Source organism: Streptomyces spinoverrucosus, from assembly GCF_015712165.1.
In the GTDB taxonomy this organism is placed as follows: Bacteria; Actinomycetota; Actinomycetes; order Streptomycetales; family Streptomycetaceae; genus Streptomyces; species Streptomyces spinoverrucosus_A.
In genome coordinates this window covers 57,672-288,357 of record NZ_JADPZX010000002.1, presented here as the reverse complement: position 1 = coordinate 288,357, position 230,686 = coordinate 57,672, and the positions used below count along the sequence as shown (strand labels likewise).

The window sequence follows — 230,686 nt, the reverse complement described above, 5'->3', positions numbered from 1 at the left end:
TCGTTCGCGCTGCGGTCGGGGCGGCTCGCGGGGGAGTGGGCGGTCCGGATCTCGGAGGCGCACGACGCGGTGGACACGCGCCGACAGGCCCTCAACTACGCGTTCGCGATCAAGGCCGGGCTGGGTGTGGAGATGGCGGTCGGCAAGCGGCTGCTGACCGTGTTCGAGCGGCGGCCCGGGCTCTTCCACGCGGTGCTGACCGGGTTCCGGCCGGCCTGGAAGGCGTTCAAGGACATTACGCGGGGTGCCACGTCCCTGGGCGAGATCGTCCGTACGCATCCGATGGCCCAGCGCGCTCTGACCGCGCTGGACCGCCGGTCTGCGGGTGGTGCGACGGCTGAGACCGGCGAGATCAGTTCTTGAGGTGCGTGGCGCCGGGGTCCTTGGCGCTGCTGTCCTTGGAGGCGTCGGCGCTTGTCGTGTCGGTGTAGGTGATCTCGAAGACGGGGTGATCGGGGGCGATGCGGCGCAGCTCCTCGTCGGAGGAGTCGGGGCCGACGCCCTTGAAGAAGGCGCCCACTTCGGCCTTCCAGCGCTTGAGGTAGGCGCGCAGGAGCGGGGGCTTGTCGTCATCGGCGACCTCGGTCGCGGTGAACGTGTCCACGTTCCTGCCGAGCCGCAACTCCCCGCCGCCGGCGGCGCGCATGTTGTGCGTCCACTGGACGTGCCCGCGGGGTGCGACGAGGTACTGGCGGCCGTCGACGGTCAGCAGATTCACCGGGGTGGTGCGCCAGCTGCCGCTCTTGCGACCGCGCACGGCCAGGACGCGGGAGCCCCAGATGCTGATGCCGCGGCGGGTCAGCCAGGCGACCGTGCGATTGAAGACGTTGACGGTGAACCAGCCGGGCTTCTGGACGTGCGTGGACATGTGGAGTGCTCCTGGGTTGGCAGTGAGAGCGGTGCTCTCGCTTGGGGTTCAGTTTGAGAGAGAGCGGTGCTCTGAAGCAAGAGCGGTGCTCTGAAGTAAGAGCAGCGCTCTGAAGTAAGGGCTGCGCTCCACTCGAAGAGCGATGCTCTGAGAGCACCGCTCTCAATCGTGTGCACCGCTCCAAAACATGGAAAGCTCCCCCCATGACCAGCCACAGCACCCCCCACGGCGCCCGCGCCCGAGCCCGGATCGAAGTCACCGCGGCCATCAAGGACGAGGCCCGCAAACAGCTCGCGGCCGAAGGTGCCGCCAAGCTTTCCCTGCGCGCCGTCGCCCGCGAGCTCGGCATGGTCTCCTCCGCCGTCTACCGTTACTTCCCCAGCCGCGACGACCTGCTCACCGCGCTCATCATCGACGCCTACGACTCCCTCGGCGCCGCCGCCGAAGCCGCGCACGGCGAAGTCGCGCACGCCGGCCCCGTGCAGCGTTGGATGAAGGTCTGCGAGGCCGTGCGCGGCTGGGCGTTGGCGCATCCGCACGAGTACGCGTTGATCTACGGCTCCCCCGTTCCCGGGTACACCGCCCCCCAGACCACCGTCCCGCCCGCCGCCCGCGTCGGGCATCTGCTCATCGCCATCGTGCGGGACGCGCACCGGGGGCTCGGTGTGGCCAAGCCGCGGGTGGCGGAGGAGCTACGCCCGGAGGCGGTGCGGATGGCCGCCGATCTCGCGCCCGACCTGCCGCCCGAGGTGGTGGTGACCTTGGTGGCGGCCTGGTCGCAGCTGTACGGGCTGGTGGGGTTCGAGGTGTTCGGGCAGTTCACGAGGATCGTCGAGGACCGTGAGCCGTTCTTCCGGCACGCCGTCGGCCAACTTGCCCACACCGTCGGCCTCGTCTTCCCGCAGGAGGGCCGAGCCGCGCCCGCCCGTCAGGGCACCGGCACCGGCACCGGCGCCGACACCGGCAACCGCACCGGCGGCAAGGGCAGCAGGTCCGCGTCCTGACGAAGGACCTGCGAGGGACTCGGGTACGGATCCGGGAGAGGGGCGGGCAGGGGGACGTACTTCCGCGGGAGTACGCGTGATCACCTCGCCCGGCTGACGCCCTGCGGCGTGGGGGCGGTCTAGCGTGGCGGGCATGGAGGAGCAGTGGGCACGTCGCGGCGGGTGGTGGCGGCACGGGCCGCCGTGGCCGGGCCGCTGGGACGAGGAGCGGCAGGGCCGGTGGCCGTGGCGTTCCACCGTGCTGCTCACCGCCTTCGTGCTGATGGGCTCCGGCTTCGCCGCGCACGCGCAGCAGGGTGAGCGGGCGGCGCTCGACCCCTTCGCGCGCGTGCTGCTGGTGGTGGCGGCGGGGACGCTGCTGTGGCGGCAGCGGTTCCCGGTGGCCGTGGTGTTCGGGAACGCGGCGGCTGTCGCGCTGTATCTGGGCGCCGGATATCCGTACGGGCCCGTGCTGCTCACCGTCGCCGTCGCTTGTTTCAGTGCGATCGTCGCCGGGCATCGCAGGGCCGCCTGGGCGGCGCTGGGGATGTTGTGGGCGGCGCATGTGCTGGTGGCGCACTGGCTCTACCGGTGGCTGCCCCCGTCCGGGGACGACCCCGCCTCCTGGACGCAGGAGATCGTGATCGCCACCTGGGTGGTGGCGATCGTGGCGCTGTCGGAGTTGGCCCGGATCCGGCGGGAGCAGTGGGCGCGGGAGCGCGCCGAGCGGGCGCTGGCGGCGCGGCGGCGGGCCGACGAGGAACGGTTGCGGATCGCGCGTGAACTGCACGACGTGCTCGCGCACAGCATCTCCGTGATCAACGTACAGGCGGGCGTCGGTCTCGCCCTCCTCGACAGCGACCCGGAGCAGGCGCGCACGGCGCTCACCACCATCAAGGACGCCAGCAAGGAGGCGCTCGGCGAGGTCCGCCAGGTGCTCGACACCCTGCGCACGCCGGGCGACGCGCCGCGCGCCCCGGCGCCCGGTCTGGACCGGCTGCCCGAGCTGGTCGAGCAGGCGGCGAGCGCCGGACTGACGGTGACGGTCGAGGGCGAGGCACCCCGCCTGCCGCCCGGGGCGGACCTCGCCGCGTTCCGGATCGTCCAGGAGGCCCTCACCAATGTCGTACGGCACTCCGGGTCGCGGGACGCGCGCGTGCACCTCGATCAGTCGGGCGGCGCGCTACGGCTGCGCGTCGACGACGACGGGCCGGCGACCGGCGCCGACGCGGGCGGCAGCGGCAACGGACTGGCCGGAATGCGGGAACGGGCGGCCGCGCTCGGTGGCACCATCGAGGCGGGCCCGCGACCCGACGGCGGCTTCCGGGTGCTCGCCACCCTGCCGCTGACGAGAAAGGACGACGACCGGTGATCCGCGTACTGCTCGCCGACGACCAGTCCCTGGTCCGGGCCGGCTTCAAGGCGCTGCTGGACGCGCAGCCGGACATCGAGGTGGCCGGGGAGGCCTCCGACGGCGAGGAGGCGCTGCGCGCGGTGCGCGAACTGCGGCCCGACATCGTCCTGATGGACATCCGTATGCCCGTCCTCGACGGTCTGGCCGCGACCCGCCGGATCACCGAGGACGCGGCCCTGAAGGACGTGAAGGTGGTCATGCTGACCACCTTCGAGTTGGACGAGTACGTCTTCGAGGCGATCCGCTCCGGTGCCTCCGGCTTCCTGGTCAAGGACACCGAGCCGGAGGAACTCCTGCGCGCGGTACGGGCGGTGGTCGCGGGCGACGCGCTGCTCTCGCCGGGCGTGACGCGGCGGCTGATCGCGGAGTTCGCCGCCCGCTCCAAGGAGCCCGCGGCCGCCGACGCCCTCGCCGGACTCACCGAGCGGGAGCGGGAGGTGATGGCCCTGGTCGGCATCGGCCTGTCCAACGAGGAGATCGCCCGCCGCCTGGTCGTCAGCCCGCTCACCGCGAAGACGCACGTCAGCCGCACGATGGTGAAGCTGGGCGCGCGCGACCGGGCTCAACTGGTGGTGCTGGCCTACGAGTCGGGGCTGGTGCGGCCGGGCTGGCTGGGCTGAGCCGCGCGCCGGAAACGGACGAGCACGGCGATCACCCGTACGACGAACAGCACCGGCCCGAGAACCAGCCCCGCCCGGATCAGCGACGTCTCCACCACGCGGGGCAGTTCGAAGAGCCACGCCGGACCGGCGACCGCCCCGAAGACCACCGCCGCCGCGAACGCCGCGCTGCACAGCGCGTACCCGATCTCGACGGTGATCGCGTCCCGCTCGGCCTGAGTACGCCGTCCCCCGTAAGTCTCCATGACCTGCATCAAACAGGTGTGCGCCCGGCGGAGCAAGCAGGCCCCGCCGGGCGCACCTGGGAGACGTCCCCCTAGTCGCGGACCGGTTCGCGCTCCGCTTCCGTCTCCTTCACCAGGGACTGGGCGACCACGACCGTCTGCTGCGCACGCTTCGTCCGCAGGCCGGACAGGGCGATGAGGAGGCCGGCGACGGCGATGCCCGTCACCACGATCAGTCCCGGCCGGTAGCTGTCGAGGACGGCCTGTGGGGTGGGGTCGGCCGGGGCGCCCGCGGTCACCACCGCCGTCACCACGGCGAGGAAGATCGCTCCGCCGACCTGCACGGACGTGTTGAGCAGGCCGGAGACCATGCCCTGTTCGTGGTCGTCGACGCCGTTGGTGGCCTGGATGTTGAGCGACGGGAAGACCAGTGCGCAGGCCGCGCCGATCAGCAGCATGCTCGGCAGGATGGCGGCCGCGTAGACCGGGTCGAGGTCGACACCGAGGAACAGCGCGTAGCCCACGACCATCAGCGCGAAGCCCACCGCGAGGAGCCGCTGGGTGCCGAACCGGTCGACGATCGAGCCCACGCTCGTCGACGACAGCGCCACCAGCGCGCCCGCCGGCAGGAACGCCAGCGCCGTGTGCAGCGCCGACCAGTCGAGCAGGGACTGCATGTACAGCGTGACCAGGAACTGGAAGCCGACGTAGGAGCCGAAGAAGGTCATCGCGCCGAGCTGGGCGCGGATCTGGGTGCCCGAGCGCAGCACCCCGAGCCGGATCAGCGGTCCGGGCGAGCGCCGCTCTACGACGACGAACACCGTCAGAAGGACCGCGACCGCGAGGAAGGACAACAGTGTGCGGGCGGAGGCCCAGCCGACCTCCGGTGCCTGCACCACGGTGAAGACCAGCAGCAGCATCGAGGCGGTGCCGAGGACGGCGCCGGGGATGTCGTAGCCGTCGTGGTCGCGTTCGCGGGCGCTGCGCGGCAGCAGCTTCAGGCCCGCGATCAGGGCTATGAGGGCGATCGGCGCCGGCAGCAGCATGGTCAGGCGCCAGCTGGCCTCGGTGAGCAGGCCGGACAGCACCAGGCCCATCGAGAAGCCGGTGGCGGCGCAGGTGGTGTAGATGGACAGGGCGCGGTTGCGCAGCGGACCCTCGGGGAACGTCGTCGTGATGATCGACAGGCCGGCGGGGGCCGTGAAGGCCGCGCTCAGGCCCTTGATGAAGCGGCTGGCGATCAGCAGCGGGCCGGAGTCGACGAGGCCGCCGAGCAGTGAGGCGAGAGCGAAGACACCCAGGGCCACCAGGAAGACCTGGCGCCGGCCGAGCAGGTCGGCGGTGCGTCCGCCGAGGAGGAGCAGGCCGCCGTAGCCCAGGATGTAGCCGCTGACGACCCACTGCAGGGCCGAGGTGGACAGGCCGAGGTCGGCGCCGATGGACGGCAGGGCGACGCCGACCATCGACACGTCCAGCGCGTCGAGGAACATCGCGGCGCAGAGCACCAGCAGGGTGCCCCACAGCCGCGGGGTCCAGCGTCCCTCGGACGCCGAGGTGGTGAGCGGAGAGGTCATGACCCGGACACTACATGCGCATACATTCAATGCAAGCGCATTTAATTCCGGCGCAATAAATTCATTTCTCTGCTACGGTGCCGTCATGGCGGCGAAGAAGGCCGAGCAGGCGCTTGTCGAGCAGTGGCGGGACATCCTGGCCCTGCACGCGCGCACGCAGTGCGAGATAGACCGCGCACTGCACCAACACGGCCTGTGCGCCAGCGACTTCGAGGTGCTCGACGTCCTCGCCTCCGGCTCCACCTCCGACTCCGGCGCCTGCTCCCTGCGCGTCCAGGAGATCTCCGAGCGGGTCCATCTCAGCCAGAGCGCGCTGTCCCGGCTGGTCGCCCGGCTGGAGAAGGACGGGCTGCTGGAACGCGCCATGTGCTCCGAGGACCGGCGCGGCGTCCGCGTGGTCCTCACCGACAAGGGGCGCGCCCTGCACGGCGAGGTGCTGCCCGTGCAGCGGGCCGTGCTGACCCGGATGCTGACGGACTGACCCACGCCACGGGCCCGGGCATCAGCCCCAGACGATCCCCGATTTCTCCCGCCACAGGTCGGCGGGCGCGCTGTCCCCGCTGACCTCGGGGAACGGCAGCCGGTTCCAGAGCGAGAGATACAGCGCCGCGGCCGGTCCGCCGATCTCGCAGTCGGCGGCACCGGCGTCGCCCCGCTCCGTCACGGGCGGTTCCGCTGACAGCCGTACGGTCCACACCGCGTCGTCCGCGTCGGTCGCCCGCACCCGCAGCACCCGGGGCTCCTCGGTACGCACGGCGCTCTTGCGGCGGGCGTGGAAGCCGCGCAGCAGTTCGTCTATGCCGTCCAGCGCGAAGTCGCGGGCGATCTCCGCGCGCGTACCGCCGCGTGCCGCCTCCGCGTCGACGCGGTGCACGGTCGTCTCGTGCGCCTGCCGCCGCGCCCAGCAGGCCAGCGCGGACGGGGCGGGCAGGACCTGCCAGCACTGCACGTCGGGCGGGGCGGCGGTGAGGGTGTCGACGAGCCGGCGGTGCCCCTCCCGGTACCAGGTCAGCAGGTCCTCGCCGTCCAGGTCGGGCAGTTCCCCTCCGGGCCGGTACGAGGTCCGCGCCTCGGCGACGAGGCCGGTCGCCCAGCGATGCACCATGCCCGTGTGCCGCAGCAGGTCCCTGACCTGCCAGCCCGGGCAGGTCGGCACCTCGGCCCCGGTCCCGGCCTCGGCGGCGGCCGCGGCAAGCAACCGGCCCTCGATGTCGAGGGTGTTGATGAACTCGGCGATCTCCACGTGGCTGAGTCTGCCCCATGGAGTGCGCTCGAGCGAGAGCGGTTTTCCCGGCCTGCCTTCCAAGGGCTCCGGGCGCCTCTCGTCAACCCCCGGCCACCCTGCGCGTCGCGAACCCGACCACCGCGGCGAGGCCCGCCAGTACCGCCACGCTCGTGAGCGCGGTCGGCAGCGAGAACCAGTCGGCCATGAAGCCGATGGCGGGCGGCCCGAGCAGCATCCCGCCGTACCCGAGCGTCGAGGCCGTGGCGACGCCGCTCGGGCCGGCGAGCGCGCCCGCGCGTTCGACGGCCACGGGGAAGAGGTTGGCGAGACCGAGCCCGGCGACCGCGAAGCCCAGGAGCGCGGCCCACAGGGAGTTCGCCAGCGAGCCGACCAGCATCCCGGCCGCCGCGGTCGCACCGCCGACGACCACTGTGCGGGTACGGCCGAGGCGTTCGAGCAGCGCGGTCCCGCTCAGGCGGCCCACCGTCATGGCGAGGGCGAAGCAGGAGTAGCCCACCGCCGCCACTCCCGGCGAGGCACGCAGGTCCTGCTCCAGGTGCAGGGCACCCCAGTCGGCCAGGGCGCCTTCGCCGTAGGCCGTGCACAGGGCGATCAGGCCGAAGACGAACACGAGACCCCGGGTCCGCCGGTCCATCCGGCGTGGGGCCTTGGCGTCGTAGGGAATCCGCTCCGCAGGTGTCGGCGGTTCGTGGCGCAGCAGCGTCGGTCCCGCGACGGCGGTCACGAGCAGTCCGACGACCGCGAGCCCGAGCAGGTGCCGGGTGGGGGACAGGGACCCCGCGACCAGCGCGCCGAGTCCGGCCCCGACCATGCCGCCGAGGCTGAAGGCGGCGTGGAAGCTGGGCATCACCGGGCGCCGCAGGGCGGTGACGAGGTCGACGGCGGCGCTGTTGAAGGCGACGTTGATCCCGCCGTAGGCCGCGCCGAAGAGCAGCAGGACGGCACCGAGGGCCGCTGCGGAGTGGGTGAGCGGGGGCAGGGCGACGCTGAGGGAGAGCAGGACCGCGCAGACCACGGTCACCGGATGGCTGCCGAAGCGGCGGCACAGGCGTCCGGTGAGCGTCATCGTGACCACCCCGCCGGCGGAGACACAGAGCAGCGCGAGCCCGAGGGTGCTCGCGGAGGCGTCGGTCTGGTCCTTGATCGCGGGGATGCGGACGACCCAGCCCGCGAAGATGAAGCCGTCGAGGGCGAAGAAGGTGGTCAGGGCGATACGGAGACGGGTGAGGTGGTTGCCGTTGCCCGGCACGGCGGTGTGCGAACGGGTTTTGTTTATTTGCGGCACAAATTGAGGTTAGGTTGACGGCGGGAGTGCGGCAAGGGGGACGGTCCGTGCACAGCCGAGCCCCAGCAGTTCCGCTTCCGCCACCGCACCGTCCCCGGGCGGCCGATCGGCCCCGGACCGCGTCCGCAGCTCGTCCGTCCTGCGCGCGTCCCACAGGTGGCGGTGCAGGTCGAGGCGGAACCGCCGGCTGGGATGGGGATGCGGGTGACGGCGGGCACCGGCCTCGGAGCGGGCAGCGTCCCACAGTGCGAGTCCGATCCGCTGCCCGCCGTCCGCCCAGACCGGCGGCGTACGGGCCACGAGGTGCACCGGGCCCGCACCCTCGCGCCCGGTGTCGTACCGTGCCAGGGCGATGGTCAGACCCGGGCGCAGCAGCCCGTCCGGAGCGATCCTCGGCATGTGCCAGCGCAACAGGTCAGGGGCCAGATGGCGCAGATCGGCGCGGAGCCGGGCCGCGAGTTCCCGGCCGTAGGTACGTGTCGTGGCACGTAGGTCGAGGTCGACGTCGACGCCTGCGGCGGCGCACGCCCCCGCCCAGTCCCCGGCACGGCGGCGGGCGGTCGCGGTCTCGATCATGGAGGGCGGCACGGCGAACTCGCGCACGCGCAGCCAGCGGGAAAGGCGGGCATCCCGGTTCGCGGTCGCGGTGAGCATCAGCACTCACCTTGCGCGGACGGGACCCCCAATCTGCCAACGGAGTGAGTCGTCATCGCCGGAGAGCGTAGCCCTCGTCATCGAGGCCTGCCAGGTGTTTTTGACCAGGGGCGACGGCGGACCGGCGCGAGCGGGTGGCCGAGGGTGGGTCGGCCAGGTCCTCGCGAACGTCGGCCGACCACCGGGTGAATGATCGAATCGGGGGTGCGGTTAGCATATGAGCGCCACCTAGCTCGAAAGATAGGCCCGTGACTGTCAACGACGACTCGTTCACCAACTGGAAGAACCGCGAGGAGATCGCGGAGTCGATGATTCCGATCATCGGGAAGCTGCACCGCGAGCGGGACGTCACCGTCCTGCTGCACAGCCGCTCCTTGGTGAACAAGTCGGTCATCAGCATCCTCAAAGCCCACCGGTTCGCCCGCCAGATCGCCGGCGCCGAGCTCTCGGTCACCGAGACGATGCCGTTCCTGCGGGCGCTCACCACGCTCGACCTCGGCCCCTCGCAGATCGACATCGGCATGCTCGCCGCCACGTACATGGCCGACGACCGCGGCCTGAGCGTCGAGGAGTTCACCGCCGAGGCCGTCGCCGGTGCCACCGGCGACAGCAAGATCGAGTGCCGTGAGCCGCGCGACGTCGTCCTCTACGGCTTCGGCCGCATCGGCCGCCTCGTCGCCCGTCTGCTGATCGAGAAGGCGGGCTCCGGCAACGGCCTGCGGCTGCGCGCCATCGTCGTCCGGGGCGGCGGCGGGCGGTCCGGCGAGGACCTCGTCAAGCGCGCCTCGCTGCTGCGCCGCGACTCCATCCACGGCCAGTTCCAGGGCACGATCACCGTCGACGAGGCGAACAGCACGATCGTCGCCAACGGCAACGAGATCAAGGTGATCTACTCCGACGACCCGACGTCGGTGGACTACACGGCGTACGGCATCAAGGACGCCATCCTCATCGACAACACCGGCAAGTGGCGCGACCGCGAGGGCCTGTCCAAGCACCTGCAGCCGGGTATCGCCAAGGTCGTGCTGACCGCCCCCGGCAAGGGCGACGTCCCCAACATCGTGCACGGCGTCAACCACGACACCCTCAAGCCGGACGAGGACATCCTGTCCTGCGCGTCCTGCACCACCAACGCGATCGTCCCGCCGCTGAAGGCGATGGAGGACGAGTTCGGCGTGCTGCGCGGCCACGTGGAGACCGTCCACTCGTTCACCAACGACCAGAACCTGCTGGACAACTACCACAAGGCCGAGCGACGGGGCCGCTCCGCGCCGCTGAACATGGTCATCACCGAGACCGGCGCGGCCTCCGCCGTCGCCAAGGCGCTGCCCGACCTCAAGGCGAAGATCACCGGCAGCTCGATCCGCGTCCCGGTGCCGGACGTCTCCATCGCGATCCTCAACCTCCAACTCGCCCGCGAGACCACCCGCGAGGAGGTCCTCGACCACCTCCGCGAGGTGTCGCTGACCTCGCCGCTCAAGCGCCAGATCGACTTCATCACGGCGCCCGACGCGGTCTCCAGCGACTTCATCGGCTCGCGCCACGCCTCGATCGTCGACGCCGGCGCCACCAAGGTCGAGGGCGACAACGCGATCCTCTACCTCTGGTACGACAACGAGTTCGGCTACTCCTGCCAGGTCGTCCGCGTCGTCCAGTACGTCTCGGGGGTCGAGTACCCGACCTATCCGGCGCCGGTGGCCTGATCCGGGCACCGTCGCGATGCCCGGACCGCGCTCACCCGTGGTCCGGGCGTCCTGACGGCTCCGGCAACCCCGGCCCCGCACACCGCACATCCCTCACCGGAACCACCCCGTCGACCAGATACGCCGCCACTGTGTCGTCCACGCACGCGTTCCCCCGGCTCGCGAACACGCCGTGCGAGTAGTCGTTCTCCAGCGTCACCAGCCGTGAGCCCGGCAACAGCCGCCGCAGCTCCCGCGCGCCCGCGACGGGCGTGACCGGGTCGTGCGCCGAGGCCACCAGCAGCAGCGGCGGCGCGTCCGGGCCGCCGAGCGGGGTGCGGTGGGTGGCGCGGTGCCGCCAGTACGCGCAGGTCGACGCCTCCATGCCGGTCAGCACCGGCTGGGGGTCGATACGGCGGGTGCGGCGGATGTCCGTCAGGATGCGGTCCGGCGTGGGCGCGGGCCCGTCGGCGCACTTGACGATGCGGTTCGCCGCCTCGTAGTTGCGCGAGGACGCGCTGTCGAAGGGTGAGGCCGGGCGCAGGCCCGTCACCGTCCCCTCCCGCAGGTAGGCGCGCAGACCGTCGGCGAGCCCCGCCCAGCGTTCGGTGCGGCCCAGCGCGCGGTACACGCCCCGGTCGAACTCCGCCGCACCGAAACCCTCCACCGGCCGCTCCGCCAGCCCGCGCCGCACCCGCAGATAGGCCTCGCGGACGTCCGCCGCACGACCGCCCAGCCCGAAGCGGTCCGGGTGTGCGGCCGTCCAGGCATGGAAGAGGTCCCGCTGCCGCAGCAGCGCCCGGCTCTGGACGACATCGAAGTCGTACCAACTCCACGGGCCCACCACGCTGTCGAGGACCATACGGCCCACCCGGTGCGGGAACAGGGCCGCGTACGCGGCGCCGAGGTAACTGCCGTACGACACACCCAGGAAGCTCGTCGACGGCTCGCCGAGCGCGGCCCGGATCGCGTCCATGTCGTGGGCGGTCTGCGCGGTGGACAGATACGGCAGTACCTCGCGCGCGCCCACAGCGCAGTCCTCGGCCATGTCCCGGAGCGAGGCGAGGTGGGCGCGCTCCGCCGTCGGGTCCACCGGCACCGGGTCCGGGCCCGGGCTGTCGAAGAGGCCGCCCATCGGACCGCAGTCGACGGGGGCGCTGTGGCCGACGCCGCGTGGGTCGAAGCCTATGACGTCGTAAGAACGCCGCACGCTCTCGGGCAGTTTGGCCCGCTTCGTCACCGCGTACGGCAGTCCGGAGCCGCCCGGTCCGCCGGGATTGACCAGGAGGACGCCACGGCGTTCGGCGGGTGTGCCCGAGGCGCGGACGCGGGAGACGGCTATCTCGATACGCCGCCCCTGTGGGCGTTCCCAGTCGAGCGGCACGGCGATGCTGCCGCACTCGACACGGTCCGGCGCGGGCGGGGCCGGTACGGAGGCGGGGCAGGCGCCGAAGCGGATGGGCGGGGCGGCGGCCTGTGTCGGGCTCGTGGGGATCAGGGTCGCGGCGGCGGCCGCGAGGACGCACAGCAGCGCGGTGCGGCGTGGGGGGAGAGGCACGGGGGTGCTCCGGACAATGGACGGATGGTCAGATGACAATGGGAATCATTATCGCTAACGTGTCGTGCGCACAACCCGGCGCCCTGCCCGAGCGGGGCCCCGTCGTGCTGCCCTGACGTCTGAACTACATGCCTAAAAAGGGGAGTTGTGGGTCATCTGCTGGTGGTCGAGAGCTGGGTCGGCTCGATGAGCAGGCTGCTGCCACGTGCGATTCGGGAGGGCGGTCACGAGTTCACGTTCCTCACTCGTGACCTGCACCACTATCTGCGGTCGGCGCCGGAGGGAACGGCGCATCCGCTGCTGGGCGCCCGCAACATCGTCACCGCCGACACCAACGACCCCGACGCCCTGCTGCCCGAGGTCGAACGGCTGCACGCGGTGCTGGGCTTCGACGGAGTGCTCACGTCCTGCGACTACTACCTGCCGACGGCGGCCCGGATCGCCGGCCGCCTCGGCCTGCCCGGGCCGGGCCCCGAAGCGGTCGAGAACGCCTGCCGCAAGGACGCCACCCGCCGCATCCTCGCCGACGCCCAACTGCCCCAGCCGCGCTTCGCCGTCCACGAGGAGTGGACGGACCTCGCCCGGGCGGCACGGGAGATCGGCTACCCACTGGTCGTCAAGCCCGTCGACCTGTGCGCGGGCATGTACGTACGACGCGTGGACGACGAGGCCGAACTCGCCGCCGCCTACCGGGCGTTGGCCGACTTCCCGGTCAACGCGCGTGGACAGCGCCGGGCGCCCGCCGTACTCCTCGAGGAGCTGCTGGACGGCCCCGAGGTGAGCGTCGAGACCGTCTCGCACGGGGGCGCGGTGCACGTCGTCGGTGTGACCGACAAGAGCATCGGCGGGGCGCCCGCCTTCATCGAGACCGGTCACATGTTCCCGGCCGCCCTGAGCGCCGCCGACACCGAGGCCGCCGAGCAGACCGCGCTGGGTGCCCTGAAGGCGCTCGGGCTGACCGACGGCGTGGTCGCGCACACCGAGGTCAAGCTGACCTCCGCCGGACCGCGTGTCGTCGAGGTCAACCCCCGCCCCGCCGGCAACCGCATCACTGAGCTGGTCCGCCACGTCACCGGCATCGACCTCGCCGCCGCCTTCGTCGACGTCGCCCTCGGCCGCACCCCAGACCTGCGCCGCACCGACACCGGGCTGCGCAGCGCGGCCATCGGCTTCCTCGTCCCGCACACCGTCGGCACCCTCGAAACCCTGGACGGCACCGGACTCCACGACACGCCCGGCGTGTTGGAGGTACAGCTCGCCGAGCCCGGCAGGGCGGTGAAGGCGGCCGGCAGCAACAACGAGTACCTCGGACACGTCATGGCGGGCGACGCGGACGGGCCCGGTGCCCGCGACCGCGTCGAGGCCCTGCTGGCCGGGCTGCGCGCCGGGCTGGTGATCCGATGACCGTCGACATGGCGACGTACCGGACACTCGCCGATCTCGTGGACCGCGTCCGGGCCGGAGCACTCGGCCCCGCCCCCGCCACCCAGCGCATCGCCGTCGCCTTCACCACCCGGCAGGCCGTACGGCACACCGGCCGCGGCACCGGCTACCGCAACGAGGTCCTCAGCCTGCGCCTGGCCGGGGCCGTCGGCTCCTGTGCCGTCGAACCCGGGGCGCTGCCCGAGAGCGCGCTCGACGACTGTGTGGGCGCGGACGTGGCCCGGCTCCTCGACCACCCGCTGCCGCCGGTGCGCGTCGCGGCACTCGACGCCTACCTGATGCACGTCACCCCGCACACACCCGACCACGGGGCGGACGCGGTGCGCCTGCCCGCCGGGTCCTCGCTGGAGAAGTCACGGACCCGCGCGCGTGCCGTCGTCGAGTTGCTCGATCTGCCGGCCGGGGCAACCGTCCTGGTCGTCGGTGTCGTCAACTCACTGCTGGAAGCCCTGCGTTCACGCGGGATCGGCTACATACCCTGCGACCTCAAGGGCGGGGTCACCGAGTGGGGCGAGCCGGTCGTCACCGACGCCCTCGCAGCCGCCGACCGCTGCGACGCGCTGCTCGTCTCCGGTATGACGCTCGGCAACGGCACCTTCGACCCACTGCGCCGGCACGCGCTGCGGCACGGCAAGCAGCTGGTGATGTTCGCCCAGACCGGCAGCGCCGTCCTGCCCCGCTTCCTGGGGCAGGGCGTGAGCGCGGTGTGCGCGGAGCCGTACCCCTTCTTCTGGCTGGACGGCGGACCCGGCATCATCCACCGCTACCGCGAGGGCGATCGATGACCACCACCGCCGCCGTGCGCGCCCCGGCGCGCCCCGAGCTGCTCGACCTCCTCGGCCGAACGCCGCTCGTCCGGATCGGCACCGAACTGCCCGGCCCGCACCCCGGTTTCTGGGCCAAGCTCGAAGGGCTCGCGGCGGGCGGGATGAAGGCGCGGGCCGCCGTGTCGATGCTGCTCGGCGCCCGCGAGCGCGGCGAGCTGCGGCCGGGCGCGCCGGTCGTGGAGTCGACGTCCGGGACGCTGGGCCTCGGGCTCGCCTTCGCCGGACAGGCACTCGGCCACCCCGTGGTGCTCGTCGGCGACAGCGAACTGGAGCCGTCCATGCGCCAGTTGCTGCGCGCCCACGGCGTACGCCTGGAGATCGTCGACCGGCCCGCCCCCAGGGCGGCTGGCAGGCGGCCCGCCTCGCCCGGCTGCGGGAGCTGCTCACCGACCTGACCGACGCCTACTGGCCCGACCAGTACAACAACCCGGACAACACCACCGGCTACGCCTCCCTCGCCGCCGAACTCGCCGTCCAGCTCGACCATCTGGACGTCCTGGTGTGCAGCGTCGGCACCGGCGGGCACAGCGCCGGCATCGTCGGCCCGCTGCGCCGGCACTGGCCCGCCCTGCGGCTGATCGGCGTCGACGCGACCGGGTCGACGATCTTCGGCCAGCCCGCCCGCCCCCGGCTGATGCGCGGCCTCGGCAGCAGCATCCACCCCCGCAACGTCGCCTACGACGCCTTCGACGAGGTGCACTGGGTCGGCCCCGCCGAGGCGGTGGACAGCTGCCGCCGGCTCGCCCGGGGCAGCTTCGTCACCGGCGGCTGGAGCACCGGCGCGGTCGCGCTCGTCTCCGCCTGGGCGGCCCGCGTCCACCCGGGCGCGGTGGTCGCCACCGTCTTCCCCGACGGCCCGCACCGCTATCTCGGCACGGTCTTCGACGACGACTTCACCACCGCGCACGGCATCGACCCCGCCGACGCGGCCCGGCGCCCCGTCGAGATCCCGCACCCACGCGCCGCCGAGGCCACCGGATGGGTGCGCTGCACCCGTGTCACCGACCCGCTCGACTCCCCGGAAGTACACCAGTGAAGGCCACCCAGCGCACCGTACGCCTCGATCTCACCGAGCCGCTGCGCATCTCCCGCTCCACCATGTCCACCCGTGACGCCGTGTGGCTGACCGTCGAACACGAAGGGCTGTACGGCCATGGAGAGGCCGTCACCAGCGTCTACTACGGCCTCGACACGGCCACCCTCGAACGCCTCGTCGCGGCCGTCGACCTGCACCGCCTCGCCGATCCGGAGAGCGCCCTGGAGGCGCTGCGGGCCGGGGAGCTGGCCGGTGACTCGCCGCCCGCCGTCACCGCCGCCGTCGAATCCGCGCTCCTCGACCTGGTCGGCAAGCGCGCGGGCAGCCCCGTCCACCGCCTCCTCGGCGCGCCCTCCGCGCCCGTGACCGCCACCGCCCGCACCATCGGCATCTGCGCGCCCCTGCACGCGGCCGCCGAGGCCCGGCGCCTGGCCGCCGCCGGTTTCGAGGTCCTCAAGGTCAAGGCGGGCACCCCCGACCCCGAGGACGACATCGAGCGCGTCCGCGTCATCCGCGACGCCGCGCCCGGCGCCCGGCTGCTCCTGGACCCCAACGGGGCCTGGACGTCGGCGCAGGCCTCCGACTTGCTGGCCCGGTTCGCCGACCTCGGTGTCGAAGCCGTCGAACAGCCCCTCGCCCCCGGTGATCCGGAGACGCTGGGCGCCCTTGCCGAGCGCTCCCCGCTGCCGGTCATCGCCGACGAGGACGCCGTGAGCCTCGACGACGTCCGCCGCCTCGCCGGACGCGTGCACGGCGTCAACGTCAAGCTCGCCAAGTGCGGCGGCGTCCACGCGGCGCTGCGTATCGCCGAGGCCGTCGAGGGCAGCGGCACCGCGCTGATGCTCGGCTGCCTCACCGCCAGCACCCTCGGCCTCGCCCCCGCCGTCCACCTCGCCGACCGCGCCCGCTGGGCCGACCTCGACGGACACCTGCTGCTCGCGCACGACCCGTGGACCGGGATCGGCGGCACCGACGGCTTCGTCCGCGCGAGCGACCTGCCGGGGCTCGGCGTCGAGGAGGTGGCGGCATGAGGACATGGCACGAGATACGCCGGTTCCCGCTCGCCGTACGCCTCCTGCTGGTCAACCAGCTCGGCGTCAACACCGGCTTCTACCTCCTCATCCCCTACCTCGCCACCCACCTCACCGAGAACCTCGGCATGTCGGCGGCCGTCGTCGGCATCGTCCTCGGCGTGCGCAACCTCAGCCAGCAGGGCCTGTTCATCATCGGCGGCTCCGCCTCCGACCGGCTCGGCGCGCGGGGCGTGATCATCGCCGGGTGCGGGCTGCGGGCCGTCGGGTTCGGGCTGTTCGCGCTCGGCGACGGGCTGCCCGTGCTGCTCGCCGCGTCCGTACTGAGCGGGCTTGCCGGGGCGCTGTTCAACCCCGCCGTACGGGCCTACCTCGCGCAGGAGGCGGGGGAGCGCAAGGCGGAGGCGTTCGCGCTGTTCAACGTGTTCGCCACGACCGGCGCGCTGATCGGCCCGCTGCTCGGCAGCCTGCTCCTGCTCGTCGACTTCCGCACGTCCGCCCTGACCGCCGCCGCGATCTTCGCGGTCCTCACCGTCGCGCAGGCCCTGGTCCTGCCCGCGCGGGAGGTCGAGCCGAGCAAGGGCGGCGTCCTCGCCGACTGGCGGGAGGTCGTAGGTAATCGGGCGTTCCTGGCGTTCGCGCTGGCCATGGTCGGCCTGTTCACCCTGGAGAACCAGCTCTACCTGCTGCTGCCGGCCGGCGCCCGCCGGGCCACCGGCTGGGACGGCGCCGCCGGCCTGGTGTTCCTCGTCGGCACCCTCGCCAACCTCACCCTGCAACTGCGCCTCACCCGCGCCCTCAAGCGGCGCGGCAGCAGGGCCCGTTGGATCGGCCTCGGCCTGCTGCTGACAGGCCTGGCCTTCGTGCCGCCGGCCACCGTGGCGGGCACCACCTCCGCCGGGCTGCTGGACGCCGTACCGATCCTGCTCGGCACCCTGATGCTCTACGTCGGCCTCATGATCGCCTCGCCGTTCGTCATGGAGCTGATCCCCGGCTTCGGCCGCCCCGAGCTGACCGGCACCTACTACGGGATCTTCTACGTCGTCTCCGGCATCGCCGCCGCCCTCGGCAACACCGTCGTCGGCTGGGCCATGGACACCGGGGAGGGCGACGCCCCCTGGCTGCCCTGGGCGTGCTGCGCCCTGTTCGGACTGGCCTCCGCGCTCGGCGTGGCCCTGCTGCACCGCCGGAAGTCGCTGCCGACCCCGCCGCGGACCGCCGTACCGGCCGCGGCCTGAGGAGCCCCCTGTGACAACCACCAACCTCCTCACCGACAACCCCGAGCTGTACGAGGCCCGCTTCCCCGACCCCGAGCGGCTGGCCGGCCGCTGGACCGAGGACTGCCTGCGGCGGTACGACGCCGGACCCCGCGTCCTGGACATGGGCTGCGGCACCGGACGCGACGCCGCCCATCTGCACCACGCGGGGCGCCGGGTGACCGGCGCGGACCTCTCCGAGGCGATGCTCGGGTACGCCCGCACGCACCACCCGGGGCCCGCGTACGTCCGTGCCGACCTGCACGGATTCGATCTGGGCCGGGGAGCGTTCGACGCGGTGGTGTGCCTGGACAGCGCGCTGCTGTACTGCCACACCAACGACCAGCTCGACGGCTTCCTGACCTCCTGCCGTCACGCCCTCGCCCCGGGCGGCCTGCTCGTCGCGGAGATGCGCAACGGCGCCTATTTCCTCGGCCGCACGGACCTGCTCGACACGCCGAAGGTGAACTCCTTCACCTGGCAGGGCACGGAGTACCGCTCCACCACCACCCTCACCGTGGACCGCACCGCCCAGCTCCTGCGCCGGGTCCGCACATGGACCGCGGACGAGGGATCGGCGCCCGTGGAGCAGCGCTCCGCCTGGCGGCTGCTCTTCCCGCAGGAGCTGCGACACCTGCTGGCCGCGCACGGCTTCCAGGTGCTCGCGCTGCACGACGGCCCGGGACCGCGCACCGAACCGCCCTGGCACGAGGGCCGGTTGCCCGGCGCGACCACCGACGCCGACCGGCTGCACGTCGTCGCACGCCTCACCACCCCCCACTGACCTGTCCCTCTCTGCTCAAGGAACCCTCATGAACCTCCCCGGTCTGCACCGGCGCGGCTTCCTCGCCGCCACCGGCGCCGCCTCCCTCGGCGCGCTCGCCCTCACCGGCTGCGGCTCCTCCGACGGCCCCGCCACGAGCGAGGGCGACGGCAAGCCCCGGCGCGGCGGACGGCTGCGTGCCGCCTTCGCCGGCGGCGGCGCCAGCGAAACCCTCGACCCGCACCTGGCCAACCTCTTCGTGGACGTGGCCCGCGCCAAGGCGCTGTTCGACAAGCTCGCCGACTACGGCCCCGACCTGGCCGCCGAACCCCGCCTCGCCACCAAGTGGGAGGCGAACAAGACCCTCGACCGCTGGCAGGTCACCCTGCGCGAGGCCACCTTCCACGACGGCCGGCCGGTCACCGCCGCCGACGTCCTCCACAGCTACCGCCGGATCGCCGACCCCAAGCAGGCGTTCCGCGCCAAGGCGTCCCTGGAGCCCATCGACCTCGCCGCCAGCCGCGCCACCGGCGAGCGGAGCATCGAGTTCGTGCTGAAGCGGCCGACCGCCGAATTCCCCAACGTCCTGGCCGCGTTCGGCGCGTACATCGTGCCCGAGGGCGCCACCGACTTCGACAAGAAGCCGATCGGCTCCGGCCCGTTCCGGTTCGCCTCCTTCACCCCGGGCCGCTCGGCCGTGGTCCGCCGCTACGACGACTACTGGGACGGCGCCCCGTACCTCGACGAGCTGGAGTTCGTCGTCGCCAACGAGGAGTCCGCCCGCGTCAACGCCCTGCTCGGCGGCCAGGTCGAGTACGCCCACGAACTCAACCCCACCACCGCCCGCGCCCACGAGAACCAGGGGCAGATCGAGATCGTCCGCCTGCGCAACAGCGCCATGCAGGCCTTCGTCATGAAGACCGACCGGCCGCCCTTCGACGACAGGCGGGTCCGGCAGGCGTTCTTCCTCATCGCCGACCGCAGGGAACTCGTCGACGGCGCACTGTCCGGCGCGGGCGAGATCGGCAACGACCTGTTCGGCAAGGGCTACGAGTACTACGCCGACGCTCTCCCCCAGCGCGAACAGGACCTCGACAGGGCCCGCGCGCTGCTGAAGCAGGCCGGCGCCGACAACCTGAAGGTCACCCTCGACACGTCGGCCGTCGCCGCCGGGTTCACCGAGGCCGCGAGCATCTTCCGCGACCAGGCCAGGAAGGCGGGCGTCACCATCGAGGTGAAGATGGGCAGCAAGGACTCTTACTGGAGCGACGTCCTCGACTCCGGCACCCTCGCCTGCTACCGCTCCGGCGCCATGCCCATCGAGGCGCACATCTCCCAGCGGCTGCTCACCGACTCCACCACCAACGCGACCAAGTGGCAGCACAAGGACTTCGACGCGCTCTACCAGCAGGCCCAGTCCACGCGCGACAAGACCGAACGGGCCGCGGTGTACGAACGTATGCAGCGCCGCCTGTACACCGAGGGCGGGTTCCTGGTGTGGGGCTTCGCCGACTGGATCCTCGGAACGGCCCGCAACGTGAAGGGCGTCGAGCGCGACGCGCCCGCCAACACCCTCGACTGGGCGCGGTTCGACAAGGTGTGGCTCGGGTGAAGCCCAAGCAGGCCCGGCGAAGTCACGTGCGGTTCGACAGCGCCGACAAGGGGCGCGGGGAACCGCGCGACAAGCCACGAGGGCGCCGCGGCCGACAGTCGGCATACCGTGGCACATCCTTCGTCGCCCGGCGCCTGATTCTCGGGGGAGTTCAAACCGTGGCCGTGGTGCTGCTGGTCTTCGCGCTCACCGAGGCGCTGCCGGGCGACGCCGCCGTCGCCCTGGCCGGCGACCAGCCCGACCCGGCGCGCATCGCGGCGATCCGGGAGGCCATGCACCTGGACCGACCGGCGTACGAGCGGCTGGCCGACTGGGCGGCCGGCCTGCCGCACGGCGACTTCGGCACCTCGCTGGCCTCCGGGCGCCCGGTCAGCCAGTACATCAGCGACGGTTTCGGCCCCACCCTGCTGCTGGCCGCGCTCACCGTCGTCCTGCTGCTGCCGCTCGGTTTCGGCCTCGGCGTGCTGGCCGCGCGGCACGAGGGGCGGCTGATCGACCGGCTGGTCAGCTCGGCGACGCTCGCCGTGTACGCGGTCCCGGAGTTCGCGCTGGGCGTGCTGCTGGTCGGCGTGGTGGCACTCCGGCTGGGCTGGCTGCCGCCGACCGCCGTCGGCTACGGCACCGACCTGCTCGCCCATCCGGCCGCGCTGGTCCTGCCGGTGCTCGTGCTGCTCTCCCGGCCGGTCTGCTCGCTGGCCCGCCTGGTGCGGGCCGGCATGATCGACGCCCTCGCGGCGCCGTACGCGGTCCACGCACGCCGCTACGGCGTCCCGGGCGCCCGCGTCCGCTACGCGCACGCCCTGCCCAACGCCCTCGCTCCGGCCGCTCAGCAACTCGCCCGTACCGTCGACTGGCTGCTGTGCGGCGTGATCGTCGTGGAGGCCCTCTTCGTGATCCCCGGACTGGGCACGGTCCTGCTCAACGCCGTGGCCGAGCGGGACGTGCCGGTCGTGCAGGGGCTCGCGGTGGTGTTCGGTGTGCTGACCGTCGTCCTCAATCTGGGCGCTGATCTGGTCGCCCACAGGTTCGCACCGCGTGCGGGGGTGGCCGCGTGAGGTCCCGATTCCTGCTCGGTGGGGTCATCATCGGCGTACCCCTCGTACTCGCCCTGCTGGGGCCGCTGTTCGCGGGCGAACCCGGACCGCGCGCGATGTCCTTCACGCTCGGGGACGGGCACTGGCTCGGCACCGACTTCGTCGGACGGGACGTGTGGCAGCAGGTGCTGCACGGCGGTCGCCCGGTGGTGCTGACCGCGCTCGCGGCGACGGCCCTGGCGTACGCCGTCGCGATACCCCTCGGCCTGCTCAGCGCGCTCACCCACCGGCGCTCGCTGGAGGAACTCCTGATGCGGCCCCTGGACGTGCTGCTGGCCGTGCCGTCGCTGCTGCTGATCCTGCTGGTGGCGGCGGTGTTCGAACCCGGCCCGGTCGGACTCGCGCTGCTCGTGGCCCTGGTCAACATCCCGGACGCCGCCAGGATCGTCCGCGCCGCCGCCGCTCAGGCCGCCGCCCGGCCCGCCGTCGAGGCGCTGCGGATGCAGGGCGAGACCTGGTGGCGGATGGCCGTCGGCTACGTCGGCCGCGCCACGCTGCGCACCCTCGCCGCCGACGCGGGGGTGCGACTCACGGGCGTGCTCTACCTGGTGGCGACGGCCGCCTTCCTCGGCGTCGGAGTCGCGCCGGACGCCGCCGACTGGGCGGTCATGGTCGACCGCAACCGCACCGGCCTCGCCGTGCAGCCCTGGGCCGTCGTCGTCCCCGCCCTGCTGATCGTCGCCCTGACGACGGGCAGCAACCTGCTCTTCGACGCCGCACTGGACAAACGCAGTACAGACAAGGAACGACGCCCGTGAGCGATGTGCTGAAGCAACCGGAACCCGTCGCGGAGATCACCGACCTGCGCGTCGAGATCGACGGCAGGGCCATCGTCGACGGCGTCCACCTCCGGGTCCTGCCCGGCAAGGTGACCGCGCTGGTCGGGGCCTCGGGCAGCGGCAAGACCACCACCGGCCTCGCGCTGCTCGGGGAGTACCCGCCGGGCGCCCGGGTCACCGGTGCCGTACGGGCACCGGCGGGCGTCGGCTATGTGCCCCAGCACCCGGCGGCCGTGCTCAACCCGGCCCGGCGGGTCTCGGCGCTCCTGTACGACATCGCCCGCGAGCGGGTACGGGACCTGCCCCGACGTGAGCGCAAGGCTGCGGCTCGCGCACGCGTCCTGCGGGCCTTGGCCGACGCGCAACTTCCCGACGGGGAAGCGCTGTTGAGCCGCTACCCGCACCAGCTGTCCGGTGGCCAGCAGCAGCGCGTCGTCCTCGCCCAGGCGCTCCTGCTCGGCGCCCGGGTCATCGTCGCCGACGAACCCACCACCGGCCAGGACGCGCTGACCACGAGCCGGATCGTCGACGAACTCGCGGCGGTCGCGGCCAAGGGCATCGCGGTGGTCCTGCTCAGTCACGACCTCGATGTCGTGCGCGCGCTCGCCGACGACGTCCTGGTCATGCGCGCGGGGCAGGTCGTCGAGTCGGGCCCGCCCGAGCGGCTGTGGACGGCGCCGCGTCACGAGTGGACCCGGCGACTGCTGGACGCGCGGACGCCGGTGGCCGAGAACCGGTCACCAGGAGCCGGATCCTTGTGCGTACGGGGCTTGACGGCCCACCACCGCGACGGTCACCGCCGTACGACGGTCCGCGTCCCGGAGCTCACCCTCCACGCGGGCGAATGCCTGGCCGTCGTGGGCCGCTCCGGCAGCGGCAAGACCACCCTCGCCCGCTGTCTGGCCGGGCTCCACCGCGACCACAGCGGAGAGGTCCTGCTCGACGGCCGCCCCCTGCCGCGCAGTCTGCGGCAGCGGGACCGTGCGCAGCTGGCGGCGGTGCAGTACGTCTTCCAGGACGCCCGCGCCGCCTTCGACGAGTACCGGCCGGTCCTCGCCCAGGTCGCCCGTACGGCCGTACGCCTGCGCGGTGCCGACGAGCAGGCAGCCCGGGCGGAGGCCCTGGCCACGCTCGCTCGTCTCGGCCTCCCGGAGGAACTGGCGGGCCGTCACCCTGCCCGGCTCTCCGGCGGTGAACTCCAGCGTGCCGCCCTCGCCCGCGCCCTGCTCGCCCGCCCCCGGGTCCTGATCTGCGACGAGATCACCTCGGGCCTCGACACGGTCACCCGCCGCGGCATCCTCGACGTCCTCGCGGGCCTGCTGCGCGAAGGCGATCGCGACGACCTCTCCCTCGTCCTGATCACCCACGACCTGGACACCGCCCGCCTGGCCGATCGAGTCGCCGTCCTGGACGCGGGCGAACTGGTCGAGCAGGGCTTGGCCGACAAGGTGCTGGACGCGCCCCGCCATCCCTTTACCGTGTCCCTCATGGAGACGACGAAGCGTCTGACGGTGGAGACTTGACGGGGCGTCGCCGTCAGCCGGGCACCCGGGCTGAGGCGGACATTTACCGGCAGGCAACACGCCGTACCCCATGCCTGTTACCTCAAGGGCAACTTGCCGGGCTTCGTGGGCTGTTGTTCAGCAGGTCGGCGCTGGAGGGTCAACTCGCGCAATGGTGGCCGTTGCCTACGGCTCGGAACCTCGCGAGCATGACAACGACCTCGTACAGAGCCGGACTGTCGCGTGCCGCCGCGGTCACCACCGCCGCCCTGGCCCTGCTGGCCGCCCCATCCGCTCAGGCCGCCGCCGACCCGGGCCTGCCCCTGGGCGACGCCGACCTGGTGGAGACCCGCACCAGCCAGACCCTGGCCGACGGCGTCACGCTCACCCGTATCGTCCGGGGCACCGAGCCCGCCCCGGCCGACCAGATCAACACCACGCCCCGCGGCCCCTGGGTGGTCAACGTCCTGACCATCGACCCGCGCAAGGCCCGCGGACACCTGGAGGCCAACTACGGCCCCGACCTCGCGCGCACCGAGAAGACCACCGACCTCGTCCGCGCCTCCGGCGCACTCGCGGGCGTCAACGGCTCCTTCTTCACCTTCACGGCCAGCCCTCAGTACCCGGGCGACCCGGTCGGGCTCGGCCTGTACGGCGGCAAGCTGCTCAGCGAGCCGACCAGTGACCCCGCCGAGGTCAACTTCGTCGTCGACTCCCGCAGCGACCGGGTCCTCATGGGCAAGCTGAGCTGGTCCGGCAGCGTGCAGAACCGCAAGACCGGGGCGAAGCTGCCGCTGGAGTTCCTCAACCACCCGCCGGTCGTCCCGGCCGGCTGCGCCACGCTCCCCGACCAGACCCAGTGCACCGAGCCCGGTGACGTCGTCCGTTTCACACCCGAGTTCGCCGCGTCCACCCCGTCCGGCGCCGGGGTCGAGGTGGTCCTCGACCGGCGCGGCTGCGTGGTCCGCACCTCGACGACCCGGGGCACCCAGCTGACCGCCGGCCAGACGTCCCTCCAGGCGACCGGCCGTGAGGCGGCCACCCTGCGGCAGGTGGCGGGGAAGGACTGCCTGCGGACGACCTCCGTCCTCGTCGACGAGAAGGGCGACCGGCTCCCGCTGCGCAACAGCCTCGCCGGCGTCAACGGCCGCTACCGTCTGACCGCCGACGGCCAGATCGTGGTACCGGACGGTTCGGGCAGCTTCTTCGCCCGCAACCCCCGCACCGTCGCCGGCACGACGAAGGACGGCCGGATCGTCCTCGCGACCATCGACGGCCGGATGACGAGCAGCGTCGGCACCACCATGGACGAGACCGCCGCCGTCGCCCACGCGCTGGGCCTGCACGACGCGGTCAACCTCGACGGTGGCGGCTCCACCACCATGTCCGTCCGGGGCGAGCTGGTGAACCGGCCGAGCGGCACGACCGAGCGGCCCGTCGGCGACGTGCTCGTCTACCGCGACTGATCCGGTCCCTCACCTCGTTGACCGGCCGGGCCGTTGCGCCCGGCCGGTCAGCCGAGGGCCCGGTCCAGGTTGAACGCGGCGCTGATCAAAGCCAGGTGGGTGAACGCCTGCGGGAAGTTGCCCTGTTGCTCGCCGGTGCGGCTGATCTCCTCGGCGTACAGGCCGAGATGGTTGGCGTAGGTGAGCATCTTCTCGAACGCCAGCCGCGCCTCGTCCACCCGCCCGGCGCGCACCATCGCCTCCACGTACCAGAACGAGCAGATCGAGAACGTCCCCTCGTCGCCGTGCATTCCGTCGGGGCTGGCCTTCGGGTCGTAGCGGTAGACCAGGGAGTCGGACACCAGCTCTTCGGTGAGGGCGTCCAGGGTGGACAGCCATTTGGGATCCGTGGGCGCGATGAACTTCGACAGCGGCATCATCAGCACCGCCGCGTCGAGCACCTCGTCGTCCTCGTGCTGGACGAACGCCTGCCGCCGCTCGGACCAGCCGCGGCTCATGATCCGCCGGTAGATCGTGTCGCGGACGCCCCGCCACCGGACCAGGTCGGCGGGCAGGCCACGCCGGTTGGCCATCCGGACGGCCCGCTCGATCGCCACCCAGCACATCAGCCGCGAGTACAGGAAGTTCTTGCGGCCGCCGCGGGTCTCCCAGATGCCCTCGTCCGGCTGGTCCCAGTGCTCGCACACCCAGTCGACCAGCGCGCACACGTCGTCCCACTGGGCGCTGGAGATCGGCTGCGCCCATTTGTCGTACAGGTAGATCGAGTCGATGAGCGCGCCGTAGATGTCGAGCTGGAGCTGCTCGGCGGCGCCGTTGCCGATCCGCACCGGCGCCGAGCCCTCATACCCCTCCAGATGGGTGAGTTCACGCTCCGGCAGGTCGGTGCGGCCGTCGATGCCGTACATGATCTGCAGCGGGCCCGACGGCTTGCCGTCGCCCGGGCTGATGTGCCGGGTCAGGAAGTTCATGAACTCGGTGGCCTCGCCGGTGAAGCCCAGCCGCAGCAGCGCGTACACGCAGAACGCGGCGTCGCGCACCCACACGTACCGGTAGTCCCAGTTGCGTTCGCCGCCGAACTGCTCGGGCAGACTCGTGGTCGGCGCGGCCACGATCGCGCCGGTGGGCGCGTAGGTGAGCAGCTTCAGGGTCAGCGCGGATCGGTGCACCATCTCCCGCCAGCGGCCCCGGTACTTGGAGGCGGACAGCCAGCGCCGCCAGTACGCCACCGTCGCCGCGAACTCGTACTCCGCCTCCATGTGCGGGCAGCAGCGCGGCGCCACGTCGCCGCCGACCTGGTCCAGCGCGAACACCGCCGACTCGCCCTCGGCGAGCTTGAAGTCGGCGCGCGCGTCGAGGTCGTCGATCTCCAGGGGGACCGTGGCGGTGAGTCCCAGCGACAGCTTGGGGGTCTCGAAGACGGCCACGTCGTGGGCCATGCGCACGGTGTGCGGCTGGGCGCCGTAGTCGAACCGGGGCGCCACTCGTGCGCGGAACGGGATGGAACCGCGGACGCACAGCACCCGCCGGATCAGCCGGTGCCGTTCGGCCTCGATCGACTCGCCGCTGATCGGCATGAAGTCCTGCACCTCGCCGACGCCGTCCTCGGTGAAGAAGCGGGTGATCAGGACGTTGGTGTCGGGGAAGTAGAACTGCTTCGTCCGCCCGGGCACGGTCGCCGCCAGCTCGAAGCAGCCGCCGCGCTCGGCGTCCAGGATCGAGGCGAAGACGCTCGGCGCGTCGAACGCCCCGCAGCAGTACCAGTCGATCGTGCCATCGGTGCCCACCAGGGCAACGCTGCGCAGATCGCCGATCAGCCCGTGCTCGGCGATCGGCAGATACCGGGAACGCCCGGATGCCTCGCCGTTCGGTGTTCCGACCATCGCCGCCTCCCAGACCGGCCTACAGCGCGGTTCCAGCTTAGGCGGGATCGAACGGGTGGGCGGGGTGAACGGGGGAGTCCGGGTGCATCGTGCGCGGCGCGGCGCGGGCGGCGCCGATTCATACGGTGAGGACGGCTACCCCCGCCTCCTCGAACCGCCGCACCGTCTCCTCCTCCACCGCCGTGTCCGTGACCAGCGTGTCCACCAGCTCGGTGCCGCAGATCCGGGCGAAGGCACGCCGGCCCAGCTTGCTGGAGTCGGCCGCGACGACCACCCGCTCGGCGCGCTCGCACAGCAGCCGGTTGATCGCGGCCTCCGCCTCGTCGTGCGCCGTCGCCCCGTCCACGACGTCGAGGGCGACGACCCCGAGCACCGCCACGTCCAGTGTGATCTGGCTCAGCACACCGTCCGCGAGCGGCCCGATCAGTTCGTACGACTGTGCCCGCGCGACACCGCCCGTGACGACGATCTTGAACTGGGGGCGCACGGCCAGCTCGTTGGCGATGTTCAGCGCGTTGGTGACGACGGTCAGCGCGGGCGAGCCGGAGGCGAGGTCGCCGCGCACGGCCAGGGCCCGCGCCACCTCGGTGGTGGTCGTGCCGCCGGTCAGCCCGACCGCCTCGCCGGGCGTGATGAGGCCGGCGACCGCCTGGGCGATGCGCTGTTTCTCCGAGGCGCGGCGGGCCGTCTTGTAGCGCAGGGGCAGCTCGTACGACACCCCGTGCACGACCGCGCCGCCACGTGTGCGGACGAGCATCTGCTGCTCTGCGAGCCGGTCGAAGTCGCGGCGGATCGTCGCCGCCGACACGTCCAGCTCGGCGGCGGCCTCCTCGACGTCCAGCCTGCCGCGCTCGACGAGCAGTTCCAGCAGCGCCTTCCAGCGGGCGTCCCGCGACATCCGCACCTCCATCCGCGTTCCTCGAACACCGGTGACCTTAGCGCAGGCCTCTGTGGCTGAAATGCTTGATTGTGCTTGAAATCGGCCTGTATCTTGCAGGAACAAGCAAACGCAGGGAGGGGCACGGCATGACGCATGTCGAGGACGAGCTGCGCAGCCAGCCGGAGTGCTGGACCCGGGCCGCGGCACTCGCGCCGGAGCACCGTGGGGCGCTGCCGGCGCCGGGGGAGCGGGTGGCGATCGTCGGATGCGGCACCTCGTACTTCATGGCGCAGTCCGCCGCGGCCCTGCGCGAGGGTGCCGGGCAGGGCGAGACGGACGCCTTCGCCGCCTCCGAGTTCCCGTACGGCCGGACCTACGACCGCGTCCTCGCCCTGAGCCGCTCCGGTACCACCACCGAGGTGCTCGACCTGCTCCGGAAGGTGAACGGACGCACCCGCACCTCCGCGATCACCGCCGACCCGCACACGCCCGTCATGGACGCCGCCGACGACGTGGTCGTCCTCGACTTCGCCGACGAGCGGTCGGTCGTCCAGACCCGCTTCGCCACCACCGCGCTCACCCTGCTCCGCGCCCATCTCGGCCTGCACGCCGACGCCGTCGTCACGGACGCCCGCACCGCGCTGGACGCCGCGCTGCCCGAAGGGCTCGTGGACTGCGGCCAGTTCACCTTCCTCGGCACCGGCTGGACGGTGGGGCTCGCCCACGAGGCCGCCCTGAAGATGCGGGAGGCGGCCCAGGCCTGGACCGAGTCCTACCCGGCGATGGAGTACCGGCACGGCCCCGTCAGCATCACCACCCGGGGCACCGCGACCTGGATGCTCGGCACCGCACCGGACGGGCTCGCCGAGCAGGTCCGGGCCACCGGCGCACAGTGGGTGGCGGGCCCACTCGACCCGCTCGCCGACCTGATCCGCGCCCAGCGCCTGGCGGTCGCCGTGGCAACCGCCCACGACCTGGACCCCGACAGGCCCCGCCACCTCACCCGCTCGGTGATCCTCTGAACGGCGTCTTCCGTAACGAGAGGCGCGTCCTCGCCCCGCGTGGCGCGCTGTGCGTCTTCCGCAAGGAGAGGCCGTCCTCGGCCCGCGTGGCCCGCTGTGTGTCTCTCGCAAGGGGGAAGTCGCCCCCTGTCTGCGTGGCGCGCTGTGCGTCTTCCGCAAGGAGAGGCCGTCCTCGCCGCGCGTGGCCCGCTGTGTGTCTCTCGCAAGGGGGAAGTCGCCCCCTGTCTGCGTGACCCTCTCCGCACCCCCGAAAGGAGAAGCCGTGCCCCTAGTGACCACCGGTGAGCTCGTCACGCGTGCCGCCGAGGCCCGTTCCGCCGTCGCCGCGTTCAACATCATCACGCTGGAACACGTCGAGGCCGTCATCGCCGGCGCCGAGTCCGTGCGGAGCCCCGTCGTCCTCCAGGTCAGCGAGAACGCCGTCAAGTTCCGCTACGGCCGACTGCTCCCGCTCGCCCGCGCCGCCGTCGCCGCCGCCGAACGCGCCGCCGTACCCGTCGCGTTGCACCTCGACCACATCCGGAGCGACAGCCTGCTCCGGCAGGCGCCGGACGCCGGATTCAGCTCCGTCATGTACGACGCCGCACGCCTGCCCTACGCCGAGAACCGCGCCGCGACCCGTGCCGCCGCCGACTGGGCGCACGCCCAAGGGCTGTGGATCGAGGCCGAGTTGGGTCAGGTCGGCGGCAAGGACGGACAGCCGCCGCTGGACGCCCACGCACCCGGCGCCCGTACCGACCCCGCCCAGGCCCGGGCCTTCGTCGCGGACACGGCGGTGGACGCGCTGGCCGTCGCCATCGGCAGCAGCCACGCCATGACCACCCGCACGGCCACCCTCGACCACGCCCTCCTCAAACGCCTCTCCGGCACCCTGGACGTCCCCCTCGTCCTGCACGGCTCCTCCGGAGTCCCCGACGACGAACTCACGACGGCGGTCGCGGCCGGCATCACCAAGGTCAACGTCGGCACCGCCCTCAACATCGCCATGACCGGCGCGATCAGGGAGTTCCTCGCCGCCCACCCGGAGGCCGTCGACTCCCGCAAGTACCTCAGCGTGGGCCGCGAGGCGATGGTGCGGACGGTGGCTGGGATCCTGCGGACGCTCACAGCGCCGGCTACCGCTTGACGGCCTTCAGCACCACGAACTTCGGGTCGCTCGCCACGAGCTCGCTGTTGCCGAAAAGCCGCTTCAGCTTCACGTGGTACCCGAGATGCCGGTTGCCGATCACCCACAGCTCGCCGCCCGGCCGCAACGCCCGCCGCGCCCCCGAGAACATCCGCCACGCGGTCGCGTCGGTCGTCGCCTGGTGCGAGTGGAACGGCGGGTTGTTCAGGACCAGGTCGACACTGCCGGACGGCACCCCGGCCAGCCCGTCCCCGACCCGGAACTCGGCGTGCCCGGGCACCCCGTTCGCCTTGTACGTCGCTTCCGCCGAGGCCACGGCCTGGAACGACTCGTCCACGAACAGCACCTCGGCGGCCGGATCGGCCAGCGCCACCGCCGTACCGACGACACCGTTGCCGCACCCCAGGTCCGCCACCCGGCGCCCCCCGCCGGTCCGCGGCAGATGGGCGAGGAAGAAGCGCGTGCCGATGTCGAGCCGGTCGGCGCAGAAGACGCCCGCGTGGTTGACGACCGGACGTCCGGACACCTGCCCGATGCCCTCGGGCAGCGTGTAGCTGTACGGCCACGGGTTCGCGGGCCGCTCCAGCGCCGGATCCGGCGTGCAGAAGATCAGCCGGGCCTTCCTCACCGCGAGCGAGGTGCGGGTCGGGCCGAGGATCCGCTCGAACAGGTCCAGCGTCGAGGTGTGGATCTCCTTCACCATGCCGGTGCCGACGACGACCGTGCCCTCGTGCACGGCGGGCGCCAGCCGCAGCAGCTGGTCCTCCAGCAGCGCCAGGCTCTTCGGGACACGCACCAGGAGTACATCGATCCGCTCGGGCGGTGCGTCCCGCGTGGTGAGCAGCGACACGGTGCCGGGCTCGACGCCGCCCCGGGCGAGGTTGGCCCGGGTCGCTTCCTGGGCGAGGTACGAGTCGGTGATCTGCACCGGCGTGTGCCGCGCGAGCGCCGTGACCAGTGCGCCCCAGCGGTCCCCGAGCACCACGACCGTGCCGGACAGCGGGACCTCCTGCTCCGCGAGATGCCTGAGCAGATACTCGTCGGAGGCGTCCCACGCGCGCAGGCGATCACGCGGGTCCTCGGGAAAACGGGCCAGCGCGAGCTCGCCCCACGGCGTCGTCATACGGTCGTTCATCGCCGTCCAGGCTAGCCGAGCCGCAGCTCACGGCCGGTGCGGGAGGATGGAGGTCATGCACGGCGAGCTCTTCCCCAGGGAGCGTACGGAGATCGCGCCCGGCGCGGTGCACATGCCGGACTGGCTGGACGAGGCCGGTCAGCGAGAGCTGCTGCACGCCTGCCGCCAGTGGGCGCGGCCGCCCGCCGGTCTGCGCACGGTCCACACACCCGGCGGCGGCACCATGACAGCCCGGCAGGTCTGCCTGGGCCGGCACTGGTACCCGTACGCCTACGCCCGCACGGTCGTCGACGGCGACGGCACCCCGGTCAAGCCCTTCCCGGACTGGCTCGGCGAACTGGGCCGGCGTGCGGTGACCGACGCGCTCGGTGCCGAGGCGGCGGCCGGGGCCTCGTACGACATCGCACTGATCAATTTCTACGACGGCGACGCCCGCATGGGCATGCACCGCGACAGCGACGAGAAGTCGGACGCGCCGGTGGTGTCCCTGAGCCTCGGTGACACCTGCGTCTTCCGCTTCGGCAACACCGAGACCCGGTCGCGCCGGTACACGGACGTCGAACTGCGCAGCGGCGACCTGTTCGTGTTCGGGGGGCCGTCGCGGCTCGCCTACCACGGAGTGCCGCGCGTGCGCCCGGGGACGGCCCCGGACCGGCTGGGGCTGACCGGGCGGCTGAACGTCACCCTGCGGGTGAGCGGCTTGTGAGCAGGGAAATGTGCGGCTCCGCCGCGTGGCGCGATCGGCCACGACGGCGCCGCGGCCGATCGGCCGGACGGCTCGGCACTTCCCGCGGAGCGCTTCGGCGGCCTCCGCCGGACGAGCGGATCATGGGAGACTCGCCCTCATGAGCGGCAAGGCGGACCCCCGGGCGGCGGGGGAAGGGACCACCTCGAGAACGCGGTTGGACCGAGGGCGCGGAGCGCTCGGGCCCGCGTTGGAGCTCGTGCACACCGGACGCGCCCCGACCCGCGCCGTCCTCACCGCCGAACTCGGCGTCACCCGGGCCACGGCCGGCGCGGTCGCCGCCGAGCTGGAGGCGCTGGGTCTGATCCGGGTCGACGCCCGGCCGGGTGCCGCCGCCGGGTCCCAGGGCCGCCCCTCGCACCGGCTGAAACTCGCCGAGGACGGCCCGTGGCACTCGCCGCGCAGGTGCACGCCGACGGCTTCCGGGCCGCGCTGGTCGGCCTCGGCGGGCGGATCGTCGCCACCGCACCCGGCTGCGAGACCGTCGACGCCGACCCGGCGAAGGTCCTCGGGTCGGTGGTGGAAGCGGGCGCGGAGCTGCTGCGCGAGACCGGGCGGCGCTGCGTGGGCGCCGGGCTCGCCGTGCCGTCGGCGGTCGCCGAACCGGCGGGGCTGGCGCTGAACCCGCTGCACCTGGCGTGGCCGGCGGGCGCGCCCGTGCGGGAGATCTTCACCGAGTGCGTCCGCGCGGCCGGGATCACCGGCCCCGCGTTCGCGGCCAACGACGTCAACCTCGCCGCGCTCGCCGAGCACCGGCACGGCGCCGGGCGCGGCGCCCGCGACCTGCTGTGCGTGGCCACCGGGCACCGGGGCGTGGGCGGCGCGCTGGTGCTGGACGGCCGCCTGCACACGGGCAGTTCGGGCCTGGCGCTGGAGGTCGGCCACCTCACCGTCAACCCCGAGGGCCGCCCCTGCCACTGCGGCAGCCGCGGCTGCCTGGACGTCGAGGCCGACCCACTGGCCTTCCTCACCACGGCGGGCCGCGACCCCGGCCCCGAGGTGTCCCTGCTCCAGCAGGCCAACGACCTGATCCGGCAGGAGTACCACGACCCTGGCGTCCGCACGGCGGCCGAAGCGCTGATCGACCGCCTGGGCCTCGGACTCGCCGGCCTCGTGAACATCCTCAACCCGGACCGCATCATCCTCGGCGGCCTCCACCGCACCCTCCTCGACGCCGACCCCGAACGCCTCCGCGCGGTCGTCGCCGACCGCAGCCTGTGGGGCCAGAGCGGCGGCGTACCGATCCTCGCCTGCTCCCTGGACCACAACAGCCTGGTCGGCGCGGCCGAGTTGGCATGGCAGCCGGTGCTGGACGATCCGCTGGGGGCGCTGACGGCGGCCTGAGCCCCCCCGGCGTATTGATCACCGCGTCAACAACGCCCGTGATCAGTACACCTAGAGCGCCGCGCCGCCGTCGATCACCAGATCGGCCCCCACGACCGACGCGGCCGCGTCCGACGCCAGATACAGCACGGCCGCCGCCACCTCCCGAGTCGAGGAGATACGGCCGAGCGGCGACTCCTCCTTCATCCTTGCCGCCCGCTCGGCCTCGGTCTCCCCGGCCCGCAGCGACATGCTCGTGTCGGAGGCCCCCGGGCTGACCGCGTTGATCCGCACGCCGTCCGCGATGTACTCCAGCGCCGCCCCACGGGTCAGCGAGGTGACCGCCGCCTTGGTCGCCGAGTAGGCGGTCGTGCCCGGCACCTGCATGTGCCGACCCAGGTTCGACGAGACGTTCACGATCGCACCGCCGCCGGGCTGCGTACGCATCCGCCGGATCTCGGCCGACATGGCCAGGAACACGCCGGTGACATTGACGTCGAGCACCGTCCGCCAGTCCTCCTCGGACAGTTCGGCCAGCGGCCCGCCCCGGAAGACCCCGGCGTTGTTCACCGCGACATCGAGCGACCCGAACCGCTCCACGACCGCGTCGACGAGTGCCTCCACCGCATCGGCCCGCGTCACATCGGCGACCTCGGCGACCGCGGTCCCACCGGCCTCGCGCACGAGCGCCACGGTCTCGTCGAGCGCCGCGCGCCCGCGCCCGGCCACGACGACCCGGGCACCCTCGGCGGCGAACGCGAGGGCGACGGCCCGGCCGATTCCTGACCCGCCACCGGTGACGAGGACGGAACGCTCGGAGAAGTGGTTGCTGGACATGAGGGGGTTTCCTTTCAGGGGAAGGGAATTGTCAGGGCTTGGATGGATGGGTGTACGACAGTGGGGTCAGCGTCGGCCGGGCGGCCCGAGCCGCGATCGCGACCACCGCGAACAGGACCGCCGCGGCCGCCAGGCTCGCCCGGTCGCCGCCGACGGCGAGCAACACGGCGAAGACGACGGTCGGCCCGACCTCCATCGCCGTGTTGTGGACACCGCCGGCCAGTCCGGTACGCCCGGCGGGCACCCGGTCGGTGGCCAGTACGGCCGCCCCCGCGAAGGAGACGGCGGCCCCGGCCGGCAGCAGCACGAAACCGGGCAGGACTCCGGAGCCGTACGGAACACCGGCGTCGAACCCGGTCAGCGCGAGCAGTCCGAGCCCGGCCGCGCCGAGCGCCAGCCCGCCGCAGGTGACGGCACCCGGCCCGTACCGCCCCACGAGTCGCCCCGCCGCCCGGCCGGAGACCAGGAGCGCGGCGGCGAACGGCAGGAACGCGGCCGACGTCCGCAGCGCCGACCAGCCGCGCTCGTCCTGCAGATGCAGCGAGAACAGCACGAACACGGTGCTGGTTCCAGCGGCGGTGAGCGCGGTGGCCGCGAGCCCGAACACCCGCCGCCCGTCCCGCAGGAAGCCCGGCGGCAGCAGCGGGTCGCGCGCCCGGCGTTCGACGACGGCGAAGACGGCCAGCAGCACCGCACCGGCGGCCAGCGGGCCCAGCACCCGGGCCGAACCCCATGACCATGCGTCGGTGCGGACGAGCCCGTAACTGGCCGCAACCAGACCGGCCGTGGCCAGCACGGCTCCCGGGACATCGAGCGGGCCGCTCCGCCTCCGCCCGCGGTCGCCGGGCAGCCACCGCGGCGCCAGCCACAACGCCACCACGGCGACGACCGTCGGCACGGCCAGGGCCCAGCGCCACGACGACAGCGCGGAGACGACACCGGAGAGCACATTCCCCGCCGTGGCCCCCAGCACCGACAGGCCGCCCCAGGTCGCCATCACACGCCGGTACGCGGACGGCTCCGGGAAGAGCGTGCGCAGTACGGCCATGGCGGCCGGCGCGATCACGGCCGCGCCGGCGCCCTGCGCGAACCTCGCCGCGAGCAGCGTGCCGTAGCCGGGGGCGAGCGGCGCGGCGACGGAGGCGACGGCGAAGAGCAGCAGCCCGGCGATCAGGGTCCGCCGCCCGCCGTACCGGTCGGCGAGCCGTCCGCCGAACAGCAGCAGCCCGGCGAAGGTCAGCCCGTACGCGGCGCTGAGCAGCACCAGCTCGTCCCGGCCCAGGCCGAACCGATCGCCGATCTCCGGTAGCGGCACGGCTATCGCGGCCAGGGTGAAGATCAGCGTGACCTGGAGCGAGCCGAGCAGGGCGAAGGAACGTCGGGCGGGGCGCCGTGGCCGGACTGCCGCCGGGGGGTCGTCGAGCGCGGTCATGAGACCCTTCTTTCTCGACCGATCGGTCAATTATTCGGGCGCGCGTCGGGGTGGGCGTACCTCGTTGAGGTGTCGGCGCCGCCGGGCGGGGCGTGCCCGCCGGGCGATCACTCCAGCAGCGTCAACGCCTGCTCCGCCGCCTGCCGCACCCGCGCCGGGTCCGACGACGCCTTCCCGGTCACCCGCAGCCCCTGCATCAACACCAGCAGCATCCGGGCCAGCGCCCGCGGATTCCTGTCCTCGGGCAGCTCGCCCTGCGCCTGGGCGCGGACCAGCGCCGAGTGCAGCAGCGTCTCGGCGTGCTCCCAGCTCAGCTCCACCCGGCGGGCGGCCGTGGTGTCGTGCGGGGCCAGCTCGGCCGCCGTGTTGGTGACCAGGCAGCCGATCGTGCGCCGGCCCTCGTCGGCGGCCTCCTCGGCGAACCTGCGCACCACCGCGCGCACCGCCGGCAGCGCCGGGCCGGGCTGTGACAGCTCCCGCGTGAGCAGCGGATTCTGTGCCTCGCCGTAGCGGTCCAGGGCCTTCATGTACAGGTCCCGCTTGTTGCCATAGGTGGCGTAGATGCTGGCGCGTCCGATGCCGAGGCGCTCGACGAGATCCGCCATCGAGGTCGCCTCGTAGCCCCGCTCCCAGAACAGTTCGAGGGCCGACTGGAGCGCGGCGTCCGGATCGAATTCCTTGGTCCTGGCCATGACCCCGACCCTAGTCGATACAAGAACGATCGGTCAATATGGAACCCTGATCACTCACGCCTCAGACCCGCCGGTTCAGCGCCATTCCACGGCGAAGGCCCGCGCCGGATTCTCGGTGAGCATGCGCTCCACCACCTCCACCCCCACCACCAGTTCGAGCCTCGGCCGCACCCGTCGCAGCAGATACGGCATCCCGGGCCCGCCGCTCACCGAACGCGCCCCGGCGGTGGTGGTGTCGCCGCCGAGGAGGAGGCGGTTTGCGAACCCGGCCTCGGCCAGCGCCCGTATCGCGTTCGGCATGCGCCAGTCCGTGGCGTGATGGGCGCGGGACGGGCCGTCGAAGGCGAGATAGGCGCCCGCCTCGGCGGCCTGACGGTGCGCGACGAAGTCGGGGGAGCGGTTGAGGTGCCCGAGGACGACCCGGTGCGGCGGCACGCCCAACTCCTCGCACAGCAGGTCGAGTACGTCCAGCGCGCCTGTGCCCAGCTCCAGATGGACGGCGACGGACGCGCCGGTCGCGTGGTGGGCCTCGGCCGCGGCGGCCATGGTCCAGCGGGCATGCGCGTCGAGCGCGTGGAACCCGCCCGCGACCTTGACGAACCCCGCGCGGACGCCCGACGTGCCGATGCCCTGCGTCAGTTCGGTCACGAACACGTCCGCGAGCCGCCCGCGCAGCCGCTCCAGCGTCCCCTCGCCGTAGTGACCGGCCTGGTGCAGCCCCGTCGCGGCCACCACATGCACCCCGCTCTCCCGGGCGAGCGCGGGCAGATCGGCGGCCCGCCGCCCCATCCCGTACGGCGTCCACTGCACCACGCCGCCCCCGCCCTGTGCACGGAACACGGCCAGCTCGGCCCGCGCCGCCGCCGCGTCCCGGAGTTCCTGACCAGGGAGCAGGGGAGTGGAGAGGAACAGGTGATCGTGCGCGTCGCACACGCCGAGGTGCTCGGGGACGACATCCCCCAGCACCGTACGGACCGTGCTCACCACTGGCGCCCCCGCGGCAGCAACTCCCGCTCCGGCGCGGACAGATGCAGCACCTCGAACACCTCACCCTCCGCCTTGGGCGGGTGGTCCACCCGGAGCGAGAAGTGGACCAGCTCCCAGCGCGCGGTGTCCACGGCCGCCGCCGCGCACACCGCACCGTCCTCGGCGGCCAGCCGCCCCGCCTCGCGCACCGCGTCCCCGACGACGTCGGACAGCACCACGCCCTCCGGCACGGTCGTGCTCCTCCGCACGGCCACGCGCGCGTGCCCAGCGACGGCGCCGCCCTCCTCGTACGCCAGCCCCGTCCACTGCCGCACCACGGGCCGCCCGAAGTCGTCGCTCAGGCCCTGGAATCCGCCTCCCCAGAGGAAGGAGTTCATGCCCTCCATGGTGCGCCACAGGTAGAACGGCGCGTACTGGTTGACGGGCGATCCGTGCACCCCGCGCTCACGTATCAGATACGCCTTGAGACCCAGGCCCGCCCAGTCGTCCAGCAGGTGCCCGAGGCGGGCCACGCGCGCGCGGACGACGTCCATGTCGTAGTCGGCGGGCAGCGTCCGCTCGTACTGCATGGCGTGCATCGGATCAGTCCCCTCGGGTGGCGGCCGGGGCCAGCAGGGCCAGCAGCCCCCGTACCCCCGTGTCGAAGGCGGCCGGGGACCCGGACGCGCGGGCCAGGACGTAACCGCCCTGCACGGTCGCGACGATCGCCGCGGCGATCTCCTCGCCGTCCAGGTGGGGCGCGAACTGGCCCTGTTCCTGGCCCTCCTCGACCAGGCCGGCGAGCCGTTCGCGGAGCCAGTCGAACGTCTCGTCGACGGGTGCGCGCAGCTCGTCGCTCGCGATCACGTCCGGGTCCATGGTCAGCCGGCCGACCGGGCAGCCGCGCAGCACATCGCGCTCGCGCCGCAGATACGCCGCGATCCGCTCGTAGGGCGTGCCCGGCCCGCCGAGTACTCCCTCGGCGGTAGCCCGCATCTCCTCGGCGGTCCGCCGGATCGCGGCCAGGGCGAGATCGGGCTTGCCCTTGAAGTGGTGGTACATGCTGCCCTGTCCGGCGCCCGCACGCTCCAGGATCGCCTTGGGGCTCGTGCCCACATAACCGCGCTCCCACAGCAGCTCACGGGTGGACTCGATCAGTCGCTCCGAGGTACTCATGAGTCAACTGTACATACTAGTAGTTACAGTCTGCCAGGTCCTCTCTCGATACAGGCGGGAGCAGCCGCTACCGGCCCGCGTACTCCCCGCGAGGTACCCACACTGCCGCCGGCCGCACGACGACCCGGACCCCGCTGCGGCGCGAGTCTCGAGACATCGACGAACGACCACTGAGACGACTGGAGATGACTCGCGATGCAGACCCTCGCACACTGGGACGGCGGTGGCCCCGGCCCGTGGATCCTGCTCTTCCCGCTGATCTGGGCGGCCGTGATCTTCGGCGCCGTCACCGTCCTGCGCCGCACTGTCTGGCGCGGCCGCCGGGCGCCGTGGCGCGCCATGGACGACAGCCGCCCGTCCGGCGACTCGCCCATCGCCATCATCGGCCGCCGCTTCGCCTCCGGCGAGATCGACGAGGACGAGTACTGGCGCCGACTGTCCGTCCTCGACGAGCAGTTCGGCCGCACGGGCAAGGGCGGTGCGGTGTGACCGTCGTGACCACCGCGAGCCGTACCGCCGCGCGCGTGGAGGACGCCGTCAAGGTGTACGGCTCCGGGGACACGGCCGTGAGGGCCCTGGACGGGGTGAGCGTCGGCTTTCCGGCCGGTCGCTTCACCGCGATCATGGGGCCCTCGGGCTCCGGCAAGTCCACGCTGATGCACTGCGCGGCCGGCCTGGACACGCTCACCTCCGGGGCCGCCTATGTCGGCGACACCGACCTGGGCACCCTCGACGACCGCCGCCTGACCCTGCTGCGCCGGGACCGGATCGGCTTTGTGTTCCAGGCGTTCAACCTGGTGCCGACGCTGACCGTCGCCGAGAACATCACGCTGCCCCTCGACCTCGCCGGCGGCCGGGGCGACGCGGAGTGGATCGACGGCCTCGTCGACGTCGTCGGCCTGCGCGACCGGCTCCACCACCGGCCCGCCGAACTCTCCGGCGGTCAGCAGCAACGTGTCGCCGTCGCCCGCGCCTTCGCCGGCCGCCCCGACGTGGTGTTCGCCGACGAGCCGACCGGCAACCTCGACTCCCGCTCCGGCGAGGAGGTGCTGGGGCTGCTCGGCCGGGCCGTGCGCCAGATGGATCGCACGGTCGTCATGGTCACCCACGACCCGGTCGCCGCCGCCCACGCCGACGAGGTGGTGTTCCTGGCCGACGGGCGGCTGGTGGACCGTATGGAATCCCCGACCGCCGACAAGGTCCTGGACCGTCTCAAGGCCTTCGAGGTGCCGTCATGAACGCCTCCATGCGCCTGAGCGTGTCCTCGCTGCGCGCGCACAGGCGCCGCTTCGCAGGTACGTTCCTCGCCGTGTTCCTCGGCGTCGCCTTCCTCGCCGGGACGCTGGTGATGGGCGACACGCTGCGCGCGAGCTTCGCCTCCATGTTCGGCAGCGCGGCCGGCGGCACGGACGCCGTCGTCCGCAGCGCCGACGCCATCACCACACCCGGCGAGAGCCAGGGGGTGCGCCGGCCGGTCGACGCCGATCTGGCCGAGACCGTCGAGCGGGTGCCCGGCGTAGCGGCCGCCGAGCCCGGCATCGAGGGCGCCGGCCAGCTCCTCGGCGCGAACGGCGACCCCATCGGCGGCCAGGGCCCGCCCACTCTCGCCGGCAACTGGATCAGTGACCCGGAGCTCAACCCGTACGAACTCGCCGAAGGCCGCGCCCCGGAGAAGACCGGCGAGGTCGTCGTCAACCGGGGCACCGCCGAGCTCGGCGGTCTGAGGATCGGCGACACGACGACTCTGCGCACACCCGATCCGGTCGAGGTGAGGATCGTCGGCCTCGCGACCTTCGGCGGCGCGGACGGCATGGCCCAGGTGACGTTCACTGGCATGACCCGGGCGGACGCCGAGAAGTACCTCACCGCACGGCCGGGCGAGGCGGCGAGCATTCTGGTGCGGGCCGGTCCCGGGGTGGGGGAGCGGGAGCTGGTCGAGCGGCTGACTCCCGTACTGCCCAAGGGGGTCGAGGCCATCACCGGTCAGGAGTCGGCGCAGGAGAACACCGACATGATCTCCAGCCAGTTCCTGAGCATCTTCACCACCTTCCTCCTCGTGTTCTCCGGCGTCGCCCTGCTGGTCGCCACGTTCTCCATCCACAACACCTTCGCGATCGTCGTGGCCCAACGCACCCGCGAGAACGCCCTGTTGCGGGCCCTCGGTGCCTCCCGCCGCCAGGTCACCGCGTCGACCCTCGTCGAGGCGGGCGTGGTGGCGGTGACCGCGTCGGCCGCCGGGCTGGCCGGCGGCATCGGAATCGCCGCCGGGCTGCAGGCGCTGTTCCCGGCCATCGGATTCCCCTTCCCGGAGGGCGACCTGGTGATCAGCGGCCTGTCGATGCTGCTCCCGCCGGCCGTCGGCATCCTGGTCTGCCTGGGCTCCGCACTGCTGCCCGCCGTCCGCGCCGGCCGCACCGCACCCCTGGCCGCCCTGCGCGAGACGGCCGTCGACTCCTCCGGCGCCTCCCGCGTACGCGCCGTCACCGGCGCCGCGCTCGCCGCCCTCGCACTGGCCCTGACCCTCACCGGCGTCCTGATGTCCCCCTCGGTGTGGCTCGCGGGTGGCGGAGCCGTGCTGGCCCTGGTCTCCTTCGTGGTCCTCGGTCCGGTCGCCTCCTCCATCGCCGTACGCCTCCTCGGCGGTCCCCTCGACCGGCTGCGCGGCGTCACCGGTGGCCTCGCCCGGCGCAACGCCCTGCGCAGCCCGAAGCGGACGGCCGCCACGGCGAGCGCGCTGATGATCGGCGTGGCGGTCGTGTCGCTGTTCACGGTGTTCGGGGCGTCCCTGAAGGCGACGCTGGACCAGACCGTGTCGCGGTCTTTCGCGGGCGATGTCGCCCTCAGCACCCCGTCGTTCGGCGGGGGCGGCAGCGGGCTCAGCCCGGCGCTCGCGGAGGCGATCGGGCGCCTGCCCGAGGTGGACACGGCCGTCGGGCTCGGCAGCGGAGTCGCCGAGGTGGAGGGCCAGGGGCGTGCCCTGACCGTCACCGACCCGGTCGCCCTGGGGCGCGCCTTCGACCTCGGCCAGGTCCGGGGCCCCCTGCACGCGCTCGGCACCGACGGCATCGCGATCACCGAGAGCGAGGCCGACCGGCAGGGCGTCACGACGGGCGACCGGGTCCGACTGGCCTTCGCCGACGGCGAGAGCGAGACCTTCACCGTCCGTGCGGTGTACGGGCAGTCCGAGCTGGCGGGGGAGTACGTCATCACCCGCGCCGCCTGGGCCCCGCACCGCATCCAGGACTCCGACACCCTGGTCGCCGTCACCTTCGCGGACGGCGTGGGCGCGGACGCGGGCAAGGCCGCAGTGGAACGGGTCGCCGCGCGGTACGGCAACCCGGACGTGCAGACCCGCGACGAGTACGCGCAGTCCTCGGCCGGCGGGATCGACATGATGCTCACGCTCGTCTACGCCCTCCTCGCGCTCGCGGTGCTGATCGCGCTGCTCGGCATCGCCAACACCCTGACGCTGGCGATCCACGAACGCACCCGCGAACTGGGCCTGCTGCGGGCGGTCGGCCAGACCCGGCCCCAACTGCGGGCCATGGTCCGCTGGGAGTCCGTCCTGGTCGCCGCCTTCGGTACGGCGGGCGGGCTGGGCCTCGGTGCCTTCCTCGGCTGGGTCCTGGTGGCGGCCTCCGACGGCGCGAGCGACAGCGCTTTCGCCTTCGCCGTGCCGCCCCTGCAACTGGCGGTGGTGGCGCTGGTGGGCCTCGCTGCCGGAGCCCTCGCGGGGCTGCGGCCGGCCCGGCGCGCGGCCCGGCTGGACGTACTGCGGGCGATCGCCACGGAGTGACGCCGTTCAGCGAGTCCCCCGTGGTCCGCTCACCGCCCGGTCAGCCGACAACGGCCGACCGGGCGGGAGTGTGTTCGGGCGCGCGGCCGACGGGCTGGACCTCCGCGAACCGGCGCGCGGGCTCCGTGACTTCACGGCGGGCCGGGCGCGGCGGGGCCTTAACAGCGGGGGTCGTCGTGGGCAGGGTGAACCAGACGACCTTGCCGTTGTCGCCGTCCGGCCGTACGCCCCAGCTCTCGCTCATCGCCGCCACCATCGCGAGCCCACGCCCGCAGGTGTCCAGCGGGTCCGCGTCCTCCACGATGGGCAGGCGCGGGTCGTGGTCGCGCACCGAGACCATGAGGCGGTCGAGCAGCAGCTCGATCTCCACGGTGCACGTCTTGTCGGGCTGGGCATGCCGGTGGACGTTCGAGAGCAGCTCCGTCACACCGAGCGCCGCTCGGTCTATCAGGGGATCAAGATGCCAGTAGCGCAACTGCGCAGATACGATTCTGCGGACCTGGCCGATCCGCGACGGCAGGGCTTGGAGCTCCACCGTGCAGTGCCTGCTTGGGTGACTGATCACGGCTGCGACTCCCCGACGTGAGGTCCGGAAGAACACGGAGTTCGGATCCAGCAGCGCCTGCGTGAAACGGCCGCCTGCTGTCGTGGCCGGCGGGCTGGTTCGCAGCGTTATCGCCGGTAAACCCAGAGTGACGTGAGACCAGAGTGACGCAAGGGGTGTGGGGCCGCAACTCGCGGCGTTCGGGGCGCAGTGCGGCATGGGAGGTTCTCGGCCACTGCGGTGAGTCGCCGCCGGTCGCCTGCCGCCGTGGTCCGTCGCCGCCGGTCGTCGACCATCGTGGCGTGCGGCCGCGGGTCGCCGACCGGCGTGATCTGTGGCTGCCGGTCGCCGGTCGCCGTGGTCTGTGGCTGCCGGTCGCCGGTCGGCGTGGTCTGTGGCTGCCGGTCGTCGGCCGCCGTGGTCTGTGGCTGCCGGTCGCCGGTCGGCGTGGTCTGTGGCTGCCGGTCGCCGGTCGCCGTGGTCTGTGGCTGCCGGTCGTCGGCCGCCGTGGTCTGTGGCTGCCGGTCGTCGGCCCGGACCCTCCGTCGGCCCTCAGGTGCCACGGCCCGCTGCCCTGCGTACGGCCTCTATGAACCGGCGTGCCGCGGGTGGTCCCGGCTCGCCCGGGGCGGGGTCGTGCTCGCCCAGGGTCAACACGTACCGCTTGCCGTTGAGGTCGGCCAGCGCGCGGTCCCCGGAGGCGAACCACGGCTTCGACGCCCGCACCGCCTGCACCGGCGCGCTGTCGATCTCGCTGCCGTAGCTGGTCAGCAACTCCACCCGGCCGCCGCTGATCCGGACCTGCCCGGCCCGGGTCAGGGAGCGCAGTCCCTTCCCGATCCGCACGCCCAAGGCCGTGAACTCCGGCTCCGCCATGCCCTCCCGCCCCCTCGTCGCCCGCGGGTCCTGTTCGGGGTGTCCGTCCCACCCGGTGCAGTCTGCACGCCACCGAAGTCGCGCACCAGTGCGCACGTCACCCAGGCATAGGCCACCCGGTGCACTCACGCGAATGCGCCCCCGAGGTGGGCCCGGGGCGGGGTGCGTCACTGCCCCCGAGCGTTGTGATGTGCGGCGGTCCGCGGCAGGTCGGACGCGTCGGTCGAACCGTCCGTCCGACCCCCGCCCCCAGCGCATCTTTGGGTCGCCCAAAGATGCGTTTATGCAGGTGAGAAGCGTGCGCAAGCTGTTTATGATCGGTGTGTCGGCCGCGCGATCCGCCGTCGGCGTGCAGCCCTAAGGAGCCCCGCCGTGACCACTCCCCAGCAGACCCGGACCGGCGCCACCCTTGACGTCGACCGCACCGACGACGCCTACCGCGTCTGGCTCAAGGACGCCGTCCGCAAGGTGCAGGCGGACGCCAACCGCTCGGCCGACACGCACCTCCTCCGCTTCCCGTTGCCGGAACACTGGGGCATCGACCTCTACCTCAAGGACGAGTCGACGCACCCCACCGGCAGCCTCAAGCACCGCCTCGCCCGTTCGCTCTTCCTCTACGGCCTCTGCAACGGCTGGATCCGCCCGGGCCGCCCGGTGATCGAGGCGTCCAGCGGCTCGACGGCGGTCTCCGAGGCGTACTTCGCGAAGCTGATCGGCGTCCCCTTCATCGCGGTGATGCCGCGCACGACCAGCGCCGAGAAGTGCCGCCTGATCGAGTTCCACGGCGGCCGGTGCCACTTCGTGGACGACTCGCGCAGGATGTACGAGGAGTCCGCCCGCCTCGCGGCCGAGACCGGCGGACACTACATGGACCAGTTCACCTACGCGGAACGGGCCACGGACTGGCGCGGCAACAACAACATCGCCGAATCCATCTTCCGCCAACTGGAGTTGGAGCGGTTCCCGGAGCCCGCGTGGATCGTCGCCACGGCCGGCACCGGCGGCACCTCCGCGACCATCGCCCGCTACGTCCACTACATGCAGTACGACACACGCGTATGCGTCGCCGACCCGGAGAACTCCTGCTTCTTCGACGGCTGGACCACCGGCGATCCGGACGTCACCTGCGACTGCGGCTCCCGCATCGAGGGCATCGGCCGGCCCCGTATGGAACCGAGCTTCGTGCCCGGCGCGATCGACCGCATGATGAAGGTGCCGGACGCGGCGAGCGTCGCCGCGGTACGCGCCCTGGAGCGGGCGATCGGCCGCAAGGCGGGCGGCTCGACGGGCACCGGCCTGTGGAGCGCGCTGAAGATCGTCGCCGAGATGGTCGCCGAGGGACGTACCGGCAGCGTGGTCACCCTGCTGTGCGACCCCGGCGACCGCTACCTCGACAAGTACTACTCGGACGCCTGGCTGGCGGAGCAGGGCCTGGACATCGCCCCGTACACCGCGGCAATCGAGTCGCTGCTGGCCACGGGCGTCTGGCCGGACTGAAGCGCTGCGGCGCCCGGCCGTGCCGGTGGACGATCAGTCCGTGGTCGAGGCGCCCTGCCGGGCCGGCGGACGATCCCTGATCGGGGCGCTCGACCGGCCAGGCCGACGATCAGCCCGCGATCGAGTAGCCCGACGATCAGCCCGCGATCGAGGCGCCTACCGCGCCAGCCGCCGGTCCAGCGTCGTCACCGCGTCTCGGAACGCCCGCCCGAAGCCCGGCCGCGCCAGTTTCAGCACCGCGCGGAACACCGGCGTCCCGTCGGCCGCGAACGTCCACTGCACGCGCGTACCGCCACCGGCCGGCGTCAGCTGCCACTCCTCGACGAGGGCGCGGGCGCCCGGCGTGTTGGTCTCGTCGATGCGATACGCGTACGCCTCGGGCGCCTTCGCCACGAGGATCGTCTCCGCGAACCGCGTACCGCCCCGCAGCCGGACCTCCCGCCCGCCGTCGGTCGGCCGGGCCAGCGTCACCGCCGAGAACCACTCCGTCCAGCCGGACACGTCCTCGGCGAGCGCCCGGAAGACCGACTCCGGGGGAGCGGCGATCTCCCGTGCGAAGACCAGCCGTACCGGAGCGGACCGGACGAAGTCGATGTCCACCGGACGCAGACGGCGCGCCATACGAAACCCCCTGTGCGACGAGCAGGGACCGGGCCGTTCACCCTAGTTGGCGATCCGTCGGATGTCTGCGCCCGGGACGGGATCACAGCTCGTCGACGGCCTCGTCCTCGCCCGCCACGATCAGATGCCGCAGATGCTCCGCGATCTCCTCCCGCGCCTCGGCGGCCAGCCCGGCGTCGGTCACCAGCGTGTCGACCTGCTCCAGCGTCGCGAACGAACTCAGGCCGACCGTGCCCCACTTGGTGTGGTCGGCGACCACCACGACCCGCCGCGCGGACTGCACCAGCCGCCGGTTGGTCTCGGCCTCCGCGAGGTTCGGCGTCGACAGACCGGCCTCCGCCGATATCCCGTGCACGCCGAGGAACAGCACGTCGAAGTGGAGCGTGGCGATCGCCTGGTCGGCCACCGGACCCACCAGCGAGTCGGAGGGCGTGCGCACCCCGCCGGTCAGCACCACCGTGGCCGCGCCCTGCCGCTGGCCCGACGACCGCTGCGCCGAGTGGAAGACGTCCGCCACCCGCACCGAGTTCGTGACGACGGTGAGGTCGGGGACCTCCAGCAGATGATGCGCCAGCGCGTACGTGGTCGTTCCGCCCGACAGCGCGATCGCGGAACCCGGCGCCACCAGCTCCGCCGCGGCCTTCGCGATGTCCTCCTTGGCGCTCAGCTCCAGACCCGACTTGGCCTCGAAGCCCGGCTCGTGCGTGCTCGCCTCCAGCACCGGCACCGCACCGCCGTGCACCTTCTCCAGGACGCCCTGGCGGGCCAGCGCGTCCAGGTCCCGGCGGACGGTCATGTCCGACACGCCGAGCTTGCGGGTCAGCTCGTTGACCCGCACGCCGCCGCGCCGTCGCACCTCGTCCAGGATCAGGGCGCGCCGCTGCTCCGCGAGGAGGTTCTGATTCTCACTCACGTACGCTCCGGTCCTTTCGTCAAGCCGTCCGACCCGCCCTCGCACCTGCTCCGACTAGGACATTCTCCCGCCCCCGGTGCGTTGGCGTCCCATATTCGCACGGCTTGGCCCGAGTCGCGCCACCGGCTGCACGACGCGCACATGTCACCTGTGTCTCATCTGTTGCTCAGTCCTCACACGGATCGGGGAGATTCCGTGACGAGGGGTGTGCGTCGCCCCCCGGGCGGAGATCCTTGTCCCGCATGGACATGCTGATGGCGCGTCCTGGGGGAAGTGCGGAAAACACGGGGGAAGTGCGAAGAGTGGAAAGCGCGCAGGAACGCGACCTGAACGACGGGGCGACCGACCCCGCACCCCGGCCCGCGGGAGCCGGGGCCACCCTGGAACTGCTGGTCCACGGCGTGGGCGGGGCCACGCCCGAGCACATGCTGGACGACCCGCGCACGGTACGGGTCTCCGGCGACGACACGGCGGCCGTCTTCCGCCGCGCCGACGACGTGGAGGCGGAGCACCGTCCCGCCGACCCCGACGGCCGCCCGGTGCCGGAGGCGTACGTCTGGTGCAACCTCACCTCCGGAAACGGCGCGCGAGCCCTGTGGCTGCTGTTATTGCCGTTCATGGTGGCCAACCTCGCCCACTGGATGCGCCCCACGGCCCGCGACCGCGCCCGCACCATCCGCCTGTACGGGCTGCTGGTCCGGCTCGTCGGCCTCAGCCTCACCGTGCTGCTGGTCGCGGCCGCCTGCGAGGTCGCCCTGGACCTCACGGCGTGGCAGTGCGCGGGCACGCGCGCGTGCGCCGATCGGCACACCTGGCTGGGCTTCCTGTCGCCCACCGCCTCGGGCGACGGCTGGTGGAGCCCGCCCGGCCGCCGCCTGGCCCTGGCCTCCCTGGTGCCCACCGCCCTGGTCGGCCTGCTCTGGTACCTCTCCCGGCGCACCTGGAGCGCCTACGAGTCCGAGCAGCCACTCGTCCGCGAACCCGACGAGGACACCGCCCGCAGCGCGCTGGGCCGCCCCGGCTTCTGGTACGGCCGCCGCCTGGTCGCCCGGCTGCGCGGCGCCCACACCGCCGCGGGCCTGCTCATGGTCGCCGCCGTCGTCGTCCACGCCGTCGCCCGGTACGACCGCGAGGCAGGCGGCCCGGCCGCCCTGGAGACGCTCGGGTGGCTGCTGGAGGCGGCGCTCGTGCTCGGCGCGGTGGTGGTCGTCGTGGTGGTCTGCCGACGCGGCCGCAGCGAGAAACACCTCGACCGGGAGATCGACGCCTCCCTCGTACGACACCTGCCGCTCGGCGCCCTCGTCCTGCTCGCCCTCACCCTGGTGTACGCCGGCTGGGAGCGCCCGGCGTGGGAATCCGCCGGCCGGCTGCCGGGCGACGCGGCCTTCGGCGGCATCGCCCTGGTCCAGGGCCTGCTGGTGATCGTCCTCGCTGTCGTCGCCCACCTGCTGTACCGCAGCGACCCCGACCCGCGCACCGCGATGCGGGGCCTGGCCGGACCCGCCGTCGCGATGCTGGCCTGCGCGCTGGGCGGCGTGATGTCCGGCGGCGTGTCCCAGCGGGTCGCCGACTGGCTGGACGGCACCCGGGCGTCCATGCCCGGCGCGCCCGCCCTGCTGACCTGGCAGGCGTCCGTGATCCCGCCGCTGCTCGTGGTCCTGCTGGTGCTGGCCGGCTGGCAGGCCTGGCGCACGCTGCGGCTGGCCCGCGCCGAGCGCGCCGTCGTGGAACGCGACTACGCGGGGGAGGCCAAGGACCCCGACCGCACCCGCCGTATCGCACGCACGCGCGCGATGGCCACGCTCACCGACCGCGGCCCCCTCTTCGTCGCCGCCGTCTCCGCCGTCTCCCTGATCCTGGGCACCGGCGCGCTGGTCGGCGCGATGACGACCGACAAGACCCCGAGCCAGGCCGCCCAGCACACCCATCCGTTCATCCACGGCGCCGCGGACACCGCCCAGGCGCTCGGCTCCTGGCTGATCGGGCTCGGCTTCATCCTGTTCGTCACCCTGGGCCGACGCGCCTACAAGGACATGTCCGCGCGGCGCACCGTCGGCGTCCTGTGGGACGTCGGCACGTTCTGGCCGCGCGCCGCCCACCCCTTCTCACCGCCCTGCTATGCCGAGCGCGCGGTGCCCGACCTGACCTGGCGGATCACCACCTGGACCCGCACCACGGGCGGCCGTCTGGTGATCTCCGGCCACTCCCAGGGCAGCGTCCTCGCGGCCGCCGCGGCCTGGCAGCTGACCGCGGCCGTGCGCAAGCGGGTCGCGCTGCTGACGTACGGCTCCCCGCTGGAGCGCCTGTACGGCCGCTGGTTCCCCGCCCACTTCGGCCCTGCCGCCCTCGCCGCCCTGCACGAGGAGGTCGACTGCTGGCGCAACCTGTACCGCGTCACCGACCCGATCGGCGGTCCCGTACAGCTGCCCGACGGCGACGGCCCGGAAGTCGACCGCGCGCCGATGAAGGACCCCCTGGCCCACGCCCGCTCCGACCTCCACCCGCTGCCCGCCCCGATCCTCGGTCACTCCGACTACCAGGCCGACCCGACCTTCGACCGGGAACGCGGGCAACTGCTCGACCGGCTCCGCCCCGAACTGCCGGGCCAGCGCCCCGGGGACGCGCTGTAGGGGCTTGGCGGCGCACGCTCAGGCGAGGTCGGGCAGGTCCTCGGCGTACAGCAGGGTCAGGTCGTCCGTGCTCGGTTCGTCGAGCTGGGCGACCCGGCTCGCATGCCGTTCCACCATCGCCTCGAAGGTCTGCCGCGCGGTGCGGCCGTTGCCGAACGCGGGGCCCTTCGGGATCGCCGTGAAGTACTTCAGCAGGGCCTCGGCGGCGCCCGGCGCCAGCCGGTACTCGTGCTCCTCCGCCTGCTGCTCCACGATCCGCAGCAGCTCCTCGGGACCGTAGTCGCTGAACGTGATGGTGCGTGAGAAGCGAGACGCCACCCCGGGATTGACGGACAGGAAGCGCTCCATCTCGGCCGTGTAGCCCGCGACGATCACCACGACCGCGTCCCGGTGGTCCTCCATCAGCTTCACGAGCGTGTCGATGGCCTCCTTGCCGAAGTCCCGGCCCGCGTCCTGAGGGGACAGCGCGTACGCCTCGTCGATGAACAGCACGCCGCCACGCGCCCGTTCGAACGCCTCCTGGGTGCGGATGGCGGTCGAGCCGATGTGCTCGCCGACCAGGTCTACCCGGGACACCTCCACCAGGTGGCCCTTGTCCAGCACGCCGAGCGAGGCGAGGATCTCGCCGTACAGCCGCGCGACCGTGGTCTTGCCGGTGCCGGGGGAGCCCGTGAAGACCAGGTGCCGCTTGACCGACGCGGCCTTCAGGCCCGCCTGCTGCCGGCGCCGGCCCACCTCGATCATGTCGGTGAGGGCCCGCACCTCGCGCTTGACGCTCTCCAGGCCCACCAGAGCGTCCAGTTCACCCAGGACGGCCTTGGAGGTCCGGGCCGGTGTCCGAGGCTCTGCGGCGGCGACGAGCGGCTCCTGCTCGGTCGTGCGCTGCCCGGGGATCGCGCCCAGCAGCCCCGGCGTCTGACCGGCCGTCTGCACGGCGGGCTCGGGCGGTGCCGTGGGCGTGCGCAGCCCCGCGCTCTCGTCGCTGGTGCAGTCCTCGACGACCGGTCCCGTGCCCGACTCGGCGTCGGGGCCGCCGTCCGCGAACTCGTAACCGCCGCGCGCGCAGCGCTCCGTACGGCACTTCCTGAGCGTCGAACGGCAGCCGTCGAGCACATGGAAGCCGTACCCGCCGCTGCCCCGCACCCGGCAGTTGAGGAAGCTGCCGCGGCCGCCCGCCGAGACGTAGAAACCGGCCTCGCTGGGGGAGTCGACGGTGCACCGCTCGATGGTGGGGTCGGCGCCCTTGGTGACGATCACGCCGGTCTGGGTGCCGTCCAGCGTGCAGTTGTTGAGGGTGCCGCCGCTGCCGTGGTCGCGGAACCAGGCGCCGGTCGCGGCGTCCCGGATCCGGCAGTCGTCGAGCTGGGCGGTCGCCCCGTCGCTCACCGATACGGCCGTGTTGCGCACCTGGGACAGGTCGCTGTCGACGACGTCCGCGCGCGAGCCGCGGTCCAGGACGAACAGCGCGTCGGGCACGTCGTGCACCCGGCAGGAGTCCAGCACGGCCGTGGCGCCGTCGCTGACCCACACCGCCGGGTAGTCGCCGGTGCTGTCGAAGATCTCGCACTGGTTGGCGTCCACGCGCGTGCCCGGGTCCCACACCGACAGGCCGTTGCGCCCGAACTGCCGCACGCTGGTGCGGGTCAGTGTCAGCACGGAGCGGGAGCGCAGGTCGACCGCGTTCTCGGGGATGTCGTGGATCCGGCAGTCGGCGAGGGTGAGCACGGCGTCCGTGTCGAGGGTGACTCCGTCGGCCGTGGTGCGGTGCACGTCGCAGTCGGTGAGATGGGCGGTGGCCCGGCCGGTGATCTGCACACCGCTGCCTTTCACCTCGTAAACCTCGCAACCCACCGCCTCCAGAGCGGAGTTCTCACCGGTCGCGGTGAGGCCCGAACCGGCGGCGTGGTGCACCCGGCAGCGCTCCAGACGCGGATGCGCGCCCCCGCGCACCGCCACCCCTGCCTGTCCGGCCGCGACGACCTCGCAGTCCTCGAACACCCCGCCCCGCCGTCGACCACGGCGATCCCGATGCCCGCCGGGTTGTCGACGGTGCACCGCCGCACGGTCGGCCGCGCGCTCCCGCGCACCTCGATGCCGGCGGCGGACCGCGTGACGACCCGCACGTCGGTCAGCTCCGGCGCGCCCTCCTCCACGAGCAGCGCGGGCGCGGCCGCGTCCTGGCCCTCCACATGCAGGTCCTGGACCACCGCGGAGGCGCGCACGGTGAGCGGCACCCCGTCCACGGGCGCGATCCGCACGGAGCCGGGCGAGCCCTCGGGTCCGCGCAGGGTCACCGCCCGCTGGACGACGAGGTTCTCCCGGTAGGTCCCCGGGGCGACGGTGAGTACATCACCGTCGGCCGCGGCCTCCAGGGCGGCGGCGAGCGATGTGTACTCACCCGTGCGGCGCCGCCACCGCGATGTGCCAGCGTGCGTCACCTGGACCGTGCCCTGTGCCATGGCGTTGTTGTGCCCCCACCTCGGTCGTACTGATGGCTCGTTCGCCCTCGGGGCGACACAGCCGGTGATGCCGAACTTGGCTTCGGCCGGTCCACCGTAGCGTGCGCGCGGACGCCCGGTTGACCGGAGCCGGAAGGCTGTCAGCTGCCGGTGCCGGTCCTGCCCCAGTCCGGGCCGGCCCGGTCCCATGCCTGGTCCCAACGCGCGTACCGGCGAAGGACCATGCGCCAGACGATCAGCCGTCTGCCGGCCTCGACCAGGCACGCGGTCAGCAGTGCCGCGCCGAATCCGGCGAGCACGGCGTGCGTCGTCGCCGTGGCGGGGTCCAGCGGGCGGGCGACCGTGCGTCCCTGCTCGTCGGTCCATATCGCGAACCGGTCGCCCGGCTCGGGGGCTTTGAGGCGGGTGAGGACCGAGCCGTTGTGCTCGGTGCCGTCCGGGGCGGTCCAGTGGGCGAGCACGCGCGTCCGGCTGTCCCGCGAGGCCGACTCGGGATCGGCGGCAAGCGTGGAACGCTGCAGCTCCCGGACGACGGTGGCTGTCACCAGGTGCCGGGACTCCCGCTGCTCTCGGACGGACCGCCGCAGGCTGTCCTGGGCGGCGGAGCCGGCCAGGGAGCCGATCACGGGCGCGACGAGGAGTATCAGCAGCAGGGCGGCCAGGGCCACCCAGGCCTCCACGAGATCGGTCGTGCGGCGCAGCGGATTGTGCCGCCAGCGCCACAGGCCGCGAACAGCGCGCATCTCCCGCACCCCCTTCCCGCTCCATGACAACCCCCGGCGGAGCCGTGCACACGCGGTCCGGGTCAAAGAGAGAGCGACATCACCTGTGCCCCCGGGCCTTTCATGAACGACTCACGAAAAGCCCAACGCCCGGCTCCCGCTTCGGGGTTCCCGCCGACCGCACTCCCCGGCGATTTCGCTCATTCGAGGACGCGGACCGGGTCACCGACCCGGATCGTGCCCCGCGACCGGGGCACGAGATTCTGGCCGAAGATCAGTTTTCCGCCGATCCGGCGGTGCCGCCCGAGGGTGCGCAGGGGTTCCCGGCCGCGCTCGGCGGTGCCCTGGTCGGTCGTCGTCACGACGCACCGGCCGCACATCTTGGCGACGCGGAACTCGACTTCGCCGATGGCGATGCGTCTCCAGTCGTCCTCGGCCCAGGGCGCGGTTCCCGCGACGACGACGTTCGGCCGGAAGCGGTTCATCGGGAGTGGGCCCTCCGCGGCCAGACCGTCCTCGGCTATCAGCGAGTTCAGGGCGTCGAGCGAGGCGACGGAGGTGAGCAGCAGGGGAAAGCCGTCGGCGAACGTGACCGTCTCGCCGGGCAGCGCGTAGTCCGGGTCGACCGGCCGTCGCGTGGCCGGGTCGTCCATGTGGACCAGACGTGTGCCCGCACCGACGTACGCACTGCACCACGCGTGCGCGGCGTCGTCGGCGAGGCCCCCCTCCACCTTGTCCCCGAAGATGTCCACCGTGACCGTGCCGGCCGGCTCCGGGGCGGGCACGGTCAGCGGGTCGAGACCGGGCGCGGACAGCCGGAGGCCGCCGCCGGGCAGGAGCTCGGCGGCGGCCAGCGCAAGGCGCGGTTGCTGGCGTTGCGTGACGACCTTTCCCCCGTCGTCGATCAGCACCCAGCGTCTGTCCCCGGCCAGCCCCCAGGGCTCCACGACGGCCTCCCGGAGCGCCAGGGCCCGGAACGCCTTGACCGGATGGACGTGGATCGAGTGCAGCTCAGCATTCCCCATGTGGCCATCGTGCCAGGCGGCGGCGAGGGCCACAGGGGAGATCAGTAGCCGCGGTACTGCTGGTTGTTGTACGGGTCCTGGTACGGCGCCGGGGTGGGCCGGGGAGCCGCCGGGCGCATCGCCTCGTACCCCGTGCCGCCGGGCGCCGCGGGGCGCGGCTGCTGCGGCTGCGGGCCGGGGTAACCGCGCGGTGCGGCGGCCTGCTGCGGGATGTACGCGGTCGGCGCCTGCTGCAGCGGAGCGGGCTGCGGCGCCTGGGGGTAGCCGTAGGCGGGTTGGGAGGGGGCCGCCGGGAGGGCGGGCAGCGCGGACGGGAGCGCGGGAAGGTGGCTGCCCGGCGTGTCGTACGCGGCGGGGACCCGGATCGGGGCGATCTGCGGGGTGCCCCGCTCGGCCACGAGCGAGTCGTAGATCGGGGTGTCCGGGAAGGAGGCGGAGTAGTAGCCGCCGCCATAGGTGGAGCGGGGGGAGGTCATGGCACATAAGTTAAGCCCACGATGTGCTGGTTGGGGAGACCGATAAGAGGGTTGTTTTCCGTGTCCGCGGTGACGTGGGATCCCCAATGCGAGCGAACTTGGGAAAAAGGGGCACCAAGCGGCGTTGTCATCGTGTAAAAGCTCAGTTCCCAGGGGGTTACCGGCGGTTGGCCACTCGTCTTTCCGCGCACCTGATGGGCGTTCGACGCCGCGGGCAATAGGTTGGAACGCAGAGAGAACCCGATGGGCTGCCGGGACGCGACCTGGCGTGGTGACAGGTGATGGGGGCGGACATGTCAATGCCGAAGGGATCGAACGTCCCGGTGCCGACGACGGCGCTGCGGGTGGAACTGGGGTGGCGCTCCGGACCGGGCGTGCCCGACACGGACGCCTCGGCGCTGCTGCTGGTGGGCGGAAAGGTCCGCTCGGACGCGGATTTCGTCTTCTACAACCAGCCGCAGCACTCCTCCGGAGCGATCCGGCACGAGGGCAAGCGGGATGCCGGTGGCCGGGTCGTCGACACCCTGCTCGTCGACCTCGCGCGCGTGGAGCCCGCGGTCGAGACGGTCGTGCTCGCCGCGTCGGCGGACGGTGGGACGTTCGCACAGGTGCAGGACCTGTACATCGAGGTCAAGGACGCCAAGGGCACGGTGGTCGCGCGGTTCGACAGCGCGGGCGCGACCGTGGAAACGGCCTTCGTGCTCGGTGAGTTCTACCGGCGCCAGGGCGCCTGGAAGTTCCGCGCCGTCGGCCAGGGATACAGCAGCGGCCTGGAGGGCCTGGCCACGGACTTCGGCATCACGGTGGACGAGCCGCAGCACACGGCGCCCAGCGCGCCGCCGGTGACCACGACCGCGCCGCCGCCCACACCGCCTGCTCCCGTCCAGCTCACCAAGGTCACGCTCACCAAGGCCTCCCCGTCGGTCTCGCTCACCAAGCAGGGCGGAACGTCGGGCGCCATGCGCGTGAACCTCAACTGGCAGGTGCGCAAACAGTTCTCCGGGTGGGGCGGCAAGCGCGGCCGTGCGGTCGCCCGGCACTCGGATCTCGACCTCGACCTCGGCGCCCTGTACGAACTCAACGACGGCAGCAAGGGCGTCGTACAGGCCCTCGGCAACACGTTCGGGTCGCTGCACCGGCCGCCGTACATCCACCTGGACGGCGACGACCGCACCGGTGCCCTGGAGAGCGGCGAGAACCTCACCATCAACCTCGACCACAAGCAGGCATTCCGGCGGATCCTCGTCTTCGTCACCATCTACGAGGGCGCCAACTCCTTCGCCGACCTGCACGCCACGGTCACCCTGCATCCGCAGTTCGGCGCGCCGATCGAGTTCTCCCTGGACGAGTGCACGGTCCCCTCGCCGGTGTGCGCGCTCGCGCTCATCACCAGCACCGGCGGAGACCTGGTCGTCCAGCGCGAGGCCCGCTACCTGGTGCCGGACCGCGGAGTGAGCATGCAGCGCGCCGTCGACCAGGCCTACGGGTGGGGCATGAACTGGACGCCCGGTCGCAAGTGAGGCCTTCTGGGACTCATCCCTCGTCGGGGACGGTGTCCGGACGCGTGTAGGTGCGGCCCTTCCAGGCCGCACCGCGCCCCCTGTAGTGCCGCACCGCGGAATCGACCGTCATGAGGAGGTAGAGAAGCGCGGTGAACGGCAGGAGGGGAGCGAGCCACGGCGGCTGCTCGTAGTAGCGGAGCATGGGCAGGTACGTCCCCGTCATCACCAGCCATGCCAGGGCACCCAGTACGGCGGTCGCCGTACTCCCCAGAGCCAGGCCCACGACCAGCGCCAGCGGCGGCACGAGGTATACGACCGCGAGCCCCGCGACCGTCCCGGCCAGCAGGAGGGGGTTGTGCCGCAGCTGGGCGTAGGCGCTGCGCGCGACCATGCGCCACAGGTCGTGCAGTCGGGGGTAGGGGCGCACGCTGTCCACCCGCTCGGCGAGTCCCAGCCACAGGTGGCCGCCGATGCCCCGGACGGCCCGCGCGAGTGCCACGTCGTCGATGACGGCGTGCCGGATGGCGTCGGGGATCCGCGCCCGCTCGGCGGCCTCGGTGCGCAGCAGCACACAGCCGCCCGCCGCGGCGGCGGTCCGCGCCCCCTTCCGGCCGATCCGGCGGAACGGGTACAGCTGTGCGAAGAAGTAGACGAAGGCCGGCACGACGAGCCGCTCCCACAGACTCTCGACGCGCAGCCGCGCCATCTGGGAGACGAGGTCGAAGCCGCCGGTGCCTGCCGCCGCCACCAGTTCGCGCAGACTGTCCGGCGCGTGCGCGATGTCGGCGTCCGTCAGCAGCAGGTATTCGGGGGCACGCGCGCGTGCGAGGCCGATGCCGTGCCGCACCGCCCAGAGCTTGCCGGTCCAGCCCGCGGGCGGCTCGCCGGGCGAGTCGACCGTCAGCGGCAGCCCGCCGTACCGACGCGACAGCTCGCGCGCCAGCTCCCCGGTGCCGTCCGTACTGCCGTCGTCCACCAGGAAGACCTCGGCCCGCCCCGGATAGTCCTGCGTGAGCAGCGACGGCAGGCTGGCCGGCAGCACCGCGGCCTCGTCGCGCGCGGGGACGACGACACCCACGGACGGCCAGACAACAGGTTCCGTCCGGTGCGGCAACCGAACGTCCGTACGCCAGAAGAAGCCCTGACAGAGCAGCAGCCACAGCCAGGCGGCGAGGGATCCGCCCGCGATCCACAGGAAGGCGCTCACCCGCGCAGTCTGCCCCACCGGACCGGCCGCAAGTGGCCCATCGTCTATCGTGGCCGGGTGAAGATCGCGCTCATGGACTCCGGAATCGGTCTGCTGGCGGCCACCGCAGCGGTACGGCGCCTCCGCCCCGACGCCGATCTCGTCCTCTCCCTGGACCCCGACGGCATGCCCTGGGGGCCGCGCACGCCGGAGGATCTCACCGAGCGCGCCCTGGCCGTCGGCGAGGCGGCCGCCGGGCACCGGCCCGACGCCCTCATCGTCGGCTGCAACACGGCGACCGTGCACGCCCTGACCGCCCTGCGGGCCCGCCTGGAACCGGCGCTGCCGGTCATCGGCACGGTCCCGGCGATCAAGCCGGCCGCGGCCGGCGGCGGCCCCGTCGCGATCTGGGCCACACCCGCCACCACCGGCAGCCCTTACCAGCGGGGACTCATCGAGAACTTCGCCGCGGGCGTGGACGTCACCGAGGTGCCGTGCTGGGGGCTCGCGGAAGCGGTCGAACGCGCCGACGAGACGGCCATCGACGCCACCGTCGCCGCTGCCGCCGAGCTGACCCCGGACGACGTCACCACCGTCGTTCTGGGCTGCACCCACTACGAACTGGTCGCCGAACGCATCCGCGCCGCCGTGCAGCGCCCCGGCCTGCCCCCGCTCGTTCTGCACGGCTCCGCCGGAGCGGTGGCCGCCCAGGCACTGCGCCGGATCGGCGCGCGTCCCGAGCCCGGCGCCACCCCGCTCGGCAGTGTGACGGTGCTGCTGAGCGGCCGCGAGGGCGCGCTGCCCGCGGCTGCCCTGACCTACGAGGAAGGCCGCCTGCTCACGGCCGCCAGCCCGGTTCTGTGACCGTCGGCAACTGAACGGAAGCCCTCAGTCCGCGCCGAGCCCCGCCCGGCCAGTAACTGTGCGCGACCCGGTACCCGCTCAGCGAAACCTGAGTAGTCTCGATGGTATGAGGGACCACCCCCGCGGCGAGCACACCCCGCCTCCCGACGTCTGGACCGGCCGGGCCACCAACCGGGTCCAGTGGCTGCTGGCGCTGGTCGGTGCCGCCTGCCTGGCGCTCGGCATCGAGTTGGCCGTCGCCTCCGCGTGGACGGAGGACGGCCTCGCACCGCTCGTGATGTCGGTCGTCGGCTGCATCGCCGCCGGACTGCTGGTCCTGTTCGGCACCCTCGCCTTCGTCCACGTCGCCCTGCGGGTGGACAAGGAGTGCCTAGAAGTGCGCTGCGGCCACATCGGTGTGCCGCGCCGCCGTATCCCGCTGTCGCACGTGGTGGGCGCGGAGTTCGTCCCGCACGTCACCCCGCGGCAATGGGGCGGCTGGGGCTACCGCTGGCGGCCCGAGAAGGGCACCGCGGTCGTCGTACGGCGGGGTGAGGGCGTGGCGCTGCGGCTGTGGGACGGCCACACGTTCACGGTCACCGTGGACAACGCGGAGACGGCCGTACGGATCATCAAGGAGCGGCTGCGGCCCACCACGCCGGGGGCGGTGCGCTGAGGTCGCGGGGCGGCCCGCCCGGGGCCCCGCGACGCCGGCATGATCCAAACGACAGGTCCCAGGTCACGGCAGCCGCCGGTCACCCGGTACGACGCTCTCCCGCCGCGTCGGCTCCTCCGCCAGCGGGCGTGCCGTGGCCAGCCCCGCGAGCAGCCCGGCGCCCACCGACACCGCCGTGAAACTGAGCGCGTTGCCCACCGTGGCGATGACCGCGAGCGCCGTCAGTGCCGCGCCCGCGCTGAGTGCGACGGGTGTGGGCCGCGCGGTGCGCCACAGGGCGTACAGCACCCAGCAGAAGGCCGCCGCGAGCAGTGCCACCCCGATGGCCCCCTGTTCGGCCGCCTGCTGCAGCAGCGCGGAGTGGGGCTTGCCGTCGGACAGCGGGGACGCGACCGAGGTCGCGCTGAGCTCCCCGAAGCGCCCCGGACCGACGCCCAGGGCGGGGTCCTGGTGGGCCAGCGCCAGCGCGTCCTGCCACAGCTCCACCCGGTGCCGGGTCAGCGGACCCTCCAGGGAGGCGGCGAGCCCCTCGGGCAGTGCACCGCCGGCGATCGCCCAGGTCAGACCGGTCACCACCGCCGCCACCGCGGCCAGCCCCGCGAGGCCCGCACCTCGACGGCCCATCCGGCCGGCCGCCAGCGAGCACAGCAGCACCGCGGCGCACGCGAGGACCCCGGCGGTGGTGCCGAGCACGGCCGCCGTCGCGACGATCCCGGCGGCCAGTGCCCACAGGGCCGGCCGCAGCGCCGGTACGGCCGTGGCCCGGGCGGCGCAGCACGCCGCGCCGGTGGACAGCGCGAGGAGGGCGGCGGTGGCGCCGGCGTGGCCCAGTGGCACGCCGGGCTGCGGCCCCGGCGCGAGGTGCGGAACGCTGATCGCCAGTCCGACTCCGGCCAGCGCCCCGGTCAAGGGCGCGGCGACCGGCGCGAGGGCTCCGCAGATGCGGCCCGCGGCGTAACCGGCGGCCACGGCCAGCACCGCCAGCAGCACGCCTTCCGGGCGCCCGCCGTGCACGGCCGCCGTGATCAGCGCCCACAGGGCGCAGGCGCCGAGCACCATCACACCCGCCGCGTCGGAGGCGCTCCGTCTTCCGCCGTCGGCCTGCGCACCGGCCACCGACGTCACTCCTGTGGACCCCACCCGTCCCCCGCAACCGGCCGCTTCCCGACCTGTGCCGGGCCCGGCCGTCCCGCCGCACGACCTGGGCTCGGGCACACGGTAACGGCTTGTGGGTGATTTGTGGATGCGTGGCACCGACTTGTGCAGAAACGATGTGGCACGGGCGGGCCGGGAGCGTTCCGACCATGTTGTCGGCTGTTGAGCCGGCCGCCGTACACTCCCGGAGTGACCGTCACCGCAACCTCCGTGGACGAGTCGGACGCCCTGCACCCGCGAACCGCGCCCGAGTCGCGCGCCGCGCGGTGGCTGCGCCGTCTCGTTCCGGCCGCCGCCGCAGCGCTCTCCGGAGTGCTCCTCTACATCAGCTTCCCGCCGCGCACTCTGTGGTGGCTGGCCCTGCCGGCCTTCGCCGTCTTCGGCTGGGTGCTGCGCGGCCGCGGTTGGAAGGCGGCCCTCGGCCTCGGCTACCTCTTCGGCCTCGGCTTCCTGCTGCCGCTGCTGGTGTGGACCGGTGTGGAGGTCGGTCCCGGGCCGTGGCTCGCCCTGGTGGCGATCGAGGCGGTCTTCGTCGCCCTGGTGGGCGTGGGTGTCGCCGCGGTGTCCAAGCTGCCGGGCTCGCCCGTGTGGGCGGCAGCGGTGTGGATCGCCGGTGAGGCGGCACGCGCGCGTGTGCCGTTCGACGGCTTCCCCTGGGGCAAGATCGCCTTCGGGCAGGCGGACGGTGTCTTCCTGCCGCTGGCCGCGGTCGGCGGCACCCCGGTGCTCGGCTTCGCGGTCGTCCTGTGCGGCTTCGGCCTGTACGACGTCGTACGCCTGAGCCTCCGGGCGCGACGCACACGCGTGGTAGGGCGGGGCGCGGCGGCCGTGGCGCTGCTCAGTGTGGCCGTGCCGGTGGTGGGCGCCCTGGCCGCCCGCCCCTTGGTGAGCGACAAGGCCGAGGACGGCACCACCACCGTCGCCGTCATCCAGGGCAACGTCCCGCGCGCGGGCCTCGACTTCAACTCCCAGCGGCGGGCCGTCCTCGACTACCACGCGCGCGAGACGCAGCGCCTGGCCGCCGAGGTCGAGGCGGGCAAGGTGGCCAAGCCGGACTTCGTGCTCTGGCCGGAGAACTCCTCCGACATCGACCCCTTCGCCAACCCCGACGCCTACGCGGTCATCGACGGTGCCGCCAAGGCGATCGGTGTGCCCATCTCGGTCGGCGGTGTCGTCGAACGCGACGGCAAGCTCCTCAACGAGCAGATCCTCTGGGACCCCCAGAAGGGGCCCGTCGACACCTACGACAAGCGGCAGATCCAGCCGTTCGGCGAGTACCTGCCGCTGCGCCCGCTGCTCGACATGATCAACGAGAGCTGGACGTCGATGGTCCGCCAGGACTTCAGCCGGGGCAGCGAGCCGGGTGTGTTCGACATGGACGGCGCCACGGTCGGTCTCGTCACCTGCTACGAGGCGGCCTTCGACTGGACCGTGCGCTCCGAGGTCACCGACGGCGCGCAGCTGATCTCCGTGCCGAGCAACAACGCGACCTTCGACCGCAGCGAGATGACCTACCAGCAGCTCGCCATGTCCCGCATCCGCGCGGTCGAGCACAGCCGGACGGTGGCGGTACCGGTGACCAGCGGCGTCAGCGCGATCATCCTGCCGGACGGCACGATCACCCAGCGGACCGGCATGTTCGTCGCCGACTCGCTGGTCCAGGAGGTGCCGCTGCGCTCCTCCCTGACCCCCGCCACCCGGCTCGGCGTCCTGCCGGAGATCGCCCTGGTGCTGGTCGCGGCGGGCGGCATCGGCTGGGCGATCGCCGCCGGCGCGCGCGGGCGGCGCACGGATGACGTGTAGCGATACGCCCGCCGTACGCCCCCGGAACGCGTCCGGGACCACGGAAGCCGCCCGTTAGGGTCGCCCCATGGCTACTCCTGACTTCATCCGCACCCTGCGGGCCTCCGCCGGACATCAGCTGCTCTGGCTCCCCGGGGTCACCGCGGTCGTCTTCGACGACGACGGCCGAGTGCTGTTGAACCGCCGCTCCGACACCGGGCGGTGGTCGCTGATCGGTGGCATCCCGGACCCCGGGGAGCAGCCGGCCGCCTGCGCGGTGCGGGAGGTCCACGAGGAGACCGCGGTGCGCTGCCTGCCCGAGCGGGTGGTGCTGGTCCAGGCGCTGAAGCCCGTCACGTACGGCAACGGCGACACCTGCCAGTACATGGACATCACGTTCCGCTGCCGGGCGGTCGGCGGCGAGGCGCGGGTGAACGACGACGAGTCACTGGACGTCGACTGGTTCGACGTCGACGCCCTTCCGGAGCTCAACGAGTTCGGGCTGCTGCGGATCAAACAGTCCCTGTCGGATGCACCCACATGGTTCGACGCCACGACTTTCGAATGAAGTATGGCGGCTGACCACATGGGGTGGGAGCCGAGAGCTGCCTAGGGTCAATCCCATGACCGCGTCCCATGCCCTTCCCGGCCCCCACGCCCCCACGCTCGATCTCGGCGGCCGCACGGCCCTCGTCACCGGTGCCGCCGGCGGTATCGGTCGCGCCTGTGTCCTGCGGCTCGCGGCCGCCGGCGCCAAGGTCAGAGCGGTCGACCGGGACGACGCCGGCCTGGAGGCGCTCGCCGAGCGGTCGGCGGGCCTGCCGGGCAGCGTCGAACCGCATGTCCTCGACCTCACCGACCTGGACGCCGCCGAAGCCGCGGCGGTCGGCACGGACGTGCTGGTCAACAATGCCGGGCTGCAGTTGGTGCGCCCGATCGAGGAGTTCCCGCCGGACGTCTTCCACACCGTGCTCACCGTGATGCTGGAGGCGCCGTTCCGTCTCATCCGCGGCGCGCTGCCGCACATGTACGGGCAGGGCTGGGGCCGCATCGTGAACATTTCCTCCGTGCACGGCCTGCGCGCCTCGCCCTACAAGGCGGCGTACGTGGCCGCCAAGCACGGCCTGGAGGGCCTGTCCAAGACCGCCGCCCTGGAAGGCGCGTCCCACGGCGTCACCTCGAACTGCGTGAACCCCGGCTATGTGCGCACGCCTCTGGTCGAGAAGCAGCTCGCCGACCAGGCCCGGGCGCACGGCATCCCGCAGGAGCGGGTCCTGGCGGAGGTGATGCTGCAGGACAGCGCCGTCAAGCGGCTCATCGAACCCGAGGAGGTCGCCGAGGCCGTGGCCTATCTGTGCGGTCCGCAGGCATCCTTCATGACGGGTACGTCGCTCGTGCTCGACGGCGGCTGGACCGCGCACTAGTTCGACCCGGGCTCGGGGAGCCCGGAGTTTTCCACAGGGCTGACGGGGCGGCCCGGCGATGAGGAATCCTGTGACCATGTCCCGCGATCACGTGCAGTCCGCCGAGCGCCCCACCGGCGACCCCGAAGCGCCCTCGTACGGCGCCGAGGCGCCGTTCCTGGAGCTGCTGGCCCGGGGCGCGCCCGCCGACGCCTACGAGCAGCCCGTGCTGCTCGCCCGCGCCCAGGGCCGCCCGGCCGAGCGGATCGCGGCGCTCGAACACGCCAAGCTGCTCGCGCTGCGCGTCCGCTCGGAGCTGGAGGGCCGGCGCCGCCGGGAGGCCGAGCTGTCGGCGCTCTTCGAGACCGCCCACGACCTGGCCGGACTGCGCGACCTGGACGCCGTGCTCCAGGCGATCGTGCAGCGCGCCCGGTCGCTGCTCGGCACCGATGTCGCCTACCTCAGCCTGAACGCCCCGGACCGGGGCGACACCTACATGCGGGTGACGGAGGGCTCGGTCGCGGCCCGCTTCCAGCAGCTGCGACTCGGCATGGGGGAGGGCCTCGGCGGCCTGGTCGCGCAGACAGCCCGGCCATACGTCACCGACGACTACTTCCAGGACGATCGATTCCAGCACACCGCCACCATCGACGCGGGCGTACGGGACGAGGGCCTCGTCGCCATCCTGGGCGTGCCCCTGATGCTCGGGCACCACGTGATCGGCGTGCTCTTCGCGGCCGACCGGCGCGCGCGGGTCTTCGAGCGCGAGCAGATCGCGCTGCTCGGCTCCTTCGCCGCCCTGGCCGCCGCCGCGATCGACACCGCCAACCTGCTCACCGAGACCCGCTCGGCCCTCGCCGACCTGGAGCACGCCAACGAGATCATCCGGGACCGCAGCGCCGTCATCGAACGCGCCTCCGACGTGCACGACCGGCTCGCCGAGCTGGTGCTGCGCGGCGGCGGGGTGCACGACGTGGCCGCCGCCGTCTCCGAAGTCCTCGACGGCACCGTCGAGTTCACCGACGCCACGGCCGCACCGGCGCAGGCCCTGGAGGCCTTCCGCACCGAAGGCCGCGCGGTACGGCACGAGGACGACTGGATCGCCGCCGTCGCCGCGGGCGGTGAACTGTTCGGCGCGCTTGTGCTGCGCGGCCACCCCGGCCTCGACCCCGTCGACCAGCGCACCCTGGAGCGCGCCGCGATGGTCACCTCGCTGCTGCTGCTCGCCCGGCGCTCCGCCGCCGAGGCCGAACAACGCGTGAGGGGCGAACTCCTCGACGACCTGCTCGACGCCCGCGACCGCGACCCCCGCCTGCTGCGCGAACGCGCCACCCGGCTGCACGCCGACCTCGACGCCACCCACGTCGTCCTGGCAGCCCGCCTCGACGGGCCCGCGGCCGACGCCGACCAGGAGGCCGACGCCCGCCGGCGCCTGTGGTCCGCCGCGTCCCACCTCGCCGCCACTCGGCACGGCCTGGCCGCCGCCCGCGACGGCGGCACGGTCCTGCTGCTGCCCCTCGACGCCGGTGCCACGGCGACAGACCTGGCCCGCCGCACCGCACGGCAGCTGGGCACGGCCGTCCACGAAGCGGTCACGGTCGGCGCCTCCGCGCCGGTCGAGGACCTCACCGCCCGCCCCGACACCGTCGCCGCCGCCTACGAGGAGGGGCGGCGCTGCCTGGACGCCCTGCGGCTGCTCGGCCGCAGTGGCGACGGGGCCGCCGCCGAGGACTTCGGCTTCCTGGGCCTGCTCCTGGCCGGCGACCGGGACATCGCCGGTTTCGTCGACCGGACCATCGGCCCCGTGGTGGCGTACGACGAACGTCGCGGCACGGATCTGCTGCGCACGCTCGCGGCCTACTTCGCCTGTGGGATGAGCCCGGCCCGCACCAAGGACGAACTCCACGTCCACGTCAACACGGTCGCCCAGCGCCTGGAGCGCGTGGCCCGTCTCCTGGGCGACGACTGGCAGACCCCGTCCCGCGCCCTGGAGATCCAACTCGCCCTGCGGCTGCACCGCTTGGCGACGCCGATACGCGACTGACCCCTGTACGCGAGGGCGCGTACAGGGGTCAGCGCTGGGCATCAGACCGTGTGCGCGTCCGCGGCCCGGGACGCCGACGGCGTGGTGTCGGAGGGCCCGACGTCGGCCAGATCCCGGTTGCGGGTCTCCTTGGCGGCCGCCACGGCGACGACCGTGAGGAGCGCGGCGGCGATCACGTACAGGGCGATGGGCGTGGAGCTGCCGTAGGCGGCCAGCAGCGCGGTGGCGATCAGCGGGGCCGGCGCGCCCGCCGCGACGGAGGCGAACTGGGCGCCGATGGAGGCGCCGGAGTAGCGCATCCGGGTCGCGAACATCTCGGAGAAGAAGGCGGCCTGCGGCGCGTACATCGCCCCGTGCAGCACCAGGCCCACGGTCACCGCGAGGATCAGGTTGCCGAAGCCGCCGGTGTCGATCAGCGAGAAGAACGGGAACATCCACAGGCCGACGCCCACCGCGCCGATCAGGTAGACGGGACGGCGGCCGATCCGGTCGGACAGCGCGCCCCACAGCGGGATGACCGCGAAGTGCACGGCCGACGCGATGAGCACGGCGTTGAGGGCGGTCTGCTTGGAGACGCCGGCGGAGGTGGTGGCGTAGACGAGGATGAAGGCGGTGATGACGTAGTAGCTGATGTTCTCGGCCATACGGGCGCCCATCGCCACCAGGACGTCACGCCAGTGGTGCCGCAACACCGCGACCAGCGGCATCTTCTCGGCCTGCGCCGCGTTGTCGGCCTTGCGTGCCTCGGCCTGCGCGAGCGCCTTCTGGAAGACGGGCGACTCGTCGACGGACAGGCGGATCCACAGCCCGACGATCACCAGCACTCCGGAGAGCAGGAACGGAATGCGCCAGCCCCAGCCGGTGAAGGCGCTCTCGGACAGGACGGCGGTGAGGAAGGACAGCACGCCGGTCGCGAGGAGCTGCCCCGCGGGCGCCCCGGTCTGCGGCCACGACGCCCAGAAGCCACGGCGTCGCGCGTCCCCGTGCTCCGACACCAGCAGGACGGCACCGCCCCACTCACCACCGAGCGCGAAGCCCTGCACGAGCCGCAGCACCGTCAGCAGCACGGGCGCCGCGCTGCCGATCGTCGCGTGCGTGGGCAGCAGCCCGATCGCGAAGGTCGCGCCGCCCATCAGCAGCAGACTCAGGACCAGCAGCTTCTTCCGCCCGAGCCGGTCGCCGTAGTGCCCGAAGACCAGCGCACCGAGCGGCCGGGCCGCGAAGCCCACGGCGTACGTCAGGAACGACAGCAGCGTGCCGACGAGCGGGTCGGACTCCGGGAAGAACAGCTGGTTGAACACCAGCGCGGCCGCCGAGCCGTACAGGAAGAAGTCGTACCACTCGATGGTGGTGCCTATGAGGGACGCGGCGACGATGCGCTTCAGTTTGCCCGGGGATGGGGGAGCGGTTGCTGGGGAGGCCATGTGCGCCACTTCCTCGTGTGCGGTGGGGACGGGTGTGTGTGCGCACACGGTAGGAATTTGCAGGTCAGGGGCACATGTGGTGGGGCTACATAGTTCGGGGGCGGGGTGTGCGTGTTGCGCCTATGTCAGTGCTAGGAGGGCCGTCTTGTGGGCTTGGTCGGTGCTGACTGAAAGCCCATGTCATCACCCGACTTCATCGCTCCCCTGCTGACTTGGCGCTGACTACGCTCCGTTGAACTCGGTCATCTTCAGGCCGATCGGACAGCGACTGTCGCCTGGTCTGGCAGGAAACTGAGGCCTGGGAACACGCGCAGTCGGGCCCTAGGGGTCAGCGATCCGCGTGCGGCCTCGCCGGGGGAGCAAGCGCGGCGCGCCCGTCGGCGACCCGCTTGCCGGCTGAGCCTGTTCCATTTGTCGCGGACGAGGCGTTCTCGTCTCCCGCACCCCGCAACGGCAGGGCTGTCGACGCGGCCAGGGACGGCCCCTTGGTCCGTTGCCTCTCCCCGCAGGCCTCCTGCCAGCCGCCGCCTTATCCGCTAACATAGAATAATTAGATAGATGAATATCCCCATGTGCTGACGAGGAGTGGCCGTGGACTTCGGGTTGACCGACGAGCAGGATCTGTTGCGCGCGACGGCACGGCAGTTCGTCGCCGACGTGTGCCCGGCCGAGAAGGCCAAGCGGTGGGACGAGGAGGGCGTCGTGCCGCCCGAACTGTTCCGGGGCATGGCCGAGCTGGGGTGGTTCTCGCTCCCGTTCAGCGAGGAGGAGGGCGGCGACGGCGGCGGTCCGCTGGAGCTCATCCTGATCGCGGAGGAGCTCGGGCGGGCCAGCTTCGACGTCGCCATGTGCTATATCGGCGTGCTCATCCCCGGCATCACCGTGTTCCGATGGGGCAGCGACGCCCAGCGTGCCTTTATTCGTGACCTGGTGATGACAGGGCGCCACCGCCTCGCCGTCGGCCTCAGCGAGCCGGACAGCGGATCGGATGCCGCGGCGCTGCGCACCACCGCCGATGACCATGGCGACCACTTCCTGGTGCGCGGCCAGAAGGCCTGGTGCACCGGCGGCGGCCTGCCCGACACGACCATCGCGACCTATGTGCGCACCGGCCCCCGGGAGCCCAAGCACGGCGGCATCAGCCTCCTGCTCGTCGACCCCGCGACGGAGGGCGTCGAGATACGCCGGACCCCGACGCTGGCCCGGCACATCCTGGGCACCAACGAGGTCTTCTTCCACGACGCCCTCGTCCCCAAGGAGAACCTCGTCGGCCCGCGCGACGAAGGCTGGAAGGTCATGCTCTCCAACATCGAACTGGAGAAGGTGATCATCAGCGGGGGATACCTGGGAGCGGCGCAGGCCACCTTGGACGAGATGCTGGAGTACGCCCGCACCCGGCACGCCTTCGGCCGTCCGATCGGCAACTTCCAGGCACTCGCCCACGCCATGGCCGACCTGCAGACCGAGATCGACTCCGCCCGGCTGCTCGCCTACCGCGCCGCCTGGCTGCTCGCCCAGGGCAAGCCGTGCACGCGGGAGGGCTCGATGGCGAAGCTCAAGGGGTCCGAGACCTATGTGGCGGCCGCCCGGCTCGGGATGCAGGTCCTCGCGGGGCACGGTTTCTCGACGGAGAGCGTGATGAGCTTCCGGTACCGGGAGTCGATCGTGGCCACGATCTCCGGGGGCACCAGTCAGATCCAGCGCAACGGCATCGCCCGCAGCATGGGACTGCGCTCCTACTGAGTCCCGCCGTCCTGCGCGGCCAGCCACTGCTGATGGCGTGCGAAATGGCCCCGGTCCCGGGTCACCCAGATCCCGGAGGCCCGGGCCAGCACGGCGCGGGTCGGCAGGAGCACCATCTCGCCCGCGATGTACCAGCGCCTGCCCTCCCGCTTCTCCACCCAGGCCCGCACCTGAAGCGGACGTTCGACCGGCACCGGCTTGACGAAGCTCACGGTCAACTCCGCCGTCACGCTCAACACCCGGTGCAGCAGAGGCAGATGGCCGAGACAGTCGTCCAGCACGGCCGCCGTCCAGCCGCCGTGCGCGACCTCGGGCCCGCCCTCCTGGTCACGCGGGCAGGCGAGTTCGAACGACGCCACGCCGTCCTCGCCGAGCCGCTCGCGCCGCACGCCCAGCCGGCAGGAACCGGCGCCGCGGCACGCCCCGCACAGCGCCACCCCGCCGGGTGTGCGCGGCGGCTCCTGGAAATCCGCCCCCGCCCAAGGCGTCGTGGACATCGTGTGCCTCCTCGCTTCAGACATCGGCAAGCAGCGGCCGCAGCTTCCCGGCGATGAGCTGCACCTGCCGGGCCACCATCTCCTCCGGCATCCCGGCCAGCGAGGCCCACAGGAACACGCCCTCGACCGGCAGCCCCGCCACATACGCCCTGATGGCCTCGGCCGTCTTTTGCGGGGTGCCGTACAGGAACTGCCCGAACCCGGTCGCGTTCAGCCCCTTCTCCCGCCACTTCTCGGGATCGATGGGGCGCGGGACCGGCTGGTCGGTCCCCTCGACCATGTAGCGGCGGTAGCTGTCCCACTGGTAGGCCAGATGTCTGCGCACCACCGGCCAGTCGCCCTCGGGATCCTCGGTGACGAACGTGGTGAACGAGCCCTGCATCCTGGCCGCCGACCCGTCGTGTCCGCTCTCGGCCAGCCCGTCCAGGTACGGCGCCAGCAGCGCCGGGTTGAGCGACAGCAGGCCCGTGCCGAGCCGGCCGGCCCGCCGGGCGCCCTGCGGACCCTGGTAGCCGAGCCAGATCGGCAGGGGGTCCTGGACCGGGCCGGGAGTGACCAGCGATTCGGCCCACAGACCGCGGATCTGCCGTACCCGCTGGTCGGTCGTGGTGTAGCGCCTGCCCAGGTCGGCGCCGTACAGCCGGTACTCGGGGACCCGGTAGCCGGTGCCGAGGCCGAGGTCCAGGCGGCCGTCGCTGATGAGATCCACGACCGCGGCCTGCTCGGCGATCTCCGGGGCCGCGTGCAGCGGAGCGGGGATGACCGCCGTGCCCAGGCGCACCCGGCGGGTGCGGGCAGCGGCCGCGGCCGCCATGGTGAGCGGCTGGGGGAGATACCCGTCCTCGAAGCCGTGGTGCTCGGAGAACCAGACGGAGTCCAGACCCAGCCGGTCCGCCTCCTCGCACATCTCCAGCGCGAAGCCGTACACCCGCGACCAACTCCGCTGCCACTCGGGCGGGTTGCGCAGGTCGAAGTAGATGCCGACCTTCATGAGTGAGTCCCTCCCGTTGCGTTGGCCGAGACCCGGATCGTCGCGTGCGCTACGGCCACCCCGTCCCCGGGCGACAGCAGCCGCACCGGCCGCAGGTCCAGCGCTTCGATCTCGGGCAGGTCCTCGACCATCGCCGAGATCCGCAGGACGGTCTCCTCCAGCGCCGCGAACTCCACACCCCGGCCTTCCAGCAGGGGAGTCGCCCGCAGCGAGCGGACCATCTCGCGGGCGTCGCGATCGGTGAGCGGCGTGACCCGGTACACGACGTCCGCCATGAGGTCGGCGTAGTCCCCGGTCAGGCCGAAGGCGACCACCGGCCCGAACACCGGGTCGGAGGAGACGGAGAGGAACGCGTCCGGGCCGGGACCGGGTTCTGTGTCGCGTACGGCGATTCCGTACGAGGCGAGTACTTCGGTGGCGATCCGCTCGGGAACCGGGCCGGGCGGGCGTCCCGCCAGCAGCGCGCGTGCCCGCTCGACGTCGACTCCTGGGAGGTCGGGCACGACGCCGGCCGGGGTGCTGCGCCAGGCCTGGTAGGCCGCCGCGTGTCCGAGGGAGCCGGCCGCCGCCTCGGGGAACGTGTACGTCGGCACCACCAGGTCGCCCCGGTGCAGGAGTTCGGCGACGCCCGCGCCGGCCAGGAAGCTGGCGACGACCGGTTTGTCGGGGCGGGCGGCGGCCGCGTCGAGGATCGCCGACGCCACCTCGTCGGCCTTGTCCGCCAGCGGCGGCATGAACAGCACGATGGCCGCGTCGACATCGTCGTCGGCCAGGACCGCGTCCAGCGCCTCGCGGTAGTGCGCGGCGGTGGCCCTGGGGGTCAGGTCGACCGGGTTCGAGACGTCCGCGTGCGGTGCCAGGGCCGCGCGGAGTGTCTGCCGGGTGCGCTCGCCGAGTGCGGGGACGCGCATTCCGCTCGCCGCGCACGCGCCCGCCGTCAGCGCCGCGGGCCCGCCGGCGTTGGTGATCACGGCGACCCGGTCGCCGGGCGGGGGCGGCTGGTGGGCGAGCAACAGGGCGACGTCGAACAGCTCCTGGAGACTGCGGGTACGGATCACGCCGGACTGGGCGAACAGCGAGCTCACCGCCGAGTCGGCGGGGCCGGGGTGGACTGCGACGATCGGTTTGCGCGGCGCGATCCGGCGGGCGATCCGGGCGAACCGGCGCGGATTGCCGAAGGTCTCGACGTGCAGCAGGATCACCGAGGTCCCCGGGTCCTCCTCCCACCACTGGAGCAGATCGTTGGTCGAGACGTCGACGGCGTGGCCCACCGACACGAACCCCGAGAAGCCGAGCCCGAGCCGCCGGGCGAAGTCGAGCACGGCGAGCCCCAGCGGCCCGGACTGGCTGGACATCGCCACCCGGCCGGGCGCCGGCAGGGCGGGGGAGAAGGTCGCGGCCAGCCGCGCGGCGGGCGTCGTGTTGACCACGCCCATGCAGTTCGGGCCCACCAGCCGCATACCGGAGGAGCGGGCGGAACGGGCCAGTTCGAGCTCGGTCGCCCTGCCCTCGGGTCCGGTCTCACCGAAGCCCGTGGAGACGACGACCACCGCCTTCACTCCGGCCTGCGCGCACTCCCGTACGGCCTCGGGCACCGCCTCGGCCCGTACGGCCACCAGCGCCAGCTCCGGCGGCTCGGGCAACTCGGCGATACTCGCGTACGCCCGTGTCCCGGCGACCCGCTCGGCCCGCGGGTTCACCGGGTACACGTCGCCGCCGAAGCCGCCGCGCAGCAGGTTGGCCACGATCTCGTGACCGATCGTCAAGGGGCTGCGGTTGGCCCCGATCACCGCCACCGACCGTGGTTCGAGCAGGGGCCGCAGAGAGCGCCGTACGGCGGTCTGCTCCCGGCGCTCGGCCCGGGCGACGGCGAGAGTCTGCGGGTCGATGGCGATCTCGAAGTGGATGATCTGGCCGGGTGGACCGGTCTCGATCCGGTAGCCGGAGCCGAAGAACACGTTGATCATCCGGGTGTTGTCGGCCAGGACGTCGGCCTCCAGCACCCGGATGCCGCGGGCGCGTGCGGCGGCGGCGATGTGCTCGAGCAGCAGCCGGCCGAACCCCTCGCTCTGATGGTCGTCCCGGATGGTGAAGGTGACCTCGGCGTGCTCCGGATCCTCCGGGTCACGGACGTACCGCACCAGCCCGGCGATCTCGTCGCCGGCCAGGGCGACGAGGGCCAGTTCATTGAGGTAGTCGACGTGCGCGCCGCGCCGGATGACGTCGTCGCGGGCGCGGACCACCGGGCCGAGCGAGCGATAGGCCAGGGTGGCCCGGGACAGGCTGCCGACGAAGGCCACCAGGCGGTCGGCGTCCTCGGGCCGGACGGGCCTGACGAAGGTCGACCGCCCGGTCCTGACGAGCCCGGGCCGCTCGAGGTCCTCGGGGTATTCAGGCGTGGTCACAGGTGTCTCGCCGCCGGCGGAGCTCAGACGGCCGCCTCCTGGGGAGTCTGCTCGGGCAGCTTGAACAGCTCGTTGAAGGTGCCGCGCGTGACACGCTCGCGGACGTCGTCCGGCACGCCGTCGAACAGGTCGTGGAGCGTGGACTGGGTGTGGCCGTAGGTGCCTTCCAGGTGGGGGTAGTCGTCGCCCCACATCACATTGCGGTAGCCGGTCGACTCGACGATCTCCACCGAGCTCTTGTCGTGCTGGAAGGACGCGTACACCTGCTGCCTGATGATCTCGCTGGGCAGCCGGCTCAGCTTCGGCCGGACGAACATGCCGTGCTGGCGGTACGCCTCGTCCATGCGGTCACCGATGGCGGGCACCCAACCCGCGCCGCCCTCCGCGATCAGGATCTTGAGGTCGGGGTGACGGTCCAGCGCGCCGCCCGCGACCATGTGGGACACCACGCGCATCCCCGGGTAGGTCGTCTCTATGTAGTTGACGACGGCGCCGCCGGGCCCGCGGAAGACGACGTTCTGACCGCCGGTGCCGATGTGGAACCCGAGCACCATGCCCGCCCGCTCGGCCGCCGTCCACAGCGGCTCCCAGCGGTCGAGGGCGTACTCCTCGCCCTCGCGTGTCGAGCAGGGCAGGAACACCGCCTGGAAGCCCATCTCCGCCGCCCGCTCCAGCTCGGCGACCGCGTCGCCGATGTCGGCCGTGGAGACACAGGCGGTGGTGATCACGCGCTTGTTCCGCTTGAGGATCTCCTCGTGCGCCCAGTCGTTCCAGGCCCGCACGGTCTCCCGGGCGAGCTCCCGGTCGGTGATCGACACGAGCCAGAAACCCATGGAGGGGAAGGCCAGTTGGGCCCACACGCCCTCCTGGTCGAGGTCCTTGAGCCGGACCTTCAGGTCCCAGGCGCCCGGCGGGCGCATCGCGTCCATGAAGTCGCCGAGCTGGCGGTCGATGCGCTCGCCGTCGATGTAGAGCATCTCGTACTTCTCGCCGCGCTCACTGCGCGGGGCACGAGCGCCGAGCCGCGCGGGCAGCCTCTCGGTCCACACGTCGGCGGGTTCCATCACGTGCGAGTCCCCCGAGTTGACCCAGATCTTCGACATGACGCTCCTTCGGGTCAATGGTTGTAATCAGTTAGCGATTTTAGTTGTATCGTGCGTGGAAGGGAAGGCCCGAGCGGTGAAAGGTCAGCTGCGGCGGCGCTCGATCTCCGCCACCAACTGCGGCAGCACCTCGAACAGGTCCCCACGACGCCGTAGTCGGCCAGTTCGAAGATCGGGGCGTCGGCGTCCTTGTTGACGGCGACGATGGTCTTGGACGTCTGCATGCCCGCCCGGTGCTGGATCGCCCCGGAGATGCCGGCGGCGAGGTAGAGCTGCGGGGACACCTGGGTGCCGGTCTGGCCGACCTGGTGGCTGTGCGGGTACCAGCCGGCGTCCACGGCGGCACGGGAGGCCCCGACGGCGGCGCCCAGCGCGTCGGCGACCCGCTCGACCACGGCGAAGTCGCCGTTCACGCCCCGGCCGCCGGAGACCACGACCTCGGCCTCGGTCAGCTCGGGACGGTCGCCGCGCTCCCGTGGCGTGCGGGACAGGACCCGTACGGCGGTGGCGGCCGGGCCGAAGGAGATGTCCTGCTTCTCGACGACCGGGGTGACGGGGGCGGGTTCGGGCGCGGTGGCGTTCGGCTTGACCGTGATGACCGGGACGCCCTGCGTGATGTGTGCCGTGACCTGGTACGTCGCCGCGAACGCCGACTGCTCGGTGACCGGCCCGTCCGGCCCCGCGGTGACGTCGACGGCATCGGTGACGAGCCCGGAGCCGAGGCGGATCGCGACCCGTGCGGCGGCCTCCTTGCCGTCCGGCCCGGACGGCAGCAGGATCGCCGCCGGGCCGGTGCGCTCGGCGATCTGGGTAAGGGCATCGACGGCCGGGGTGACGAGGTACTCGTCGACCTCCGGGGCGTCCACGACATAGACCTTGCGGGCGCCGTACCGTCCGAGGGTCTCGGTCGCGGTGTCAGCGCCGGAGCCCAGGAGGACGGCGGACGGTTCGCCCAACCGGCGGGCCAGGGTGAGCAGTTCGAGGGTCGGCTTGCGTATGACGCCGTCGGTGTGGTCGACGAGGACGAGGATCTCGGCCATGGTGGCGCGCTCCTTTCCGGGGGTCGGGTCAGATGAACTTCTTCGCGGTCAGGAATGCGGCGAGCGAGGCGCCGGCCGCCCCTTCGTCGGCGACGATCTCGCCCTTGGAGCGCGGGGGGCGTCTGGCCGCGGCGTCCACGGCCGACCGGGCGCCGCCCCGACCGACCTGCTCCGGTTCGATGCCGAGGTCGGCGAGGTCGAGGGTCTCGAGCGGCTTCTTCTTCGCGGCCATGATCCCCTTGAACGAGGGGTAGCGTGCGTCGCCGGAGCGGTCGGTCACCGACACCACGGCCGGCAAAGTGCCCCGCACGCGCACGGTCGCCCCGTCGCCCTCACGGCGCCCGGTCACCGTGCCGTCCTCGACCGCCAGCTCCTCCAGATGCGTGACGGCCGGGACGCCGAGCCGCTCGGCCAGCATCGCCGGCACGACGCCCATGGTGCCGTCTGTCGAGGCCATCCCGCACAGCACGAGATCGAAGCCGTGCCGCTCGATCGCCCTGGCCAGGACGAGTGACGTACCGAGCGCGTCGCTGCCCTCGATCTCGTCGTCGCTCACATGGATCGCCGAGTCGCCGCCCATGGCCAGCGCCTTGCGCAGCGCGTCCCGGGCGTCGTCGGGGCCGACGGTGAGGTAGCTGATCTCGGCGTCGACGCCGGACTCGGCGAGCCGCAGGGCCTGTTCGACGGCGTACTCGTCGAGCTCGGACAGCAGTGAGTCGACCGACGCGCGGTCGGTGCTGCCGTCCTCGGTGAAGCCGCGGTCGGCCGCGGCGTCGGGCACGTGTTTCACGCAGACAACGATCTTCACGACACCCCTTCGGTTGGTTGAATGAGTTCTAATAGTTAACTATATGGATCGGCGGCGCGCGATACCTAGCCTTGAATCCGTCGAATTGGTTGACTGATTGCGCTGATAGCTGGAAGATCTGGGCACTGAGCCGCGAGGAGGCGCCATGGTCGGTGACAGGGACACCGCTGACAGGTACTTCGAGCCGCAGGTGGAGACCATGCCCCGCGAGGAACTGCGGGCGCGGCAGGAGGAACGGGTCCTGGAGCTCGTCGAGTACGCCTACGCCAACTCGGCCTTCTACCGCGAGCTCTGGGACGAGCACGGGGTGCACCCGAGGGACATCCGGTCGCTGCGGGACTTCCGGGCGCGCGTGCCGTTCATCACGAAGGACATGGTGCGCGCCCACCGGGCCCGCACGGGCGACCCCTTCGGAGGTCTGCTGTGCGTACCGCCCGAGGAACTCACCTCGGTCTCGTCCAGCTCGGGCACCACCGGCGACCCCGAGTTCTTCGCCGAGATCTGGCAGGACGCGCCGCCCCTGGTGACCGCGCAGGTGCGCGACCTGTGGGAACTCGGCCTGAGGCCCGGGGACCGGGTGCTGAGCCCGCCCGGCACCTTCCGCAACCTCATGGACCCCGGCTACCAGGCGCTCGGCGCCGTCGTCATCGAGGTCGACACCTGGCTCGGCAAGATGCACGAGGTCGTCGAGGCCCTGCGCACCTACCGCCCCGCCTACCTCCAGATGATGTATCCGCAGATGGTGGAGCTGGAGCACCTCGCCGACAAGACGGATCTGAGGGAGGCCTTCTCCTCCCTCAAGGGCGCCTCCTGCGCCGGGCAGCCACTCAGCCGGAAGATGCGCGAGCGGATCCGCGACGACTGGGGCATCGACGTCTACGAGTACACCAGCGCCGCCGACACCGGCACCGCCTGGGAGTGCCGCGAGCACGACGGCTTCCACCTCTGGGAGGACACCGTCCTCGCCGAGTGCGTCGAGGTCGACGAGCGGGGCGGCTGGCGCGACGTACCGGAGAGCGACCTCGGCGAACTGGTCGCCACCGACCTGGACAACCGCGCCGCCCCGCTGATCCGCTACCGCAGCGAGGACCTGGTCCGGCTGTCCCGGGACACCTGCGGCTGCGGACGCACCCACGCCCGGATGTGGGTCGCCGGACGCCGTGGCGACGAAACCGTCGTCCGGGGACGCTCCGTCGTCCTGCGGGACATCTGGCAGGCGGTGGAGGACCAGCCGGAGACGGTCGCGGGCGTCTTCCAGATCGTCCGGTCCGGCCGCGAGGTCGAGGAACTGCGCCTCCGTGTGGGCTACGACCCCCATCTCACCGGTGACGTCGACGCGCTGGCCGGCCGGCTGAGCGAGGCCGTGCGGGAGCGGACCGGGGTCAAGCCCGTGCTCGACATGCGCCCCGAGGAGGACCTGTTGAAGACCATGACCAGCGTCGCCAAGTTCCCCCGGGTGGTGAAGAGCTGATGGCTCGCGCCGACACCCTGGCCCGGGCCAGGGAACTCGACCGCCCGGAACTCGCCTACCTCGTCCGCGTCCCCACCGCCGCCGGCGTCCGGGAAGTGGAACTGACCTGGGCCGAACTCGCCCGGGACACCGAGTGGGTCACCGCACGGCTGCGCGAGCACGGACTGGCAGCGGGCCGACGGGCGTTGCTGACAGCGTCCGGCTTCGAAGGCTTCTGGGGGCACGCCGTGATCGGCGCCCTGCGTTCGCTGAAGGTGACGTACGGCATCGCCGAGGCGATGGGCTGGGACCACCGCCGCACCTCGGTCTTCCACCGCGAACTGCGCCCGCACGCGGTGATCGGCCTGTCCGCCGAGACCCTGGAGGGCCTCTCCGGGGCCGCCGACGTCGGCGAGATGTTCCGCTCGACACCGGTCGTCCTGGCCCGGCCCGCCGCCCTACCCGTGCTGCGCGGAGTGGGGGTGCCCGCCTGTCTGTTCTCGGCCGTGGGTCCGGCTCTGGCCATCGAGTGCCCGGAGCGGAGCGGCGCGCACGTCAACGCCGCCGAGTGGCGGGTCGGCGAGCGGGACGGGGAGCTGTGCGTGGCCGCGGGGGAGCGACGCACCTCACCGTTGCCCGAGACCCGGCTCGGCATCCCCGGCCGCGTCGTCGCCGACCGCTGCGCCTGCGGCAGCGAGGACCCGCGGGTGCTGTTCACCGATGCCGGCCCATCACTGTGATCGAGGAGTCGAGGATGTCCGAAGGAGTGGTCGACGGCCGAGTCGTGGTCGTCACCGGCGCCGGAAACGGCATCGGCCGGGCACACGCCCTGGCGTTCGCCGCGCACGGCGCGAAGGTCGTGGTCAACGACCTCGGCGGAGCACGCGACGGGGGCGGTGCCTCGGCCGGACCCGCCCAGGCCGTGGTGGACGAGATCGCCGCGGCCGGCGGCGAGGCCGTGGCCAACACGGACGACATCTCCACCTGGGACGGCGCCGGCCGGCTCGTCCAGCAGGCCGTCGACACCTATGGCGGCCTGGACGTGCTGGTCAACAACGCCGGCATCCTGCGCGATCGGATGATCGTGTCGATGACCGAGCGGGACTGGGACAGCGTGCTCGCCGTCCACCTCAAGGGCAGCTTCGCCACCCTGCGCCACGCGGCCGCGTACTGGCGCGAGCGCGCCAAGACCGGCCACGTCAACGACGCCCGGGTGATCAACACGACCTCCCCGTCCGGCATCTTCGGCAACCCGGGCCAGTCCAACTACGGCTCCGCCAAGGCCGCAGTCGCCAGCCTCACCCTCATCGCCGCCGCCGAACTCGCCCGTTACGGAGTGACGGTGAACGCCATCGCACCCACCGCGCTCACCCGGCTGACCGAGGACATCGAGATGATGCGGCAGGCCGCTCGGACGCAGGACCTGACTCCCGAGGCCATCTCCCCCCTCGTCGTCTGGCTCGGCTCGGCCGCCTCACGCGAGGTCACCGGCCGCGTGTTCGGCGTCATGGGCAACCGGATCACTGTCCTGGAGGGCTGGGTCAACGGCCCCGGCGCGAGCGCCGAGAACCGGTGGACGCCTCAGGAGCTCACCTCCGTCGTGCCGAACCTCGTGGCCAAGGCGGCACCGAACGCCGACGCCCTCGGCAACCGGAACGGAGCGTGACATGACGACCCGACGGCCTGTCGCCGAGTCCCTGTTCACCTGGCCGGACGCCCCGCTGCGGCTCATCGGATCCGAGTGCGCGGCCTGCGGGCTGGTGAGCTTCCCGGCGGCCCCCGACTGTGTGCGATGCGCGAGCGCGGAGTCGAAGGAACGGATCCTCGCGGACCACGGGACCCTCTGGACGTACACCACCCAGAACTTCCGTCCACCGTCCCCGCCGTACGACGGCCCCGAGTCCTTCGAGCCCTACTCGGTCGGCTACGTCGAACTCCCCGGCGAACTGCTGGTGGAGGCCCGCCTCACCGAACCCGACCCGGACAAGCTGCGCATCGGCCAGACCATGCGACTCACCCTCGTGCCCTACGCCGTTCAGGACGACGGCACCGAGGTCATGACGTTCGCTTTCGCCCCGGCCGAGGAGGAGACACCGTGACCGAGGCCGTCATCATCGGCGTGGGACTCCACCCCTTCGGGAGGTTCCCCGGGAAGCCGGCGCTGGACATGGGCGCGGAGGCGGTGCGGCTCGCGCTCGCTGACGCGGGCGTCAAGTGGCCCCAGATCCAAGGCGGTTACATCGGCAGCTACGAGGTGGCGAACCCGGACGCCATAGTCGGACGGCTCGGCCTGACCGGAATCCCCCTGCGCGGGGTGTTCAACGGCTGTGCCACGGCCGGTACGGCCATCGCCCTGGCCTCCCGCGCCATCGAGACCGGCGAGCACGACCTGACCGTCGCCATCGGCCTGGACAAACACCCGCGCGGCGCGTTCGCCGCCGATCCGTCCGTGGCCGGCATCCCTTCCTGGTACGGGCAGACCGGGCTCTTCCTCACCACCCACTTCTTCGGCATGAAGATCAACCGCTATATGCACGAGCACGGCATCTCCCACGAGACGCTGGCCCGCGTGGCGGCGAAGAACTTCGGCAACGCCGCCGCGAACGACAAGGCCTGGCGCCGCACCCCGCTCTCGGTGGAGGAGATCCTGGCCTCACCGATCCTCAACTACCCGCTCCGGCAGTACATGTACTGCGGCCCGGACGAGGGCGCGGCGGCGGTCGTGCTGTGCCGGTCCGACCAGGCGCACAGGTACACCGGCAAGCCCGTACGGGTCCGTGCCACCGCCCTGCGCAGCCGCCGCCTCGGCGCCTTCGAGGTGCAGAGCCCGTCGTTCCCGGTCGGAGAGCCCGTCGACAGCCCGACCGTGGACGCCTCCAAGGCGGCGTACGAACGGGCGGGCATCGGCCCGGAGGACGTCGACGTCGCCCAGCTCCAGGACACCGACGCCGGGTCGGAGATCATCCACATGGCCGAGAACGGCCTCTGCAAGGACGGCGAACAGGAGCGTCTGATCGCCGAGGGCGCCACCGGGATCGGCGGCCGGCTCCCGGTCAACACCGACGGCGGACTGCTCGGCAACGGCGAGCCCATCGGCGCGTCCGGCCTGCGCCAGATCCACGAGATCGTCCTCCAGCTGCGCGGCAGCGCGGGAGCCCGGCAGGTCCCCGGCACGCCCCGCGTCGGATACACCCACCTGTACGGCGCGCCCGGCGCGTCGGCGGTGACGATCCTCTCGACCTGAACGCACAGGGAACCGCTATGGAACAGGACACGCAGGACTTCGCCGCCGAAGCGCGCAGCTTCCTCGACGCGCACGCGACCAAGGCCCCCGACCGCGCGGCCCGCACCTGGGGGCAGGGCGACGACTCGATGGCGTACTTCAGCAGCCTCCCGCCCGAGCAGGAGGCCGAGCAGGTGCGGCGGGCGCGCGAGTGGCAGCGGATCCGCTACGAGAACGGCTTCGGCTGGATCACGGGCCCGCCCGAGTACGGCGGCCGGGGCCTGACCCCCGTCCATGATCTCGTCTACGACGCCATCGAGTCGGAGTACGACGTCCCGGACACCGGCGTCCTCGGTGTGGTCGGCCTCGGTATGATCGGGCCCACGATCCTCGCCCACGCCCAGCCCCACATCAAGGAACGCTGGCTGCCCGCGATGTACCGCGGAGACGCCATCGCCTGCCAGCTGTTCAGCGAGCCCGACGCGGGATCCGACCTGGCGAGCGTGACGACCCGGGCCGTCCGTGAGGGCGAGGAGTGGGTGCTGAGCGGGCAGAAGGTGTGGACGTCGGTCGCCCAGCACAGCGATGTGGGCCTCGCCCTGACCCGCACCGACCCCGAGGCGCCCAAGCATCGCGGCATCACGGCCTTCCTGGTCCCCATGGACGCGCCCGGCGTCGAGGTCCGCCCGCTGCGGCAGATGACCGGTGGCGCCGACTTCAACGAGGTCTTCCTCACCGACGTCCGCGTCCCCGACGACCACCGCCTCGGCGAGATCGACGGCGGCTGGACGGTCGCCCTGACCACCCTGATGAACGAGCGCGACACGGTCGGTTCCGAGGGCGCGGGCCCAGTGGCCGCCGCCCTGTCCCCGGACCATCTCTCGGCGCTCATGCGCGCCACCTGGACCTGGGACGACCGAGCCCTGCGCGCCCGCCTCGGCGAACTCCTCGTCGACGTCCTCGCCACCGGCCATCTCAACGCCCGCGCCCAGCGCAGCCTGCGGGCGGGCGTCGCCCCCGGCCCCGAAAGGTCCGTCGCCAAGCTGATGTACGGTCAGAACCTCACCCGGGCCGCCCACTTCGTCGGCGACTGCCTCGGCCCGCGTCTCATCGCCGACACCGGTCAGTGGGGCACGTACGCCTGGTCCGAACTCCTCCTGGCCACCCCGGCCCTGCGCATCCTCGGGGGCACCGAGGAGATCATGAAGAACATCCTCGCGGAACGGGTCCTCGGTCTGCCCAAGGAGGCACGCGCATGAGCGCCGACGCAAGTGGACTGAGGGAACTCCGGGCCTCCGTAGGGGAGTTCATGGCGGCGAAGTCGCCCGAGGAAGCCGTGCGCAAGCTCATGGAGAGCGAGCCGCGCTTCGACCCGGACGTGTGGTCCCAGGCCGCCGACCAACTGCGACTGCCCGCCCTGGCCATCCCGGAGGAGTACGGCGGCGACGGCTTCGGACCGGTCGAACTCGGTGTCGTACTGGAGGAGATGGGCCGCGCCCTGTTCTGCTCGCCGTTCTTCTCGACGGTCGTGCTCGCCGCCCAGGCGCTGCTGGCCTCGGGGGACTCGGAGGCCTGCGCGCGTCATCTCCCCGGCATCGCGGCAGGGCGGACCATGGCCACCCTCGCGGTCGCCGAGGAAGGCGGCTCGTGGGATCCGGCGCTGATCTCCACACGTGCGGTTGCGGACGCAGACGGTGGCTGGAAGCTCAGCGGCCGCAAGGGCTTCGTTATCGACGGGACGACGGCCGACCTGATCCTCGTCGTCGCCCGCACGGTCGCCGGTCCTTCGTTCTTCGCGGTCGACCGGGCAGCGCCGGGCGTGACGGCCGAGGCGATGGAGACTCTGGACGCCACCCGGACGCTGGCCCGGCTGACGTTCGACGCCGTGCCCGCGACGCCCGTCGGTCCGGACGGGGCGGGCGGGCGGATCATGGCCAAGGTCCTGGACGTGGCCTCGGTGGGGCTGGCCGCCGAACAGGCGGGCGGGGCGCGCAGGTGCCTGGAGATGAGCGTCGAGCACGCCCGCACCCGGCACCAGTTCGGCCGGCCGATCGGTTCCTTCCAGGCCGTCAAGCACAAGTGCGCCGACATGCTCGTCCAGGTGGAACTGGCCGAGGCATCCGCCCGGGAGGCGGCGCTGCTGGCCGCCGGCGACGCGCCGGACTTCCCGGTGGCCGCCGCCGTGGCACACGCGTGCTGCTCACGGGCGTACATGGTCGCCGCCATGGAGAACATCCAGGTCCACGGCGGCATCGGCTTCACCTGGGAGCACCCGGCCCATCTGTACTTCCGCCGGGCCAAGTCCTCGCAGTTGCTCTTCGGAGGTCCGGCCATCTACCACGAGCGGCTGCTGGACCGGCTCGGCATCTGAGGACAGCAACGGGGGCGGGGCGGCGACCTGGAGTCGCCGCCCCGTCTCAGCCGCGCGCCGCCTCTCCCAGCAGCGCCTTCGCGATGATGACCTGCTGGATCTGGCTGGTGCCCTCGTAGATACGGAACAGCCGGGCGTCCCGGTAGAAGCGCTCGACGGCGACCCCGCGCATATAGCCCGCCCCGCCGTGGATCTGCACCGCGCGGTCCGCGACCCGCCACACCATCTCGCTGGCGAAGTACTTCGTACAGGACGGGCCGATCTTGGAGTCGGTACCGGCGTCGAAGGCGCGAGCGGCCTCAAGGACCGTGGCCCGGCCGGCGTAGTAGTCGGTCATCGAGTCGGCGATCAGGCCCTGCACCAGCTGGAACGAACCGATGAGCTTGCCGGACTGGCGGCGCGTACGGGCGTACTCCACCGACTCGTCGACCAGCCGCTCGGCCATGCCCACGCACAGCGACGAGATGTGCAGCCGGCCGTGCGCTATGCAGCCCATCGCCGTGGCGAAGCCCCGGTTCAGACCGTCCTCGCCGCCGACCAGGGCGGAGGCCGGGACGCGTACGTCGTCGAAGTGGACATCCGCTGTCCACGCCCCGAACTGGCCCATCTTGTGGTCCCGGGGCGCCACGGTCAGCCCCGGAGTGCCCGCCGGGACCAGGAAGGTCGAGATGCCCCGGGTGCGGGGGGCGTCGGGATCGGTGCGGGCGAAGACCATGAAGACGTCGGCGAGCGGGGCGTTGGTGATGTACCGCTTGGCGCCGTTGATCACCCAGTCGTCGCCGTCCAGGTGAGCACGTGTGGTGAGCGTCGACGGGTCGGATCCCGCCTCGGGCTCGGTGAGCGCGAACGACGCCAGGACCTCACCGGAGGCGATTCTCGGCAGCCACTCGGTCTTCTGCTCCTCGGTGCCGCCGACCATCAGAACGTGTCCGGCGATGCCGTTGTTCGTCCCGAACATGGAGCGCAGGGACGGGGTCGTGTACCCCAGTTCGAACATCAACTGGGCTTCCTCGTACATCGACAGGCCCAGTCCGCCGTACTCCTCGGGCAGCGCGAAGCCGAACAGACCCATCTTCTTCGCCGCCTCGCGGATCTCGGCGGGCATCTCGTCCTTCTCGTCGATCTCCGCCTCCAGCGGCACGACGCGCTCCCGCACGAAACGCCGGACCTCGGACAGCACCGAGCTGAAGTCATCCGCGTCCATGTCACTCCCTCACTGGTTCTTGTCCGGGTCGTCCGGCGTTCGTTCCGGGTCGTCCGGCTTCTGTTCCGGCTCGTCCGGCCGGTAGCACACCGCCAGCAGCCCCGCCGCGCTCGCCGTGCCGACCGCCGCCGCCAGCAACGCGGGCCCAGCGCCCGCCCGTTGCCGCCCCAGCAGGCCGTCGATCGAGTAGCGGCCGTTGCCGAGCGCCGCCAGCGCCACCGCCGCGCCGCCCACGACACCGACGTACTCCCAGCCGCCCTTGAAGACGAAGAAGCCCTTGCCGCGGTGGTCGGTGCGCGCGGCCACGGTCATCAGACCGACCGTCGCGGCGGCGGGCAGCGGGCCCGCGGCGCCCAGCGTCAGGCCCAGTCCCGCCGCCATCTCGGTCCCGGCCGCCATGCGCGCGTGCACCGCGGCGGGCTTCAGCCCCAGGGCCTCGAACCAGCCCGTCGTGCCCTCGATCCCGCCCGGCCCGTTGACCTTGTTCCAGCCGTGCGCGAAGAGCATCGGGCCGAGCGTCGCGCGGAGCGTCAGCGCGGCCAGGTCGTGGGCCTTCACTGACCGACTCCCGTGGCGCGCCCGGCGGGTGCGACGCCGTACAACCGGGGTACGGCCTCGACGAGTTCCCCGGGCGTCAGGGCCTGCCCCGAACGGCTGGGGTACACGCCCGCCACGGTCCAGCCCTGCAGCCTGTTCAGCCGGTTGCCCTCGATGCGCAGCACCTGTCCGGTCAGCCAGGACGCGGCGTCCGAGGCCAAGTAGACGACGACGCCGGAGGCGTTGGCCGGGTCGCGCGGGTCGAAGCCGTCCGTGGACGCCAGGCCGGCGCCGACCTCCAGTCCCTCGGTCATCCGCGTGGCCGCGATCGGCGAGACGGCGTTCGCGGTGACGCCGTAGCGGCGCATCTCCAGGGCGGTGAGGACGGTGAGCCCGGCTATCCCGGCCTTCGCGGCGCCGTAGTTGGCCTGCCCCTGGTTGCCGAACAGGCCGGTCCCGGACGTCGTGTTGATGATGCGGCCCGCGACCGGCTCACCCCGCTTCGACGCCTCCCGCCAGTACGCGCAGGCGTGCCGGGTGAGCGCGAACGTGCCCTTGAGATGCACCGCGATCACCGCGTCGAACTCGGCCTCGGTCATCGAGAACAGCATGCGGTCGCGCACGATCCCGGCGTTGTTCACGACGATGTCGAGCCGCCCGAACTGTGCGACGGTGTCCGCGACCATGGCCTCGGTCGCCGCCCAGTCCGTCACCGACGCGTGGTCGGCGACCGCCCGGCCGCCGAGCTTGGTGATCTCGGTGACGACGTCGTCGGCGGGGGAGTCGCCGGTCCGCTCACCGTGCACGCCCGAGCCGAGGTCGTTCACGACCACGGTCGCGCCGGCCTCCGCGAGGGCCAGGCAATGCGCCCGGCCCAGGCCCCTGCCGCCACCCGTCACGATGGCGACCTTGTCGTCGAGGATGCCCACGCCCTACCTCCCAGTCCGTCCCAGCTCGTCGAGTACTTCGGCGGTGTGCTCACCCAGCGTCGGCGCGCCGGAGCGCGGCTTGTCGTCCACGCCCCAGAAGCCGACCGGGGTCGCCACCGTCCTCAGCGGCGGCGCGTCGCCCATGCCGGGCTGCTCCACGAACGCCCCCACCGCCTCCGCCTGCGGATCGGCGGACACCTCCGCCAAGGTCTGCACGGGCGCCCACCACACGCCCTCGGCGTCGAACCGCGCCGCCCACTCCTCCAGCGGCCGCTTCGCGAACTCCTCGTCGAACACGGCGATCAGCTCACGCACGTGCGCCCGCCGGGCCTTGCCGGTGGCGAACCGCTCGTCGGCCGACAGGTCCTCGCGGTTCAGCGCCTTGACGACCCCGGGCCAGTGCCGGTTGCCCTCCAGGCCGACGAGCCAGAACCAGCGGTCGTCGGCGGCCCGGTAGCAGTTGTAGAGCGGGGACTCGTGCTCGCTGCGGTGGCGGGTACGGCCGCGTTTGCCGAAGAAGTTCTGCAGGGCGAGGTCGTTGCCGTTCGCGTACGTCCCCGACCGCAGCAGCGACACGTCCACCACGCCGCCCTCGCCGGTGCGCTCGCGGCGCAGCAGGGCGGCCAGGACACCGGCCACCAGGTTGGACGCGGCCGTGCGGTCGCCGAGGCCGGGCCGGATGCCGGGCGGGGGCTCGCCGGCCGGGTTGAGCATGGCGGCGATGCCGGGGCGCGCCCAGAAGGCCGAGACGTCGTACCCGGCCCGGTCGCGCTCGGCGCCGGTCCAGCCGTACCCCGTCAACGTGCCGACGACCAGGCGGGGATGGCGGGCGCGCAGCTCGTCCGGTGCCAGGCCCAGCCGCTCCAGCGCGCCCGGACGGAGGTTGGTGACGAAGACGTCGGCGCGCTTCAGGAGCCGCTCCAGCACGTCCTTGCCGTCCTCCGATCGCAGGTCGAGGACGATCCCGCGCTTGCCGCGGTTGTCCGTCTCGAACGGGGGCTCGCTGTCGATGTCCTGGCCGACGTGCTTGAGCGTGTACCGGTTGGGGTCGCCGGTGGGCGCCTCCACCTTGATCACGTCCGCACCCCAGTCGGCCAGCATGGTGGCCGCGGCCGGGGCGGCCACCCACATGCCCAGCTCGACGACGGAAATGCCTTCCAGTGGCCGCACGGCCCACCTCCAGATACGCAGGGACGCGTACAGATTCGTAGGGACGCCTACACGCCGCGGAACTCGCCCGGGCGGCGCTCACGGAACGCATTGAGCCCCTCGGCCCGGTCCTCGGTGGAGAACAGCACCGTGACGGTCTCCCGCTCGTAGGCGATCGCCGACCCCAGGTCCATTCCGACGCCGTAGTCGATCAACCGCTTTCCCGCGGCGAGCGCCAGCGGTGCCCCGGCCGTCAGACCACCGGCCAGCTTCTCGGCCGCGGCGAGCGCTCCGCCGGGCTCCGCCAGCTCATTGACCAACCCGAGCTGCCAGGCGCGCTCGGCCTCGATCGGTTCACCGCTGAGGATCATCTGCTTGGCGATCGCCGGCGGCAGGAGGCGCGGCAGCCGCTGGGTACCGCCCGCCCCCGGCAGGACGCCCAGCTTCATCTCCGGCAGGCCCAGCCGGGCGCCCCGCTCCACCACCCGCAGGTCGCAGGCGAGCACCAGCTCCAGACCGCCGCCGAACGCGAACCCGTGGACGGCGGCCACCGAGGGCTTGGGGAAGTCCTCCAGGAGCGCGTACGCCTCGGTCAGGCGCCCCACGAAGTCCCGGAACTGGCCGGGTGCGGTGAACGACTCGATCTCCCCCAGGTCGGCGCCGGCGGAGAAGGCCCGGCCCGCTCCCGTCACGACCAGTGCGCGTACGTCGTCATCGTCGCGTATGCCCTCCAGCGCCTCGGTGAGTCGCCGCACGGTCTCGGAGCCGACGGCGTTGAGCCGCTCGGGCCGGTCCAGGGTCAACACGGCGAGCCGGTCGCGGAGTTCGACACGAAGCACGGTGCTCACCTCAGACCATCGTCAGACCGCCGCTGACCGACAGCGTCTGCCCGGTCAGGTAGGCGGCGTCGTCGGACGCGAGGAAGGCCACCACGCCGGCGATCTCGTCGGGCCGGGCGACGCGGCGCAGCGGGATGGCCCGCACGGTCGCGTCGTACATCTTCTGGCTGTACTCGGCGACCTGCCCGAGCAGCGCGGTGTCGGTCGGCCCGGGGCAGACGCTGTTCACGGTGATGCCGTGCCGGGCGACCTCGCGGGCGAGCGCCTTGCCGAAGGCGATGACGCCGCCCTTCGTCGCGGAGTACACGACCTCGCCGGAGGAGCCGACGCGGCCGGCGTCCGAGGCGATGTGGATGATCCGCCCGCCGTCGCGTTCGATCATCGAGTCGAGGACGGCCCGGGTCACGGTGATCGTCCCGCGCAGATTGACGGCGATGATCCGGTCCCAGGTCTCCTCGGTGCTGTCGACGAACCGGCCGATGACATCCACGGCCGCGTTGTTGACCAGCACGTCCACCGGCCCGAGTTCGGCCGTCACCCGCTCCACGGCCGTGCGTACGGCCGCGCTGTCGGAGATGTCCGCGCCCACGCCCAGCGCCCGCACCGTGTACCGCTCCGCCAGCCGCGCGGCGACCTTGTCCGCCGCCTCCGGATCCAGGTCGCAGACGGCGACCGCGGCTCCCTGGGCGGCGAGCCGGTCGGCGATCGCCTCGCCGATGCCACGCCCCGCCCCGGTGACGAGTGCCACCTTGTCCCGTACGCTCACGCGTCCTCCCTCGCCCGGGTCTGGAAACAGCGCTATCGTATAACTACTTCAGCTAAATAAGCGAGATGTCGAGTGCGTGAGACGCGGGAGCGGAGTCGAGCATGCGCCGTACGATCTTCACCGAGGAGCACGAGCTGTTCCGGCAGACGGCCCGCGCCTACTACCTGCGCGAATGCGCCCCGTACGCCGAGGAGTGGGAGCGTGCGGGTCAGGTCGGCCGGGACGCGTGGTTGGCCGCGGGCAAGGCCGGACTCATCGGCTGGCAGTTCCCCGAGGAGTACGGCGGTCAGGGGATCCGGGACTTCCGCTACAACGCGATCATGGCGGAGGAGATGGCGGCCACGGGTTCGGTCGGCATCGGGCTGGGCCTGCAGAACGACGTCATCCCGCCCTACCTGATGAACCTCACCACCCCAGAGCAGAAGGCCCGTTGGCTCCCCGGAGTGATCAGCGGCGAGATCATCTGCGCGCTCGCGCTGTCCGAGCCGGCCGCCGGATCCGACCTCAAGGGCATCCGGACCACCGCCCGCAGGGAAGGCGACGAGTGGGTGATCGACGGCTCCAAGACCTTCATCACCAACGGCATCCTGGCCGACCTGGTCATCGTCGCGTGCAAGACCGACCCGGACGCCGGGCACAAGGGCATCAGCCTGATCGTCGTGGAGCGCGGCGCCGAGGGGTTCGAGCGCGGGCGCAAGCTCGACAAGGTCGGGATGAAGGCCCAGGACACCGCCGAGCTCTTCTTCCACGAGGTCCGCGTACCCGCCGAGAACCTCATCGGGCAGGAGGGGCGCGGTTTCTACCACATGATGGGCAACCTTCCGACGGAGCGGCTGGCCATCGCCGTCTCCTCGCTCGCGGCGGCGGAGCGGGCGTATGAGCTGGCACTGGAGTACGCCAAGACCCGCACGGCCTTCGGCCGGCCGATCGGCGAGTTCCAGGCCAACCGCTTCGCCCTCGCCGACGCCAAGGCCAAGCTGGGCGTCGCGCGGGTGTATCTGGACGGCTGCATCATGGCGCTGGTCGACGGCGAGTTCACCGCCGAGGAGGCCGCGGCCGCCAAGTACTGGACCTCCGAGACCGGTTGGGAGGTCATCGACCGCTGCATGCAGCTCTTCGGCGGCTACGGCTATGTCAACGAGTACGAGATCGCCCGGATCTGGCGGGACAGCCGGGTGCAGCGGGTGTTCGGCGGCACGTCGGAGATCATGCAGGAGATCGTCGGGCGGTCGCTGGGGCTGTGAGCGGGCCGGGCCGTGAGGGGCGGTGAGAGGCGCCGAGCGCGGGCACGGCGCGGGCATTGATTGGTTCGGCTAAATAGGTTATCTATTTAAGCTGTACGCTTGTCAGGGCAGCGGGCTCCGGGAGGCACCGTGGTCACGGTCGACGTGAAGCTGCACCAGCAAAGAGCCGAGCAGGATCTGCCGCGCCCCAGGCTCGTCATCGGCGGCAAGGATCTCCACGAGGCGAGCGGCGGCCTCCACGAGCACATCAACCCCGCCACCGGGCTGGTCCAGGCCCGTATCCCGCTCGCGGGGCCCGCCGAGGTGGACCGGGCGGTGGCGGCGGCCCGTCAGGCCTTCGAGGTCTGGGGGTCCATGCGCCCGGCCGAGCGGCGCCGCCTGCTCACCCGCTTCGCCCAGCTGATCCGCGACCACATCCCCGACTTCGCGGCGATCTGCCCGCTGGAGAACGGCGTCTGCATCGGCGGCTGGGCCGACAACGTCGGACCGCACGTCGCCGAGTGGACCGAGTACTACGCCGGCTGGGCGGACAAGATCGAGGGCATCGTCGGCGCGGCCCACAGCCCGCACGAGAACGTCGAGTACACCCTCGCCGAGCCGTACGGCGTCATCGGCCACATCATCACCTGGAACTCGCCCGCCCTGTCGCTGGCGATGAAGGTCCCGCCCGCGCTCGCCGCCGGCAACACGGTCGTGATCAAACCGGCCGAGTCCACCCCGTTCTCCGCCCTGCTCTTCGCCGACCTGGCCCGCGAGGCGGGCATACCCGAGGGCGTCGTCAACGTCGTCACCGGGCTCGGCGACGCGGGCGAGGCCCTGGTGGCGCACCCGGGCGTGGACAAGATCTCCTTCACGGGCGGCCCCGCCACCGCCCGCCGCATCATGGCGACCGCCGCCCAGAGCCTCAAGCCCGTCCTGTTCGAGCTGGGCGGCAAGTCCGCCAACCTGCTCTTCGCCGACACCGACCTGGACACGGTCGTGCCGTACTGCGCGGCCTTCGCGATGAGCAACACCGGCCAGGGCTGCGCGCTGCCGACCCGGCTGCTGGTGGAGCGGCCGATCTACGACGAGGTCGTGGCGCGCGTGACCGGGGTCGTAGCCCACCTCCCCGTCGGCGACCCGCTCGACCCGACGACGTACATAGGCCCCCTCGTCAACGCCGCCGCCCGTGACCGAGTGCAGAGCGTCATCAACAAGGCGCTCGAAGATCGAGCCGGCAGGCTGGTGTACGGCGGTGAACGCATCGACACCGACGGCTACTTCGTCACCCCGACCGTCTTCGCCGACGTCGACAACCGCAGCGACCTCGCCCAGCACGAGATCTTCGGCCCGGTCCTCGCCATCACCCCGTTCGACACCGAGGACGAGGCGGTCTCCCTCGCCAACGACACCGAGTACGGGCTGTCCGCGTACATCCAGTCCCGCGACATCGCGCGGGTCAACCGTCTGGTACCGCGCCTGAAGGCCGGCACGGTCTACGTCAACCCCGGCCCGAACCCGATCACTTCACCCGCCACGCCCTTCGGAGGCGTGGGCATCAGTGGCTTCGGCCGCGAGGGCGGTCGGGCCGGACTCGACGAGTTCATCAACGTCAAGGGCGTCGGCGTAGCCCGCGTCTGACGAAACCTCACAGGAGCGATCGACGTGAATCCCGCCCGCCGCCTGACGTTCGGCGACATCATCCGCGAGCACCGCAGGTCCTTCCCCGACCGCGTCGCCCTGGTCGACGGCGACGTCCGCCTGACCTGGCCGCGGCTCGACGAACGCACCAACCGACTGGCCCACGCCCTCACGGATGCCGGGGTCGGCCCCGGCGACCGGATCCTGTGGCTGGGCCAGAACTCCTTCCGCATCTGGGAACTGCTCGGCGCCGCAGCGAAGATCGGCGCCATGGTCTGCCCGGGGTACTGGCGCTGGGCCGCCCCCGAAATGGCGTTCGCGGTCGAGGACTTCGACCCCCGGGTCGTGGTCTGGCAGGACGAGGAGATTGGCGACACCGTCAGCAAGGCCCGCGCCGAACTGGGCAGCGACCACCGGGCGTTGTGGCTGCGGCACGACACCGAGGGCCCCGACTCGTACGAGTCGTTCCTCGCCTCCGGCTCACCCGAGAACCCGGCCGCCGACGTCGACCCCGACTCCGCCCTCCTGGTCATCTACACGGCGGCGATCTCCGGCCGGCAGTCCGGCTCGATGCTCTCGCACCGCAACCTGCTCGCGATGGGCACGAACGCCGCCTGGATGGGTGACATCGGCGCCGAGACCGCGTTCCTCGGCGCCGGGCCCATGTTCCACATCGGCAATTACCAGTTCTGGGGCGTCCCGGCCTTCGTGCACGGCGGCAAGAACGTGATCGTCCGCCGGGTGGTCGCCGAGGAACTGCTCCCGCTGCTGGCGGCGGAGCACTGCACCCACGCCTACCTGATGCCGCCGACCATCGCGCAGCTCGTCGAGCTGAACCGCGAGGCCGGGCACGACCTGTCCCACCTGCGGGCGAGTGTCGCCGCGCCGCTGTGGCAGGGCACCGTGCCCACCGACACCAGCCGCTTCACCCGCAACGGCGGCGGAGAGGGCCGAGGCTACGGGCAGACGGAGGTGACCGGCTTCGCCGTGACCGGCGCCTACGGGGGCAGCGGTCTCGGCAACGCGGGACGGCCCGGTCCCTTCACGGCCGTACGCATACTCGACGAGCGGGGTGAGGAGTGCGAGGTCGGCGAGATCTGCGTGCGCGGCGACCTCGTGCACCTCGGCTACTGGAACCGGCCCGAGATCAACGAGCAGCGCTTCCGCTTCGGTTGGTGGCACACCACCGACCTCGGCCGGCGCGAGCCCGACGGCACGATCAGCTTCCTCGGCACGACGACCCGCATGCTCAAGTCGGCGGCCGAGAACATCTTCCCCGCCGAGGTCGAGAACTGCATCGAGTCGCACCCCGCGGTCAAGGAGGCCGCGGTGATCGGCGTGCCCAACGAGCGCTGGGCGCAGGACGTCAAGGCGGTCGTCGTACTGCACCCGGACGCCGAGCCGGTCACGGAGGCGGACATCGTCGAGCACTGCCGGGCGCGGATCGCCTCGTACAAGAAGCCCAAGACCGTGGAGTTCATCGACGCGCTGCCCCGCACCAAGGACTTCGCCAAGGACTACGAGGCGCTCGACGAGCGCTTCGGCGGAGGCGGCTATCCGGGCGGGGCCACGCTGGGCGCGGGGCGGTGAGACCGTGACGGACGCCCGGCAGCCGGTCGTCGTCGGCGTGTACGCGACCGAGCAGGCGCTGTCGCTCCCGCACCGCGACGCGATGGACCTCGCTCTCGAAGCGGTCAGGGGCGCCATCGAGGACGCCGGGCTCGCGCCTTCGGACGTCGACGGCGCCCAGGTCGACTGGCCCGGGCCGGGCGGCGTACCCGGGGAAGGCAGTTCCTGGGCGCGCATGCTCGGCCGGGACCTGCGCTGGACCAGCGACTCGATGCTCGACAACGCCGGTTCGCGGGGCCTGCTGAAAGCGGCGGCGGCTGTACGGGCCGGGTTCGCCGACACGGTGGTCGTCGGCGGCTGCAAGCTGGTCTCGCGAGGGACGGGCCCCGTCGGGGCGGGCGTGCCGCTGGAGTTCGCCGACGTCTGGGGCAGCTACGTCGTCGCCCAGTTCGCGCTGGTGGCGGCACGGCACATGCACGAGTACGGCACGACCTCCCACCAGCTCGCGGAGGTCGCCGCCACGATCCGCAACAACGGCACGAGCAACCCGGAGGCGATGATGTACGGGCGCGGCCCGTACACCACCGACGACGTGCTCGCCTCCCGCATGGTGGCCACGCCCTTCCACCTGCTGGACTGCTGCATCGTCGGCGAGGGGGGCGCCGCCCTGGTGGTCACGACCGCCGAACGGGCCCGCGACCTGCCCCGCCCGCCCGTCGCGGTCCTCGGCGGCGGCATGGAGTACCACCAGGCGGCGTACGCCAACCCGGCGTTGTACCGGGAGGTCGGGCAGATCGGCCGGGACGCGGCCGACCGCGCCTATGCCATGGCCGGGGTGAGCCCGCACGACATCGACGTGTTCTCCCTCTACGACCCCAACTCCTTCGAGATCATCCGCCAGTTGGAGATTCTCGGGCTGTGCGGGGAGGGCGAGGGCGGACCACTGGCCGCGAGCGGAGCCATCGCCGTCGGCGGCAAGCATCCCGTCAATCCGGACGGCGGCTGTCTGTCGTACGCCTGGAACGGTACCCAGCAGATGACGCTCAAAGTCGTCGAGGCCGTACGGCAGTTGCGCGGCACCGGCGTCCATCAGGTCGACGGCGCCGAGCTGGCCGTCGTCGGCAACGCCGGGTCCGGGGCGCAGCACTACGAGATGAGCGTGCTGGGGAGGATGCGATGAGCCGTCCCGTGCCTGTCCCCACCGAGCTGTCCCGGCCGTTCTGGGACGCGGCCCGGCGCGGGGACCTGGTCGTCCCGCACTGCCCGAGCTGTGGCCTGCGCTTCTTCGTGCCCGAGCCCGCCTGCCCCGGCTGCATGTCGCGGGACTGGCGGTACGTGCCGAGCGCGGGCCGGGGGACCGTCTACTCGGTGACCGTCGTGCACCGGGCGCCCGGCCCCGGCTTCGACACGCCCTTCGCGCTGGCCGTCGTCGACCTGGACGACGGGGGCACCCTGCTCACGCACGTGGACGCCGGTGGCGTCGTCATCGGGATGCGCGTGCGGGTCGACTTCCGCGCCCTCACTGACGAGATCGCGCTGCCGTACTTCGTACCGGAGAACACTCACTGAGGGCGGAGGTGGGCGCGGTGGCGAACACGCCGGTCCGGGTCCCCAAGATGGCCGAGCTGGTGGCGGCACGGCTGCGCCGGATGATCGTGCGCGGCGAACTGACCGAGGGCGACGCGCTGCCGTCCGAGACGACGCTGATGGAGGAGTTCGAGGTCTCCCGTCCGACGCTGCGCGAGGCGTTCCGGGTGCTGGAGTCGGAGTCGCTGATCAGCGTGCGCCGGGGCGCTCGGGGCGGGGCGCGCGTGCAGGAGCCGGAGGGCACGGTGGCGGCGCGTTACGCGGGCGTGGTGCTGGAGTACCGGGGCACGACCCTCAAGGACGTGTACGACGCCCGTACGGTCATCGAGGCGCCGTGCGCCGGCCTGCTGGCCCAGCGGCGCACGGAGGAGGACCTCGAGCGGCTGCGGGATGCCGTCGCCGAGGCCGAGGGGCTCATGGACGACCCGTCCGCCTTCATCCGCGCCCACATGGAGTTCCACGCCCTCGTCGTCGAACTGGCGGGCAACGAGACGCTCGGCGTCCTCAACGGCATGGTCCGGCACATCATCGACCAGGCCAACTGGTCCCACGTCGACCTGGACGCGGGCAGCCCCGAGAACATCCGCGCCAACCGCCGCGGCTTCCGCGCCCACCGCGTACTGGTCGACCTGGTGGCCGCGCGGCGGTCCGAGGCCGCGGAGGAGCTGTGGCGGGTCCACCTCCAGGAGGCGGAGGACTATCTGCTGCAGAACAAGTCGATGACGACGGTCCTCGACCTGCTCGGGTGACGGGAGCCTGTCCGATGGGACAGCCGCTCCCACGGCCCATCCGGGCTCTAGTCGATCTCACGCAACTCCCGCACGACTGGCTCCCACACCCCGGCGTCGATCTCGTACGCCGTGTAGAAGGACACCCGGTCGACCAGCGCCCCGTACCGGCGCCGGATCTCTCCCGCCACCCGATCCGGCTCGGCGACGACGGCGAAGGCGTGCAGGACCTCGTCGTCGATGAGGCCGCCCATGGCCTCCCACTTGTCCTCGCGGGACGACTTCGACAGCGCGTGGAGCTCGTCGCCGAGTTCGCCCCAGCCGTGCAGCTCCAGGACGCCGCGATAGGCGGGGGTGCTGCCGTAGAACGCGATCTGCCGGCGGGTGCCGGCCACCGCGCGGGCCATCTCCTCCTCGGTGCGGCCGGTGGCGGTGAGGAGGAGGTGGGAGACGGAGAAGTCGGCGCGGGTACGGCCGGTGGCCGTCAGCCCGGCCTTGACCGTCGGCAGAGTGACCTCCCGCAGATACCGCTCGGTGGTGAAGCCGTGCGCGAGGAGCCCGTCCGCGACCTCGCCCGCGACCCGCGTCATCGCCTCCCCGACGGCGGCCACGTACACCTTCGGGGCGCCGCCGGGGGAGGGCGGCGGAGCGAAGAAGGGCGCCATGAGGGTGTGCGTGTAGAAGTCGCCGCGGAAGTCGAGCTTCTCGCCCTCGTTCCAGGCGGCCCAGATGGCGCGCAGCGCGCTCACGTACTCCCGCATCCGTGCGGCGGGCCGGCTCCAGGGCATCGAGAACCGCCGCTCGATGTGCGGCTTGATCTGGCTGCCGAGGCCGAGCGAGAAGCGCCCGCCGGAGTACGCCTGCAAGTCGTGGGCGGTGTACGCGAGTTGCATGGGCGAGCGGGCGAAGGCCACCGCGATGGCCGTGCCGACCTCCAGACGGTCGGTGTGTTCCGCCGCCAGCAGCAGCGGCAGGAACGGGTCGTGCTTGGACTCCGACGCCCACAGGCCGTCGTAGCCCGACTTCTCGTGGTGCCGGGCCTCCTCCACGACCTCCGCCGTGCCCCACACGTTGAGCTTGCCGTCGACCTTCATGCCGCTCCCTCGACCGTGACCGCGTCCAGTCCGATGCGCTGCGCGAGCCGTTCCCGGTGGAAGGCCGGGTCGCCGAACAGCAGTTGTGACGTCTTGGCCCGCTTGAGATACAGGTGGGCCGGGTGCTCCCAGGTGAAGCCGATGCCGCCGTGGACCTGGATGTTCTCCGCCGTCGCCTGCAGACAGGCATCCGAGCAGAACGCCTTGGCCAGACTCGCCACGGCGGGCAGGTCGGGGGCCTCGCTCTCGGCGGCGAGGAGCGCGTAGTGCGCGGCCGCGCGGGCCGACTCCACTTCGAGCAGGACGTCGGCCAGCAGGTGCTTCACGGCCTGGAAGGAGCCGATGGGCCGCCCGAACTGGTGGCGTACCTTGGCGTACTCCACCGCCATGTCGAGCGCCCGGGACGCCACCCCGACCTGCTCGGCGGCCAGCGCCACCGCCGCCCGGTCGAGGACCTCCGCGACCAGGTCCCAGCCGTCTCCGTGTGTCCGCAGCCGCGTTGCCGGTACGCCGGCGTAGTCGAGGCGCGCCTGTCGGCGGGTCGGGTCCAAGGTGGGCAGCGGCTCTCGCGTCAGCCCGGGTGCGTCGCCCTCCACGCAGAAGACGCCGATCCCGTCGTCGGTCCGGGCGACGGTGAGGACGACATCGGCGGCGGCGCCGTCGAGGACGAACATCTTGTGCCCGTCCAGCAGCCAACTCCCGCCCGATTCACGGGCGGTGAGCCGCACGCCTCGGGCGTCCCAGCGGGCGGAGTCCTCCGTCAGGGCAACCGTCGCGACGAGTTCGCCGGAGGCCAGTCCCGGCAGCAGACGCTTGCGTGCCTCCTCGTCGGCGCAGCGCAGCAGCGTGGTCGTCGCGAGCACGGCCGAGGACAGGAACGGCGCACACAGCAGCGCGCGGCCCATCTCCTCCATGACCACGCCCACTTCGACCGGCCCGCACCCGGCACCGCCGTACTCCTCGGGGACGGCCAGCCCCTGCAGACCCAGCTCCGTCCCCATCCGGCGCCACAAGGCCCGGTCGAAACCCTCCGGGGTCTCCATCAGCCGCCGTACCTCACCCTCGGGCGAGGTGTCCGCCAGGAACGCCCGTACCGTGCGCCCCAGTTCCTCCTGCTCCTCGCTGAACGCGAAGTCCATCCGACTGCCCCTCTCCGCTCAGCGACGGCCGCGCGACGCGATGATCTTCTCGACGGCCGCGATGTGGTCCGGGTCGTGCATGGTGTCCCGCTCCGCCAGCAGGGCGGGCTCCAGCACGGTGGCCATGGCCTGCTCCAGATGCAGGTTCACCGCCCGCTTGGTCTCGCGCAGCGCCCGCGCGGGCAGCGCCGCCAGCCGTCCGGCCAGGTCCATGGCCTCGTCCATGAGCTTGTCCTTCGGTACGACGCGATTGGCGACGCCGGTCCGGACCGCGTCCTCGGCACTCACCCGCTCACCCAGGAACAGCAGTTCCTTCGCGCGGGTCAGCCCCACGAGCAGGGGCAGCACGAGCGCGCCCCCGTCGCCCGCGACCAGCCCGACCTGGACGTGCGGATCGGCGAGGTAGGCGCTGTCCGCGATTAGCACCAGGTCGCTCAGCAGGGCCAGGCTGCAACCGAGGCCGACGGCGGGGCCGTTGACCGCGGAGATCACCGGCAATGGGCAGCGGACCATGCCGGTGATGATCCGCCGGGCCTCGTCGACGTTCCGTTCCCGGAAGTCCGCGTCCCGCTGTACCCGGGTCATGATGTCGAAGTTGCCCCCGGCGCTGAACGCCCGCCCGCGCCCGGTCAGCACGATCACCCGTGCCTCCGGGTCGGCGGCGACCTCGTCCCACACGGACGTGAGGCCGGTGTGCAGCTCCTCGCTCATCGCGTTCAGCTGCTCCGGCCGGTTCAGCTCGACCAGCCGAACCGGTCCGACGGCCGTCACCACCAGATCCGCCATCTCCGCCGCCCTCACTCCCGAATCCCGCTCCCCAACCCGGCTCCCGAACCCGGCTCCCGACCCGGATCCCGAACCTCGCTCACGGATCTCTCTCGTGAACGAGTTGAATGCTATAACTAATTAAGCTTTCTGGAAACCGGCCCGTTGAGTGACGGAGGACGCGCATGCCGGAGCAGGAGTACGAGACCGTGCGGGCCGAGGTGGCGGACCGGATCCTCACCGTCACGCTGAACCGGCCGGAGAAGCTGAACGCCTTCAGCCCACAGATGATGCGCGACCTGCTGGACGTGCTGGACGCGGCCGACGCCGACGACGAGGTCCGGGTGATCGTGGTGACCGGCGCGGGGCGCGGCTTCTGCGCCGGCGCGGACGTGAGCTCCGGAGGCTCTTCCTTCGACCACCGCAAGGCCGGGGCGTGGCACCGGGACACGGGTGGCCGGGTCGCGCTCAGGATCTTTTCCAGCACGAAGCCGGTCATCGCGGCGATCAACGGTCCCGCCGCGGGTGTCGGCGCGAGCATGACCCTGCCCATGGACATCCGGCTCGCCTCGACCTCGGCGAAGTTCGGTTTCGTCTTCGCTCGCCGCGGCATCGTGCCGGAGTCGGCGGCCGGCTGGTTCCTGCCCCGGGCCGTCGGCATGCAGCGGGCCATGGAGTGGGTGGCGACGGGTCGTGTCTTCGGCCCGGACGAGGCGCTGGCGGCCGGCCTGGTGCGCTCCGTCCACCCGCCGGAGGACCTGCTGCCGGCGGCGTACGAACTCGCCCGGGAGATCGCCGAGAACACCTCGGCGATCTCGGTCGCGCTGTCCCGCCAGATGATGTGGCGGATGCTCGGCGAGCCGCATCCGATGACCGCGCACCGGCTGGACTCGCGCATCATGAGCCAGATCGGCGGCGGCCCGGACCCCGTGGAGGGCGTCCAGTCGTTCCTCGCCAAGCGCCCGCCGGCCTTCCCCGGCCGGGTCAGCAAGGACATGCCGCCCGTCTTCCCCTGGTGGCGGGACGAGGAGTTCCGCCCGTTCGGAGAGCCGTCGGAGTCGTCGGAGCAGTCGGAGCAGGGGGAGCGATGAGCACGTTCGACTACGTCGTGGTGGGCGCCGGTTCGGCCGGATGCGTGCTCGCCCACCGCCTCTCCGCGGACCCGCGGACGTCCGTGCTGCTGATCGAGGCGGGCGGGAGGGACACCACCCCGCTGATCAGGATGCCCAAGGGCTTCGGCAAGCTGCTGGGCGACCCGAGGTTCGCCTGGCACTACCCGGTCGAACCGGTGGGCCCGACCGGGCGCGTCGAGCACTGGGTGCGCGGCCGCACGCTCGGCGGATCGAGCTCGGTCAACGGCATGGTCTACAACCGCGGCGACCGCGCCGACTACGACGAGCTGGAGCGGCTCGGCAACCCCGGCTGGGGCTGGGACACCATGCTGCCGATCTTCCGGCGGATCGAGGACCACGCCCTCGGTGCCTCCGAACTCCGCGGCACGGGCGGGCCGTTGCACATCTCGACGGCACCCGGACCGGAGCCGCTGTGCGAGGAGGCCATCGCCGCCGGCACCGCACTCGGCTGGCGCCGCACCGACGACCTCAACGCGAGCGACGACGAACGCATCGGCTACACCACGGCCACCATCAAGAACGGGCGGCGATTCAGCGCCGCCCGCGCCTTCCTGCGCCCCGTCGCGGACCGCCCGAACCTCACCGTCGCCCTGGACACCGTGGTGACGAGGGTCCTGACCGAGCAGGGCCGGGCCGTGGGCGTACGGACCCGCAGCGGGAGCCGGGAAGCCGACGTCAGGGCCCGACGCGAGGTGATCCTCTCCGCCGGCGGCATCGCCACGCCCAAGATCCTCCAACTCTCCGGCATCGGACCGGCGTCGGTGCTCAAGCCGGCGGGCGTGGACGTCCTGGTCGACAGCCCCCACGTCGGCGGCCGGATGCGAGAGCACCGCTGCTTCGTCGTCCAGTACCGGCTGAAGGACGACCTCGGCTACAACAAGGCACTGAGCACCCCGCTGCGGCAGGCCCTGACGGCGGCGCGCTACCTGGCGACGCGCCGCGGCCCCCTCGCCGCACCCGCCTTCGACGTCATCGCCTTCTTCAAGACCCGCCCCGAACTCGCCCGCCCCGACGCACAGTTGCTCATCGCCCCGGTGTCCCTGTCGCCCGAGGTCCCGGGCAAGGAGACCCGCGTCGAGCGCGAGCCCGGCGTGATGGGCCTCGGCTACATCCTGCGTCCCACTGCCGAGGGAAACCTGCACATCACGTCCGCCGACCCCGAGGCACCCCTCACGATCACCCCGAACTACTACGGCTCCGAGCACGACCGCACCGTGGGAACCGCCCTCTTCCGCCGTATGCGCGAGCTCTTCGAGACCGTCCCGATCGCCGACCGCATCACGGCCGAAACCCTGCCGGGATCCGAGACCCGCGACGACCGGGAGATCATCGACGCCGGCCTGGAACACGGCCGCTGCGGCTACCACGCCATCGGCACCTGCGCGATGGGCCCGGCCGAGACCGACGTCGTCGACCCCGAACTGCGCGTGCGCGGTGTCCAGGGCCTGCGCGTCGTCGACTGCTCGGTCCTGCCGACCATGGTCTCCGGCAATCTGAACGGCCCGATCATGGCCATGGCCTGGCGGGCGGCCGACCTCGTCCTCGGGACCGGCTGATCCGGCGCCCCGGACCCGGCCCGAGGAGATCTGGCCGAAACATTGTCGTAGTTTGCTCGAAGTGTTAGCGTCCGGTCGGCGGGCATTCAGTTGAATGCGCTAAACCATTCACCGCCTGGACGGTCACCATGAGCGATGGTTTCCTTCACGAATCCCTGCGCGGTGTCGACTGGGGCGTCGCCACCGCGGACACCATCGCGGCGCCGCTGCCACCCCCGCCGGAGCGCGGCGGACACTTCCGGCAGTGGACCGACGACATCCGTCTGCTGCTCGGCCTCGCCCCGGACACGCACCGCATGGTCGCCGGATGGCCGCGCCTCCAGCCCGAAGGGCCGGACAGCTGGGACCGGCAGGCCCTGGACCGCTGCGACCGCGCGCTGGACGCACTGCTCGCCCACGGCAAGCGCCCCGCGCTGACCCTCCTCGACCGCACGCTCCCGCCCTGGCTGGACGCGGCCGGCGGCTGGCTCGCCCGCGACACCGCCGAGCACTTCGCGGCGTACACCGAAGAACTCGGCCGCCGCTTCGGCGACCGGGTGGAGCGCTGGATCACCTCGACCGACCTGGCCGGACCCACCCTCGCGGACCACGTGGCCGGCATGTACTCACCGGGCCGGGCCGCGGGACGCGCCGGACTGGCGGCCGTCCACCACATCCTGCTCGCCAACGGACTCGCGACCCGGGCCCTGCGAGCCGTCGGCGTGAGCAGCCGGATCGGCACGACGGTCACCCTGGTCGGCGGCTACGCGGCCACCGACGACCCCTACGACCGCCTCGCCCTGGAGCGCCTGGAGAGCTGGACCAACCGCGTCTTCCTCGACCCCCTGCTGCTCGGCACGCACATGGTCACCGAGGACGACATCGCCCCCGTGGCGGCCACCGGCTGCGTGCGCGCGGGCGACCTGGAGATCATCGCCACCCCCCAGGACCTGCTGGGCCTGTCCTGGCACACCCCGTTCCGCGTCACCGCACCGGAGAACCTGCCCCGCGTGCTGCCCACCGCGCACTGCCAGAGCGCCCTCAACGAGGTCAACCGTCTGCTCATGGGCCTCGGCTTCGCGATCGTCCCCTTCGACGACGTGGAGACGACCGCGTACGGCTGGCCGATCATCCCCGAAGGGCTCGCCGACGCCGTCGCCGGCCTGTACGAGCTGTACGGGGGCCTGTTGCCGCCGCTGTCCGTCGTCGACAACGGCATGGGCGACCTGGACCTGGTCGACGACACCGGACACAGCGACGACACCCGCCGACGTGAGCTGCTGCGGGCCAGGCTCTCCTGGCTCGCGGGGCTGGTGGCGGCCGGGGTGGAGGTGTGCGGTTACGAGTACTGGTCGGTCCTGGACAACCTGGAGGCCAAGTTCCGCTACACCCGGCTGTACGCGATGGCGGTCCCGGACCACGAGCTCGCGCCGCGGCCCGCGATGCCGTCCGACTGGGTGGGTGGGGGAGCCTTCGCCGCCGCACCCTCAGCCCGCCCGGATACCGGGCTGAGCCTCGTACCCCGCTCTCAGGGCGTGGGCGCCTCGTAGTCCCGGCCGCGGATCAGCCGCACCGGGCAGTAGACCAGGACTTCCTCGTCCCGCTGATTGCATACGGTGATCCTGCTGGTCACCACGCCCCGGCCGGGCTTGCTGGAGGGACGGCAGCCCGTCGTCTCGACGATCGCGTACAGCGTGTCCCCGACATACACCGGCCCCCGCACGGTCAGCTCCATGTGCAGGAAGGCGAGGCCCGTGCCGTGCAGCACGTTCGTCTGCAGGACGAGTCCTTCGGCGAGGCAGTAGGTCAGGCCGCCCGGGACCAGACGGCCCGTGTACCCGCCCTCCGCCGCGTGTGTGGCGTCCCAGAAGAGCGGCTCGGTGAAACCGCCCCAGGTGATGAAGTTGACCAGGTCGGTCTCGGTGACGGTCCGGCGGGCGGTCCGGAAGACCTGCCCGACCGGCATCTCCTCGTAGGTCAACCCCCGTACCAGCGGGCGGACTTCGGTCGTCGTCGGTTCCTGCGCCATGATCGGATCCTTTCGGGTGGGCGGCGGTCAGAGAGCGAGCGGGTTCTTGCCGCCAACGCCCTCGAAGTCCGGGGCCCGCTTCTCCCGGTGCGCGGCCAGCCCCTCGACGACCTCATGTCCCGCGAACCCGAGGAACTCAAGCCCGAGCGAGGCCTCGAAGATCGGCTGCGCGGTGCGGTACCAGTGGTTGAGGGACCGTTTGGTCCAGCTGATCGCGCTCGCGGGCCCGGCGGCCAGAACCTTCGCCACGCGCAGCGCCTCCGCGTGCACGTCCTCGTCGGCCACGCACTTCGACACCAGCCCGATCCGCTCGGCCTCCTCACCGGTGAGCGCCTCGCAGGTCAGCAGGTAGTACTTGGCCTTGGCCATGCCGCACAGCAGCGGCCAGCAGATGGCGGCGTGGTCACCGGCCGCGACCCCGAGCCGTGTGTGCCCGTCGACGATCTTCGCGGTGCGGGCGGCGATCGAGATGTCCGCCAGCATGCCGATGACCAGCCCCGCGCCGACGGCGGGTCCGTGGATCGCGGAGACCACCGGCTTCGAGCAGTTGATCACCCCGTACACCATGTCCCGCGCCTCGCGCATCACCCGGGCGCGCACCGCGTAGTCCTCGGTCATCGCCTCGATGGAGTCGAAGGTCCCGCCCGCGGAGAACGCCCGGCCCGCCCCCTGGACCAGCACCACCCGGGTCTGTTCGTCCCGGTCGATCACCGGCCAGATGTCGGCCAGTTCCCCGTGCGTGCGCGGATCCACCGCGTTGAGATTGGGTCCGTCCAGCACCACGCGGAGCACGCCGGGCGCGGGCCGCTCGAAGGTCAGGCTCGTGAACGGGGCGTAGAGATCGGTCACGTCGCGCTCCTGGTGTAATCAGTGCGGATACTATAATTATCTAACTGTATTGAGGAGTGGGCGGCAAGCGGCCGGCACTGGTGCCGCACCGACGACGGGAAGCCGGGCATGGATCTCACCTTCAGCGAGGAACAGGACGAACTGCGCAAGGTCGTACGGTCGTTCCTGTCCAAGTACTCCGACGAGGCGACCGTACGCCGCCTGGCCGCCGACCCCCGTGGCCATGACCGCGTCGTCTGGCGGCGCATGGCCGGCGAACTCGGCCTCCAGGGGCTCGCGGTGCCCGAGGAGTACGGCGGTACCGGATTCGGCTACGTCGACCTCGGCATCGTCTTCGAGGAGGCGGGCCGCGCGCTGCTGTGCGGACCGTACTTCGCGACCGTCGCCCTGGCCGCCGAGGCCCTGCAGCGCTGCGACGACGAGCAGGCCCGGCGCGACCTCCTGCCGGGCATCGCGTCCGGCGAGACGGTGGCCACGCTGGCCCTCACCGAGGACGACGGCCGCTGGGACGAGCCCGGCATCCGTCTCACCGCCCGCGAAACGGCCGCCGGCTGGCACCTGACCGGCACGAAGACCTACGTCCCCGACGGACACCTCGCCGACCTGCTGCTGGTCGCCGCCCGCACCCCCACCGGCGTCAGCCTCTTCGCGGTCGCAGCCGACGCCTCCGGACTCGTCCGCACCCCCCTGCCCACCCTCGACCAGACCCGCAAACAGGCCCGGCTGGACTTCACCGACACCCCCGCCCGCCTGCTCGGCACCGAGGGCACCGCCTGGCCCGCCCTCGAACGCACCCTCGCCACCGCCTCCGTCCTGCTCGCCGCCGAACAGGTCGGGGGAGCCGCCGCGGCCCTGGAGGCCGCCGTCGACTACGCCAGGATCCGCGTCCAGTACGGCCGGCCCATCGGCTCCTTCCAGGGGATCAAGCACAAGTGCGCCGACATGCTGGTGGAGATCGAGTCCGCCCGCTCGGCCGCGTACGGCGGACTGTGGGCGCTGGACTCCGGTGACGCTACGGAGATCGCCGTCGCCGCGGCCCTCGCGCAGGCCTTCTGCTCCGAGGCGTTCACCAAGGTCGCCGCCGGCACCATCCAGGTCCACGGCGGCATCGGCTTCACCTGGGAACACCCCGCGCACCTGTACTTCAAGCGGGCCAAGAGCTCCGAGGTCCTCCTCGGCGGCCCGTCCTACCACCGGGAACTGCTCGCCACCCGGCTCGGCATCTAGATCGCAGGGAGTAGCAGACATGGAGCTGGACTTCGGGCCCGCCGTACGCGACTTCCGCGACGAGGTACGGGACTGGCTGGCCGACCACCTCGTCGGTGAGTTCGCCGACCACCGGGGCGTGGGCGGCCCCACCGACGGGGCAGCCTGGGAGGTGCGTCTCGCCTGGGACCGCGAACTCTCCGCGGGCGGCTGGCTGGGGGTGAGCTGGCCCCGGGAGTACGGCGGACGCGGGCTCGGACTGCTGGAGGAGATCGTCTTCGAGTACGAGTACGCCCGCGCCGACGCCCCCTACCGGGCCACCGTCAACGCACTCGACCTGCTCGGCCCGATGCTGCTGAAGATGGGCGGCGAGGAGCAGAAGAAGCGTTTCCTGCCGCCGATCCTCGCCGTCGAGGAACTCTGGGGCCAGGGCTTCAGCGAGCCCGGCGCCGGCTCCGACCTGGCCTCGGTCCGCACCCGGGCCGAGCGCGAGGGCGAGGAGTGGGTCGTCAACGGCCAGAAGGTCTGGACGTCCTTCGGAGTCCACGCCGACTGGCTCTACGTCCTCACCCGCACCGACCCGGACTCCGTCCGGCACAAGGGCCTGAGCCTGCTGCTCGTGCCCACGGACCAGCCCGGCGTGGAGATTCGCCCCATCCGCAATCTCGCCGGCCAGGACGAGTTCGCGGAGGTGTTCCTCTCCGACGCGCGCACCGGCGCGGACATGGTCGTCGGCGAGGTCGGACAGGGCTGGCGCACGGCGATGGCCACACTCGGCATCGAACGCGGCACCACGCTCCTGCCCCAGCAGCTCACCTTCGAGCGGGAGGCGGAGGCGCTGATCGACCTGGCACGGGAACGCGGCGCCCTCGACGATCCGATGCTGCGCCGACGGATCGTCGACGCCTGGATCTCCGTACGCATCATGCGCACCACCAACCTCCGCACCCTCGCCGAACTGACCGCCGGCCGCACGCCGGGCGCCCAGGCCACCACAGCCAAGCTGTACGCCTCGACCCGACACCAGCAACTCGGGCACCTGGCCATGGAGCTGGCGGGCCCTGCCGGACAGATCGTCGGCGAGGACTACGGCCTGGACACCCGGCAGCGCTCCTTCCTCCTGTCCCTCGCGGAGACGATCTACGGCGGCTCCAGCGAGATCCAGCGCAACATCATCGGCGAGCAGATCCTCGGCCTGCCGAAGGAGCCCCGGCCGTGATGACGCTGGAGGAGCGGATCGACCGCATCGAGTCCCACCTGGCCATCCAGCAACTGCCTGTTCGTTACGCGCTGGCCGTCGACGCCCGCGATCTCGACGCCTGGGCCGCCTGCTTCCGGCCCGACGTCGACATGGGGCGCCGCGGTCGCGGCCGGGAGACGCTGCTGGCATACATCGACCCCCTGGTCCGGGGATTCCGCCGCTCGGTCCACCAGATCTGCGGCCACCGGATCGAGTTCACCGGTCGCGACACGGCCACCGGCTCCGTGTACTGCCGGGCCGAGCACGAGGTGGGGGAGCGGTGGGTCGTCATGGCGATCCGTTATCTCGACGACTACGCCCGCGTGGACGGCGAGTGGTACTTCTCCCGCCGCCGTGAGCAGCACTGGTACGCGGCGGACGTGACCGAGCGCCCCCAGCAGGTGGGATTCGCGGGCTGGGAGGGCGCCGGGGAGCCGGCGCTACCCGACGCCTTTCCCTCCTGGCCGGCCTTCTGGAAGGAGACGTGATGCGACGACTGTCGGGGAGGGCGGCGCTGGTCACCGGCGGCGGACAGGGCGTGGGGCGCGGCATCGCGCTCGCGCTGGCGGCGGAGGGCGCGGCGGTGGTGATCACCGGGCGCACCGAGAGCACCCTCAAGGACGCCGCGGACGAGATCACCGGGCGCGGGGGAAGGGTCCACACCGTGGTCGGGGACGTCGGCGAACGCGAGGATGTCGACCGCATGGTGGCCGAGACGGTACGGGAGTTCGGCCGGCTGGACGTACTGGTCAACAACGCGCAGAGCTCGGTGCGGCGCCCGCTGGAGCAGACGTCGTACGACGACGTGGAACTCGCCTACCGCAGCGGCCCGTTGGCGACCTTCCACGCGATGCGCTCCGCCCTGCCCCATCTCAAGTCCAGCCGCGGCAGCGTCGTCAACCTGGGTTCGTCGGCCGCGGTGCAGGGCGAGGTGAGCTTCGCGGCGTACGCCATGGCCAAGGAAGCCATCCGGGGGCTCACCCGCGTCGCCGCGCGCGAGTGGGGACCGTACGGGATCCGGGTGAACGTCGTCTGCCCCGCCGCGCTCAGTCCGGCCGCCGAGGAGTTCTTCGCGGCGCATCCGGAGAAGGCCGAACGCGTGCTGTCGGCCATTCCGCTCGGCCGGATGGGAGATCCGCAGGCCGACATCGGCCGCGCGGTGGCCGCGCTGGTCAGCGACGACATGGCGTATCTGACCGGCGCGACGCTGATGCTGGAGGGCGGCCGGACCCTGATCGGCTGACGTCAGACGACGCCACGGTCGCGCAGGGCGGCGAGTTGATGCGACGTCACACCGGCCAGCTCGGCCAGGACTTCGGCCGTGTGCTCTCCCAGCGAGGGAGGAGGGGCGTATCCCTCGACCGGGGTCGCCGAGAGCCGGAGCGGGTTGGCGAGCAGGGGCAGCCCCCCGGCCTCGACGAGCATCTGGCGGTGCCGGATCTGTGGGTCGGCGAAGACCTCGGGCAGCTCGTTGAACGGGCCGGCGGGTACGTCGTGCCGGTCGAGCACGGCCAGCCACTCGTCCCGGGTCCGGGTGCGCAGGATGTCCTGGAGCACGGGCAGGATCTCGGTGCGGTGGGCGATACGGGCCGAGGTCGTGGCGAACCGCGGGTCCTGGAGCAGGTCGGTGCGGTCGGCCGCCGCGCAGAAGGCGGCGAACTGCTTGTCGTTGCCGGCGACCAGGAACAGCGGCTTGTCGCTGCACATGAACGCCTGGGACGGGATGCCCCCGTACCCGCCGTTCCCGCGTCGCTCGGGCACCTCGCCGGAGACCAGGTAGTTCATCGCGAAGTGCGAGAGCGAGGCCAGCCCGCAGTCCAGCAGGGAGAGGTCGATGAACTGGCCCTCCCCGGTCATGTCCCGGTGCCGCAAGGCGGCCAGGATCGCCGTGGCGGCGTACAGCCCGGTGAGGATGTCCACCATGCTGATGCCGACCTTCATCGGCTCCTCGGGGTGCCCGGAGACGCTCATCATCCCGGACATGGCCTGGAAGATCCCGTCGTAGCCGGGCCGACCGGCGTAGGGGCCGGTCTGTCCGAAGCCGGTGACCGACAGATAGACCAGCCGCGGGTTGAGCTCGCGCAGGCTCTGCTGGTCGAGGCCGTACTTGGCCAGCGTCCCCACCCGGAAGTTCTCGACCAGCACGTCCGACCGGGCGGTGAGGGCACGGAGGATCTCCTGCCCCTCGGCGGTGGCGTGGTTGACCGTGACCGACCGCTTGTTGCGGTTGCAGGAGAGGTAGAAGGCCGCGGTGTCCGTGCCGGGGGCGAACGGCGGGCCGTACGTCCGTGAGTCGTCGCCCGTGCCGGGCCGTTCGACCTTGATGACCTCGGCGCCCAGGTCGGCCAGCAGCTGGGTGGCCAGGGGCGCGGCGAGGATGCGGGACAGATCGAGCACGCGGATTCCGGACAAGGCGGTCGACGGCATCGCGGGCCTCCCTTGCGAGCGGAATGAGTTAGATAAATAATACATACAGAGGCGTCGAGGTGATCCCCTGCGATTGCCTAAACTATTCAAATCATGTAACTATATGGATCGGCCGACCGGCCGAGACCGGAGGGCGTGCTGATGACCGTCGCGGCGAGGACCCTCACCGAACACGAGCAGCGCGAACGCCGGGCCTGGTTCCGGGCCCGCTGGGAACGCGGGGTCGCCTTCAACCGCCGCTGCCGTATCCGGGTGACCCGCTGGGACGCGGAAGCCGTGGAGATCGTGCTGCCCTACGCCGAGTCCCTCTCCGCCCACGAGGACGTCTTTCACGGCGGGGTGATCTCGGCGCTCATCGACACCGCCGGTGCCGGAGCCGTGATCGCCGGGCACGACTTCTCCAAGGGGAGCCGGCTCAGCACCGTGTCGATGACGGTGCAGTACCTCGCCCCCGCCCGCGGACGCGAGGCCGTCGCCCACGCGCGCTGTGTCCGCAGGGGCCGCAGGATCCACTTCGCCGACGTCGAGGTGATGACCGGAGGGCACGTCTGCGCGCGTGGCCAGGTGGTGGTGACCATCTCCGGGGAGCGGCCGGGCGTCGGCGACCCGATCGATCCCCTCGATCCCCTCGAACCTCTGACGGAGGAGTGACGTGATGCCCGAAGACGCGGACGAGCTGGTGCTGTACGAGGTCGACGAGGACGGCGTGGCCACGCTCACCCTCAACCGGCCCGAGCGGAAGAACGCCTGGAGCATCCCCATGGAGAACCGCTTCTTCGCCCTCCTGGACCAGGCCGCGCAGGACCCCGCCGTCCGCGTCGTGATCGTCACCGGCGCGGGCAGGGCCTTCTGCCCCGGCATGGACGTCCAGCGCCTGGAACAGAACGCGCAGCCCGGCGAGTCGCTCAACCTCCAGGCCCGCGTCCCCATGTACAGCAGGCGGACCCTGCCGAAGCCACTCATCGCCGCGATCAACGGGGCCTGCGCCGGCATCGGCCTGGTCCAGGCGCTCATCTGCGACGTCCGCTTCGCCGCCCGCGGGGCCCGCTTCACCACGGCCTTCACCCGGCGCGGCCTGGCCGGCGAGTACAACCTGCCGTACGTACTGCCGCGCGTGATCGGCCTGGAGAACGCGCTCGACCTGCTGCTGTCGGGCCGCGTCTTCGACGCCGACGAGGCGAAGGCCCTCGGCCTGGTCAGCCGCGTCGTCGAATCCGAGGACCTGCTGGAAGCCGCCCGCGCCTACGCCCGGGACATCGCCCGCAACTGCTCCCCGCGCGCCATGGCCGTCGTACGGGATCAGGTGTACGGCGACCTGGACCGTACCTTCACGGACGCCCTCGCCCGCTCCTACTCCGCCATGGAGTTCTTCGCGGGCTCGCCGGACTTCCGCGAGGGCGTGGCGTCCTTCATGGAGAAGCGGGAGCCGAAGTTCGAGGGCCTGCCTGCGGACTTCGACCCGGAGGACGCCACCCGGGACGCGTTCCTGCCGTACTGACCGAGGAGCATTCCAGATGACAGGGCAACCGTTCCCCGTCGAGGCCGGGCACATCATGATGTTCGCCCGCGCCATCGGCGACGAGAATCCGGCGTACCAGGGCGAGACGGCCCTCGCGCCGCCCACCTTCACGATGGCGAGCGCTCACTACGACCCCGACTACCACCTGCGCCCCAAACCGGACGAGGAGTGGTTCGGCTCCGGCGGCGGTCCCGGCGTGATGGCCGAGGGCGGCGGCGGCCTGCACGCCGAGCAGCACTTCGAGTACCACCGGCCGGTGCGCGCGGGGGAGACCCTGTACGTCACCACCGTTCCCGGCCGCAGCTGGGAGAAGCACGGCCGCAGCGGCCGGCTGCTGTTCAGCGAGCGCATCACCGAGTACCGGGACGCCGACGGCGAACTGATCGTCAGCGCCCGCACCGTGGCCGTCGTACCCGAGGGCCCCGCCACCCCGAAGGACGCCCGATGACTGTGAGCACGGACGACATCAAGGTCGGCGAGGTGCGTGAGTGCGTCCTCGTCGACGACCTCAAGCGCACCCGGATCGTGCAGTACGCGGGCGCTTCCGGCGACTTCAACCCGCTGCACACCGACGAGCGGTTCGCCGTCGAGGCCGCGGGATACCCCGGCGTCTTCGCCCACGGCATGCTGACGATGGGCATGACGGGCCGGGTCCTGACCGACTGGGTGGGCCCCGAGGCGCTGCTGCGCTACGGGGTGCGCTTCAGGGCGCAGGTCTGGCCCGGCGACACCCTGACCGCCACGGCAACCGTCGAGTCGATCGAGGACACTCCGGACGGCTTGGTGGCCCACTTCTCGCTGCGCAGCGTCAACCAGGACGGCGTCGAGGTGGTCACCGGCACGGCGTCGGCCCTGCTGGAGCCCTGAACCGGTGTCCGCCGTAGAGGAGGCCGAGCAGGGAGCCACCTGGACCTCCATGGTGGGCCGTGCCTACGACCACGCCCGCCCCGCCGCCCGGTTCGGCGACCTGACCTGGAGCGGGCGGGAACTCCTCGACCGGGCCGGCGGCGCGGCCGACTGGCTGGACACGCTCGACCTCGAACCCGGAGCTCCGGTACCCGCGTTGATCGCGACCTCCGCCGACGCCCTGGCCCTGGTCATCGGCGGCGCCGGATCCGGCCACCCGCTCGCGCCGCTCGGCGTCCGCATGACCGCGCACGAGATCGCGGAGGTCGTGCGGGCGACCGGCTCCCAAGTCCTGCTGGCCCAGCCCGAGTTCACCGAACTCGGCAGACAGGTGGCCGCCCTCTCGGGCAGCCGCCTTTGCCTGATACCTGAACTGCCCCGCATTCCAGGGGAATTGACGGCCCAGCCGGAAGACCTTGCCGCCGTCCTGCACACCTCCGGCACCACGGGCCTGCCGAAACCCGTCCCCATGACCCAGCGCCGTCTCGCCGCCCGAGCCCGTGTCAACGGCCTCCTCTGCGCACTCGACCCCGACAGCTTCTACGGCGGCAGCGCCCCCTTCCACCACATCGCTGGCCTCGGCAACATCGCCGTGGCCCTCGCCGCCGGCGTCCTGATCACCGGCCTGCCCCGCTTCACCGTCGAGGGCTGGACCCTGCTGCGCGACCTCGGCACCACCCACACCAGCATGGTCCCGGCGATGCTGGAGACCCTGCTGGCGGCCGGTGAGGCACGGCACCCGACCCTGCGCACCCTCCAGTACGGGGGCGCGCCCGTCCGCCCCGGCACCCTGCGGCGGACGTACGAGGCGATGCCCGGTGTCCGCATGCTCAACATGTTCGGCCAGACCGAGGGCTCGCCGATCAGCGTGCTCACCCCCGAGGACCACCGGGAAGCGGTCGCGGGACGCACCGAGCTGCTGCGCTCGGTCGGCCGGCCCGCCCCCGGCGTCGAGGTCCGGGTCCACGCGGCCGGACCGGACGGCGTCGGGGAGATCCACGCCCGCGCCGATCACCTCTTCCGGGTCGACTCCGAAGGCTGGCTGCACAGCGGCGACCTGGGCCGGATCGAGGACGACGGCTACCTCTACCTCCTCGGCCGGAGCACCGACATGATCATCCGCGGCGGCGAGAACGTCCACCCGCTGGAGGTCGAGACCGTCCTGGCCGCGCATCCCGGCGTGGCGGACGTGGCGGTGACGGGCGTGCCGGACGAGCGGCTCGGCCAGACCGTCGTCGCCTTCGTCGTACCGGCCGACCCCGCCGCCCCGCCGGAACCGGCGGCCCTCAGGAGCCACACCCGCGCCCGGCTGTCCGGGTTCAAGGTCCCCGTCCGCTGGTCGTTCGTGGCCGACCTGCCGCGCAACGCCAACGGCAAGGTCGTCCGCCGCCGCCTGCGGGAGCCGCAAGAAGGAGAAGCACATGCCTGACCTCGTCGACCCGCAGCGGCTCGACGTCCTCCTGAACCGGATCCGCGGGGAGGTCGAACACGGCCCCCTGCCCTCCGCCCAGGTCGCCGTCGCCCGCGACGGCCGTCTCCTGGCCTTCGAGACCTACGGCGCCGCCGAGCCCGGCACCCGCTACATCCTGCAGTCGGTCGGACGGTCGATCGTGGCGGGTGTCGTGTGGAAGCTCATCGGCGACGGTCTCCTGGCCATGGACGAGCAAATCGCGGGGATCATCCCGGAGTTCGCCCCGAACGGGAAGGAGACGGTCACCGTCGAGCAGGTGCTCACGCACACCGCCGGCTTCCCCTTCGCCCCGCTCGGCCACCCCAAGATGCTCGACCGCGAGCAGCGGCTCGCCGCCTTCGGGCGCTGGCGGCTCGACTACCCGCCGGGCACCCGCTTCCAGTACCACCTCACCTCGGCCGCCTGGTTGATCGCCGAGATCGTCGAGCGCCGCACGGGCCTGACGTTCGCCGGCTACCTGCACGAGAACGTCGTACGGCCGCTGGGACTCACCTCGATCGAGCTAGGCGTGCCCGTGGACCGGCAACCGGGCAGTGTCGCCCCGATGCTCGCCACCGACCGCACCGGCGACGAGCAGGAACCGGACCCGTGGGGCCCCTGGTACCTGTCCGATCCGAACGTGCTGGCGGCCGGGGAGCCCAGTCACGCGCTGGTGGCCACCGCCGCCGACGTCGCGCTGTACTTCCAGGCGCTGGAACACTCGGGGCTGTGGAAGCCTGGCGCGGTGGCGGAAGGCACCCGGATCCGGTTCACCGACCATCCCTACGGCGAGCAGAGCTACGGTGGTGGAGGCAGTCGGCGCACCAGCATGGGGCTGTTCGTGACCGTGGCCGGACCAGAGGCGGGGAGCAACCTGCCGTCGACCGGCTCGCCCAGGCTGTTCGGCAGCGCGGGGGCGGCGTACCAACTCGGCTTCATGGACCCGGAGTCCGGCCTGTCCTTCGCCTGTCTGAGCAACGGATACCCGCTCGCCGGCTACGACCGGACCCCGCGCGGCACCGCCCTGCTCACCGACATGGCGAACCTGGCGGCGGGCCTGGTCGACTGACCGGGCCCGCCGCCAGGCGGGGTCCTCGACGCTCAGCGGCTGATCAGCTGCTGGGCGTTGTCGTACATGATGTCGTCCTGCGCGGACTCGTCGAGCTCCGCGATCAGCTTGCGGAAGTCGGCCGGTTCGGCCAGGCCCTCCGCGTGCGGGAAGTCGGAGCCCATGACGATGGACTCGTGGTAGCCGAGCCGTTTGATGACACCCACGATGTCGTCCTCGGGGTACGGCACCACGCGCACGTGCCTGCGGAAGATCTGGCTGGGCCGCTCGTCCAACTGCCCGCCGATCCAGGGACCGTTGCGGCCCATGCCCCGGCTCTTGTCCATGTGGCGCACGAAGTGCGGCACCCACTCGGAACCGAACTCGGAGACCAGGACGTTGATGTTCGGGAAGCGCCCGAAGAGGTTGTCGAAGATCAGCGCGGACAGCGTCTCCTCGATCGGGCGCTGGCCGTAGGTGTTCTGCCACTGCCAGGCCGACATCCGGAAGTGGATCGGGTGCGGGTCGAAGCCCCAGGCGGGCGCCACCTGCGAGTTGTAGTAGAACTCGCTGATGTGGTAGCAGACGCTCGCCTTGGCCTCGTCGACCAGCTTCCAGAACGGGTCGAAGTACGGGTCGCCCGGCGAGCGGCCGTACACCGGCCCCGTGGGCAGCAGGATGAAGCGGGCGCCCTGCTCCAGGACGTACTCCAGCTCCTTCACCGCGTGGTCGAGGTCGCGCAGCGACAGCAGGGCGGGGGCATAGATGCGGCCCTGGTGGTTGAAGCCCCAGACCTCGTTCATGTACCGGTTGAACGAGTGGTAGTTGGCGTAGAGCGGCTCGACGCCCTTGACGTACTCCTCGGCGACCAGCGCCCAGCCGCCCGGATACATGATCGTCTGGTCCAGGCCCTGCTCGTCCATGACCCGCAGCCGCGACTCACGGTTCTGGTACGACTCGTGCATCGGCTCGAACTGGTACGTCTCCTCGGGATTGCCCGAGGCCATCGCCTTGAGCATCTCCTTCAGCGAACCGGGACGGTAGACCTGCCCGAACTCGGGCTCCAGGCATACGACGATCCGGTCGCCGGCGAGGATCACCTCGCGTCCGTCCGGAAGCGTCACCGGTGCGACCGCCGCACCGAGGAACTCCTTCGGGAGGTAGCGGGTGAAGGAGTCCCGCTCCTCGTACATGTGCTGGTCGCAGTCGAAGATGGGCTTGCGCTGTTCGGCCATGGCCGTCGCCTCCGGACCCCAGAGCTATTCAGTACGCCTTCTATAATTATCTAACTGTTTCCTGGAGGCAAGGGGTCAGGTGAAGAGAGGCTCACCGGCGGCTCGGGCGGGTCAGTCGATGAGTTCGAGCACCGTCTTCGGCCCGGCGGCGTTCACGACGTCGTCGGCGCTGGAGATGTGCCGCTGCCAGAGCTTCTCGGCCTCGTCGGCCTTCCCGGACTCGATGAGACCGACCAGCCGGACGTGCGCCCGGTGGCCCTTCAGGGCCTGAGCCTTCTGGGTCTCGGTGTCGGTGGCGGCCGCGGTGTACGAGGCGTTGGCCCGGTCGATGATGTTGCGCAGCATGCCGCACAGCAGGATGAGGGTCTGGTTGCCGGTGAGCTCGACGAGGAGGGCGTGGAAGGCGTCCTGGGCGTCGACCAGGGCGAGCGGGTCGTCCAGGACGGCTTTCTCGGCCGCGACCGCGTCCCGCAGCCGCTTGATGTCCGCCGCGGTGTGCTTCGTGGCGAGCTGGCGGGCGCAGGGCGGCTCGATGAGGGCCGCGGCGCGGTAGATGTCGCCGAGGGTCGCGCCGCGGTACTCGAGGATCAGGCCGGCGAACCGGGCGGCGACATCCGAGTCGGGCGCGCTGACCCGGGCGCCCCCGTGGGCGCCGCGGCGTACCGTGATCAGGGACTCCGACTCCAGGACGCGGAACGCCTCGCGCAGGGTCGGTCGCGAGATGCCGAACTGCTCCATCAGGCCCGACTCCGGAGGCAACGCGTCGCCCGGCTTCAGCTCGCCCCGGACGATCTGCCGGCGCAGGTGCGCGGCGACGAGTTCGGCGGTCTTCGGGACCCGCACCTGGCGTCCGACGCGGCTGCGGGAGGGGGCGGGCACGGTCGCCGGTTCGCTTGCGCGGGCTGCCTCGGCCACGATGGGCTCCTCATATAGCAAAATGAATCGTCTTAGTGTATCGAGGGTACCAGGTCAAGGGATGCTCGATCTTGCTTTGGGGCACTCGGTCTGGCGCCCGGGGTGCGGCCTGGTATATAGATGATTCATCTAGCTATAAAGATGGCTCTGGGTCTTGCCGTGGAGCCAACGGGCCCGTGGGAGTGACCTCGATGACCGAGAATTCGACCCCGGTGATCCTCACCGAGCTCACCGACGACGGGGTCATGGTCCTCACCCTCAACCGTCCGGACCGGCACAACGCCTGGACGCTGGAGATGGAGCTGCTCTACAACGAGCTGTTCGACCGGGCGGAGGCGGATCCACGGGTGCGAGCCGTGGTCCTCACCGGCGCCGGGCGCAGCTTCTGCCCCGGCATGGACATGAGTGTGCTGGACGGGGCGTCGTCGGGCGCCCGGCCGTGGCCCACCGACCGGCTGCCGCCGCGCACCCGCCCGATGACCTTCCCGAAACCGGTCGTGGCCGCCGTCAACGGCGCCTGCGCGGGCATCGGGTTCAATCAGGCGCTGATGTGCGACGTCCGGTTCGCCGTGCCGCACGCCAAGTTCGCCGCCGCCTTCAGCGCGCGCGGCCTGGTGGCCGAGGACGGGGTGTCCTGGATCCTGCCCCGCCTGGTCGGCTACGGCAACGCGGCCGACCTGCTGCTGTCCTCGCGCCGGGTCACCGGGGCGGAGGCCCACGCGATGGGCCTGGTCAACCGCCTGGCCGAGCCGGACGAACTCCTCCCCGCGGCGCTCACCTACGCGACCGAACTCGCCCGCTCGGCGAGCCCGTACGCGATGTCCCTCATCAAGCGGCAGCTCGCCGACGACCAGGCGAAGACCTTCACCGAGAGCCGCGACAGCGCGGCCGCGCTCCTGGCCGTCGCCAAGCGTGCCCCGGACTACCGAGAAGGGGTGCGCAGCTTCATCGAGCGCCGCACGCCCGAGTTCGCGGCGCTGGGCGAGGAGCAGCCGTCGTGACCCGGAGCGAACTGCCGCTGCACCGCCGGACGATCACCGTCTCCGCCTACCGGGAGGGCGACGGCGAGATCTCGGTCGAGGCCCGGCTCCTCGACGAGCGGCCCTGGGCGGAGCCGTCCGCCTCCGTCATCCACAGCATGGCGCTCACGGCGCGGTTGCGCCTTGCCGACATGGTCATCGTGGCCGCCGGGGCCGACATGCGCACCTTCCCGCACGCCGAGTGCCCGCTGATCACGCCCGCCTTCGACGGCCTGGTCGGGCTCAGCGTCGCCGCCGGCTACAACCGCGCCATCCAGGAGCGGTTCCGCGGGGTCACCGGATGCTCCCATCTGTACGAGCTGGCACGCGTCCTCGGCCCCGCGGTCGTCCAGGCCGGCATCTCGGCCAACGCGGGACTCAGGATGGCGGGCCGGCCCTCCCACGACCCGCGCGCCACGGCCGGAGTCCTGAACAGCTGCCACATCTGGGCACCGGACGGAGTGGGCCTGCGCAAGCTCGACGCGGGCTGGCGCCCGGGGACCGGACCGCGTCCCGTCCCCGAACTCGGCACCTTCGAGGGGGCTTAGGGCCTGTCCGGCGGATCCTGCCGCAGACGCGGGGCCTGGCACGCCCTCCCCCACTGCCTTAAGGGCGTGGGGGCGCCCCCAGCCGCGTTGTCGTCAGTCGCCGACTCCCCCACGCTCGAACCGGCTTCGCTCGGCTCGCGCGGGAGGGACCCCCATCGCGTCGACTCCCTCCTCCGCCTTGCAGATGGACGCACCAGGCCCCGCTCACCTGCGTCGACAAGGCACCGTGAATTCCCTGCGGCCTGATCCGCCGGACAGGCCCTAGTAGTGCTTCGTTAGGTTCTGGCTCTGCTTCGGGGTGTGGTGAGGGGGCGGCCGCAGGTGGTGCAGGTGCCGGTCCAGCACCTCAGCAGGTCCTGAAGGGCACCAAGGACCTGGTAGAGGGTCAGGCCGGCGCTTGGGCTTTTGGGTCGAGCCGCCTGAGGGTGAGGAAGGCCTGGGCGGCGGTGACGAGGGTGACGTGGTGGTGCCAGCCGCGCCAGGTGCGGCCTTCGAAGTGGTCCAGGCCCAGGCCGTGTTTGAGTTCGCGGTAGTCGTGCTCGATCCGCCAGCGCATCTTGGCCCACCGCACCAGGTCGGCGATCGGAGTGGTGGCGGGCAGGTTGGTCATCCAGTAGCCGGTCGGCTCGTCGGCTTCTTCGGGCCGTTCGACCAGCAGGGTCCGCAGCGGCAGCACACCGTCCCACCGGCTGCGTCCCCCGGCCTGTTCCTGGGCGGTGCGGCAGGCCTCCTTGCCCGAGGGCCGCACCGGAAGCACCGCGAAGTGCGAGGTCATCGCCCCCTTGCTGCCCTGCCTCCAGGTGACCTCCTCGAACACGGCGGTTTCATCAACGAGGCCGGGCAACGGGCAGGGCTTCTCGCGGTAGCGGGGCAGGGTCGGTGGTCCCAGCCCGCCATAAGCCGGCTGATACGGCTCGGCGTCGGCAGGCCGCGCGATCTCCTTCGGGTCGACGGCCATGACGTAGGTCCAGGCGCGTTCCTCCAGTGCGAGCCGGAAGGAGACGCTGCGGCCATAGCCGGCATCGGCCACGATCACCGGCACCGCCAATCCCTGCCCGGCCAGCCGGTCCAACAGGCCCAGAGCCAGGTGCGTCTTGGAGACATGCCCGACCTCCACGGGTATCCCAGCGCGCTGCCGCCGACCATCGTCGTGCGCCCACTCCTGGGGCAGGAACAGCTCCCACTCCAACGGGCACGATGCTGTGTCGGTGGCCGCGTGGACGCTGACCGCGACCTGGCAGTTCGCCCGCTTGCCCAGCGCTCCGCAGTACTGCCGGGCCACCCCGACCGACGCCGTGCCGCACTTGGGAAACGACACATCGTCGACCACCCACACCTCAGGGCGGATCGCCTCGCACAACCGCTGGGCGATCCGCCGCCGCACCGGCAGCGGGTCCCACGGCGACTGGTTCACGAACTGCTGCAGGGCCTGCATGTTGCCGTCCGGCAGCCGCTCGGCCATCGGCTGGATCGACTTCCGCCGGCCGTCCAGCATCAGACCCCGCAGATAACAATCGCCCCACCGCCGCTGATCCCGCCGCGGCAACGACCCCAAGACATCGGCAACGAACTCTGCTAACTCACCGCGGAGCCGTTCCACTTCCCCCAGCTTCACACCACGAAGATGCCCACCACCAGGCGAGATCACTCGACGTAACGAAGCACTACTAGGCCCCCGTCACTCTCGGCTCACGCGGTAGCCCCAGCACCTTCTCCGCGAGGATGTTCCGCTGCACCTGGGACGTGCCCGCGTAGATCGTCCCCGAGCGGGCGATCAGGTACGTCGTCGACCAGGACGCGGAGGAGTTGGCGGCGCCGGGGTCGTCGGCACGGTAGGTGCGCAGGGGTGGCCGGCCGACCGGCATCTGCGCGTGCATGCCCATGATGTCCATCGCCAGATCGGTGACCTCGGTGTGGTACTCGCTCCAGTACAGCTTGGCGATCGACGACTCGGGGCCCGGCTCGGCACCCTTGAGCCACCCGGTGAGGATCCGGTAGCCGAGACAGCGCATGATCTCGACCTTGGACCAGCACCAGGCGATCCGCTGCCGGATGACGGGGTCCTGGTCCTTGCCGTACAGCCGGGCCAGTTCCACGAGCCGCTCCACCTCCGCCCGGAACAGGATCGGGTTGGTCGCCGCCTCCTCCCCGCGCTCCACGCCCAGCAGGCTCTGGGCGACGGCCCAGCCGTTGTCGACGCCGCCGACGACGAGATCGGCGCGGGTGCGGGCGCCGTTGAAGAACACCTCGTTGAAGTGCAGCTGCCCGCTCATCATGCGGAACGGCCGTACCTCGACGCCGGGTTGGTCCAGCGGCACGAGGAGGAAGGAGATGCCGCGGTGCTTCGGGGCGTCCCGGTTCGTACGGGCCAGGACGAAGATCCAGTCGCTGTGATGGGCGCCCGAGGTCCACACCTTCTGTCCGTCGATCACCCACTCGTCACCTTCCAGGGCGGCTCGCGTGGTCAGCGAGGCGAGGTCCGAACCCGCGTCCGGCTCCGAGTACCCCTGGCACCAGGTGTCCTCGCCGCTGAGGATGCGGGGCAGGAAGTGGCCCTTCTGCTCGTCCGTGCCCCAGCGCAGCAGCGTGTTCGCCAGCATTTTCACGCCGAAGGTGTCCTGCGGCAGCCCGAACGGCACGCCCGCCAGGGCGAGTTCCTCCATCAGGACGACCTGGTGGAGCTTGGACAGCCCACGGCCGCCGTACCGCTCCGGCCAGGTGAGCGAGAGGTAGCCGCGCTCGACGAGCCGACGGCGCCAGTCCCGGGCGAAGGCCCAGGCCGAGTCCTCGTCGAGGGCGCCGATGCCCTTCCAGCCAGGCGGCAGAGTCTCGGCGAGGAACGCCTTCACCTCGGTGCGGAACGACTCGGTCTCCGGGGGATAGCTGATGTCCACCTGCGTTCTCTCCTCGTCCGCCCCGCTCGCACAGTCGGCGCTGTGTTGATTGTTTCAGCTTAATAGGTTATCTATTTAAGAGGAATAGCGTCGAGCCAGGGCGGGCTGACATGGGACTGCTGGACGGCCGGAACGCGGTGATCACCGGCGGCGCACAGGGCATCGGCTATGAGATCGCCGGCGTCCTCGGCGGCGCGGGCGCACGCGTCGTCCTCGGTGACATCGACGAGGACGCCGTGGCCGAGGCCGCCGAACGCCTCGCCAAGAACGGCGTGGCCGCCACCTCACTTCGCTGCGACGTCACCGACGAGGACGAGGTCGCCGCCCTGGTGGCCCACTGCACCGACACCTTCGGCCCGGTCGGCGTCATGGTCAACAACGCCGGGATCACCCGGGACGCAACCCTGCGCAAGATGGCCGTCGCCGACTTCCGGGCCGTGCTCGACGTCCACCTCACGGGCGCCTGGAACGGCACCCGGCACGCCGCCGAGGCGATGCGGGCGCACGGCGAGGGCGGCAGCATCGTCAACATCTCCTCCATCGCCGGCAAGGTCGGCAACTTCGGCCAGACCAACTACAGCGCCGCCAAGGCCGGACTCGTCGGTCTCACCAAGGCGTCCGCCAAGGAACTCGCGAAGGCCGGCATCCGCGTCAACGCCGTACAGCCCGGCCTGATCCGCACCGCCATGACCGAGGCGATGCCCCCGGCCGCCTGGGACGCCAAGCTCGCCGAGATCCCCCTCGGCCGCGCGGGCGAGCCGGCCGAGGTCGCCCAGGTCGTCCTCTTCCTCGCCTCCGACATGGCGAGCTACCTCACCGGAGCCGTGGTCGAGGTGACCGGTGGCCGGTACATGTGAGCGCCGCTCCACTGATGAAAGGCAGGACCGATGCGTGACGCGGTGATCTGCGAACCCGTCCGTACCCCCGTGGGCGGCTACGGAGGCGTCTTCCGCGAGGTGCCGGCGACCGAACTCGCCGCCACGGTCGTACGCGCCGTGCTGGAGCGCACCGGAGTGCCGCCCGCCGCCGTGGACGACGTGCTCCTCGGCCAGTGCTACCCCAACGGCGAGGCCCCGGCGATCGGCCGCGTGGCCGCCCTGGACGCCGGACTGCCCGTCGAGGTCCCGGGCCTGCAGATCGACCGCCGCTGCGGATCCGGGCTCCAAGCGATCATCACCGCCGCCATGCAGGTGCAGACCGGCGCGAGCGACCTCGTCCTCGCCGGGGGCGTGGAGTCCATGAGCCAGGCCGAGTTCTACACCACGGACGCCCGCTGGGGCGTACGCGGCGCGGGCACCATGCTGCACGACCGGCTGGCCCGCGGCCGGGTCACCTCAGGCGGCGTCAACCACCCGGTGCCGGGCGGCATGCTGGAGACGGCCGAGAACCTGCGCCGCGAGTACGGCATCCCGCGCGAGGAGCAGGACCAACTCGCCCTGCGATCCCACGAGAAGGCCGTCGCCGCCCAGCAAGAGGGCCGCTTCACCGACGAGATCGTCCCCGTCACGGTGCGGACCCGCAAGGGGGAGACCGTCATCGAAACGGACGAACACCCGCGCCCTGACTCCTCGTTGGAGAAACTGGCGGGGCTCCGGCCCGTACTCGGCCGCCAGGACCCCGAGGCGACAGTCACCGCCGGGAACGCCAGCGGCCAGAACGACGGCGCGGCGATCTGCATCGTCACGCACCCCGAACGCGCCGCCGAACTCGGTCTGCGCCCCCTCGCCCGCCTGGTCTCCTGGGCCGTCGTCGGCGTACCGCCGGAGACCATGGGCATCGGCCCCGTACCCGCCACCGCCAAGGCCCTGGAGCGGGCGGGCCTCAAGCTCGCCGACATCGACCTGATCGAACTCAACGAGGCCTTCGCCGCGCAGGTGCTGGCCTGCACCCGCGAATGGGGCCTGACCGAGGCCGACTTCGAGCGGTTCAACGTCAACGGCTCCGGCATCTCGCTCGGCCACCCCGTCGGCGCGACCGGCGGCCGTATCCTCGCCACCCTGCTGCGCGAACTCGACCGCCGCCAGGCCCGCTACGGCCTGGAGACCATGTGCCTCGGCGGCGGCCAGGGCCTCGCCGCGATCTTCGAACACACCGCCCAGGGAGGACGCTGACATGGCCGGACTCATCGCCTACGGCGCCTACGTGCCGTACCACCGCCTCGCCCGCGCCGATGTGGCCGCCACGCTCGGCACCCCGGCGGGACGCGGCACCCGCGCGGTCGCGGGCTACGACGAGGACACCACCTCCATGGCTGTCGAGGCGGCCCGCCTCGCCCTGGCCCGGGACTGCCTGCGCCCCCGTATCGGCCAGCTCTTCCTCGCCACCGCCGCACCCGCCTACCTGGACAAGACCAACGCGACCGCCGTCCACGCCGCGCTCCGGCTCGACGAGCACGTGCTCGCCGCCGACATGGCCGGATCCGTGCGCTCCGGCCTCGGCGCGCTGGTCAGCGCCGCCCGCTCGCCGGTGCCGACCCTGACGGTCCTCGCGGACCTGCGCACCGGTCTGCCCGGCGGCGCCGACGAGGCCGCGGGCGGCGACGGAGCGGCGGCCTTCGTCTTCGGCGGACACCGCAACGGTGCCCCGGTCATCGCGGAACTCCTCGCCCACGACACCGTCAGCGACGAGATCCTCGACCGCTGGCGCCTGCCCGGCGCCCCCGCCTCCCGCGTCTGGGAGGAGCGTTTCGCCGAGGAGATCTACGTGTCACTCGCGGACAAGGCGCTCGCCGCCGCCCTGGACCAGGCGGGTGTGAAGCGCGAGGCGATCGACCACCTCGTCGTCTCCGGCCTGCACACGCGCGCGTGCACGGCGGTACGGCGCGCGGCCGGCGCCAGGCCCGAAGCCGTGACCCCCGACCTCAGCGGGACGATCGGCAACGCCGGCACCGCCCAGCCCGGACTCCTCCTCGCCGACGTCCTCGACCGCGCGGCACCCGGCGAGATCATCGCCCTCGTCGTGCTCGGCGACGGCGCCGGAGTCCTGCTCCTGCGCACCACCGACGCGCTCCCGGCCCACCGCAGCGCCCGCCCGGTCGCCGCCCAGATCGCCGCGGGCGGCGCCCCGATGCCGTACGCCACCTACCTCTCCTGGCGAGGCCTGCTCGACCGCGAGCCGCCCCGCCGCCCGGACCCCGAACCGCCCTACGCCCCGCCCGCACACCGCCGCACGAGCTGGAAGTACGGCTTCGTCGCGTCCCGTTGCGAGAAGTGCGGGACCCGGCACCTGCCACCGGACCGGGTGTGCACCTCCTGCCGGAGCGTCGACGCGATGACCGACGAGCCGATGGAGCACGTGCGCGCGACGGTGGCCACCTTCACCGTGGACCGGCTGGCGCACACCCCCAGCCCGCCGATGCTCGTCGTGGTCGTCGACTACGACGGCGGCGGCCGCTTCCGCTGCCAGCTGACCGACGCGACCGAGGCCGACGCCGTCATCGGCGCCCGGGTGGAGATGACGTTCCGGCGCACCGTCACGGCCGCCGGCGTCCACAACTACTTCTGGAAGGCCCGGCCGCTGCGCACGGGCGAGACCGAGGAGACACGCGGATGAGCTCGCACGGAATCCGGGACCGGGTCGCGATCGTCGGCATGGGCTGCACGCCCTTCGGCGAGCACTGGAACCGCTCGGCCGACGACCTGCTGGTGGACGCCGTCGGCGAGGCCGTGACCTCAGCAGGCGTCACCCTCGACGACATCGACGCGTTCTGGTTCGGCACCCAGGCCTCCGGAGTGTCCGGGCTGACCCTGAGCCGGGCGCTCCACCTGCCCAACAAGCCGGTCACCCGCGTCGAGAACATGTGCGCCACCGGCTCCGAGGCCCTGCGCAACGCCTGCTACGCGGTCGCCTCCGGGGCGTACGACGTGGCGATGGCGGTCGGCGTGGAGAAGCTCAAGGACTCGGGCATGTCCGGGCTGTCCGGCACCGCGATTCCGGGCGCCGGCGACGACAGCCGCGGCGAGATCACCGCCCCGGCCAACTTCTCTCTCCTCGCCCCCGCCTACGCCGCCAAGTACGGCCTCTCCGACGAGGAGATAAAGGACGTCATCACCCGCATCGCCTGGAAGAACCACGTCAACGGAGCCCGCAACCCCCGCGCCCAGTTCCGCAAGGAGGTTCCGCAGGAGCGGATCCGGTCGGCGCCGATCGTCGCGGGCATGCTCGGCGTCTTCGACTGCTCCGGTGTCTCCGACGGCTCGGCCGCCGCGATCGTCGTACGCGCCGAGGACGCCCACAAGTACACCGACAGGCCGATCTTCGTGAAGGCGCTGTCCTTCGTCGCAGGCCCGGCGGACGGGCTGATCGACCCCGAGTACGACTTCACCACCTTCCCGGAGGTCGTCGCCTCCGCCCAGGAGGCCTACCGGCAGGCGGGCATCACCGACCCGCGCACCGAACTCGCCCTCGCCGAGGTCCACGACTGCTTCACGCCCACCGAGTTGGTCCTGATGGAGGACCTGGGCTTCGCCGAGCGCGGCCAGGCATGGAAGGACGTCGCCGGCGGAGCCTTCGACCTGGACGGCGCGCTGCCGGTCAACCCGGACGGCGGCCTCAAGGCCTTCGGCCACCCCATCGGCGCCTCGGGCCTGCGCATGATGTTCGAGGCCTGGCTCCAACTGCGGGGCGAGGCACCGCCCGAGCGGACGGTGAAGTCCGTGGCCGAGGGGCGCTCGCTCGCCCTGACCCACAATCTCGGCGGCGGACCGGGCGAGTGCGTCTCCTTCGTCTCCGTCGTCGGCAGTCAACTCACCGAGTAGAAAAGGCGGTTCGGCCATGGGACGACTCGAGGAGAAGGTCGCGATCGTCACCGGGGCCGCCTCCGGCATCGGCGCGGCCACCGCACGCCGCCTCGCGGCGGAGGGCGCGCACACGGTCGTCGCCGACCTCGACCCCGACGGAGCCAAGGCGGTCACGGAGGAGATCCGCGCCGCCGGAGGCTCCGCCACGGCGGTCGGGTTCGACCTGGGTGACGTCGACAGCGTACGGGCCCTGGTGGCCGCGGCGGTAGAGACGTACGGCGGACTCGACATCCTGCACAACAACGCGGCCGCCACCCATCTGGCGGCCCGTCAGGACCTCGCCGTCGTGGACGCCGATCCGGCGGTCTGGGACGACACGATGCGGATCAACCTGCGCGGGACCATGGTCGCCGTCCAGGCGGCCGTCCCGCACATGATCGCCCGCGGCGGCGGCTCGATCATCAACACCTCCTCCGGCTCCGGCCTCGCGGGCGACCTGCGCAATCCCGCGTACGGCGCCTCCAAGGCCGCGCTCCTCAACCTCACGCAGTACGTCGCGACCCAGTACGGCAAACAGGGCATCCGCTGCAACGCCGTCGCGCCGGGATTCATCGTCACGCCGGCGAGCGCCGGCTCGGCGCACGGGGCGATCCGGGAGGCGATGCTGCGCCACCACCTCACCCCGCGCCTCGGCCGGCCGGAGGACGTCGCGTCGGCGGTCGTCTTCCTGGCCTCCGACGAGTCCTCCTTCATCACCGGCCACACCCTGCGGGTCGACGGCGGCCTGCTGGCCCACCAGCCGTACGTCGCCGACCTGCGGGACGCGTGAGGCGCTCTCAGGCCAGCGCCTCCGGCTCGAGGTCGCCCAGGTAGGCCGCCCGCACCGCCGGATCGCGCCGCACCTCCTCCGGCGTACCCGCGCAGATCCGGTGCCCGAAGTCCAGCACGACGACCTGGTCGCAGACGCTCATCACCATGTCGACGTCGTGCTCGACCAGCAGCACCCCCATGCCCCACTCCTCGGCGAGCCGCCGCACCAGGTGGGCCAACTCCCGTGTCTCGTCGTCCGAGAGCCCCGCGGCCGGTTCGTCGAGGAGCAGCACGGACGGCGAGGCCGCCACCGCGCGGGCGATGGCCAGCAGCCGCCGCTCCCCGTACGACAGGTCGCCCACGGGCCGGTCCAGACTGTCCTGGAGTCCGAACTCCCGCACGGCGACGAGCACATGGGAGGGGAGCGGACGGTTGCCGGGCCGGATCAGATCCATGACGTACGCCCACCTGCCGGGCCGGTCGCAGGCCGCGTACAGGTTGTCCAGGACCGTCATGTCCTCGAACAGTTCCAGCGACTGGAAGGACCGGCTCAGCCCGGCCGCGGCCCTCCGGTGCACCGGCATCCCGGTCACCTCCCGCTCCCCGAGGCGCACCCGGCCGGCCGCGGCCCGGGTGAATCCGGTGACGGCGTCGATGGCGGAGGTCTTGCCGGCGCCGTTGGGACCGATGAGACCGACGACCTGGCCGGGCTCGACGTCCAGCGAGAGCCCGTCGACGGCGACGACACCGCCGTAGCGCACGGTCAAGTCCCGTACCTGGAGGGGGAGTGGCGCGGCTCGGGGCACGGCTGCCTCTTCCGGCAAAGCCGTCGCGGCCGTGACCTCGGCACGCTTCGGCGACAGCCTGCGCCGGACGCTCTCCGCCTGCCGGCCGACGCCCTTCCCGATGCCGTCCTGGTTGCCCACCAGCGTCAGCACCAGGATGATCCCGCCGATCAGCGGCATCCACTCGCTCAGCCCGGGCAGCACCAGGTCCCCGAACCGTGCGCCCACCGTGCCCGCGGCGAAGGTCGCGCCGAACAGCGGGCCGACGAGGAAACCGACACCGCCGATGACCGCGAGCCCGAGCGCCGTGATGGAGTCGAAGGACGCGAAGTCGCTCAGCACCACCGAGGTGGAGCGGAAACCGGTGAGCACTCCGGCGAGCGCGGCTATGGCGGCGGACAGGCCGAAGGCGTAGAGCTTGGCGGCGCGGACGTCGATGCCGAGGGCGGCGGCGGCCCGTTCGTTCGCCCGTACGGCGACGAGCCGGCGGCCGGTGCGGCTGCGGCGCACGTTGGCGACCACGAGCGCGGCGATCACGAACAGCACGAGCACCACCGCGGCGTACCGCTGCGGGTGATCGACTCCGGAGACGCTGATCCCGAAGAGCGTCTGATGGCCCACCGCGATGCCGTCGCTGCCGGGGGTCGTCGACAGGTCGGTGTTCTGGAAGACCATCGCCTCCAGGGTGGTGCCGAGGCCGAGGGTGATGATCGCGAGGTTGACACCACGGGTGCGGACCGCCGGGAGGGCGAACAGCAGGCCGATCGGTACCGTGCCCAACACGCCTGCCAGCAGGGCGAGTTCGAAGGGCCATCCCCAGTCGGCCGCCGTGTGCCCGGCGATGAAGGCGCCGGTTCCGGCGAGGGCGTAGGCGGCGAGGGACACCTGGCCGGCGTAGCCGGTGACCACGACGATCGACAGCAGGATCAGCGACAGCACCAGGGTGTTGGTGATCGCGTCCGCCCACAGCGGTGTCGCGAGGCTCACCAGCAGCAGTCCGACCACGACGGCGACAGCCACCGCGACGGGGCGCACCCTTCCCGTGCCCAGCGCGGGCAGGCGGTCCAGGAACGTGCCGCGCAGCGGCAGCGCTCGGCCGCGCGCGACCAGCACCAGGGCGATGAAGAGGAAGGGCACCGACGCGGCGAGACCGGTGACGTCGGAGCCGAAGCGGGTCAGTTCGGACTGCACGATGCCGATGACCAGACCGCCCGCCAGGGTGACGGGGAAGGAGGAGAACCTGCCGACCAGGGCGGCGGCCAGCGCGCTGAGCAGGAGAGTCGTCAGCCCGGACACCGAAAGTCCGATGACCGGCACGATCAGGATGCCCGTCAGTCCCGCGAGCGCGGAGCCCAGCGCCCAGTTGCCGGTCGCGATCAGGTCGGGGGACCAGCCGAGCGAGGCGGCGGCACGCTCGTTCTCCGCGACCGCCGTGGTGCCCAGCCCGAACAGGGTCCGCCTGTAGAGGAGATGGAGCACCGCGGTGACGGCGACCGCGATGCCGAGCAGCCAGACACGGTCCTCGGAGACCGTCGCCCCCGCGATCGTCAGCAGGTCGGTGGGCAGCTTGCCCGGCACCAGCTGCAGGCTGTCGCCGTAGCGTTTGACGGCGATGGCGGTGAGCACGATGAACACCGCCAGTGTGCCGACCAGCCGAGCAAGTGTGGACGCCCGGCGCAGCGGGCGCAGCACCAGCAGATGCGTGAGCACGCCCAGCAGGGCGGAGGCGAGCACCCCGCACACGGTGGCGGGCCAGTACGGGACATCGTGCCGGGCGGCGAGCTCCCACTGCACATAGGCGCCGGCCATCCCGATCGCGCCGTGGGCGAGGTTGAGCACGCCCGAGCCCCGGTAGACCAGCACGATGCCGTGCGCGGTGAGGGCGTACAGGGCGCCGAGCCCCAGGCCCAGCAGTGCGAAGCGCAGGATGTCGTCCATCGGGATCCTCCCGGAGGCGAGAGCGAGACAGCGCATTTATTTAAATAATTGTGCCGAGAGTACTTCACTAACCCAAAAACGCACCCCATCCTGTTCGGCATCTCGATGACGAGCCCCGCGGAGGGATCATGAACGACTCACGCCGACGCAGAAGTGCCGCAGCGAGTTGTCTCGCGGTGACCGGAGCCCTGCTGGCCGCCGGATGCGGGGGAGAGGCGTCCAGCAGCACGACGGAGAGCTCCGCCCTGAAAGGCACTCCGGTCAAGGTGATGGTCTGGAACCCCGAGGACACCCAGGGCAGCGCCCAGCCCGGCGTCCGGGCGACCGCCCAGGCCTACGAGAAGTGGATCAACGCCAACGGCGGGATCAAGGGCGCCCCGCTGAAGGTGCTCACCTGCAACGAGAAGAACGACCCCGCCGAGGCGGAGAAGTGCGCGCAGCAGGCGGTCGCCGAGAAGGTGGTCGCGGTGGTGGGCTCGTACAGCCTCGCCGGTGACCGCTACATGCCCATCCTGCAGAAGGCCGGCATCCCGTACATCGGCGGCACCGGCGTCTCCGCCGCGGAGTTCTCCAACCCGCTGTCCTTCCCGGTCAACGGCGGCACTCCGACGGTGTTCGCGGCACACGGGCGGCAATTGGTGGAGGAGGGCTGCGAGAAGATCTCCGGGGTGCGGTACGACGTGGCCGCCGCCGCCATCGTCGCCCAGTTCCTCACCCTCGGCGCGACGTCCGCAGGCGGGGCCGCGCCCAAGGACCTCAAGGTGCCGGTCACGGCCACCGACCTGGCCCCTCAGGTCGCCGCCGCGACCAAGGACAGCGACTGCGTGAGCGTCATCCTGGGCACGCACTCCGACCTGTTCGTGAAGTCCTACGTCCAGTCCGGCGCGAAGACCGAACTCGGCAGCGTCGTCGGCAACCTCACCCCGGAACTGGCCGAGACCACGGGTGGCAGCGGCAGCCCGCTGGAGGGCGCCGCGATCACCGGCTACTACCCGCCGGTCTCCGACCAGGCATGGAAGGCCTTCGTCGAGGCCGCCGACGGCACGGACATCGACACCAGCAACGGCGCGAACGAGACGACGTGGGTGGCCTTCACGGTCTTCACCGAAGCGGCCAAGACGCTGCCGACGATCTCGTCCAAGGCGCTCGTCCAGGAGCTGAACACCACCTCGGGCATCGACACCGGCGGTCTGACTCCGCCCCTGACCTGGAAGGGTTCGGCGGCCCTGCCCATGAAGGGGCTGAACCGCATCCACAACACGACCGCCACCGAACTCACCATCCGGGACGGGAAGATCGAGTGGGCGAAGGAGGGATCGACCTTCGTCGACGTCCGCAAGGTGCTGACGTCGGCCGGCTGACCGGAGGACACCGAAGGAGGTCCAAGTAGATCTAAGGAGAACGTCCGTGCGTGACACCGGATCACCCCTGATCGAAGCCCGTGCCCTCGCCGCCGGATACGGCACCCGACCCGTCGTCCGCGACCTCGACCTGGAGGTCCGGCCCGGCGAGGTCGTCGCCCTGCTCGGCCCCAACGGCGCGGGCAAGACCACGACCCTCAGGGCGCTCTCCGGCGACCTCCCCCCGATGGGCGGCGAGGTGTGCTGGCTGGGCGGGAGCGGGCGCGCACCGCTGCACCGGCGTGCCCGCCAGGGCCTGGCCTACGTCGGTGAACGTGCCGTCTTCACCCGGCTCGACACCGCCGACAACCTGCGGGTCGGCCGCGTGACGACCCATCAGGCCCTGGAGCTCTTCCCCGAACTGGAGAAACGTCTGAAGACCGGCGCGGGCATGCTGTCCGGCGGCGAGCAGCAGATGCTGTCCCTGGCCCGCGCGCTGGGCCGCCGACCCCGACTGCTCCTCGCGGACGAGCTGTCGCTCGGTCTCGCCCCGCTCGTGGTCGACCGCCTCCTGCGCGCCGTACGCGAGGCGGCCGACGGCGGCCTGGGCGCGCTGCTGGTCGAACAGCACGTGCGCAAGGTGCTGGACATCGCGGACCGCGTGTACGTCCTGCACCGCGGCCGCGTCACCCTGACCGGCACCCCGAAGGAGCTGCGCGGCAGCCTGGACGCGATCGAGTCGTCCTACCTCGCCGAGAAGACAACGGCCACTACCGATTGAGGTGGGTGCTGCGCCCAGCACACGCGAACAGATCCGATCCCTCGTCCGGTCCACCGACCCCTTCGACCAACCGGCGCAAGACATCAGGGAGTTGCAACTCGAAGCAGCCCGCGAGACCTGCGTTGCCCATCGCGAGCGCATCCCGCTGCTGCGCACCCGGGCGGCGGAGACCGGCGTGCACGAGATCACCGGTCTCGGCGACCTCGTGCCGCTGCTGTTCTCCCACACCAGCTACAAGTCGTACCCCGTCTCCCTCATCACCGCCGGCCGCTGGGACCGGCTCCTGCGCTGGTACACGACCGTGTCCGTGGTGGAACCGGACGACGTCGACATCGACGGCGTACGCGACATCGACGAGTGAACCGACCGCGTCACGGCCGCCGGCCACCGCCCGTACATCACCAGCGGCACGTCCGGGAAGGTCTCCTTCCTCAACTGCGACGCGAGCGACCTGGGTTTCCTGCGCGACATCCTGGAGCACCTCACCTGCCGGCCCGACCCGCTCCCGCCGAAGCCCACGCGCGGCGGCTACCTGCTCGCACCCGCGAGTGGCCCGATGCGCTCCGTCGACGGCTTCCGGTGGCACGCCGAGGTCTTCGCGCGGCCCGGGGAGACCCGGTTGCTGACCGACGTACCGGGTGTGGGGCGGGTACGACGGCCGGGGCCTGGTCGTCCGCTCGCCGGAACCGGTGGACTTTCACCCCGACGGAAAGATCGTCAACGTCGTCCCGGTCGACGACCTCACCGAAGCCGTCGCCCACGCCGGGGTCGCCACACAGACGGCCGGCGTCTACCCCGACGCCCGCAAGGCGGACCTGCGCGACGCCCTCGCCTGCGCCGGAGTACAGCGCGTGGTCTCGCTCGGCAGGGCGGGCGGCATGCCACCGGGCCTCTCCCACGACGGCTTCTACCCGCTGCAACGGCTGATGCGCTGGGTCAACGACGAGTGATGCCGTAGCGAACCTCCTCGGCCGTTCGCCGTGTGTTGTCCGGGGAGGTTGGTGACGCGGCTGGCTGGGGTGTGGCCGCTGATGCCGGTGTGGGGTCGGTGGTAGTTGTACCAGTGCAGCCAGTTGGGAAACGCTGCCTGGCGTTCGGCGTCTGAGGTGTAGGGCCGGTGGTAGGCCCATTCGTCGAGCAGGGTGCGGTGGGGACGGGTACGTGTCGGGACACCGTAGAAAGATGCAGGTCAGGCGCACAAGTGGTGGGACTGCATAGTTCGGGGGCGGGGTGTGCGGGTAGCCCCCATGTCAGTGCTTGAAGGACGGTTACTGCGGCGGCGTCGGTGTGTCGTGTGTGCGGTACATCGCCTGGACGTCCAGCTCCAGCTGGACCATCGGGCCGACGACCGCGATGCCGCGCGCCAGCATGGAGCGCCAGTTGAGCGTGTAGTCCTCCCGGTGCAGTTCGGCCTTGGCCAGGGCGGCGCAGCGCAGTTCCTCGCCGTAGCCGCCGTTGACCATGCCGAGGTAGTTCGTGTCCAGCGACACCGACCGGCTCACGCCGTGCATGGTCAGGGTGCCCAGGAGCGACCACTTGCTGCCGCCTCGGTAGGCGAAGCGCGTGCTGGTGAAATCGATGTACGGAAACTGGTCCACGTCGAGGAAGTCGGCGGAACGCAGGTGCGTGTCACGGGTCTTGTTGCCGGTGTTGATGCTGGACGCGTCGATGCGCACATGGACGCGGGAGTCGGACATCTCCTGGGTGACCTCGATCCCGCCCTGGAAACGTTCGAAGCGGCCGTGCACATGGGCCATGCCGACGTGCTTGGCGATGAACCGGATCGCTGTGTGCGGCGGGTCGAAGAGCCAGGTTCCGGGGACGGGGAGTTCGGCCTGCCGGCCCAGTTGAAGCCAGACGCGTTGCGGGGACGGTCGGGTGTCCGCGACGACTTCGATGGTCTCGCGGTGCGGTTCCAGCCCTTCAGCCATGATCATCAGGCTGTAGTCGCCCGGTGGCAGGACGGCCATGAAGAAGCCGTACGGGTCGGTGATGCCGCGCGCCGCGACACGGTGGCTGGTGAGTTCCGTCACCGTCACCTCGGCCGAACCCAGGGCCTGGTTCACCGGGTCCAGTACCTCGCGAACGACGACCCCCGCGCCGGCCGGGACCGGAAGCGCGAGGCCTGCTGCGCCTTCGGAGGGATGGTTGAGTCGCCGCCGGAACAGTCCGAGGGGCATGGTTTCACCTTTCAGTCTTGGTGGGAGGCGGGCCGGCGGGCTGCCCGCCGGCGGGGCGGTCACAGAGGTCCCGACGGCCGATCGCCTTGGTAGGCGGCTCTCAGTACGTCCAGGACGCCTGTCGCGGTGATCGGCCGTGGGTTGGGGTACGGGTGATTGCTTGCCGCGCGTGCTGCCACGACCAGGTCGGCTTCCCTGAGGCCGAGTTCGGCCAGGGAGCGGGGTGCGCCGAGGCGGCCTGCCAGTTCCCACAGGGCATACGGGGCGTCATCGGTGCCCAGGGCTCGGCCGAGTGCCGCCATGGCCTCGGGTGCGGCGGGCGCGTTGTGGGCGAGGGCGTACGGCAGGACCACGCTGTGGGTCGCGGCGTGCGGCAGGCCGAAGGCGCCCCGAGGGCGTGGCACAGCTTGTGGTGCAGGCCCATGGTGGTCGCGCCGAGCGCGGCCCCGCAGAGCCAGGCCCCGTAGAGGGCGCGGCCGCGCGCGTCCAGGTTCCGGTGGTCGGCCGCCACTGCGGGCAGGGCTTCCGTCATGGCTCGTGCGCCCTCCTCCGCCATCAGCGACACCAGCGGCGAGGCGTCCGGCGCGTACAGGGCCTCGGCCGCGTGTGCCACCGCGTTGATGCCGCTGGTCACGGAGTTGCCCACCGGGAGGGAGAGGGTGAGCTCGGGGTCGTAGACGACACAGCGTGGCAGGACCGACGGGTCGCGGCCGGTGCGCTTGGCGCCGTGTTCGGTCAGACCCCAGACCGGGGTCATCTCCGAGCCGGCGTACGTCGACGGCACGGCGATCAGCGGCATGCCGGTGCGCAGCGCGATCACCTTGGCGAGGCCGATCGCGGAGCCGCCGCCAACGGCCACGCAGCCGTCGGCCCCGGCGGCGCGCGCCACCTCGACGGCCCGGTCGGCGGTCTCGGCGGGCACGTGCATACGCGCCTCGGCGTGCAGCCCGACACAGGAGCCGCCCAGCGCGTCCGCCACGTCCCGAGCCGTCGCCGCCCCGCGCGGGCCGCTGATCACCAACAACCGTCGTAGTCCAAGGCGTTCGGCCTCCTGCGGAGTCGCCGTGATGGAGGATCCGGGCCGCAGGACGACCCGCATGGGCTGAGCGTCGTAGGTGAACTCCCTCACGACGGCTCCGGATTGAGTACGAGGTCGAAACGCGCGAGCCGGAACGGGTTCGGAGTGCCGAACTCCTGCGCAAGGGACGGGTCGTCGGTCTCGGTGAAGTCCTGGACGAGGCTCTCCTTGACGGCGAACACGGCATCCGAGTGGAGGTGTTCGCTGCCGGCCACGAAGATGTGCGTCGTGACGGGGGTGTGTCCTTCGGCGGAGGCGATGAAGTGGATGTGGGCCGGACGGTAGGGGTGTCGGCCGGTCGCGCGCAACAGATCTCCGACGGGACCGTCCGTGGGGATCGGGTACGGGCTCGGCACGCACGTCCGGAACCAGAAGCGGCCCTCTGAGTCCGCCGTGAACAGCCCGCGCCCGTTGCCCGCAGGCTGGACATCCGGCTGCTGCACGTCGTAGTACCCCTGGTCGTTCGCCTGCCAGACGTCGAGGACCGCGCCGGGCAGCGGGGTGCCGTCCCGGGACAGCACGCGCCCGCTGACCACGCACGCCTTGCCGCTGCCGATCAGGTCGATGTTCGCGCCGAGTTCACGCACCGGGGACTCGGTCATGTGGAAGGGGCCGAGCACGGTCGACTCCGTCACGTCCCCGCGACCGTCGCTGTTGATCGTTTCGACGAGCATCGAGACGCCCAGAACATCCGACAGGAGGACGAACTCCTGCCGGGTGTCCGTGCAGGTCTGCCCGGTCGCCGTCAGGAAGTCGATCGCCTCTTCCCACTCCGCCATGGTCGGCTCGGTCTCACGCACGAAGGCGTGCAGGTGGCGGGTGAGAGCGGTGAGCAGTTCGCGCAGCCGGGGGTCGGCCGTGCCCTGGAGGCTGTCGACCACGGCCTTGGTGATGTGCGTGGTGAATTCGGTGGTCACGGATGGACCCTTCCCGTCAGACCTGTCCGAGGATCCGCCGCACCGCCTCGGTCAGCACTCGCTCGGCGTCCTCGCCGGAAGCTGCCGCCGTCGCGTGCCGGAAGGCGACGTAGCCGTCCGGGCGTACCAGCAGCGCGCCTCCGTCGGCCACCTCGCTCAGCATCGCCCAGTCCCCGTACGGGTCCTCGTACTCCTGGCCGGGGCCGATGACGACGGTGGCGATCTTCAGGTCCTGGGCTTCGGCGGCGCGCACCCAGTCCGCGCCGCCGATCCCGGTGATCAGGGTGAAGCGGCCCTTTCCGACGGTGTCGAGCGTCGACAGGGTGCGCGTGCCCGAGGTGAGCCAGGCGTGCGGGAGCTTGGCGCCGGGGCGGGAGGTGGGCTGGTGGTACAGCTCGGGGTCGCGGTCGAAGCCGGGATCGTCGGTGCCGTCGGGGACGATCGCGGTGGAGGCGTAGCGCTGGTTGAGGTCGACGCCGTGCGCGTTGAACTCGTACACCTTGAACGCGATCGCCTCACGCAGCTTCGCCCGCTGCTTCTGGGCCGCCTCGGTGTCCTCCTTGCGGGCGGCGATGTTGGCCCACAGCTGCTCGGGGGTCTGCGGGGAGAGCCCGTCGAGCGCCTCGAAGATCGGGGCGGTCTCGCCGATGGACTTGTTGGCGCGGGTGACGATCTGCCTGCCGACCGGGGCGCGTTCGGCGGTGTAGGTGTCGAGCAGCTTCGGGGAGGCCGTGCCGTCGAGGACGAGTTTGAGCTTCCAGGCCAGGTTGTAGGCGTCCTGGATGGAGGTGTTGGAGCCGAGGCCGTTGGACGGCGGGTGGCGGTGCACGGCGTCCCCGGCGCAGAAGACACGGCCGTTGGAGTACGTCTCCGCGTACATCTCGTTGACGGTCCAGGCCGAGGACGACTTGATGGTCACCGGCACGTCGTCGTCGCCGACCAGCTGGCGGACGACGGACTCCGCGTACTCGGTGGTCAGGTCGGGGGCGCCGGCGGTGACGTCGTAGCCCCACACGATCAGCCACTCGTTCCAGGGCCGGACGCAGCGCACCAGGCCCGCGCCGATACCGCCGACGGTGGCGCCCGGGGCGAGCACCCAGTAGAGGGTGGACGGCCGATGGGCGGTGTACCTGGTCAGATCCGCGTCGAAGACGATGTTGATGCTGCCGGCCACGCCCATCTGGCCGCCCATGGGCAGCGCGGCGTCCTCGGCGACCTGTGAGCGGCCGCCGTCCGCGCCGATGAGGTACCGGGCGCGGATCGTGTACTCGTCGCCGCGCAGCCGGTCCTCGACGGTGACCGTCACACCGGAGGCGTCCTGGACGAAGGACTTGTAGACCGTGCTGAAACGCAGCTGCGTGCCGCGCGCGACCGCCGCGTCGACGAGCACCGGCTCCATGAGGTGCTGGGGCATGTCACACATCCGGGTGGGACTGGCCAGCTCGTGCGCGGCCTGCACCAGGGGGTCATTGCCCCAGGAGCGCACCCGGCCGAGCTCCTCACCGGCCAGGCTGGTGCAGAAGGTCGTGTTGCCCATCAAGTGCTGAGGCGTGGCCTTCGCCACGACCTCCTGCTCCACGCCGAGGTCCCGGAGCACCTCCATGGTGCGCTGATTGGTGATGTGCGCCCGGGGCGTGTCGGCGAGGCTCGCGTAGCGGGTGACGACGATGTTCGGTACGCCGTAGGTGCTCAGGGCGAGCGCGGCGGAGGCGCCCGCCGGGCCACTGCCGACGATCAGCACATCGGTCACGACATCGGGCTCGACGGTGTGCACGGGTAACGCTCCTGGGAATGAGAACAGCGGCCGTCCTTCCAAGATCGTGTACGGGCAGGCGGGAGCGTGGGTGTCTCAATAAGAGACAGTGCGTCATAAGAGACAGTGCGTCGGCCGTCTGGTGGGGAAGACGCGGGGCAGTCGTTGCCTGTTCAACCGTCGTGGGTAGGGTGGCTGCCGTCATGGCCACCACAGAGCACTCCGCCGTCCGGCCCGCGCTCGCTTCGCTGCGCAGGGCACGCGAGCTCTTCCTCGCGGGGCGTGAACTGCCCGACGAAGTACCGCAAGAAATCGTCGCCGCGTGGAAGCGCGCCCGGTTCTTCGGTGTGCGGCACGATGTGGCAGACCCGGCCCCGGATGTGCCCCCGCATTGCGTACGAGCGCCCGAATCCCACCTGCTGGCCACCGCCCGGCCCGTCCTCGATCGCATCGCACCCACCGTCAGTACGGGCCAGGCGTCCCTTGTACTCACCGATGGGGCGTTGCGGGTGCTGTGGTCCACGGGATGCGCGCGCTACGGCCTCCGTCGCCTGGATCTCTCCGAACAGGTGGTCGGCCACAACAGCGCGGCCCTCGCACTTCGCACCCGCCGCCGCGCCGAGGTGCACGGTCCTGAGCACTTCCTCGATCTGTGGCAGGACATGTCCGCGGTCAGCGTGCCGATACGGGCGGCGGGGACCTCGAAGGTACTGGGCACGGTCACGGTGACCTCCCGCCCGTGCGTCGAGTGCGGCTCCCATCCAGCGGCTCCGCTCGCCGAGGCCGCGGCGATCGCCGTCGAGGCGGAACTCCTGTCACGCTCACGGGTTGTCGAGCGGGTTTTGCTGGACGCGTATCTACGGGCCGCACAGGAGCGGGTACGCGCGGTCGTCGCGGTCGACGGTCTCAACCGGCTCGTCAGCGAGGCCGCGGGACAGCTACTGTCGCCGGAGGGGCTGGAGGCCCTGGAGCGGAGCGCGGTCGCCCTGCTGCGGAAATCGGGCCACGGGGCGCTGTCGGAGCCGGCATCGGGCAAGTCGGGACCAGATACCGCCGAAGCCTCCGTGGTCGTCCCGCCTGTGACGTCGGGCTCTGACGGGGGAGCCGAAGCGGCGGCCGACACGGCGACTTCGACCTCGTACCGCATCCAGCTCCGGGACAGCACGGACTGTCAGGTGACCCTTAACCCGGTGTTCCATCTGGGATCGATTGTCGGAGCAGTGGCCGTGCTGGAGGAGGTGGGGCGATGTGCCGCGACTTCGGCCCTCCGCACCGGCGTGCGACTGGCCGGGCGATCGGTGCCGTGGCGACATGCGGTCGGCCGCGCGACGGAGTTGAGCAGGTCTCCCGAGCCCCTGCTCCTCATCGGGGAACGCGGCACCGGGAAGACATCACTCGCACGAGAACTGGTCGCCAACCCTTTGATCATGGATGCGGCGCAAGGCGAGTTCCGCTTGCCGATCGACGAGTTGGCCGGCGGTCAGCCGGTCTTGATCCGTCATGCCGAGCGGCTTGCACAGTCCGGCACAGCGACCCTGAATTCGCTGCTCGACGCGCATCCGGGTGCACCCCTGCTGGTCACCTACACCCCTGGCGCGCCGCCAGGTCCGTGCCTCCAACGGCTCCTGGACACCCTGGCGGCACGCTCGGTGACGCTTCCGGCGCTACGCGAACGGCCGGATGACATCAGGGAGTTGGTGCAAGACCTGACTCCAGGGCCGGCCCCGGGACGACCTCCCCTCTCCTGGTCGCTGGACGCGTTGCGCGCCTTGGAGCAGTACTCGTGGCCGGGAAACGTCACCGAACTCGCCCAGCTCGTACGGGCCGTGGCCGAGCGTCGTCGAGCGATGGGTCCTGTCCGGCGTGCCGAGTTGCCGGACCCTGTGCGCGAGGGACCGGCGCCCCGGTCACTCAGTCCGATCGAGCACGCCGAACGCTCCGCCATCCTGGACGCCCTGCGCCTCCACGGCGGCAACAAGGCTCGCACCGCGGCGGCCCTGGGCATCGCCCGCGCCACGCTCTACCGGAAGCTGCGGAGCTACCGGAGCTGAACCGATCCGAACCGCGCATGACGAACCGGACAACGAAGGGGTCGCGGCGAGCGGCATGCGCGGTATCGACGGAGGTCCCACAAACAGACGTCGGCCGGCCCGGCTCGGCCCAGGCCACCGTTTGGGTCGATGCCCTACGCCGAGGAGCAGTCGAGGCTTGCGAGGTCGACCGCGTCGGCCATGGCCTGCATGCCCTTGTCGTTGGGGTGCACGTGGTCGCCGTTGTCGAGGAAGGGGAGCATGCGCTCGGGGTCGTAGGGACTGCGCAGAGCCCGGTCGAAGTCGGCCACGGCGTCGAACTCGCCGCTGTCCCGGATGAACGCGTTGACCTCCTGCCGAACGGCCTCCCCAGCCGGATCCCACTCCGGCCAGCCCTTGAAGGGGCCGACCGTGGCGCCGACGATGCACAGGCCCCGCGCGTGCACGCGGTCGATGATCTCCCGGTACCCCGCGATCATGTCCTCGGCCGTGACGCCGGTGTGGGCCTTGATGTCGTTGACGCCCTCGAAGAGGAAGACGGTCCGGACCCCGGGGTGGGACAGGACATCGCGGTCCAGGCGGTTGAGGGCGCTCTGTCCGGCGCCGTCGGCGAGCACCTTGTTGCCGGAGATGCCCTCGTTGGCGACGCCCTCGACGGTCGTCGCGGTGGAGGTGCGCAGCCGGCGGGCGAGGTAGTCGGGCCAGCGGCGGTTCAGGTCCGTCGACGACTGCCAGCCGTCCGTGATGGAGTCGCCGAGCGTGACCACCGCGCCGACCGAGGAACGGGTCCGCACGGTGACCGCGTCGAGGTAGAACCAGGAGCCGGTCGTCCCGGTCCAGTTGGCGGCGCTCTCCTCGGCGGTGTGGTCGCCCTGGGTGAAGTACGACGTGGCCATGGCCATGCCGTGCCCGGTCCCGGGGCCCGCCGCGTCCGGGCTGTGGATGCTGACGACGAGGTTGGACTCGGCGGCCAGCCTGCCGGGCAGGGGGTCGCTGTAGACCGTCTGCCCGGCCGGGACGGTGACCGAGCGGGCGCCGTCGAAGGTCAGCCGCTTGTTGCTGCCGCGGACCAGTTCGGCACCCGACTTCTGCAGCCCGGCGTAGACGCTGTCGAAGGTCACCGGCCGGTCGCCGAAGGCGTTGGACAGCCGGATCCGCACGTTGTCGCCGCCGACGCTGGTGTGCACGACGAGCCGGTAGGCCCGGTCGGCGACGCCCTCGCCGAGCCGGTCGGCGCTGGCGCCCCAGGTGACGACGGAGTGCTTGGCCGCCGCCGACTGCCCGCTGCCGGCCGCGAGTGCCTGGCCGGACGGGACGATCAGGGCGCACACCATGGCGAGCGCCCCGCCCACCGACGCGATCCGGCGGTTCACCGGTCGAAGTCCTTCAGGGTGACGGACCCGCCGGGCTTGAGCGTGACGGTGCGGGTGCGGCTCGCGAACTCGACGGCGGTCGTACGTCCGCCCACGCTGCGGATCTTCACCGAGGTCGGCTTGCCGTCCTTCCAGCGCAGGTCGACGACAAAGCCGCCGCGCGCCCCGACGCCGGTGACGGAACCGGACTCGGCCCAGGCGCCCGGAAGCGCCGGGAGCAGCTCCAGATGGCCGGGGCGGGAGTACAGCAGCATCTCCAGCATGGCCGCGGGGGTGCCCCAGTTGGCCTCTGCCTGGAAGATGCCGCGGCCCTTCTCCACCTCGTAGATGTCGAAGAGGTTGAACGCCGTGCCGTTGCTGCCGCCGACGGACGGGCGGAGGTTGTTGACGATCAGCTGGTAGGCCTTGTCGGCGTCCTTGAGCCGGGCCCAGCACAGGCTGCGCCAGGCGTTGGCCCAGCCGAAGCTCTCCATGCCGCGTGCGGTGAGCAGCGCGGTGGCGCCGTCGACGATCTCCTTGGGGGTGGAGCCGTCGGGGCGGATGCGGTCGCCGGGGAACAGGTTGATCAGCGGTGACAGGTGCCGGTGGGTGGTCTCGCCGAGGTTGTCGGGCGACATCCACTCCTCCAGCCAGCCCGTCTTGGGGCTGACCTGCGGCAGGTACAGCTTCTTGCGCATGCCGGCGATGGTGTCCGCGTAGCGGGTGTCACGCTTCAGCTCGGCGGACGCGATGCAGAAGTAGCCGAACAGCATCCACACCAGTTCCTGGTCGTACGTGATGCCCTTGGCGTCCTGGGGGCCGTGCTCCGGCGACCAGTCGCTGTCCGCGATGAGGACCTCCCGCGAGGTCCCCGGCAGGGTCGTGGTGAGCAGCCGCGACTCCCAGAACTCCACGGCGCCCTTGAGCAGCGGGTAGATCTTCGCGAGGTGGGTGCGGGACTGGGTGAACTCGTAGTGCTCCCACAGGCTCTGGCACAGCCAGGCGTTGCCCGCGGGGTGCCACCACCAGCCGAGGCCGCCGTAGATGTTGGTGGAGAAGGCGACCGTCCATCCGGCGATCTTGCCGCTGGAGTTGCGGAAACGGTTGCGCGGGTCGTTGAAGTGCTTCTGGGTGAGCTCGGTCCAGGACGGGAGCTGGTCGAGACAGTAGTCGGTGAAGGCGTCGAAGCACTGGGAGAGGCCGGCCCGGTCGGTCATCCAGTAGTTCATCTGGATGTTGACGTCGGTGTGGTAGTCGCCCATCCAGTCCGGATCGTTGCCGTCGAGCCACACGCCCTGAAGGTTCAGGGGCAGGCTGTCGCGGGAGCCGCAGATCGTGAGGTAGCGGCCGAACTGCAGGTAGGCGACTTCCAGTTCGGGATCGGGTACGTCGTCGCGGTCGCGCGCGTGCAGGCGCTCCCAGGTGTCGAGTGCGCGCTGTTCGGCCGAGGACGTGCCGAGCGAGAGGTCCATCTGCCCGTAGAGCTTGCGGTAGTCGGCGATGTGGGTGCGGCGCAGGGAGTCGGCCGATTCCGAGAGGGCGTCGCGGACCTTCGTACGGGCGAGTTTCTCGGGGTCGAGGGAGGGGTTGCGGTAGTTCTTCTCGACGTCGGGTGCGTAGTTGGTGCCGGCGCTGACGACGACGGTGAGTTCCTTGCAGCCGGAGAAGTCGATGCGGGTGCCGTTGACGGTGACCTTGCCGCCGTTGCCGCGGGCCTTGACGGCGGCGCCGTAGCGCAGGCCGTTGGCGAGGGTGGCGCCGAACGACTCGGCGGCGGTGATGGTCTCGCCGTGGGTGCCGGTGAGGCTGATCGAGCCGGTGTAGCGGCCGCCGCCGCTCTGGGTGAAGTGCAGGACGATCACGTCGTCGGGGTGGCTCGCGTACATCTCGCGCCGGTAGGTGACGCCGGAGCGGACGTAGGAGCTGGTGACCAGGGACTGGGCGAGGTCGAGGGTGCGGCGGTAGCCGTTGACAGCGCCGAGGTCGTGGTCGGGGATGTCGATGGCGAGCTTGGCGAGCAGCGTGAAGGAACCGAAGTCGGCGCGGCCGTAGGGGAACTGGCCGTCGTTGTCGAGGGTGCCGTTGAGACCGCCGGTCCACATCGTGAGGTCGGTGATCATCAGCAGTTCGCGGCCGGGGTCGTTGCTCGCGAGCGCTCCGAGGCGGCCGTTGCCGATCGGGAGTCCCTGTTCGATGAGCGAGCCCTCGTCGCCGGGGGCCTGCCACCACAGCTGCTGCCTGGCGGCGTCGGCGGGCAGCACGGCGTCCTCGGCGGGGCGGGCGGGAGCGGCGGAGGCGGTGAAGGCGGGCAGCGTGGCGAGGGCCGCCGTGAGACCGGCGGTGCCGGCGAGGGAGAGGACGGTTCTTCTGCTCGGGTCGTTCGGGGTGGTGTTCATTGCGGCTCCGGATGCGTCTGGGGCGGGGGCCCGGCCCGGTGCGGGGCCGGGCCCCCGGCGGGGAGGACGGAAGGAGATCGGAAGGGCTACTTCTGTACGTCGATCCGGTCGATGTCCGGCGCGTAGCCGGTCCCGCTGTCGAACGTGATCGTGTTGGCCCCGGCCTTCAGCTTCACCGGCACGTAGACGCTGTTCGTCGTCCCCCAGTCGCCCGTGGACGCGAACTTGTGCGAGGTGCCACCGCCGCCGTTGGCCGAGACGGCGATGGAGCGGGGGTCACCGCTGACATAGGCGACCCTGACCTGGTAGGTGCCGGCCTTGGCGACCGTGATGTCGTTGAAGGTCAGCTTGCCGCCGGTGTAGAGGTTGCCGACCTTCTTGCCGCCCGAGCAGGCGGAGCAGTCGGCGACGGAGGCATTGCCGCTCAGCGTGTTGGTGTCGGCCTCGGCCTCGTAGCCGGTCCACTTCAGGGCCGTGCCGCGCGGGGTGACGGTGAACAGCCGGGAGCCGTGCGCGGGCAGCGCCTGGGTGATCTTGTCCGTGTAGGAGCCGAGGTTCTCCTTGTTCCAGTTGTCGCGCACCGAGGCCTTGCCCGTGAAGCCGAGGGTCGACCAGTTCGCGGTGACCGAGGCGGGCGCGTCGGCGAGGTTGAACAGCGCGACGGTGTAGGTGCCGTTGGGGTTCTTCGCCGCCCACACCTGCTGCGGGTTGGCGGAGGTGACCGGCTCGGCGGGCCTGGTGTTGTCCTGCTGGTTGATCGCGATGACCTCGCGGTTGGTCAGCAGCGACAGGCCGTAGGAGTCGAGCTCGGTGAGGTCGTCGCCGGTGAACAGCGGGGACTTGGCGATCGCCCACAGGGTGGCGTAGCTCTGCCGCTCGGCCTTGGTCAGGCCGTCCATCTCACCGTTGCCGACGTTGAGGGAGTCGAGGTCGTTCCAGCCGCCGGGGCCGGCGTGGTCGGTCCAGGCCGGGGCGTCGTCCCAGCGGTCGTCGACCGAGTTCTCCCAGGTGACCAGGGTGTTGCAGTAGCACTCGACGTCGGTGTCTATGCGCCAGCCGTTGGAGTACTTCTTCCAGTCCTCGACGTGGCTGTAGGCGAGCGACCAGGACAGCTCCAGGTGGATCGGGCGGCCCGCGGTGGCGATGGCCTTCTGCCAGGCGGCCACGTCGGCGACGTTGTTGTAGTTGTCGCCGCTCTTGAAGGAGCCGGGGCCGACGCCGTCGAGCTTCAGGAAGTCGTAGCCCCAGTCGGCGAACATCTGCGCCTGGGAGTCGATGTACTTCTGGGCGCAGGGATCAGAGAAGTCGATCTTGTAGGCGCTGTCCCAGCCGTTGGTGGTGCGCAGGTCGTCGTAGACGATGTCGGCGGTGGTACAGCCCTCGGCGTTCCAGATCGGGTTCTTGCCGTCGTTGTACGCCCCCTTCTCCAGGCCGACCGGCAGGTAGATGCCGGCCTTGAGGCCCTTGGCGTGGATGCGGTCGGCGACGGCCTTCATGCCGCTGGGGAAGCGCTCCGGGTCGGCCTTCTGCCGGCCGTACTGGTCGAACTGCGACTTCCAGGACCAGTCCATCCACCAGCCGGCGTCGATGTTGATGTACTCGTAGCCGTACTTCTTCAGCTTGGCCGCCATGGCGTCGGTCTGCTTGATGACGTTCGCCTCGGACAGGTAGCTGTAGTCGCCCTTCGGGTTGAGGCCCGGGTACTTCGACGACTGCATGGTCCAACTGGTCCAGCCCATATAGGGCTTGGCGGCCACGGGGGTGGTCGTGGCGGCCGGGGACGCGGTGGGCTCGGCCTGCGCGGCGGGGACGGCCGTCGCGAGTCCCGCGGTGAGGGCCAGGACGACGACTGTTCTCAACCGTCGTCCGGGCAGGACGGAGTACGAGGATGACCGCATGGGTCGTGCCTCCTGTTGTTCGGTGCGGCGAGGGATACGAGGGCGGCTCAGCCCTTGCTCGAGCCGATGGTGAGCCCGCTGATGAACTGGCGCTGGAGCGCGAAGTAGACCAGCAGCGTGGGGATCGCGGTCATCAGGGCGCCGGCCGCGATCAGGTTGGGGTTGGTGAAGTAGGCGCCCTGGAGGTTGGCGAGCGCGGAGGTGATGGGCCGCTTGTCGCCGGTGTCGACGAGGGTGAGCGGCCAGAAGAAGTCGTTGTAGATCCAGATGGACTCCAGCGTGGCCAGCGCGGCGAAGGCCGGCCGGCACAGCGGCAGGATGATCTGGAAGAACTGCCGCCACACCGGGGCGCCGTCGACCTGCGCGGCCTCGGTGATCTCCTTCGGGATCGTCTTCATGTAGTTGCTGAGGACGAAGGTGCAGAAGCCGCACTGGTACGCGATGTGGATCGCGATGAGGCCCCACATCGAGTCGTACAGCAGCATCGAGTCGCTCATCCACCACGGCAGCGGGATCAGCAGATACAGCCGGTACAGCGGGGTGATGAGCACCTGGGCGGGCAGCAGGTTGCCTGCGGTGAACAGCATCAGCAGGGCGAGGTTGAAGCGGAAGTCGAAGCGGGAGACGAAGAACGCGACGGCCGCGGAGAACAGCAGGGTGCCGAGCACCGCGGGGACGGTGATGAGGACCGAGTTCCAGAAGAAGTGCGGCATGCCGGACTGGGTCCAGGCGTCGGTGAAGTTGTCCAGGCCGAAGCTGCGCGGCAGGGAGAAGTAGCCGTTGCTCGCGGTGTCCTCGTACGACCTGAGCGAGGTGTACACGGCCCACAGCAGCGGGACGAGCCACAGCAGGGCGATACCGCCGAGCAGCACGTGCCGTCCGATGGTGCTCGGCGGGCGCTTCGGTCCGCTCTTCGGCGGCCGGCGGCGTCCGGTCCCGGTGCGGGAGGCGGGCCGCTCGACGGTGGTGGTCACCGGTCCTCCTTCCGGAAGGTCTGCACGAGGAAGGTGCCGATCGCGGCGAGCGACACGAGCAGCAGGATCACGGCGAGGGCGGAGCCGTAGCCGATGTGGCCGGCCTCGCCGACGATGTTGTCGGTGATCAGCAGGGAGAGCAGTTCCATGCCCGGTTTGCTGCCGGTCCCGCCGCCGAGGACGTAGACGATGTCGAAGGCGCGCAGCGACTCCATCACCGTGACGACGAGGATGATGACGTTGACCGGCTTCAGCGCGGGGAAGATCACCTTGAGGAAGGTCTGGCGACCGCCTGCGCCGTCGAGGGCGGCGGCCTCCCGCAGGGCCGGGTCGACGCTCTTCAGCCCCGCCAGGTAGAGGATCATGATGTAGCCGGTGTGCCGCCAGGCCGAGGCGATGAGTACGGCCCACAGGTTCAGGTCGGGGTTGCCGAGCCAGTCGATGTGGCCACCGGCCCCGGCGGCACCGAGGACGCTGTTGAGCAGCCCGGTGTCGGGGTTGTAGATGATCTCCCAGATGAAGCCGACCACGGCCAGGGACAGCACCATCGGCAGAAAGATCGCGGTCTGGTAGACCCTGGTGAACCGGATCTTCCTGTCGAGCTGGTACGCCAGGAAGATCCCGAACGGCGTCGGCAGCAGTGCCGTGAACAGCAGCCAGATCACGTTGTGCTGGACGGCCGGCCAGAACGGCGGGTAGTTGGTGAAGATCTGGGCGTAGTTCTCCAGGCCCGTCCAGTGGATGTCGGACAGGTCGATGCCGTCCCAGGTGGTGAACGACAGGGCGATCGAGGCGAGGGCGGGCAGCCAGACGAAGACGAGCAGGGCGAGCAGCGGCAGTCCGATGACGAGCGTCAGGAAGAGACGGTCGCCCCGGCTCAGCCGTCCGGGGGAGGTCGCGGAGGACACGGTGCGCAGGCCTTTCCGGTCCCGGTCAGGACCTTTCCGGTCCCGGTCAGGAGGTGAAGAAGCGTGAGCGCTGGGACTCGATCTTCTTGAGGGTCGCGGTGCCGTCGTCGGGGTGGCCGAGCCACTCGACCAGGCCGGGCAGGACGACGGTGGAGATGAAGCCGGGGTCGCTGTCCCGGTCGGCGAACTGGCTGATGTGCTTGGCGGAGCCGATGAGTTCGGCCGACTTGGTCTGCAGGGCGTTGTACGAGTCGGTCTTCGCCTGGTCGTTGGCGGCGAGGTTGCTCGGGTCCACGCCCATGTACAGCTCCTCGGCCCGGGCGCCGCCCAGGAACTCCAGGAACTTCTTCGCGCCGTCCTCGTTCTTCGGCTTCCGGCTCAGCATGAAGCCGTCGGTGGGCGCCTCGACGGCGTCCAGGCCGTGGGCACTGTCGATCTCGGGGAAGGGGAAGAAGTCGATGTCCTCGCGTATCGCCTCGTCGGTGATCTGCTGGCCGATGAACAGGCCGATGACCGCCATGCCCGACTTCTTGTCGATGAGCGACTGGGCGGCGTCCTGCCAGGACCGGCCGCCGCCGCCCGTCTGGTAGTAGGGGGTCAGCTCGCGCCACAGGTCGAGGACGCGCACGGCGCGCTTGTCGGTCCAGGCGACCTCGCCGCGCATGAGCTGCATGTGGAAGTCGTAGCCGTTGGCGCGCAGGTCGAGATAGTCGAAGGCGCCGAGGACGGACCAGCTGTCACCGCCGCCGTAGCCCGCGGTGACCGGGGAGAGTCCGTCCTTCTTCATGCGCTTGGCGAGCGCGATGAAGTCGTCCCACGTGGCGGGGACTTCGTACCCGCGGTCCTGGAAGAGGCTCTTACGGTAGAACACCGCCCAGGGGTAGTTGTAGAGCGGGACGAAGTAGTACTTGCCGTCCTCACCGCGCGAGAGCTGCTTGGCCGCTTCGCTGAAGCCGCCGCCGATGACGTCCCAGACGTCGTCGACGGGACTCGCGAGCCCCTTCTTCGCGAAGTACTGCATGCGGTAGCCCGCGAACCAGGTGAACACGTCGTCCGGGGTGCCCTGGAGATAGCTGGTGATGCTCGTCTGGAAGGTGTCGTGGTCGACCGTGTTGGTCTTCACCGTCAGGCCGGAGTCCTCGGTGAACGCCTTGGTCACGGCCGCGTACGCCTTCTTGGGCGTGGCGTCGGCGCCGTTGGAGCCGAACGTGACCGTCTTGGGGTCGCCCCCCGGGCCCCCGCCGCAGGCGGTGAGGACGGGAGCGGCCAGGGCCGCCGCGGACAGGCCGAACAGTCCGCCGACCACTCGGCGCCGGCCGGGGCTCCGCGCAGCCAGGGGGAAGCTGCTGTGCTGCGTCATTCGTCGCTCCTCGTGCTCGTGCGTCGCTAGGCGCGCGCGGCAGCGCCGTTGGTGCGCTGCTGGTGGGTGTCGGATCTGATGAAGCTCTGGATCGCGGTGGCGGCTGCCCCGCGGGCCCACTCCTCGAAGGGCAGCGGGCGGGTCTGCACGTCGCACTGCGCGGCGGAGCCGAACGCGTACGCGGCGAAGGTGTCGCGGATCTGCTCGGCGAACAGGTCGTAGGCGGCCAGGCCCTCCCCGGAGATGATCACTCGCTCGGGCCCGAACAGATTGGCGACGGTGGCGATGCCGCGGCCGATCGCCTCGCCGGCGGCGGCATAGACCTCCCGTACTCCCGGGTGTCCCCGGTGGGCGAGGTCCACGGCGTGGGCGGTGTCGGTGACCGCGGCCCCCGTCGTCTCGGTGATACGGGCGAGGATGGCCTGGTCGGCCGCGATCGCCTCCACACAGCCCCGGTTGCCGCACCGGCACATCGGGCCGGCCGGATCGATGGCGACATGCCCGATCTCGCCGGCCACCCCGTGCGCCCCGGCGACAACCCGCCCGTGGACCACGAGTCCGCAGCCGATGCCCGCGCCGACGGTGACCAGCGCGAAGTCGGACAGCCCCACACCGGCGCCGAACCACTGCTCGGCGACCGTCAGGGCCCGCACGTCGTTCTCCACGGTGACCGGCAACCCGGTGGTCGTGTTGGCGAGTTCGCCGAGCGCCACGTCGCGCCACTCAAGGAACGGCGAGTAGCGGACGATGCCTTCGGCGCGGTCCACGTCGCCGGAGACGGCGAGGCCGAGACCGAGTACCGGGACACCGAAGCCCTCGGCCTCGGTGAGCAGTTCCCGCACGAGTTCCGTCAGCGCGGCGAGTACCGCTGCCGGGGCCGGGTCCGTCAGCGGCAGGTGCCGGGCCACGCGGATGCGGCAGCACAGGTCGGTGAGCACACCGATGAGTTCGTCCCCGGTCGCCTTGACGCCGATGAACAGCGCACGGCCTCCGTCGACCCGCACCGGATTGGCCGGCCGCCCCAGGGCGCGGCGGGCGTCGTCGGTGTCCTCCACGAGATACCCGGCCTCGATCAGCGGCCGTACCGCCTTGGTCACCGCCGCGGCGGACAGCCCGGTGCGCTCGGCCACCGCGGAACGGGTCAGGGGGCCGTGCGAGAGCACCGTGGTGAAGACCTGAGCGACGGCGGGCGTCTGCGCCGGGAAGGCCTCAGGAGGGGAAGTCGCCTGCATGGCCGGGAACTTAGGGCCCTTATTTTCCGGTGTCAATGAAAGAAGCAGAAACTCGTGAAACCGTGGTGATGCATGCCTGAGGCTTTCAAACTGGCTGCCGTGCACAGCCGTTGACAGCTGATCGAAGGTCGCGTTGGCTGAGGGCCAGCATCTTCCCCGCTTGGACGTGAGGCCACATGCCGCTGATCTCCCATTCCCCCGAGGCCGGGGTCTGGCTGCTCACCACCCCGCGCACGTCGTACGCCCTGCGCATCGACGAGACCGGTGCTCCCGGCCATGTCGCGTGGGGACCCGGACTGTCCCTGGCGGAGGCGCTGGAGCTCGCCGTTCCGCTGGGGGAGGCGCACAGCAGTTTCGAGGGGCGACGTGCGGTCGGCGAGGAGCTGCCGGCGGACGACGGACTTCACTACGGGCCGCCGTCGCTCCAGGTGCGCCACGCCGACGGCACCCGCGGGTTCGAGTGGTGCCTGGAGGGGCACGAGGTGCTCCGGCCGTCACCCGGCGCCGAGGAACTCGTCCTGCGGTTCCGCGACCGTCTGTACCCGCTCCAGGTGGCGCTGCACTACCGGGTACGCGAGGACACCGACGTCATCGAGCGCCGGACCGTGCTGCGCAACGCGGGCGGCGACCACATCGACCTGCTGCGCGCCGACTCCGCCGCCTGGACGCTCCCGCCGCTGCCCGGGTACCGGCTCAGCCATGTCACCGGCCAGTGGTCGGCGGAGACCCAACTGCGCCGCGAGCCGCTGCCGTACGGGGAGACCGTGCTGACCGGCCGCCGCGGCATCACCGGTCATCACGCCAACCCATGGGTCATGGTGGACGCCGGCGAGGCCGACGAGGAACACGGCCGGGTCTGGAGTGCGGCGCTGGCCTGGAGCGGCAGCTGGCGCGTCACGGTGCAGCGCACACCCGACGGACTGGCCGGTCTCACCACCGGCGTCGGACACGAGGGCACGGTCCTGCCGCTCGGTCCCGGCGAGGAGTTCGAGACGCCGGTGTGCGCCGGGCTGTTCACCGACGGCGGGTTCGGTGCCACGACCCGGGCCTGGCACGCGTACATACGCGCCCATGTGCTGCCACGGGCCGACGAGTTGGCGCCCGTGCTCTACAACTCCTGGGAGGCGACGGGCTTCGACGTCGCCGAGGACGGCCAGAAGATGCTGGCCAAGCGGGCCGCCGCCCTCGGCGTGGAACTGTTCGTCGTCGACGACGGCTGGTTCGGCGCCCGCCGCAGCGACCGCGCGGGCCTCGGCGACTGGACGCCGGCCCGCGACCGGTTCCCCCACGGACTCGGCCCGTTGGCCGACCATGTGCACGGGCTCGGCATGCGGTTCGGGCTCTGGGTCGAGCCGGAGATGGTCAATCCGGACAGCGATCTGTACCGCGAACACCCCGACTGGGTGCTGCACCTGCCCGGCCGGCCACGCACCGAGATGCGCAACCAGCTCGTCCTCGACTTCTCCCGCCAGGAGATCGCGGACTGGGCGTACGACTGGCTCACCCGGCTGGTCGCCGACCACGGCGTCGACTTCCTGAAGTGGGACATGAACCGCGCCTTCGGCGAGGCGGGCCGGCCCGGGGAGCCGGGCGGCGGCGACGCGCTGTGGACGCGGTACGTGACGAACCTTTACGGCGTCCTGGACCGGCTGCGCGCCGACCATCCGCGGCTGCGCATCGAGACGTGCAGCGGCGGTGGCGGCCGGGTCGACCTGGGCATCCTCGCCCGCACCGACCAGGCGTGGACGTCCGACAACACCGATGCCGAGGACCGGCTGGCGATCCAGCACGGCTTCGCGCAGATCTACCCGGCGTGCTCGATGTCCGCGTGGGTGACGGACGTGCCGAACCAGCTCACCGGCCGTTCCGTACCGTTGTCGTTCCGCTTCCACGTGGCGATGTCCGGCCTGCTCGGCATCGGCGGCGACCTCTCCCGCTGGACGGAGGAGGAGGTCACCGAGGCCGCCGAGCTGGTGGCCACGTACAAGCGCGTACGTCATCTGGTCCAGCGGGGCGTTCTCCACCGGCTGCGCGGGCCGGCGGGGGAGGGGCCGACCGTCGTGCAGTACGTCGCCGAGGACGCCGACGAGGTGCTGGTCCTGGCATGGCAGCGCGGACCACGCCACGGTGCCCCGCGCCAACCGGTGCGCCTGCGCGGCCTGCCCCCGGGCGCCCGCTACCGCGACACCCGCACCGGAACGGTCCACCACGCGACGGTTCTCACCGACTACGGCCTGCACTTGAACCTGCCGCTCGGCGACTGGGCCAGCAAGGCGCTGCACCTGGTGCGCCTCACGCCGCATGGCGAGGGCAGGTGAGGTTCCGTACTCGTCCAAGTCCACCGGGTTCGTTTTCTATATGATCCTGCATTGCGTAGACAGTTCAGGTTGCTGGGATCGCAATCCGGGATCTCCCCGCCCATTCCGGCAAGTTGAGACATGCAGACCGGTTGTTGAGGCGCTTCGCCGATCCCGTCCCGTACGGCCCTTGACGCGGGTCGAGGCGCTCCCCGAGCATCACGGCAGAGAAATCCTATTTGATTTGAGTGGGGCATCACCATGAGCCGTCGCAGAACCGCCATGACCGCCGCCATCACCCTCGTACTCCTGGCCGCCGCTTCGTCGGCCTGCACCATCAAGAACTCGGACGAGCCGGTCGCCGCCGGCGCCGCCTCCGGAAAGGCCGGCGGCGGGACGGCCGAGCTGACCGACGGCTCCGGGACCAAGGTCGCGCTCGTCCCGGGCGGCGCCCACCCCTACTTCCAGCCCTGGAAGACGGCCGGGCAGCAGGCCGAGAAGACGCTCGGACTGGGCGACGTCACCTTCGACGAGACCGCCGAGTGGGACCAGCAGAAACAGAACAACCTGCTCTCGACGCTCGCCGCCCGCGGCTACAACGCCTTCGGCATCTTCGGGGTCTCCCCGACCGACATCAACACCACCTTCAGCGACCTCAAGTCCCAGGGCTTCGCCGTCGCGTCCTTGGCCTCCTGCCCGGCCGGCGGCGAGAACGCGGCGGACTTCTGCCTCTCCACGGACGTCGAACTCGCCGCGTACAAGGCCGCGAAGGCCGCCATCGAAGCCATGGGCGGCAAGGGCGCCCTCGTCCACCTGACCGGCAACAACGTCGACGCCAACACCCAACTGCGCAAGCGGGGAGTGGAGAAGGCGGTTGACGAGACCGGCGGCCAGGTCACCCTGCTGCAGACCATCACCGACATCGACAAGGACCTCCAGACCGCGCAGAAGGCCGTGTCCGACCTGCTCGCCGCCAAGGGCGCCCGGATCGCGGGCATCGTCTCCACCGCCTACAACCCGGCCGTCGCCGCCGCCGAGGCCGTGCGGGAGTCAGGCTCCAAGGCCAAGGTCGTGGCCATCGACGACGACGCCAAGATCCTCTCCTCGATCGAGAACGGCTCCGTCAGCGCCACCGTCGTGCAGAATCCGGTCGGCCAGGCGGAGATCGGGGCCTGGGTGCTCGCCCTGCTGCAGACCAAGCAGTGCACCATGAAGGAGCCCGGCAAGATCGTCGACTCCGGCTCCTTCGTCGTCACGAAGGGCAACGTCTCCGACTACGACGACGCGCGCAAGGCCAAGACCGCCGAGCTGAAGAGGCAGTTCGCCGACGAGTTCCTCGCCTGCGGGTGAACGCCCGCCCCCGACACAGAAAGCCGGCACGCGCATGCCCCTCATCACCAACGCGACGGCCCTGCTGGCCGACATCGCCGTGGAGACCGACCGCACCGACGCCGTGCAGTCGTTCGTCAAGCAGGAGACCGTCCTCGTCACCATCACCACGGCCGACGGCCTGGTGGGCACCGGCTACGCGTACACCATCGGCACCGGCGGCAGTTCGGTGCTGGCGCTGCTCCGGGAGCACCTGCTGCCCCTTCTCACCGGCAAGGACGCCCGCAACGTCGAAGGCCTCTGGCAGTCCCTGTTCGCCCACACCCGCGCCACCACCACCGGCGCCATCACCTCACTGGCGCTGGCCGCCGTGGACACCGCACTGTGGGACCTGCGCTGCAGACGCGCCGGCGAACCGCTGTGGCGGCTGGCCGGCGGACACCGCCAGGAGATACCCGTCTACGACACCGAGGGCGGCTGGCTCCACCTCGGCACCGAGGACCTGGTCAAGTCCGCGCTCGCGGCGAAGGACGCCGGGTTCTCCGGCGTCAAGATCAAGGTGGGCAAGCCGCATGTCGCCGAGGACGCCGAGCGGCTGCGCGCCGTCCGCGCGGCGGTCGGCCCCGGGCTGCACATCATGACGGACGCCAACCAGTCCCAGTCGCTGTCCTCCGCCGTACAACTCGCCGCCGCACTCGAACCGTACGGCCCGTACTGGCTGGAGGAACCCCTGCCCGCCGACGACCTCAGCGGTCATGCCCGGCTGGCCCGCTCCACCCGCATCCCGATCGCCGTCGGCGAATCCCTGTACTCACCCATGCAGTTCCGCAGTTACCTGGAGACCGGCGGCGCCTCCATCGTGCAGGTGGACGTCGCCCGGATCGGCGGCATCACCCCGTGGCTGAAGGTCGCCCACCTCGCGGAGACCTTCAACGTCCGAGTCTGCCCGCACTTCCTGATGGAACTGCACGTCAGCCTGGTCGCCGCGGTGCCCAACGGCGCGTTCGTCGAGTACATCCCGCAACTGCGCGCCGTCACCCGCACCGAGATGGTGCTGCGCGACGGCCACGCCGTGGCGCCGGACGAGCCCGGCATCGGCATCGACTGGGACCTGGACGCCATCGACGACCGGAGGGTCGCATGAAGGCGGCCGTCACCCCCACCGACAGCGACACCGACCGCCCCACCGACGGGGCCCGCCCGGCCCACCGGCTGCCCTTCTGGGTCAACCAGCGGCTCGGACTGCTCGTGCTCGTCGTCGCGCTGGGCGCCCTGTTCGGCGCGCTACGACCCGCCTTCTTCGACGAACGGCTGGTGCTCTTCCCGCTCCTGAGGGACATCTCGACGCTCACCGTGGTGGCGCTGGCGCAGATGGTCGTGCTGTCCATCGGGCACATGAACCTCGCCGTCGGACGCATGGCCGCCTTCGGCGCCCTCTTCGCCGGCTTCGGCTACGACCGGCTCGGCCTGCCGCTGCCGCTCGGCCTCGTCCTGTGCCTCGTCGCGGGGTGCGCCATCGGGGCGCTCACCGGCTGGATCATCGCCCGCACCGGCGTGAACTCGTTCGTCGTGACGCTGGCGATGGACTTCGCCCTGCTGGGTCTGGTGTCCCTGCTGTACTCGGCCCTCACCGAGAACGCCGCGTTCACCACACGGCCGGACGGCCTGGCGGAGCTGCGTTCCTACTCGCTCGCGGACATCTGCGTCGGCCCCGTCTGCGGCTCACCCGCCATCCCACAGCTGGCCCAGTTCACCGTGCTCGCCCTGGTCGGCCTCGGCTTCCTCTACGCCCGCACCCGCATGGGCCGGGAACTGCTGCTGACCGGCGCCAACCCCGCCGCCGCCGAACTGTCGGGCATCCCCACCGGACGCCGGATCGTCCTGGCCCACGCGCTGTCCGGACTGCTCGCGGCCCTCGCCGGCTTCATGGCCGCCGTCGGCACCGGCACGTTCCGCGCCTCCATCGGCGACGACTTCATGCTCCCCTCGTTCCTCGGCGCCGTCCTCGGCGGCACCCTCCTCACCGGTGGCGTCGTCTCCGTCATCGGCGCCCTGCTCGGCACCGCCCTGGTCGGCGTCATCCGCAAGGGGCTCGACCTGCTCGGCGTCGGCCTGGAAAGTCTCAACATCTACCTCGGCTGGGTACTCCTGCTGGCCCTGTCCGCGGACCGGGTGCGCGCCGTCGTGTCCTATCGCAAGGTGGTGCGCTCCACATGACGACGCTCCGCGACCGGGTGCGGCGATTCAGCCGGTCCACCACGATGACCCTGCTGTGCGTGGTCGTCGCCGGCTACGTGGGCCTCGGCATCGCCTCGTCCGGCTCCTTCTTCGAGGGGTCCTCGCTCCGCACGTTCCTCCAGTACCTCGCCACGCCCATCCTCATCGGCCTGGCCCAGATGGTGGCCCTGTGCGTCGGACAGCTCAATCTCGCCGTCGGCGCGCTGGGCGGGTTCACCGCCTGCCAGATGGGCGTGCTGATGGCCGACCACGGGATGCCCGCCGGCCTCGCCGTCCTGGCAGGCGTCCTCACCGCCACCCTGATCGGGCTGCTCACCGGCGTGTTCATCGTCGCCACGCGCATCAACGGCTTCATCGTCACCCTCGGCACGATGACGATCCTGCTCGGGGCGCAGTACCGGCTCGCCGGCACCCGCACGATCGACGGATACTCGGCGACGCTGCGCGACTTCGGCCACTCGGCGCCGCTGAGCATCCCCCTCGTCTTCGTCACCGCGCTCGCCGCGGCCGCGCTGCTCGCCGCCTTCATGTACCGCACCATCGCCGGCCGGCGCCTGCTCGCCGCCGGCGGAAACCCGCTCGCGGCCCGGCTGTCGGGCATCTCCACCGACCGGCAGATCGTGCTCGCCCACACCCTGTCCGGCCTGCTCGTCGGCATCGCGGCACTGATCGCGACCGCCTCGCTGCCCGGCGTCAACCGCAGCGTCGGCGGAGACTGGCTGCTGCCCAGCTTCGCGGCTCCCATCATCGGCGGCGTCGCGCTCACCGGCGGCTCGGTCGCCGTGCTCGGCACCGTGCTCGCCGCCTTCGTGATGCGGCTCATCGACACCGCGCGGGCCCAGTTCTCCCTCGACCCGAGCTGGGTGAACTTCCTCATCGGCCTCGTCGTCCTCGGCACGGTCGTCGGCGGCCGCATCCACCAGAGCCACCTGGAGAAGAAGGGCAGGGCGTCCCATCGCACACCGCCCGCGCCGCCGGCCGCGGCCCTGCCGAGCACGGGAGGCGCCCGATGAGTGACGACGTCCTGCTGGCCTGCGAGAACATCGTCAAGGTCTTCCCCGGCGTACGCGCCCTCGACGGCGTGGGCCTGACCCTGACCGCCGGGTCCGTGCACGCCCTGCTGGGGGAGAACGGCGCGGGCAAGTCCACGCTGATCAAGGTGATCACCGGCGTGCACCCGCCCGACGGCGGCAGACTGCTCCGGCGCGGCGAGGAGATCCACCCGCGCTCCCCGCTGGAGGCCACCCGGGCCGGCATCGGCGTGGTCCACCAGGAGCGCAACCTGATCCCCGGCTTCTCCGTGGCCGAGAACATCACGCTCCAGAACCCGCCCGCCCACCGGGGACTGGTCGACCGGGAGGCGATGACCGCCCCCGCCGAACGCTGCCTGGCCGAACTCGGCCTGGACCTCGACCCGCGGCGCCCGGTACGCGAACTGTCCGTGGCACAGCAGCAGTTGGTCGAGATCGCCAAGGCCCTGTACACGGAGAGCGAGGTGCTGCTGCTCGACGAGCCCACCGCCTCGCTCTCCCCGCAGGAGGCGGAACGCCTCTTCGACGTCGTCCGCCGGCTCAAGGAGCGCGGCACCTGCGTGGTGTTCGTCAGCCACAAGCTGGAGGAGGTCTTCGCGATCTGCGACACCGTCACCGTCCTGCGCGACGGCCGGTCGGTGCTTCAGTCGGCGCCCCTCGCCGACTACGCCCAGGACGACGTGGTCACCCTCATGGTCGGCCGGGCCCACTCGGTCACGGACATGACGCCGCGCGCGGTGGACACCGCCGCGGAACCGGCCCTGTCCTTGTCGGGACTGTGCACCGCGGCCGGACACCAGGACGTCTCGCTCGACGTCCGTCCCGGCGAGATCGTCGGCCTGTACGGCCTGGTCGGCGCCGGCCGCAGCGAACTGGTCAAGGCCGTCCTCGGCCTCGAACGGGTCACGGCCGGCGAAATCCGGGTGTACGGCGAACCGGTGCGGATCAGCTCCCCGCGCGAGGCCCTGCACACCTACGGCATCGGCTATCTGACCGAGAACCGCAAAGAGGAAGGGGTCTTCCTGGAGCAGCCCATCGTCCGGAACATCACCGTGACGGTGTGGAACAGACTCGGCCGGTTCCTCGGCGACATCTCCGCACGCCGGGAAAGGGAGGTCGCGCAGGACCTCGTCGACCGTCTCGGCATCCGCGTCTCAGGGTTGCAGCAGAACGCCGGTGAACTGTCCGGCGGCAACCAGCAGAAGGTGAGCCTGGCGAAGTGGCTCGCAGCCGACACCCGGCTGCTGGTCGTCGACGAGCCGACCGTCGGGGTGGACGTACGCACCAAGCACGCCTTCCACGAGCTGATCTGGGAGCTGGCCCGCGGCGGCCTGCCGATCCTGCTCATCAGCAGCGACCTGACGGAGATGATCACCCTCGCCGACCGGGTGGTGGTCATGGCCGACCACCGCGTCCGCGGCGAGCTGGACAACGACCACGACTACGACCGCATGAGCGGGAAGATCATCCGGATCATCCACGACCGCGCCGTCTCGGCCGTGACCGCGAAGGGCGCCGCCTCATGAAGCGGGTCGCCCAGGTCATCCACGTCGTCCCCGAGAAGGTGGACGAGTACCGGGACCTGCACCGGCGCGTCCCCGGGCCGGTCCTCGACCGGCTGCGCCGCTCGCACATCGCCAACTACTCGATCCACCTCCTCGGCGACCGGCTCTTCGCCTACTTCGAGTACCACGGCGACGACCTCGCGGCCGACCTCGCCGCGATCGCCGAGGACCCCGCCACCCAGCGATGGTGGCAGCTCACCGCCCCCTGCCAGCGGCCCGTCGACGAAGCCCGGCCCGGTGAGTGGTGGGCCGACATGGAACAGGTCTTCCTCATGGAGTAGGCCGCGCTCCGTGCGAGGTCGCCGACCGGGCTCACGTCCTCAGCCACGTACCCGGTCCTCGCCGGGCCGCGGGCGGCGGCGGTCATTCCCCCTCGAAGCGGGTCAGCTGGCGCTCCAGGCTGCGCGTGAGGTGCTCGGCCATCGCCTCGGCGGCCCGCTCGGGCCGACGGCGCAGAATCGCCCGCACCACACGCTCGTGCTCGTCCCGGGTGGGGTCGCCCGCGTCCTGGATGCTGCTGAGGCGGAAGATGTGCAGGTGCGAGTGGAGCCGCTCCACCGCGTCGGCGAGCAGCGGTTGGTGGGCGGCTTCCGCGACGGCGTCGTGGAACCGCTGGTCCAGTGCGGCGAAGTCGCGGTAGGAGGGGTACGGCCCCCCGGGGCCGGGGTGGGCCTGCATGGCCTCCAGCGTCGCCTCGATGGCGTCGAGCTGACTCTCGTCGGCGTTGCGGGCGGCGAGGGCGGCGGCGCGCGGCTCCAGGAGCAGCCGCATCTCGAACAGCTCCTCCACGCCCTGACGCGTCAGCAACTCGGTCGCACGGTACCCGGACAGGGACCGCTTGACGACGAGACCGTCGGACTCGAGCCGGGCCAGCGCCTCGCGTACGGGAGTCGGCGAGACGTCGAGTGAACGAGCCAGCGCCTCGATGCCGACCCGCGCCCCCGGAGCGATCTCGTGGTCCATGATCTTGGCCTTGATGTCCTCGTAGACACTGTCGGACAGGACCTGCCGGACCGGCGCGGTGGGCGGCTCACTCGCACCAGCCGCGTCGGCGGGGACGGACGGGTCCTGTGCCGGCATCCGTGTCTCCCTGCCCTCAGTGTGCTGCGTCCACCAGCAGTTTAAGGGGCTGGAAGGCCCCCGCGGGCGAGTGCCTGCGGGGGCCTTTTTGACGCTTCGTCGCATGACGTGGAAGGCGTCAGGCGTACGGATCGAAGGGGATTCCGTCCGGACTCGCGTAGTCGAGGGCCCACTGGAAATCGCCGTCATCGATCTTGATGGTGGCGGAGCCGAAGTCGGCGCTCATGAGCTTGTCGCGGTACCCGGCCGGATATCCGTCCCAGCCGACGAGACGCGGGTAGAACCAGTTGCCGGTGGCGTTCTCCGCCGGCTCGTCGTTGCTGCCCGCGAAGCGGAAGCAGTGACTCGAGACGCCGTCCTTGTGGTAGACGATCTTCGGGTGGGTGCCGTCGAAGCGGATCGCCGAGCGGGCGGCCACCTGGTAGGTGTTGTGCTGGGACACCGACACGTACTGGACCTCGTTGTTGTTGATCCACACGATGACGTGCTCCCAGTCGTGCGTGTGGCCGAGTGCCGCCGGGCCCAGGGTGATCTGATCCTTCTCGAAGTAGCTGGCGTACATCACGGCACACCAGCCGTTGTTGCACTTGGAGCGTGAGTAGGTGTTGGCGTTGGCCAGCTGGGCGTAGTCGTGGCACTTGCCGTTGACGTCGCCGCCGAGCTTGAGGCCGGGGTTGATGGTGCCGTCGGCGCCGATGGCGGCGGTGGCGTAGCAGCCGTCGCCGTCGTAGTCGTAGGCGGGGGAGAAGGTCTGGTCCAGGCCGGGGGCGTTCTGCGGCAGCAGGGTCAGGACGTTCGCGTGGGCGGTCGCCGGGACTGCCACGACGAGCGTCATCGCGCCGACCGCACCGAGGAGGACCTTGGCGAGGGAACTCATCGCGCGCATCTCAAGTCCCGTCGTCAGCAGTAGAGGTTGCCGCCCGGCGACACGCCGAGGATCGAGGTGAACCGGTTGTAGGCGTCGACGCGGCTCTGCACCTGGGCGGGGTTCCTGCCGTCGCATTCTAGCGAGCCGTTGATGGAGCGGATGGTCTGGCCGAAGCCGGCCTGGTTGACCATGGCGTTGTGCGGGGTCATGGTGCCGGGGCCGCTCTGGGTGTTCCAGTACCACAGGCCGGTCCTCCAGGCGACGGAGGCGTCGTTCTGCACCAGCCACGGGTTGTTGAGCAGGTCCAGGCCGAGCGCGTCACCGGCGGCCTTGTAGTTGAAGTTCCACGACAGCTGGATCGGGCCGCGGCCGTAGTAGGCGGCCTGACCGGCCGGGCAGCCGTACGGCTGGCCCCAGTCGCAGTAGTGCGGGTAGTTGGCCTGGTTCTGCTCGACGACGTGCACCAGGCCGCCGGTCTCGTGGTTGACGTTGGCGAGGAAGGCGGCGGCCTCCTGCTTCTTCACCGTGTCGCTGCCCGTGTTGGCGAAACCGGGGTACGCGCTGAGCGCGGCGGTCAGGCCGCTGTACGTGTAGAAGGGGTTCCGGTTCGGGAACATCTGGTTGAACTGGGCTTCGGTGACCACGAATCCGGACGGGTTGCCGCCGCCTCCGCTCGCGGGCGCGTTCCACTTCTGGTTCGCTCCGCCGGAGCAGGTCCAGATCTGCAGCCGGGTGCCGTTGGCGCTGTTGTTGTCGCGGACGTCCAGGCACTTGTTCGCGGCCGGGTTGACGATGTCGCGCGCGGCGGTGACCACCCACTGCTGGTTGGCGCCGCCCGAGCAGTCCCACAGTTGGACGGCCGCGCCGTCGGCGGTGCTGCGGTCGACGACGTCCAGACACTTGCCGAGGGCGCGCAGCGTCCCGTCACCGGGGTTGGACCAGATCTGGGCGCCGGTTCCGTTGCAGTCGTAGAGCTGTACGGCGGTGCCGTTGGCGCTGCTGGCGCCCGCCACGTCGACGCACTTGCCGGCGAGCCCGGTGATCGAGCCGTCGGCGGCCTGTGCGGGCGTCGCCGTGAACAGGGCGGTGAGGACGGCGCCGAGGGCGGCGAAGACCGCGAGGCGGCCCAGGAAGCGGGGTCTGTGCATGGTGGTGAGCTCCTTGGGGGTGTTGGGGGTGGAACGGCCGTCCCCCGGGTTGAGGGACGGCCGTCGGCGGAGCTGGTGCCGGTTACGGGTAGCTGGTCAGATTGGCCACGTTGGTCGTGGAGTTGGACGGGCCGCCCCGGTCGTTGACGATGTGCCGGATGGTGCCCGTGCCGCCGAGGGAGACCGTCACCATGTTGGTGAAGCGCACATTGGGGTTGTTCGGCGCCTCGATGGCCCGCTCGGCGGTCACGCTCGGGTTGACGTTGAAGAAGCAGTAGCTGCCGAGGCCGTAGGCCTGGTGGCTGGTGACGGAGTTGGCGACCTTGTAGGCGGCGTAGCCCTGCGTGGAGCCGTTCATCCAGGCGGCCTGGTTCGGCGGGTCGTACGGCATCTCGTTCTGGTAGAAGTACGTGCGGCCGCCGTTGCCGTTCCAGATCGTCTGGTACTTCTGGTAGTGCTCGACGAACAGGCCGTACATCGTGACGTTGTCACCGTTGACGATCAGGCCGGTGTCCCCGGTGTTGGAGTTCCAGCCGATGCCGCTGCCGTGGTCGCCGCGCCAGATCCAGGTGTGGTCGCCGATGACGTTGTCGCTGTTGACCACCAGGCTCGTGGTCGCCTTGCCCACGGCAGCGCCGCCGACGCGGAAGTACACGTCGTGCAGGGACGTCGGGTTGGCGGCGTGCGAGGCGGACGCGCCCGTCGGGCCGACCTCCATCAGGGTGGGCGAGTTGGTGGTGCCCGCGTCGAAGAGGATGCCCGCGACCTTCACACCGTCGACGTCGGCCACCTTCATCGCGGTGATGCCGTTGTCCGGGATGAACGTGGCGAGGCCCAGGCCGAGGACGACCGTGTCGGCGCGGTTCACCTGGAGCGTCTGGTTGAGGTGGTAGACGCCGGGGGTGACCAGGAGGTTCTTGCCCGCCGCCAGGGCGGCGTTGATGTCCGCCGCGCTCGCGCCCGGCTTGACGATGTAGAAGGTGTCCAGGGACAGCGAGCTGCCGGGGGCGTTTCCGCCCGCCCAGCTGGTCGCGGTGGAGTTGGACCGCAACGACGGCACGAACACCTGGTAGGCGCCGTTGTCGTCGACGTACAGGAACGGCTTCTCACGGCTGACCGGGGTCTGCGCGACCGTGGTGTAGGGCGGGTTGGGGAAGCTGTTCGTGGGGACGCCCTGGCTGCCGACGAAGACCATGTTCCAGTTGGAGCCGGTCCAGCTGCCGAGCTGGGAGTTGCGGGTCAGCCACTGCTGCTGGGTGCCGGAGTTGACCTGCCCGTCGATCTTGGTGTCCGCGAGCAGGCCGCCGCTGGACCAGCCGCCGTCGTCCAGGGCGAGGTTGCCGCGCAGATGCATGCGGCGGTAGGCCGAGGCCTGCGAGACCGCCCAACGGTCGCTGCCGTTCGTCGGGTTGACGGACATGTTCTCGGCGCCGCGCCAGAAGTTGTGGGTGGCGTTCTGCGGCGGGAACCAGTCGGCCTCGACGTGCACGGCGCCGTTGATCGTGACCGCGTCCGGGCCCAGGCCGAGACCGGCGACCTGGGTGTAGTAGCCGACGTTGACGTCCGCGTCGTAGGAACCCGGCTTGAACAGGACGGCGTAGCGCTGGGAGCCGAACTGGTTCGTCTCCTGCTGCTGGAAGATGGTGTTCAGCCTGTTCTGGATGGTCGACGCCGACATGGACGGGTCGAAGACGACGACGTTCGGGCCGAGGTCCGGATTCGTGCTCGACTGGGTCACCGGGACCACCTGGAAGCGCTGGGCGGCGCTGCCGTTGCAGGTGTACTGCACGAACTGCACGCCGTCCGCGGTCGAGGCGCCGGGGTCGTCCAGGCACTTGCCGCTGTTGCGGTTGACGAAGTGGTAGGCGCCACCGCCCTCGTGGACCGGCAGCCACTGCTGGTTGGCGCCGCCGCCGTAGGCCCACAGGTGGACGGGCGCGTTGTCGGCCGTGGAGACGTCGGAGACGTCCACGACCTGGTTCGTGTTGTTGCGGTTGTTGATACGGACGTAGCCGTCGCTGGTGGTGGAGAAGCTCCACTGCTGGGCCGCGGTGCCGTTGCACTTGTACTGCTGTACGACGGTGCCGTTGGCGGTGCCGGCCGCATAGGCGTCCAGACACCTGCCGCTCGCGGCGTTCATGACGGTGGCGAAGTCGGTGGGCAGTGCCTCGGCCGCGCTCTCCGCCGCGTCCGCGGGCGCGGGTGCGGTGGTGAGCAGGGAGGCGACGGCCGCGGTGACCAGCGCGGCCGCAGTTGATCTGCGGCGGCGCGTGAGCGCGGAGCGCAAGGAGGTGAGCACGGGTTCTCCTAGCCGAGCGAAGCGAGATGGGGGTCCCCGGCCGAAGGCCGGGCAGGTCGGCGGACGGGTGGTGGGGGTGGCGGGATCAGCCGGTGTAGCCCGCGAAGACGCGGGTGTAGTCCCAGTCGGACTGGCTCACGCCGGAGCAGCTGTCGGCGGGGCCGCCGGTGCACGGACGGTCGCGGTTGACGGACCAGAAGGTCAGCCGGGCCAGGTGGTGCTGCTGGGCGTAGGCGAGCATCGTCCGGAAGTCGTTGACCGTGACGGTCTCGCCCTGGTCGGTGATGCCGTTCATCGACGAGATGCCCATGGACCGGTAGGCCTGGTCGTCGCTGTAGCCGTACGCCGCCTTCAGCGAGTTCTTCAGGCCCTCGGCGGCCCGCACGGACAGGTTGCCCATGTTCTGGCCCACGCCGCCGAAGTTGAACGGCATGATCGTCCAGGCGTCCACGGTCAGACCGGAGCTCGCGGCCCGGTTGATCAGGCTGGTGTCGGGGCCGCTCTGGCCGGTGCCGATGGTGACGTACACCTTCAGGCCCGGGTTGTTGGCCTTGACGGTCTTCAGCGCGTCGACGGTGCGCTGCTGCACGGTCGGGCTGTCGTACGCCTCGGCCTCCAGGTCGATGTCGATCGCCTTCAGCCCGAAGGCGCTGACGACCTTCTGGTAGGCCGCGGCCAGCTCGCTCGCGGAGGAGCAGGAGCTCTCCAGCTTGTTGCCGCTCCAGCCGCCGAAGGACGGGACGACGTCGCCGCCGCCTGCCCGCACGGTGTTGATCGTCTGCTGGTCGACGCCGCCGGTCAGTGCCCGCCAGCCGTCCCACTGCGGGTTGCAGTAGCCGTTGCTGAGCACGAAGGCGAGGGTGAAGTGCTTGACACCGGTGGCGTTGGAGACCGTGGTGGGGTTCGGCGGGCTGCCCCAGCCGTTGTAGAGGTACGGCGCCACGGCCATCGGCGCGGAGGGCGGGTTGCCGTCGCCCGGGGCCGGCGCGGTCCACTTCTGGTTGGCGCCGCCGCCACAGCTCCAGATCTGGATCCGCGTGCCGTTGGCCGAGTTGTTGCCGGTGACGTCCAGGCACTTGTTGGCCTGCGGGTTGACGATGTCGTTCGCGGCGGTGACGGTCCACCTCTGGTTGGCGCCACCGGTACAGCTCCACAACTGCACCGTCGCGCCGTCGGCCGTCGAATTGCCGGTGACGTCGAGGCACTTGCCGAGGGCGCGGATGGTGCCGTCGCTGCCCACCGTCCACTGCTGGGCGGCGGTTCCGTTGCAGTCGTAGAGCTGGACGGGTGTGCCGTCGGCGGAGTTCGCGCCGGCGACGTCGAGGCATTTGCCGGCGAGGCCGGTGACGGCGCCGGTGGCGGCCTGCGCGGGGGACGCGGTGAGCAGGCCGGTGGCGAGCGAGAGGGCGGCCAGGGAGACAGCCGTGGGGAGAGGTCTGGGCATATGCGCGGAGAGCCCTTCGTGGGGGGTGAACAACCTGGGACCGCGTTCACCTCATGAACGCGTCACACGAGGTGATGCTGAGCCGTGAACCTAAAGGTCCAGACCGCTTTCGTCAAGAAGTGAAGTAAGTGCTGAGGGAAGTGAGTTGTTGCTTCCGGCCAGGCTTCGCTCACTCGGGGGGGGGACTCACGTACCCGGTGTTCGCCCCGACCTGCTCAGACCGTCGCCAGGTCGAACTGCTCCCAGGTGCCGATCGACGTGCGGCCGGCGATGAGCGGGTCGGCTCCGCCGTTGTCGGCCGTCACGTACTTGCCGTTGGCGGCGGCGAGCAGACTGACCGTGCCGTTGGAGTTCCGCACCAGCTGGAAGGTCTCCCAGGGGCCGATGGCGGTGCGGTTGGCGATCAGTGCGGCGGCGCCCGCGTTGTCCGCGGTGACGACACGACCGTTGGCACGGGAGCGCAGGGCGATGGTGCCGCCGCCCAGGTCGATCTGGTCGCAGCGCTCCCAGGCGCCGGCCGAGTCGCGGTTGGCGATCAGGGACTTGGTGCCGCCGCTCTCGGCGGTCACGAACTTGCCGTTGGCCCGCGCCTTGAGGGTGATCGTGGCGGCGGCCGGGGTGCCGGCGGACGTGCCGTTGACGTACGGCTGGGTGGGGCGGGTCGCGGTCAGGGCGAGCTCGCCCTTGAGCATGCGGCCGCCGTCGCCGGTCAGGCGCAGATAGTAGTCGGCGGAGCAGGCGGTGCCGTCCTCGTCGAGGCCGAGCAGACCGGCGTCGGTGGGGATCCAGCTCTGCGACTCGGCGGTCTTGGCGATCTGGTTGCCCTCGTTGTACTCGTCGTACATCGAGATGTAGATGCCCTGCACCCCGGCCCGGACCACGTTGTAGAACTGCCGCCACATGAAGTCGCCGTGCGCGCGCTGCCGTTCGGCCACATCGCCGGGGAGCACGCACGGCTGGTAGTCGATGCCGTGCGCGGCGCACTCCTGCATGTCGGGGACGGTCGCCACGTTGTAGAAGTTGTCGGAGTCGGCGGCCTTGCCGATCCGGCCCACCATCCACGGGGAGATCATGTTGAAGGCGTGATAGACCTCGCTGAAGCCGGGGCGGGAGTCGCTGTTGCCGGTACGCCACCAGGTGGGGACGCCGCCGATGACGTAACAGCCCTGGTTCTTGAACCAGTTGACGACGTCGAGGCAGGCCGCGGGGGCGAAGTCGCGCTTGGCGTCGTTGAAGCCGAAGCCCCAGACGCACACGACCGGCTTGCCGTTCTGCTTGGCGTACGCCGGACTCGACGTGTACGCCGACATCTTGTTCGTCCAGTCGGTCTTGATCTCCGACTGCATGTTCGTCCAGCTGGTGACGTCGTACATGATGTAGAACTTCCGGCCGTACGCCTCCGCCGCGCTGCGCACCTTGGCCGTCATGGCGTCACGGGTGGGTCCTTCACCGCCCGTGGGGTTGAAGCGCTGGAGCGCCGCTGTGTCGATGCCGTACTGCTGCATCCACAGGAAGTGGGTGTCCACGGTCTGCTGGTCGTGGGAGGAGAACAGGTTCGGCGTGCGACCGTTGCCGAGATTGGCGTAGGCGGTCGTGTACGTCTTGGTGTAGTCGCGGACGTCCGGCCAGGAGGTGATGCCGTGGTTGGACGGGGACGGCGGCTGGGCGCTGTTGGGGCTCCAGTGCCACCAGGCGTTGATCGGCGCGCCGTCGCCCTTGCAGGCGAACCAGCCCTGATAGCCGACGGTGACCTTGCCGACGACGTCGCCGGGGCCGCTCGCGGTGACGCTCGTGTCGGCCGCCGAGGCGGCCCGCGCTGTACCGAACGCGCCGACGGCGGCGGCTGCCGTGCCGCCGGCCGTCGCGCCCAGCACTCGGCGGCGCGTCCAGGTCGGTGTGCGGTGGGACTTCGGCATGGGCTGCTCCGAGGGGGGAGGGACCGGGCGGGGCCCGGCGGGTAACGGGGGTGAGAATCCGGCTAGTTCAAACCTTGAGTTAAGTCACGACGCTGCTGGGGCGTCAAGGCCGGCCGCGTCACATGAGGGCAATGAGCGCCTGCTGTGGCGCTTCACTCGCGGCGGCCCCGGGCACCCCGCCTGTGCCGCGCTTGCCCTGTGACCCACATCACATGCGGTTCCTGTCAGGAATCGGGGCGCTGTTCCGCTCAATCACCAGGAGCAAGCGAATCGACGGGAGCAACACATGAAGCACCGCATCGTCGTCCTCGGCGCCGGCTATGCCGGGGCCTACGTGGCCGGGAACCTGACCCGCCGGCTGTCCCCGGCGGACGCCGAGATCACCGTGGTCAACGCCGAGCCGGACTTCGTCCAGCGGCTGCGGCTGCACCAGTTCGCGGCCGGCCAGGAGATCGAGGCTCCGAAGCTCACCGACGTCTTCGCGGGGACGGCGATACGGCTGCGCCTGGCCCGTGTCACAGCCGTCGACCCCGAGCGCCAGGTCGTCGCCGTGGCCGACGCCGACGGCGGCGGCGAACTCGGCTACGACACGCTTGTCTACGCGCTCGGCAGCCACGGGGACGACGGCGGCGTCCCCGGCGTGGGCGAGCACGCCTTCGACGTCGCCGCCCGGCCCTCGGCGCTGCGCCTGCGCAAGCGCCTGGACAGCCTGGACGGGCGGGGCGAGGGCGGGAGTGTGCTGGTCGTCGGCGACGGGTTGACCGGCATCGAGACCGCCACCGAGATCGCCGAATCCCGGCCCGGCCTGTCGGTGGCGCTGGTCGCCCGCGGCGAGTTGGGCGCCCGGCTCTCCGCCGGAGCCCGCAGCCACCTGCGCCAGGCCTGCGACCGGCTGGGCATCACCGTCCTGGAGCACACCAGCGTCGAAGCCGTCGAAGCGACGCGGGCGCTGTGTGCCGACGGCACCGCCCTGGCGTCCGACGCGACCGTCTGGACGGCCGGGTTCGCGGTCGACCCCGTCGCCGCCGCCGGCGGGCTGGAGGTCACCGAGAACGGGCAGATCGTCGTCGATCGCACCATGTGCTCGGTCTCGCATCCGAACGTCTACGCCGTCGGCGACAGCGCCTACGCCATCGGCGACAACGGCCGGCCGCTGCCGATGTCCTGCGCCTCGGCCGGCTACACCGGCAGGCAGGCGATCCACGCGATCGTCGGACGCCTGACCGGCCGCGAGGTCGCGCACACCAAGCTGGACTACGCGGGCAACCACATCAGCCTCGGGCGGCGGGACGGGATCCTGCAGATGGTCGACGACGAGGGGCAGGCGAAGCCGAAGTACGTGGGCGGCCGGAAGGCCGCGCGGGTCAAGGCGGCCATCCTCAAGATGTCGCTGTGGGCCAACTCCCACCCGACCTTCGGCATGCCCAAGCGCAAGCACCGCCTGACCGCCGCGCCGGATGCGTCCGCCGACAGGGCCGCCGCCCTCTCGCCGGACGGGTCCGCCGAGAAGGCGGCGGCGTAGCCGCCCAGGGTGGTCCGCGTGGACAGCACCGCCACTGATCGCTTCGACGCCAGTCGCTTCGAGGCCGGCCGGAGCCGGCTGGCCTCGCTGGCGTACCGACTGCTGGGCTCCGCCACCGACGCCGAGGACGTCGTGCAGGACGCGTTCCTGCACTGGCAGGCCGCCGACCGGCAGCGGATCAACGTGCCCGAAGCATGGCTGACCAAGGTCGTCACCAACCTGTGCCTCGACCGCCTGCGCTCGGCACAGGCCCGCCGCGAACGCACCGTCGGCGCCTGGCTTCCCGAACCGCTCCTCGACGGCGACCCGATGCTCGGCCCGGCCGACACCTTCGAGCAGCGCGAATCGGTCTCCCTGGCCGTGCTGACGCTCATGGAGCGCCTGTCACCCCTCGAACGGGCCGTCTACGTCCTGCGCGAAGCGTTCTCCTACAGCCACACCGAGATCGCCGAGATCCTCGACATCACCGAGTCCGCGAGCCAGCAGCACCTCCACCGGGGCCGGGGCCGCATCACCGCCGCCCGCCGGCGCGGCGCCGGCTCAGTCGACCCCGCATCCGCTCGCCGGATCGTCGAGGAATTCCTCGCCGCCGCCTCCTCGGGGCGCACCGAACGGCTGGTGGCGCTGCTGACCGACGACGCCACCGCGATCTCCGACGGCGCCGGCCTGACCAAGACGCTGCAGCAGTACGACACTCCGCAGCGCATCGCCGCCGTCGTACGGGCCGGCTTCAAGCCCACACCCGCGAAACGGCGCCTTGCCGGCGGCACGCCCGCCATTCACTACGCCCTCGTCAACGGCGCCCCCGCCATCCTCTTCGTGCTCGGCGACCAGGTCGTCGGCTCCGTGACCTTCGACATCACCAACGGCAGGATCGCAACCGTGCGCGGCATCGCCGCCCCCACCCGCCTCGCCCGCCTCACCGAAGCCTGGCGACAGCACGAACCGGACACGCCGCTCATCGCCGAGTGGTGACCTGACGCCGACGCCGACGCCGACGCCGACGCCGACGCCGACGGCGGCCAGGCGCAGCGCCGCGCTGCGATGAACCGCGCCCGGGCTCGCCGAGATCCGCGAACTTGTCGGACAGCGGAGCGAGTCGGGCGCCCCCGAGGCGTGCTCCCGCGAGGAGGCGTTCGCACCGCTGGTCTGCCCTCAGGAGATGTGCCGCAGCAGGGCGGCGACCGCCGGGGAAGCTTCGCCACGGGGCCGTACGACCATGACGTTCCAGTGCGGCGCGTGCCGCTCGAACCGGCGTACGGCCAGGTCGGGGAAGCGTGCGGCGATCGACTCGGGCATGATGCACACGCCCAGGTCGTGGCGGACGAGTTCGGACGCCGCGATGATGTCGTTGACCTCGAAGGTCGTGTCGCGCTCGACGAGGGCGGCACGGAACGCGCGGTCGACCGAGTCGCGGATCGCCCAGCCGGGAGCGAAGTCCACCAGCGGCAGCCGGGCCACCTCGTCGAGCGTGACCGTGTCCTCCGCTCCCGTTCCGGTGAACTCCCGCGCGGGTGAGGCGACCAGCACCATTTCCTCACGGGCGAGCAGGCGGGTGGCCAGCCCACGCTGTTGTCGACGGTCGAGAGCGACCACAGCCAGATCCACCGTCCCGTCGCGCAGCGCCTGACGGATGTCGGCAACAGCTGCCTGCCGAAGCCGGACCACCACGCCGGGGTGCTGTGCCCTCAACCTGGCCAGAGCATCGTGCAGACCGGCCCAGACGCCTTGCATCGTGCCGACGGTCACCGTGCCCCGCAGCTGACCCCGTACCGCGTCCACCGCCGACCGCGCTTGATCCGCGGCACGCAACGCCGCACGCGCGGCCGGCACGAACGCCTCGCCCGCCGGTGTCAGTGCCACGCGGTGCGTGGTGCGGTCGAACAGCCGGGTGCCCAGCTCTCGCTCCAGTGTCCGCACCGCGCCCGAAACTGCGGACTGGACTACATGGAGCCGCTGGGCCGCGGCCGTGAATCCCCCTTCTTCGGCGACGGCGATGACGACTTCCATCTGCCGCAGGTCCATGAGCACCTCTCCTGGCTGGGAACTGGCCGGGTAGGTCATCTCCAACAGAGATAACAGTCTTCGTCGATTATCGCGCCCGGTGCGGAAGGGCGGCTTCCTGTTGGGCGTTGCTGCGGTTGCCATGCCGAATACGGCAGCCGTAGAGAATTGAGGTCGGTCATGTCCCAGTCCACCGTCGGCACAGCCCGGGCCCGGGGCACGAGGGGCGCCCACCGGCGTCACTCGGACGCCCGCCATCACACCGGTTTCTGGCTGATCGCCGCGACATTCACCCTGACCATGGCCTTCTCCACCGTGCCCACCCCGCTCTACCCGCTGTACCAGCGGACCGATGGGTTCGGGCCGTTCGTCGTCACGATCGTCTTCGCCACCTACGCCGTCGGCGTGCTGGCGGCCCTTTTCCTGGCCGGCCATCTGTCGGACTGGCTCGGGCGCAGAACGGTGCTGCTTCCGGCGGTCGCGCTCAGCATCGCCTCCGCGATGGTCTTCGTGAGCTGGTACTCCGTTCCCGCACTGATCGTCGCCCGCCTGCTTTCGGGACTGAGCGTGGGGCTGCTGACGGCGACGGCCACCGCGCACCTGGACGACCTGCACCGGCATGCCCGGCCCCATGCCTCCCCCGTCCGCGCCAACGTGGTGGCCACGGGCGCCAACCTCGGTGGGCTCGGAATCGGCCCGCTGGTCTCAGGACTGCTCGCCGATCACGCCCCGGACGCCTTGCGCACGCCCTATCTGATCTTCCTCGGCCTGCTCGCCCTGGCAGCGGTGGCCGTGGTCGTGGTTCCGGAAACCGTCGTACGGCCCGAACCGCGGCCGCGTTACCGCCCACAGCGCGTCAGCGTTCCCGACCGGGCTCGTCCCGCGTTCTTCGCCGTGGCCGGTGCGGGTCTGGTCACGTTCGCGGTGCTCGGCTTGTTCACCTCGCTGACCCCCCTCGTCCTGGGCGATCTGCACGTCGCCTCTCCCACCGTGACCGGGCTCGCGGCCTTCCTGGTCTTCGGTTCGGCGGCGCTGGCTCAGATCCTGCTCGCTCGTGCGGGTACCCGCACCCAACTGCAGGCGGGCCTGGGGCTCCTCGCGGTCGGCATGGCCGTACTGGCCGCGGCGGTCTGGACGGCCGACCTCCCGCTGTTCCTCGTCGGCGGAGCGGTTTCCGGTGCGGGTGCCGGCACGGCCTTCAAGGGCTGCGTCAGCACGGTGCTGTCGATGGCCGTGCCCGAGCGACGCGGCGAAACCCTGACAGGGCTGTTCCTCGCCGCCTATGCGGGGCTGTCCGTTCCAGTGCTGGGCCTGGGACTGGCCGTGCAGACGGTGCCGGTCCGCGATGCCGTGCTGGCTTTCAGCGGCCTGGTCGCGGCATTGGCGGTCCTCTTGGCGCGTCGGTTCGCTCGTTCGTCGCTGAGCGGCTGACCGTTTCCATGGCTTCGACGGTGTGATGAGGGGATGAGATCGTGGAACTTCGACACTTGGAGTACTTCGTCGCCGTGGCCGAGGAACGGCACTTCACTCGTGCCGCCGAGCGGTTGCTGGTGTCGCAGTCGGGGCTGTCGGCCTCAGTGCGCTCCCTTGAAAAGGAGCTGGGTGCCCAGCTCTTCCTGCGCAACACCCGCAGCGTGGATCTGACCGAGGCGGGCCGGGCACTGCTCGACGAGGCCCGCCGCACTCTCGCCGGAGCGCGCGCCGCCAAGGACGCGGTCGCCGCCGTGCAGGGACTCCTGCGGGGCGCCTTGGCCGTGGGAAGCGAGCAGTGCCTCGGCGCGGTTCACGTGTCCTCGGTCCTGTCCCGCTTCCGCGGTCGGCACCCTCGTGTGGAGATCCGCATGAGACAGGACGGCTCACAGGCCCTGATCCAGGACGTCGCCGCCGGACAACTGGACCTGGCGTTCGTGGCGGTGAGCGGCCAACCCCCGGGCGGGGTTCGGCTCTTGCCCCTGTCGACGGAACCGATGGTCCTGCTGTGCCACGCCGATCACGCTCTCGCGGAACGCGAAGACGTGGAGTGGAAGGAACTCGACGGCGAGGGCTTCGTGGACTTCGCACCCGAATGGGGTGCGCGCGCAGTCTCCGACCGTGCCTTCGCCGACGCCGGACACCAGCGGCTGGTCACCCTGCAGGTCAACGATGTACACAGCTTGCTCGACCTGGTCGGTCACGGCCTGGGAGTGGCCCTCGTGCCCCAGCACGTCGCGCGCAAGCCGCAGGCGGCCGCCTTGAGCGCCGTGCGCCTCGCCGATGGGGAGGCCGCCGTCTGGCGGGCGGCCGTGGCCGTGCCGGATCCGGAACGGATGGCACCGGCCGCACGGCAGCTGTTGAGCATGGTGCCCGGCCTGGACGCCCTACCGGGCCGGGCACACACGCCGCGCGCCTAGAGTCCGAGGGTCACAGCACGCCCTCGGGGGTCGCGCCTTCGACGGAGACCGCATCGGCCGTGAGCTCGTCGATCACGGCAAGGTCCTCGGCGCTCAGCTCCACGTCGGCGGCCGCGGCGCTGGCCCTGATGTTGCCGCTGCTGCGCGCGCCGACAATGGCCACGTGCACCCCCGGCCGGGCAAGCACCCACGCGATCGCCAGCTGACTTACCGTCAGCCCGCGCTCCTCGGCGAATTCGGTCAGTCGCCGTACGACCGCCAGGTTGCGCTTCAAGGTGTCGCCGGTGAACGCGGTGGCCCGGCCCCGCCAGTCGCTGTCCTCGAACGTGGTGTTCTCGTCGAAGCGGCCGGTGAGCAGACCGCTGGCGAGTGGGCTGTACGCCAGGACGCCGATGTTGTGCTCGATCGTGTAGGGCAGAACCTCGGCCTCGATGCCACGGCGGAAGAGGTGGTACGGGGGCTGCAGGGTGTCCACCGGGCGTACCGCGGCGAACTCCGCCATCTGCGGGGCGTCGTAGTTGGACACGCCGGCGAATCGAATCTTGCCCTCGTCGACGAGCTCCTGGAGCACGCCCGCCGTCTCCGCGGCGGGCACGTTCGCGTCCGGCCAGTGCACCTGGTACAGGTCGATGGTCTCGACGCCCAGGCTGCGCAGGCTCTGTTCCACACCCTGACGCAGGTACGCGGCGGACGCGTCACGCCCACCCTCCGGCAGGACGCCGCCCTTGGTGGCGATCACCACGCTGTCCCGGTCCCCGGTGATCTCCTTGCGCAGGGCCTTGCCCAGGACCCGCTCCGAGGCGCCGAAGCCGTAGGCCTGAGCGGTGTCGAAGAAGTTGATCCCGAGCTCGCGGGCCTCACGGATGGCGGTGATGGCCCGATCCTCGTCGAACGCTCCCCACTGCCCGCCCAACTGCCAGGTGCCGAAGGCGATGCGGGAGACGTGAAGCCCGGTCGAACCGAGAGAGATCCATTTCATGGTCGTGCTGCTCCTGAAAGTGCGGTGTCGCTGTGCCCTTCATGCTGGGAGCGGCTCTGCCATGCGGTCCAACAGAAGAAAACGAACGCGGCAATCATCGGAACTTCTCAATCAGCGCAGGCGTCGCGCGGTACCGGGTCGGCCGACCGAGGTCCAGGGGAGTAGGTGTCTCGGCCCTTCGATGTAGTTGCCGATTTCAACTGTTGCACGTGCAGTTACCTTGCTAGCGTCCAGCCCGGCAATCCCGTCAACAGCAAGTTGGAGCACGCATGCACAGCGACGAGTCGTCGCCTTCGGCCGGGCAGGACGCAAAGGACCACACCCGGTCCCGGCTGGGGCGCAGATCCTTCCTCGTCGGAACCGGTACGGGCCTCGGAGTCGCGGCCGTCGGGCTGGGCGCCACAGCCGTGGCCCGGCCGCAGGCGCCCGTCCGGACACCCTCCTTCAAGCCCGGCCGCCCGATCGTCTTCCGCAACGCCACCGTGGTGACCGGCGATCCCCGACTCGGGGTCCAGCACAACGCAGACGTGCTGGTCACCGAGTCCACCATCCAGGCCGTGGGACCCAATCTCACTGCCCCCGAGGGCGCTGCCGTCATCGACGGACGCGACCGCATCCTCATGCCCGGCATGATCGACACCCACCGGCACATGTGGCAGACGGTGCTGCGCGGCGTCGGGGCCGAATGGACCATCCAGAACTACTTCCAGTTCATGTACCTGGGGTGGGCCAAGTACTGGCGCCCCGAGGACGTGTACGCCGGCAACTACCTGTCCATGGTGGAGGCCATCAACAGCGGGGTGACCACCAGCCTCGACTGGTCACATGCGCTGTTTACCCTCGATCACGCCGAAGCCGCCGCGGACGCCCTCTTCGACTCCCGTGGGCGGGCCCGCCTGGCCTACAGCGACCTCTCCGCCCCGCCGCAGGAGTGGGCCACCGCCGGTGGTGACGTGGACCGGCTGCTGCGCAGCCGTTTCTCGTCCAGGAACCAGCTGGTCACCCTGCAACTGGCCTGGGACACCCCCACCGACGTGGCGTTCCCGGAGCGGCCCGCGTGGGAGTTCGCCCGGGACCGGGACCTGATGGTCACCCAGCACGCCGGCATCTGGGAGTTCTCGCCCGACAACGCCCTGCAGATCCTGCGCGACAACGGCTTCCTGCTGCCCACGAACACCTATGTGCACGGCGGGTCCTTCCCGGACAGCGCCTACGGCCTGATCGCCGGCTCCGGCGGCAATGTGTCGATCTCCGCCGAGAGCGAGCTCAACGCGGGCCAGGGCTACCCTCCGACCGGCAAGGTCAGGGAACACGGCATCCCCATCTCCCTGTCGATGGACACCAGCGTCTGGTGGAGCTCCGACATGTTCTCCGCGATGCGCGCCACCCTCAACGCGGACCGCGGCCTCGACCACCAGGCCGCGCAGGCCGACGGGAAGACCGTCGTCAACAACGACCTGCGTACTGAGGATGTCATCCACTTCGCGACGCAGGGCGGAGCCGACGCGCTCGGCCTGGGCTCGTCGCTGGGGTCGATCACGCCGGGCAAGCTGGCGGACCTGGTGCTGCTGCGGGCGGACACACCGTCCATGGTCCCGCTCACCAACGCCTCCCACCAGATCGTCTTCCAGGCGACGCGCGCGGAGGTCGACACGGTTGTGGTGAACGGACGTGTGCTCAAGTACGGCGGCGAGCTCATCTCCCCGGACCTGAAGCGGGCCCGGCGCCTGGCAGAGGCCTCACGCGACTACATCCGGGACAAGGCAGGCGAGAAGCAGTGGGCCGAGGGGCAGGAGCCTCCGCCCTACAAGGTCGCCTGAACCGATAGGCGTCCAGCGCCGAACCATTCCGCGTGGCGGCCGGGGAAACCCGGCCGCCACGCCATGTCCTCAAGGAGGTTGACGACCGCACGCCTCACCCGCTCGCGACGCCCGTCTGGAACACCTCCGGGTGATGGGACAGCTCAACCCGTGTACGGCGGATGTGCAGTTCGAGGATCCGCTCGGCGGACCGGTGGTCGCCGTCACGCAACGCCTCGATCAGCAGGCGGTGTTCGGCGTTGATGACCCAGCTGCGCTGTTCGGAGGCCAGCCGGGTGAAGGCCCGGCGGTAGTGCTGCGTGGTGTCCCACAACCGCGCGACGATGCCTGCGAGTTCGTCCGCCCGGTGGTGCCGGTAGGTCTGCCAGTGCAGCTGCCGGTCGAGCACGAGGAACTGTTCCACATCCTGCGTCTGCTCGATGCGCTCCTGCAGTTCGGCCAGCTCCGCGATGTCCGCGTCCGTAAGGTGCGGCGCCGACTCCGAGAGCAGGAGTGGTTCGAGTCGCTCGCGCATCTTGTAGCTCAGCTCGCACTCGCGCATGTCCATCTGCGTCACCCATGCGCCCTGGTTGGCCCGCAGGGTGACCAGACCTTTCGACTGCAGGATGCGCAGTGCCTCACGTACCGGCAGTCTGCTGGTCCGCAGTTCCTCAGCGAGTTCGTCCTGAATGATCCGCGTGCCCGGTGCCAGCCGGCCCGACAGGATGCGCTCGCGCAGCTGGTCGGCGATCCGCTGGCTGGCCACACCGGCCCGCAGGGTGCCGTTGCCCTCGGACACTGGCCTCACTCCTGTCCATGCTCATGCCCGGGCTCCTGCTCAGGCGAAGGCCTGCGGATCGTGGTCGAAGGCCTTGCCGCCAGGATAGGAAACCAGCTCGAACTGCATGCCCCAGGGTGACAGGAAGTAGACCCAGCGCTGTCCCTCGCTGGCGCCCCTGCTGGTCGTCGGCTCGCCCAGTACCCGCAGGCCACGCCGGTGCAGGTCCTCCACCGCGGCATCGAGGTCCTCGACGTAGAGCGCCACGTGGTGGCCGCCGACATCGCTGTTGCGTGGCGCCTGCGTGCGCTGGTCCGGCGCCTCGTACTGGAAGACCTCGAACAGTGCCTGCCCGCCGAGCCGGTAGAAGTGCAGCCGACGCATCACGGCCCGGTCGTCGACTCCCAGGTGCTCGCTCATCCAGTGACCGTCGTGCTGGTAGGGGCCCAGCGCGTACATGTACTCGCAGCCGAGCACGTCCACGAAGAACTCGTGCGCCTGCGCGAGGTCGGGCACGGTGAGGCCGATGTGGTCGAGGCGGGTCAGTCCTGGGATGGGCATGATCTCTCCAATGGATCCATTCGGTCTTGCGTTCACATGCTTCGAGACGCATAGTCTAGGGCAGATGGCCCGCTCGACGGGCTGCGTCACAAGACATTGGATCCAATCCAAGGTGTCCAGTCACACTCCAGGGAGAACCCATGCCCAGCCGTGACCCTCTGTCCCCCAGCTCACCCTGGGTCGAGCTGAGTGCCTCAGCCGATGACTGGGACGCCGCGGATCCCGCCCTGCTGCTGGGGATGCTGGGCCAGGGGCTGTGGATCCGCGCGTTCGAGGAGTACGCGCTCGAACTCGCCGGTGAAGGTCTCATCCACGGACCCGTGCACTCGAGCATCGGGCAGGAGGGCGGCGCGGTCGGATCCGCGCTGCCCCTGCGCAGCGACGACTTCGTCAACGGCACGCACCGCGGACATCACCAGTTCCTCGCCAAGGCGTTCGGCCACGTCCTGCCCGAGAAGTACGACGGGCTGCCCGAGCTGGACGACAACGTACGCACGGTGCTCCGACGCACCCTCGCCGAGATCTGCGGTCTGTCCGACGGCTTCTGCCGGGGCCGCGGCGGTTCGATGCACCTGCAGTGGCGCGAGGCCGGGGCGATGGGCACCAACGCCATCGTCGGCGGCGGCGTCCCGCAGGCCGCCGGCTTCGCCTGGAACCAGCTCCACGCGGGCACGGACGCGGTGACGGTGACCTACTTCGGCGACGGCGCCGTGAACATCGGCTCGGTCCTGGAGACCTTCAACCTGGCGGCAGCCTGGCGCCTGCCCATCTGTTTCTTCATCGAGAACAACCTGTACGCCGTGTCGACCCCGATCGGCGAGGTGACCGGGGAGCCGAGGCTGTCGGCCCGGGGGGCGGGGTTCAACATCCCCAGCTGGCGCGTGGACGGCATGGACGCCCTCGCCGTCAACCTGGCCATGAACGAGGCGCTCGACCACATGCGGGCCGGCCGCGGCCCGACCATCGTCGAGGCCGAGGTGTACCGGTACTTCCACCAGAACGGGGCCTACCCGGGCAGCGCCTTCGGTTACCGGGACAAGGCGGAGGAGAAGGCCTGGCGCGACCGCGACGCCCTGGAGCAGCTGCGGTCCCACGTCGTCCGCCGCAAGCTCGCGACCGCGAGGCAGATCACGGCCGTGCAGAAGCAGGTCGCGGCCGTGATGCGGGAGATCGGTGAGTCGTTGCTGGAGCCGGACCCGCAGGGCAAGCCCGGCCAGCGCCGCATCAAGCCCACGGCCTGGCCGGACAGCTCCTTCGTCGACGCGGGGGTCCGCGGAGACCTGAGCGAACTGGACGGCAGCCGCTACGAAGAGCCCGACACCTTCTCCGGAAAGCTGACGGACCGACGCTTCATCGACGTCGTGAGTGACGTGATCGGCCGGCGGATGGAGACCGACGAGCGCATCGTCGTACTCGGCGAGGACGTCAACCGGCTCAGGGGCGGAACCAACGGCGCGACCAAGCGGGCACTGGAGCTGTTTCCCGACCGGGTGCTGGGCACGCCCATCAGCGAGAACGCCTTCACGGGCCTGGGCGGGGGCATGGCTCTCGACGGCCGGTTCCGCCCGATCGTCGAGTTCATGTACGCCGACTTCATGTGGGTGGCCGCCGACCAGCTGTTCAACCAGGTCGCCAAGGCCCGCCACATGTTCGGTGGCGACAGCGCCGTGCCGTTCGTGCTGCGCTCCAAGCTCGCCGCCGGAACCGGGTACGGCTCGCAGCACACCATGGATCCGGCCGGCATCCTGACCACGGCGGCGGGACTGCGCGTGGTCGCCCCGTCCAACCCCTTCGACTACGTGGGCCTCATGAACACCGCGCTCGCCTGCGACGACCCGGTGGTCGTGCTGGAGCACGTCGATCTCTACACGACGACGGGGACAGGCCCGGTCGACGACCTCGACTACCGCATTCCGGTGGGCAAGGCTGCGCTGCGCCGGGAAGGCGGGGACCTCACCGTCATCTCCTACCTGTCGATGGTCAACCACTGCCTGGAAGCGCTCGACCAGGTGCCGCAGATCCAGGCCGACCTCATCGACCTGCGCTGGCTCGACCGCGCCAGCCTCGACTGGGACACCGTCGAAGCGAGCATCAAGAAGACCAACCGGGTGCTCATCGTCGAGCAGGGCGCCGTGGGCACGTCCTACGGCGGCTGGCTCGCCGACGAGATTCAGCGCCGCCTGTTCGACTGGCTGGACCAGCCGGTCGAGCGCGTGACGGGGGCTGAGGCGTCGCCGAGCATCAGCAAGGTCCTCGAGCGCGCGGCCATCGCCGGCACCGACGAGATCGTCGCCCGGCTGAAGCAGATCCGCGAAGCCGACTGAGCTCGCCGCATTCCCGCACGACAGGACATTAGGAGAGGTCATGGCCAAGCTGCTGCACATGCCCGAGGTGGCGGCAGGATCAACCGAGGCGATGCTGTCGCAGTGGCTCGTCCAGGAGCACACCGGCTTCGCCGCCGGGGATCCGATTGCCGTCATCGAAACCGACAAGGCGATGGTCGAGCTCGAGGCGGAACACGACGCCATGCTGGCCGGCATCCTCGCGGAGGCCGGCAGCACCGTGGAGATCGGCGCACCCATCGCGGTGCTCCTGGATCCCGGCGAGGACGTCGCCGATCTTGACGCGGTGCTCGCCCAGCTGGGGGTCGCCGAGCGCCCTGCGGCGGACTCCGCCGCGGGGGTCGACGGCACGTCCGGCGCGCCCCAAGAAGGGCAGGGCGCCGCCGCTGCCGCACCAGAGGAACCCGAGCGGATATTCGCCAGTCCGCTGGCGAGGCGGTTGCTGAAACAGGCCGGACTGTCACTGACCGACGTCCATGGCACTGGTCCGCACGGGCGGATCGTCCGCAAGGACGTCGAGGGGGCCATCGCAGCCCGGGCCGCCGGCGGCACGGCCGCGGACGACGGCTTGGCCCCCAACCACACTGTGGCCGATCCGGCCACTGTCAGCCAGACCGTGCCGGAGCCGGCGAGCCCGGTGACCACGCCGCCGACGGCCCCGGCACCGGGTGCGGAGCCCAGCCGGCACGCCGGAGCACCACAGCCTGGCGTTGCCGAGACCATCCCGCACACACGCCTGCGGCGTGCTGTCGCCGCCCGCCTGACCCGGAGCAAGCAGCAGGCCCCGCACTTCTATCTCAAGGGCAGTGCTCGCATCGACGCTCTGTTGGCTCTGCGGCGCGAGATCAACCAGGTCTCTGCCGTCCGCGTCTCGGTCAACGACTTCCTCATCAAGGCGGCGGCACACGCGCACCAACAGGTTCCGCAGATGAACGCCATCTGGCAGGACGAGGCAATGCTCCGCTACGCCTCCGCCGACATCGGCGTTGCCATCGCCTCCTCCCGAGGCCTCGTCACCCCCGTTGTCAGGTCCGTGGACTCGCGGTCCCTGGGCAGCGTGGCCGAGCAGGTCAAGCAGTACGTCGAGCAGGCCAACAGCGGAAGGCTCGCCCAGAGTGACCTCGAGGGCGGCACCATGACCATCACCAACCTCGGCATGTTCGGGGTGGAGGAGTTCGCCGCCATCATCAATCCGCCCCAGGCCGCCATCCTCGCCGTCGGCGCAGGCCGCCAGGAGCCGGTGGTCGCTGACGACGGAACACTCACTGCGGCGACCGTCATGCGGGTGGTGCTCTCGGTCGACCACCGGGCCGTCGACGGTGCTGACGCGGCACGCTGGATGAGCGAGTTCACCAAAGCGGTCGAGCAGCCGATGCTCATGCTTCTTTGAGCCCGTTCCTTCGGGCTTCCCACCCGACGCGACCACTTCGCGTACATGCTCCGACCGCGCGCAAGGGCGCTGCCGTCGTCGCAGCGGCGGCAGCGCCCTTCCGAACCCGACCAGGACAAGAGGCTCGTACACCCGTGGAACCACACAGCCCCACCGCAGCGACGGACACCGAACTCCTCGAAGCGGCCTTCGCGCTCCACCGAGGCGGAAAGCTGGAGACGCGTGCCACCGTGCCGGTCAACGATGCCGCCGACCTTTCCCTCGCCTACACACCTGGCGTGGCATGGGTGTGCTCGGCCATCGCGAACCAACCCGACCTCGTGCACGACTACACGTGGAAGTCGTCGACCGTCGCCGTGATCACCGACGGCACCGCCGTACTCGGCCTGGGAGACATCGGTCCGTACGCTGCTCTCCCCGTCATGGAAGGCAAGGCAGTCCTCCTCAAGCAGTTCGCCGACGTCGACGCGGTCCCCATCGCACTCGACTCCACCGATGTCACAGAACTGGTCGACACGGTGGCCCGCCTGGCGCCTTCCTTCGGCGGGATCATCCTGGAAGACATCTCCGCACCACGCTGCTTCGAGATCGAACGCCGCCTGCAGGAGCGCCTGGACATCCCGGTCTTCCATGACGACCAGCACGGAACCGCGATCGTCACCCTGGCCGCGCTGCGCAATGCCGCGAAACTCACGGGCCGTTCACTGAGTGACCTGCGCGCGGTGATCTCCGGCGCCGGTGCGGCCGGCGTGGCCATCACCAGAATCCTCTTGGAGGCAGGCATCGGTGACGTCGCCGTCGCCGACCGCCGCGGCGTTGTGCACTCCGGACGCGACGACCTGACCGCCGTCAAACAGGAACTGGCTGCCCTCACCAACAAGGCAGGCCTGACCGGTTCATTGGAACAGGCCTTGGCCGACGCCGACGTCTTCATCGGTGTTTCTGCCGGTACCGTGCCTGAGGCAGCGGTCGCAGCCATGAACAAGGGTGCCTTCGTCTTCGCGATGGCCAACCCAACGCCTGAGGTGCATCCCGACATTGCGCACAAGTACGCGAGTGTCGTCGCCACGGGGCGCTCGGACTATCCCAACCAGATCAACAACGTTCTGGCCTTTCCCGGCGTCTTCGCCGGCGCTCTGCGCGTACGCGCCACTCGCATCACCGAGAACATGAAGCTGGCAGCCGCCCGGGCACTGTCAGCGGTGGTGGAGGACGAACTGACTGAACAGCAGATCATTCCCAGCCCGTTCGACGGGCGGGTGGCCCCTGCCATCGCCGATGCCGTGGCGGCCGCCGCCGCAGCCGACGGAGTCGCCCGCAGATAGCCGATGCGCGCCTTCCCGGCAGCACACGAGGACGCCGCACGGCTCGCGCCGGCCATGCCCGCATGGCCGGCGCCTTCGCGTTGTGCACTCCCAAGGTCGCGGCACGCGGCGCGACGCTGCCCCGAAAGGTCGTGCCGCAGGGGTTGACAGCCCTGCGGGACGCTACCAGCATGGCGGCACCGCAATGCAATCGATTGCTTAGAGGGGCTTCCAGTAGAAGCGGCCAATCCCTCCGCATAAGGCGGCAGGCGAGGCCAACAGCGACGCCTTCGCTCCTCCGCCCGCCCCTACTCGGTGCATCCGATTGCACAAAATCCCGGAAAACCAGAAGAAGTCGAGCGAGCGACCTTGCCGCGCCGTCCGCTGCCGGGGCTCAGCCGAGTCCGAGGCAACCGCCCTTCCTCAGCACCGCCGGCAGAGCTGTCGCGCCACCCCACCGCGGCACCACGACGACCGACGTGCGCGACATCCCGTCCGGCTCGCCGGTCCACTGCATCCGAAAACACAGCGGAGACAAAGGAGTCACCATGACAGCCGCCAACCCCACACCGAAACGCCGCACGCCGGCTCGCCGGGACCGCACGCACTACCTGTATCTCGCGGTACTCGCCGCGGTGATCGCCGGTGTCACTCTGGGCCTGGCGGCACCTGGCGCCGCGGTTGCCCTGAAACCCCTGGGTACCGGGTTCATCAACCTGATCCAGATGATGATCAGCCCGGTGATCTTCTGCACGATCGTCCTCGGAGTCGGCTCCGTCACCAAGGCCGCCAAGGTCGGCAAGGTCGGAGGCCTGGCTCTGGGCTACTTCCTGGTCATGTCGACGATCGCCCTCATCCTGGGCCTGACCGTCGGAAACCTCATGGAGCCGGGCTCCGGCCTCCATGTGACCGAGGAGATGAGCAGAGCGGGCCGCGAACAGGCAGGCGACGGCGCCGGTGAAGGCCCCGCCGACTTCGTCCTGGCCGCCATCCCCACGTCCCTGCTGTCGGCTCTCACCGAAGGAGAGGTGCTGCAGACGCTTCTCGTCGCCCTGCTCGTCGGCTTCGCCGTGCAGGCCATGGGGCCCGTGGGCGCCCCGGTGCTTCGAGGCGTGAAGCACCTCGAGCGGCTCGTGTTCCGCATCCTGGCGATGATCATGTGGGTGGCGCCGGTGGGCGTCTTCGGCGCCATGGCCGCCGTCGTAGGGGCCACCGGCCTGGCCGCCCTCAAGAGCCTGGCCCTGGTCATCCTCAGCTTCTACGCAACGTGCGCGGTCTTCATCATCGTGCTGCTGGGGACCCTGCTCCGCGTGGTCACCGGCCTGAGCATCTTCGCCCTCCTCGGGTACCTGGGCAGGGAGTTCCTCCTGATCATGTCGACCTCCAACTCGGAGACGGCACTGCCGCGCCTCATCGCCAAGATGGAGCACCTGGGTGTCAGTCGCCCCGTCGTCGGTATCACCGTGCCGACCGGCTACTCCTTCAACCTCGACGGCACCGCGATCTATCTGACCCTCTCGTCGCTCTTCGTCGCCGAGGCGACGGGCCGCCCGCTGGGCCTGGGGCAGCAGATCTCCCTGCTCATTTTCATGATCGTGGCCTCCAAGGGAGCCGCCGGCGTCACCGGCTCCGGCCTGGCCACGCTGGCCAGCGGTCTCCAGGCGCACCGACCGGACCTCGTCGACGGGGTGGGCCTGATCGTGGGTATCGACCGCTTCATGTCCGAAGCCCGTGGGCTCACCAATTTCGCCGGCAATGCCGTGGCCACTCTGCTCATCGGGCACTGGACCAAGGAAGTCGACTACCAGCAGGTCCGTGCCGTCCTGGACGGCAAGCTGCCGTTCGACGAGAGCACGCTCATTGACGAGGTGGACACTCCCACCACGCCCCCCGGCCCGCCCGCGCAACCCGCACACGCGCCGGCGCGGCTGTGACCCACCCGCAACGGCAGCGGTCGCCGGCTGAACAGGTCCGGCGACTGCGCTGCCCCACCCAGCCTGCGGGAGCACGGGAGCAGGGCACGTGACGGTGGCCGCGGGTCAGGCGCCGTGAGGCGGCGGCGCGGCGGTGGACGCGCGGACGACCAGACGCACCGGTAGCAGGACGGTCTTCGCCATCGGAGCGGGGTGGCCCTTCTCCTCGTCTTGATCCAGACGCTCGAGCAGGAGTCGGGCCGCCTCCGCGCCCAGGTCGAGGTGCGGAACGTGCACCGTGGTCAGCGGCGGCTGGAACTCGTCGGCGAACTGCATGTCGTTGAAGCCGACGAGGGAGAGGTCCTGCGGGCACCGCAGGCCTCTGGCCTTCAGGGCGTGCAGTGCGCCGAGCGCGATCAGGTCGTTGCCGGCGCAGATGGCCGTCGTGTCGGGGTGACTGTCCAGCAGCTCATGTGTGGCCTGCTCGCCCGCCCGCACGGTGTAGGCCTCGCCCACCGCGACCGGTGCCGACTCGGGGTCGATCCCGGCGTTCTCGACGGCGTGCCGGAAGGCTCGCAGGCGCGTGACGCCGGTGGACATGGTCTGTGGGCCCGCGATGTGGGCGATGCCGCGGTGCCCGATACCGAGCAGGTGCTCGACGGCGAGCGCCATCCCGGCGGCGTCGTCGCCTGCGACCCACGGGAACAGTCTGCGGTCGGTGCAGCGGTTGACGAGCACGATCGGTATGCCCGATTCATGGGCCTCAAGGAGCAGGGGATGCTCGCGCTGGGCGGTGGCGACGATGAATCCGTCCACCTGCCGTCCCCGCAGAGCTTCGAACTGGGTGCGTTCCTTGGCTCCGTCGTTGTCGGTGTTCGCCAGCAGTGCGGTGTAGCCACGCGCGTTCAGAACTTCTTCGATGCCGCGGGCAACCGGGGGGAACAGCGGATTCGTGAGATCCGGCAGCAGGACGCCGACCGTGAAGGACCGGTTCGTGCGCAGACTGCGGGCCGCCGAGTTGGGGGTGAAGCCCAGCTGTTCGGCGGCCAGCCTCACCCGTCGGGCCGTCGCCGCCTTCACCAGACCGCTGGTGTTCGGGTTGAGGGCGCGCGAGGCGGTGGCCTTGTGCACTCCGGCGAGTGCTGCGACGTCGGACATGGTCGGGCGTTTGCTCACCTGGGCAGTCTAGGGAAGCGCCAGGTCGGGCAGCAACCGATTGCGCCTGCATAACGGCCGAACCGGAAGGCTCCTTCGCCGGGCGGCGAGACGCAAGAGCGGCTGCGAGAAGGGTTGACAACATGCAGCCCTCAAGCAAACATGAATGCGATCGATTGCATTGAGGGTTTGCGGTACGGATCCGGAATGGCTGCCTCGGGGCGCCGACCCGAAGGTGCCGAGAATGCACAACCGGCTCAGCCGGCATCGATCTCCGTTCTCATCAGCCATCGGCAGGAATCATGCGCCTGCAACCGGATGCAGAGCCGTCAAGGCGTCACCGCTTCCAGCACGGACAGGCGTGACCTGCCCTCGGACCGCGCCTGCCGAGCCGTCTTCCAGGATTGAGGTAGAGAAATGACATACACAGCCAAGGACCGCCCGCGCATCGGATGGATCGGCGCCGGCCGCATGGGCTTCCAACTGGCCACGCGGCTGCTGGAAGCCGGGCACGACGTGGCCGTCTACAACAGGACCCGCGCCAAGGCCGAACCACTGGCCGAGCTGGGAGCGACCATCGTGGACGCCCCGGTCGACCTGGCCGACCGGGACGTCGTCTTCTCCATGGTCTCCGCATCGGCCGACCTGGAGGCGGTCACCACCGGTCCCGGTGGCGTGCTGACCTCACCCGACGCCGCACCGGGAGTGCTCATCGACAGCTCCACCGTGTCCACCGGGGTGTCCGCGCTGATCCGGAACGAAGCCGCCAAGCGGGGCACCGACTTCCTGGCCGCCCCGGTCAGCGGAAACCCGAAGGTGATCGCGGCCGGCAAGCTGACCGTCGCCGTCTCCGGACCGCGCGAGGTGTTCGACGCCGTCGAGCCGCTGCTCAACCTGCTGGGCCGCGGTGTGACCTACGTCGGCGACGACGAGGTGGCCCGCCTCGTCAAGATCGCGCACAACGTCTTCCTGGGCGTCGTCACCCAGTCGCTGGCCGAGATCACGTTGCTCGCGGAGAAGGGCGGCGTGAAGCGCTCGGCGTTCCTGGAGTTCCTCAACGACTCGGTGATGGGCTCGGTCTTCACCCGGTACAAGTCGCCGGCGCTGGTCAACCTGGACTTCAAGCCGACCTTCACCAACATCCTGCTCCGCAAGGACTTCGACCTGGGTCTGTCCGCGGCCCGTGAGCTGGAGGTCCCGATGCCGGTTGCCTCCGCCACCGCCCAGCTCGTCCAGGCGGCGATCGGCGCCGGACACACCGAAGAGGACTTCGCCACCCTGATCCTCGAGCAGGCACGCCGCTCCGGGATCACGCTGGAGCCGGAGAACGTGACGGTGGACGACGGCCTCACCCCCGAGTCCTGAGCGGCCCCGCCCCTCCTCCGACCGCGCCCGCACCCGCCGTACGCCGGCGTCCCGGGCAACGCGACAAAGGACGATCCACACGATGACAGTGACAAGCGCGAGCACCTCGCGACCCATCCCGGCCCATGGCCACAGCGCGGTCGACTACGAGATGCGCGTCGACTACGACCGGCTGCGGGCCTACCGGCTGGCGCGCACCCGGGCCGCGCTGGACGCCAGTGAGTGCGGTGCCTTCCTGCTGTTCGACTTCTACAACATCCGCTACTCGACGCAGACCTGGATCGGCGGCGCCCTCGGGGACAAGATGACCCGGTACGCCCTGCTGACCCGCGACGGTGGCGATCCCGTGCTGTGGGACTTCGGCTCCGCGGCCAGGCACCACCAGCTGTTCGCGCCCTGGCTGAAGCCCGAGAACTCCCGCGCCGGCATGCTGGGCATGCGTGGGGCCATCGCGCCGGACGCCGGACTGATGGCCTCCGCGGTGCGCGAGATCAAGGGCATGCTCGAGGACGCCGGTGTCGCGGACCTGCCGGTCGGCGTCGACATCGTCGAGCCGCCGTTCCTGTTCGAGATGCAGCGGCAGGGCCTGAAGGTCGTCGACGCCCAGCAGCTGATGCTGGACGCCCGGACGATCAAGTCGCAGGACGAGATCGCCCTGCTGTCCATGGCCGCGGCCATGGTGGACGGCGTCTACCAGGACATCGTCGACGTGCTCAAGCCCGGCATCCGGGAGAACGAGATCGTCGCGCTGGCCAACAAGCGCCTGTACGAGATGGGTTCGGACCAGGTCGAGGCGATCAACGCGGTGTCCGGCGAGCGCTGCAACCCGCACCCGCACAACTTCTCCGACCGCCTCATCCGCCCCGGGGACCAGGCGTTCTTCGACATCATCCAGTCGTACAACGGTTACCGGACCTGCTACTACCGCACCTTCGCGGTCGGTAGCGCCACCCACTCACAGCGTGACGCCTACACCAAGGCCCGCGAGTGGATGGACGCGGCCATCGCCGTGGTGAAGCCGGGTGTCGGCACCGACCAGGTGGCCCGGGTGTGGCCGGCGGCGACCGAGTTCGGCTTCGCCGACGAGATGGCTGCCTTCGGCCTCCAGTTCGGGCACGGCCTCGGGCTGGGCCTGCACGAGCGCCCCATCATCAGCCGCCTCAACAGCCTGGACAACCCGGTGGAGATCCAGGAGGGCATGGTCTTCGCTCTCGAGACCTACTGCCCGGCCTCGGACGGTTTCTCCGCCGCGCGCATCGAGGAGGAAGTCGTGGTGACCGCCGACGGTCCGCAGATCCTGACGAAGTTCCCGGCGCAGGAGCTGTTCGTCGCCAACGAGTACTGAGTCGCCAACGAGTACTGACGGGACACACCCGTCGACCGGGCCCGGGCCACGACACGCGACGATCGCGGCCCCCACCAGCTGGTGGCCGGTCTCGACCTCCCCGGAGGCCGGCCACCCGTAACACCACCCCCGCACCTGCCACCACCCGCCGCCGACGCGTCGGAGCACCCGGCGCCCCGTCGGTGGACCGCACCATCGAGACCGTGCAGAAGGCGATGAAATCAGTGAGCGCACACCACTCGGGCTCCCCGGCTCGACTCCGGATCGACAAAGTCCCCACCGACCTGTTCATCGGCGGCCGCTGGCGGCCGGCGAGCGACGGCTCCCGTTTCGACGTCATGGACCCGGCCACGGGCGAGAAGCTCGCCGACGTCGCCGGCGCGACCACCGAGGATGCCCTCGCCGCTGTCGCCGCGGCCGACGCCGCCCTCCCGGGCTGGGCGGCCACTGCGCCCCGGCAACGAGCAGAGCTCCTCCGCCGTGCCTTCGACCTGATGACCGAGAGGGCGGAGGACTTCGCCGAGCTGATCGTCCTGGAGAACGGCAAGACCCTCGCCGACGCCCGCGGCGAGGTCGCCTACGCAGCGGAGTTCTTCCGCTGGTACGCCGAGGAGGCCGTACGTACGCTGGGCAGCGTCCAGACCGCGCCGTCCGGCGCCAACCGGATCATGGTGCTGCGCCAGCCGGTCGGCGTCTCGGTCCTGGTCACACCGTGGAACTTCCCCGCCGCGATGGCCACCCGGAAGATCGCTCCGGCGCTGGCGGCCGGCTGCACCGTGATCCTCAAGCCCGCCAGTGACACGCCACTGACCGCACTGGCCGTCGCCGACCTCTTCGAGGACGTGGGCCTGCCCGCCGGTGTGGTGAACGTGCTGCCCTCCCGCCGCTCCGGCGCGGTCGTCGGCGCGATGCTGGACGACCCCCGGGTGCGCAAGCTCTCCTTCACCGGCTCCACCGAGGTCGGACGAGTCCTGCTGGCCGCCGCGTCGAAGACCGTCGTCAACTGCTCGATGGAGCTCGGCGGCAACGCCCCGTTCCTGGTCTTCGCCGACGCCGACCTGGACGAGGCGGTGGCCGGGGCCATGGTCGCGAAGATGCGCAACGGCGGTGAGGCCTGCACCGCAGCGAACCGCTTCTACGTCGAGGCGTCCGTCGCGGACGAGTTCACCCGCCGGCTGGCCGAGGCGATGGGCGCCCTCAAGGTCGGCCCCGGCCTCGACGACGGCACACAGCTCGGCCCGCTCGTCAACGCGGAGAGCCGGGACAAGGTCGCCGAACTCGTCGAGGGCACCGTGCGGGCCGGCGCCACGGTGGTCACCGGCGGCGAGCCGATCGAGAACGTCGGCTACTACTACCCGCCGACCGTCCTCAAGGACGTCCCCCCGGGCGCGCCCGTGCTGGAGGAGGAGATCTTCGGCCCGGTCGCCCCGGTCGTCGCCTTCACCACCGAGGAGGAGGCGATCGAGCTGGCCAACGCCACCGAGTACGGCCTGGTCTCCTACGTCTACACCACCGACCTGGCCCGCGGCCTGCGGGTGAGCGAGCGCCTGGACTCCGGCATGGTCGGCCTCAACCGTGGCGTCGTGTCCGACCCGGCGGCCCCGTTCGGCGGCACCAAGCAGAGCGGCATCGGCCGTGAGGGCGGCCACGAGGGGCTGCTGGACTACACGGAGTCCAAGTACATCGCCCTGTCGTGGTGACCTCGCCCCAGCGCCCCGGCACCACCCGGCCCTGACGCGGCGTACCGCCCGTATCGCCGCCACCGGCCGGATCGAGGCCCCTCGATCCCGTCAGCAGCACCCCCGCACCCCTCCGGACATCGAAGTCCTGGACGGAAAGGAACCCCGGAATGGAGCACTCCCAGTCCGCCTCCTCGGCACCGGACACGGTCTACGTCAACGGCCGGATCTGGCCGGGGCTGCCTGCCCACGGCTCCCCGGCCGACGAGGTGCCGGAGTACCGGGCTCTCGCCGTGGCGCGAGGGCGGGTGGTCGCCCTCGGTGACACTCGCGAGCTGCTCGAATTGGCGGGGCCTGACACCGAAGTGGTGGAGCTGGGCCACCGAACGGTGGTTCCGGGACTGATCGACGGCCATATGCACGCGGCCCGGGCCGGCGCCACCTGGTCGAGCGAGCTGCACTGGCAGGGGATGCCCAGGCTTTCGCACGCGCTGGACAGCATTCGCGCGGCCGCCCGGAACGCGGCGGCCGACGCATGGGTCCGCGCCATCGGGGGCTGGCACCCCTGCCAGTTCGAGGAGAACCGGCCGCCCACACAGGCCGAACTCGACGAGGTGGCGCCCGATCGCCCGGTCTATGTGCAGGCCCTGTACGACGTGGCGGTGCTCAACACCCGCGCCGCGCGGATCGTGGGCCTGGAGGAATGGACCGACCTCCCCGGAGGCACCGTCGAACGGGATCCGGACACCGGCCGGGCCACCGGGGTAATTAGGGGACTGGGAGCGTTCACCCGGTGCATGGCCGCCATCCCCGAGCCGAGCCCCGCAGAACAGCGCATCTCCACCCGGACCATGCTCACCGACCTCAACGCCGCGGGCCTGACCGGCGTGATCGACGCCGGCGGCTTCGGGATGTCCCCCGAGCGTTACGACGCCCTCTTCGACCTGTGGCGCACCGGTGAGCTGACCGTCCGGATGCGACTGTACGCCTCCGCCGTCGATGCCGGACGGGAGCTGGACCAGCTCGACGGCTGGTTGCGTCAGTCCCGAAGCCGGTTCGGCGACGACCTCCTGCGGGTGCTCGGCGTGGGGGAGATCATCCACTACGGCTGTCACGACTTCGAGGGCCTCACCCCGTTCGAACTGGGCGAGCAGTCCTACAAGGAACTGCTGGCGATCACCCGGCGCGTCGCCGCACGCGGCTGGCCGATGCACATCCACGCGGTCCTCGACTCGACGATCGACCGCATCCTGGACGCCTGGGAGACGGTCCACCACGAGACCCCACTCGACGCCCTGCGTTTCTCGCTCGCGCACGCCGACACCATCAGCGACCGCAACATCCGGCGGCTGAAGGCACTGGGCGCCGGGGTCGTCGTCGACGACCACCAGGTGTTCAAGGGCGGTACCTCGGAACGGGAGTGGGGTCCGGGCAGCATGGAGTCGGTGCCTCCGCTGGGAGACCTTCTGGAGGCCGGGGTGCCGGTCGGTGCAGGTACGGACGCGACCCGGGCTTCCTCGTACAGTCCCTGGCTGTCCCTGTGGTGGCTGGTCGAGGGCCGCTCCCTGGACGGCGCCGTCCAGCGCGCCCCACGGCACCGGCTCTCCCGCGCACGGGCGCTCCACCTCCACACCCGCGGCAGCGCCTGGTTCTCCTTCGAGGAGTCCGACCGGGGGCATCTCTTCCCCGGCGCCCTGGCCGACTTCGCCGTGCTCAGCGACGACTACTTCAGCGTCCCCACGGCGGCCATCCCCTCCATCACCTCGCAGCTGACCGTGGTCGGCGGGCGCACCGTCCACGAGTCCGCCCCCTCATGAAGCGGGAGTCATGAAATGAACCACGAGATGCTGATCCGTGGCGGCACCGTCCTCACCGTCGATCCGGAGCTGGGGGACCTGCCCAGAGGAGACGTCCTGGTGCGGGACGACCGAATCGTGGCGGTCGGCCCGGACATACCCGCCGCCGGCGCGCAGGTCGTCGACGCCACCGACATGATCGTCATGCCCGGCCTGGTGGACACCCACCGTCATCTGTGGCAGTCGGCCACCCGGCAGATCGCCGCGGACTGGACGCTGGGCCAGTACGCGGAACGGATGCTCGGCGTCATCGGCCCCCGCTTCACCGCCGAGGACGTCTACATCGCCGACCTGATGGGGGCGTTGGAGTGCCTCAACGGCGGTGTCACCACGGTGCTCGACTGGTCGCACATCATGAACACCCCCGAGCACGCCGACGCGGCCGTGCACGGCCTCGCCGACTCCGGCATGCGAGCCGTCTTCGCCTACGGCTCGCCCAAGTCGCCTGCCGCGAAGTGGTACGCCTCGGACCTCACCAGGGTGGCCGGGACTTACTGCAGCTCCAAGGACCAGCTGCTGACACTGGCGCTGGCCAGTCTGGGGCCGGAGTTCTCCTCCGTGCAGGAGACCGTCGAGGACGTCCGGCTCGCGCGGGAACTGGACATCCCCACATCGCTCCACGTCGGTGCCGGGATGCTCGGGCAGAGACGCGCCGTCACCCGGATGGCCCGGTCAGGACTGCTCGGGCCGGACATCGTCTACGTGCACTGCAACACCTGCACGGACGAGGAGCTGCGCCTCATCGCGGAGTCGGGCGGACATGCCTCGATCTCGCCACGGGTGGAGATGCAGATGGGGCACGGCTACCCGGCGACCGGACGCCTGATCGCGGCGGGGTCCAGCCCAGCCTGAGCGTCGACGTCGTCAGCGGGGTCGGCGGCAGCCTGTTCGCCGAGATGCGCGGCACCTTGGAGGCGGAGCGCGGCTGGCAGAACCACCTGGCCCTGACGCGCGGCGAATGGCCCGGCGAACTGGCCCTGACCACCCGGGACGTGGTGCGGATGGCGACCCTGGAGGGTGCCCGCACCCTCGGTATGGAGGACCGGATCGGTTCGCTCACCCCCGGCAAGCAGGCGGACATCGTGCTGCTCAAGGTGGACACCCCCAACCTGAGTCTGATCAACCATCTGCCGGCCGCGGTCACGCTCTCCGACAGCGAGAACGTGCACACCGTCTTCGTGGCGGGCCTCCCGGTCAAGGTCGCGGGACGGATGCTCGGTCACGACCTGAGCTCCCTGCAGGAGAACCTGCGCGCGTCCCGGGACCGCCTCCTGACGGGCACGCCGTTCGCTCCCCCGACGACCTGACTCCTCCGAGCTCTGCGCCACCGTTCCGCGTTCGGGCACGTCCCACCTCGCGCGTTCACCGTGCGCACGTCGCCGGCGGCGGCGGGTTCGGGACTGCTGTTCGCCAAGCTTGTCGACGCCGTCGGCTGGGCCGGAGCCGGACTGTGGATACCGACCGTCCTGCCGCTGGCGGGTGTCGTGGCGCCGGCCTTCGTCGACACGTCGCGCTTCAACAACGCCAAGGCGCCGGTCTGAGGGCAGCGGCACCCGGGCCGCGGGCGCCGTCACGTCGTCGAGAACGGTAAGGAACGGTCCCCGACGCCGAGTTCGAACCAGGTCGTCTTGCCCCGGCCGGCCGGTGAGCTGCCCCAGGCCGATGCCAGTACGTCGACGATGAGCATCCCGCGTCCGGACTCGGCCTCGGCGTCTCCTACCTCCCCGGGACCGAGGTTGGCGACCAGGACAGGCGGGCGGGGGTCGCTGTCGCGGACCTCGACGCGGAGGCGATCGGGATACCCCCGCAGTCGCACGTCGACTTCGGTGTCGGCGTGAATCAAGGCGTTGGTGACCACTTCGGTGATCAGGAGTTCGACATCGTCGAGCAGGACGGCGAGCCCCCAGCCGGGCAGCAGGTCCTGTAGGAAGTGCCGAAGGCGCCGCACGTGCTGGAGGTCGCGGCGCTGGACGAACACCCGGGCGACCCGACGGTGCGGTCCTTCGCGCACGCCGTCGTAGCGCACCAGCAGCAGGGCCATGTCGTCGTCGCGCTGGGCCTGCGGACGGGCATCTCCGACGAGCCGGTCGGCCAGGACCTCCAGGTCCTCGCCGCGGCCGTCGACGAGGGTGCGGCGCAGCCGTTCAAGGCCGTCGTCGACCCCACGGTGACGCCGATCCAGCAGTCCGTCGGTGTAGCAGGCGATGATCGAGCCGGGCGCCAGTGATGTCTCCGTCTGCTGGTAGACGGTCTCGCGGTCGACTCCCAACGGCGGGCCGACCGGCAGGTAGGGCGTGGTGACGCGACCTTGCGCGTCCATCAGGACCGGCGCGAGGTGACCGGCGGTGGCAAGGGTGGCCGTCCCGGTCTCCAGGTCCAGCCAGAGGCAGCAGCACGTGGCGAAGAGATCGGTGTCCAGTTCGGTGAGCAGCCGGTTGCTGCGGTTCAGCACGGTGGCGGGGTCGTGTCCCTCCGTCGCGTACGCGCGCACGCCGCTGCGCAGCTGTCCCATGGTCCCGACGGCTTCGAGGCTGTGTCCTTCGACATCCCCGATGACGAGTCCGACCCCGCCTCCGCCGGGCAGGCTGATCATGTCGTACCAGTCGCCCCCCACTTCGGCACCGGCGGTCGCCGGGAGGTAGCGCGCGGTGGAGACGATTTCCTTCAGGTGCGGCAGGGCCCGGGGCAGCAGCCCGCGCTGCATGCTCCGGACGAAGCTGTGCTCGAGCTCATGGGCCCGGGCCCGCTGCAGCGACTGACCGACCTGGCCCAGCATGATCATGAGTACCGCGAGTTCCTCGTCCCGCAGTCTGTACGGCTGGTCGGCGGACAGGACGCAGCAGCCCACCGCCTGGCCGTCCGCGATCAACGGGAGAAAGAACCAGGCCCTGGGGTCGTCGTAGTACCGGTCGAGATCCGGATACGCCGAGTGCAGCTCTTTGCCCGTCGCGTAGAGCAGAAGCTGGAGGTGGAGTATCGCGTCGGTCTCCGGTGCGCTCCGCATGAGGGGGAGCCCGTCGACGCTGCGCAGGTCTCCCTTGGAGAAGCCCGATGCGCCCACAACGCGCAGCCGGCCCCTTTCGGCCAGACACAGGGCCATCGCGCGCCCGCCGAACGGGCGCACCACCTGGGCCTGCGTGGTCGCGACGATATCTCTCGGATGCCGGGCGGCGGTGAGTTCGGTGGCGAGACGCTGGAACTGGTAGAGGAAAGCGGTACTCCCGCTCCAGCCTTTGCCGGGGGATTCCGGGATGAACCGTGGCACCGGTGGCGCCTCGACGGCGGCGCCCTCCCCGGCCACCTGCTCCAGTTCGACAGCGAGTCGATTCGCCGCGTCCACCAGGAATTCCATGGATTCCGGCGGCACGTCCCGCGGCGGAGCCCAGCGCAGCGTCACCGCACCGAAGCGTCGGCGGTCCGTACGCAGCGGAACGGACACCACGATCATGGCGTAGGGCACGTACTGGATCATCGCCGGGTCGTCGTGGATCAGGGCTCGGATGCGCTCGTTGTCCCAGATCACCGGTTCATCGGTGCGGTAGGCGACCGCGGTCGCGAACCGCCCGTCGTCCATGGCCATGCCCGGGGTCAGGGTGAAGCCCAGCGGGGTGTCGATCGCCATCGCCGCGGCCAGGGGGCGTGCCTCGGGCTTGGCATCGGAATCGGCATCGGCCGCAACGAGATACGCCGTGGTCGTGCTCGGACGCAGCCTGGCGTGAATCCGGCGCAGAGCCGCGGCGAGGTACGCGTCGCGACGGTCGTCCGGTGACGCGACGGACCCCTGGACCCGCATGGTGGCTTCGCCATCCATGGACCCATCCTATGTTCATTCGAGCGCGACGATCAGCTGAGCATGTACTCCCGGACACCTCGGTTCAACAGCCGGCTCAGCTCCATTGCCCTGGATGTTTCAGCCCCGCCATTGAGAAGCCCAGACGCTGAATCGCTTCGATTTCTTCTGTTGGACCGCGGTCGTGAGCCGCAGGCAGGGTGTGACGGCGCGCCGCACCACGAGCTGCGGCACCGTGCGCACGTGCACCCGTTCCAAGAAAGGCTCACATCGCCATGCAGACCCGCCGTATCGGCTCTGTCCACATCAGTGCCATCGGCCTCGGGGCCATGCCGATGTCGATCGAGGGCAGACCCGACAACGCTCGCTCCATCGACACCATCCACGCCGCACTGGACGCCGGCGTGACGCTCATCGACACCGCGGACGCCTATCACATCGGCCCCGACGAGGTGGGGCACAACGAAACCCTGATCGCCAAGGCCCTCTCCTCGCACAGCGCGGGCTCCGAGGTACTGGTGGCGACCAAGGGCGGTCACCTGCGGCCCGGTGACGGGTCGTGGACGCTCGACGGGTTCGCCCGAGCACATCAAGCGTGCCTGCGAGGCGTCGCTGACCCGGCTGGGTGTGGAGGCGATCGGGCTGTACCAGTTTCACCGCCCCGACCCGCGGGTGCCGTACGCCGATTCCATCGGTGCCCTGGCCGACCTGCTCGACGCAGGCAAGATCCGGATGGCGGGGATCTCCAACGCCGACACCGCACAGATCCGGCTCGCCCACGAGGTCCTCGGCGGCCGACTGGCCAGTGTGCAGAACCAGTACTCTCCCGACTTCCTCTCCAGCAGGGCGGAGCTGGACCTCTGCACCGAACTGGGCATCGCCTTCCTCCCCTGGAGCCCGCTGGGCGGAATCGGCGGTGCCGGGCGTCTGGGAATCCGGCACCTGCCCTTCACGACCGTGGCACAGAACCACCGGGTCAGCCCTCAACGGGTCTGTCTGGCCTGGATGCTGGCCACCTCGCCCGTGGTGATCCCGATCCCCGGCGCCAGTCGCCCGGAGACGATCACCGATTCCGCGGCAGCCGCCGGCCTGATCCTGACCCCCGAGGAGTACGCGCGACTCGACGCCATCTGACTGCTTCCGCCGGGACTGGCCGCCTGGAAGGCCACTGCCGCCCGCATCGGTCGCGGTCACCGCCGTGCGACGGCGAAACACCGCGGACGGACGTCGAGTGCCCAGGGGACGCCCTGGCCTCGTACGCGAAACACGTCCCGTCCCTGACCGGTTGTCATCTCCCATCGGCTCGCACCCGACCACGCGTCGCCCGCCGATGTCGGCGGCACCGCGCCGCACCGGAACGCCCGCGAAGGCACCCGGCCCGGCTCTCTCCTTTTCCCGTCGGCGACCGGATCACGGCTGGCTTCGTCAAACGCGGCGCCGCCTTCTTCAACCCGCCGTGCCGGTCCGTTCGCCCGGACTCGACCCTCTCGACATCCGGCCTCATGAGTGTGCGGGCCGGAATTCAGCACGCCCTCCGCACCCACCCGTACTCACCCAGCCCAAGAAGGACACCGCACCATGATGGTGAGACCCATCGCCCGACGCAGATTCCTGACCCTGGCCGGCGGCACGCTCGGTGCCGTAGCGGCGGGCCAGTTGATCGACACGCTGCCCGACGCACAGGCCGCGGAACTGGACCCGGCACCCTTCAGCCTCGGTGTCGCCTCCGGTGACCCGGACCACAGGAGCGTCGTCCTGTGGACCCGCCTCGCGCCCGATCCGCTCGACGCCGACACCGGCGGCATGCCCGACCAGGACGTGCCCGTGCGCTGGGAGGTGGCGCGCGACGCGAGCTTCCGGCACGTACTGCAGTCCGGTGAGGTCACGGCCCGGGCCGAGTCGGCGCACACCGTGCATGTCGCCGTACGGGACCTCGCGCCGGACCGTTGGTACTGGTACCGCTTCCAGGCGGACGGAGTGCACAGCCGCACCGGACGTACCCGCACCATGCCCGCTCCGGGCGCCAAGGCCGACCGGCTGCGGTTCGCCATGGTCTCCTGCCAGGCCTGGGTGGGCGGCCCCTATCCCGCCTACCGGGACCTGGCGGAGCAGGACGTCGACTTCGTGCTGCACCTCGGGGACTACATCTACGAGACGGCCAACGGGAGTTTGAAGGAGTTCCGACGCCTGTACGCGCTGTACAAGACCTCCCCGGACCTGCGCGCCGCCCACGCACGCTTCCCGTTCGTCCACACCTGGGACGACCACGAGGTGCAGAACAACTACGCGGCGGACGTCCCGGGCGGCGCCGGGGACGGACGCCCGTTCCTTGACCGGCGGGCCAACGGATACCAGGCCTTCTACGAGCATCTGCCGATGCGCCCCGAACAACGCCCCGAGGGGCCCGACGCGCTCATGTACCGGCAGTTGAGGGTGGGCAGACTCGCCCAGTTCAACGTGCTGGACACCCGGCAGTACCGCAGCGACCAGGCCAACGGCGACGGCCGCAAGGCACCGAACGACGAGGTCTACGACCCGTCCCGCACCATGACCGGCCCCGAGCAGGAGCGCTGGCTGCTCGACCAGCTCGACCGGTCCAAGGCCCGCTGGAACGTGATCGCCCAGCAGACGATCATGGCGGCGTTCGACTACGACCTCGGCCCGGGCCAGATCGTCAACCTCGACCAGTGGGACGGCTATCCCGCCGCCAGGTCCCGCATCCTCGACTTCATCGCCGAGCACCGGCCCTCCAACCCCGTCGTGCTCAGCGGCGACTGGCACACCCACTGGGTCAACGACCTCAAGACCGACTTCACCGACCCCAAGTCCAAGACGATCGCCACCGAGTTCGTGGGTACGTCGATCTCCTCCGGCGCCGGCTGGGACAACGACGTACGGCAGGGTCTGGCGGCCAATCCGCACGTCAAGTTCTACAACGGCACCTACCGGGGCTATGTGCTCTGCGATGTCACCGAGAAGCGGTGGCGCAGCGACCTGCGGATCGTGCTCAACTCCCGTGACGCGGCCTCCCCGGCCTACACGATCGCCGCCTTCGAGGTGCGGGACGGCGTCCCGGGCGCGCGGCGGATCGATGACGGCGACGGCCTCGTCGGGAAGGTCGTCGACGCCGCCACCGGCGCGCCGCTGGTCAACGTCGCGGTGACGGTCACGGCGGCCGACGGCACCCGGGTCGCGGCGACGACGACCGACCCCTACGGCGAGTACATCGCCTTCGCACCGCCCGGCACGTACACGGTCACCGCGAACGGCGTCGGCTACGACCCGGCAGACGTGACGGTCACCGTGGGGGAGAGCCAGGGGGCACGGGCCGACGTGCGCCTGCGCCGCGCCACCGCGTACGCCGCCAAGGGCCGTACCGTCCCAGGCCCGCAGTCGCAGGCCACGACCTCCGACATCGTGCTCGGCAACGACCTGGTCGCCCTCGCGATCTCGGCCGGTTCCAACGATCCGCAGCTGCCGGGAGCCACGGCCGGCAAGCCGCTCGACCTGGCCGCGGTGGGCCACCTCGACCAACTCGACTGGCTGAACCTGCCCTACGCCTCCCCGACACAGCCCCGAGGAGGCAACGCCTGGCAGCAACTGACGGTCCGCTCGACATCGGTCGAGGTCCTGGACACCGGTGGTGACACGGCGTCCGTGCGCGCCGTCGGCGCCGGTTCGAGCGTGCCCGACCTGGAGGTCGTCACGACGTACACGGTGCGCACGGGCGAGCCGTGGGTCACGGCGGAGACCGCCTTCACCCATCGCGGGACCACGGTCCAGACCTTCTGGACGGGCGACGTGCTCGACCACGACGGCGTGGGCCAGCGCAGCGGCGTCCCCGGCGCCGGCACCCTCACCAACGGCGAGCCCGCGGACTTCACGCCCACGGCACCGTGGATCGGCATGACCGGCGCCGACCGGCAGACCTACGGCCTGCTGTACGACGACGCGGCGTTCACCGCGTACGCGTGCGGCATCTGGATCATGAGCCAGCGTCAGGTGACCTTGCGACCGGGGGAGACCCACACCCTCCGCCGGCGCATCGCCGCCGTCGACAACGGTGGCGATGCGGACCCGTTCCAGGTACTCGGCCGTCTGTAGGCACAGGCGCATGCCGGAAGCCCGGCCGGGTTTCCGGCATGCGGTTTCCGTATGCGCAGGCGGCTACTCGGGCCAGTCGGAGTTCTTGATGACCTCCACGAAGTCGCCGCGCACGAAGCCGGGGGAGAAGTGGGCCAGCACGTCCGCCTTCACGTTGCCGAAGGTCGTCTCCGGGCGGTCCTCGATGCCCTCGGTGAAGGCGGCGAGGATCCGGTTCTTGAAGTCCGGGCGAGGGTGGGCCGCGACGACGGCCGCGCGCTGGTCGTCGGAGACGGCGTGGTAGCCGATGCCCAGGACGTCCAGTTCCACGCCGCGCGTGACCAGGGCCACCTCGGGCGCCATGTGCAGGGGGATCTCCGGGGTGGTGTGCAGGGCGATGGCCGTCCAGACCCGGTCGGCCGGCTCGCCGGTGATGCCGTGCGCGTGCAGGAAGCGACGGGCCTCGTCGGCGCCGTCGATCTCGAAACGCTGGTCGGTGCGGCGGAAGCGATCGGTCAGTCCCAGGTCGTGGAACATCGCCCCCACGTACAGCAGCTCGGCTTCGAAGTGCAGCCCCTGCTCTCGGCCGCGCAGCGCCCCGAACAGGAACACCCGCCGGGAGTGGTCGAACAGCAGCGGCGAGGCGACCTCCCGTACCAGCTCGGTCGCCTCCCGCGTCAGTGCGCTGTCGGGGATCCGCACGCCCGCGATCGATTCATCCATGATGTCTGCCTTCTTCTATTTGATCAGTAGGTGATCTCCTTCAGCGTCGTCCAGTGCCCTATCCTGGCGCCATGTCCTTGCTGCCATCCAACCCACAGATTCAGACATGACCCATCGGGTCGCCTTCCTGGTGTTCGAGGGGGTGACGCTGCTCGACGTCAGCGGCCCCCTGGAGGTGCTGCACCAGGCGGGACGGCTGGGTCACCCGTACGCACCGGTGCTCGCCTCCCCACGGGGCGGTGACGTGACGACCTCCTCGGGCGTGGCGGTGGCCCGGACCATGGCGGCGGCCGACGTCGGGTCGGTCGACACGCTCGTCGTCGCGGGAGCCGACCGGCTCGCCGAGCAGTCCCCGGAGGAGGAACTGCTGGCAGCGGCCGCCGTCCTCGCCGAGCGGGCGTCACGGGTCGCTTCGGTGTGCAGTGGCGCCTTCGTCCTCGCCGAGCTGGGCCTGCTCGACGGGCGCAGGGCGACCACACACTGGCGGCACGCCAAGACACTGGCCCGCCGCCATCCCTCGGTGCAGGTCGAGCCGGACGCCCTGCACATCCGGGACGGCCGGTACGTCACCTCCGCAGGCATCAGCGCGGGCATCGATCTGGCCCTCGCGCTGGTCGAGGACGACCACGGAGCGGATACGGCCCGGGAGGCCGCCCGCGAACTGGTCGTCTTCATGCAGCGCCCGGGCGGGCAGTCGCAGTTCTCCACGGCACTGGCGACGCCACCGGCCCGCAGCGATCTGCTGGGCTCGCTGACCGCGTCCGTGCTCGCCGACCCGGCCGCCGACCACAGCCTGCCCGCCATGGCCGCAGCCGCCGCCGTCAGCACCCGGCACCTGACCCGGCTGTTCCAGACCGAACTGAACACCACACCCGCACGCTGGGTCGAGCGCGTCCGCCTCGACCGCGCGCAGCAACTCCTCCTCGACGGGCACAGCGTGACCTCGGCAGCGCACCACAGCGGGCTCGGCAGCGACGAAACCCTCCGCCGCGCCTTCGCCCGCCACCTGGGCACCACCCCGACCGAGTACCGCAGACGCTTCACCACCACACGCCCCTGGCGTGGCTGAGGGGCGGCCGTATGGGTGAACCGTCGCTCACCCCGGCCGTGTGGAGAAACCAAGGGAGACAGGGCCCATCGAGCGTTGCCGTCCTCCGTTGCGTTCCGTTCGGAGTGGCAACCTGTCGGTGGCCGATCGAAACTGAAACCCGCGGTTCGTGATCAGAAAGAACGCACTCGTGGCTTCCGATCGCTCGGTCGAGCTTTCTCCGGAGCGCGAGGACACCGGGCGGCCATTCGTGGCCGCAGGGTGTCGATGCGTCTTCAAGGAGGTCGCACGGTGGAGCAGTCTTCCGAGGTCGATATATCCGGGCCGGACGAAGTCGTCGTCGACGGGCGTGGCGACGGCTCCGGCCCGGTGAACACGGAAACCCAGACGAGTACGGACACCGAGAGAGAACTCGCTCAAGTCCTGGCCGCCGTCACATGCGTCGACCATGTTCCCGTCGACAGGCACTTCTTCGAAGACTTGGGTGCCAACTCTTTGATCATGGCCCAATTCTGCGCAAGACTCAGAAAGAGACCGGATCTGCCGTCCGCGTCCATGAAGGACATCTACCGGCACTCCACGATCCGAAGCCTGGCGGCAGCTCTCGCGACAACGACTCCCGCCTCCGCCGACTGCTCCCTCCCGAAGTCGCCCGCGCAAGTGATGTCACCCTCGCCCTCGCCGGTGACGTCGACGAGCCGGCTCACATACGTTCTCTGCGGAATCTTCCAGCTGCTGATGTTCCTGGGGTACTCCCTTGTCGCGGGCATGGTGGCCGCTCGGGGTTACGAATGGATCGCCGCGGGAGCGGACGCAGTTGACATCTATCTGCGGTCGCTGCTCTTCGGGGGCGTCGGCTTCGTGGCGCTGTGCGGGTTCCCGGTCGCCGCCAAATGGATTCTCGTCGGCCGCTGGAAACCGTGCGAGTTCCCGGTCTGGAGTCTGACCTACCTGCGCTTCTGGCTCGTCAAGGTACTGCTCCACGCCAATCCGATGCTCCTGTTCGTGGGTAATCCCCTGTACCCGCTGTATCTCCGGGCACTCGGCGCGCGCATCGGCAAGGGAGTCACGATCCTCTCCCACTCCATCCCGGTCTGCACCGACCTGCTCACCATCGGCGCCGGCACGGTGATCCGCAAGGACTCGTTCCTCCTCTGCTACCGGGCACACGCCGGGCGCATCCAGACCGGCCCGGTCACACTCGGTCGGGACGTGTTCATCGGCGAGAAGACCGTCCTGGACATCGACACGCGGATGGGCGACGGAACACAACTCGGCCACTCCTCCGCCCTGTACCGCGGCCAGGAGGTCCCGGACGGCGAGCACTGGCACGGCTCCCCGGCACAGCCCGCGGAGATCGACTACGTGAGGGTGCCGCCGACGCCGTGCGGCACGCTCCGCCGGGCCTCCTTCGGCCTGATCACCCTGATTCAGCTGAGCTTGCTGTACATACCGCTGGGCCTCGGCGGAACCTACATGCTGTTGGCGGAAGTCCCGGCCATCGGCAGGCAACTCGGGCCGGACGCGGCCGGACTCGCGTCGGGGCAACTGATCGGTGACGCGCTGGTGTTGTCACTCGTGCTGTTCTTCGGATTCGTCGTCGCGGGCCTTGTCGCGCTCTACACCGTTCCACGTCTGCTGAACCTCGTCATCGAGCCCGACAAGGCGTATCCGCTCTACGGATTCCACTACTCGGTGCACCGGGCCATGGCGCGCATGACGAACATCAGGTTCTTCGCCTGGCTGTTCGGCGACAGTTCCTACATCGTGTACTACCTGAAGGGGCTCGGCTACGATTTGTCGCGGGTCGAGCAGACCGGGTCGAACTTCGGCACCGAATTGCAGCACGAAAGCCCCTATTTGGTGTCCGTCGGCAGGGGAACGATGGTGGCCGACGGGCTGTCCATCATGAACGCGGAATACTCCAGCACGTCCTTCCGGGTGTCCCGGGCGTCGATCGGATCGCACAACTTCCTGGGCAACAACATCGCCTACCCCACGGGCGCCAGAACGGGTGACAACTGCCTGCTGGCGACGAAGGTCATGGTTCCCCTCGACGGTGAAGTCCGCGAAGGCGTGGGGCTCCTGGGCTCACCCTCCTTCGAGATTCCGCGGTCGGTCGAGCGCGATGCGCGCTTCGACGACCTCAGGACCGGGGAGGTGCTGCGCCGCCGACTCGCCGCGAAGAACCGCTACAACCTTCGCTCGATGGCCCTCATGCTGTTCGTGCGGTGGCTGCACACCTTTGCGCTCACGATGCTGGCGCTCGCCGCCGTCACCCTGTACGGCGTGCTGGGGCAGGTGGTGATCGCCACGTATCTGGCCGTTGCGCTCGGCTTCTCCACCCTTTACTACATCCTGCTGGAACGCTGCATCACGTCATTCCGTGCCCTGCGACCCCGGTTGTGCTCCATCTACGACCCGTACTTCTGGTGGCACGAACGCCTGTGGAAGGTTCCGGACGAGCACCTCGCCATCTACAACGGGACTCCCTTCAAGAGCCTGATCTGGCGGATGCTGGGCGCGCGCGTCGGCAGCAGGGTGTTCGACGACGGCTGCTACCTGACGGAGCGGACCCTCACCACCATCGGGGACGAATGCACGCTCAACGTCGGAAGCAAGATCCAGTGCCACTCGCAGGAGGACGGCACCTTCAAGTCCGACCGCAGCACGCTCGGTGCCGGCTGCACCCTCGGCATATCCGCCCACGTGCATTACGGCGTGACGATGGGTGACGGCGCCGTGCTGGCACCCGATTCCTTTCTCATGAAAGGCGAGGAAGTGCCCCCGAACGCGCGGTGGGGCGGAAACCCCGCCGGCGACATGCCGGATGCCCACGGTCACCCTCTTGGTATCGGCGGGGCAACGACAACGGCAACGCCAAGGTTCTCGGCCGACGGCGCTGCGACGACGCTGAGCTGAGGAAGGCCATTCGATGAAAGCGCGCCTCAATACGGGCTTCAACACGGGCTTGAACTCGGGCTTGAACACGGATCGGGAGTACTGGAGCCGTGTGCTGACCGCTGGTGGTTACACCGCGGTGCCACGGTGGGCCCGGGAGCCGGCGACCGGGGTCGGCGAGTACGAGACGGCGGTGCCGGACGACGTGATGGACGCCGTACGAGGGCTGCTGCGCAAGCTCGAAGTGCCGCTCAGCGCGGTGTTGTTGGCCGCGCACGCCAAGGTGCTGGCCGCGTTGTCCGGTGAGCAGGAGGTCGTGACGGGATACGTCGCCGGGGCCCCGAGCGGCCCGCTGCCGTGCCGGCTGACCGTCGCCCCCGGGTCCTGGAGCGCCCTGGTGTCGAGCGCCTGTCGCGTCGAGGCTGAGCTGCTCGCGCACCGGCAGTTCCCCGTGGACGAGCTGCGCCGGGAACTGGGCGTGGCCGGGCCGTCGTACGAGGTCGTGTGCGATCCGGCGGGGACCGACGACGGGCCGCTCGACGACGCCGTGCTGGGGGTGGGCTGGTACGACCGTGGCGGCCGGCTGGTGATGCGGCTGCGCTGTCGCAAGCAGGTGCTGGACGCCGAGGGCGCGGCCCGCATCGGCGACTACCACCTGGCCGCACTGCGGTTGATGGCGGCCGGCATCGACGCCGAACACACCCGGCAGAGCCTGCTGTCGGCCGACGAGGTGGACGAGCAGCTCGAAGGGCAGGCCGGGCCCCACCGGCCGCTGCCGGAGGCGCGGGCGCACGAGCTGTTCGAGCAGCGCGTACGGGCCCACCCGGACGCGGTGGCGGCGGTGCACGGCGACCGCTCATGGACGTACGGGGAACTCAACGCGCGCGCGAACCGGTTGGCGCGCGCGCTGCTGGAGCGGGGCCTGGGCCCAGAAGACGTCGTCGCGGTCGTCACCGAACGCAACCTCGACTGGCTGGCCGCGACGCTCGCGGTGTTCAAGGCCGGCGGCGCGTACCTGCCGATCGAGCCGCACTTCCCGGCCGGCCGTATCGAGGCCACGCTGTCGCGCGCGGGCTGCCGGCTGGTGCTGACGGAGTCCGGCAGCACCCACACGCTCGACCAGGCCCTGGCCACCCTGCCGGAAACCGGGAAGCTGCTGATCGAGGAGGCGTACGCAGAGCGGCACGCCGACACGGACGTCGGGATCGAGGTCGCCGCCGATCAGCTGGCCTACATCTACTTCACCTCCGGTTCCACCGGCGAGCCGAAGGGCGCGATGTGCGAGCACGCGGGCATGCTCAACCATCTCTTCGCCAAGATCGACGACTTGGACATCGCCGAAGGGCGCGTGGTGGCGCAGACGGCCCCGCAGTGCTTCGACATCTCGCTGTGGCAGCTGGTGTCCGCGCTGCTGGTGGGCGGGCGGACGCTGCTCGTCGCACAGGAGTCGGTCGTCGACGTGGAGCGGTTCCTCGACACGATCGTCCGCGGCCGGGCCGGTGTCGTCCAGGTCGTGCCCTCCTACCTGGAGGTCGTGGTCTCGTATCTGGAGAAGCAGCCCCGCGAACTGCCGGACCTGCGCTGCGTGTCGGTCACCGGTGAGGCGCTCAAGCGGGAGCTGGTGCAGCGCTGGTTCGCGATCCAGCCGGGCATCAAGCTCGTCAACGCCTACGGACTGACCGAGACGTCGGACGACACCAACCACGAGGTCATGGACACGGTGCCCGAGCGCGTACTGCTGGGGCGCGCGGTCAACAACGTACGCGTGTACGTCGTCGACGAGCAGCTGTCACTGGTGCCGCTCGGCGCCCCGGGGCTGATCGCGTTCTCCGGTGTCTGCGTGGGGCGCGGATACGTCAACGATCCCGAACGGACCCGTGAGGCGTACCGCGAGGACCCGTACCGGCCGGGTGAACGGCTCTATCTGGGCGGTGACTGGGGGCGCTGGCACCCAGGAGGCAGGCTGGAGTTCCTCGGCCGCCGGGACAACCAGGTCAAGATCCGCGGATTCCGCATCGAAATCGGCGAGATCGAGAACACTCTGCTGCGGGTGGACGGGGTGCGGGACGCCGCGGTCGTCATCGCCGAGCGGGCCGGCCACAGCAAGCACCTGATCGCCTTCTACACGGGCGAGCGCCAGGAGACGGACGTCCTGCGCTCGGCGCTGGGCGCCGACCTGCCCGCCTACATGCTCCCCTCCGCCTTCCACTGGCAGCCCGGCCTGCCGCTGACCGCCAACGGCAAGATCGACAGGAAGGCCCTGACCGCGCTCGCCGAACAGACGGCGCCACCCACGGACGACGACGCCGGCAAGGACCACGACCGCGCCCCGCTCACCCCGACCGAGCGGAAGCTGGCGGCCGCCTGGGCCGAGCTGCTGGGCGTACCCGAACAGCGACTCGGACGCAACGACCACTTCTTCGACTCCGGCGGCACCTCCCTCACGGCGGTGAAGCTCACCATCGCCCTGGACCGCGCCGTGTCCCTGAAGGACATCACCCGGCACCCGGTCCTGGCCGACCTGGCCGCGCTCCTCGACGGCACCTCCCGGCAACGCCCGGAGCTGCTCCAGCCGCTGTCGGGGACGGCGGGCGGCGTACCGGACTGCGCGCTGGTGTGCTTCCCCTACGCAGGCGGCAACGCGGTCAACTACCAGCCGATGGCCGGCGCGTTGGCGGGCAGCGGGCTCGCGGTGTACGCCGTCGAGCTGCCCGGTCACGACCTGGCCGCCCAGGGCGAGCCGTTCGCCCCCATCGAGCAGGTGGCGCAGCAGGTCGCCGCCGAGATCGCCGAACGGGGCCTGACCAGGGTCATGATCTGGGGCCACTCGTCGGGCGCCGCGCCGGCCGTGGCGACGGCCAGGAGGCTTGAGGAACTCGGCGTGGACGTCCCGCGGGTGTTCCTCGCCGCACAACTGCTCGGCACCGCCGGCGACCGGCGCGCCGCCCTCGCCGAGCTGACCCGCCGCAGCAACGCCGACATCGCCGCCCGACTCACCGGCGACAGCGGCTACACGGAACTCGCGGAGCTGAACGCCGAGCACGCCGAGCACGTCGGTGCCGCCTACCGGCACGACTGCGAGTCCGCCCACCGCTATTTCGCCGACGCCCTTCAGACCCCGTCGCCGGTGAAGCTGTCCGCGCCGGTCACGGTGGTCGTCGCCGCCGACGACCCGAACACGGCCGGATTCGCCGACCGCCACCGCGACTGGCAGCTCCTGGCCGACCACGTGGATCTGCACGAACTCGCCGACGGCGGCCACTACTTCCTGCGCACCCGTCCGGCCGAAGCCGCCCGGGCCGTCCTGGGCGCCACCGAACCACTGGCCTCCTCGTGAGCCTCCGACGAGCGGCCCTCTCCCCAGCGTCCCAGAGCCTTCAGCGGGGCAACGAAAGGAAAACCGAGATGTCGTCCTCACCCCTGGCACCCCTGCTCGACGTGGAGCTGCGGCCGGACCGGCCCGCGATCCTGCATGCGCAATCCCCCGGCGACGCGGCGAGTTGGGCCGTTCAGCACCGTGACGCCCTGCGCGCACACGTCGCCGAGCACGGCGTGCTGCTCGTCCGCGGCCTGGACCTGCGGGACGCCGATCAGGTCGGTGCCGTCTTCGCGGGCCTGTCCGACGGTCTCATGACGGAGAAGGAGGCATTCGCGCCCCGCCAGAGCTACGGCCCCGGGGTGTACTCCTCGACCACCTGGCCGGCCAACCAGCCGATGTGCATGCACCACGAACTCAGCTACACGCTGGACGTTCCCGGCCTGATGCTGTTCGCGTGCCTGACCGCGCCCAGCCAGGGCGGCGCGACGGCGGTGGCCGACGCGGAACAGGTGCTCCAGGCCCTGCCCTCCGAGCTCAGCGAGCGGTTCGAACGCGAGGGCTGGCTGCTGACCCGCACCTACAACGACGAGATCGGGGCCTCCCTCACCGAGTCGTTCGGCACCGACGACCACGCCGCCATCGAGCGCTACTGCCAAGCCCACGCCATCGACTTCACCTGGCAGCCCGACGGCTCCCTGCACACCCGCCAGCGCCGGAGCGCCGTCGTACGGCACCCGCTCACCGGCCGGCGCTGCTGGTTCAACCAGATCGCGTTCCTCAACGAGTGGACGCTCGCCCCCGAGGTGCGCGAATACCTGGTGGACGTCTACGGCGAGGACGGACTGCCGTTCAACACCCGCTTCGGCGACGGCACACCCATCAGCGAGGACGTCGTCCAGCTGCTCAACGCCACCTACGAGGAGCACACCCGGCGCGAGCCCTGGCAGCCCGGCGACCTGATGCTCGTCGACAACATCCGTACCGCACACAGCAGGGAGGCCTTCACGGGAGAGCGCCAGGTGCTGGTCGCCATGGCCGAGCCCCGGCGCCTGGCCGACCGCGACCCCCAGCCGAAGGCGAGCCTGCGATGACCCACCAGATGTCACCCGCCACCGGGCGGGCCGCCACCGACGCACCCTCGGCGCCGACCTTCGCGGTGATCTCCGGCGCGCAGGTGCAGCAAGCACTCAGCGGACGCGAGAAGACGATCGTGGAGCTGGTCGAGGCCGCCTACCGGCTGCACGGCGCCGGGGACTCGGTCAACCCCCCTTCGTACTTCCTGCGCTTCCCCGACCGCCCGACCTCGCGCATCATCGCGCTGCCGGCCTCCATCGGCGGGTCGTTCCACGTGGACGGTCTGAAATGGATCTCCAGCTTCCCGGCCAACGTGCAGGCGGGCCTGCCCCGGGCCTCCGCGGTCCTCATCCTCAACGACCACGACACGGGCTACCCCTTCGCCTGCCTGGAGAGCTCCATCATCAGCGCGACCAGGACCGCGGCCTCCGCCGCGCTGGCGGCCGACTGGCTCAGCCGCACCCGCACCCGGCCCACCCGTGTCGGCTTCTTCGGTACAGGCCTGATCGCCCGCTACATCCACACCTTCCTGGCCGGCACCGGCTGGACGTTCGACACGATCGGCGCGTACGACGTCTCCGCCGACAGCACCGCCGGCTTCTCCGGCTACCTGCACCAGGCCGGCACCACCGCACGGGTCGAGGTCCACGACAGCGCCGAGGAACTGATCCGTGCCAGCGACCTGGTCGTGTTCGCCACCGTGGCCGGCGAGCCCCATGTCACCGACCCGGCCTGGTTCGCCCACCACCCGCTGGTCCTGCACGTGTCCCTGCGCGACCTCGCTCCGGAGATCCTGCTCGACTCGGCCAACATCGTCGACGACGTCGAGCACTGTCTGAAGGCCGACACCTCACCCCACCTGGCCGAGCAGCTCACCGGCAACCGTGACTTCCTCGACGGCACCCTCGACGACGTCATGACCGGACGGCTGACCGTGCCGGCCGACCGGACGGTGATCTTCTCGCCGTTCGGACTCGGCGTTCTCGACCTCGCCGTGGGCACGTACGTGTACGACGAAGCGGCCCAGGCGGGGGAGCTCCGCGTCATCGACGACTTCTTCCACGACCTGCGCCGGTACGGCTGAAGCCACACCCCCCCAGCCCCGGCAACAGGAGGCCCACCGTGCCCGTCATTTCCACGCCCCATGCCTTCAACGAAAGCCGGCTCTACGTTGATCTGCAGCCGGTTCTCGGACGCCGTCTCTACCTGAAGTGCGAGGGCTTCAACTTCGCCGGCTCCATCAAGCTGAAGGCCGCGACCGAGATGGTGGAGAGCGCCGAGCGCGACGGAAAACTGACGCCGGCCTCGATCCTCGTCGAGTCCTCGTCCGGCAACCTCGGCGTGGCGCTCAGCATGATCGCCGCGAGCAAGGGATACCGGTTCCTGTGCGTGACGGACTCCCGCTGCAACCTGTCGACCAGGCTCCTGATGGAGGCGCTGGGCAGTGAGGTGCACGTCATCGCCGACCTCGACGCCAACGCGGGGTTCCTCGGCAAGCGCATCGACTACGTCCGCAGGCTGTGCGCGGCCGACGGACGGTACGTGTGGCTGAGCCAGTACACCAACCCGGAGAACTGGCGGGCCCACTACCGCACGACGGCACCGGAGATCGCCGCCGAGTTCCCGCACGTCGACGTGCTGTTCATCGGGGCCGGCACCACCGGGACCCTGATGGGCTGCGCACGCTACTTCCGGCAGTGGCACCGGCCGGTGCGGATCGTCGCCGTGGACGTCGTGGGCTCGGTCGCCTTCGGTGGCCCGCCCGGACGCCGGATGATCCCCGGCCTGGGCATGAGCATGCGCCCGCCGCTGCTCGACGAGTCGTACGTCGACGAGGTGATCCGCGTCGAGGAGGCGGACACCATCCGCACCTGCCACCGGCTGGCCCGGCGCGGGTTCCTGTTCGGCGGCTCCACGGGAACCGTGGTCAGCGGTGCGATGGACTGGCTGGACCGGCACGACGCACGCGGCCTCACGGCGGTGGCCATCGCCCCCGACCTCGGCGAGCGCTACCTCGACACCATCTACCAGATCAACTGGCTACAGGACTTGTACGGCGCCGACATCCTCGCCTCCGACGAGGCGACGGCCGCTTCCCGGAGCCGCCGGATCGTATCGCCGCTGACGGACCGCCAGCGGAACCGGTGAGAAATCGTAGACAATCCTACTGTTGACAGTGCTCGCCGCTCGTGTTCATGCTGCAGACACAGCCCCGGCTCCGGCCTGTGAATCTGGAGAAAGAACAATGAGCGAGACGCGTTGCAGCCTTTCCCCGCACCTGCGCCAAGCCACCCCCGTCACCGTCGAGCGCGGTGAAGGCGTCCACGTCCACGGCACCGACGGCCGTCGCTACCTGGACTTCACCGCCGGCATCGGCGTCACCAGCACCGGGCACTGCCACCCGCGCGTCGTCGCCGCCGCGCAGGAGCAGGTCGGCAAGCTCATCCACGGTCAGTACACGACGGTGCTGCACCCACCGCTGCGGCAACTCGTCGAGCGGCTCGGGGACGTGCTGCCAGCCGGTCTGGACAGCCTGTTCTTCGCCAACTCCGGCAGCGAGGCCGTCGAGGCGGCGCTGCGGCTGGCCCGCCAGGCCACCGGGCGCCCGAACATCGTTGTCTTCCAGGGCGGCTTCCACGGCCGTACCGTCGCGGCCGCCTCGATGACCACGTCCGGGACGCGCTTCCGTTCCGGGTTCTCCCCGCTGATGTCGGGCGTCGCCGTCGCCCCGTTCCCCACCGCCTTCCGCTACGGATGGGACCAGGAGACCGCGACGCGCTTCGCGCTGAGCGAGTTGGACTACCTGCTGCAGACCGTCACCGCCCCGCAGGAGACGGCGGCCTTCGTGGTCGAGCCCGTCCTCGGCGAAGGCGGCTACGTCCCGGCCGACCCGGCCTTCCTGCGCGGGCTGCGCGAGCGCGCCGACCGGCACGGCATCGTGCTCGTGATGGACGAGATCCAGACCGGGTTCGGCCGCACCGGCCGTTTCTGGGGCCACGACCACGCCGACGACGTCCGCCCGGACATCATCACCATCGCCAAGGGCCTGGCCAGCGGGTTCCCCCTGTCCGGCATCGCCGCGTCCCAGGACCTGATGAGCAAGGCCCACCCCGGCTCCCAGGGCGGCACCTACGGCGGCAACGCGGTCGCCTGCGCGGCCGCCGTCGCCACGCTCGACGTCATCCGCGACGAGAAACTCGTGGAGAACGCGGACGCCATGGGCCGGCGGCTGCGCGCGGGCCTGGAGGACGTCGCCCGCACCACGCCCGCAATCGCCGACGTGCGCGGCCTGGGCCTGATGCTCGCCAGTGAGTTCGTCACCGCCGACGGTTCCCCCGACCCCGCCACCGCCGCCCGGGTCCAGCAGGCAGCCGTCGCCGAAGGTCTGCTGCTGTTGCTGTGCGGTCCGTGGAACAACGTGGTGCGGATGATCCCGGCCCTGGTCATCGACGAAGCGGCCGTCGACGAGGGACTGCGCGCCTGGCGCGCCGCTGTCGACGCGGGTACGGCCGCCACGTCATGACCCGCACGCACTCCTCCGCGTAACCGGCTTGGAGAATCGACATGACCGAAACCAAGACCGACGTCATCGCCGGCGTCCCACGACAGCTGTTCATCAACGGCCAGTGGACAGCTGCGGCCGACGGCCGTGACTTCGGGGTGGAGAACCCCGCCACGGGCACAGAACTGTGCCGGATCGCCGACGGCGGCGCCGCCGACAGCGCCCGCGCCGTCGAGGCGGCGGTGGCCGCGCAGGCCACCTGGGCGCGCACCCCACCGCGCGTACGCGGCGAGATCCTGCGCCGTGCCCACGAGTTGATGGTGGAGCGCACCGACGACCTGGCCCTGCTGATGACCCTGGAGATGGGCAAGCCGCTCGCCGAGGCGCGCGGTGAGGTGGCCTACGCCGCCGAGTTCTTCCGCTGGTTCTCCGAGGAGGCCGTCCGGATCGACGGCGGCATGACGACCACGCCGGACGGCCGCAACCGGATCATGGTGATGCGTCAGCCGGTCGGCCCCTGCATGCTCATCACCCCGTGGAACTTCCCGCTGGCCATGGGCACCCGCAAGATCGGCCCGGCCGTCGCCGCGGGCTGCACCATGGTCCTCAAGCCCGCCCCGCAGACCCCGCTGTCCAGCCTCGCCCTGGCCGCCCTCCTCCAGGAAGCGGTACTGCCCGACGGCGTCCTCAACGTCGTCACCACCACGCGCGCCGGTGAGGTCGTCGAGCCCGCCCTGCGCGGCGGCAGCATCCGCAAGCTGTCGTTCACCGGCTCCACCGCCGTCGGCCGGCTGCTGCTGTCCCAGTGCTCGGACACGGTGATCCGTACGTCGATGGAGCTGGGCGGCAACGCCCCCTTCATCGTCTTCGAGGACGCCGACCTCGACGCGGCCGTCGACGGCGCGACGACGGCGAAGATGCGCAACATGGGCGAGGCATGCACGGCGGCCAACCGTCTGTACGTCCACCGCTCCGTGGCAGACGAGTTCGCCGAGCGCCTGGCCTCACGCATGGCCGCCCTCACCGTCGGCCCCGGCACCAGCGAGGGCGTGCAGGTCGGTCCGCTCATCGACGCCGCCGCCAAGCAGAAGGTCACCGCCCTCGTCGAGGACGCGGTCGCCAAAGGCGCCAAGGTCGTCGCCGCCGGAACGGCGCCCCAGGACGCCGGGCACTTCTACCCGCCGACCGTGCTGTCCCAGGTCAGCGGCGACAGCGACATGCTGACCACGGAGATCTTCGGTCCCGTCGCGCCCGTGATCGCCTTCGACGACGAGGACGAGGTGATCCGCCTCGCCAACGACACCGACTGGGGGCTCGTCGGCTACGTCTACACCCGGGACGTGGACCGTGCCCTGGACGTCAGCGAGCGCCTGGAAGTGGGTATGGTCGGCCTCAACACCGGTCTGGTGTCCAACCCGGCCGCCCCGTTCGGCGGCGTCAAGCAGTCCGGGCTGGGCCGCGAAGGCGGCCGTGTCGGCATCGAGGAGTTCCTCGAGTACAAGTACATCGCCACACCGGTGCGGGACAGACCGGCGTCGTGAGTACCTTGGGTCCCTCGTACGCCGGGGCGGTGAGGACACCGCAGGCAGCTCATCCGCGAAGGGGATCAGGGACAGTGTCGCAGCAGCCGGGACTCGACGAGCTCACCCCCGTCAAGCCGCGCACCACCCCCGAGATCATCGCCGACCGGCTGCGCGAGCAGATCGTCTCCGGCGCCTTCGCACCGGGCAGCCGGATGGTCGAGCCGCAGCTCGCGACCCGCCTCGGCGTCAGCCGCGGCCCGGTCCGCGAGGCGTTGCAGCGCCTCGTCCAGGAGGGGCTTCTGACCAACATCCCCAACCGGGGCGTGTTCGTCGTCGAACTCGACGCCGCGGACATCACCGACATCTACACCGCACGGCGCGCGATCGAGCGCGAGGCGGCCACCCTGCTGCACCGCGGCAAGTCCCAGACGCACCTGGACCGGCTCGCCGCCGTGGTCGAGGAGATGAGGTCCCTGGCCGGGCGAGGCGACAGCCGCCTCATCGCCGAACAGGACCTGGCCTTCCACAGCGCGCTCGTCGACGCCGCCGAGAGCCCGCGGCTCAGCAAGATGTTCACCACCCTGCTCGCCGAGACCCGGATCTGTCTGGCCGGCCTGATGGACTTCTACCCGGAACAGAGCCTGCTCGTCGCCGAGCACCAGCACCTGCTGGCCCTGATCCAGGGCGACGACGAGCGGGCCCTGCTGGACGCCGTCGACGCGCACCTGGACTCGGCGGTCCGCGACCTGACGCGCACCGACGAGGCCTGAAACCGAGCCACTCGGGCCTTGGTGAGGGCGCGGAAAATCAGACGCGGTTGTGGCGGCGGCTGTGCCAGGATGGCGCATTCGCCCGGACCCGTTCGACACAGGAGCGTTCGATGACGGTACCGTCCCGCCTGGTTCCGCTGCTGGAGCAGTTCGACTTCGCGCGCGAGCGCCTCACCGACCGCATGACAGGGCCGGTCATGGACAGCGGCGACGGGACGGACACCAAGGTCGGCCCCATGACCGACGAGGAATACCTCTGGGAACCGGTACCCGGCTGCTGGTCGGTACGGCGACGCGTGGACGGGCCGGGTCCGCGCGCGACGCTCCTCGCCGGCACCGGCGACTGGGGACGCGACGCCGCCTCCTACCCGCACCCGTGGCCGCCGCCCTTCACCACCATCGCGTGGCGCTTGAGCCACCTCAGCGAGATGCTGACCCTGCGCGCCGACCACACCGCCGGCGGTCACGCGCTGACCCGGGACGACTATCCCGTCCGCGCAGACGCCGCAGGGGCGATCGCGGCCTTCGACGCCGGTGCCGAAGCCTGGCGCAAGGCGCTGCTGAGCGCTGACGACGCCGCACTCGACACCGTGGGGTACTGCACCTACCCGCACGGCAGCGACTCGGAGGAGCCGTTCATCGACATCGTGTGGTGGGTCAACCAGGAACTGCTGCACCACGGGGCCGAGGTCGCCCTGCTCCGCGACCTCTACCGTGCCCAACCGCACTGACTGATCACCGCCTTTTCGACAGGAGTTCGTGCACGGTGTCCCAGAAGCCTCAGGCCGCCTCCGCCCAGGACGGCCGCTCCGGCCTGCGGGCCGACTGTGCGAACTGCTTCGGCCTGTGCTGTGTGGCGCTCCCGTTCACCGCGTCGGCGGACTTCGCGATGGACAAGAATGCCGGCACGCCGTGCCCGAACCTCCAGGAGGACTTCCGCTGCGGCATCCACACTCGCCTGCGGGACAACGGCTTCTCCGGCTGCACCGTCTTCGACTGCTTCGGCGCCGGGCAGAAGGTCTCCCAGCTCACCTTCGCCGGTCGCGACTGGCGCGGCGCCCCTGACACCGCCCGGCAGATGTTCGACGTGTTCGGTGTCATGCGCGGGCTCCACGAACTGCTCTGGTACCTGACGGACGCGCTCGCCCAGCGGGCGGCGCGCTCGATGCGCGACCAGCTGGCCAAGGCGCGGGACGAGATCCGGCGCCTCACCGAGGTCCGTCCCGAAGAGCTTGCCGCACTGGATGTCCCGGCGCTGCGCGGCGAGGTCAACGAACTGCTGCTGCGGGCCGGCGAGTTGGTGCGTGCCCAGGTCCGCGGACGCAGGGCCGACCACCGGGGAGCCGACCTCATGGGCGCGAAGCTGCGCGGGGCCGACCTGCGGGGCGCCAACCTGCGCGGGGCCTACCTCATCGGGGCCGACCTCCAGAACGCCGACCTGCGGTGGGCCGAACTGATCGGGGCGGACTTCCGGGGCGCCGATCTGAGCGGCGCCGACCTCACCGGGAGCGTTTTCCTCACCCAGCCGCAGGTGAACGCGGCCAGGGGCGACGCCGCCACCAAGCTGCCCGCAGGGCTTGAGCGGCCCTCGCACTGGCATCCCGGCTCGTCCTCCCCCAAGAGGAGCAAGGGGAACGCCAAGGGCAAGCGCGGCGCGGTACCCCGCCGGGAGCCCACCAGCCGCAGGTCCCGGGGCGGGGCGTTCTGAGCACGTTCAGTGGGCGTGGATCGAGCCCCACGCGAAGTTCTGCCCGAACCCGGTGCCCGAACCTCCCGTGTACACCTGGTTGGTGGCGTAGTACGTGGCCTTCACATCCGCGTTCGCGTTGATCTCCGTCTTGGTCAGCCCGGAGCCCCAGACGCTCCAGATCACCCAAGGGCTGCGGCTCAGCGCGTTCGAACCTCCCGCCGTGATCGGCACGTTGAACGTCTCCGCGAGCATCCGCGGCTTCGCGTAGTCGACCAGCCCCGTGTAGTACACGTGTGTCAGGTCCGAGGCGGCCGGGTTGTAGTCGTCGACGGCGACGACGTCGACGAGGCCGGCCCCGGGGTAGTAGTCCCACGGCACGTCGTTCCCCTGCGGCTGCCAGGCGTTGGGCGACCAGACGAAGATCAGGTTGTGCAGGCCCTTCGTCTTCACCAGGTAGTCGTACGTGATCCGCCACAGCTTCTTGTAGGAGGCCGGGGTCTTCCCTCCCCACCAGAACCAGCCGCCGTTCATCTCGTGGTACGGCCGCAGCAGCACGGGAACGTCCCACGCGGCGAAGTACGAGAGCGCGGCCGCGAGAAAGCCCAGGTCCGCCAGGAGCGCCCGGTACTCGGGGGTGTCCGACTCCCAGTCGACCACGCGGTCGAACCACGCCTGGTCGGTGGTGAGCGTCGCCACCGGGTAGGACGCGTTGCCGCCCGGGTGCCCGCCCTCGACCTGGGTGAGGACCCGGCTCCAGGACTTCACCGAGGAGCCGGGGTACGGCTGGTGGAAGCTCATGCCCACGATTCCGGCGGCCGCGCCGCCGTTGGCGAGGGTGGCGCTGGTGCCGTCGAGCCGGACCATGGTGCCGCCCGGGTTGTAGGTGCCGTCCGCCGCGCGCGGCAGCCCCTTCCACACGCCGAAGGCGAGGTCGACGGCGTCGTCGGTGTACTGCCACTGCCGCTGCCCGGTCGGCAGCCCCAGCGGCCGGTTGTAGGAGCGGTCCCCGTACGTTCCCCAGCCGGTCGCGCCGTACCCGGGCCCGAGGTCGATCTCGACGAAGCCGGGCAGCTTGCCCGTGATGTCCCGGGCCTTCTTGTAGTAGTAGCCGGAGAACGTCGTGCCGCCCGTGTCCCCGTAGCTCGCGTTGTACAGCTCCTGCTGGGTCTCGATGTGCTGCCCGACGATCGTCATCGGGCGGTTACCGGAGCGCGCGGCGTTCTCCAGTGACACCAGGTGGTCGTACACCGTCCGCGCGTTCGGCGACGCCGCCGGGTCGCGGCCCGTGAGCCTGGGTGCGATGAGCGGCGCGGCGGCCCGCGCCACTCCCGGCACGACCGACGCGGCGGCTGCGGTGCCGAGGGCGGTGACGAACGTACGTCTGCGCAAGACTCAACCTCCATGGGGCGGGCGGATCCAGAAGTTCAGGGGTGTGGCGTGTGGTGGATAGAATCGCAGGTAGTGAAGAGCGGCGCAGTTTCGCCCACGGGCACCGCAGCGGTGCGGAGCCGTCATGACAGCCAATGACATGAGCCTCTACACGGGGCAGCCCTCCGGTCCGGTCGGAAAGCAGATCGCGGGCTACCGGGTTGAGCAGGTGCTCGGCCGTGGTGGCATGGCCGTCGTCTACCGTGCGAAGGACCTGCGCCTGGACCGTACGGTCGCGCTCAAGCTGATCGCCCCGGAGCGTGCCCGCGACGACACCTTCCGACGCCGCTTCACCCACGAGTCGCGCGTGGCCGCGGCGATCGACCACCCGCACATCGTGCCGATCTTCGAAGCCGGTGAGACCGACGGCGTCCTGTACATCGCCATGCGTTACGTCTCCGGTCTCGATCTGAGGGCCCTGCTGGACCGGGACGGTCCGCTCCCCGTCGCGACCGCCCTGCGCATCGCCGCCCAGGTGGCGTCCGCACTCGACGCGGCCCATGAGCACGATCTGGTGCACCGCGACGTCAAGCCCGGCAACATCCTGGTCGCCGCGGGCACCGACAGCGATCACCCCGAACACGTCTACCTCACGGACTTCGGACTGACGAAGAAGTCGCTGTCGCTCAGTGGCTTCACCACGGCGGGCGAGTTCGTCGGCACGCTCGACTACATGGCGCCGGAACAGATCTCCGGTCGGCCCGTGGACGGCCGGTGCGATCTCTACAGCCTCGCCTGTGTCGTCTACGAAACCCTCGCCGGCTGCCCGCCCTTCGAGCGTGATGAGGACGTGGCACTGCTGTGGGCGCACCAGTACGACCAGCCGCCTCCCCTCACCGACAGGCGGCCGGGGCTCGCGCCCGCCGCCGCCGACGTCATGGCGAAGGCCCTGGCGAAGGTCCCCGAGGACCGTTACGACTCCTGTCTGGAGTTCGTGGCGGCGCTGCGCGTCGCCACCGGGCAGCACGCCCCTGCGCCGTCCTCGAAGGACCCCCGGCCTCGCCGAATCTCGGCGAACCTCTGGCCGCCACCGGAGCCCCCGGCCTGGGCCCGGCCGGTCTTCCGCGGCCCGCCCGGCGGGCCGTAGACCGCTGCGCGCGTCGGCGGACGGCTTGATGTGAACCGAGTGGCCAAACCGGGTGGCCAGGCCTCACAGGCCCAGGGAGATGGCCAGGCGGGTCAGTTCCGCCGTGCTGTTGATGCCCAGCTTGGCGCGGATGCGACGGAGGTAGGCGTCGACGGTGTGCTTGGAGAGCCCCATGTGGCGGGCCGTCTGCAGATAAGTGCGTCCTGCGGCGATGTGTCGCAGTGTCTCCTGCTCGCGCGGTGCCAGCGCGGTCGCGGGGGCTTCGGCGTGCGGCGTGGTGATGGTGAGGCTCATGGGTTCTCTCCGGTGGACCGGCCCGGGCGTCTCCGCTCACAGCCTCGGAAGCGGGGAACATGTGCCGGAATGTCGCTTTTGTCCCGTGACTCAAAAGCCTGCCTGCGCGACTTCATGACGGTGTCCGGGGACTGTCACAGGCGTGTCACAGGGCGCGTCAAGCTGCCCGTGTCCTCAGTACCCGGCGAGGGACTGCTCGGCCCAGATGGTCTTGCCGATCGGCGCGTGCCGGGTGCCCCAGCGCTGGGAGAGCTGGGCGACCAGCAGCAGGCCGCGCCCTCCCTCGTCGAAGGTGCGCGCACGCCGCATGTGCGGGGCGGTACTGCTGGAGTCGGAGACTTCGCAGATCAGGGTGCTGTTCTCGTGAATCAGCCGGAGCTGGATGGGCGGTCGGCCGTAGCGGATGGCATTGGTGACCAGTTCGCTGACCATGAGTTCGGTGACGAAGGTGGCCTCCTCGAGCCCCCAGGCCGCCAACTGGTCGGCGGCACGCTGACGGGCCTGGGCGACGACGGAGGGGTCGGGTGGCAGGTCCCAGACGAGGACCCGGTCGGCGTGGAGGGCGCGGGTGCGGGCGATGAGCAGGGCGATGTCGTCCTCGGGACGGTGGGTCAACAGTCCCGTCAGTACCCGGTCGCACACCGTCTCCAGCGTGGAGGCGGGACGGGAGAGGGCCGCGAACATGCCGTCCAGGGCGTCGTCGATGTCGTGCTCGCGGGTCTGCAGCAGACCATCGGTGTAGAGGGCCAGGATGCTGCCCTCGGGAAGCTCGGTCTCCACCGTCTCGAAGGGCAGGCCTCCCAGCCCCAGCGGCGGGCCGACCGGGACATCGAGGAGATACACGGCGCCGTCGGGGGAGACCACGGCGGGCGGGGGGTGGCCGGCCCGGGCCAGGGTGCAGTGGCGGGAGACCGGGTCGTAGACCACGTACAGGCAGGTGGTGCCGATGCCCCCGGCGGCCTCTCCGGCGCCTTCCGTCCCGGACTCGTCGGCGGACAGATGGATGATGAGGTCGTCGAGGTGGGTGAGCAGTTCGTCGGGCGGCAGGTCGACGTCGGCCAGGGTGCGTACCGCGGTGCGCAGTCGGCCCATGGTGGCGGCGGCACGCATGCCGTGGCCGACGACGTCGCCCACGACCAGGGCCACCCGTGCGCCGGACAGCGGGATCACGTCGAACCAGTCGCCGCCCACGCCGGACGCGGTACTGGCCGGCAGGTAGCGGGAGGCGATCTCCAGTGCCGACTGATCGGGGAGCGTCTGCGGCAGCAGGCTGCGCTGCAGAGTCATGGTGTTGGTGCGTTCCCTGGCGTGCCGGCGCGCGTCCTGCATACTCACGGCCGCCCTGGTCGTGAGCCGCTCGGCCAGCCTCAGGTCCTCCGACTCGAAGGGCTCCCGGCGCTGGTGACGGCCGAAGATCGCCATGCCCAGGGTGACACCGCCGGCCCGCAGCGGCACCGCCATCAGCGAGTGGGTCCCGTACTCGCGGATCCGGGCGGCCCCGGGGTCCTGGGCCACCCATCGGGCGATGGCCGAGTCGTTGGTCCCGTACACGGCGCCGCGACCCGCGGTCAGACACTCGGCGGGAGGTGACAGCGGCGGGTAGACGATCATTCCGCCGACCCCGACCGGGGACTCCGGGCTTCCTTCGAGGACCGAGCGCACAGCCGTGCGGCACATGGTGACCGGGCCCGCCACCGGGCCGGGAGGCGGCTCGTCGCCGCGCGGGGGAGGGTCGAGCAGGTCGACGGCGACGAAGTCGGCGAGCCGGGGAACGGTGACGTCGGACAGTTCCTGCGCGGTGCGGGCGCTGTCTGGGGTGGTGCCGATGCGGGAGTCGGCGTCATACCACAGGGACGCCTGCGACCGCGTGGTCTCCAGTCCGGCCCGGTCGTGCGCGGTCAGGCACACGGCTCGCACCTGGCCGTCCGGGTCCCGCAACGGGTCCAGCGAGGTCGCCCAGTCATGTTCCGCGCTCGTACCGGTGGGGCGGATGAAGGCCCCCACATGCCGCGGCTCACCGGTCTCCAGTACCAGGCGCATCCGCCGTTCGGTCTCGTCGCTCACGGGACCCGGGGCGATGTCCGGCAGACGCAGCCCGCGCATCGCGTCCTCCGACAGGGACAGCGCGCGCTCCATGCCGGCATTCGCCCGCATCAGTCGCAGGTCCGTGTCGAAGACCGCCAGGAGGCAGGGGGACTGAGTGAACGCCCATTCCCGCATGGCCTCGCTCCAGGGCGTGCCGGGCCTGCCTGGCACGGGGGCCACCACGAGCCACTTGCCGGCCCCGCCGGTGGACGTCCAGCCGTGCGCGAGAAGGGCGACGTCCAGCCGGTGGCCGTCCCGGTGCCGCAGCGCCACGGTGCCGCTCCACCGCTCCTGCGGGGCGGGGCCCGCCGCGCCGGATCGCTGACGGCATCGGCGAGCAGACGGGCGGCGGGCAGCCCGATGACTTCGGAGGTCACATAGCCGAGCAGCCGACGGGCACCCTCACTCCATCCGATCACGATGCCCTGCTCGTTGATGGTGGCCGAGGCGGTGTCCGCCGAATCGCGGGAGGGGTCCGTCTCCTCCGGCCGCTCACCAGGAGAGATGGGAAATGGTTCCATCGCCGCTCATCTCGCCCTCGCTGTTTCCGCTGTCCCCACGGGGAACCCGCACGCCAAAGGACTCCACTGACAAGCATGATTTAGCGGGGCCAGGAGCACCAACGCAGTGCGAGGACAAGGGCGAGACAGGGCGCTGTCCGTGGCGGCGGCGGTCAGGCGGCGGGGGCCGCGCCCAGGTGCCGCAGCTCACGCGCCAGCGCGGTCACGGCACGGCGGATCTGGTCGGGCGAGTGGTCGCAGGTGATGAAGAAGCGCAGCCGGGCGAGTTCCTCGGGTACGGCCGGATAGAGGATCGGGTTGACGCTGATGCCCTGCTGGAACAGGGCCTGCGCGAGTCGCAGTGTCCGCAGCGAGTCCCCGACGACGCACGGGACGATCGGCGTGTCGTGACTGTCACCCGCGTTGACACCCGCCTCACGCGCGAGGCCTGCGAACAGCGCGGCGTTCGCGGAGAGTCGCACCACCCGCTGCGGCTGCGCACGCAGCATGCGCAGGGCGGTCAGGGACGCGGCGGTGTCGGCCGGGGTCATGCCGGCGCTGTAGACGAAGCCCGGAAGGGTGTAGCGGAGGTACTCGACGACCGAACGGTTCGCGGCGACGTAGCCACCGCAGCTCGCCAGCGCCTTGGACAGCGTGCCCGACCACAGGTCCACGGCTGAGCGGTCGACGCCGAAGTACTCGCCGATGCCGCGCCCCCTCGCCCCGATCACTCCGATGCTGTGCGCCTCGTCGATCATCAGCAGCACGCCGTGCCGGCGCTTGACCTGGACGAGGGCGGGCAGGTCGGCGATGTCGCCGTCCATGCTGTACACGCCCTCGATGACGACGAGGACCCGCCGGTACTGGTGGCGGACCTGAGTGAGCAGGGCGTCGAGGGCAGCCGCGTCGTTGTGCGGGAAGGGCCGCCGGGTCGCGCCGGAGAGCTTGCAGCCCTGCAGGATGCTGTCGTGGGCGAGGGCGTCATGGACGACGAGGTCGCCCGGCCCGACGAGGTGCCCGATCACGGTGACGTTGGTGGCATGCCCATTGGCCAGGGTGATCGCCGCTTCGCATCCGAGCAGATCGGCGACTTCGCTCTCGAGTTCCACGTGGAGCCGACGACTGCCGGACAGCAGTCGGCTGCCGGACACCGATGTGCCGCAGCGCTCGATCGCCTCCTTGGCCGGTGACGAAGTCCCCTGCACGGCGGAGCATCGATGCCTCCGGTTCGGATGGCGGGTCGGTCCTGCTCTTGCGCACGACGGTCGATTGCCACCGTGCCCGGAGGAAGGGGGAGGCCGTAGTCCCGGCTGTTCGTTACTTGACAGCAGCTGGGTGGGGCTTCACCAACGTCAGGCCTTTACGACTCCAGGCCTACAAGTTCAGTGATCACCACCACCACCACCGCCATTACCACCACCGCCATTACCACCATCACCACCGCCGTCGTTGTTGTTGTTCTGGGGTTCGGAGTTGGTGTCGTTGGGTTGGGGGTTGGAGTCTGGCCCGTCGTTTGGGTTGGTGTTATTGGGTTCGTCGTTGGGGTTGGGGTTGGTGTTGTTGGGCGGGTTGTTGTTGGTGTTGTTGTCAGGGTTGGTGTTGTTGGGCTCGTTGTCGGGTGTGGTGTTGCTAGGCGTGTCGTTGTTGGGGTTGGGGTTGGGGTTGGGGTTGGTGTTGGGCTCGTTGCTGTCCGACTCGTTTTCGGGGGTGGTGTTGTTAGGCGTGTCGTTGTTGGGGTTGGGGTTGGTGTTCGGCTCGTTGCTGTCCGACTCGTTGTCGGGGGTGATGTTGTTGGGCGGGTTGTCGTTGGGGTTGGTGTTGGGCTCGTTGCTGTCCGGCTCGTTGACGCCGGGCTTGTCGGCGGGCTTGTTGCTGTCGGGCTCCTCGTCGGTCTTGTTTTCCGGCTTGTTGCTGTCCGGCTTCTCAGCGGGCTTGTCGCTGTCGGGCTTGTTGCTGTCCGGCTTCTCAGCGGGCTTGTCGCTGTCGGGCTTGTCGGCGGGCTTGTCGCTGTCGGGCTTGTCGGCGGGCTTGTCGCTGTCGGGCTTGTTGCTGTCCGGCTTCTCAGCGGGCTTGTCGCTGTCGGGCTTGTTGCTGTCCGGCTTGTCGGCGGGCTTGTTGCTGTCGGGCTTGTCGGCGGGCTTGTTGCTGTCGGGCTTGTTGCTGTCCGGCTTCTCAGCGGGCTTGTCGCTGTCAGGCTTGTAGTCCGGCTTGTCGCTGTCCGGCTTCTTCTCGTCCGGCTTGGTGCCCTCGGGCTTGTCGTGCGGTGGCTCGTTTGCCGGCGGCAGTGGCCAGTGCTTTTCCGGCGGAGTCGTCTTCTTGTCGTGGTCGCCGTGGTCACCCGAGGGGCGGCTCACCCAGTCCTGCTCCTTCTGGTCGTAGATGACGAATTCCTTGATCTTGGTCTCCGAGCGGTTGATCACCACGACGTTCTGCGGCCGGTATCCGGACCAGGCGCTCCCCTTCTGCTCGGGCGCACCAGACGGGGCGACCGCACCGGCGAGCGGGTTGCCACAGGCGCAGCGCACCTTCGGCTGTCCGTGGCCATCGACGAGGACGGCCGTGCCGGACTGGAGCACCGCCTGGTAGCTGGTGGAGGCGCCGTCGCGATAGCCGTGGTTGGTGACGCGGGTGTCGGCACGCAGCAGCACGGGTGTCAGCGACCGCAGATAGCCAGGAACCGCGGACTCCTCAACACCCAGAACCGAGCCGAAGGCCTTCTTCTTCGCCCTGTCGGAGTTCAGATAACGGATCTGCTTCTCCACGTCGCAGCTGGCGGTGTTGCGGCTCCCGCCGTAGAGGCCGGGTTCCGATCCCGTCACGCTGCGCAGGGAGTTGTTCCCGCCGGGAGGTGTGCTGGGTGCGGCGGACGGCAACGACGAGGTCGTGTTCGCGGTCGACGGGGTGTAGGGATGCGGCCCGGTTTCGCTCGTCGGCTGCAGGATGACCTCGCTGGCCTGGGCCGGTCCGCCGCCCGGGCGGATGAAGACGAGAGCGAGGACCACACCGACGACCAGGGCGATGATTCCGGTGATCCGTGCCATGGATCGCCGCCCCCAGGGGCCCTGCCCGCCTCCGCCAGGTCGCCGCTTCGGGCTGCCCGGTCCCTCGGGCCCTCCTGGCCCAGCCGGTCCATGCGGCCCGCTGCCGCTGGGCGGCGGCGGTGGCGGCGGTGGAGGAGGTACTGCCGATTCGCCGGACGGACGACCGGCGAGGGGACCGGACGGAGGCCCGGTGGGGTGTTCTGACTGCGGTTCGGAACTCACGGCTTCCCCTCCCGCCGGGCGTTGGGATCGCATAACTGGAAGCCCTGTTACAGCTTATGTCTCTTTAGGCGAAGTTCACCCCATTGGTCCATTGTCCGTCACGGGCATGGCTCCGCACATTTCGTAGCCCTGAGGTGCCCGCGGGTCGGGTCAGCGGGATTCGTCCGGCCAGTTCACGACCTTCGTCGGCGCCGGGGCGCCGCCGTCGGGCTGAGTCGGCGTCGGGGTCGGAGGCTTGTCGCCGGCTGGTTTCGGTGGCGTCGCCGGGGCCTCGTCGGAGGACGGGGCGGACGAGACCGCGTAGGTGCCGATCCGGGTGCCGTCGCAGTACATCCAGCGTTCCTGCTCGACGTCGTACAGCCACGCCGCCTCCCCGTCGATGACCAAACCGGCCCGCAGTCCGCGTGTCCGCTGCCGGAAGGCATCGCCGTCCGCCTTGCCTGCCGCCATGTCCTCCACGGCCAGCCAGTAGCGGTCGAGCGACTCCCTCAGGTGGGCCAGCAACGGGCGCGGGTCCGCCGTGCGCGCGGGCGGTGCTCCGGCCGTGGGTGGGGTCTGCGGCACGGGGACCAGCAGGCGGCCGTCGACCCAGGCCGACCAGCCGTTGTGGCACATGATGCGTCCCCAGTCGCCGAGCCGTTCGATCAGCTGGACGGGCAGGAGTGGGTCGAGCGGCACGGTCGGCCGGGATGCGTCGGGGGTCTCCCAGGCGGCCAGTCCGTCCTTGGGTGCGACATGGGTCGGAAGGAAGTCGGCGTCGGGGGTGGCCATGTCGTCCGCTTTCGTCACTTCGGCATGATCGCGGGCTCGTGCGCCCGGGTGACCTCGGCCGCGATCATGGAGTCCCGCTCGATCTCGATCGAGCGCGGGTTCGGGCAGGGTTTGCGGACCGCTCTGCCCTATCTGGAATTTTAGCTTTCCGTACTTTTTGTCGCCCGATGGCCTTGGTGGGCCGTCGGGTAGGCACGGCCGCGTTGCCCTCGCCGGCCGCCGGCCGGAGCACGGGCTGCCAGCGCTTCCAGCAGCAGTTCCACGGCCTCCTCGAAAGAGCTGTCCGCCATACCCGGCAGTTCGTGGTGGACTGCGGTCAGTGCCGGGTACGACGCGGGATCCAGGCCCTGGTAGACATCGGCCCACGCACGCTGGTCGGCCTCACGCTGGTGCCGTGGGAGCGCATGGAACGCCGCTTCCGTGGCGGCGTGACTGAGGACGGTGTCGATGAACGCCAGATAGAACCGCGTCGCCCGGGCGGGTTCGAAGCCCGCGGACAGCAGCAGCGCGATGCCCGTCTCCACGGCCCGGATCTCGTTCTCGCGCCGGGTCACCCGGGACGAGGCCATGGCGGCCGCCCGGGGGTGGGCCAGGTATCCGGCGCGCACCCGCAGCGCCATCTCCCGAAGCGAGGCCACCCAGTCGTCCCCGGGAACGAACCCCGCCATCGCGTCACCGATGATCCGGTCGGCGATGGCGAGCACCAGGTCGTCGGTGCCGTCGAAGTAGCGGTACAGGGCGGTCGGATCGCACCCCAGGGCCGCGCCGAGCCGACGCACGCTGAGCGCCTCCGGGCCGTGCTCGCCGATCAGCCGCAGAGCGGTGTCCACGATCAGGTCCTCCGACAGCAGGACCCCGGAACGGGTGGGCCGTCGGCGTTTGCGCTCGTGGGGGACACGGGTCGGCATACCGGGCTTCCTCTCGTTCGGCGTCGGCCGCGTACGGCGTACCGCAGTGAACGGCTGCGGACAGCCTTATGTCAACAGGATTGACTGAACCTGGACCCCGGCGGTTCCATCACAGTCCCGCGCGGCTCTGCTCCCGTCCCCTCACCCGAGGAGCCTCCATGTCGTCCGTACCGCTTCCGCCTGCCTCCGACGGGCAAGGCCCGGTCCTGCGCCGTTCCCTCGGCGTCGTGGACGGTGTCGCCATCGCCGCGTCCAGCACCGCCGCCACCACCAGCATCGCCATCGGCATGGGCACGATCGCCTCCGTCGTGGGCCTCCAGGCCCCGGCGCTCCTGCTGCTGGCGTTCCTGCCGGTGCTCGGCATCGCCACCGCCTACGCCCGCCTCAACCGCTCCGAGCCCAACTGCGGCAACGGCTACGTCTGGGTCGGCAAGTCCCTCGGCCCCTGGCCCGGCTTCCTGACCGGGTGGGTCACCCTGGTCGGCTCGATCATCTTCTGCGCCTACACCAGCGCGGTCATGGGCTCGGTCGTGCTGATCCTCGCCAACAGATCCGGCCTGCACAGCCTCGCCGGCGTCACGCTCGATCCGACGTCCACCGGGGCCAGTACGGCGGTCGGGCTGATCGTCCTCCTTGCGCTCGCCTTCCTGACCGTCACCGGGATGCGGGCCGCCACCCGTTTCCAGTTCGCCCTGCTGGTCTTCGAGTACGCGGTGCTGCTGGTCTTCTGCGGCTGGGCCATGGTCACCGGCGAGCAGTCCTTCTCCCTGTCCTGGTTCAACCCCTTCGCGATCTCCGACGGCACCGCCTTCGCCCAGGGGATGGTCCTCGCGGTGTTCTTCTTCTGGGGCTGGGACGCGGCCTTCAGTGTCACCGAGGAGACCCGGAGCCCGGGCGACTCCGCCCGCGGCGGGTTCATCGCCCTGTTCGCCATGCTCGGCCTGTTCCTCTTCGCCTCGGTCGCCTTCCAACGCGAGATGAGCCTGACCGAGCTGATCCAGAACGGCCCTCAGGCGCTTCCGTACCTCGGCGGGAAACTGGCCGCCGAGCCGTGGGCCACCCTGCCCCTGATCGCCCTGATGTTCTCCGCGGTCGCCTCCGTCCAGGCCACCCTCATCCCCACCGCGCGCGGCCTGCTCGCCATGGGCCGGGACCGCACGATGGGCCCGGTGTGGACCCGGATCCACCCCCGCTACGGCACCCCCGCCGCCGGAACGGTCGTCGTCCTGGCCATCGCCACCGTGATCGCCCTGCTCGCCGTCGCGATCCCCAAGCTGAGCGACATGCTGCTGGCCGCCGTCAACGCCATCGGCCTGATCGTCGCCCTCTACTACGGCCTCACCGCGCTCGCCTGCGTCGTCCGCTTCCGCTCCGCCCTGCGCGCGGGCCCGCGCGAGGCGCTGCTCGCCGTGGGTGTGCCCGCCGCGTCCAGCCTGGTGCTGCTGGGCCTCGGCGGCTACCTCGGATACTCGTACCTCACCATGAGCGACCACTTCGAACTCAGCCCGGACAACGGCTGGTTCATGTTCTCGCTGCCCGCCGCGGTCGTCCTGGCCGGCCTCGGCATGGCGGCCGTCGCCAAGTACGTCCGCCGCTCCCCGTACTTCACCACCGGGCACGGCACCGACGCCGAAGCCCTGACCCTGCCGATGGACCGCACCGCGGTCTGACCTCTGCCCTCACGGAGTTCACCCCCATGTCACACCCCCAGGCCACGGGACCCGCCGACCTCGTCCTGACCGGCGGCCCCGTCCACACCGTCGATCCCGCCCGCAGCCGCGCCACCGCCGTGGCCGTGCGCGGCGGGCGGATCGTCGCCGTCGGCCACGACGAGGTGCACCAGCTGACCGGACCGCACACCGAGGTCGTCGACCTCGCCGGAAAGCTGCTGCTGCCCGGCTTCCAGGACGCCCACGTGCACCCGCTGGGCGCGGGCATCGAACTCGGCCAGTGCCATCTCGCCGACACCGTCGACCCCGCCGAGTATCCGCGCCGGATCAAGGCGTACGCCGACCAGCACCCGGACGTCGAGTGGATCACCGGCGGCGGCTGGTCCCTGGAGGCGTTCCCCGGCGGCACGCCCACGGCCGCCGCCCTCGACGCGATCGTCCCGGACCGGCCGGTCTTCCTGCCCAACCGCGACCACCACGGCGCCTGGGTCAACAGCCGCGCCCTGGAGCGCGCCGGCATCGACGCCCGCACCCCCGACCCCACCGACGGCCGGATCGAGCGCGACGCCGACGGAAACCCCACCGGCATGCTCCAGGAGGGCGCCGTCCACCTCGTGGGCCGGCTGGTGCCGGACCCCACGCCCGAGGAACAGCTCGCCGCGCTGCTGCGCGCCCAGGCCGTGCTGCACTCGCACGGCGTCACCGCCTGGCAGGACGCCATCGTCGGCGCGTACGCCAACATGACGGACCCGGCGCCCGCCTACCACGCGGCCCTCGACCGGGACCTGCTCACCGCCCGTGTCGTCGGCGCCCTGTGGTGGGACCGCGAGCGCGGCGCCGAACAGATCCCCGAACTCGTGGTCCGACGGGAGGAGTTGAGCCGGGACCGGTTCCGCGCCACCACCGTGAAGATCATGCAGGACGGCATCGCGGAGAACCACACCGCCGCCCTGCTGGACCCGTACCTCACCGGCTGCGGCTGCGCCTCGGACAACAGCGGCATCAGCTTCGTCGAGCCGGGAGAGCTGCGGAAGTACGTCACCGAACTCGACGCGCTGGGCTTCCAGGTGCACTTCCACGCCCTCGGCGACCGGGCGGTGCGCGAGGCGCTGGACGCCGTGGGGGCCGCGCGGGAAGCCAACGGGTGGCGCGACACCCGGCACCACCTGGCGCATCTCCAGGTCGTGCACCCGGACGACATCCCCCGCTTCCGTGCGCTGGGCGCGACCGCCAACCTGCAGATGCTGTGGGCCGCCCACGAACCGCAGATGGACGAACTCACCCTGCCCTTCCTCGGCGCGGAACGCGGCACCTGGCAGTACCCGTTCGGCGACCTGCTGCGCGCGGGCACGACGCTGGCCGCCGGCAGCGACTGGCCCGTCAGCAGCCCCGATCCACTCCAGGCCATCCACGTCGCCGTCAACCGCGTCGCCCCCGACGCCCCCGGGCACACCGCGGCCTTCCTGCCCGGGCAGCGGCTGGACCTGGGAACCGCCATCGCCGCGTACACGGCGGGCAGCGCCTACGCGAACCACCTCGACGGCACAACCGGCAGCATCACCGTCGGCAAGTCGGCCGACCTCGTCGTACTCGACCGAGACCCGTTCACGGGCCACCCGGAGGAGATCGCCGCCACCCGGGTCCTGCAGACGTTCGTCGAGGGGCGTCGCGTCCACGCCGCACCGGATGCGTGAACGACGGCTCCGACGGCCGGTCGCCCGCGCAGGTGCCGCAGAAGTCCTCTCCGCATGAGCCTGGGGGGACCTGTCACTCCCCCGAACGGTGGTCCCCGGCACCGCAGGGCCTGCCACCTCGCCCCGCTCTCGCGGAACCTGGAGGGGTCGGCTCCACCGACGAGGCCGCCGCGCGGCCGCTTTCCTCCTCGGCCGCCAGGCCGGCTCCCTCACGGGCGCCGACCTGCTGAAGGACGGCGGCATGACCGCGGCACTGGGTGACCGGCCAGGAGCCGACACGTCCCTGTATACGGAGGATTCATGACAACCGAACCCATGACCGTCCTGGTGGTCGGCGCGACAGGCAGCATTGGACGCCTGGTCGTGGCCGAGTCCATCGCTCGCGGTCACACCACCCGGGCGCTGGTACGCGACGCCGCGAAGGCCGGACGGCTGCTCCCCGCCGAGACCGAGCTCGTCGTCGCCGACGTCACGCGGCCCGAGACGCTGCGCAAGGCCGTGGCCGGCGTCGACGCCATCGTGCTGACCCACGGATCGGAAGTCACCGCCCACTCCTCGCCGGAGAGCGTCGACTACGGCGGAGTCCGCAACATCCTGACGGCGCTGGCCGGACAGACGCCGCGCATCGCGCTCATGACCGCCATCGGCGTGACCGCCCGCGGCAGCGCGTACGACCATCTCCTCGACTGGAAGCGCCGCTCCGAGCGCCTCGTCCGCGCCAGCGGGCTGCCGTACACGATCGTGCGGCCGGGCTGGTTCGACATGAACGGCCCCGACGAGCACCGTCTCGTGTTCCTGCAGGGGGACACACGGCGCACCGGCAACCCCTCCGACGGTGTCATCGCCCGCGAGCAGATCGCCCAGGTGCTGGTGCGGGCCCTCACCGCTCCGGAAGCGGTGCGCCGGACCTTCGAACTGGTCGCGGAACAGGGCCCCGCCCCCGGTGACATGGGCCCGCTGTTCGCCGCGCTGGACCCCGATGCGCCCGGCGCTCTGGACGCGGTCGGGGACGAGGCCAACATGCCGCTGGAGCAGGAGCCGCGCCGAGTCCGCGACGACCTCGACGCCGTCAGGACGCCCGCCGGCTCCTGACCGGCCAGGTGCTGGAAGGACCTCGGCGCGTAGTCGATCGTCGCCTCGAACGTGTGATGGGGGGCGGCGGCTCAATCGGTGAGGCGGGACAGGTGGTGGTCGACGAGTGCCTCGGCCTCCTCCGGAGTGCGGTGGCCGAGCAGCACCGCGTCGCCCAGGCCGGCGACCAGGGCCAGCAGCAGGTCCGCCTCGACCGTCGGGTCCAGGTCGGCGGACAGGTCGCCTGTCGTTCGTCACCGGTGACGCGAGGTTCGTGCTGGTGAAGGAGTCCTTCGGCACCGCGGCTGCCGCGCTGATCTGCTCGTCGGCTGTGCGAGCCGTACGCCACTGGTGCTGGTGGCCGTGCGGGCCGGGTCGAATCAGGCGAAGCGTGCGGAGATCGACCGGCTGTGCACCGAGGTGCCGCAGTTCCGGCAGGCGTTCGTGCGGATGTCGGCGGCGTGGGGAGTCGGCCTGCTGCTGGAGGCGGTGCTGCGGGTGCCGCTGGTGTACGTGCTGTCGACCGACGTGATGACCGGCCTCAGCGTGGTACTCCTGCTCACCGTGATCGGCCTGCTGTCCGCGTGGACCGCGTCGTACGCGAACCGGGTCCAGTCCCGTTACGCGGACGCCAGGGGGACAGCAGACCAGGACCCGGCGCCGGCCCCGACGAACTGACGCGGCGCCGCTGACAGGCCGTGCCGTGGCAGTTCGGAGCTGGTGCGCGGGTCAGGAGCGCCTGCGCGGGGCGGCGTGCTGCGCGTCGGTGACGTGCTCGGCCCACGCGGGCTCAGGGCTGTACGAGCACCTTCAGGGCCTCGCGGTCGGCCATGGCGCGGTAGCCGTCGGGTACGCCGTCCAGGCCGACCGTCCGGTCGAAGACCCGGCCCGGCTCGACCCTGCCCTCCAGGACATCGGGGAGCAGCTCCTCGATGTACGCACGGGCCGGGGCGACGCCACCGGTGAGGGTGATGTTGTTCATGAACTCCGGGAAGCCCATCGGGACCTCCGGGTACTGGGGAGCACCGACCCGGCTGACCACGCCGCCCGGCCGGACCACCCCGAGGGACGTCCGCAGCGCGGGGAGGGTGCCGACGCACTCCAGGACGGCGTGGGCGCCGTGCCCGCCGGTCAGCTCGCGCACCCGCTCGATGCCTTCCTCGTCGCGCTCGGGGACCACGTCCGAGGCGCCGAAGTCCCGGCCGAGGTCGGTCCTGCCCTTGTGCCGCCCCATCAGGATGATCCGCTCGGCGCCGAGCCGCCTCGCCGACAGTACGGCGGACAGGCCCACGGCTCCGTCACCGATCACGACCACCGTCGTACGAGGTCCGACCCCGGCCGTCACCGCGCAGTGGTGGCCCGTGCAGAGCACGTCGGACAGGGTGAGCAGCGAGGGCAGCAGGGCGGAGTCCTCGCCGACCGGCACCTTGACCAGCGTGCCCTCGGCCTGCGGCACGCGCAGGGCCTCGCCCTGGCCGCCGTCGATGCCGTTCATGGCCCACATCCCGCCGTGCAGGCAGGAGGTGTGCAGTCCCTCCCGGCAGAACTCGCAGGTGTTGTCGGACCAGACGAACGGCGCGATCACCACGTCGCCGCGCCGGAGCGTGGACAGGTCCGAGCCCGTCTCCTCGACGACGCCGAGGAACTCGTGCCCCATCCGCTCGCCCTGCTCGGAGGGCTCCATCGACGCGTAGGGCCACAGGTCGCTGCCGCAGATACAGGCCCGCAGGACGCGCACGAGCGCGTCGGTGGGCTGCTGGATCTTCGGGTCCGGGACATCCTCCATACGGACGTCGCCGGCTCCGTACATCAGTGCTGCTCGCATGAGATCCACCCGATCGAGTCGACTACAGGGTCCGGCATCCGAATGACTCACGACCCCCCTGCGAAGCCGTGCGGGCACGCAAGCCCGCACAGACCGAAGTCCCACTTTGCGAGGAATGCATGCAGGGGAGAAAACTCTCCCCTGCAACCGGCTGGAGACGACCATCAGACTGGGCAGGGCCATGTCCTGGCGTGGACCGTGCGTACGCTGTACGCACTGGGAGGTGGTCGCGCGATCCCAGTCCTCGGACAGGTCACGGGCGGCGGGGTGCAGGAAGACGTACGGGCGTCGCCTAGTACTTCTGGTACTTCGCGGGGTTGGCGGGGCGTCGGGTCAGGAGGGAGTCGAGGATCTCACCGGCCCGTACGGCGGTGGTGGACAGCAGGGTGGAGGTCAGGCCGTGGGTGTGTTCGGTGCCGCCCTGGAGGTAGATGTCGGCGGTGACGTTCGGGGCGGTCACCACGCGGTGGTCCCGGCCGACCCTGAGGGTGTCCTCCTCGTCGCGCAGGCAGAGTTTGGCGAGTTCGCCGAGGTTGTCGCCGATGCCCCGGGGCTGGTAGCCGGTGGCGTAGACGAGCAGATCCGAGGCGATGACCTCGCGCTCACCGGTCGGCAGGAACTCCACCGTCACCTGTACGTCGTCCGCGCCGGCCTCGACCTCACGGATGCGGGAGACGTTCATCATCCGCAGCCGCTGCCTGCCCTGGACCTTCTCCTGGTACATCGTCCGGGACAGTGCCTCGATCAACTCCATGTCCACCACCGAGTAGTTGGTGCCGCGGTGGTAGTCGAACAGCGACTGCTTCACCTCGCGGGGCGCGCCGTAGTACAGGTCCACGGCCTCGGGGTCGAAGATCCGGTTGGCGAACGGGCTGTCGTCGGCGGGCGTGTAGCCGTACTTGGCGAACACCGAGCAGATCTCGGCGTCGGGGAAGGTGCGGTGCAGGTAGTCGACGGCCTCGGCGGCGCTCTGCCCGGCGCCGAGCACCACGGCGCGGCGCACGGGCGCGCCCGAGCGCGCGAGTTCGTCGACGCGAGGCAGTAACTCGCTGTTGTGCCAGACGCGTTCGGACCGTTCGGCGCCGGGCGGCAGGTGCGGCTCCAGGCCGGTGGCGACACAGACGCCGCGGGCCCGGCGGA

189 protein-coding genes and 10 pseudogenes (2 of these 199 only partly in view) are annotated in these 230,686 nt (G+C 71.2%); 115 read left to right on the top strand and 84 right to left on the bottom strand.

What is annotated here, in order from left to right:
- A protein-coding gene (locus tag I2W78_RS36615) for a geranylgeranyl reductase family protein (RefSeq protein ID WP_196465045.1) crosses the window boundary here: on the top strand, nt 1–363 show its final stretch. It extends 888 nt beyond the left edge of the window; only the last 363 of its 1,251 coding nucleotides appear in the window; the start codon falls outside the window, past its left edge; it ends in the stop codon at nt 361–363.
- On the opposite strand, the gene I2W78_RS36610 is transcribed toward I2W78_RS36615, so the two are convergent.
- On the bottom strand, nt 353–868 hold the full coding sequence (locus I2W78_RS36610) for a nitroreductase family deazaflavin-dependent oxidoreductase (RefSeq protein ID WP_196465044.1): 516 nt from the start codon (nt 866–868) through the stop codon (nt 353–355). The genes I2W78_RS36615 and I2W78_RS36610 overlap by 11 nt on opposite strands.
- Nucleotides 869–1,071: 203 nt before the next feature.
- Here I2W78_RS36610 and I2W78_RS36605 point away from each other — a divergent pair, with 203 nt between their 5' ends.
- The 3 genes from I2W78_RS36605 (at nt 1,072) to I2W78_RS36595 (ending at nt 3,885) form a co-directional block, all read left to right on the top strand.
- Nucleotides 1,072–1,872, top strand: a complete 801-nt coding sequence (locus tag I2W78_RS36605) for a TetR/AcrR family transcriptional regulator (protein WP_196465043.1) — start codon at nt 1,072–1,074, stop codon at nt 1,870–1,872.
- 133 nt (nt 1,873–2,005) lie between these two features.
- The gene (locus I2W78_RS36600) at nt 2,006–3,223 is read left to right on the top strand and encodes a sensor histidine kinase (protein ID WP_196465042.1); all 1,218 of its coding nucleotides are present in this window, start codon (nt 2,006–2,008) and stop codon (nt 3,221–3,223) included.
- Nucleotides 3,220–3,885: a response regulator gene (locus tag I2W78_RS36595; protein ID WP_196465041.1), complete on the top strand. Its 666-nt coding sequence runs from the start codon at nt 3,220–3,222 to the stop codon at nt 3,883–3,885. The genes I2W78_RS36600 and I2W78_RS36595 overlap by 4 nt, the downstream gene beginning before the upstream one ends.
- Here I2W78_RS36595 and I2W78_RS36590 read toward each other — a convergent pair.
- Both I2W78_RS36590 and I2W78_RS36585 read right to left on the bottom strand, forming a co-directional pair.
- Entirely contained in the window at nt 3,846–4,130 is a 285-nt protein-coding gene (locus tag I2W78_RS36590) for a DUF6332 family protein (RefSeq protein WP_196465040.1), read from the bottom strand. The two genes, I2W78_RS36595 and I2W78_RS36590, sit on opposite strands and share 40 nt — an antisense overlap.
- A 71-nt stretch (nt 4,131–4,201) precedes the next feature.
- Nucleotides 4,202–5,683, bottom strand: coding sequence for an MFS transporter (locus I2W78_RS36585; RefSeq protein WP_196465039.1), 1,482 nt, complete (start codon nt 5,681–5,683; stop codon nt 4,202–4,204).
- Between the two features lie 85 nt (nt 5,684–5,768).
- Here I2W78_RS36585 and I2W78_RS36580 point away from each other — a divergent pair, with 85 nt between their 5' ends.
- On the top strand, nt 5,769–6,164 hold the full coding sequence (locus I2W78_RS36580; protein WP_196465038.1) for a MarR family winged helix-turn-helix transcriptional regulator: 396 nt from the start codon (nt 5,769–5,771) through the stop codon (nt 6,162–6,164).
- Between the two features lie 21 nt (nt 6,165–6,185).
- Here I2W78_RS36580 and I2W78_RS36575 read toward each other — a convergent pair whose 3' ends face one another.
- The 3 genes and pseudogenes from I2W78_RS36575 to I2W78_RS36565 all read right to left on the bottom strand — a co-directional run.
- The gene (locus I2W78_RS36575; protein ID WP_196465037.1) at nt 6,186–6,926 is read right to left on the bottom strand and encodes a maleylpyruvate isomerase family mycothiol-dependent enzyme; all 741 of its coding nucleotides are present in this window, start codon (nt 6,924–6,926) and stop codon (nt 6,186–6,188) included.
- An 82-nt stretch (nt 6,927–7,008) separates the two neighbouring features.
- Nucleotides 7,009–8,214 carry an MFS transporter gene (locus I2W78_RS36570; RefSeq protein WP_374222747.1) on the bottom strand — a complete coding sequence of 402 codons (1,206 nt, stop codon included), beginning with the start codon at nt 8,212–8,214 and terminating at the stop codon, nt 7,009–7,011.
- 18 nt (nt 8,215–8,232) lie between these two features.
- Nucleotides 8,233–8,868: pseudogene (locus I2W78_RS36565) on the bottom strand (hypothetical protein); the annotation flags it as partial.
- Nucleotides 8,869–9,116: 248 nt separating this feature from the next.
- On the opposite strand from I2W78_RS36565, the gene I2W78_RS36560 reads away from it, so the two are divergent.
- On the top strand, nt 9,117–10,571 hold the full coding sequence (locus I2W78_RS36560; protein ID WP_196465036.1) for a glyceraldehyde-3-phosphate dehydrogenase: 1,455 nt from the start codon (nt 9,117–9,119) through the stop codon (nt 10,569–10,571).
- Between the two features lie 31 nt (nt 10,572–10,602).
- Here I2W78_RS36560 and I2W78_RS36555 read toward each other — a convergent pair whose 3' ends face one another.
- Nucleotides 10,603–12,108 carry an alpha/beta hydrolase gene (locus I2W78_RS36555; protein ID WP_196465035.1) on the bottom strand — a complete coding sequence of 502 codons (1,506 nt, stop codon included), beginning with the start codon at nt 12,106–12,108 and terminating at the stop codon, nt 10,603–10,605.
- A 147-nt stretch (nt 12,109–12,255) separates the two neighbouring features.
- Between I2W78_RS36555 and I2W78_RS36550 the strand changes: the two genes are divergently transcribed.
- The 11 genes and pseudogenes from I2W78_RS36550 to I2W78_RS36500 all read left to right on the top strand — a co-directional run bounded on the left by I2W78_RS36550 (nt 12,256) and on the right by I2W78_RS36500 (nt 24,917).
- Nucleotides 12,256–13,512, top strand: coding sequence for an ATP-grasp domain-containing protein (locus tag I2W78_RS36550; RefSeq protein ID WP_196465034.1), 1,257 nt, complete (start codon nt 12,256–12,258; stop codon nt 13,510–13,512).
- Entirely contained in the window at nt 13,509–14,336 is an 828-nt protein-coding gene (locus I2W78_RS36545; protein WP_230886990.1) for a Rossmann-like domain-containing protein, read from the top strand. The genes I2W78_RS36550 and I2W78_RS36545 overlap by 4 nt, the downstream gene beginning before the upstream one ends.
- Nucleotides 14,333–15,414, top strand: a pseudogene (locus tag I2W78_RS36540) (PLP-dependent cysteine synthase family protein). Before I2W78_RS36545 ends, I2W78_RS36540 begins: the two are co-directional and overlap by 4 nt.
- A complete protein-coding gene (locus I2W78_RS36535; RefSeq protein WP_196465033.1) occupies nt 15,411–16,445 on the top strand; it encodes a mandelate racemase/muconate lactonizing enzyme family protein in 1,035 nt (344 codons plus the stop codon). Before I2W78_RS36540 ends, I2W78_RS36535 begins: the two are co-directional and overlap by 4 nt.
- Nucleotides 16,442–17,683, top strand: coding sequence for an MFS transporter (locus tag I2W78_RS36530; protein WP_196465032.1), 1,242 nt, complete (start codon nt 16,442–16,444; stop codon nt 17,681–17,683). The genes I2W78_RS36535 and I2W78_RS36530 overlap by 4 nt, the downstream gene beginning before the upstream one ends.
- A 10-nt stretch (nt 17,684–17,693) precedes the next feature.
- Nucleotides 17,694–18,485 (top strand): class I SAM-dependent methyltransferase, encoded by a 792-nt coding sequence (locus I2W78_RS36525; protein WP_196465031.1) that lies wholly within the window; start codon nt 17,694–17,696, stop codon nt 18,483–18,485.
- A 28-nt stretch (nt 18,486–18,513) separates the two neighbouring features.
- Entirely contained in the window at nt 18,514–20,076 is a 1,563-nt protein-coding gene (locus I2W78_RS36520) for an ABC transporter substrate-binding protein (protein WP_196465030.1), read from the top strand.
- A gap of 26 nt (nt 20,077–20,102) precedes the next feature.
- Nucleotides 20,103–21,131, top strand: a complete 1,029-nt coding sequence (locus tag I2W78_RS36515; protein WP_307784034.1) for an ABC transporter permease — start codon at nt 20,103–20,105, stop codon at nt 21,129–21,131.
- On the top strand, nt 21,128–21,928 hold the full coding sequence (locus I2W78_RS36510; RefSeq protein ID WP_196465029.1) for an ABC transporter permease: 801 nt from the start codon (nt 21,128–21,130) through the stop codon (nt 21,926–21,928). The genes I2W78_RS36515 and I2W78_RS36510 overlap by 4 nt, the downstream gene beginning before the upstream one ends.
- Nucleotides 21,925–23,472 carry an ABC transporter ATP-binding protein gene (locus I2W78_RS36505; protein WP_307784023.1) on the top strand — a complete coding sequence of 516 codons (1,548 nt, stop codon included), beginning with the start codon at nt 21,925–21,927 and terminating at the stop codon, nt 23,470–23,472. The genes I2W78_RS36510 and I2W78_RS36505 overlap by 4 nt, the downstream gene beginning before the upstream one ends.
- Before the next feature lie 188 nt (nt 23,473–23,660).
- Nucleotides 23,661–24,917, top strand: coding sequence for a phosphodiester glycosidase family protein (locus I2W78_RS36500; protein WP_196465028.1), 1,257 nt, complete (start codon nt 23,661–23,663; stop codon nt 24,915–24,917).
- Nucleotides 24,918–24,964: 47 nt separating this feature from the next.
- Here I2W78_RS36500 and I2W78_RS36495 read toward each other — a convergent pair whose 3' ends face one another.
- Both I2W78_RS36495 and I2W78_RS36490 read right to left on the bottom strand, forming a co-directional pair.
- Complete coding sequence (locus I2W78_RS36495; RefSeq protein WP_196465027.1) at nt 24,965–26,797, bottom strand: glycoside hydrolase family 15 protein; 1,833 nt, start codon at nt 26,795–26,797, stop codon at nt 24,965–24,967.
- 118 nt (nt 26,798–26,915) lie between these two features.
- On the bottom strand, nt 26,916–27,695 hold the full coding sequence (locus tag I2W78_RS36490; protein ID WP_196465216.1) for a DeoR/GlpR family DNA-binding transcription regulator: 780 nt from the start codon (nt 27,693–27,695) through the stop codon (nt 26,916–26,918).
- A 128-nt stretch (nt 27,696–27,823) separates the two neighbouring features.
- On the opposite strand from I2W78_RS36490, the gene I2W78_RS36485 reads away from it, so the two are divergent.
- Together I2W78_RS36485 and I2W78_RS36480 are read left to right on the top strand one after the other, a co-directional pair.
- The gene (locus tag I2W78_RS36485) at nt 27,824–28,699 is read left to right on the top strand and encodes an SIS domain-containing protein (RefSeq protein WP_196465026.1); all 876 of its coding nucleotides are present in this window, start codon (nt 27,824–27,826) and stop codon (nt 28,697–28,699) included.
- Between the two features lie 262 nt (nt 28,700–28,961).
- Nucleotides 28,962–29,825 carry a class II fructose-bisphosphate aldolase gene (locus I2W78_RS36480; RefSeq protein ID WP_196465025.1) on the top strand — a complete coding sequence of 288 codons (864 nt, stop codon included), beginning with the start codon at nt 28,962–28,964 and terminating at the stop codon, nt 29,823–29,825.
- Here the strand turns inward: I2W78_RS36480 and I2W78_RS36475 are convergent.
- On the bottom strand, nt 29,815–30,948 hold the full coding sequence (locus I2W78_RS36475) for a methyltransferase (protein ID WP_196465215.1): 1,134 nt from the start codon (nt 30,946–30,948) through the stop codon (nt 29,815–29,817). The two genes, I2W78_RS36480 and I2W78_RS36475, sit on opposite strands and share 11 nt — an antisense overlap.
- Nucleotides 30,949–31,015: 67 nt before the next feature.
- On the opposite strand from I2W78_RS36475, the gene I2W78_RS36470 reads away from it, so the two are divergent.
- Together I2W78_RS36470 and I2W78_RS36465 are read left to right on the top strand one after the other, a co-directional pair.
- A complete protein-coding gene (locus I2W78_RS36470; RefSeq protein WP_196465024.1) occupies nt 31,016–31,666 on the top strand; it encodes an alpha-ketoglutarate-dependent dioxygenase AlkB family protein in 651 nt (216 codons plus the stop codon).
- A gap of 139 nt (nt 31,667–31,805) precedes the next feature.
- Nucleotides 31,806–33,049 (top strand): annotated as a pseudogene (locus I2W78_RS36465) (ROK family protein).
- A 51-nt stretch (nt 33,050–33,100) separates the two neighbouring features.
- Here the strand turns inward: I2W78_RS36465 and I2W78_RS36460 are convergent.
- The 6 genes from I2W78_RS36460 to I2W78_RS36435 all read right to left on the bottom strand — a co-directional run bounded on the left by I2W78_RS36460 (nt 33,101) and on the right by I2W78_RS36435 (nt 38,131).
- The gene (locus tag I2W78_RS36460) at nt 33,101–33,865 is read right to left on the bottom strand and encodes an SDR family NAD(P)-dependent oxidoreductase (protein ID WP_196465023.1); all 765 of its coding nucleotides are present in this window, start codon (nt 33,863–33,865) and stop codon (nt 33,101–33,103) included.
- A 31-nt stretch (nt 33,866–33,896) separates the two neighbouring features.
- A complete protein-coding gene (locus I2W78_RS36455) occupies nt 33,897–35,327 on the bottom strand; it encodes an MFS transporter (RefSeq protein WP_269066981.1) in 1,431 nt (476 codons plus the stop codon).
- A 77-nt stretch (nt 35,328–35,404) separates the two neighbouring features.
- Nucleotides 35,405–35,989, bottom strand: a complete 585-nt coding sequence (locus I2W78_RS36450) for a TetR/AcrR family transcriptional regulator (protein WP_196465021.1) — start codon at nt 35,987–35,989, stop codon at nt 35,405–35,407.
- Between the two features lie 75 nt (nt 35,990–36,064).
- Nucleotides 36,065–36,973 carry a phosphotriesterase family protein gene (locus I2W78_RS36445; protein ID WP_196465020.1) on the bottom strand — a complete coding sequence of 303 codons (909 nt, stop codon included), beginning with the start codon at nt 36,971–36,973 and terminating at the stop codon, nt 36,065–36,067.
- A complete protein-coding gene (locus I2W78_RS36440) occupies nt 36,970–37,554 on the bottom strand; it encodes a DUF4865 family protein (RefSeq protein WP_196465019.1) in 585 nt (194 codons plus the stop codon). Before I2W78_RS36440 ends, I2W78_RS36445 begins: the two co-directional genes overlap by 4 nt.
- 4 nt (nt 37,555–37,558) lie before the next feature.
- Complete coding sequence (locus I2W78_RS36435) at nt 37,559–38,131, bottom strand: TetR/AcrR family transcriptional regulator (RefSeq protein ID WP_196465018.1); 573 nt, start codon at nt 38,129–38,131, stop codon at nt 37,559–37,561.
- Nucleotides 38,132–38,326: 195 nt separating this feature from the next.
- On the opposite strand from I2W78_RS36435, the gene I2W78_RS36430 reads away from it, so the two are divergent.
- The 3 genes from I2W78_RS36430 to I2W78_RS36420 are packed head-to-tail and all read left to right on the top strand — an operon-like array spanning nt 38,327 to nt 41,927.
- Nucleotides 38,327–38,620 (top strand): SHOCT domain-containing protein, encoded by a 294-nt coding sequence (locus I2W78_RS36430; RefSeq protein ID WP_196465017.1) that lies wholly within the window; start codon nt 38,327–38,329, stop codon nt 38,618–38,620.
- The gene (locus tag I2W78_RS36425) at nt 38,617–39,369 is read left to right on the top strand and encodes an ABC transporter ATP-binding protein (protein ID WP_196465016.1); all 753 of its coding nucleotides are present in this window, start codon (nt 38,617–38,619) and stop codon (nt 39,367–39,369) included. The genes I2W78_RS36430 and I2W78_RS36425 overlap by 4 nt, the downstream gene beginning before the upstream one ends.
- Entirely contained in the window at nt 39,366–41,927 is a 2,562-nt protein-coding gene (locus tag I2W78_RS36420) for an ABC transporter permease (protein ID WP_196465015.1), read from the top strand. Before I2W78_RS36425 ends, I2W78_RS36420 begins: the two co-directional genes overlap by 4 nt.
- Nucleotides 41,928–41,967: 40 nt before the next feature.
- Here I2W78_RS36420 and I2W78_RS36415 read toward each other — a convergent pair whose 3' ends face one another.
- A complete protein-coding gene (locus I2W78_RS36415; protein WP_196465014.1) occupies nt 41,968–42,492 on the bottom strand; it encodes an ATP-binding protein in 525 nt (174 codons plus the stop codon).
- A gap of 281 nt (nt 42,493–42,773) precedes the next feature.
- Here I2W78_RS36415 and I2W78_RS36410 point away from each other — a divergent pair, with 281 nt between their 5' ends.
- Nucleotides 42,774–43,064 (top strand): hypothetical protein, encoded by a 291-nt coding sequence (locus tag I2W78_RS36410; protein ID WP_196465013.1) that lies wholly within the window; start codon nt 42,774–42,776, stop codon nt 43,062–43,064.
- Here the strand turns inward: I2W78_RS36410 and I2W78_RS36405 are convergent.
- Nucleotides 43,024–43,347, bottom strand: coding sequence for a hypothetical protein (locus I2W78_RS36405; RefSeq protein WP_196465012.1), 324 nt, complete (start codon nt 43,345–43,347; stop codon nt 43,024–43,026). The two genes, I2W78_RS36410 and I2W78_RS36405, sit on opposite strands and share 41 nt — an antisense overlap.
- Before the next feature lie 372 nt (nt 43,348–43,719).
- Between I2W78_RS36405 and I2W78_RS36400 the strand changes: the two genes are divergently transcribed.
- A complete protein-coding gene (locus I2W78_RS36400; RefSeq protein ID WP_196465011.1) occupies nt 43,720–44,844 on the top strand; it encodes a PLP-dependent cysteine synthase family protein in 1,125 nt (374 codons plus the stop codon).
- Nucleotides 44,845–45,000: 156 nt separating this feature from the next.
- On the opposite strand, the gene I2W78_RS36395 is transcribed toward I2W78_RS36400, so the two are convergent.
- Both I2W78_RS36395 and I2W78_RS36390 read right to left on the bottom strand, forming a co-directional pair.
- Nucleotides 45,001–45,465 (bottom strand): SRPBCC family protein, encoded by a 465-nt coding sequence (locus tag I2W78_RS36395; protein ID WP_196465010.1) that lies wholly within the window; start codon nt 45,463–45,465, stop codon nt 45,001–45,003.
- An 82-nt stretch (nt 45,466–45,547) separates the two neighbouring features.
- The gene (locus I2W78_RS36390; RefSeq protein ID WP_196465009.1) at nt 45,548–46,378 is read right to left on the bottom strand and encodes a DeoR/GlpR family DNA-binding transcription regulator; all 831 of its coding nucleotides are present in this window, start codon (nt 46,376–46,378) and stop codon (nt 45,548–45,550) included.
- Nucleotides 46,379–46,680: 302 nt separating this feature from the next.
- On the opposite strand from I2W78_RS36390, the gene I2W78_RS36385 reads away from it, so the two are divergent.
- The gene (locus tag I2W78_RS36385; RefSeq protein ID WP_374222746.1) at nt 46,681–49,008 is read left to right on the top strand and encodes a hypothetical protein; all 2,328 of its coding nucleotides are present in this window, start codon (nt 46,681–46,683) and stop codon (nt 49,006–49,008) included.
- A gap of 18 nt (nt 49,009–49,026) precedes the next feature.
- On the opposite strand, the pseudogene I2W78_RS36380 reads toward I2W78_RS36385, so the two are convergent.
- The 4 genes and pseudogenes from I2W78_RS36380 to I2W78_RS36365 all read right to left on the bottom strand — a co-directional run bounded on the left by I2W78_RS36380 (nt 49,027) and on the right by I2W78_RS36365 (nt 53,690).
- Nucleotides 49,027–51,467, bottom strand: a pseudogene (locus I2W78_RS36380) (right-handed parallel beta-helix repeat-containing protein).
- Between the two features lie 140 nt (nt 51,468–51,607).
- Nucleotides 51,608–52,210 (bottom strand): Rv1733c family protein, encoded by a 603-nt coding sequence (locus I2W78_RS36375; protein WP_196465008.1) that lies wholly within the window; start codon nt 52,208–52,210, stop codon nt 51,608–51,610.
- A gap of 179 nt (nt 52,211–52,389) precedes the next feature.
- On the bottom strand, nt 52,390–53,214 hold the full coding sequence (locus I2W78_RS36370; RefSeq protein WP_196465007.1) for an MOSC domain-containing protein: 825 nt from the start codon (nt 53,212–53,214) through the stop codon (nt 52,390–52,392).
- Between the two features lie 41 nt (nt 53,215–53,255).
- On the bottom strand, nt 53,256–53,690 hold the full coding sequence (locus I2W78_RS36365) for a DUF6643 family protein (protein WP_171109328.1): 435 nt from the start codon (nt 53,688–53,690) through the stop codon (nt 53,256–53,258).
- 299 nt (nt 53,691–53,989) lie between these two features.
- Here I2W78_RS36365 and I2W78_RS36360 point away from each other — a divergent pair, with 299 nt between their 5' ends.
- A complete protein-coding gene (locus I2W78_RS36360; RefSeq protein ID WP_196465213.1) occupies nt 53,990–55,210 on the top strand; it encodes a TerD family protein in 1,221 nt (406 codons plus the stop codon).
- Nucleotides 55,211–55,223: 13 nt separating this feature from the next.
- On the opposite strand, the gene I2W78_RS36355 is transcribed toward I2W78_RS36360, so the two are convergent.
- Complete coding sequence (locus I2W78_RS36355; RefSeq protein WP_196465006.1) at nt 55,224–56,417, bottom strand: glycosyltransferase; 1,194 nt, start codon at nt 56,415–56,417, stop codon at nt 55,224–55,226.
- 39 nt (nt 56,418–56,456) lie between these two features.
- Between I2W78_RS36355 and I2W78_RS36350 the strand changes: the two genes are divergently transcribed.
- Nucleotides 56,457–57,242: a glutamate racemase gene (locus tag I2W78_RS36350; RefSeq protein ID WP_196465005.1), complete on the top strand. Its 786-nt coding sequence runs from the start codon at nt 56,457–56,459 to the stop codon at nt 57,240–57,242.
- Nucleotides 57,243–57,348: 106 nt separating this feature from the next.
- A complete protein-coding gene (locus I2W78_RS36345) occupies nt 57,349–57,897 on the top strand; it encodes a hypothetical protein (protein WP_196465004.1) in 549 nt (182 codons plus the stop codon).
- A 63-nt stretch (nt 57,898–57,960) separates the two neighbouring features.
- Here I2W78_RS36345 and I2W78_RS36340 read toward each other — a convergent pair whose 3' ends face one another.
- Nucleotides 57,961–58,956: an O-antigen ligase family protein gene (locus I2W78_RS36340; protein WP_196465212.1), complete on the bottom strand. Its 996-nt coding sequence runs from the start codon at nt 58,954–58,956 to the stop codon at nt 57,961–57,963.
- Nucleotides 58,957–59,241: 285 nt separating this feature from the next.
- Here I2W78_RS36340 and lnt point away from each other — a divergent pair, with 285 nt between their 5' ends.
- The 4 genes from lnt to I2W78_RS36320 all read left to right on the top strand — a co-directional run bounded on the left by lnt (nt 59,242) and on the right by I2W78_RS36320 (nt 64,281).
- Nucleotides 59,242–60,855: an apolipoprotein N-acyltransferase gene (gene lnt, locus I2W78_RS36335; protein WP_196465003.1), complete on the top strand. Its 1,614-nt coding sequence runs from the start codon at nt 59,242–59,244 to the stop codon at nt 60,853–60,855.
- Between the two features lie 67 nt (nt 60,856–60,922).
- Complete coding sequence (locus tag I2W78_RS36330) at nt 60,923–61,402, top strand: NUDIX hydrolase (protein ID WP_196465002.1); 480 nt, start codon at nt 60,923–60,925, stop codon at nt 61,400–61,402.
- A 55-nt stretch (nt 61,403–61,457) separates the two neighbouring features.
- Nucleotides 61,458–62,258, top strand: a complete 801-nt coding sequence (locus I2W78_RS36325; protein ID WP_196465001.1) for a 3-hydroxybutyrate dehydrogenase — start codon at nt 61,458–61,460, stop codon at nt 62,256–62,258.
- 76 nt (nt 62,259–62,334) lie between these two features.
- Nucleotides 62,335–64,281, top strand: coding sequence for a helix-turn-helix domain-containing protein (locus I2W78_RS36320; RefSeq protein ID WP_196465000.1), 1,947 nt, complete (start codon nt 62,335–62,337; stop codon nt 64,279–64,281).
- A gap of 41 nt (nt 64,282–64,322) precedes the next feature.
- Here I2W78_RS36320 and I2W78_RS36315 read toward each other — a convergent pair whose 3' ends face one another.
- A complete protein-coding gene (locus I2W78_RS36315) occupies nt 64,323–65,705 on the bottom strand; it encodes an MFS transporter (protein WP_196464999.1) in 1,383 nt (460 codons plus the stop codon).
- A 591-nt stretch (nt 65,706–66,296) separates the two neighbouring features.
- Here I2W78_RS36315 and I2W78_RS36310 point away from each other — a divergent pair.
- Entirely contained in the window at nt 66,297–67,448 is a 1,152-nt protein-coding gene (locus I2W78_RS36310; protein WP_196464998.1) for an acyl-CoA dehydrogenase family protein, read from the top strand.
- Here the strand turns inward: I2W78_RS36310 and I2W78_RS36305 are convergent.
- The 6 genes and pseudogenes from I2W78_RS36305 to I2W78_RS36280 form a co-directional block, all read right to left on the bottom strand.
- On the bottom strand, nt 67,442–67,945 hold the full coding sequence (locus I2W78_RS36305) for a PaaI family thioesterase (RefSeq protein WP_230886988.1): 504 nt from the start codon (nt 67,943–67,945) through the stop codon (nt 67,442–67,444). The genes I2W78_RS36310 and I2W78_RS36305 overlap by 7 nt on opposite strands.
- A gap of 16 nt (nt 67,946–67,961) precedes the next feature.
- Nucleotides 67,962–68,936 (bottom strand): LLM class flavin-dependent oxidoreductase, encoded by a 975-nt coding sequence (locus I2W78_RS36300; RefSeq protein WP_196464997.1) that lies wholly within the window; start codon nt 68,934–68,936, stop codon nt 67,962–67,964.
- Nucleotides 68,933–71,341 (bottom strand): bifunctional acetate--CoA ligase family protein/GNAT family N-acetyltransferase, encoded by a 2,409-nt coding sequence (locus tag I2W78_RS36295; RefSeq protein WP_196464996.1) that lies wholly within the window; start codon nt 71,339–71,341, stop codon nt 68,933–68,935. The genes I2W78_RS36300 and I2W78_RS36295 overlap by 4 nt, the downstream gene beginning before the upstream one ends.
- 23 nt (nt 71,342–71,364) lie before the next feature.
- Nucleotides 71,365–72,444, bottom strand: coding sequence for an amidohydrolase family protein (locus I2W78_RS36290; RefSeq protein ID WP_196464995.1), 1,080 nt, complete (start codon nt 72,442–72,444; stop codon nt 71,365–71,367).
- 84 nt (nt 72,445–72,528) lie between these two features.
- Nucleotides 72,529–73,484: pseudogene (locus I2W78_RS36285) on the bottom strand (electron transfer flavoprotein subunit alpha/FixB family protein).
- Between the two features lie 28 nt (nt 73,485–73,512).
- Nucleotides 73,513–74,292, bottom strand: coding sequence for an electron transfer flavoprotein subunit beta/FixA family protein (locus I2W78_RS36280; protein ID WP_196464994.1), 780 nt, complete (start codon nt 74,290–74,292; stop codon nt 73,513–73,515).
- Between the two features lie 145 nt (nt 74,293–74,437).
- Here I2W78_RS36280 and I2W78_RS36275 point away from each other — a divergent pair, with 145 nt between their 5' ends.
- The 7 genes from I2W78_RS36275 to I2W78_RS36245 are packed head-to-tail and all read left to right on the top strand — an operon-like array spanning nt 74,438 to nt 81,336.
- Nucleotides 74,438–75,763, top strand: coding sequence for a phenylacetate--CoA ligase family protein (locus I2W78_RS36275; RefSeq protein ID WP_196464993.1), 1,326 nt, complete (start codon nt 74,438–74,440; stop codon nt 75,761–75,763).
- On the top strand, nt 75,763–76,482 hold the full coding sequence (locus I2W78_RS36270; protein ID WP_196464992.1) for a hypothetical protein: 720 nt from the start codon (nt 75,763–75,765) through the stop codon (nt 76,480–76,482). Before I2W78_RS36275 ends, I2W78_RS36270 begins: the two co-directional genes overlap by 1 nt.
- A gap of 14 nt (nt 76,483–76,496) precedes the next feature.
- Nucleotides 76,497–77,408, top strand: coding sequence for an SDR family oxidoreductase (locus I2W78_RS36265; RefSeq protein ID WP_196464991.1), 912 nt, complete (start codon nt 76,497–76,499; stop codon nt 77,406–77,408).
- A 1-nt stretch (nt 77,409) separates the two neighbouring features.
- On the top strand, nt 77,410–77,841 hold the full coding sequence (locus I2W78_RS36260) for a Zn-ribbon domain-containing OB-fold protein (RefSeq protein ID WP_196464990.1): 432 nt from the start codon (nt 77,410–77,412) through the stop codon (nt 77,839–77,841).
- Nucleotides 77,838–78,986 (top strand): thiolase family protein, encoded by a 1,149-nt coding sequence (locus I2W78_RS41515; RefSeq protein ID WP_196464989.1) that lies wholly within the window; start codon nt 77,838–77,840, stop codon nt 78,984–78,986. The genes I2W78_RS36260 and I2W78_RS41515 overlap by 4 nt, the downstream gene beginning before the upstream one ends.
- Before the next feature lie 17 nt (nt 78,987–79,003).
- Nucleotides 79,004–80,224, top strand: a complete 1,221-nt coding sequence (locus I2W78_RS36250) for an acyl-CoA dehydrogenase family protein (protein ID WP_196464988.1) — start codon at nt 79,004–79,006, stop codon at nt 80,222–80,224.
- Nucleotides 80,221–81,336, top strand: coding sequence for an acyl-CoA dehydrogenase family protein (locus I2W78_RS36245; RefSeq protein ID WP_196464987.1), 1,116 nt, complete (start codon nt 80,221–80,223; stop codon nt 81,334–81,336). Before I2W78_RS36250 ends, I2W78_RS36245 begins: the two co-directional genes overlap by 4 nt.
- A gap of 46 nt (nt 81,337–81,382) precedes the next feature.
- On the opposite strand, the gene I2W78_RS36240 is transcribed toward I2W78_RS36245, so the two are convergent.
- Genes I2W78_RS36240 through I2W78_RS36215 form a run of 6 tightly spaced genes read right to left on the bottom strand, consistent with a single transcriptional unit; the run spans nt 81,383 to nt 86,760 of the window.
- Nucleotides 81,383–82,540, bottom strand: coding sequence for an acyl-CoA dehydrogenase family protein (locus I2W78_RS36240; RefSeq protein WP_196464986.1), 1,158 nt, complete (start codon nt 82,538–82,540; stop codon nt 81,383–81,385).
- A gap of 9 nt (nt 82,541–82,549) precedes the next feature.
- A complete protein-coding gene (locus I2W78_RS36235) occupies nt 82,550–83,098 on the bottom strand; it encodes a DoxX family protein (RefSeq protein WP_196464985.1) in 549 nt (182 codons plus the stop codon).
- Nucleotides 83,095–84,006, bottom strand: coding sequence for an SDR family NAD(P)-dependent oxidoreductase (locus tag I2W78_RS36230; protein ID WP_196464984.1), 912 nt, complete (start codon nt 84,004–84,006; stop codon nt 83,095–83,097). The genes I2W78_RS36235 and I2W78_RS36230 overlap by 4 nt, the downstream gene beginning before the upstream one ends.
- Nucleotides 84,007–84,009: 3 nt before the next feature.
- Entirely contained in the window at nt 84,010–85,176 is a 1,167-nt protein-coding gene (locus I2W78_RS36225; RefSeq protein WP_196464983.1) for a CaiB/BaiF CoA transferase family protein, read from the bottom strand.
- Nucleotides 85,177–85,223: 47 nt separating this feature from the next.
- On the bottom strand, nt 85,224–86,003 hold the full coding sequence (locus I2W78_RS36220) for an enoyl-CoA hydratase/isomerase family protein (RefSeq protein WP_196464982.1): 780 nt from the start codon (nt 86,001–86,003) through the stop codon (nt 85,224–85,226).
- 1 nt (nt 86,004) lies between these two features.
- Nucleotides 86,005–86,760: an SDR family NAD(P)-dependent oxidoreductase gene (locus I2W78_RS36215; protein ID WP_196464981.1), complete on the bottom strand. Its 756-nt coding sequence runs from the start codon at nt 86,758–86,760 to the stop codon at nt 86,005–86,007.
- 101 nt (nt 86,761–86,861) lie between these two features.
- Between I2W78_RS36215 and I2W78_RS36210 the strand changes: the two genes are divergently transcribed.
- From I2W78_RS36210 to I2W78_RS36185, 6 genes are all read left to right on the top strand, one after another.
- Entirely contained in the window at nt 86,862–88,004 is a 1,143-nt protein-coding gene (locus tag I2W78_RS36210) for an acyl-CoA dehydrogenase family protein (protein WP_196464980.1), read from the top strand.
- 129 nt (nt 88,005–88,133) lie between these two features.
- A complete protein-coding gene (locus I2W78_RS36205; protein WP_196464979.1) occupies nt 88,134–89,624 on the top strand; it encodes an aldehyde dehydrogenase family protein in 1,491 nt (496 codons plus the stop codon).
- 24 nt (nt 89,625–89,648) lie between these two features.
- Complete coding sequence (locus tag I2W78_RS36200) at nt 89,649–91,214, top strand: AMP-binding protein (RefSeq protein ID WP_196464978.1); 1,566 nt, start codon at nt 89,649–89,651, stop codon at nt 91,212–91,214.
- Between the two features lie 4 nt (nt 91,215–91,218).
- Complete coding sequence (locus I2W78_RS36195; protein WP_196464977.1) at nt 91,219–92,373, top strand: thiolase family protein; 1,155 nt, start codon at nt 91,219–91,221, stop codon at nt 92,371–92,373.
- Nucleotides 92,370–92,762, top strand: a complete 393-nt coding sequence (locus I2W78_RS36190) for a Zn-ribbon domain-containing OB-fold protein (protein WP_196464976.1) — start codon at nt 92,370–92,372, stop codon at nt 92,760–92,762. Before I2W78_RS36195 ends, I2W78_RS36190 begins: the two co-directional genes overlap by 4 nt.
- A gap of 17 nt (nt 92,763–92,779) precedes the next feature.
- Nucleotides 92,780–93,529, top strand: a complete 750-nt coding sequence (locus I2W78_RS36185) for a FadR/GntR family transcriptional regulator (RefSeq protein WP_307784022.1) — start codon at nt 92,780–92,782, stop codon at nt 93,527–93,529.
- Nucleotides 93,530–93,576: 47 nt separating this feature from the next.
- Here the strand turns inward: I2W78_RS36185 and I2W78_RS36180 are convergent, their stop codons facing one another.
- Genes I2W78_RS36180 through I2W78_RS36170 form a run of 3 tightly spaced genes read right to left on the bottom strand, consistent with a single transcriptional unit; the run spans nt 93,577 to nt 96,527 of the window.
- A complete protein-coding gene (locus tag I2W78_RS36180) occupies nt 93,577–94,602 on the bottom strand; it encodes an LLM class F420-dependent oxidoreductase (protein ID WP_196464974.1) in 1,026 nt (341 codons plus the stop codon).
- Nucleotides 94,599–95,741, bottom strand: a complete 1,143-nt coding sequence (locus I2W78_RS36175; protein ID WP_196464973.1) for an acyl-CoA dehydrogenase family protein — start codon at nt 95,739–95,741, stop codon at nt 94,599–94,601. The genes I2W78_RS36180 and I2W78_RS36175 overlap by 4 nt, the downstream gene beginning before the upstream one ends.
- Nucleotides 95,742–95,759: 18 nt before the next feature.
- On the bottom strand, nt 95,760–96,527 hold the full coding sequence (locus I2W78_RS36170) for an enoyl-CoA hydratase/isomerase family protein (RefSeq protein ID WP_196464972.1): 768 nt from the start codon (nt 96,525–96,527) through the stop codon (nt 95,760–95,762).
- Between the two features lie 164 nt (nt 96,528–96,691).
- Between I2W78_RS36170 and I2W78_RS36165 the strand changes: the two genes are divergently transcribed.
- The 3 genes from I2W78_RS36165 to I2W78_RS36155 all read left to right on the top strand — a co-directional run bounded on the left by I2W78_RS36165 (nt 96,692) and on the right by I2W78_RS36155 (nt 100,724).
- Nucleotides 96,692–97,597 carry a crotonase/enoyl-CoA hydratase family protein gene (locus I2W78_RS36165; RefSeq protein ID WP_196464971.1) on the top strand — a complete coding sequence of 302 codons (906 nt, stop codon included), beginning with the start codon at nt 96,692–96,694 and terminating at the stop codon, nt 97,595–97,597.
- Nucleotides 97,594–99,195 carry a GMC family oxidoreductase gene (locus tag I2W78_RS36160; RefSeq protein ID WP_196464970.1) on the top strand — a complete coding sequence of 534 codons (1,602 nt, stop codon included), beginning with the start codon at nt 97,594–97,596 and terminating at the stop codon, nt 99,193–99,195. Before I2W78_RS36165 ends, I2W78_RS36160 begins: the two co-directional genes overlap by 4 nt.
- 128 nt (nt 99,196–99,323) lie before the next feature.
- Nucleotides 99,324–100,724, top strand: a complete 1,401-nt coding sequence (locus I2W78_RS36155; protein ID WP_196464969.1) for a family 1 glycosylhydrolase — start codon at nt 99,324–99,326, stop codon at nt 100,722–100,724.
- On the opposite strand, the gene I2W78_RS36150 is transcribed toward I2W78_RS36155, so the two are convergent.
- Together I2W78_RS36150 and I2W78_RS36145 are read right to left on the bottom strand one after the other, a co-directional pair.
- Nucleotides 100,703–101,203 carry a MaoC family dehydratase gene (locus I2W78_RS36150; protein WP_196464968.1) on the bottom strand — a complete coding sequence of 167 codons (501 nt, stop codon included), beginning with the start codon at nt 101,201–101,203 and terminating at the stop codon, nt 100,703–100,705. The two genes, I2W78_RS36155 and I2W78_RS36150, sit on opposite strands and share 22 nt — an antisense overlap.
- 27 nt (nt 101,204–101,230) lie before the next feature.
- Nucleotides 101,231–102,052 (bottom strand): enoyl-CoA hydratase/isomerase family protein, encoded by an 822-nt coding sequence (locus tag I2W78_RS36145; RefSeq protein ID WP_196464967.1) that lies wholly within the window; start codon nt 102,050–102,052, stop codon nt 101,231–101,233.
- A gap of 108 nt (nt 102,053–102,160) precedes the next feature.
- Here I2W78_RS36145 and I2W78_RS36140 point away from each other — a divergent pair, with 108 nt between their 5' ends.
- From I2W78_RS36140 to I2W78_RS36125, 4 genes are read left to right on the top strand one after another with little or no spacing between them, the layout of a single operon-like run.
- Complete coding sequence (locus I2W78_RS36140; RefSeq protein ID WP_196464966.1) at nt 102,161–103,279, top strand: acyl-CoA dehydrogenase family protein; 1,119 nt, start codon at nt 102,161–102,163, stop codon at nt 103,277–103,279.
- Nucleotides 103,280–103,298: 19 nt separating this feature from the next.
- Entirely contained in the window at nt 103,299–104,477 is a 1,179-nt protein-coding gene (locus tag I2W78_RS36135; protein WP_196464965.1) for an acyl-CoA dehydrogenase family protein, read from the top strand.
- Nucleotides 104,477–104,986: a nuclear transport factor 2 family protein gene (locus tag I2W78_RS36130; RefSeq protein ID WP_196465210.1), complete on the top strand. Its 510-nt coding sequence runs from the start codon at nt 104,477–104,479 to the stop codon at nt 104,984–104,986. Before I2W78_RS36135 ends, I2W78_RS36130 begins: the two co-directional genes overlap by 1 nt.
- Entirely contained in the window at nt 104,986–105,741 is a 756-nt protein-coding gene (locus I2W78_RS36125) for an SDR family NAD(P)-dependent oxidoreductase (RefSeq protein WP_196464964.1), read from the top strand. Before I2W78_RS36130 ends, I2W78_RS36125 begins: the two co-directional genes overlap by 1 nt.
- A gap of 2 nt (nt 105,742–105,743) precedes the next feature.
- On the opposite strand, the gene I2W78_RS36120 is transcribed toward I2W78_RS36125, so the two are convergent.
- Entirely contained in the window at nt 105,744–106,925 is a 1,182-nt protein-coding gene (locus I2W78_RS36120) for a CaiB/BaiF CoA transferase family protein (RefSeq protein ID WP_196464963.1), read from the bottom strand.
- A 141-nt stretch (nt 106,926–107,066) separates the two neighbouring features.
- On the opposite strand from I2W78_RS36120, the gene I2W78_RS36115 reads away from it, so the two are divergent.
- From I2W78_RS36115 to I2W78_RS36090, 6 genes are read left to right on the top strand one after another with little or no spacing between them, the layout of a single operon-like run.
- Nucleotides 107,067–107,576, top strand: coding sequence for a PaaI family thioesterase (locus I2W78_RS36115; RefSeq protein WP_196464962.1), 510 nt, complete (start codon nt 107,067–107,069; stop codon nt 107,574–107,576).
- A gap of 4 nt (nt 107,577–107,580) precedes the next feature.
- Nucleotides 107,581–108,423 (top strand): enoyl-CoA hydratase-related protein, encoded by an 843-nt coding sequence (locus tag I2W78_RS36110; protein ID WP_196464961.1) that lies wholly within the window; start codon nt 107,581–107,583, stop codon nt 108,421–108,423.
- Nucleotides 108,424–108,439: 16 nt separating this feature from the next.
- Nucleotides 108,440–108,892 carry an FAS1-like dehydratase domain-containing protein gene (locus tag I2W78_RS36105; RefSeq protein WP_196464960.1) on the top strand — a complete coding sequence of 151 codons (453 nt, stop codon included), beginning with the start codon at nt 108,440–108,442 and terminating at the stop codon, nt 108,890–108,892.
- Entirely contained in the window at nt 108,889–109,311 is a 423-nt protein-coding gene (locus I2W78_RS36100; RefSeq protein WP_196464959.1) for a MaoC family dehydratase, read from the top strand. The genes I2W78_RS36105 and I2W78_RS36100 overlap by 4 nt, the downstream gene beginning before the upstream one ends.
- 4 nt (nt 109,312–109,315) lie before the next feature.
- Nucleotides 109,316–110,779: a class I adenylate-forming enzyme family protein gene (locus tag I2W78_RS36095; RefSeq protein ID WP_196464958.1), complete on the top strand. Its 1,464-nt coding sequence runs from the start codon at nt 109,316–109,318 to the stop codon at nt 110,777–110,779.
- Entirely contained in the window at nt 110,772–111,869 is a 1,098-nt protein-coding gene (locus tag I2W78_RS36090) for a serine hydrolase domain-containing protein (protein WP_196464957.1), read from the top strand. The genes I2W78_RS36095 and I2W78_RS36090 overlap by 8 nt, the downstream gene beginning before the upstream one ends.
- A gap of 32 nt (nt 111,870–111,901) precedes the next feature.
- Here the strand turns inward: I2W78_RS36090 and I2W78_RS36085 are convergent, their stop codons facing one another.
- Both I2W78_RS36085 and I2W78_RS36080 read right to left on the bottom strand, forming a co-directional pair.
- Nucleotides 111,902–113,083: an amidohydrolase family protein gene (locus tag I2W78_RS36085; protein WP_196464956.1), complete on the bottom strand. Its 1,182-nt coding sequence runs from the start codon at nt 113,081–113,083 to the stop codon at nt 111,902–111,904.
- Nucleotides 113,084–113,194: 111 nt separating this feature from the next.
- The gene (locus I2W78_RS36080) at nt 113,195–113,998 is read right to left on the bottom strand and encodes a FadR/GntR family transcriptional regulator (RefSeq protein WP_196464955.1); all 804 of its coding nucleotides are present in this window, start codon (nt 113,996–113,998) and stop codon (nt 113,195–113,197) included.
- Nucleotides 113,999–114,189: 191 nt separating this feature from the next.
- Here I2W78_RS36080 and I2W78_RS36075 point away from each other — a divergent pair, with 191 nt between their 5' ends.
- Together I2W78_RS36075 and I2W78_RS36070 are read left to right on the top strand one after the other, a co-directional pair.
- Nucleotides 114,190–114,999: an enoyl-CoA hydratase-related protein gene (locus tag I2W78_RS36075; protein ID WP_196464954.1), complete on the top strand. Its 810-nt coding sequence runs from the start codon at nt 114,190–114,192 to the stop codon at nt 114,997–114,999.
- Nucleotides 114,996–115,565, top strand: coding sequence for a DUF2889 domain-containing protein (locus I2W78_RS36070; RefSeq protein ID WP_196464953.1), 570 nt, complete (start codon nt 114,996–114,998; stop codon nt 115,563–115,565). The genes I2W78_RS36075 and I2W78_RS36070 overlap by 4 nt, the downstream gene beginning before the upstream one ends.
- A gap of 385 nt (nt 115,566–115,950) precedes the next feature.
- Here the strand turns inward: I2W78_RS36070 and I2W78_RS36065 are convergent, their stop codons facing one another.
- Together I2W78_RS36065 and I2W78_RS41510 are read right to left on the bottom strand one after the other, a co-directional pair.
- Nucleotides 115,951–117,180, bottom strand: coding sequence for an IS701 family transposase (locus I2W78_RS36065; protein WP_196461643.1), 1,230 nt, complete (start codon nt 117,178–117,180; stop codon nt 115,951–115,953).
- A gap of 52 nt (nt 117,181–117,232) precedes the next feature.
- Nucleotides 117,233–118,459 (bottom strand): acyl-CoA dehydrogenase family protein, encoded by a 1,227-nt coding sequence (locus tag I2W78_RS41510; RefSeq protein ID WP_196464952.1) that lies wholly within the window; start codon nt 118,457–118,459, stop codon nt 117,233–117,235.
- Nucleotides 118,460–118,569: 110 nt separating this feature from the next.
- Here I2W78_RS41510 and fabG point away from each other — a divergent pair, with 110 nt between their 5' ends.
- From fabG to I2W78_RS36035, 5 genes are read left to right on the top strand one after another with little or no spacing between them, the layout of a single operon-like run.
- A complete protein-coding gene (fabG, locus tag I2W78_RS36055; RefSeq protein WP_196464951.1) occupies nt 118,570–119,316 on the top strand; it encodes a 3-oxoacyl-ACP reductase FabG in 747 nt (248 codons plus the stop codon).
- Between the two features lie 30 nt (nt 119,317–119,346).
- Nucleotides 119,347–120,570 carry an acetyl-CoA C-acetyltransferase gene (locus tag I2W78_RS36050; RefSeq protein ID WP_196464950.1) on the top strand — a complete coding sequence of 408 codons (1,224 nt, stop codon included), beginning with the start codon at nt 119,347–119,349 and terminating at the stop codon, nt 120,568–120,570.
- 1 nt (nt 120,571) lies between these two features.
- The gene (locus I2W78_RS36045; RefSeq protein WP_196464949.1) at nt 120,572–122,011 is read left to right on the top strand and encodes an OB-fold domain-containing protein; all 1,440 of its coding nucleotides are present in this window, start codon (nt 120,572–120,574) and stop codon (nt 122,009–122,011) included.
- Nucleotides 122,008–123,216, top strand: a complete 1,209-nt coding sequence (locus I2W78_RS36040) for an acetyl-CoA acetyltransferase (protein ID WP_196464948.1) — start codon at nt 122,008–122,010, stop codon at nt 123,214–123,216. The genes I2W78_RS36045 and I2W78_RS36040 overlap by 4 nt, the downstream gene beginning before the upstream one ends.
- Before the next feature lie 16 nt (nt 123,217–123,232).
- Nucleotides 123,233–124,027, top strand: coding sequence for an SDR family NAD(P)-dependent oxidoreductase (locus I2W78_RS36035; protein WP_196464947.1), 795 nt, complete (start codon nt 123,233–123,235; stop codon nt 124,025–124,027).
- A 7-nt stretch (nt 124,028–124,034) separates the two neighbouring features.
- Here I2W78_RS36035 and I2W78_RS36030 read toward each other — a convergent pair whose 3' ends face one another.
- Nucleotides 124,035–126,731 (bottom strand): ABC transporter permease subunit, encoded by a 2,697-nt coding sequence (locus I2W78_RS36030; RefSeq protein WP_196464946.1) that lies wholly within the window; start codon nt 126,729–126,731, stop codon nt 124,035–124,037.
- A gap of 128 nt (nt 126,732–126,859) precedes the next feature.
- Between I2W78_RS36030 and I2W78_RS36025 the strand changes: the two genes are divergently transcribed.
- The 4 genes and pseudogenes from I2W78_RS36025 (at nt 126,860) to I2W78_RS36010 (ending at nt 129,802) form a co-directional block, all read left to right on the top strand.
- Nucleotides 126,860–128,092: an ABC transporter substrate-binding protein gene (locus I2W78_RS36025; RefSeq protein WP_196464945.1), complete on the top strand. Its 1,233-nt coding sequence runs from the start codon at nt 126,860–126,862 to the stop codon at nt 128,090–128,092.
- Between the two features lie 130 nt (nt 128,093–128,222).
- A pseudogene (locus tag I2W78_RS36020) lies at nt 128,223–128,852 on the top strand (ABC transporter ATP-binding protein); the annotation flags it as partial.
- A gap of 91 nt (nt 128,853–128,943) precedes the next feature.
- A complete protein-coding gene (locus I2W78_RS40890) occupies nt 128,944–129,213 on the top strand; it encodes a hypothetical protein (RefSeq protein ID WP_230886985.1) in 270 nt (89 codons plus the stop codon).
- A 277-nt stretch (nt 129,214–129,490) separates the two neighbouring features.
- Complete coding sequence (locus tag I2W78_RS36010) at nt 129,491–129,802, top strand: acyl-CoA reductase (RefSeq protein WP_307784017.1); 312 nt, start codon at nt 129,491–129,493, stop codon at nt 129,800–129,802.
- Between the two features lie 32 nt (nt 129,803–129,834).
- On the opposite strand, the pseudogene I2W78_RS36005 reads toward I2W78_RS36010, so the two are convergent.
- The 5 genes and pseudogenes from I2W78_RS36005 to I2W78_RS35985 form a co-directional block, all read right to left on the bottom strand.
- Nucleotides 129,835–130,008 (bottom strand): annotated as a pseudogene (locus I2W78_RS36005) (integrase core domain-containing protein); the annotation flags it as partial.
- A 112-nt stretch (nt 130,009–130,120) separates the two neighbouring features.
- A complete protein-coding gene (locus I2W78_RS36000) occupies nt 130,121–131,032 on the bottom strand; it encodes a YceI family protein (protein ID WP_196464943.1) in 912 nt (303 codons plus the stop codon).
- Nucleotides 131,033–131,091: 59 nt separating this feature from the next.
- Nucleotides 131,092–132,131 (bottom strand): annotated as a pseudogene (locus I2W78_RS35995) (maleylacetate reductase).
- Between the two features lie 26 nt (nt 132,132–132,157).
- On the bottom strand, nt 132,158–133,027 hold the full coding sequence (locus I2W78_RS35990; protein WP_196464942.1) for a dioxygenase family protein: 870 nt from the start codon (nt 133,025–133,027) through the stop codon (nt 132,158–132,160).
- A gap of 16 nt (nt 133,028–133,043) precedes the next feature.
- Nucleotides 133,044–134,801: an FAD-dependent oxidoreductase gene (locus I2W78_RS35985; protein WP_196464941.1), complete on the bottom strand. Its 1,758-nt coding sequence runs from the start codon at nt 134,799–134,801 to the stop codon at nt 133,044–133,046.
- A gap of 182 nt (nt 134,802–134,983) precedes the next feature.
- Here I2W78_RS35985 and I2W78_RS35980 point away from each other — a divergent pair, with 182 nt between their 5' ends.
- The gene (locus I2W78_RS35980) at nt 134,984–136,831 is read left to right on the top strand and encodes a helix-turn-helix domain-containing protein (RefSeq protein WP_196464940.1); all 1,848 of its coding nucleotides are present in this window, start codon (nt 134,984–134,986) and stop codon (nt 136,829–136,831) included.
- A 134-nt stretch (nt 136,832–136,965) separates the two neighbouring features.
- Here I2W78_RS35980 and I2W78_RS35975 read toward each other — a convergent pair whose 3' ends face one another.
- The 7 genes from I2W78_RS35975 to I2W78_RS35945 all read right to left on the bottom strand — a co-directional run bounded on the left by I2W78_RS35975 (nt 136,966) and on the right by I2W78_RS35945 (nt 146,930).
- Nucleotides 136,966–138,144, bottom strand: coding sequence for an SGNH/GDSL hydrolase family protein (locus I2W78_RS35975; RefSeq protein ID WP_196465209.1), 1,179 nt, complete (start codon nt 138,142–138,144; stop codon nt 136,966–136,968).
- Between the two features lie 35 nt (nt 138,145–138,179).
- Entirely contained in the window at nt 138,180–140,558 is a 2,379-nt protein-coding gene (locus tag I2W78_RS35970) for a glycosyl hydrolase family 95 catalytic domain-containing protein (protein WP_196464939.1), read from the bottom strand.
- Nucleotides 140,559–140,644: 86 nt separating this feature from the next.
- Nucleotides 140,645–142,456, bottom strand: a complete 1,812-nt coding sequence (locus I2W78_RS35965) for an alpha-galactosidase D (RefSeq protein ID WP_196464938.1) — start codon at nt 142,454–142,456, stop codon at nt 140,645–140,647.
- Between the two features lie 47 nt (nt 142,457–142,503).
- Nucleotides 142,504–143,430, bottom strand: coding sequence for a carbohydrate ABC transporter permease (locus I2W78_RS35960; protein ID WP_374222745.1), 927 nt, complete (start codon nt 143,428–143,430; stop codon nt 142,504–142,506).
- Entirely contained in the window at nt 143,427–144,338 is a 912-nt protein-coding gene (locus tag I2W78_RS35955) for a carbohydrate ABC transporter permease (RefSeq protein ID WP_307784016.1), read from the bottom strand. Before I2W78_RS35955 ends, I2W78_RS35960 begins: the two co-directional genes overlap by 4 nt.
- 46 nt (nt 144,339–144,384) lie before the next feature.
- Nucleotides 144,385–145,698 carry an ABC transporter substrate-binding protein gene (locus I2W78_RS35950; protein WP_196464937.1) on the bottom strand — a complete coding sequence of 438 codons (1,314 nt, stop codon included), beginning with the start codon at nt 145,696–145,698 and terminating at the stop codon, nt 144,385–144,387.
- A 26-nt stretch (nt 145,699–145,724) separates the two neighbouring features.
- Nucleotides 145,725–146,930 (bottom strand): ROK family transcriptional regulator, encoded by a 1,206-nt coding sequence (locus I2W78_RS35945; protein ID WP_196464936.1) that lies wholly within the window; start codon nt 146,928–146,930, stop codon nt 145,725–145,727.
- A 176-nt stretch (nt 146,931–147,106) separates the two neighbouring features.
- On the opposite strand from I2W78_RS35945, the gene I2W78_RS35940 reads away from it, so the two are divergent.
- From I2W78_RS35940 to I2W78_RS35910, 7 genes are all read left to right on the top strand, one after another.
- Complete coding sequence (locus tag I2W78_RS35940; RefSeq protein ID WP_196464935.1) at nt 147,107–149,248, top strand: alpha-galactosidase; 2,142 nt, start codon at nt 147,107–147,109, stop codon at nt 149,246–149,248.
- 240 nt (nt 149,249–149,488) lie between these two features.
- A complete protein-coding gene (locus tag I2W78_RS35935) occupies nt 149,489–150,577 on the top strand; it encodes a substrate-binding domain-containing protein (protein ID WP_196464934.1) in 1,089 nt (362 codons plus the stop codon).
- A 34-nt stretch (nt 150,578–150,611) separates the two neighbouring features.
- A complete protein-coding gene (locus I2W78_RS35930) occupies nt 150,612–151,700 on the top strand; it encodes a mandelate racemase/muconate lactonizing enzyme family protein (RefSeq protein ID WP_196464933.1) in 1,089 nt (362 codons plus the stop codon).
- Complete coding sequence (locus tag I2W78_RS35925) at nt 151,697–152,773, top strand: ABC transporter permease (protein ID WP_196464932.1); 1,077 nt, start codon at nt 151,697–151,699, stop codon at nt 152,771–152,773. The genes I2W78_RS35930 and I2W78_RS35925 overlap by 4 nt, the downstream gene beginning before the upstream one ends.
- Nucleotides 152,770–153,807, top strand: a complete 1,038-nt coding sequence (locus tag I2W78_RS35920; RefSeq protein WP_196464931.1) for an ABC transporter permease — start codon at nt 152,770–152,772, stop codon at nt 153,805–153,807. The genes I2W78_RS35925 and I2W78_RS35920 overlap by 4 nt, the downstream gene beginning before the upstream one ends.
- Nucleotides 153,804–155,351: a sugar ABC transporter ATP-binding protein gene (locus I2W78_RS35915; RefSeq protein WP_196464930.1), complete on the top strand. Its 1,548-nt coding sequence runs from the start codon at nt 153,804–153,806 to the stop codon at nt 155,349–155,351. Before I2W78_RS35920 ends, I2W78_RS35915 begins: the two co-directional genes overlap by 4 nt.
- Nucleotides 155,348–155,671: an L-rhamnose mutarotase gene (locus tag I2W78_RS35910; RefSeq protein WP_196464929.1), complete on the top strand. Its 324-nt coding sequence runs from the start codon at nt 155,348–155,350 to the stop codon at nt 155,669–155,671. The genes I2W78_RS35915 and I2W78_RS35910 overlap by 4 nt, the downstream gene beginning before the upstream one ends.
- Nucleotides 155,672–155,753: 82 nt before the next feature.
- On the opposite strand, the gene I2W78_RS35905 is transcribed toward I2W78_RS35910, so the two are convergent.
- The 6 genes from I2W78_RS35905 to I2W78_RS35880 all read right to left on the bottom strand — a co-directional run bounded on the left by I2W78_RS35905 (nt 155,754) and on the right by I2W78_RS35880 (nt 164,145).
- A complete protein-coding gene (locus I2W78_RS35905; RefSeq protein WP_196464928.1) occupies nt 155,754–156,470 on the bottom strand; it encodes a GntR family transcriptional regulator in 717 nt (238 codons plus the stop codon).
- A 118-nt stretch (nt 156,471–156,588) separates the two neighbouring features.
- A complete protein-coding gene (locus tag I2W78_RS35900; RefSeq protein ID WP_196464927.1) occupies nt 156,589–157,356 on the bottom strand; it encodes an NPP1 family protein in 768 nt (255 codons plus the stop codon).
- A gap of 14 nt (nt 157,357–157,370) precedes the next feature.
- Complete coding sequence (locus tag I2W78_RS35895) at nt 157,371–158,486, bottom strand: chitinase (RefSeq protein ID WP_196464926.1); 1,116 nt, start codon at nt 158,484–158,486, stop codon at nt 157,371–157,373.
- A gap of 82 nt (nt 158,487–158,568) precedes the next feature.
- Complete coding sequence (locus tag I2W78_RS35890; protein ID WP_374222744.1) at nt 158,569–160,785, bottom strand: RICIN domain-containing protein; 2,217 nt, start codon at nt 160,783–160,785, stop codon at nt 158,569–158,571.
- Nucleotides 160,786–160,870: 85 nt separating this feature from the next.
- Nucleotides 160,871–162,229 (bottom strand): lectin, encoded by a 1,359-nt coding sequence (locus tag I2W78_RS35885; RefSeq protein WP_196464925.1) that lies wholly within the window; start codon nt 162,227–162,229, stop codon nt 160,871–160,873.
- Between the two features lie 215 nt (nt 162,230–162,444).
- Nucleotides 162,445–164,145 carry a xylosidase gene (locus tag I2W78_RS35880; RefSeq protein ID WP_230886984.1) on the bottom strand — a complete coding sequence of 567 codons (1,701 nt, stop codon included), beginning with the start codon at nt 164,143–164,145 and terminating at the stop codon, nt 162,445–162,447.
- A gap of 286 nt (nt 164,146–164,431) precedes the next feature.
- Here I2W78_RS35880 and I2W78_RS35875 point away from each other — a divergent pair, with 286 nt between their 5' ends.
- Together I2W78_RS35875 and I2W78_RS35870 are read left to right on the top strand one after the other, a co-directional pair.
- Complete coding sequence (locus I2W78_RS35875) at nt 164,432–165,667, top strand: NAD(P)/FAD-dependent oxidoreductase (RefSeq protein WP_196464924.1); 1,236 nt, start codon at nt 164,432–164,434, stop codon at nt 165,665–165,667.
- 18 nt (nt 165,668–165,685) lie between these two features.
- Nucleotides 165,686–166,642, top strand: coding sequence for a sigma-70 family RNA polymerase sigma factor (locus tag I2W78_RS35870; protein ID WP_196464923.1), 957 nt, complete (start codon nt 165,686–165,688; stop codon nt 166,640–166,642).
- A gap of 180 nt (nt 166,643–166,822) precedes the next feature.
- Here I2W78_RS35870 and I2W78_RS35865 read toward each other — a convergent pair whose 3' ends face one another.
- A complete protein-coding gene (locus I2W78_RS35865) occupies nt 166,823–167,692 on the bottom strand; it encodes a LysR family transcriptional regulator (protein ID WP_196464922.1) in 870 nt (289 codons plus the stop codon).
- A 159-nt stretch (nt 167,693–167,851) separates the two neighbouring features.
- Between I2W78_RS35865 and I2W78_RS35860 the strand changes: the two genes are divergently transcribed.
- Together I2W78_RS35860 and I2W78_RS35855 are read left to right on the top strand one after the other, a co-directional pair.
- The gene (locus tag I2W78_RS35860; RefSeq protein ID WP_196464921.1) at nt 167,852–169,102 is read left to right on the top strand and encodes an MFS transporter; all 1,251 of its coding nucleotides are present in this window, start codon (nt 167,852–167,854) and stop codon (nt 169,100–169,102) included.
- 41 nt (nt 169,103–169,143) lie between these two features.
- Nucleotides 169,144–170,061: a LysR family transcriptional regulator gene (locus tag I2W78_RS35855; protein ID WP_196464920.1), complete on the top strand. Its 918-nt coding sequence runs from the start codon at nt 169,144–169,146 to the stop codon at nt 170,059–170,061.
- 10 nt (nt 170,062–170,071) lie between these two features.
- Here the strand turns inward: I2W78_RS35855 and I2W78_RS35850 are convergent, their stop codons facing one another.
- Nucleotides 170,072–171,040 carry an aldo/keto reductase gene (locus I2W78_RS35850; RefSeq protein WP_196464919.1) on the bottom strand — a complete coding sequence of 323 codons (969 nt, stop codon included), beginning with the start codon at nt 171,038–171,040 and terminating at the stop codon, nt 170,072–170,074.
- Between the two features lie 269 nt (nt 171,041–171,309).
- Between I2W78_RS35850 and I2W78_RS35845 the strand changes: the two genes are divergently transcribed.
- Nucleotides 171,310–172,860: an amidohydrolase family protein gene (locus I2W78_RS35845; RefSeq protein ID WP_196464918.1), complete on the top strand. Its 1,551-nt coding sequence runs from the start codon at nt 171,310–171,312 to the stop codon at nt 172,858–172,860.
- 94 nt (nt 172,861–172,954) lie between these two features.
- On the opposite strand, the gene I2W78_RS35840 is transcribed toward I2W78_RS35845, so the two are convergent.
- Nucleotides 172,955–173,638 (bottom strand): GntR family transcriptional regulator, encoded by a 684-nt coding sequence (locus I2W78_RS35840; protein WP_196464917.1) that lies wholly within the window; start codon nt 173,636–173,638, stop codon nt 172,955–172,957.
- 39 nt (nt 173,639–173,677) lie between these two features.
- A complete protein-coding gene (locus tag I2W78_RS35835) occupies nt 173,678–174,178 on the bottom strand; it encodes a VOC family protein (RefSeq protein ID WP_230886983.1) in 501 nt (166 codons plus the stop codon).
- A 140-nt stretch (nt 174,179–174,318) separates the two neighbouring features.
- On the opposite strand from I2W78_RS35835, the gene I2W78_RS35830 reads away from it, so the two are divergent.
- The 4 genes from I2W78_RS35830 to I2W78_RS35815 all read left to right on the top strand — a co-directional run bounded on the left by I2W78_RS35830 (nt 174,319) and on the right by I2W78_RS35815 (nt 181,148).
- Nucleotides 174,319–176,502 carry an alpha-ketoacid dehydrogenase subunit alpha/beta gene (locus tag I2W78_RS35830; protein ID WP_196464916.1) on the top strand — a complete coding sequence of 728 codons (2,184 nt, stop codon included), beginning with the start codon at nt 174,319–174,321 and terminating at the stop codon, nt 176,500–176,502.
- 40 nt (nt 176,503–176,542) lie between these two features.
- Complete coding sequence (locus tag I2W78_RS35825) at nt 176,543–177,910, top strand: dihydrolipoamide acetyltransferase family protein (protein ID WP_196464915.1); 1,368 nt, start codon at nt 176,543–176,545, stop codon at nt 177,908–177,910.
- 134 nt (nt 177,911–178,044) lie between these two features.
- Nucleotides 178,045–179,235 carry an NAD(P)-dependent malic enzyme gene (locus tag I2W78_RS35820; RefSeq protein ID WP_196464914.1) on the top strand — a complete coding sequence of 397 codons (1,191 nt, stop codon included), beginning with the start codon at nt 178,045–178,047 and terminating at the stop codon, nt 179,233–179,235.
- 527 nt (nt 179,236–179,762) lie between these two features.
- On the top strand, nt 179,763–181,148 hold the full coding sequence (locus tag I2W78_RS35815; protein WP_196464913.1) for a cation:dicarboxylate symporter family transporter: 1,386 nt from the start codon (nt 179,763–179,765) through the stop codon (nt 181,146–181,148).
- Between the two features lie 105 nt (nt 181,149–181,253).
- Here I2W78_RS35815 and I2W78_RS35810 read toward each other — a convergent pair whose 3' ends face one another.
- On the bottom strand, nt 181,254–182,303 hold the full coding sequence (locus I2W78_RS35810) for a LacI family DNA-binding transcriptional regulator (RefSeq protein ID WP_196464912.1): 1,050 nt from the start codon (nt 182,301–182,303) through the stop codon (nt 181,254–181,256).
- A 396-nt stretch (nt 182,304–182,699) separates the two neighbouring features.
- Here I2W78_RS35810 and I2W78_RS35805 point away from each other — a divergent pair, with 396 nt between their 5' ends.
- From I2W78_RS35805 to I2W78_RS35775, 7 genes are all read left to right on the top strand, one after another.
- The gene (locus tag I2W78_RS35805; RefSeq protein WP_196464911.1) at nt 182,700–183,647 is read left to right on the top strand and encodes an NAD(P)-dependent oxidoreductase; all 948 of its coding nucleotides are present in this window, start codon (nt 182,700–182,702) and stop codon (nt 183,645–183,647) included.
- Between the two features lie 82 nt (nt 183,648–183,729).
- Nucleotides 183,730–184,992 carry a M24 family metallopeptidase gene (locus I2W78_RS35800; RefSeq protein WP_196464910.1) on the top strand — a complete coding sequence of 421 codons (1,263 nt, stop codon included), beginning with the start codon at nt 183,730–183,732 and terminating at the stop codon, nt 184,990–184,992.
- Nucleotides 184,993–185,207: 215 nt separating this feature from the next.
- Nucleotides 185,208–186,692 carry an NAD-dependent succinate-semialdehyde dehydrogenase gene (locus I2W78_RS35795; protein ID WP_196465204.1) on the top strand — a complete coding sequence of 495 codons (1,485 nt, stop codon included), beginning with the start codon at nt 185,208–185,210 and terminating at the stop codon, nt 186,690–186,692.
- Nucleotides 186,693–186,841: 149 nt separating this feature from the next.
- A complete protein-coding gene (locus I2W78_RS35790) occupies nt 186,842–188,488 on the top strand; it encodes an amidohydrolase (protein WP_196464909.1) in 1,647 nt (548 codons plus the stop codon).
- 15 nt (nt 188,489–188,503) lie between these two features.
- Nucleotides 188,504–189,379: an amidohydrolase family protein gene (locus I2W78_RS41265; protein WP_269066974.1), complete on the top strand. Its 876-nt coding sequence runs from the start codon at nt 188,504–188,506 to the stop codon at nt 189,377–189,379.
- Nucleotides 189,376–189,834, top strand: coding sequence for an amidohydrolase family protein (locus tag I2W78_RS41260; RefSeq protein ID WP_307784032.1), 459 nt, complete (start codon nt 189,376–189,378; stop codon nt 189,832–189,834). The genes I2W78_RS41265 and I2W78_RS41260 overlap by 4 nt, the downstream gene beginning before the upstream one ends.
- Nucleotides 189,835–189,894: 60 nt before the next feature.
- Complete coding sequence (locus I2W78_RS35775) at nt 189,895–190,068, top strand: hypothetical protein (RefSeq protein ID WP_196464906.1); 174 nt, start codon at nt 189,895–189,897, stop codon at nt 190,066–190,068.
- A 29-nt stretch (nt 190,069–190,097) separates the two neighbouring features.
- Here the strand turns inward: I2W78_RS35775 and I2W78_RS35770 are convergent, their stop codons facing one another.
- Nucleotides 190,098–192,338, bottom strand: coding sequence for an ATP-binding SpoIIE family protein phosphatase (locus I2W78_RS35770; protein WP_196464905.1), 2,241 nt, complete (start codon nt 192,336–192,338; stop codon nt 190,098–190,100).
- A gap of 254 nt (nt 192,339–192,592) precedes the next feature.
- Here I2W78_RS35770 and I2W78_RS35765 point away from each other — a divergent pair.
- A pseudogene (locus tag I2W78_RS35765) lies at nt 192,593–193,451 on the top strand (aldo/keto reductase).
- Nucleotides 193,452–193,895: 444 nt separating this feature from the next.
- Nucleotides 193,896–196,421: an alkaline phosphatase D family protein gene (locus tag I2W78_RS35760; RefSeq protein ID WP_196464904.1), complete on the top strand. Its 2,526-nt coding sequence runs from the start codon at nt 193,896–193,898 to the stop codon at nt 196,419–196,421.
- Nucleotides 196,422–196,484: 63 nt separating this feature from the next.
- Here the strand turns inward: I2W78_RS35760 and I2W78_RS35755 are convergent, their stop codons facing one another.
- Nucleotides 196,485–197,123, bottom strand: a complete 639-nt coding sequence (locus I2W78_RS35755) for an HD domain-containing protein (protein WP_196464903.1) — start codon at nt 197,121–197,123, stop codon at nt 196,485–196,487.
- A 106-nt stretch (nt 197,124–197,229) separates the two neighbouring features.
- Here I2W78_RS35755 and I2W78_RS35750 point away from each other — a divergent pair, with 106 nt between their 5' ends.
- The 11 genes from I2W78_RS35750 (at nt 197,230) to I2W78_RS35700 (ending at nt 212,968) form a co-directional block, all read left to right on the top strand.
- Nucleotides 197,230–198,192 (top strand): GlxA family transcriptional regulator, encoded by a 963-nt coding sequence (locus tag I2W78_RS35750; RefSeq protein WP_196464902.1) that lies wholly within the window; start codon nt 197,230–197,232, stop codon nt 198,190–198,192.
- Nucleotides 198,193–198,438: 246 nt separating this feature from the next.
- A complete protein-coding gene (locus I2W78_RS35745) occupies nt 198,439–201,093 on the top strand; it encodes a Pls/PosA family non-ribosomal peptide synthetase (RefSeq protein ID WP_196464901.1) in 2,655 nt (884 codons plus the stop codon).
- Nucleotides 201,094–201,106: 13 nt separating this feature from the next.
- On the top strand, nt 201,107–204,409 hold the full coding sequence (locus tag I2W78_RS35740; RefSeq protein ID WP_196464900.1) for a non-ribosomal peptide synthetase: 3,303 nt from the start codon (nt 201,107–201,109) through the stop codon (nt 204,407–204,409).
- 68 nt (nt 204,410–204,477) lie between these two features.
- On the top strand, nt 204,478–205,482 hold the full coding sequence (locus I2W78_RS35735) for a TauD/TfdA family dioxygenase (protein ID WP_196464899.1): 1,005 nt from the start codon (nt 204,478–204,480) through the stop codon (nt 205,480–205,482).
- On the top strand, nt 205,479–206,549 hold the full coding sequence (gene sbnB, locus I2W78_RS35730; protein ID WP_196464898.1) for a 2,3-diaminopropionate biosynthesis protein SbnB: 1,071 nt from the start codon (nt 205,479–205,481) through the stop codon (nt 206,547–206,549). Before I2W78_RS35735 ends, sbnB begins: the two co-directional genes overlap by 4 nt.
- Before the next feature lie 38 nt (nt 206,550–206,587).
- Complete coding sequence (sbnA, locus tag I2W78_RS35725; RefSeq protein ID WP_196464897.1) at nt 206,588–207,613, top strand: 2,3-diaminopropionate biosynthesis protein SbnA; 1,026 nt, start codon at nt 206,588–206,590, stop codon at nt 207,611–207,613.
- A 97-nt stretch (nt 207,614–207,710) separates the two neighbouring features.
- Complete coding sequence (locus tag I2W78_RS35720) at nt 207,711–208,988, top strand: aspartate aminotransferase family protein (protein WP_196464896.1); 1,278 nt, start codon at nt 207,711–207,713, stop codon at nt 208,986–208,988.
- A gap of 41 nt (nt 208,989–209,029) precedes the next feature.
- Entirely contained in the window at nt 209,030–210,508 is a 1,479-nt protein-coding gene (locus I2W78_RS35715) for an NAD-dependent succinate-semialdehyde dehydrogenase (protein ID WP_196464895.1), read from the top strand.
- A gap of 74 nt (nt 210,509–210,582) precedes the next feature.
- Complete coding sequence (locus I2W78_RS35710) at nt 210,583–211,260, top strand: GntR family transcriptional regulator (protein ID WP_307784014.1); 678 nt, start codon at nt 210,583–210,585, stop codon at nt 211,258–211,260.
- A 110-nt stretch (nt 211,261–211,370) separates the two neighbouring features.
- Nucleotides 211,371–211,991, top strand: a complete 621-nt coding sequence (locus I2W78_RS35705; RefSeq protein ID WP_196464893.1) for a DinB family protein — start codon at nt 211,371–211,373, stop codon at nt 211,989–211,991.
- A gap of 35 nt (nt 211,992–212,026) precedes the next feature.
- Entirely contained in the window at nt 212,027–212,968 is a 942-nt protein-coding gene (locus I2W78_RS35700) for a pentapeptide repeat-containing protein (protein ID WP_307784013.1), read from the top strand.
- A gap of 6 nt (nt 212,969–212,974) precedes the next feature.
- On the opposite strand, the gene I2W78_RS35695 is transcribed toward I2W78_RS35700, so the two are convergent.
- Nucleotides 212,975–214,339 carry a glycoside hydrolase family 26 protein gene (locus tag I2W78_RS35695; protein ID WP_196464892.1) on the bottom strand — a complete coding sequence of 455 codons (1,365 nt, stop codon included), beginning with the start codon at nt 214,337–214,339 and terminating at the stop codon, nt 212,975–212,977.
- Nucleotides 214,340–214,463: 124 nt separating this feature from the next.
- On the opposite strand from I2W78_RS35695, the gene I2W78_RS35690 reads away from it, so the two are divergent.
- Nucleotides 214,464–215,465 (top strand): serine/threonine-protein kinase, encoded by a 1,002-nt coding sequence (locus I2W78_RS35690; RefSeq protein WP_196464891.1) that lies wholly within the window; start codon nt 214,464–214,466, stop codon nt 215,463–215,465.
- Between the two features lie 63 nt (nt 215,466–215,528).
- Here I2W78_RS35690 and I2W78_RS35685 read toward each other — a convergent pair whose 3' ends face one another.
- From I2W78_RS35685 to I2W78_RS35660, 6 genes and pseudogenes are all read right to left on the bottom strand, one after another.
- On the bottom strand, nt 215,529–215,759 hold the full coding sequence (locus I2W78_RS35685; RefSeq protein ID WP_196464890.1) for a response regulator transcription factor: 231 nt from the start codon (nt 215,757–215,759) through the stop codon (nt 215,529–215,531).
- Nucleotides 215,760–215,933: 174 nt separating this feature from the next.
- Nucleotides 215,934–218,365 (bottom strand): annotated as a pseudogene (locus tag I2W78_RS35680) (SpoIIE family protein phosphatase).
- 152 nt (nt 218,366–218,517) lie between these two features.
- The gene (locus I2W78_RS35675; RefSeq protein WP_307784010.1) at nt 218,518–219,549 is read right to left on the bottom strand and encodes an aminotransferase class I/II-fold pyridoxal phosphate-dependent enzyme; all 1,032 of its coding nucleotides are present in this window, start codon (nt 219,547–219,549) and stop codon (nt 218,518–218,520) included.
- Between the two features lie 177 nt (nt 219,550–219,726).
- Nucleotides 219,727–221,385, bottom strand: coding sequence for a DUF6777 domain-containing protein (locus I2W78_RS35670; RefSeq protein ID WP_196464889.1), 1,659 nt, complete (start codon nt 221,383–221,385; stop codon nt 219,727–219,729).
- A gap of 372 nt (nt 221,386–221,757) precedes the next feature.
- A complete protein-coding gene (locus I2W78_RS35665) occupies nt 221,758–222,396 on the bottom strand; it encodes a hypothetical protein (protein WP_374222743.1) in 639 nt (212 codons plus the stop codon).
- Between the two features lie 122 nt (nt 222,397–222,518).
- Nucleotides 222,519–223,286, bottom strand: a complete 768-nt coding sequence (locus I2W78_RS35660; protein WP_196464888.1) for a TetR/AcrR family transcriptional regulator — start codon at nt 223,284–223,286, stop codon at nt 222,519–222,521.
- 158 nt (nt 223,287–223,444) lie between these two features.
- Here I2W78_RS35660 and I2W78_RS35655 point away from each other — a divergent pair, with 158 nt between their 5' ends.
- The 5 genes from I2W78_RS35655 (at nt 223,445) to I2W78_RS35635 (ending at nt 228,399) form a co-directional block, all read left to right on the top strand.
- Nucleotides 223,445–224,956, top strand: coding sequence for an APC family permease (locus tag I2W78_RS35655; protein WP_196464887.1), 1,512 nt, complete (start codon nt 223,445–223,447; stop codon nt 224,954–224,956).
- Nucleotides 224,957–224,982: 26 nt separating this feature from the next.
- The gene (locus tag I2W78_RS35650; protein ID WP_196464886.1) at nt 224,983–226,650 is read left to right on the top strand and encodes an amidohydrolase; all 1,668 of its coding nucleotides are present in this window, start codon (nt 224,983–224,985) and stop codon (nt 226,648–226,650) included.
- Nucleotides 226,651–226,950: 300 nt separating this feature from the next.
- Nucleotides 226,951–227,742 carry an SDR family oxidoreductase gene (locus I2W78_RS35645; protein WP_196464885.1) on the top strand — a complete coding sequence of 264 codons (792 nt, stop codon included), beginning with the start codon at nt 226,951–226,953 and terminating at the stop codon, nt 227,740–227,742.
- A 92-nt stretch (nt 227,743–227,834) separates the two neighbouring features.
- Nucleotides 227,835–228,005: a hypothetical protein gene (locus I2W78_RS41790; protein WP_374222742.1), complete on the top strand. Its 171-nt coding sequence runs from the start codon at nt 227,835–227,837 to the stop codon at nt 228,003–228,005.
- Between the two features lie 73 nt (nt 228,006–228,078).
- Nucleotides 228,079–228,399, top strand: coding sequence for a hypothetical protein (locus I2W78_RS35635; RefSeq protein ID WP_196464884.1), 321 nt, complete (start codon nt 228,079–228,081; stop codon nt 228,397–228,399).
- A 112-nt stretch (nt 228,400–228,511) separates the two neighbouring features.
- On the opposite strand, the gene I2W78_RS35630 is transcribed toward I2W78_RS35635, so the two are convergent.
- Together I2W78_RS35630 and I2W78_RS35625 are read right to left on the bottom strand one after the other, a co-directional pair.
- Nucleotides 228,512–229,546 (bottom strand): zinc-dependent alcohol dehydrogenase family protein, encoded by a 1,035-nt coding sequence (locus tag I2W78_RS35630; protein WP_196464883.1) that lies wholly within the window; start codon nt 229,544–229,546, stop codon nt 228,512–228,514.
- A 292-nt stretch (nt 229,547–229,838) separates the two neighbouring features.
- Nucleotides 229,839–230,686, bottom strand: partial view of a lysine N(6)-hydroxylase/L-ornithine N(5)-oxygenase family protein gene (locus I2W78_RS35625; RefSeq protein WP_307784008.1) — the 3' portion only. The gene runs 490 nt beyond the window's last position; the window shows 848 of its 1,338 coding nt (coding positions 491–1,338); its start codon lies beyond the right edge, outside the window — the gene reads right to left on this strand; its stop codon occupies nt 229,839–229,841.

Coding starts and splice junctions, on each gene's coding strand:
- I2W78_RS36610 (WP_196465044.1), bottom strand. CDS start 868: ATGTCCACGCACGTCCAGAAGCCCGGCTGGTTCACCGTCAACGTCTTC.
- I2W78_RS36605 (WP_196465043.1), top strand. CDS start 1,072: ATGACCAGCCACAGCACCCCCCACGGCGCCCGCGCCCGAGCCCGGATC.
- I2W78_RS36600 (WP_196465042.1), top strand. CDS start 2,006: ATGGAGGAGCAGTGGGCACGTCGCGGCGGGTGGTGGCGGCACGGGCCG.
- I2W78_RS36590 (WP_196465040.1), bottom strand. CDS start 4,130: ATGGAGACTTACGGGGGACGGCGTACTCAGGCCGAGCGGGACGCGATC.
- I2W78_RS36585 (WP_196465039.1), bottom strand. CDS start 5,683: ATGACCTCTCCGCTCACCACCTCGGCGTCCGAGGGACGCTGGACCCCG.
- I2W78_RS36580 (WP_196465038.1), top strand. CDS start 5,769: ATGGCGGCGAAGAAGGCCGAGCAGGCGCTTGTCGAGCAGTGGCGGGAC.
- I2W78_RS36545 (WP_230886990.1), top strand. CDS start 13,509: ATGACCGTCGACATGGCGACGTACCGGACACTCGCCGATCTCGTGGAC.
- I2W78_RS36530 (WP_196465032.1), top strand. CDS start 16,442: ATGAGGACATGGCACGAGATACGCCGGTTCCCGCTCGCCGTACGCCTC.
- I2W78_RS36520 (WP_196465030.1), top strand. CDS start 18,514: ATGAACCTCCCCGGTCTGCACCGGCGCGGCTTCCTCGCCGCCACCGGC.
- I2W78_RS36500 (WP_196465028.1), top strand. CDS start 23,661: ATGACAACGACCTCGTACAGAGCCGGACTGTCGCGTGCCGCCGCGGTC.
- I2W78_RS36495 (WP_196465027.1), bottom strand. CDS start 26,797: ATGGTCGGAACACCGAACGGCGAGGCATCCGGGCGTTCCCGGTATCTG.
- I2W78_RS36490 (WP_196465216.1), bottom strand. CDS start 27,695: ATGTCGCGGGACGCCCGCTGGAAGGCGCTGCTGGAACTGCTCGTCGAG.
- I2W78_RS36485 (WP_196465026.1), top strand. CDS start 27,824: ATGACGCATGTCGAGGACGAGCTGCGCAGCCAGCCGGAGTGCTGGACC.
- I2W78_RS36475 (WP_196465215.1), bottom strand. CDS start 30,948: ATGACGACGCCGTGGGGCGAGCTCGCGCTGGCCCGTTTTCCCGAGGAC.
- I2W78_RS36470 (WP_196465024.1), top strand. CDS start 31,016: ATGCACGGCGAGCTCTTCCCCAGGGAGCGTACGGAGATCGCGCCCGGC.
- I2W78_RS36460 (WP_196465023.1), bottom strand. CDS start 33,865: ATGTCCAGCAACCACTTCTCCGAGCGTTCCGTCCTCGTCACCGGTGGC.
- I2W78_RS36450 (WP_196465021.1), bottom strand. CDS start 35,989: ATGGCCAGGACCAAGGAATTCGATCCGGACGCCGCGCTCCAGTCGGCC.
- I2W78_RS36440 (WP_196465019.1), bottom strand. CDS start 37,554: ATGCACGCCATGCAGTACGAGCGGACGCTGCCCGCCGACTACGACATG.
- I2W78_RS36435 (WP_196465018.1), bottom strand. CDS start 38,131: ATGAGTACCTCGGAGCGACTGATCGAGTCCACCCGTGAGCTGCTGTGG.
- I2W78_RS36430 (WP_196465017.1), top strand. CDS start 38,327: ATGCAGACCCTCGCACACTGGGACGGCGGTGGCCCCGGCCCGTGGATC.
- I2W78_RS36420 (WP_196465015.1), top strand. CDS start 39,366: ATGAACGCCTCCATGCGCCTGAGCGTGTCCTCGCTGCGCGCGCACAGG.
- I2W78_RS36405 (WP_196465012.1), bottom strand. CDS start 43,347: ATGGCGGAGCCGGAGTTCACGGCCTTGGGCGTGCGGATCGGGAAGGGA.
- I2W78_RS36395 (WP_196465010.1), bottom strand. CDS start 45,465: ATGGCGCGCCGTCTGCGTCCGGTGGACATCGACTTCGTCCGGTCCGCT.
- I2W78_RS36375 (WP_196465008.1), bottom strand. CDS start 52,210: ATGCGCGCTGTTCGCGGCCTGTGGCGCTGGCGGCACAATCCGCTGCGC.
- I2W78_RS36370 (WP_196465007.1), bottom strand. CDS start 53,214: ATGGGGAATGCTGAGCTGCACTCGATCCACGTCCATCCGGTCAAGGCG.
- I2W78_RS36365 (WP_171109328.1), bottom strand. CDS start 53,690: ATGACCTCCCCCCGCTCCACCTATGGCGGCGGCTACTACTCCGCCTCC.
- I2W78_RS36360 (WP_196465213.1), top strand. CDS start 53,990: ATGCCGAAGGGATCGAACGTCCCGGTGCCGACGACGGCGCTGCGGGTG.
- I2W78_RS36345 (WP_196465004.1), top strand. CDS start 57,349: ATGAGGGACCACCCCCGCGGCGAGCACACCCCGCCTCCCGACGTCTGG.
- I2W78_RS36340 (WP_196465212.1), bottom strand. CDS start 58,956: ATGGTGCTCGGCGCCTGCGCCCTGTGGGCGCTGATCACGGCGGCCGTG.
- I2W78_RS36330 (WP_196465002.1), top strand. CDS start 60,923: ATGGCTACTCCTGACTTCATCCGCACCCTGCGGGCCTCCGCCGGACAT.
- I2W78_RS36325 (WP_196465001.1), top strand. CDS start 61,458: ATGACCGCGTCCCATGCCCTTCCCGGCCCCCACGCCCCCACGCTCGAT.
- I2W78_RS36320 (WP_196465000.1), top strand. CDS start 62,335: ATGTCCCGCGATCACGTGCAGTCCGCCGAGCGCCCCACCGGCGACCCC.
- I2W78_RS36315 (WP_196464999.1), bottom strand. CDS start 65,705: ATGGCCTCCCCAGCAACCGCTCCCCCATCCCCGGGCAAACTGAAGCGC.
- I2W78_RS36305 (WP_230886988.1), bottom strand. CDS start 67,945: ATGTCCACGACGCCTTGGGCGGGGGCGGATTTCCAGGAGCCGCCGCGC.
- I2W78_RS36300 (WP_196464997.1), bottom strand. CDS start 68,936: ATGAAGGTCGGCATCTACTTCGACCTGCGCAACCCGCCCGAGTGGCAG.
- I2W78_RS36290 (WP_196464995.1), bottom strand. CDS start 72,444: ATGTCGAAGATCTGGGTCAACTCGGGGGACTCGCACGTGATGGAACCC.
- I2W78_RS36275 (WP_196464993.1), top strand. CDS start 74,438: ATGGTCGGTGACAGGGACACCGCTGACAGGTACTTCGAGCCGCAGGTG.
- I2W78_RS36270 (WP_196464992.1), top strand. CDS start 75,763: ATGGCTCGCGCCGACACCCTGGCCCGGGCCAGGGAACTCGACCGCCCG.
- I2W78_RS36265 (WP_196464991.1), top strand. CDS start 76,497: ATGTCCGAAGGAGTGGTCGACGGCCGAGTCGTGGTCGTCACCGGCGCC.
- I2W78_RS36260 (WP_196464990.1), top strand. CDS start 77,410: ATGACGACCCGACGGCCTGTCGCCGAGTCCCTGTTCACCTGGCCGGAC.
- I2W78_RS36250 (WP_196464988.1), top strand. CDS start 79,004: ATGGAACAGGACACGCAGGACTTCGCCGCCGAAGCGCGCAGCTTCCTC.
- I2W78_RS36245 (WP_196464987.1), top strand. CDS start 80,221: ATGAGCGCCGACGCAAGTGGACTGAGGGAACTCCGGGCCTCCGTAGGG.
- I2W78_RS36240 (WP_196464986.1), bottom strand. CDS start 82,540: ATGGACGCGGATGACTTCAGCTCGGTGCTGTCCGAGGTCCGGCGTTTC.
- I2W78_RS36210 (WP_196464980.1), top strand. CDS start 86,862: ATGCGCCGTACGATCTTCACCGAGGAGCACGAGCTGTTCCGGCAGACG.
- I2W78_RS36190 (WP_196464976.1), top strand. CDS start 92,370: ATGAGCCGTCCCGTGCCTGTCCCCACCGAGCTGTCCCGGCCGTTCTGG.
- I2W78_RS36180 (WP_196464974.1), bottom strand. CDS start 94,602: ATGAAGGTCGACGGCAAGCTCAACGTGTGGGGCACGGCGGAGGTCGTG.
- I2W78_RS36175 (WP_196464973.1), bottom strand. CDS start 95,741: ATGGACTTCGCGTTCAGCGAGGAGCAGGAGGAACTGGGGCGCACGGTA.
- I2W78_RS36170 (WP_196464972.1), bottom strand. CDS start 96,527: ATGGCGGATCTGGTGGTGACGGCCGTCGGACCGGTTCGGCTGGTCGAG.
- I2W78_RS36165 (WP_196464971.1), top strand. CDS start 96,692: ATGCCGGAGCAGGAGTACGAGACCGTGCGGGCCGAGGTGGCGGACCGG.
- I2W78_RS36160 (WP_196464970.1), top strand. CDS start 97,594: ATGAGCACGTTCGACTACGTCGTGGTGGGCGCCGGTTCGGCCGGATGC.
- I2W78_RS36155 (WP_196464969.1), top strand. CDS start 99,324: ATGAGCGATGGTTTCCTTCACGAATCCCTGCGCGGTGTCGACTGGGGC.
- I2W78_RS36150 (WP_196464968.1), bottom strand. CDS start 101,203: ATGGCGCAGGAACCGACGACGACCGAAGTCCGCCCGCTGGTACGGGGG.
- I2W78_RS36140 (WP_196464966.1), top strand. CDS start 102,161: ATGGATCTCACCTTCAGCGAGGAACAGGACGAACTGCGCAAGGTCGTA.
- I2W78_RS36135 (WP_196464965.1), top strand. CDS start 103,299: ATGGAGCTGGACTTCGGGCCCGCCGTACGCGACTTCCGCGACGAGGTA.
- I2W78_RS36130 (WP_196465210.1), top strand. CDS start 104,477: ATGACGCTGGAGGAGCGGATCGACCGCATCGAGTCCCACCTGGCCATC.
- I2W78_RS36125 (WP_196464964.1), top strand. CDS start 104,986: ATGCGACGACTGTCGGGGAGGGCGGCGCTGGTCACCGGCGGCGGACAG.
- I2W78_RS36120 (WP_196464963.1), bottom strand. CDS start 106,925: ATGCCGTCGACCGCCTTGTCCGGAATCCGCGTGCTCGATCTGTCCCGC.
- I2W78_RS36115 (WP_196464962.1), top strand. CDS start 107,067: ATGACCGTCGCGGCGAGGACCCTCACCGAACACGAGCAGCGCGAACGC.
- I2W78_RS36110 (WP_196464961.1), top strand. CDS start 107,581: ATGCCCGAAGACGCGGACGAGCTGGTGCTGTACGAGGTCGACGAGGAC.
- I2W78_RS36105 (WP_196464960.1), top strand. CDS start 108,440: ATGACAGGGCAACCGTTCCCCGTCGAGGCCGGGCACATCATGATGTTC.
- I2W78_RS36100 (WP_196464959.1), top strand. CDS start 108,889: ATGACTGTGAGCACGGACGACATCAAGGTCGGCGAGGTGCGTGAGTGC.
- I2W78_RS36090 (WP_196464957.1), top strand. CDS start 110,772: ATGCCTGACCTCGTCGACCCGCAGCGGCTCGACGTCCTCCTGAACCGG.
- I2W78_RS36085 (WP_196464956.1), bottom strand. CDS start 113,083: ATGGCCGAACAGCGCAAGCCCATCTTCGACTGCGACCAGCACATGTAC.
- I2W78_RS36075 (WP_196464954.1), top strand. CDS start 114,190: ATGACCGAGAATTCGACCCCGGTGATCCTCACCGAGCTCACCGACGAC.
- fabG (WP_196464951.1), top strand. CDS start 118,570: ATGGGACTGCTGGACGGCCGGAACGCGGTGATCACCGGCGGCGCACAG.
- I2W78_RS36050 (WP_196464950.1), top strand. CDS start 119,347: ATGCGTGACGCGGTGATCTGCGAACCCGTCCGTACCCCCGTGGGCGGC.
- I2W78_RS36045 (WP_196464949.1), top strand. CDS start 120,572: ATGGCCGGACTCATCGCCTACGGCGCCTACGTGCCGTACCACCGCCTC.
- I2W78_RS36040 (WP_196464948.1), top strand. CDS start 122,008: ATGAGCTCGCACGGAATCCGGGACCGGGTCGCGATCGTCGGCATGGGC.
- I2W78_RS36035 (WP_196464947.1), top strand. CDS start 123,233: ATGGGACGACTCGAGGAGAAGGTCGCGATCGTCACCGGGGCCGCCTCC.
- I2W78_RS36030 (WP_196464946.1), bottom strand. CDS start 126,731: ATGGACGACATCCTGCGCTTCGCACTGCTGGGCCTGGGGCTCGGCGCC.
- I2W78_RS36025 (WP_196464945.1), top strand. CDS start 126,860: ATGAACGACTCACGCCGACGCAGAAGTGCCGCAGCGAGTTGTCTCGCG.
- I2W78_RS36000 (WP_196464943.1), bottom strand. CDS start 131,032: ATGCCCCTCGGACTGTTCCGGCGGCGACTCAACCATCCCTCCGAAGGC.
- I2W78_RS35980 (WP_196464940.1), top strand. CDS start 134,984: ATGGCCACCACAGAGCACTCCGCCGTCCGGCCCGCGCTCGCTTCGCTG.
- I2W78_RS35975 (WP_196465209.1), bottom strand. CDS start 138,144: ATGGTGTGCGCCCTGATCGTCCCGTCCGGCCAGGCACTCGCGGCCGGC.
- I2W78_RS35970 (WP_196464939.1), bottom strand. CDS start 140,558: ATGAACACCACCCCGAACGACCCGAGCAGAAGAACCGTCCTCTCCCTC.
- I2W78_RS35965 (WP_196464938.1), bottom strand. CDS start 142,456: ATGCGGTCATCCTCGTACTCCGTCCTGCCCGGACGACGGTTGAGAACA.
- I2W78_RS35950 (WP_196464937.1), bottom strand. CDS start 145,698: ATGACGCAGCACAGCAGCTTCCCCCTGGCTGCGCGGAGCCCCGGCCGG.
- I2W78_RS35945 (WP_196464936.1), bottom strand. CDS start 146,930: ATGCAGGCGACTTCCCCTCCTGAGGCCTTCCCGGCGCAGACGCCCGCC.
- I2W78_RS35940 (WP_196464935.1), top strand. CDS start 147,107: ATGCCGCTGATCTCCCATTCCCCCGAGGCCGGGGTCTGGCTGCTCACC.
- I2W78_RS35935 (WP_196464934.1), top strand. CDS start 149,489: ATGAGCCGTCGCAGAACCGCCATGACCGCCGCCATCACCCTCGTACTC.
- I2W78_RS35930 (WP_196464933.1), top strand. CDS start 150,612: ATGCCCCTCATCACCAACGCGACGGCCCTGCTGGCCGACATCGCCGTG.
- I2W78_RS35925 (WP_196464932.1), top strand. CDS start 151,697: ATGAAGGCGGCCGTCACCCCCACCGACAGCGACACCGACCGCCCCACC.
- I2W78_RS35920 (WP_196464931.1), top strand. CDS start 152,770: ATGACGACGCTCCGCGACCGGGTGCGGCGATTCAGCCGGTCCACCACG.
- I2W78_RS35915 (WP_196464930.1), top strand. CDS start 153,804: ATGAGTGACGACGTCCTGCTGGCCTGCGAGAACATCGTCAAGGTCTTC.
- I2W78_RS35910 (WP_196464929.1), top strand. CDS start 155,348: ATGAAGCGGGTCGCCCAGGTCATCCACGTCGTCCCCGAGAAGGTGGAC.
- I2W78_RS35905 (WP_196464928.1), bottom strand. CDS start 156,470: ATGCCGGCACAGGACCCGTCCGTCCCCGCCGACGCGGCTGGTGCGAGT.
- I2W78_RS35900 (WP_196464927.1), bottom strand. CDS start 157,356: ATGCGCGCGATGAGTTCCCTCGCCAAGGTCCTCCTCGGTGCGGTCGGC.
- I2W78_RS35895 (WP_196464926.1), bottom strand. CDS start 158,486: ATGCACAGACCCCGCTTCCTGGGCCGCCTCGCGGTCTTCGCCGCCCTC.
- I2W78_RS35885 (WP_196464925.1), bottom strand. CDS start 162,229: ATGCCCAGACCTCTCCCCACGGCTGTCTCCCTGGCCGCCCTCTCGCTC.
- I2W78_RS35880 (WP_230886984.1), bottom strand. CDS start 164,145: ATGCCGAAGTCCCACCGCACACCGACCTGGACGCGCCGCCGAGTGCTG.
- I2W78_RS35875 (WP_196464924.1), top strand. CDS start 164,432: ATGAAGCACCGCATCGTCGTCCTCGGCGCCGGCTATGCCGGGGCCTAC.
- I2W78_RS35865 (WP_196464922.1), bottom strand. CDS start 167,692: ATGGACCTGCGGCAGATGGAAGTCGTCATCGCCGTCGCCGAAGAAGGG.
- I2W78_RS35860 (WP_196464921.1), top strand. CDS start 167,852: ATGTCCCAGTCCACCGTCGGCACAGCCCGGGCCCGGGGCACGAGGGGC.
- I2W78_RS35850 (WP_196464919.1), bottom strand. CDS start 171,040: ATGAAATGGATCTCTCTCGGTTCGACCGGGCTTCACGTCTCCCGCATC.
- I2W78_RS35845 (WP_196464918.1), top strand. CDS start 171,310: ATGCACAGCGACGAGTCGTCGCCTTCGGCCGGGCAGGACGCAAAGGAC.
- I2W78_RS35835 (WP_230886983.1), bottom strand. CDS start 174,178: ATGCCCATCCCAGGACTGACCCGCCTCGACCACATCGGCCTCACCGTG.
- I2W78_RS35830 (WP_196464916.1), top strand. CDS start 174,319: ATGCCCAGCCGTGACCCTCTGTCCCCCAGCTCACCCTGGGTCGAGCTG.
- I2W78_RS35825 (WP_196464915.1), top strand. CDS start 176,543: ATGGCCAAGCTGCTGCACATGCCCGAGGTGGCGGCAGGATCAACCGAG.
- I2W78_RS35815 (WP_196464913.1), top strand. CDS start 179,763: ATGACAGCCGCCAACCCCACACCGAAACGCCGCACGCCGGCTCGCCGG.
- I2W78_RS35805 (WP_196464911.1), top strand. CDS start 182,700: ATGACATACACAGCCAAGGACCGCCCGCGCATCGGATGGATCGGCGCC.
- I2W78_RS35800 (WP_196464910.1), top strand. CDS start 183,730: ATGACAGTGACAAGCGCGAGCACCTCGCGACCCATCCCGGCCCATGGC.
- I2W78_RS35795 (WP_196465204.1), top strand. CDS start 185,208: ATGAAATCAGTGAGCGCACACCACTCGGGCTCCCCGGCTCGACTCCGG.
- I2W78_RS35790 (WP_196464909.1), top strand. CDS start 186,842: ATGGAGCACTCCCAGTCCGCCTCCTCGGCACCGGACACGGTCTACGTC.
- I2W78_RS41265 (WP_269066974.1), top strand. CDS start 188,504: ATGAACCACGAGATGCTGATCCGTGGCGGCACCGTCCTCACCGTCGAT.
- I2W78_RS35770 (WP_196464905.1), bottom strand. CDS start 192,338: ATGGATGGCGAAGCCACCATGCGGGTCCAGGGGTCCGTCGCGTCACCG.
- I2W78_RS35760 (WP_196464904.1), top strand. CDS start 193,896: ATGATGGTGAGACCCATCGCCCGACGCAGATTCCTGACCCTGGCCGGC.
- I2W78_RS35755 (WP_196464903.1), bottom strand. CDS start 197,123: ATGGATGAATCGATCGCGGGCGTGCGGATCCCCGACAGCGCACTGACG.
- I2W78_RS35750 (WP_196464902.1), top strand. CDS start 197,230: ATGACCCATCGGGTCGCCTTCCTGGTGTTCGAGGGGGTGACGCTGCTC.
- I2W78_RS35745 (WP_196464901.1), top strand. CDS start 198,439: ATGCGTCTTCAAGGAGGTCGCACGGTGGAGCAGTCTTCCGAGGTCGAT.
- I2W78_RS35740 (WP_196464900.1), top strand. CDS start 201,107: ATGAAAGCGCGCCTCAATACGGGCTTCAACACGGGCTTGAACTCGGGC.
- I2W78_RS35735 (WP_196464899.1), top strand. CDS start 204,478: ATGTCGTCCTCACCCCTGGCACCCCTGCTCGACGTGGAGCTGCGGCCG.
- sbnB (WP_196464898.1), top strand. CDS start 205,479: ATGACCCACCAGATGTCACCCGCCACCGGGCGGGCCGCCACCGACGCA.
- I2W78_RS35720 (WP_196464896.1), top strand. CDS start 207,711: ATGAGCGAGACGCGTTGCAGCCTTTCCCCGCACCTGCGCCAAGCCACC.
- I2W78_RS35715 (WP_196464895.1), top strand. CDS start 209,030: ATGACCGAAACCAAGACCGACGTCATCGCCGGCGTCCCACGACAGCTG.
- I2W78_RS35705 (WP_196464893.1), top strand. CDS start 211,371: ATGACGGTACCGTCCCGCCTGGTTCCGCTGCTGGAGCAGTTCGACTTC.
- I2W78_RS35690 (WP_196464891.1), top strand. CDS start 214,464: ATGACAGCCAATGACATGAGCCTCTACACGGGGCAGCCCTCCGGTCCG.
- I2W78_RS35685 (WP_196464890.1), bottom strand. CDS start 215,759: ATGAGCCTCACCATCACCACGCCGCACGCCGAAGCCCCCGCGACCGCG.
- I2W78_RS35670 (WP_196464889.1), bottom strand. CDS start 221,385: ATGGCACGGATCACCGGAATCATCGCCCTGGTCGTCGGTGTGGTCCTC.
- I2W78_RS35660 (WP_196464888.1), bottom strand. CDS start 223,286: ATGCCGACCCGTGTCCCCCACGAGCGCAAACGCCGACGGCCCACCCGT.
- I2W78_RS35655 (WP_196464887.1), top strand. CDS start 223,445: ATGTCGTCCGTACCGCTTCCGCCTGCCTCCGACGGGCAAGGCCCGGTC.
- I2W78_RS35650 (WP_196464886.1), top strand. CDS start 224,983: ATGTCACACCCCCAGGCCACGGGACCCGCCGACCTCGTCCTGACCGGC.
- I2W78_RS35645 (WP_196464885.1), top strand. CDS start 226,951: ATGACAACCGAACCCATGACCGTCCTGGTGGTCGGCGCGACAGGCAGC.
- I2W78_RS35630 (WP_196464883.1), bottom strand. CDS start 229,546: ATGCGAGCAGCACTGATGTACGGAGCCGGCGACGTCCGTATGGAGGAT.